This window comes from Pasteuria penetrans (genome assembly GCF_900538055.1).
In the GTDB taxonomy this organism is placed as follows: domain Bacteria; phylum Bacillota; class Bacilli; order Thermoactinomycetales; family Thermoactinomycetaceae; genus Pasteuria; species Pasteuria penetrans.
In genome coordinates this window covers 634,383-865,068 of record NZ_UZAC03000001.1, presented here as the reverse complement: position 1 = coordinate 865,068, position 230,686 = coordinate 634,383, and the positions used below count along the sequence as shown (strand labels likewise).

The window sequence follows — 230,686 nt, the reverse complement described above, 5'->3', positions numbered from 1 at the left end:
GGGAGATACTCTGGGTAGGATTGGAAAAATTCCTTCGAACGGGGGGATGTGTACTATGTCTATGCGTAAGCAAACCATGTGGCTGATCAGTATGCTGGCTATGATGGTAGTGTTGTCCGTTTATTATGTTGCCACAGGACCCACATCCTTGACGATATGGCCTAACTCTGAGCCTTCACAACAGGTGGATGGGGGGGATGAGGATGTATCGAATAGAAATGCAAAGGTACAGACCTTGTCACCCATGATGGGTGCAGTGAAGGAGGGGAGTGATTACTTCATTGGGCAACAATTGCAGCGGACCACGTTGCGGCAGCGTAAGACGGAGGAGGCAATGAAACAAATTGCTGATCCAAAGGCTACTAAGGAGCAGGTGGAATTGGCACAGCAGCAGGTGGAACAATTGGCGAAGTTGGATCGGCAGGAGAATTCCCTGGAGGAGGGGATTCGTAAGCAGGGCTTTTCCGATGCCTTGGTTTTACTTGGGGATCCACAGGTCAATATTATTGTTCAGAGTTCTGAACTTACGAAGGGGCAGGTAGTAAAGTTGATTCAATTGGCGGAGAAGCATTTGGGTGTTGACCCGGTTCATGTTTCCGTTACACATCGCGCGTAGGGTAATTTTGAGAAGCGTTTCTTCTTCCCTCTTTATTCCCTTGTACTGTGAAGTAGGGAATATGGGGTAGATAGGAATGCTTTTTTATATCGCGATTTGTGAATATAAAAAAGTATGCATAGGTGGATATGGTGTAAAAACGGTATCCCCCCGATGAGTATTGGATCTGAAAGTATGAATCGTACTGGTTGTTTCTATAGATCCTGGTCGCACCCCAAATGGGGTGTGTCACTCCCAAAGATTAGGTAATTTTGTATTTCTTGTATTTCCTGCGAATCTCTTCTTTTGGGTATTTTCCTAAAAAATAATAATATTAAATGATAATAAAAACAAAAATCAATGGTATGGTTCTATCATCTCTCCACATTCCTTTTTTCTGTTGTTCCCCACTATGCTTCCTCCATACGCAAGGTCCCATGGTTTGATGGGGGGCGCTTAGGGTTGGATGGCAACGAACTTCTTCTATGAAACGTCTGGTCTTCCCATTCAATTTTTCCGTGACGTTTGTTGTATGGGTGGTTGCACGGTTGTTTATATCGTGGCGAGGGTGAATTGTGATCTGTGATCAACTCCCTTCGAAAGATTTTTAGGGTCTGGGGTGCAGAAGAAACGGTGTTTATGGTAAATCGCCCCCCTGGACTCCCTATAGTCCATTTTCTGCTTAGGGTTCCCCCGAACTTTACTACTACGGATTTCTTCTAAGGAGGATCCCTATTCTGCAATGAGGAAACGATTCCATTCTTTTTTCCATTGCGTATGGTCATGTTGATGCGTAGGGGGGAGGACCAAAAAACGGATGGAAAGGGCGGAGCGGAGGGCACACAAGCATTTTGATCTAGAGGGGGGGATCCTTCGGAGGATACATTCTCCTGCGTGGCTGATTGTTGCTAGGTGCAGAGGGCCCAAGGGGAATACCAGTGGGATCCCTGTATAGTTAAGAAGCGAATGGGTCCATGGCATTGTGGTGCCGTAAATGGGGGGTTGGGGGACCAGCCCACCGGATCAATGTCCGAGAGGATCCATTGGGCCCTCCTCACAAAAAATTTTCTTTGATATCCTATGTGGGATGGATTATGATATCCAGTCAAAGGAAAGGGAATAATTGATTTTAATTTTTATATTTATAAAAAAACTATATTTCATTCATTCTAGTTCAAAGGGGATTTCCTTCGGGTACGGTAAGGCCCTCAGAAAATCTACGGAGAAGCTCTCCGAAGGGTTTACGCATGCGATTGGACCGTAGCCCATTTCGGTGGCTTTTCAGGTTCGATGTTTATTTCGTTCAAGATCTACATGAATATCATAGGGGGCGGCTAACGATAGGGGGGTGTATTTGTATTTAAATAAATTTTATTTAACATTTTAATAAATAATTATATTTTTTATTCATATTTATTATTTTTGTATATATGTAATATGAATTTATATGCAAGGAATGTCGTTTCTTCTGATCCTGTGGTTAGCGTAAGTGAACGCGGAAGACTTCACTATGAATAAGCAAAGTTTTGAATCGTAATGCTTATACACGTAGTAGGGAAGGGGGCTGTTTATACCCCTCTAAGTAGTACAACCAATACTGCGGGGAAGATTGAATGGGGGGATCAGCGTTTCACGAAAAAGGTTCCGTCTTTGTCCAATCTTTGGGTGCTCCTCATCCAACCGTGGGGTCTTGGATTCTAAAGTATAGTGGGAAACCACAGGAAAAGGCAAAGGGAAGGGAGGATCGGGACCGTGCAATTTCTTGTGGGGAATGCCCTATCTATGAATCTAGTCTCACCTTTTCGTAAAGCAATTGAGTAACATAATAACATTTTGTTATGACACTGTTCCTGTTTTGATATCCCAGGGGTATTTATCTTATATTTATAAGGTGTTTCCTTTAATCACTAATTTATTGTAAATTCAGAAAATAATGGGCTGGACAGACCGTTGCGAGATTTAGGGGTATAATGGATATTGAGATGGGCGGCGGATACCCAGTCTGATGCTGGAAGGATTGTACCACATAGGTTACCCCCAGAACTAGGCGGTGGGATTCTTGAGAAGGAATATGGTACCTCCGTTCCGTGGAAGAACTCGTCGGATGGAGGGAGTTTCCCGGGGAAAAACCATCGTGGCGCCTTAGACGGATTTTCCCCGAAAGGTGCTAGCTAGAAATCAAGGGTATGGACATCGTCCATACAACCCTGCCCTTGTTCCGTGCATAAGAGGGGATGAAAGTCATAAGCCGTGGTGGGAAGAGGTTCTCCGTTCGAAATTTCGGACTCGTAGTCAGCAGGGATCGAAAGAAGATCCTCGACAGGCAATGGGTTGGGGTTTTCTTTTTGTTTCCCCACCCAATAGAAAGCGGTAAGCATCAATTCCTTCATCGCTACCTCAAGACTAACGAATCCACCTTTTTTGCTATTCGTTCTCTCACGAAACAGAGCATTCAGCGATTCCGTGTAGTTCGTGGATAGTATATAGGGCAGAAGTATGGGGTTTTGGGTTATGGATGCCGCTTGCAAACTCAAGGAGATTTTTTTAGGACTGAGCCTTTCCCATGCTTCGCATGTCGCCTTATTTCCAAACCGATACTTCCCTGCACACTCGGACCACCGTTCTAGTGCCTGTCCCATATCCCCAGACCGTAAGACGTAAGAAGCGTCCTTAGCCATTTCCTTCTTCATACTTTTAGGAGCTGCATTCATGATGTTACGAATCGCGTGAACGTAACATCGTTGGTGAACCGTATGGTGAGGAAAATGCTTGCGTACAACTAAGGGAAAAGCCCTATGCCCATCTGTGGTAACGATACGTATATCGTTGACATTCAGGCCCCGTTCCTTTAGTTTCCCTATATGCTGATCATAGGATTCAACATTCTCATCAGGCGAGGGGGTGATCCCTATTATATCCCGCCTCCCCTCCGCCGTGATACCCGTGCTGACTGCGATCGCTTTCGAAACATAACGACCCTCCTCCCGAATGGGAACAAAGAGGGTATCCATACCTATGGCTGTATATACTGTCGTGCTCAGATCCCTTTCGAAATATTGTATAGCATCGTTGTAATAAGGTTGCAACCACTGCGAAAGCGTTTCCGGGGGCGTCCGAAGGTTGAATCCTTCCTCCAATAGTTTACTAATTTTTCGCAAGGAGAGGCCCGGAAGATAAAGACGATAAACGAAATCTTTGAGGGTATTCTTTGCACTCTGATAACGTGGTAACGAGTACGGTGAAAATTCCCATCTTGTCCTAGGAACCTCTAGATCTAGTTCCCCAAACAGTGTGCTATATCCGCGATGATAGACCCCATTCCCCTCATCCTGGGGATATTTCAGACAATGGAGGGTTCGATCTACACGCATGCGTAAGTTACATAGGTCCTCGACAACGGGTTTCCAATTCTTTGGGTCGGTTAGAGGGTCTATCTCTGGGATCCATGCGTTTTTTAACAATCCAATCAGCGCCCGCACCAAAATACTACCACCGTCGTGATGGAACATGAGGCTAGTAATATCGTCCAGGGGAAGGGAATCCTTCGTCTTTTCCTTGTGGTTCGATGGACAACACAATAATAGCAGTTTCTCAATCAGATGCCTAGATTCCTCCCACTCCTTGGGACCCCATGAGGTAATTCCCTCCTTGAGATCATCGAAAAAACGTTGAGCACGTAAGAACCGATCCCGAGTTTTTGGATCGTGCAATTGATGATATCCATCCCCTTCGGATCGTGCATTCCCCGGACCTTTATCTTTTCCGTCACGCAAAGTTATGGATGGAGAATCCTCGATCAGTGGGTTGTGTTCCGTTTCTTGGGGGGCAGGGGACGGATTCATACTATGTAATTTCCCAATCTCACCGGCTACCGCAGACCATTTTGTGTCCTTATTCCCTGCTGCCATTGCCGTTGCCTTGTTGGCTAGGGCCAGCTTCTCGTTTGCCATTGCCATTGTCTCGTTGGCTAGGGCCAGCTTCTCGTTTGCCATTGCCATTGTCTCGTTGGCTAGGGCCAGCTTCTCGTTTGCCATTGCCATTGTCTCGTTGGCTAGGGCCAGCTTTTCGTTTGCTATTGCCATTATGGTCCTATCGGTTAGAATCAGTTTCTCATCTATTAAGACATTATGGCTATGACAGAAGGGACACGTACTTTTCAGTGTTTTTCCACAATACGGGGAGTCCATGGACCGGTCGCCTATCTTCATCGAATTTCTAGCTATCCATGACTCTTCTTTTTGGATATTGATTTTTCCTGATAATGTTGTATTATGGGTGTGGATGCTCATGTTTTCCCTCCTCTGAGTTTATTGTTTGTTGATGATCAATATTCTATCAGAGGTAGGGGGCATGAGTCATCCCCTTTTTACATAATAACGCTTCATTCTTTTTCACTGCAGATCGTGCGATCGTGCCCTATTTGTTGATCAGATCGCTTTGTCCATGGTAATGGAACCTTGTTCCATCTTATCCGTAATGTTGACAACATTACGGATTTTTTGTTGTTTTTGTACGTACCATAAACAGGATGGATCTTACTACAACACAATGTTCGTCTTCCGCGCAAGGACCTAGTAAAAATTTTATAAAAATTCATATGAAATAAGATAAATACCCCTGGGATATCAAAACAGGAACAGTGTCATAACAAAATGTTATTATGTTACTCAATTGCTTTACGAAAAGGTGAGACTAGATTCATAGATAGGGCATTCCCCACAAGAAATTGCACGGTCCCGGAGGATCGATTATGCTATAATATTATTGATGATAATTGTGTGTATATATTTTATATTTTTTGTACTAATACCTCATAAGTATATAACGAAAGATTCTTAGGTTGATGCTGAAAAAGGACGGCATAGCGGACAATCCTACATAATTATAAAAAATTTTAAAATTTTTTAATTAGAGAAATCGAATTGTTTTATGAATTTTTACTTTTACCACTCATTATGAACAGGATTACTGGTTGGAAAATATCCCTAGGAACATTCCACAGCAGGGTAAGAAACTTGAAATCACCCAATCTTTGAAGGTGATACCCTATTATGGGATATAATCCTTTTGAAGGTGCAACGGGACCGTGCAACCCTTATTTTTTAAATACAATTGAATAAAGTAGTATTTTATACAGTGGTATACCAAATAAAATACTATTTACATAATATTATTTTTAATAAGGCGATTGTTTTGATAATATAAAGATGGTATATTGAATTCACCATTAGTGTTGATACTCATGGTGGATGTGGGTGTTACTCATTTATACGATACGATGAATTTATTTATATCCATTCTATAGGTTATTTTTCTGTTTATTCTCGTAATGAGATAAGGAGAGATATTATCATTATGAATAAGATGAAGATAGGTATCTTAGTGTGTAGCTCACTCATGATGAGCGCAGCGGGTTTAGTTTCTGTGGTTCCCAGTGGACCTGTGAGTGCAATTGCATCTTCAAGTTCAGTGATCACTGGCCCGAGTGAGGACGAAAATAAGACCTATACCTATTTACGGGGATCGTTGAGATTTTGGGGATCCTGGAAGCCATGGTGGGATCGGGCAAAAGGATACCACAGAGAGGTCGAGGGGTTTGAGGAGTATTTTCGTAATATAAAATATGCTAGGGATAATGTGCTTAGCCATGCGGATAATGACAATAGTGATGCTTCAATGGTAACGAAAGGGAATTTAACACTCCTTCGTGAGGCCGTTGATCAGGGTGATTCATCCAAATCAATACATCAAATTGTTATTAGGTTGGAAGGTATAAAGGACGATTTGGAAAAGATATATTCGGATATGTATTCTTATTGGGCTGTAAGCGAGGGTCAAACCGACTATGTGAAGAGAGAAATTGAATATACAAGTCGGATCTTAGACGAATACAAGAGTCTTGATGGACAAAGAGGATACCTTACGAGGATTGCCAACAGAGGACGGGGAATCGTGTGGTGATCTAAGAATGGGGCTCGAAATCATATGGGCATTTACGATGGACACGTAGTGTGGTTGCCTATGGCCTCTACTATCTTATAGTAATTCTTATGGTTATGATGCGATGGTTGTATGTGATCAGTTCTTGTTCCAATTCTGGTATTTATAAGGGATGGGAATGGGGGGATTACCGTTCGGTATACAGTTTGGAAGGACGTGAAATCCGGACTTTTCCCCCGTTGTTTTACATCCCTTTCTTGTGTCCTTTTGGGCCTTGGTTTCCGATTTCGTTTTTGGAATCATTACACAAGAGGGATCTATCTTAATCTTGATCTTCTATATAATTCCCTATACATTTTTTAAATTATAATTTAATATTCATGGGGATAGGAGTAATTAAAAAGAGGTTGGTGTTTATGTTATTTATTGTTAAATACTAAAATAATAAATTTTTACATTTTTATATATAGTATATTTTACAATAATAAATTAAATATTATATGAAATAAGTATTGAAATTATTGTATTACGAAAGGGAGGTATACAGAATGGTCCCGACGAATCACAAGAGGATAAGGGCAGGAATTATAACGGTTGGTGTATCTGCCATCCTGTCGACAGGACTGATACAGGGCATGTCCATCCAAGCCTTGTCCCCGGATGAGGTGAAACAATACGATAACGAATATAGTAGCAAGGGGGAGGAGTTGGATCGTGCTAAGCAAGCCCTGTGGGAATTCACAAATCGTGGGGGGATCGGTACCAGAAATATTGAGGATATGGAGGATAAATGGAATCTTCTTAAGAAGGAGTCGCCTTGGGTGGATAGAGCAATAGCAAAGCTAAAAGAGAATGGAGTTGATGCATTGGATCCATCCGGGCCCAAGACCGTTTTAAAGAAATACGAAGATCTCAAGCGGGGACTGGATGATGTTACCAAGGGAGCAGAGGATCTCTTCAGAAATGGCCCCGATTTTGTCAATACCCCGGGTTCACGCACAGAATCGGGCTCCGATTTTGTCAATACCCCGGGTTCACGCACAGAATCGGGCCCATATCCAGGACCGGGCCCATATCCACCAGGACCGGGCCCATATCCAGGACCGGGTCTACATCCGCACCCAGATGGTCCAGGTCCCCATCCTTTTGATCCCGATGTCAACGACAAGGGGGCTTATGTGAAAAATAAAAACGTTTTCCACAATGGCGGGGATGCGACTGTAAATCATAACAATTTTCAAAATGGTGGGGACGCGATTGTAAATCATAACAATGCCCCTGTTGTAAACAACATCGTAAATAATAATATTTTTCCGATTGGTGAAGGGAAAATTATCTCCCCCCATTTTCGTTTGGAAGATCCAAGAGAATTCTCTTCTTTCCTTAGGTCCAATCCGGGCCTGGCGGAGATAGTCAATAGCGATAGGGGGGGGGAATCTTGTACTACCGTAAAGGTGAATACGGGTAATGAAAGAGTGAATGTCAGGGTTTGTCCCCATGGTGAGGATAGGGTTAGCCGATTTGAGTCGATCATTCGACAATTGGGGGATCGGAAGCTCTTGGATGATGTGGGTGTTAATGTTAAGGTCAACGTAAATACGGGGCAAACAGGCGAAATGATACCCCAAGGTGGAATGCCTCTCCAGGGTGGGATGCCCCTCCAGGGTGGGATGCCCCCTCAGGGTGGGATGCCTCGGGGTGAGATGCCGCCGCCCCAGGGTGGACAACCACCCGAGGATGGACCCAAGGATTCTCCCCCTCACGGTGGTCCTCCCCCTCACGGTGGTCCTCCTCCCCACGGTGGTCCTCCTAACTTGGCAGATACCGCTACCGATTTTGGAGATCATATTGTTGCGAGTTTCGGGATAGCGGCTATCGGTTCTGTTCTGTTGTTCCTCCGTCGTCGTAGGGAAATCAGCAGAGGAGACGAAAAATTGTAAGGGTAACGGATGGCAGGATGAATATGATTTTGTTTATAAGTTACGGTTATATTTATTATGAAAGATCCTCTATTTTATAAAAGAACCGGAAACGCCATGGAGCCATGTGAAAGGAGTCGGCAGACAAGGATACGTGTCTGCCGAAAACATGGGTTGACGTACCCCTGTTGTCTGCGTGTCCAGTATATATAAAAACAATACTTTTAAATAATACTGGTAGTAAAGAGATCAAACAGGTTGATAGTTATGTTCAGGTATCAATTTACGTAAAAAAGGATAAAGAATAAATTTTTTTCTATAATTGGGCAAGCAGGATCAGTGCTCTAGACCTACGTCTGGGATGGGGTCGGGGGACCCAACCATCCCAGACGGCCCTCCTACTGAACGCAATCCTAGTCAACACCGATCCAATCATTTGCAACTCACATACTGGACAAGTGCACTCCCAACATTCGCAATACCGTCCAGAATACCCCATCTAGAACGGGGGGTCTAGAACGAGAGGAAGGTGTGAACGTAGGATCGTTTGGAATGTATCCTGGATTCCCCTTGGAATGTACCCCGGATTCCTGCCCTGGGACGGAATCCGGCTGTAGGACATTTTCCTTGTTCCCCATTGTCCCATACGCTATGTTTACGCTGTCCCCTGTATGTGCCTGTCCTATACCACCCGACACCAGGAACCCCGATAGGGACAACGAGCATGCAATCAAAGACATACCCTTCCTCATTGCACTACCTCCCATTGTACATTCTTACCTTATAGCGACTGTAGAACGGGGACGGGGCAACCCGCTGGACAACCCTTGGCTTCTGATAAAAATTCTGATTTATGTCATTATTAAGAAAATAATAGGGGGATCAGAACCCCAGAAAGGGGCCGACCCCAACCAACACGTTTCCTTGGACGTAGGTAGGGGTCAAGGAAATTTCGGGATCCTGCGTCGTCCCTTTGAAGTCCCCCTACACACACAATGATCTACAAACGTAGGATTGGATAACGATCACTGACGGGAAGATGGTACTATGTCCATCGCAATTTTGTCAAGCGAGTTGTGTCCGAACACATACGTATATTCTTCGGGGGGCGGTTGATCCCGTAAAATTTAAAATATACATAAAATAAGGAATATACTAAATTATAGCTTCCCGTGAATTTTACCTTTGGTGGGTAATTCTTGGGCCGTGTAAAAAACCCCAAATCACCTAATTTTTGAAGGTGACAACGTATTGGGGATGCAATTCAAATGGTTCGTACTATCTATCTATGCTTTTGATCCTACATCCATTATGGGGAAGTATTCGCGTTTGTATACCCAATTGGACAATATAAAATTTTTTATAATTAAATATTTTAATTATTTTCAAAAATATCCTAATGAGTTGGACATTACTTTTTGCAGTAGGACCCCATAGCAAAAATAATATGATTTGCATAGGTACGGTGGGATAGAGGCGGGCTGTTTTTCCTGTGGGGTATCTGTGATGATAGAGGCTGGTGAACGGAGGCAGATTGGCAAAAAATGTTGGATTCCCTGTGCTGGAATGGCTACAATGAGGTATAGAGGAAGTTGCCGCAGGCCATTTTGGGATGGAGAGGGGATAGCCTGCATGGTCCTGACGTTGGACGAGATTTTACAATTGATGGAGTCAATGAACCGTACGGATATTGTTACATTGGAAGTGGGAAAGGGCGATTTTCATCTGAAATTACAGAAACCCCTTGCGGTTGTAGAATCAGCCACATTGAACAAAACGATGGTTACAGATTCAGTTCATCCCCCACCAACAGGGCCGGTGGTTTCCGGTTCCCCTTCCGTGGGTCCAGAAGGGGGGGGAGCTGGGGACATGAACGACGATAGTGTACATCACATCGTAGCCCCCATGGTAGGTACCTTCTATGTAGCTCCCTCGCCTGGGGCAGAACCCTACGTGCGCGAGGGTGATGAGGTGGAGACCACGACGGTAGTTTGCATCGTGGAGGCAATGAAGCTGATGAACGAAATTGAAGCGGAGGTCAAGGGAACGGTTGTGGAGGTCCTGGCAGGGGATGGGCAACTGGTAGAATATGGTCAACCGCTTTTTCTCGTGCGCAAGCATTGAAAGAGGTGGGGGGAGAAACGGGAGTGCAAAAAGTGTTGGTGGCCAACCGCGGGGAGATCGCCGTGCGTATTCTACGTACATGTCGGGAGATGGGCCTGGCCACTGTGGCTGTGTATTCAGAGGCTGATCGTGACGCTTTGCATGTTACTTTGGCGGATGAGGCCTACTGCATAGGGCCAGCGGCGGCAGTGGCTAGTTACCTGAACATGACCAATTTGATGAGTGTGGCGACGTTAGTTGGTGCCGATGCGATTCATCCCGGTTATGGATTTTTGGCAGAAAATGCTGATTTCGCTGAACTATGCAATGCCTGTGGCATTAGCTTCATTGGCCCCAGCCCGGAGGCGATTTCCACCATGGGTGATAAGCAGAAGGCGCGCGAGATTGTGGTGCGGGCGGATGTACCAGTTTTACCGGGTGGTATTTTGGAGGGGTCCGCGGAGGAGATGCAGGCTTCTGCCGATGCAGTTGGTTACCCTCTGTTGGTCAAGGCCATAGCGGGTGGCGGAGGACGTGGTATGAGAGCAGTGGAGCATCCAGGGGAATTGTTGAGGGTGATTCAGATTGCTCAGCAAGAGGCGAGAAATTGTTTTGGTTCCTCGGAGGTTTATCTGGAGAAATTGTTGTGTCGGCCGCGGCACATAGAAATTCAGATTTTTTCCGATCGATATGGGAACATCATCCATTTGGGAGAGAGGGAATGTTCCATCCAGCGTCGTTATCAAAAGTTGATTGAGGAGGCGCCCTCCCCGGTTCTTACGGCCGCCCTGCGGGAATCGATGGGACAGGCCGCTCTACGGGCTGCCCGGTCCATTGATTATGTAGGAGCGGGAACGGTGGAGTTTCTCCTGGCCCCAGACGGGAATTTCTACTTTATGGAGATGAATACGCGCATTCAGGTGGAACATCCTGTGACGGAAATGATTACGGGTTTGGATTTGGTTCAATTGCAATTGCTGGTCTCCCGTGGTGAGAGATTACCCATTCGGCAAGAGGATGTGCTCCTCTCCGGTTGCGCCGTGGAATGTAGGATCAACGCTGAGGATCCGGAACACGACTTTCGTCCCTCCTCTGGTACGATCGATTTCTACTTACCACCCGGGGGTGTAGGTGTTCGGGTGGATAGTGCCTGTTATCCAGGTTGTCGCATTTCCCCTTTTTATGATTCATTGCTTGCCAAGGTGATAACATGGGGTAGTGATCGTCGGGAAGCTTGTAAGAGGATGGAACGTGCTCTAAGGGAATTTGCGGTGGAGGGTATAAGTACTACCATTCCTTTCCATTTACGATTGTTGGCAGAGCCCCGTTTTAGCGCGGGGGATATCCACGTACAGTTCCTACAGGAAGAGGGGGGAGTGCAACATGGACGGGAAAGAACCTAAGGGGTTACTAGGGGAGCAATCGGGTGTTCCTATGGTTTCCGCCGAAACCTACGGGAAGATTGAGATCGCGCCTGAGGTAATCCAAACGATTGCTGTTCTATCAGTTACTCAGGTAGAGGGAGTTCACTCGCTGGCGGGTAGCGAGATGTCGGCGGCTCATTGGTTTGGAAGAAGGGGAGCCAACCGGGGTGTGAAGGTGATTCTCGCCGATGGCGGGACCAATGAGACGGTCATTGAAGTATCGCTCATTGCAACGAAAGGGCATCAAATTCCCACGATCGGCCGCCGTGTGCAGGAGCAAGTGAAGAAAACGGTAGAATCTATGACAGGTACCACAGTGGACAGTGTTCACGTACGTATCGATGGTATTAGACCCGCAGAAAAAACTTGAGCGAAACTTGGACGGAGGGTAATTACCTGGGAAGGGCAGCAAAGGGGATTGGACAAATGGAGCACGTTAGGGTTGTAAGGCAGCGATTGATGGGGTTTGTGTGGGGTATGGTGTTTGTTTTACTGGCCATTCCTTGGTTTTTCTCTGCCTGGTTGTTAGCGGCACGTTGGGATTTTTTGCTTCAATGGCTGGGGGATGCAAGGTTCCATACACAAACGGTTGCGGCCTTGGCGTGCCTTGGTGTGGCAGCCTTTGTGGCGGCCCTCTGCTATTGGACCTTCCATTTTTCGGGTAGGCGTGGTGGCCTTTGTGTGCAGCGTTCGACCGAAATGGGTAATGTGCAAATTTCCTTGACAGTCATTGAAAGCCTTACCCTGCGAGCCGCACGACGTGTACGTGGTGTTCACAACGTAACGGCCTATGTTTTCCTACCCGTGAGGGGCGATGAGCTTGCACTGTGTGTAAATTTGTGGGTAACGGTGGATGGTGAACGTAGTTTGCCTGAACTGACAGGGGAGCTACAACGTGTAGTCAAAGAGCGCATCGAGCAAATTGCGGGGGTAGATGTGGCACGAATTGGCGTAGACGTTGTCAAAACCGCGGTTGTTGAACGTGGTTCCATGCGTGTTGATCGAACGGGGTGACGGATGATGTTGGAGCGAAGGACCTTGGAATGGTTATGGGCACGTTATGGTGGTGTGATCCTAGGGTTGGGAATAGGGTTAGTATTGGGTATAGTTTATCTCATCGTGGGTGCGGAGCGTACTCTCTGGTTTGCATTGTTGGTAGGTTCTTGTGGATTGATTGGTTTTTTTCTTCGATGGAACAGGAAGAGGTAAATGATGGCAGGAAGCGCTAGGACGACGGTTTCGGCGGCGTTGATGTATTGTAGGGGGAATGGTAATGAATCGACGTCAGGCGAGGGAGCATTCATTGCAGGCATTGTACCAGGCTGAATTTGGTAGCAAGGCGGGCTGGGAAATACCCCTGGAGGAGGAGAATGATGAGGGGGGGGATTCCTCGCCCACAGAGGGTGAGTTTTTTTCCCAACGGTTGTTTGCAGGGGTGAAGGAACGCGAGGATTTTATTGATCAGCTCTTGAGACCCTTTTTGAAAAAAGGTTGGGCGTTGGAACGTCTATCTTTGGTAGATCGGTCCATTCTGCGGTTGGCCGTCTACGAACTGATTTATGAATCGAGTACACCCCCTCGAGTGGTGATCAACGAGGCTGTAGATTTAGCCAAGGATTTTGGGGACAATGATTCCCCTTCCTTTATCAATGGTGTACTCGGTAATTTTTTGGTTTCCTCGGAGGGGGAGACAGTGGGATTGTCTCCTACGATTCGAGCAAGGATAGCGGAACAACATTCTAACCATAGGGGATGAGTATTTTCGCAACTATATTGGATGGTCGGAAAGTGGTTGCCACCCTACGGCATGAAATGGTGGAGCAAGTAGCGATTTGGAAGCGTAGGGGTATTATACCTTGCCTAGCAGTAATTGAGGTAGGGGAGGATCCCGCCTCGCGTGTTTATATTGGTGCAAAAAAGCGTGCTTGTCAGCAAGTGGGTATTCGGTTTCAGCGACACGCTCTTCCGGATACTACAGGGCGTGTGCAATTGATGGAACTCATTCATCAGTGTAATGCGGATGCCGATATACACGGAATCATCGTTCAATTACCCCTCCCCCCCTCTCTTGACCCTGTTGAGATACAGGCAGAGATTATGGTGGAGAAGGACGTGGATGGTTTGACGCCTACCAACCTGGGTCGGTTGGCCATGGGTAGACCCAGGTTGGTTCCCTGCACACCGCGCGGGATCATAGAACTTCTACTTCGTACGGGATCCGAATTGGAGGGTAAACACGCGGTGGTGGTAGGTCGTAGTACCTTAGTGGGGCAACCCATGGCTTGGTTGCTAATGCAACAACATGCGACGGTTACCGTGTGCCATTCCCGTACAGTAGATTTGTCTTCCCACACAGGACAAGCTGATATCCTTGTGGTGGCAGCAGGGGTTCCTCATCTTATTACGGGTGCGCATGTCAAGCCGGGCGCGGTCGTGGTTGATGTGGGTATCCACCGCACCCCTACAGGCACATTGTGCGGTGATGTTGATTTTGCTGCGGTATCTTCCCTAGCGGCGGCGATTACACCTGTACCCGGGGGGGTGGGTCCCATGACAGTAGCTATGTTGTTGTCCAATACCCTATTGGCAGTGGACGCACAGTACCCTAGTGGTTGTTAGGAGGGGATGGAGACGGAAAAGAGTAAGGATATGAAGGAGAGGGTCCTGCAGAGGGGGGGCCAGGATTTCCCGGTTTTGTCGGTGACGGAGGCCGTGGCACAGCTTTCCTATTGTGTGGCTCGTGAGGAGCGTTTGCAGGGGATTTGGTTGGAGGGTGAGTTATCCAATTTGTCTCATTCCAGGGTAGCTGGGCATAAGTACTTTACACTCAAGGATTGTACGGCGCAGATTGCGGCTGTCTTTTTTATGCGTTACGCACGCTGGTTGAAATTCCCCCTTGCTGAGGGCGAGCGTGTGCAAGCTTACGGGCACATGGGTTTTTATGAGAAAGTGGGTCGGGTCCAATTCGTTGTTCATTCCATTCGAAAGTGTGGAATAGGGGATCTACATACGGCTTTGCAGCGTTTGCAAGCTCGTCTGGAGGCGGAGGGTCTTTTTACACGCCCCCGCCAGTCTCTGCCCACCTGTCCCCGTTGTGTGGGTGTGGTAACTTCGCCAACGGGTGCTGTAATTCAGGACATTCTTACAACCTTGGATAAGCGTTGGCCTATGGCTAGGGTTCTCCTGTTCCCCGTGAATGTACAAGGTGATCATGCATTGGAGAGCGTGGTACAGGGATTGGAGGTGATGGGTGGTCATCCTGAGGTAGAGGTACTGATTGTGGGCCGTGGCGGGGGTTCCGTGGAGGATCTGGTTGTATTCAATCAGGAGCAAGTGGTTCGTGCGATTGTAAAGTCCTCGCGGCCAGTGGTGGCCGCTATTGGTCATGCGACGGATACCACCTTGAGCGATGCGGTGGCGGATGCACACGCTGTTACACCGACAGCAGCGGCTGCATTGGTGGTTCCTGATCAACAGGTTTGCCTGCAACGGATTGGGGCCTGTGAGGATCGCTTGCGGAAGGCGGTCCGCTCCCGCCAGCGCGTTGCAGGACAGCGGTTGCAGACCCTACTGGCATCTTCTGTTTTTCTGCGGCCTGAACGGCGGTTTGTCGGCGTGAGGGGACGTTGGCAAGGGTTGTTGGTTCGTTGGCAAAATAGTTTTCCTACGCATCTGCGGAGGATGGAGTATCGTGTAGGGTCCGTTTGTTGGCGGATGACACGCCAGATGGTGCAGCGTCCACAGCCCCTTCTTTCCGAGGTTGCGAGGAGAGGATTGTGTTTGAGACAGCGGATGGTGCGTTGTTTGGATGGCCTGCAGCGGCGTTTACAACAAGCACAGGTTCGTTTGCTTGCATGCCACCCCCATCGCCCGCTGGAGCGGGGGTATGCTTGGGTGGAGCAGGTGGAGAAACCTGGGCAGATTCAGATGGATGCAGGAGGGTTGCAACCCGATGCGTTGATCCGTATCCGTTGGGCTAGAAGCAGTGTGGTGGCAAAAGTGAAGGAAATAGAGGCACAGGGGGGGGTCTTCGTTGATGGCAACCAAAAATGAGTCCGTGTCAACTGAAAATGAGTCGGCCCTGATAGAGGGGGAGGAAATGGGTATGTCGTTTGAAGAGGCGATAACCCGTTTGGAGTATCTAGCTAATGCCCTCGAGCAGGATACGTTACCGTTAGAAGAGGCCCTGTGTAGTTTTGAGGAGGGTGTGCGGCTAGTTCGTTTCTGTAATGAAAAATTAACGCGGGCCCAGCAACAGGTAGAGCAGCTCGTGGATCAAAATGGTCAATGGGTTAAGCGTCCCTTTGCGGGGGATGGTTAGATGGGGCTGGGGAAATTGCCTACGGCTTGGGGGCAGCTGATCGTCGATATTGAACAAGCCCTGAAGAATACGCTAGATGGCATGCAGGGAGAGGTGCCACGTTTTTTGCTTCAGGCGATGCGGTATGCCTTGCTTGGTGGAGGCAAGAGGCTTCGCCCCCTGCTGCTATTATTGTCTGCTAAGGCTTGTCATGGTCGTGTGGAGGATGCTATGCCGTGGGCCTGTGCTGTTGAGATGTTGCATGCGTATTCCCTTGTGCACGATGATCTACCTGCAATGGATAATGATTTGATGCGGAGGGGTTTGCCTACCACACATTGCGCGTTCGGTGAGGGGATGGCGATTCTGGTTGGTGATGCATTGTTGACAGAAGCGTGGGCTTTGTTAGTGAAGGGCACAGAGAAGGCAAATTGGCCGGCAGATCGTGGTTTATTGGCTGTGGGGGATATGGTTCGGTACGCGGGCGCGCAGGGCATGGTAGCGGGGCAAGTGAAGGAGTTGTGGTCCCCTCAATCTGATGAAGAATGGGATGAGGTTTATGCTCTTAAGACAGGTTCCCTGTTTGCACTGAGTGCCCGATTGGGTGCCCGTGCGGCGGATGCTCCCCCTCCTGTTGTCCATGCATTGACGCGTTTTGGGATTTCCTTTGGGTCCGCTTTTCAGGTTCATGATGATCTGATGGACGGTAATCATCCCTTTACGGAGGATGATTGTGATGATCGTATTTTCAATTTATGTACAGAGGCTTACGAGGTTCTAGAGACGGTGGGTGATAGGGTGGATGTGGAGTTCCTACGTGCTTTTCCCGCCCTGGTAGGTTCCTAGCAGTAATGTAGTTTGGAGGACATTTGTGATCCTATTGTTTTTTTTACTGTAATTTTCCCCCAGTTTGTTTCCTGGGGTTTCTTATTTCTGGAAATCGTAGGATCGTAGTAAGGGGTCTCTCTGGACTTTAATGGTTGAGGAATCAGAAGGACCTAGGATGGCCTATTTTTTATGATTCATACTAAAAAAATAGAGTAAGGAGAGTCATGCGCCAATCTAGATGTAGAAAAGATGGGGGTAGGTCTTTCCGGAACCGGGATGGATAGGTAGGTAGGTTCAAACTGCCTTAGCGCGGCCTATGGTAGGGGCATATGGGGGTCCGTGAGCGACTAGGGAAAAGGTGTGGCATGGACCCCCGTCAGGTAAGTGTTGAGGAGATGAGCGAACCGTCCGAAGACGCATCTAAAACCGTAGTCCATGTCAAAACCGAGGTGGGGTGCTAACGTCGGGATAAACCGTGGGGGATGACCTATCTTCTGCCTCGGTGGCATGCGGTGTATAGGCGGGATGAACCCGATTTAGGCTCTTAATCGGAACTTGAGAGATCGTCGTACGGCGTCTGTCTGTTGCCAGATGGAAAGACCGAAGGCTAATCGCGGTTTTGTGCACGAAGTAGGATCAGCTCATAGTAGTGTGGAATCTTCTATAATGGAAGTAGAGCAAAGGGGCTGACTCATTCTGGATGGAATGAACCTGATTTATGCCCTCATAGGGAACCACGGGAGATTGTCGCGCGGACACCTCTGGCCTTAGCCAGGTGTAAAGGGTTAAAGGTATACCAAGGCCTCCGTGAACAGAGTTGGGTTACTCATATGTAGCGAAGAAACCCTTGTAATGAGGGTGGAGCGAAGGGATTGAATGGTCCAGTCTGAACCAGCCGATGCACAATCTGGAATAAGGAGATGATCGTAAGTTGGATCAGGCAACATCGGATCGAAACTCGGATAGAACACAGCAGAGGAAGGTACGAAGAACAAGACGCCGGACTGGGGGTTCTAAATAGGCAAGATCCTATGGGACCATAAGAGCCACATAATGCGAGAGTATTACGTGTGATTTTATGAGAGGGTTGGCCGGGATGCCAGCCCTACTCGACGTGAGGGACTCGGCTGAAATGACGGGTCTACTCGACGGTACTTGTTCGTTCTGGCGTGGTCTGTTCTGACTCCCCTCCGACCTTCATAATGATGGAGAAATACATAACAATGTGATGGAGTGTGTATTTCATCGTATGCGAAATAAAATATCTATTTGTAAATTTCTGCTGATACCACGATTTCTAGTAGCCCTGGCCGTCATTTTATGGTTTGCTGTTGCTATCCCTCTCTCTGCGCGCAGGAGGACGGAGCTTTTGTTTGTTATGATCATCATAGCGTTGTATTTATCTATTTCAAATTTATTATCTATTTATTTTAAAAAAAGTGTAATCATGGTTAGAGCCTCTTATCCCCTCTGGAAAAAAAGATTGTTGTTCGGGGGAATTTCTTTAGGATTTTTCATTGTTTTGTCTTTTTTTATTACTCCATTATTTTTTTGCATTTAATATTAAAGAATTCAATATAAAGGAAGTTTATCCTACTGGACCTCTTTTGCTGTTTTTTGGATATACCACATCATTTTTACTTAGCGGTTGGTTGTTGCCTTTTTCACGTACTACTGAAGAAGTTCAAGAGGGTATTCAAGGATATACCCTCCTCCATAACCGCCTGATACAGTGCAATAATGAATGGAACTTCCTCGAGAGGGGGCCAAGACAGCGCCTTCTTATCTGGATTTGGATCGTTGTTCTTGTCCTTCTGATGATCAGTATCCTGTTCTGTCCCGATGGGAAATGGGCTTTGCTGTCGTTTTCCTTAACGTGTTGCACGGGAATGTTACTCATTCGTTGTGTGGGCAAGGACTTACCCCATTCTCATTTCTGGCATCCTCAACAGTGGTATATTAGTTTAGGGATCACGATCGTATCGACAGCTGTTATGCAGGGGGGACTTTGGCTGGTTCCTTATTTGGATGAATATTGGATGGTTGTAGTTTTGTTTTTGTTTTTTCTGTATTTACTTGATCTGAATGATCCCACGGTTCATCCGTGGGTTGTACGAAAATTTCTTAGTATTCTTCGTAATCATGGGGAAGAAAAAGACCATGTTTGAGAATGTGGCAGGTTCATCCCCCGTTTTTGGTCTGTTTGACGGCAGAAAAGCCAACTCGCATTTTGGGAAAACAATGGTATAGGCGTGGTGTGCAGGACCCCCCCCTCTCCTCAGAGGTTTGGCAGCACATTGCCCGGCAAATTTACATACTCTGCAGGTTCCCTCATGGAGGTGGGCCACCCGCCTACCCTTGTTGTCATTTTCCCCGGGTTGGTATGTGGATGGGTCAGGGATCTTGCCGCTAGGGCACCGATGGATCTTTCCATCCTTTCCCTTCTTGAACCCACTCACCCTTTTTCTACTGGGATTGGATCTTGGCCGCATATCGGACCTGGGGGTTCAGTCTCGGGAGTGGGGATAGGCAACTCACCCCCTATCAGGTAATAAGGGGTTGTTGATATGAAAACAGAACTAAATTTCCCGGGGTCCCCCCTTTTTCGGACGAAGTGAAAATCGTGAAAATAGAGAAATTGGGAACCACAAAATCAGATAAAATGAGTTATATCCTAGAGTCCATTGTCAACCGTCCATTCCCGGGAATCAGGTGTTCCTGTGAGGATTCGGGAAACCTGGGGCCCCACCTAACTCATCCTTACAATCCAGAATTAGGAAAAAACCACCTAAGGATATTTCAGGTCCGAAGTTTGGCCAAGAGCCGTATATACGAGGAAAGTACGGGGACCTGTTCGCCCACTGGCACGTATTAGAAGCAAAGATGGGGCAATAAAAGCCGCATAATGCGAGAGTATTACGTATGGTTCTGTGAGAGGGTTGGCTGAGATGCCAGCCCTACTCGACAAATACCCCCAGGGGAGCAATTCGCGGGCAAGGATAAGGAACCTAAAATCACCTCTTTGGGGGTGACACCAAATTTGGGATGCAATCCAGTATATCCCCTAGGTAATTAGGACCCCTGCTAAATTACGGGGTATTTTCGTCCTCGCCTTCTACACAGCACGGCATGAGAATGAACTAATCCCGGATCCTTTTGTGCGTAGGGGGCCGGTTCTTGTGGCTACGGCAGCTACGCACACACCAATCCTACATCTACCACGCGATGGGACGCATATACCCCAGGATAGGACCTAGTTCATGAATCGGTCCCGGGTTTGTTTCCCCTGTACAATGGGAGCCCGGGGGGTTTTGTACAACAATACTGCCTGCCTGATCCATGCAATAATTTCACACTCAAAAGACGCTGATTATCCACCCGCTATGAACAGCGGAGACCCAACTAGTGTAAGGATAATGTAAGGAAATTTAAATACACATTATATAGACATATACATATGAAAAAACTATAATTCAGTAAGTGGGAACGTTAACCCCCCGTCAAGGGATAGTGGGGTGGCTACCCCCCAAAAATAAGAGGGAGCGTGTTGATAGTCATGGTAAGAACAGTAAAAATAGGCATCCTATTCGCCTCCACCAGTTTATTGGTCCTAATGGGTGGAAACGGTGTCATGGCCAATTCGATAGAGGATCAGAAAAATATAACACTAACAGAGAAAGAAAAGGATGAAATATTGGAAGCAAAGAAAAGTTATAGCAAAAAATATGGTAAAGAGGGGCAAGAAAATATAACATTAACAGAAAAAGAAAAAGAAATTATGTTAGCATGGAAAAAAGTGGATGTCAGATATAAAGAACTACTTAGAAAAGCGATACAGAATCAAAACGAGATATCTGAAGAGGATTCAAAGAATTTTGTAGATGAATTAAATCAATATTTTAATAAAATTGCTGATAAATACGGACGTACAGATCAGGGGGATCAAGGAGATTTGACCCAAGAGCAGTTTCGTTCAAATCTAAAGAGGGATATAGAAGACATCCGTAAAAATCCATCGAAGCTTAAGGAATTACAAGAATCCATCGGCAAGGATGAAAAATAAAAATTTAAAATAGAATACGATAAAAACGAAGAAAAAATCGAGAAAGGAAATTACTAAACAAAAACAATAAATGAGGGGGGATTGTTCGCCCCCTCATTTACGTTCATAGGTACTACTACTCGAAACTTACCTTATTGACAAGGATATTGCATAATAATATTTATATACATAAAATATACATATACTTTATTGTCATAAGTATGAAACCATATAAAATAAGAGTATATTTAGAATAGTGTATGTTCCATATGTTGAGTTCCGCTGTCGAAAAAAACAGTCCACATAGGTATTGCATTGCCATACTGAGAGACCATCTGTCATCTTTTTATATATGTCGAGTAGGGCTGGCATTTCAGCCAACCCTCTCACAGAACCATACTTAATAGTCTCCCATTATACGGCTCTTATTGGGTGTTGGGTCAGAAGAAGGTCTCTTAGTGGGGCTCCCGAATCCGCGTGGGCCCCACTAGGGACCTTTTGACCCGACATCCTTATAGGGGGAAAGAACTGTGCCACCAAACTTGATTTTCTCCAATGTTTTGGGGTTCGAATTTGGAGGAACTATGAGAACCTTGCTATCGTATGTCGCAATAGCCACCTGGAAAACGATCAGGGGGTAAATTGCCGGAATGTTTCATAATATTAATATAGTACATAAAATAAAAATGCATTCAATAATTTTTTATAAATAATATAAAAAATCACATACTTTTGTTTCTATTTATTTTATAAATTAATAGAGACAGATGCTCTTCGGCGTGGGCTCGTGTACAATAAACTGAATAAACAAACTAATTATGGGGAAAAGTGGACCCCGCCTAATTCATCCTTGCAATCCAGAATTAGGAAAAAACCGCCCAAGGATATTCCGGGTCCGAAGTTTGGCCAAGATCCCTGGGATTTTTCTTATCCCACTTTGCGCACGGAAGCCCCAGTTATCCTTTTATCACTAATTTATTGTAAATTCAGAAAATAATGGGACTGGATAGGATGCTACCACTGCAGGATTTAGGGGTGTAATGGATATCGGGATGATCAGATACCCAGTCCGATGCTGGAAGGACGGTACATAGGTTACCCCGGAAATAAGCAGCGGGATTCCTGAGGAGAATACAGGGTCTCTGTTCCGTGGGGAAACTTGCCGTATGGCGGGGAGTTTCCCGGGGAAAAACTGTCGTGGCGCCTTAGACGGTTTTTCCCCGAAAAGTGCTAGCTAAAAATCAATGGTATGGGCATCGTCCATGCAATCATTCCCTTGTTCCGTGTTGATGGTAATGAAACGAGGTTTCGTCATGTCTGTAATGTTGTCAACATTACGGATTTTTTGTTGTTTTTGTACTTCCCATGAACAGAATGGATCTTATTCAACACCCAATGTTCGTCCTCTGCGCAGGGGGCCTGTTAAAAATTTGATAAAAGTTCATTATGAAATGAGATACATCCACTTTAGAAAATGTGTACACCCATTGGGATGCTGTCCCGAACCTCCCGCCATCAATGATTTCCCTTTCTATAATGTTGATTTTTACTTTATATTGGTGTATGGTTGTATTGGTATATTTTTGTACTCCGTTTTAGCATTACGGATAGGGATTCCTATGGTTTCCTTCCCCCTTTTGTTTATTCTTCTATATATACTATTCCATCAAAAAAATTTTAAGGAGGATAGTTTCGAATGAACAGAATAAAAAAATATTTAAAATATTTTATAATTTTCACAAGTATATATTCATTCTTTCCTTCAGCAATCCCTTATGTTGTAGCGGTCCGTCCTCTCAATCCTACGGATGATGGTAAAGGGGAGGACGGGGAACTATCCTCTGTTGGGAACACAGGAATGAATCGAACCGGAGAAAAATCAACGATAGAAAACGAACAGGAACGATACGAACCAACAGGGGCTATGGATACCCCTCATAGGGGAGCGGAAAGGGATGAGGCGGAGAAATTGCTAGAAAACGAGAAGCCCCAATACCTTCGGTTCTATGAAGATAATGGGTATGAAACCCTCCGTTATGTGTTAAAAGATGGAAATTATGCTGACGTTCGTTTCAAGCATGGTGAGCTAGACCTAACGAGTTCGTGGTACTATAACTCTAAATCCCAAAATTGGGAACAGCTCAGTGAAAAAATGAAGGCGAGAAAGGGTGGTGTGGATCCTAAGGAACTCGGGGGGGAACCAGAAACAAAACAGAGACCATATGAATCAACAGGGGGTAAGATTGCCGATTTCTTCGACAGAGAAGAAAAGGTTATAGCAGATGAATTGTTGAAAAATAAGGATCCTCTGTATATCAATTCATACCCTATATATAAAGTGGACGGGGGTAAAATCCTTTTTTATAGCCTATTAGGAGGTAAAGCATATGCCTACATTCATTTTAAGAATGGTAAGCTAAACCAAAAGGATTCGTATTACTCTTACTACAAAGGGGCCGATGAATTGTTGAAAAACAAGGATCCCCTATACATCCGGTCCTTCCCCCAACCTGAAGGTGAAGGAAGGAGAACCGTTTATAAGTTCAAGAATGGTAAGCTAGACATGGATGCGTATTCGGGCCGTATCCCCGACAAAGAGGTAGAAGCAGAAAGAGTTATAGCAGATGAATTTTTAAAAAACAAGGATCCCCGATATATCCTTTCTTTCTCTGGAGTAGACGGGGGTAAAATCCTCTATTATAGGTTATTGGGAGGTAAATTATATGCTAATATTCATTTCAAGAATGGTAAGCTAGATTCAGAGAATTCTCAGTACTTTAGCACCGATACCAACCCTAGTAAGAATGATAAATTTCCTGCAAGTAAACTTTCTGCAATTATAGAAATGATAAAGGAAATTCCAGAGGTAGTCAAAAACATTGCAAAAGATTATGTTTTTCCTTATTTATCTAGGTACATTGCGAAGTTATGGGATGAATGGATCGGAGGTTGATTAGGGTTAATTTATATCTCACTATATATTCAATTGAAATAATGATATAGAAAGATAGATCCAGAGATAGATCCGCGTACGACGCAGGGAGGACAAAAAAGGTCCCGGGAGGGGGCCCCCAATTGGGGATGCAATCATCAGTCAAGGTAAGATTGTACAAGGAAGAGTACGCAACAAAGATGGATGGATTCTTTTATAACTTTTACCATGGTTTCAATCGACGGGGTGTAATTATTGTAATTGTATACATAATAGTATGAATAAATTATTTATGTATGAAATATCATGGCTGATGTACTTTTCGATGGGATATTGACAAGAAGACAATTATTATTATGAAAATATAAATAATATATTTATTAAATTTTGTTCATGGTCGGGGGAGAGAACCAAATTCTGGGAACAGTGTTCTGGGTGGTAATGATCCGATCGTCCTCCCACAGTAGCACCCCGAAATAGGTTACCCTTTCTCTGGGATGGGGGATTTCTAAATTCCTCTTTACTTCGGATGATTTTTGTTTCCCTACTTGTTAGGATGGAGGATGTGGGGCTTCTTCCAAAGAATTGGTCTATAAATTGGTTGGCTTCCATTGATTGCTATTTTTCCCTTGAATACGTGGAAATCGAGGGAAATACGATTGTGTTGTTGCTCTATACATTGGGGGGGTGGGGTAAGGGGGATAGCTTGTTGTATTCGGTGTTTTGTTTGGGATTTCCTCTGAGTGGGGGATTCTTGGTTCATTAGAGCTTTTCCCTTAGTGTGTTCTATCCCCTTATGTTTTTTTGCTCTCCCCATAGGGGTGTCTGTTGAGGTGGAGTAGGAAATTCTGTCCAGTGGTTGGAAAAAAGAATGAGGTGTAGGTTGTGGAACTCCTTCCGAAGATTGAGGATCCGGATGATCTTAAGAAATTTTCTATTGATCAGCTTACGCAATTGGCGGGGGAAATTCGATCCTTTCTATTGACTAGTCTGGCGGCTACCGGGGGGCATTTGGCGTCGAATTTGGGGGTGGTGGAGCTCACCCTAGCATTGCATCATGTTTTTGACAGTCCTAAGGATCGGTTGCTTTTCGATGTGGGTCATCAGACGTACGTACACAAATTGTTGACAGGTAGGCGTAATCTTTTTCCCAGTTTACGGCAGCAAGGGGGATTATGTGGTTTCCCAAAGAGGTGTGAAAGTCCCCATGACGTTTGGGAAACTGGCCATGCGAGCACCTCCCTCTCTGCAGCCCTGGGAATGGCAACGGTTCGTGATTTGCGGGGAGAGAATCACCATGTTGTCCCCGTGATTGGGGATGGGGCTATGACAGGGGGGATGGCTCTAGAGGCCCTGAATCATATTGGTGAACGGGCGGCTGATTTGCTCGTTGTGCTCAATGACAATGCTATGTCCATTAGTCCCAACGTGGGGGCCCTACAGAAGCACCTGGCCCGTTTGCGTACACATCCCAGTTATCATCAGCTGAAAACGGGGGTGGGAAACGTCCTACATCATGTCCCCTTGATTGGCCACCCGATCATCAAGGGGTTAGAGAAATTGCGGGATGGCCTTAAGTATTCCCTCGTTTCGGGGGTGTTCTTTGAGGCCCTTGGATTTACCTATCTGGGACCTGTGGATGGTCATGTTCTATCTGAATTGTTAGGCATGCTCCATTTGGCAAAGAAAATATCCGGTCCGGTGTTGTTGCATGTCATTACCACTAAGGGCCAAGGGTATAAACCGGCCGAGGAGGATGCCGTTCGTTATCATGGTGTAGGTGCGTATAAGTTGGAAGCACGGATGGGTGAACAACGAGTGGAAGAGCCAAGGGACTCATCCGTACAACCACCCACCTATCCCGAGGTGTTTGGCCAAACCATCCTTCGCTTAGCGGAGCGAGATCCCCGTCTCGTGGCGATCACACCAGCAATGCTAACGGGGTCCTGTCTGGGGGCCATGCAACAGAAATATCCGGAACGAACTTTCGATGTGGCTATTGCTGAACAGCATGCGCTTACTTTTGCGGCGGGTTTGGCCATAGACGGGTTCCGTCCCGTGGTGGCTATTTATTCCACTTTTTTACAGCGTGCTTATGATCAAGTGATCCATGATATCTGTCGTCAGCAATTGCCCGTTCTCATTGCTGTGGATCGGGCTGGTTTGGTAGGGGAGGATGGCGAGACCCACCAGGGTGTTTACGATATTGGTTTTTTGCGTAACCAGCCGGGTTTGACCCTTATGATGCCAAAGGATGAAAACGAATTTCAACACATGCTCCACACGGCCCTTTCCCACTCGGGAGGTCCCGTGGTGGTACGTTACAGTAAGGCACGGGGTGTGGGTGTACCATTAGATTCGGAATGGGTCCAATTACCCTTGGGTAAGGCGGAAGTTGTTACGCCCGGTAGGGACGTGGCCTTTTTCGCATTAGGCACCATGATTTCCGTAGCCCAGGGGGCGGCACGGTTATTGGAGGAGCAGGGGATTACAGCTCGCGTGATCAATGCCCGCTTTGTCAAACCATTGGACGAGGATCTTTTGGTGTCGTTAGCGGAGGAAGGCATTCCTCTCATTACAGTGGAGGAGGGTGCTGTTATAGGGGGAATGGGGTCTGCTGTTTTGGAATGTTTTGCCCATCATGGTATCCTCGGGTTACCCATTCGTTTGATAGGGATTCCGGATCGTTATATAGAACATGGTAGCATACAAATGCAACGGGAGGCGGCTGGGCTTACCCCCGTGGCACTCGTGAAGGCAGCCCTCGCTTTGCTTCGTAGGTCTCCCGCGACCCCCGCGAAGTCCTCTCCCTCCCAGATTACGGGTGTAGGGTAGTTTCATCGTGGATGGGGGGGATCTGCGAGAATGCGACGTGTAAGGCTTGATCAGCTCCTGGTCCGTAAGGGTTCATTTGTGAGTCGTGCCCGGGCACGACGGGCTATTGTGGAGGGGGAGGTCTGGATAGAAGGTGTTTGTGCGGATAAGCCAGGGCGTAGGGTGCCAGAGGATATTCGGTGGTCGATTCTTCCCCGGGGGGCGAGGTATGTCAGTCGGGGTGGGGAGAAGCTTTTTGCTGCCCTGGCGCGCTGGTCACCTCTTCTCGCCGGGGAAGTGGCTCTGGATGTGGGGGCGTCCACCGGTGGTTTTACGGATTGTTTGTTGCAACAGGGGGTTTTCCTTGTTTATGCAGTGGACGTGGGACACGGACAGTTGGCGGAACGATTACGTCGTGATCCGCGCGTAGTGGTAAGGGAGCGCTGTCATATTGCAAGGATGACAAGGGGGGAGTTGGGGGGTCGGTTGCCTTCTGTGGTAACAATGGATGTATCCTTCATTGCTGCAGCGCCCTTGCTCTCTCATATTCGTACGTTGGTGGATGAGGGGGCACGGCTGTTGTTGTTGGTCAAGCCACAATTTGAGGCGGCGCATGCGGAGGTAGGTAAACAAGGGGTTGTACGGGATCCCTCTGTTCATCGGCGGGTATTGCAGAAGACCGTCCGGATGGCCCACGCGGCCTGTTGGGATCCGCTGGATTGTATGCTCTCCCCTTTGCGGGGGGCGAAGGGGAATGTGGAATTTTTTTGGTATATGAGAGCGGCTGCATCCCCACGATATCGTGATTGGGGGGAGGTAATCGACGCGGTGGTACGACAGGTGCCATAGAATCCAAGGGACTATTGGGGGAAAAGGACAACGTAATTGTCGAATTTGGACTTCTTTTTACTGATCCTGGTAAGGGGCAGGAGTAGGTTTTATGGATTGCGAAGTTCCCCATCGATGAGTTCCCGATAACGGGAGGTGGGCGGTTGTTATGGGGCAGTCGGGTAATGGGGAAGGCGTTGTTCTTGTAACACTTCTGTTGGCTGCGGGGTATGGGATTGCGTGTCGTTTTCGCAAATGGTTTCTTCGTTACCAAAAATATTGGTTGCAGAAACAGGAGAGGTCCCTTGGTCCTCCCCCAACGGGCGAAATTCCTACGTTGTTGAGGGAACACGGATTCGAGGTGGTACATGGCGGGGAGCGTTGGCCGGTACGAATTACCGTAGATGGGTCCGAATATGAGAGTTCAGTACAGATTGATTACTTAGCTAAACGGGGGGATGGATGGTACATTGTCATGGTGGCTTCCGGTCATCGTAAGTTTCGTTTGCATGGTTCCGCGTTGCGGGACCGCTTTTTTGCCCCCCAGTTGCTCTGGGGACCCCTAGGGATTTTATATGTGGAGCCTGAGTTTAGTAGGGTACGGATGATTTGTGTGCGCGGTCCGCGGAACGTTCGCCCAGTGCAGCAATCTCTACGGGGTGTCCATATTGCGGTGGGCTTTTGTGTGTTGTTACTGTGCTGGTCGCTATGGCAACGGGTTGTGTGAAGTACAGGAATGGATTCGGAGGGGTAGGTGTGGAGAGGTGCGGGATGTAAGGGTAGGGATTATTTATCGCGCCCACAAGGATGAGATTCAGAGAATTGTAATCCGTTTGCGGACGTTATTGGAAGAGCGTAATTTGTCCGTCTTGTGTGCATCGTTGGAGGATCTTACTCCTGAATCTCTGCTTGAGAAATGGCAGGGTATGATTGATGTCGTAGTGGTGGTGGGCGGTGATGGTACTCTATTGGGGGCGGCGAGGCAGCTGGCTCCTCTAGATATCCCTGTACTGGGTATCAACGCGGGTAATTTGGGTTTTCTAGCTGCAGCCTGTCCGGAACAGCTCGAGGTTGTAGTGGATGGTTTGCAGAAAGGTACCTACAGTATCAGCGAACGACCGGTACTACATGTGGTTTGGCCCCGACGTAATGCGGGCTCTTCTGAGGTAGTTGGTTGGGAAGAGGGGATTGCGCTCAATGATGCGAGTGTGTTGCGTGGTGGTGTGGGAAGGACGATTGTTTGTCAGCTAGAGATGGATGGGAGTTGGCTGGCTCACACCACGGGGGATGGTGTGGTTGTGGCTACACCTACGGGATCCACAGGTTATGCTCTCTCGTGTGGGGGGCCCATTTTGGCCCCCGAGGTGCAGTCGTTGGTGCTAGCCCCCGTTTGCCCTCATACGTTATCGGCCCGTCCCCTGGTGGTACCCGCCGAAGCCACTCTGGTTGTTGGTGTGGAGCGTTGTCAGGGGGAGGTGGGTCTTACATTGGATGGGCAATTGTGGAAGCCTCTACAGAAAGGTGATCGGGTCCGAGTGCGATGTTCCCGTACCCGGAAGTTTCGACTGATATCGTTACCGGGATTCTGTTTTTATGCTTCCTTGCGCGATAAATTGGGCTGGTTCATCGGCGATGAAGGGCGCGCTATCCAATGTACGATCCCCTTGGTCCCTCCGTCTGAGCATTGAGTTCTACTCCGTTGATCTGTTTTGGTGCAGGCTGAGTTATGATTGTGAAGATCGTGCTTGGAACATTAGGGGTACCTATGCGTTGAACTTATTTTCTTCCCGGTGTGATTGTCATATAATATAAGTAGTTACTTAATTAAACTAAATATTTGCATTATTAATTAAGTTGTGTTGTAATTTTTAACATTTTAGAACAGCTCTTTCCTGATATTTGTCTGTATTTATAATTGATCAACATGATCCCCCGGGGCGGGGAGGCCCTGGGGGATTCAGTAGTGGCTAACGATATTTTAATAAATATTATAATATTATATATAAATATATATTTATTATATTGATTGTTTCTGTATGCATTGAATATGAATCTATATGTGAAGAATGTTCCCTCTCGGTCCCATAGTTGGTGCAAGTGAATTTGGGGTTTTCCCCATATAAAATTACATAGGAATAATTACATAAGCAGTAATTTTCAGTTATGGAACATGTGGAGGATAGAAAAGAAAATTCCTTTTGAGATCCCCTTTGCCCCAGAGCGGATCGCTACGTGCATTCCAGAATGGATGGTTACGCGCATTGTTATAAAATATATGATACATAATCCATCGATACGATGATCCTATTGGTTGTAATCTGAGAAGCTATATTTATAAAAAAAGGGAGTCGATGTAGATATTGTAATTCCATAGATACTATTAATTTCGTATGAGTAATTTTCCCTATCTTCATGAGAAATCAGGAGGAAAAAAGAGGGGAGAACAGGTAAGGGAAAAGAAACCCAATCTTCCAAAACAAGTCTTGAGAAGATCACAAGGGCGGTAGGGGCAGAAGAAAAGAACCGACGAGAACCGACGGGCTCCTATTGCATTGTAGACATTGATTTTACTACGATGTACGACCTCCCGAAGAACGGGGGAGGGTCGGGCAGTGCGGTATCCGTGTATCGATAACCCTCCTGATGTCGTGCTGCTGCGTTTATGGCTATAGGGTGGCATACAACGGACGGAGGAATATTTCTGGTATTGGGGGTCCCACAAATTTAGGCAAGGTTAAAGCGTCTAAGTTTACGGTTTCCCCTAGGTACCCAATCTTGGGGTGAAGGGGCTCAACAGCCTAGTAGCCGATAGTGTTCATGGACCGTACAGGATCTCCGAATTATGTAAGCAATACAGTATATGGGGTTACTGGTTGGATGATCATAAGCGAGCAGCTAAAACACCGGATCCCATTACCAATCCATTGCGAAAGGAGGATTTTCATCGACTCAAAACAAGGGAATGTGGGAAGTCCATGAAAAAACGTTCATCAGAGGGGCACTGTTTCACAATTCCGAGGTGTATCATGGGTCCGGATGAATATAGAACAATGTAACATAATCGGCATTTATGTTTATTATTTTCGTATAGAACGACTATATGCTGTGATAAGGTTATATTCAGAAGAAGAACAACACAAGAAAGGCCTCGGATAAACGCTCGCATCAGCGAATTTCCTGAGGAAGGGTATTCATCCAACAATGTAAATTTTTAAAAAATACTGAAAAATTTTTCATCTTCGTTTGCACTATGATGATACTATTTTGCATAACAAGGAAGAAAAACCTTGGAATGAACTAGGATATACACCAACGAGCATCGACTTTCCATCGCATTGAGGATTGTACTAAGGAAGCACCTTGATTTTGGATGGTTATACAATACCAATAAATAAAGTTTGGAGTAGTAATTTGGGTAATACTATTCGATAGACGCAAACAGACGGGAGGGATCTGTTTCTGCACCCCCCAGTTTAGGGCCCTACCCCACACGAGCTGGAAGGACTTACTAGCCCATATCAGCTGGCACCCTTCCATCTATTATGGCTACTAAGCATTACCCCCATTCCCTCACGTAAGTTCTTGTGATTCTGAATGCATAAAATCAATTATGATGTATAGAAATATTATAAAAACTTCCTCCATTACAGGAAAACGATGCTTTTATAGGGAACAAACCCCGAGAGTAGAATCCTGATTCCCATGGATCGTCCTCCATTGTTTTAGGACTCTCCTCTCATCTCAACAGGATACTGGATAAGACATTTGATTTCATGAGCATTCGTCCTTGGTGCGTTTTTTCCTGAATTTGACCTGAATTTGATATGGGACTGTTTTTTTTCATGTCATTTTTGTCTCTGTGGTGATAGGATCCATCGCCATGAAATCCAGGCCACGATTAGGAGTATCAATAGTAAAAGTACGAACATGCTGTAATTCTGGAGGTATTCGGCTATTATGATAAACTTACCCCCTAAATAGCGCCCAAGACCAATGAAGGTGGTGCACCATAAAAAGGCACCTGTGTAGGCATATGCAGCAAAATTTCGATAGCTGGAACCGGAAATCCCTGACATATAGGCAGTTAGATGTCGTATGCCGGGGAGGAAATATCCTATCAAGAGCAACCAGTTTCCGTGTTTACGAAACTTCATCCGTGCTAGCCGTAATCTCTGATGCGTGATGAAGAACTTGGGTCCGTGTCTTACTAGAACAGGATAACCATAGCGTCTCCCTATGAGGAAACCGAGGCTTACTCCGGTGAGTGAACCCAAGAAGGCACAAGCGAAGATAGGAATGATGGCAATTTTCTCCGTGAGGGTTAGGTACCCAAGGAGGAGCATCATAAATTCATCAGGGAGCGGTAGGGCAAGGATACCGAGTGACAGAGAACAAAAGGTGAGGAAATAAACCCACCCCGCAGGGATGGCACTGAAAGATGTCTCTATGAATTGTTCTAATTCTCTCACTAAACCTACAATGTCCATGAAATTATCTTTCCCTCTCCATCCAAAGTTATTTATTAAAAAGTATTACTTCTCTATTGGACGGCCGGGTCTTTTTTTATATTCTCCATGGTATCTATAGGAATCCCACAATACGAAATAAGCCATCCTGTGCGTTGGACAGGGTACATCCCCCATGCCGCAGAAACAGGATGGTTGGATTTTGCACGAGCGTGCCAAGGAAAGGAAACCGTAAGCCGAGTTCTGTACTCCGGGTGGTGGTAACGATCGCCCGCTCATCTCCCACCCATTGGAGTGGCAATCATCTGTCTAGACGACACATTGCTGTGCCGTTCCAGCGACCAACCCGGGACCACTGCGAGCTACAGCTGTGTAGCGGTATAGAACTACTACACGGGCCCCTTATCCGGTCTTGCTCCAGGTGGGGTTTACCTAGCCAACGCGTCTCCGCGTTGCTGGTGCGCTCTTACCGCACCGTTGCATCCTTGCCACGCAAAAAAGGCAGCTGCCCCTTCCCGTTCGGCGGTCTACATTTCTGTGGCACTAGCCTTAGGGTTGCCCCCACCGGCCGTTAGCCGGCACCCTGCTCTATGGAGCTCGGACTTTCCTCCCGTGATACCTTTCGGTACTTCACCGGCGATTGCCCTGTTTCCTCTCCCGAAACCCACCATGCACTACTCATTGTATCAAGAATGAGTAGAGACAGCAAACTAACGGGTTTTTGATGCGGGGGTGCCTCCCCCCCGTTGGGAAATATTCAGCAGAATACCAATTTGCATCAATTTAACAATGAACACAGTTCCACCGTAGCTGATCAAGGGGAGTGGAATTCCCGTTACCGGGAGTAATCCATTGGCTACAGCTACATGACACAGAATTTCAATGGCTAGCAGTGCAACCAGACCGATAGCTAACAACATGCCGAAGAGATCGGATGCACGTAGGGCAATTTGGATACCCCGGAATAGGAGGAGGGCAAATGCTATTAGGAGAAGTGTAGCACCAATATTACCGTATTCTTCTGCAACAATGGAAAAAATGAAATCATTGTGTGCTTCTGGGAGGTAGCCTAGTTTCTGAATGCTATTTCCGGCTCCTAGGCCCGTCCATCCACCAGAACCTATGGCCAATAAGGATTGTACCGTTTGATACCCCTTCCCTTGGGGGTCCGATAAGGGGTCTAAGGCGCTCAGGATTCGATCGAGACGGTAGGGTTCTAGCATAGCCAGGGCTATAGCTAGGGGAATCAAGCAGGAGGCGAGAAGGGCTACATGTTTCCAACGTAGACCGGCGCAAAACATTATGGTTAAACAGGCAGCCATGGTCATGGCTGCTGCACTGTAATGAGGTTGGAGGATTAGGGCTGTGCATATACTGCCAATGACGAATAGGGGTGCAACAACAGTTCGCCAGAAGGAATCCATTACAGGTTGTTTGCGTACCATCATAGCAGCTGTATACATGATTAGGCCTATTTTGATCAGTTCAGAGGGCTGAAAGGTGAGTGGTCCCACGGCCAGCCAGCGTTTGGATCCGTTCGTAGTGGTACCAAAGAGTCCTACAACGAGCAGTAGGGAGACACAGGCAAGAAGGATGAGTCGGATGTGTTTACTATAGAGACGGTAGGGAATTTTGGAAAAGATGAGCATAACTATAATGCCCAAACCGGCAGCGATGATTTGTTTGCGAACAAAATACAAGGAATCCTGCGAAGATATTTTAGTAAGGGCTGTATGGTAGCTGGCACTGAAAACCATTACAATGCCAAACCCGAGCAGAAGGAAGGTGAGAAATAGGAGCCAAAAATCCGGTTTGCTGCGTAGCAAGTATTTCCCCCCTTGGTGGAGGACCTCATTTTTTGGAAAACCTCTGTCAGAAAAATTTTTCCTTCCAAATTTTACACTGCCTATGGAACAGGGGACAAGCAAATTTTTATAATGGGCCGTTGTTTGATGATTCTGCTCGTTTCCTTCGTACGTGAGGGGGGGCGGGGGAGCGTAGGATGAAGGAAGGGGATGGATATGGGGGGTACATTATGTAAAAAACAGGCAATAAAGTGGATGACAGAAGGAATTCATGATGTTATCCTTAGGATGGTAGAGGTTGCCTGTCCCTGTGTACTTTTCTATAGGGGCGGGATGGCGGTGGTTTCCCTTCTTGTTGTTTCTGGATGCGGTTTCTAGTGAGGCAGGGCATGGGATGATTTCCGCAGGTTGTGGTCTTTATCGAGTACATTGCGGGTGCACTATGGGATATTTTTATCCGGCAGATGTGTAATTTATAAATAATTTATATTTTATTTTATATCATTGATGGAATTCCTATGGAGACGAATTCACTCTCGCATACCCTGGTGTTGTTGATGGATGAGGGTCCGATTGATGATCCTGTGGTTGCCTTCGATAGGGTAGTGTTTTGTGCGTGGAATTTTGTAGTTCTGTTTGAGTTTTATGAACAGAGAAATCACCAGTACAGGTTCGATGAGGTACTAGTGGGGGTGACTGTTGTCTAGCCTGTAGAAGAGGAGGGTGTGGAAGCCAATGGGACGTTTAGCTCCGATTGATATCTTCAACAAGGAATTCAAGGAGGTTTTGCGTGGGTACAGTAAGCCGGAGGTCGATGAATTTTTGGATCTTGTCATAAAGAATTATGAAGATGTTCTGCATGAAAATGAGCAGTACAGGGAAGATATTGTGCAACTTAAAAGGGAATTGAAAAAGTTACAAAAGGGTGCGGATCCATCCGTTTCTAATGCCCCCGCCGGTACGAGTGTTGAGCTTCCGCGCCCATTGGTCCAAGCAGGGGTGGAGGGAGGAACCAATGGGTTAGCAGATATGGATCAGCAACATTCCTCTCATCGGTCCGGGGATTCGATGGCCCGAGTCCTGGGAAAGCTTGATCAAGTGACACAGCGTTTGGAAGATTTGGAGGAAAATTTTGATCAGCTACGCCAGCAATCCCTGCGACGTTAGGGGGAAATGTGGATTTGTAGGGTGACGTTTTCCCCCTCTATCCGTAGTCTTTGGCTCATGTGCTTTTTAATTTAATGGATGATTACCCTCATCATTGTTGGGGAAAGAGTGGGAGATCAACGATCCCAGGATCGTCCTTGGCAGATTGGGGCAGGTTGGTGGTGTTTGGGGATTCCGCCCAACCGTTCCCTATATTTTTTTATGTATTAGGGTATTTTTATATTTCAGTGCCCGGAGTCACTTTGGATTCCTGTGGTTTCTAAACAACAGGGGGATTGATCCATTTCGAATTTTTGGATGAGATTTCTAGGGAACTGATGTCCTGATCTTTTGTAGTGAGGGGTGCGAACAACCCCTCCCCACTTACGCCTGTAAGTGTTCCCCAATCGGGACATCTTTATGGTGATCCGTATTCTTTTGTTTGTAATCGATAAAAACGATCTTCCACAGTGAATTGGCAATAGAATCGGGTGTTTGGCTTATGATATCCAGTTTTGGGATTTTGGGTCGTGTTGTTTACCTGTTGGGAACAGATCCTATACGTGCCTAGGCAGCGTTTGCTGACCTATCAGACCTTTGCGCGTCCTGGGGTTGTGGTGGCCTGCTTCTCCTATAGTTTCGGATGTTCTATCCTTGCTCAAATTCGTGGGGTCTATGGCCCATATCTCTTAGGAATATTTTCAAACTGGGGAAGGTGATCCCTATAGTTCAGGCCGCTTATGCGGTAACAAGAACTCATTTTTTGATCATGTTTTCCCCATACTAGGAATGTGGCATGCAGTAGTCATGTAGGGGGTGTAGATCGTCATGGGAGGCAGGAAGTCCGAGGGTTCCCCAAAGTCAAAGAAGGGCGACGCACTATCATCCCTAAACCAACAGCCCAATCCTTCACCCCAGCAGGCAGGGCCAGAGGGGCGACCACAATCACAACAGAGGGGACAACAGAGGTCGCGGCAAACGGGCACGAAAGCACCAACGCGTGGTTGATTCTTACCATCCGGGTCGTGTTTGGATGGATAGGTACGTTCTTCCATGGGATTTTTGGGGGTTGATGCAGGTAGGTTTTCGGTTGGGGGATGGTGGCCAACCGGAAACCCTAATTTCATGGGGTTGGTCTGGGGGGAATTGAAAATTTTGGTTTGAAATTGTATTCCTCGTCGGGAGCCCCCCTTCCTAAGTGTTGATTTTGTTTCCACGGTGGGGGACCTGAATCCAGGAAAAAATACTAGTTCTCCTGAGAAAGTTTGGGTTTTGATCAGGGGACCGTAAGAGCGCAGGGTGAGACTCTTGTTCTCACAATGGCAATGGTAGTTATTTTCATATGAATACGATGTATACTGGTGTAATTTTTGTAAAAAGATAAAACATAACCAATTAAAGTTAAATTTAGGGTAGTATTTTCATAAAAGGTTCACTTAGCGATAGAAATCCATTGTATTGATTTTTGCATTATGTATAATATGAAAATTGAATGTACATAAAATATTTACTAAAATTTTTACTTTTTGTGGTGGCACTATGCCTATATTTTGAGTTATTGAATGGGGTGGTGTGGACTCATTTTTTGTCCGTGTCTTCCCCATACTAGGAGTGTGGCACGTAGTGGCCATGTTGGGGGTGTAGATCGTCATGGGAGGTAGACATTCTGAGGGTTCTTCGAGTTCGAAGAAGGGCAATGCAACATCAACCCCAAATCAACCCAATCCTTCACCCCAGCGAGCAGGGCATTCGCGCCTGCAGGAAAGGGGACAACGAAGGTCGAAGCAGTCGAGTACAAAAACGCCGTCCAGTGGATGATTTTTGTGGGAAATGGTATTCCCCTTGAGGTAACTCCTTGAGGTAATGGGGACGGTGGCCGTTTGCTTCCTATGGGGAGAGGATTATGCTCGTGTTACGGAGGAGGCATCGGACGTATGGGGAAACGATCGGGTAGTAATAAATCTGGGTATTCACCGGATTATGGGTCTAGGGATCGGGAGAAAAATCCTGATGAGAACATTGGCCCCGAGGACCAGGCATACGCAGGAAATCATTCACAAACAAAGGAAGATGTGGAAACAGCGTCGGATTTGACAGCCATGCCTTCTACGGTTTGGAAGAATGAGCAGCGGGATGCCAAGCAGGAGAAATCCCTGAGGGATGTTGGAGTGGCTTTGGGGGTCGCGGGGCTTGTTTTTGCCCTACTCTCCTTTTTTAGGGTCTGGCCCTTACTCTTTTCTCCCCTGGCCATTCTGATGGGTGTGTTGACTATTCAGAGGGATTGTAAGACCTTGGGTTGGTGGACCCTCTCCCTGGGGGCGGCTGCTCTCCTGTTTTCGGTTCTTACTCTCCCCATGACCATGTTGTGGTAGAGGAAATCCAGGGGACTAGGGATGGAAAAACAGCTTGTGATGGGGAGGAGTGTCCATCACAGGCTCGTTTGGTGCGGTATGCTTTGTACAAAGACAAGTTGTGGGTATGGTAAAGGGATACTCCCCTAGCACATGGTGGGGTTCAGCCCTCCTAAACCGGGCAGCACAGGTAGAGGTGGGTTCCCAATTACTCATTATTGTCGTTGGGCACCCCGTTGGTAGGGTGGTTGGGAAGAGGGCGTGGAAATAGTCTGTCAGGTATGGGTTGTGGGGATCGGCAGGAGGTGAACTTCTGTGAACCCGATAGAGGATACGTGTTCCTTTCCTACGGGTTGAGAACAGCGATTGATATGATCCAGGGGCTAGGGCCGAAGATGTTCATTCTTCATAATACACCATCCCTGTGGTATATGGGAGTGTGTACAAAATATTTTTACTTTTACTAATTTTAGGTCTATGTATACAAAGAGGGGTACGATGGCTAGGCGGTTAGGGACGGATCGCAGTGTTCCTGATCGACCCACCCGAGGGGGCCCGTTGTCAGAGAACTGGACCCTATATCAGCTCAGTGTATCTGCGCGCTGCGCACAGGGCGGGTTCTTTCATGGCAGGGGAAATGGGGGTCCCAAGGGGAGGGGTCCATCTTTGGGTGAGGCAGATCATAACCTGCGGAGGGGCGGGTTGCTTTTTGGTAGATCCTGGGGTAGAATGAAGGCGGTTGTGCGGATGTAGTTCAATGGTAGAACTCCAGCTTCCCAAGCTGGTAGCGCGGGTTCGATTCCCGTCATCCGCTTTTATGTGAGGGGAAGATAGATGTGAGTGATCGGGTGGGTTATGTCCGTTCCCTGTTTGCCAGGGAGGATGTAGGATTGCAGGGTATTCGTGTGGGTTTGAAGGCTGCTGGGATTCCGGATACATCTGTTCCCCCCGAGGTGGGAAAGTTCCTCTTTTTACTAGTTCGTATGATGCAGCCCCAGCGTGTGTTGGAGTTAGGTACATTAGGGGGATACAGTACGCTATGGATGGCTCGTGCGTTGCCTCCGGGTGGGCATATATGGAGTGTGGATAAGATTGGCGTGCGGATCGATTTGGCGCGAAGGGCGATGGATGTTGCGGGGTTGTCCGATCGGGTTACATTCTGCAAGGCCATGGCTGGGGAGTATATGGAGCGTTGCCTCCGTGAGAATCTGAGTTTTGAATTTTTTTTCATAGACGCAGACAAAGGGAGTCATCTTCACTACATGGAGATGGCTTACCGCCTGGGCTGTCCTGGGGCGTTGGTGATCGTCGACAACTTACTATCCAAAGGTGTTTTGTGTCAGGGTGGGGGGCAGCGGTTATTTGCTCGTTCTATTCGTTCGTTCAACCAGTCTGTTGCCACTGATGATCGGTGGGATGGTATGATTTTGCCTTTTGCGGATGGGATAGGGATGTTCCATTTGCGGACGATAGGTGGGTAAGAATGGGTAATCGGGGCTGGTATACCGACGTCGAAAACAGGGGGGCTTGCTTTCCCCCCTGTTTGGCGTTCGTCGGGTGTTGTTGATGTAAGTCATGGTGATGGCAACGTTGTCCTTCACCCTCCGGTATTTGTTTGAAAATAATCTAAAAATAAAACTATTTACAAATAAAAACATGGACATAGGAGATGATTTTGTTTTTGAACCAGCCCCCTATCCCTCAATTCCTACCATTTCTTTGGATGTACTCCTGCCGTGCTTGGTTCCACTGTTCCTCAATTCGGAGACCTTTCCAGATTCTTTTGTATGATTTATGGAATCTCGGGAATCTTTGAACGGCCCAGGTACCCAGTTTGCGTTTGTGGATGCGATTCCCTCGGCCCAGAACAGACCCTATCCTGTTGTAGGTGCGGGGATAGTGATTGCATAATCCGCGTTTCCAGCGTTTACCTAGGTCTAGAAGTTTATCCAGCCGGTGTAATACCCAGAACAATAGGCTCTTGGCCCATACATACTTTTTGGATAGACAAAAGAGCCCCGCGACGAGGGGTATGATTCCAGGGCCCGGTAGCACCATGAAAATGATTCCAATTACGATGAGAGGGACGCCAAGAAAAAGTGGATCGGATAATAACACGGAAATTCTACTTCTTATCATCGTCCATAGGGTGGTTAGGATGGCATTCCTCCCCCTTCAGTGTCCCACATGCGGAATCCATTAGAGTAGTGTTGGTCCATGGGAAATTAGATGGCCCCCCTGTGCGGGTTATTTTTTACCATCATCCCAACGTTGGTCTGTTATGGTGCATTCCCCTTGGGGAAGCGATGGGGTAGTATAGGAAGGACAACCTAGAGGGAACCCCATCACTCTCCGACCCGTATCTATTTTATAAATTACTTTATTTTTAAATAATCTATAAAATAGATGCTTGGGGGCAAAAAATGGCGTGTTCGGGGCGGTGACTGTTGCTGTCTCCATTGTTTGCACCAACACCACTGAATTTGAAACAATAACATTCTTTCAATGGACAACGACAGCATCACCCGGACATTGTACACCGGGTTGGGAGATAAAAGCAAGATGTACGGAACAAAGTCAAGGGGTGTTTAAGAAAGGGTCCTGTTCTGAGGATACCAGCGAACAGGGGTGGAACGGAGGTTCCCCCCATTCCACCCACCCCAAATATAGCATACCTATGGGATATCTGTGTGTAGTAAGTTGGGGTAATGCAGGATGGGATCGATGGGTTGACACGTATTGTGAGTCCCTTGTAAGATTTTTATAGGGGGGTCCTGGAGGAGGTTTACCATGTCGAGGATCTTGGTTGTGGAGGATGATCCCAAAATCAGTAGTTTGTTATGTTCCCACATTGATAGATACGGTTATGATGCTGTTGTACCAGAGGATTTCTCTGATATAAAAGGGGTTTTTGTAGATACAAAGCCAGATTTGGTATTGATGGACGTCAATTTGCCCTATTTCGACGGTTTTCATTGGTGTCGCCGGATTCGGGCTGTTTCTCTTTGTCCCATACTATTCATTTCAGCACGTGAGGGGAAAATGGAGCAGGTGATGGCTCTGGATAATGGGGCGGATGATTATATTACGAAGCCGTTTGATTATGATGTGGTGGTAGCTAAGATTCGTAGTCATTTACGACGGTCTACTGGCCCTTACGCAGGGGAGTTGGATCGGCATGAACGGATTCTAGAACATGGTCCTATAAAGTTATACCCCGAACGACTATCCATGGAGGTCCGGGGTAAGAAGGTGGAGTTGAGTAAGAAAGAGATGATGTTGTTGGAGGGGCTATTTCGGCGTCCCATGCGTGTCCTTAGCAGGGAATACTTGTTGGAGAAACTATGGGATAGTGAAAAGTTTGTGGATGAGAATACCCTCAATGTTTATATTACAAGGGTTAGAAAAAAGTTGAAGGAATTTTCCCTGCATGGGTGCATTGAGACTGTCCGTGGGGTTGGCTACCGATTGCGCATGTTTTCGGAGGATGGGAACATGGTCATGGGTGGTGAAGCGGATTCCGATTCCTCCTCCGAGGGCCGTGATTCCGCGTCTCTGTCGTGAGGAGGCTTTTTTTTTATGAGCAGATTCCCTTGCTTTTTGCTTATAGTCAGCAGCTTTTTTTCGTTCTCTGGGTATTTTATCTCGATGTAGGACGGTGGAGTAGTACGTTTTCCTATGCGGTTTGGTTTAGCTTGTGTATTCTGTTTTTTTATTTTATTTATCGATATTGTACCCATCGTCGTTTTTATCGTCGTCTTTCCCTTCCTCTAAAGGATCTGGATCATTCCCTACAGGATCTTGGCAATGCGTCCCTACCCTCTGCATTGTCAAGATTGTTGGGGGAGCAATCCCGTTTCTATCAAGAGGAGTTGCTTGCACACCAGGATCGGAAAAAAAAGCATCTTATCTTCATCCATCAATGGGTTCATCAGATGAAGATTCCGCTCTCTGTGCTCCATTTGATTGCACAGGAGGGGGATGTGGAGTCGCATCTGGATAGTGTCAGGGAGGAGGTAGATCGCCTTAAGAGGGGTCTGGAGATGGTACTCTATACCTCCCGCCTGGATGCTTTTGCGCATGATTTTCATGTACATCCTGTTCAGTTGCAGAAGCTGCTTTCAACTCTTGTGTCTGAAAATAAATATCTCTTTATACGTAATCGTGTTTTTCCGAAGTTGGAGGTGCCAGAGGATCTTTGGATAGAATCTGATGTGAAGTGGATCTCCTTTGTTTTTACACAATTACTCACAAATGCTGTTCGTTATAGTGTTGGGGATAACAAGAAGATTCGGTTTACCGCGTCTATGCGTGGCCAACGCGTGGTGGTTGCTGTGGAGGATGAGGGGGTCGGGATTCCTAGGGAGGATATCGATCACGTATTTCAGCCTTATTATACGGGTGTCAACGGGCGTAGATACCGGGAGTCCACGGGTATGGGTTTATATCTTGTCCACGAGGTATGTGAGCGTTTGGGTTATCAGGTAGAGTTGGAATCGCAGAGAGATAAGGGGACCAAGGTGTCCATTGTTTTTGGAGAAAGGATCCAGGGGGATTTTTTTTCGCGTGCCAAGTTGGGGAATTTACGGCGTATCTAAATGGGGGGCGAATAGCCCCCCCTCATCCATGCCCATAAGTATCGCTACCCCAAGTCGTGTTTGTGGGTCTCCGTACTTTAATGGTTACGGAACCAGGAGGATCTAGGATGGTCCTATTTTTTTATGGTTCATAATAAAAAAGACAACGGAGAGAATTGAATCAGCGTACCCATACTGCAATGGTTTTCTCAGTATAAATGAATTTAAAATTGAATATGTTCCATTCCGAATATGGATCTGGAGTTTTCATTGTACTTTTCGGGAAAAATTAATAGTGTGTAGACACAACGTTGAAATTTGTATGAGAATACCCTACTATAGATATGCTAAATGTTTCTGTAGGAGGGACACTCATGATAACCAAAAAAGATAAAGAGATTGATCCTAATGTACCACGCCCCTCTCTAACCAATGAAGTGGAACTGATAAGCCTGGAGGAAATAGAATCCGAGTATGAAGGTATGAGAACCATCCGATCTGTACTCAAATCAGTGGTCGAAAAACCCTCACCCGAAACCCAGTGTTCCTGTAAAAAATCCCAAGAAAGAGGGCAAAAGTTTGTCAAAATAGGTTTTGGTAGTGCCCGAACCTTTCTTCATCCAAGATGCGGTCCATGGATTCAGGAGTCAAAACTAGAACTGCAACGGTGGAAATGTAAGTACTGTAAGAGAAGAATCTCCCACGTTGATTCCATCATCGGACGAAGGAAAAAACACACGAAGGAATTTGAGGATGAGTTTGGATATACAGCAGAAATTTCTACAGCAGCTCAGGCTGCAGACCATTATTGTGTGCCAAGGGACGGTGCTTTGACCAAGCACTACTTTAAAATACATTTACCTAATAGGAAAAAGGAATTGGAGAATCGAGCCCTAGAGGATGCAGAATCACAGAATGGGCCTATACGTATTGGTATGGACGATGTATCAACCCGTAAGGGGCAGAGGTATTTCACAACCATCCATGATCAGGATTCAAGGGCTGTATTGGCTGTTTCGAGGGCAGGAGTCAAAAAGAAGTAGAAGAGGGTCTAGAGGATCATTATCCTAGGTTGCTTGCGTTGACATCAAGGATAGAGGCGGTGTCCACGGATCGTGCTCCGGCCTACAAAAATATCGTGCAGAAGGTATTTAGAATGGCAACCCCTGTCTTCGATCGCTTCCACATCATTCAAAATATAAGGGATCATGCCCTTCATCCCCCCTTACGACAAGCCTTGGGCAACAGGAAATTCACAGCGGCTATAGACCGGCTATTCAGAGATGTGGTAGAGGACGATGATAAAGAACGTCTTACCTACGAGAATAAGCTAGTACTTTTACAAATACTGGGATACAGCGAGGAACTGATGGGACAGTATCGTAAGATTATCGTTGTGCGATCCTCGTACAAAGAAGGGGATTCTTGGGAATTACATAGAAGAAAACTTTGGAGTTTATACAATGATCTCATCCTAATTAACACAAAACTTTTACGGGATAAGCACCATCTATCGAAAATAAAGAAACCAGTGAGATCCTCCTTATCCGTTCGGTACAGAGAAGGGTTGGATGAACAAAAGAGGGCTTTTCTCGAGGGAGTTTTGAAGAACATAGCCCACTGGTCCCACCTTGGGAAGGCTTACGAGTATGTGGAAAAAATCAGGAGATGGTACGATCAACCCTTTCCCGATGTTCAAACGTCTCGTGATGCCCTCCATGAGTTAATAGAGGAGGGACTGGGATCCAAATACAAGGAGATTCAGAACGCAGCAAAAAGACTGTCTTGGAATGAAAGTGAGGAGTATATAGCCTAACTATCACCTTCATAGAATCGACAACGGTTTTGTAGAAGGGAAAAATTGTGCAATCAAGGCCATATCACGCCAAAGCTATGGCATCAAGAACCACCAAAATTACGTAAACCTCTTGTTTGTACGATGCAATCGGCATCTTTGCAAACGGGGTAAGAGGAAGCGTAAGGTTTCGTAAATAATGAACGAATGCCACCACAGGTAGTCCTAGATTAATTCCGTTTTCTTTATTTTATTATTTATAAAATAAATGTAAATTTTATATATTTAGTTTTTTACAGTTCGAAAGCCATAAACATACTAGGATTACCTGTGGTGGAAAAACAATAAAATATTTTTACTAAATAAATTTTCTTCATAAACTCCCCATCGAGGTAGATCCAGTATTTCAACTGGGCCCCTTTACAGAACCGAACCCTCTCGCATCCTACGACTCTTCCCACCCCACATAGTTTTGATCTTTCTAGAACCAATCCGATGAGATGGCCCCTTTGCTCCACCAACCACCCCATTATCTCTTGGTTTTTACGACCTGGAGACGATCAGCCCTCTCATAGCTCAGATCAGTGCATGTTTATATCATAAATAAAAATTATTTTTATGAATATATTTGTAAAATGAGGGTAATTAACCCCGTGTTTTTGTAGAGGATTTGCTTGGAATATCACATCTCATTTATAATAAATATATTTAAAAATGAAATACAGAATGTATTTTACAATGGGTAAAGCAAACGTTAAGCTATGTGATGTATACGTATCAAATAACAAAAGTTACATAAAAAAATATTTAAAGATTAGGCCCTTTCCACCCCTTACCCATTGAGATCCGGAGACCCGTGAAAAAAAGGCCAAGGAGAATGTGAATGAATTCCACATCGGTGGGTTGATCGGGACCCAGCGCAGATAGTATACGATTCTGCAAGGAAGTTTCTGTTTCCTCTGTTCCGTTGTTATTGGGTATTGTGTTACAATGGTGAGAAGCCATCGATCCTTTCATCTCCTTATATTTTTTCTATAAGATGGTAACGTTCCACTGTGTGTGGGACGTTACCATCTTAATAAATTATAAATAAAATTAATTACTTTGACTAGAAGACAAATCATGATGAAGGCGAAAAAAAGGAAGGCAAAAATCTTTGACCGGGTAGTTTTTACAAAGGGGGATGGTGAATCTCCCAATTCGTCATACAAACCCACATGGAACCTGGATTCTGTAATAACGGGAAATTTCCCGAGTAGTAGATGCAGCCAGTAGGGGAAAACTATAAAGGGACCGATAACTTGCACTAACCTAAACCAAAAACCTAGAGATCCAGTTTCTCCAAAGAGGTGATGAATATGAAGAGGAATTGTGTAAAAAGCAAGAAAAATCAACATATTAACAACCTTTGGGGGATAAACATGAGCGGTATCATTTTCGTACATATATCGCAGTTGCTGTTGGCGTGATGATTGCCATTGCATAGCAATGCACTCCCCTACAATGCCTAAGGTAAGTATCCAAATGGAAGGGTAAACCCATAAAAACAGCACAATAGAAAAAAAGAATCCAAAAATGCCTAACACAGGAACAGCAAACCAACGGAATTTTGTAATACTGTGTTGTTGTGCTAGTAATAGACATTGCTGTCGATAAGAGCGTAAGTGTAAAAATTGTTTACCTACATGCCGTAGATGGGATTTAAAACCTTTCCATCCATGGAGTAGGAGCCGGAATAGCAAGAATAGAAAACAGTATGTTAAGTTATATTCTAATATTTCTTCAAAAATTTCCGCCTGTAGGGAGCCCCATCCGGGGCTCCCTACAGGCAAACTATAAAGTCTAGAGTGAAATAGTAAGATGGTCTGGAATAAAAAAACCAGCAGGCTAAATCTTACTATCGCATAAAACAGGGTGAACTGTGTTATCTTGATGAATGCCGTACGTTTCAAATTGATTCCTCCCCCATTCAGACACTCACTCGCAAACAATTTTGGGATTGAGATAAAACTTGGTCAATGCGAATATGGGGGTTTATGTTTATCGGTACCAATGGGGAGAAGATATTATGGTAGCTAACGATTTTTTCTATATTTCGGGGGACCCTAAAGGGGGATATTTGAAGTCAATCAGTCACCACACCAGGGATCGCATATATCAGAAGTTGATATCAGACAGCCACCGCCAACAACGGCTATACAAATACCGGAACACAATGCTGTAGTCGGGTTAGGACCCAATCGTAAACAAAATTTCACGCACCTTGTCATACCGCCAAAGAGCCTCCAGATAAGTGGTCCAGCCCCACATATAGAATTTACCGTGTTCACACACCTGGAACAGGCGTTTCTTTTGGAGCGAAGAAAAGTATGATCCAAGTCCTCATCCTCGTTATCATCGGGGTTAATAGGTTCAATACTCCCATCTGACTTGAGGATTATCAGGTTTTTTCCATTTTCATTATAATCAGAAATTTCGGCCATTGCTGAAGCACCAAACACATCGGAGGAAAATTGGCTTACAGCCCCAATTTGTTTTCCTCCCCTGTAGAGAAGATGTACCTCTATATCAGGGGACCATCACCCCATTTGCTTTCTAACCCCCTTTTGAATGATTCTGGTGCGGTTTCCTTTGCAGAAATACCGATTTTTTTAGAGTTTTCATGATTATAGCTAATTTTCATCCCTTTTTCCTTGAGATAACCATCAAATTTCTGTAGATTTTTGCTAAGGGTCACATCGGATACGGGCTTTTCTTCTATGTATAGGTACTCCATCGCCTTACTGAATAATTTTGCGAAAGGGCAATCAGGATTCTGAGAATTTGGCTCTGTGGGGAAGGGGGGTCCTGGCCCCATCGAATCCGACTCTATAACGTCGTAGCTGTTTACAGGTGGTTCCATAGCATAAGAGGAAGTCAGGGATGCAGCAACCAACGCGACAGCACTCGTCCCCAATAACAATTTTCGATACAGGTTCCTGAAGAACAAACCTACCACATCCCGTTTTCGTAGTATTTTACGATGCTGGTGTGGGTAGTATGACGCTATTGCAATGTTTACGTTGACTGATTTTTAAATTTTTTTTATAAAACAATGTATGTAATAACTTATTTTTTTGGTGTATCTTTCGAGAACATTTACAAATCGATTTACCTATCTCCAGCACCGCTTCATTTGAAACACTAGGTTAACTTAAAAAAACACAGCTTACTAGCTTTTTTCCCCTTCCCTCATTCGACTGATATTACAAACAAGGCTACTTACGACAAGATCGTAACTCACCACTATATGGTGTGTCAATTACGGGTGTCGGGTCAAAAGTATGGACGGCACGGGTTGGCCATTTAGGCATCCCCATTCGGGAGACCGTAGACCGTGGTAGCTAATGTCTGCAGCATAAGCAGTCGGCTTTTTTCTTCTGCCCCTATGCCCTCATGATCTTCCCAAGGCTGTTCTGAAAGATTGGGTTTCTTTTTCCTCACCTGTTCTCTTCTCTTTTTTCTTTCTAATTTCCCATGAAGATATGGAAAATTACTTGTCGAGTAGGGCTGGCATTTCAGCCAACCCTCTCACAGAACCACACGTAATACTCTCGCATTATGCGGCTCTTATTGCCCCATCTTTGCTTCTAATACGTGCCAGTGGGCGAACAGGTCCCCGTACTTTCCTCGTATATACTGGATCCACCTTCGAGCCTTTCGCCTGCTACCGAGCTTCTTGTACTTCTTTCTGGCCCACCAGGCCAAAACGTTGTCATCGAAGCTACGTACTAAAGCTTTCCTCAGATGTGAGGGATAAAAGGCGCCATAGTAGTTCACCCAGCCCCTCAATATGGGATTGGACATTTCCGCCACCTCATGCAATTCCATGTCTGGCCTCACGTGTTTTCTTATTTCCTTCCCCCGTTTCGCTATCTTCTTCCTCGATTTTCGGCTGATGGCTGGATTGTATCCCAGAAACCTTCTTCTCCCCACGCGGATTACGGCCTGACGCGGGCAAAACGTGAACCCCAGGAAGTCAAAGGATGTTCCTTTGTGCTTCCCCGTCTTCCCTATTAGGCCCCCTGGTATAATAGGTCCAGGTGGGTATCATGGGAGCTGATCCCCCGTAAGGGGTGAACACGGGAATGGCATGGAGAAAATTTTCGTTGGGATTCAAGCAGAGGGCAATTGAACAGGGTCTCCTTCCGGTATTCCCAAATAGGGTTTCCCCATGGGTATGATTGTGGCCGTCTACACCCCGTAGGCGCGGGAGATTATGACATCGGTTACTACATCGGTTGATGAGTTGGGATGCAGCGGGAAAGGGATTGTCACGGGCCTAAGAGAACAAACAAGTTATGAATGATAAATATAGGAGTTACTATATAAAAAATGGGGATTGATCCTGCTCCGCGGGGCAGATGTTGAGATATTTGACCATGGTGGATTGAAAACCGAGGGCTGAACCGTCACCCCCAAGACTGAATCCCTAGGTCCGATATGTGGCCAAGATCCCTTTACGATTTCCCGATTTTCCTCGATGGACTCGGGAAGTATATTCAGGATATTCAGGATATTCAATTCAGGATTTTTTTTGGTCTCCCTTCTGTGCATTTGGTTTTTCTCTTCAAATAATGGGGGGAATTTCTCTGACTTTGATTGGTATTATTTTCCTATAGTAGTGGGTATGGAATGCATAGGTAGGAGGGATCTTAGGGGGGGAAATCCCCTTTGTAACAGTCGTGGGGAATTTGTGCAGTGGTCGGGGGGTGTATAGGGGAACCCTTAGGGGGCAACTCCTAGTTTAGAACATGCGGGAGGCGTGAAGGTAGCTATGTTTTCAGTTTTGAAACGGATCCTAATCGGGAGGCCGATGCGAAGTGAACAACTTCATGAGGAACGCCTGCCTAGTTGGAAAGCCATGCCTATTCTATCTCCCGACGCCATTTCCTCCCTTGCCTATGGTCCCCAAGAGCTGTTGCATGTTCTAGCTCCCTTTGGTGTACATGCATTGGGATATTCCCTATCTATTACCATTGCCATTGTGGCACTCCTTGCCCTGGTGGTTCTTTCCTATCAGCAGGTAGTATTTCAGTACCCACAGGGGGGCGGGGCTTATGCTGTGGCTTCGGACAACATGGGTTGGATGGCAGGTGCATTAGGGGGGGCCTCTTTGCTCATCGACTATGTTCTGACCGTTGCGGTTAGCGTAGCCGCCGGGGTGGACGCAATTCGATCCTCTGTTTCCGATTGGCCCGGGATTGCCTATTATGTTTTGGATTACAAGGTAGCTTGGATCATTTTGATCATTCTCATCATCATGGTACTCAACCTGCGGGGTCTACGGGAATCAGGGACTGTTTTTGCTTTTCCCACGTATTTTTTCATGTTTATGACCACCGTATTGGTGATTGCCGGTGTAGGGAAGATACTAGGAACGGGGGAATACGATCATTCCGTGCGGGCCATGACTTTAGTTCCCGCCACCGCACCGGCAGGATTGACATTATTTGTAATTTTACGTGCTTTTTCCTCTGGTTGCAGTTCCCTAACTGGCGTGGAGGCGATTGCCAATGCTACCTCAACCCTTCGTCCTCCTGAGGGGAGACGGGGTTCCAATATTCTTTTGGCTTTAGGCTTGTCCCTGGGTATTCTGTTGTTGGGCGTTACCTTCATCACCCAGGTGTATGGACTCATGCCTACTGAGAGTACCGATACCATTCTTTCCCGTGTTGCCAGGGTTACGTTTGGCCAAGGTTCTACCTTTTATACCATCCAGGTGGCTACGGCCCTGGTTCTTGCCGTGGCTGCCAATACTTCCTTCGCGGCCTTACCTGTTCTTCTCTCAGCTATGGCTCGTGATCGTCTCATGCCAAGGATGTTCACTATGCGTGGGGATCGACTCAACTTTTCCAATGGGATCATTGCTTTGACGGTAGCATCCATTGTTATTGTAATTCTCTTCGGTGGTGATGTGAGTCGTCTCATTCCCCTCTTTGCCATTGGTGTTTTCCTTTCCTTCACCCTGACACAGGTGGGAATGGTAAAGAGGTTCTTTTCCCTGCGTCCACCTGGTTGGTGGTATAGAATGGCCATCAATGCAGTGGGTGGGATTGTATCCTTAACTGTTATGGTCATATTTTTTGTCACTAAGTTTTCCGAGGGGGCATGGCTGTTACTGATTGCCCTTCCCCTGTTGTTGACTGCTTTTTATCGAATTCGTCACCATTATGATGATGTGGTTCGGCAGCTGTATTCGGGATTTGACTCCGTAGTACCACCGCTGGCATCCCAGGTAACCCGGGAACGTTTGGTTCTTGTTCCCATTTCTAGTATCAACCAGGTGGTGCATGATACGTTGACCCATGCGCGGGATCTGGGAGGGAGGGTAATTGCTGTTCATATTACTTTCGATCGCCAGCAAGGACAGGATGTAGCGGAGAAGTGGAAGGAGTGGTATCCCGATATAAAATTGATGGTCATCTATTCCCGTTTCCGTAGTTTGGTTCATCCTTTACTTCGCTTGGTGGATCGTCTTGGGGGAAATGAGAGAAAGGGGATACGGAGGATCACGGTTCTCTTCGCAGAGATTGTTCCTGTACGCTGGTGGCATCGTTTTTTGCATAATCAGTCTGCTCTTGTTTTTCGGTTCTTCCTTCTGAAGCGCAGGAATGTTGTGGTTACAACGATTCCTTATTTGTTGAAGAAATAATAGGAAGACGGTTCCCATCATGGAATCGTCCTCTTTCATTTCGGGGGTTGTCTATTTCCATCCACTTTCTGGCAATGGGCATGGAAAGAAGCGATAGGAGGGACGCTAAGGGGGATGCCAGGAGTGATCCGGGAGTCCTATCCCTCCATGGTGAAGCACTCGTATGTATAGGGGGATAGGAGAGGGGTGTGATGATCCTTTATGTTTTCAGTTTTGAAACGAATTTTAATCGGGAGACCCATGCGTAGTGAACAACTGCATGAGGAACGTTTGCCGAGCTGGAAGGCCCTGCCTATTCTCTCCTCTGACAATCTCTCCTCCCTTGCCTATGGACCCCAGGAATTGCTGCATGTTCTTGCTCCCTTGGGTATGATTGCGATGGGGTATGCGTTCCCAGTTACGGCGGCTATTGTATTGCTTTTATTCCTCCTCATTCTCTCCTATCGGCAGGTGGTGTACCAGTATCCAGGGGGTGGCGGAGCTTACGTTGTGGCTTCCGATAACTTGGGATGGGCGGCAGGTCTGGTTGCAGGATCGTCCCTCCTAGTTGATTATATTTTGACATGTGCGGTGAGTGTAACTGCTGGGGTGGATGCGATCTATTCCGCTGTTTCTAGTTTCCCTGATATTGCTCCCTATGTTTCGACCTACAAGGTTTGGATCGTTGTTTTCCTCATTCTTATCATTATGTTTTGTAATTTGCGGGGGCTACGAGAATCAGGGACGGTTTTTGCTATTCCTACCTATTTTTTTCTTCTAATGGTAACTCTATTGGTGATCTGTGGACTATGGAGGGTTTTATGGGGGGATGGAGGGCGGCATGGAGTTGTCCATCATGGTCTTATGCCCGATGTTTGGCCGCTGGGATTGACATCTTTTGTTCTTCTGCATGCCTTTTCCTCTGGTTGTAGTTCCCTAACGGGTGTAGAGGCAGTTGCTAATGCTACCTCCACGCTTCGTCCTCCGGAGGGGCGGAGGGCAGCGGGTATTTTGTCAACGTTAGGATGGACGATGGGGATCCTATTGATGGGGGTTACTTTTTTGACGCTTGCTTATGGATTGGTTCCGGACCAAAGTACCGATACTATTCTCTCCCGTGTGGGTGAGGTAACTTTTGGTCGGGGTTTTATTTTCTATACCATCCAGGCGGCCACGGCCCTTATTCTTATCCTGGCTGCAAACACTTCCTTTTCCGCTTTACCCGTCCTATCTTCTATTATGGCTCGGGATCGATTCATGCCAAGGATGTTTACCCTACGCGGTGATCGGCTCAATTTTTCCAACGGAATCATTGTATTAGCGATGGCGTCTATCTTACTCGTTATTGCCTTTGGGGGTGATGTGAGTCGTCTTATTCCCCTTTATGCCATAGGTGTTTTCCTTTCCTTTACCTTATCGCAAGCGGGTATGGTGAAGAGATGGTTTTCCCAACGTCCTCCTGGTTGGTGGTATAGAATGACCATCAATGCAGTAGGTGGGATTGTATCTTTAGCCGTTATGGTCATATTTTTTGTCACCAAGTTTTCCGAGGGGGCATGGCTGTTACTGATTGCCCTTCCCCTGTTGTTGACTGCTTTTTATCGAATTCGTCACCATTATGATAATGTGGTTCGGCAGTTGTATTCGGGATTTGACTCCGTAGTACCACCTCTGGCATCCCAGGTAACTAGAGAACGTTTGGTTCTTGTTCCTATTTCTGGCATCAATCAGGTGGTGCACGATACGTTGGCCTATGCGCGAGATCTGGGGGGGAGGGTAATTGCTGTTCACATTACCTTCGATCGTCAGCAAGGACAGGACATAGCGGAAAAGTGGAAGGAGTGGTATCCCGATATAAGGTTGATGGTCATCTATTCCCGTTTCCGTAGTTTGGTTCATCCTTTGCTTCGTTTAGCGGATCGTATTGGGGGAGATGAAGAGAAGGGGATACGGAGGATCATGATTCTCTTCGCAGAGATTGTTCCCGTACACTGGTGGCATCGTTTTTTGCATAACCAGTCTGCTCTTGTTTTTCGGTTTTTCCTTCTGAGGCGCAGGAACGTTGCCGTGATAACGATCCCTTATTTGTTAAAAAAATAATGGGAGGACGGTTCCCTTCATGGAATCGTCCTCTTTTATTTCGGGGGTTGTCTGTTTCCATCCACTTTTTGGCCATGGGCATGGAAAAGAGTGATGGGAGGGACGCTAAGGAGGAATGCCAGGAGTGATCCGGGAGTCCTATCCTCTATGGGGAGCACCCGTATGTGTAGGGGGTATAGGGAAGGGATGTGATGATTCTTTATGTTTTCAGGTTTGAAACGAATTTTAATCGGAAGACCTATGCGCAGTGAACAACTGCATGAGGAACGTTTGCCAAGCTGGAAAGCTTTGCCTATTCTTTCCTCTGACAATCTCTCTTCCCTTGCCTATGGACCCCAGGAATTGCTGCATGTTCTTGCTCCCTTGGGTATGATTGCGATGGGGTATGCGTTCCCGGTTACGGCGGCTATTGTATTGCTTTTATCCTTCCTCATTCTCTCCTATCGGCAGGTGGTGCACCAGTACCCGGGGGGTGGTGGGGCCTACGTTGTGGCTTCTGACAACTTGGGATGGGTGGCAGGTTTGGTTGCGGGATCGTCCCTCCTAGTTGATTATGTTTTGACATGTGCAGTGAGTGTAACCGCCGGGGTGGATGCGATCTATTCTGCTGTTTCGAGCTCCCCCGACATTGCCCCCTATGTTTTGGCTTATAAGGTTTGGATCGTTGTTTTTCTTATTCTTGTTATTATGTTTTGTAATCTGCGGGGTTTACGAGAATCGGGTACGGTTTTTGCTGTTCCTACCTATTTTTTTCTTCTAATGGTAACTCTATTGGTGATCTGTGGATTATGGAAGGTTCTATGGGGGGATGGGGGGCACGGAGTCGTCCACCATGACGTTGTTCTTATGCCTGATGTTTGGCCTCTGGGATTGACGCCTTTTGTTCTTTTGCATGCCTTTTCCTCTGGTTGTAGTTCCCTAACGGGTGTAGAGGCAGTTGCTAATGCTACTTCCACGCTTCGCCCCCCGGAGGGGCGGAGGGCAGCGGGTATTTTGTCAACTCTGGGATGGACGATGGGGATCTTATTGATGGGGGTTACCTTTCTGACGCTTGCTTATGGATTGGTTCCGGACCAAAGTACCGATACCATTCTCTCCCGTGTAGGTGAGGTAACTTTTGGTCGGGGTTTTATTTTCTATACCATCCAGGCAGCCACGGCCCTTATTCTTATCTTGGCTGCGAACACTTCCTTTTCCGCTTTACCTGTTCTATCCTCCACTATGGCCCGGGATCGATTCATGCCGAGGATGTTTACCCTACGCGGTGATCGGCTCAATTTTTCCAACGGAATCATTGTATTAGCGATGGCGTCTATCTTACTCGTTATTGCCTTTGGGGGTGATGTGAGTCGTCTTATTCCCCTCTATGCCATAGGTGTTTTTCTTTCCTTTACCCTATCGCAAGCGGGTATGGTGAAGAAGTGGTTTTCCCAACGTCCCTCTGGTTGGTGGTACCGAATGATCATCAATGCAATAGGGGGGGTTCTCTCCTTTGTTGTGTTGATCATTTTTTCCGTTACCAAGTTTTCCGAAGGGGCATGGCTGATTTTAATCATCCTACCCCTGCTATTAGTTTTCTTTTATCGGATCCGTTGTCACTACGATAATGTGGCCCGGCAGTTACGTCCAGAGGAGGATGCGGGGGAGAAAAATGTAGCACCCGCTGTTCCTCCCCAAGAGCATTTCATTCTTGTCCCTGTTTCTGGCATCAATCGGGTCGTTCATCATACGTTGGCTTATGCGCGGAGTCTGGGTGGGAGGGTGATTGCTATCCATATTACTTTTGATCACCAACAGGGAAAAAGGCTAGAGGGGGAGTGGAAGAGGCAGGGGTTTGGCATCCGTTTGATGGTGATTTACTCCCGTTTCCGTAGCCTGATCCATCCCTTACTGCGTTTGATCGACCATTTCAGTAGGGGTGGTGGGAAGAAAGGAAAACGACAAATTACCATCCTGATTGCTGAAATCGTTCCCGTACATTGGTGGCACCGTATCCTTCATAATCAATCTGCGCTTCTCATTCGCTTCTTCCTGCTGAGGCGAAAGGATGTTGTGATTACAACCATCCCCTATCGGCTTCGTAAGTAGAGGGGATGGTTATGGGTTTGATAGGGCGGTGTTATGCTTGTTTAGGGTTTGGTTTGCAACTGTCCTTTTGGGAAGGGGTAAGCGCTTTCATGCCCTGATTCATGTTCTCATCCGCGGGGTTATCGCACGGTACGCCGTCCAAGTCTTTGCAGCCAGCCAAAGGGCCCCCACCTGATCCAGTTTCCTGGCACTCCCTTCCCTCCTGGATGTTTTTTTCTTTGTGTACTATTCCGAAGGGTTGGCTCGGGGCCCCTCCACAGATTAGGATTGCATTTTGTTCACAATTCCGGTAGGCGGTTTCTCCCTTGTTCGGACGGCCCCGGGGGACTGTGGACCCAACCCGAGCGTAGGACATAAACCAGCGGTGGTACGTTCCTAATACCTTATAAATTTAAATATAATTATTACTTAGGAATAATTACGAATAAAAATGGGGAATGGACCTGTTTTGTTCCGCACAGGAGAGGGGGAAGATTATTTTGCCATAGTGGGATAAAAATAGGGGGTTGACCCGCCTACTCGACGTGAGGGACTCGGCTGAAATACCGGGTCTACCCGACCATTTATTCCGGGTCGTTTGTTATCTTCAGAAGAAGATCAGAGGGGGACGATAAAATCACCCATAAATACATAAAATAAATATTTAATATATAATAAAATTTGATCTTATGTCGGGTTTTTTTGGTGTGCGCAAAAGGGACGGAATAGGGATCAGCTACTATGATCCCCCAGCTATTTTGGGGATTCAACAAAAAAACAATCGTACTAAATTTCCGGATGCACTCTTCCGGAAAGGGATACTTTTCAACCACAAAGTATTTACGCAGGAAATACTCAAAGAGACTGTTTTTATATTCATTAAAAATATAATTTAATTTATAAAAATATTTTAATGAGTTTGGTTCTTTTTTACTGCAGGAGCACCATATGTTATTTTCAACAAGGATGGAACTACCCCATTTGGGCTGCGGCCATGGTCGGTCACGTTCTACCGGAGTATACCCCAGGAGGTGGGGGGATTCGAGTGGGGTGAGGAGGGTCGGATGATGTAAGGGCAAGAGTGTTACATAGGTTGGTTCTGTTTGCATTTTTGACAGTTTATGTGAGAAATAGGTGGCTGCATATCATTTAGTGTGAGTCCTAGCGGGGAAAATACCTGGTGGCATAGGGCGATTTTTTGGATCTGGGCCTGCATATCGGACCTGGGGGTTCGTGTGTCAAGAAGTCGTTCAAGAGATGAAGGTTGCTCGGCCCTTCGTAACCGGCTGATAGGTAGCAGGTTACAAACTGCCTAGTGCTGCTGGTGTGGAAACACCCCGGTGGTGAGCGATCTAGGAAAAGGCAGGGCATGACCCTGTCAGGTGGGAATCGGGGAGATCAGCGAAAGCTGAACCAGCCGAAGACGCATCGAAAGGTATAGTCCATGTCAAAACCGATGTGGGTCCCGAACGTCGGGATAAACCGTGGGGGATGACCTATCTACTGCCCCGGTGGTATGCGGTGTTCAGGTGGGATGAACCCGATTTAGGCTCTTGATCGGAACTTGAGAGATCGTCGCACGGCGTCTGGCTGTCGCCAGATGTATAAAGACCAAGGTCAAACCGAGGTTTCGTGCACGAAGTCGGATCAACTCATAGTAGTGTGGAAGCTTCTGTAATGGAAGTGGAGCGAAGGGGTTGAATTGCCTGCAGGTTCCAGAGAAGTGCAGCAACTTGGCTGGAATATCCGGAAAAGGAGACTGGTATGGAACAGGCAACATCGGATCGAAATCCAAGCAGATACAATATACAGAAGAAAGAGGTACTGGAGGCGTGGCATCAGGTACTGTCTAACGGTGGAGGTCCTGGAGTGGATCAGCAGACGATAACCGCATTCGCATACGATCTAAGAAACAATTTGTATGTTATATGGAATCAACTCTGCGCAGGATCCTACTTCCCCTCCAAGGTTAGGCGTGTGTGGATTCCCAAGTCATGCGGTGGGAAAAGGCCACTTGGCATACCCACTGTAGCAGACCGGGTGGCCCAGACGGTACTAAAGAATCGACTTGAGTCTCTCTTAGAGCCCCTCTTTCATGAGGATTCTTATGGATGTCGCCCCCAGAGATCAGCGCACCAAGCGTTACGCGTAACTCGCGAGCGCTGTTGGCAGTACGACTGGGGAATTGACCTCGACATAGTGGGCTTCTTTGACAACATACCGCATCACCTCATTTTGAGGGCCCTTAAGCACTTTGGGGCGGATAAGGCAACGTTACGCTATTGCAAGAGGTGGCTCAAGGCACCGGTATTAGTACCTGATGGGTCGAGTCAGGAGAGGAGTAAGGGCACGCCACAAGGTGGAGTCATAAGTCCCCTCCTGGCCAATCTGTTCCTGCACTGCGTCTTCGATCAGTGGATGGAAACGAAGCACCTCGATATACGTTTTGCGAGGTATGTGGATGATGTCATCGTTCACTGTCGGAACAAGGCGCAGGCTAAATATCTTCTCTTAGAAATTCGGCAAAGAATGGCAGAGTGCGGGCTGGAACTGCATCCCGAGAAGACTAAAATCTTCTACTGTGAAGATGATAGGCAGAGCGGGAATCACGATGTTGTTTCCTTTGATTTTCTAGGGTACACGTTTGGGCCCCGTAAGGTCAGCAGTCGTCGTACAGGGGTGAGGTCCATTGGTTTCGTACCCGCCATAAGCCAAAAATCTAAGAGCAAGATAGCCAGGCAAGTTGGGGAGCTGAACATCCCAGGTAGGGTGGGCATGGATCTGGAGGAGATAGCAAACCTCCTCCGTGCTCAACTCGTGGGATGGATTACCTATTATGGCGCCTTCTATCCTTCAGCCGTGAGGTATTTCTTGCGGGATCACATGGTGATATCCCTTTTTCGGTTGTAGTCTCCCCCTGGTTGACTTTCTTGGGTTCCCCATCCTTCGGAAATCATATCATCGTAATGAATTATAACCATTGACATACATAATAAAAGTTAAAATTACACAATAATTTAAAAATTATGATAAAACATAAAAAATTACTGTAAATGGCAACTATGTAAAAAAATGGAAGCCATACCCATACCCAGGGTAGTTTGGTTTTCCTGAAAATAAATGTAAGAATATTCTTTTTTTAGTGTGAAGATAGGGGATACATGGCAGGGATAGCGAATTCTTCCAGCCCCCATGCGGACACAGAGTGATTATCCATTCCACTAAGTTTCTTTGCCTGCTCTAAGTTGAAATTTTTATACACGGAATCAATCACCCTTTGGAATGAATCAAGGGTAGGATAACAGCTCACTCCATTCGTATAACGTCTGGCCTCTCTGTGATTTCTTTCTAAGGAACCCGTTGTACGATTCTGAACAGCATCCGCTAGGTCGTAATCGAGATACGTTGTCACATCATCAAAGGAAGCCCATAGACCTTCAACGAGCTTGGGCAACTTGGATTGATAGTCATCACTAAAGCGTATCAAGCCATGAAGGGCTTCTTTTTTGTCAAGAACATGAAAAATGTCTTGATAAATCCGGCTTCGGATGGGTTCCCACTTCACTCCTTTTTTTCTCGGTCTATCCTTTCTGAAGGCCTGGTAAAGATTCACCATTTTGTGGAATTGACACCCTTGAAAACCTGCTTCGGGATATACTTGGCTCAGCGCCTTTCTGATTCCCTTATGACCATCAGCAATAAAAAGGGTATCAGGACCCATCCGTAAACCACGGTCGTAAACATTTTGGAGGGCTTCATACCAAGTTTCAGCTGTTTCGGGGGGATTTACCAAACTTGATAAAACCTCATCTGTTTTTATCCCTGATGTATTTTTCCTACTTGCTTTTATGACATAGACAGCTACTTTCCCGAATCCACGAACGGGTTTGTAGTAAGCATCCACCTTTACGGTCCTAATTTCATGCGGGTTTCTTATGGGTTCCTCATTGAATCCTCTATTCTCTTCCTTTAGATGTCCCATAAGTAATCTTGACACAGTGGAGCGTGAGATTTTTGATCGCAGAATATCATTCGACAATTCGGATATTTTTTTTATGGACATACCGGCCTTACGTAAGGAGGAAAGAATATCTATACACGACTTCGTATATTTTTTGTAGGGTTTAGTAACCGCAGATCGGAAATGCCCTTTTCTTGGCTGGGGGTCATAGTAAACCACAATTCCTTTGCTGGTGCGTTTTTTACGTTTTTTATAACCATTTCGGTCTACTTTTGGGAAATCGGGACCCCTTTGGTGTTTCTCCCGTCCACCTAAAATTTGTTTTTTAAACTGATAATTGGCTATAAAAGTATAAGCCCTCCCCATGGAACCAGGAGCCCATTCAGAATCTTCCTCGATCTCTTCCACTACATGGGGGATGGATTCCTGAAGCGATAATCCTTTCTGTTCGTAATGTTGTATACGTTCTTCTATCCTTTTTTCCATTCTGTCTATATCCAAGTCAATTGGAATCATAAAACCAACCTTTCCTATATTAAGTTTTTCATTTCAGAAACCAAGCGGTTGTCCTCTATACATTTCCCCACTCTTGTCTTGTATTTCCCTTTTTTATCTCATCTAACCCTGTTGATCATCATGCATATCGTAGAGGATCCAGAAGGGATCATGGAACAGAGTTTTTGAGTAGAGGATCGACTGTTTCCAAAGGACAATAGCGGAATTGTGTATGTAAAAGTGAGAAGGACTATAGGGTTGCACAGGGCTACATAAGGGCAATGACAGTCATAGAAGAACCCTCCTCCCCCCACACACAGGGAGGGATAAAGGAAGGCCATTGCAGCAGCGCCATTCTGGAGCCCCCACGATGGGGAAGCCAGGCGCCATTACACAATGGGCCAGGCCAACACAAACAACAATGGTGAGTTGGGGGGGGAGGAGGGGTAGGGGCGCGAAAACCCCCTGGCCTAGGCCAGGGGGCAGGGGAAAAAGAACAAAAACACAAGGGAATCAAAACAAAAGATCAAGGGACTAAAGGCAAAAACAGAGACCAAAAACAGGGGGAGGGAGAGCTTTAGGTTCTACTGAGATTCCCGTTTCGTGTAGGAGGAACGTTTTGCTGACCTATGGATTCCTCCAGAGGAAACCCCCTGATTAAAATAAAATTATTCTGAAGATATATCTAACCACGATTCCGAGAAAAAGCACCCCTATAACGCCTTTTGTGCTATTTACAATATGATTTAACAATAAATTTCTATCTATTTATTAAAAACATAAAAACAATTGTTAATCGAAAAGACACAAATAGGGAATTTTTAGGGACCACAGACTACCCGCTCTTGAATCTTACAGCGGAAAGTGGGATATGACCGATCACATCGACCAAACTTTGGCTCGATGGGCCACGAAGAAATACAAAAAGCTGAACAACTGGAAGAAGGCCCTGAGATGGGTTCGATATATACGAGGAAAGTACCGAAGGCTGTTTGTACACTGGCATCTGAGTAGGGCAAGATCCTAATGGGGCAATAAGAGCCGTATAATGGGAGACTATTACGTACGGTTCCGTGAGAGGGTTGGCTGAAATGCCAGTCCTACTCGACGAACCCGATTTAGGCTCTCGATCGGAACTTGAGAGATCTTCGTACGGCCGTCTGGCTGTCGCCAGAGGTAAAAAAACCGAGGACAAACCGAGGTTTCGTGCACGAAGTCGGATCAGCTCATAGTAGTGTGGAAGCTTCTGTAATGAAAGAGGAGCGAAGGGGCTGACTCATCCTGAGGAGGACAGTACAACGACAACTTTAGTGGGGGATCCATCCAGAATTAGGAAAAAAACGTCCAAGGGTATTCCAGGTCCGAAGTTTGGCCAAGAGCCGATTTTTTGGGGGGAAACCTTTTTATGTAGGCGCCATCTTGCGGTATAAATTACAGAGGATGGATTGGCCGCAGCGTAGAGAAAAAATAGTAACATTTTTTATAGAATACTTGTTTTGTTATATAATAACAAAAATATAATTGTAAATGAGTAAAGGGGATGGTTGTGGGAATAAATAAAATTATGAAATGATAAATATAATTCATTAAAATTGTTTTTTCATAATATTGTCAAGATATCATCGATATGCTATGGTTGTTTCTGTGGGAGGTATCTCTTAAGAAATAAACTCTGGGAACCGCGCGAGAAATGGCCTACAGTACACTGCCGCAGCATTAAGTTGTATTGGTCTCATGATATATAGATCGTACATAGATCGCACAAAATTTCATTCGTACGGGTTCCATTTGGGGACCGAAATTTTTCCCTGATCCCTTCCTCTAGATTCTATCGTTTGTGTGTTGTGCAGTTCCTTGGGTGTATGGCATATACCTCGGGCTCCTAGAGGATGTCAGTCCTAGGAGCGAAAGGGTCGGTTACTCAGTGAAGGTAGTTGAGATGATGATGTGATATGGAGGAATGTTTATTATGAATATTAATCTGGTTAGGAAAATATGGGTTCCTGTCACCCTTTGTTCTTTGTCTTTTTCGACTATGGCTGGGGTAGAAAGGGTGTCAGCCAGAGGGAATCTCGTTAGCGTAGAGAGTACAGGGATAAAGGAGGGGGTATACACCCCCCCGTCTGAAGGAAATTTCTTGTGCAGAAGGACTGTCAACGGCGCATTCTACTGCTAGTAACGATGAAGAAAGATCCCTAATACGTTCCAAAAGGTCAAGGATTCTTTGTGATATATGCGAGGCTACACATGGGAGATATTCCCGTAATTGTATAAAGGCCGGTTGTTACGACTGTAGTTCCTGGATTTCTGACTGCTGAGAGAATTGCTTGTGCAGGGAATGTTATTGCGTTCTGTTGCTGATGTGTGGTTGAATGGTTGAAGAAAGACCCCTGTATATTCGTGTAGGAGGGAAGGGGCCGTTTATCTCGAGTATAGGGTTCAATTTCCGGTAGGGGGTAACTTTGTTTCTTTTCGGAATATGATTGTTTTGGAAGTGCTCCGCCGAGGTTTTGTAGAGTAATGGCTCAGAGCATAGCAATCATGTGCTCTGAGCTTTCCCCAGTAGAGTTGAAGGGATTGGGAGGCTATGGAGCAATGACATTTCTCTCGTGCGTGGTTTGTATGATGAAACGACGACCACAAGCTCATATGGGTTTATTATTGAATGCGGTCATTACTTTATCGGCTATTTTTGCCTATACATCGGTCATGTATCACCCCCAGTTACAGATCTTCAAAGAAAATATGGTGATCATAGAGTCTGGGTCCGTTTTTTATATACTGATGTTTTGTTCTTTCTTTTCTATTTTTTATGCTTTGGCTACACTTTACAGGGGGCTACAAGAACAATTTGGGACTTTCTTGCTTTTGGGTATGAGACCCAGACAGTTGCAGATGATGTTGTCGCTAGAAGCAATGATCATTGGTTGTTGTTCAGTGGTTTTCGGGGTGTTGCTAGGTACAATTTGGGAGTGGAGTTTACTACGCCTTATTGGATCTATTGTTGGTAATTTTGAACATTTTACATATTTTACTCTAGGATTTCACTTTTCTTGGAAGGCTCTTGGGATTACGGTGGCTTTCTCTTTGGCAATATTCTTGCTAGCCGCTGTGGTTATGCCTTTTCTCGTGCGAAATCAGAGGGTGGTTCAGTTGCTTCGGAGTGAAAGGAAGATGGACGATAAACCGGAGCCCCCAATAGGATTTTTACGCGCTATTGTGTCAGTTCTTTTTTTGGGGTCCTCGGTTGCGTTTTGTTTTTTCTTACCTATTGACATGAATTTAGGTTTTAATGAATTTATTAATTTTTTTCCATATGTTCTTTCTATTTGGGCGGTTTTTACTTTTGTGGGATCCTATTTTTTCTATCGTCAAGGAAGCGTGGCTTTAGCGAAATATTTTCGATGGAATAGGGATCTCTCTTGGCGGGGAATACGTTTGTTGTGGATGGGAAACATGGCCCATCGGTTGCGCGATAATTCTCGTTTCTTTTGTTTTTTCTCTGTGATTTCTTTATTTATTTTCACCTCGGCAAGCATTGCAGTTGGTACGGTGATGGACATAAAGAGGGTGGAAAACCTAAATGCAGGGAAGGGGAAGGAAGCAAAGATAGCTCCTTTTCTCATTCATCGTTTAGGGAAAGAAGGGTACGTTAGCCCTGATGCATTAAAGAGTTCGCGGTCGATTGATTTTCTCTTGCGTAGTGGTTTATCGCGTGTTGACTCAAAATCTCTGGCTTTGCTGAATGAGGCTGGTTCTCTTTTCAGTAATTTTGAGGAAAACGAACTGTTGAAGGAGAAAAAGCAGGAAGCTTTGAGAAAAAATGACCGATCTTTACTTGAGAAATATTCCCAGGGGATTTACATGTCCATCACGGATTATAATGAAATATTGAAAGGATATGGAAAAAAACAGCTTTCCATTGATGCTGATACAGCAGTGGCCTTGTGTTATACAGAGAATTGCTCTGGAGAAGGGATGGCCCTCAACCCATTACCAGGGTTGTTTGGTGCTAATAAAGTAGAACGTTTGAATCGGATGGAACTGTGGCATCCTGATCCCGATCAGGAAGGAATGATACCGCAATGGGTATTGGGAGATAGGGTGTATGCTAGGGCTTCTCAATATCCAGGTATTCAAAAATTATGGGATGTCAATTATGTATCACCACAGGGTAAAGTAAATTTTCAAATGATCAAGGCGTTGATTCAGGCTAAGTCGTTGATCCCAGGGGTTGGTTTTCATAAGCCTGGTGAGGTGGTGTCCAATGATATTGTCTACAATGAGGCTGAGGAGCATGAAAGACAACTGGGCAGTGTCTTGATTGTGATCTCCACGCTGCTGATTGCTTTCGTTTTTATTGTCATTGCCGGTAACTTTTTATTGCTTCGTATCTACACCGATGTGGAAGGTCAGCGGCAACAGTTTTTTAATCTGTTACGAATTGGGTTTTCGATGCATCATATCAGAAAATCTATTACTATTCAGATTGCTTTGATGTTTTTCTTACCCTTGTTGTTGTCTGTCGTTTTGGCATCTGGTGCGATCTATTATGGAGTGCGGTTCCTTGTGCATTACATTTCTCTTACTAATGGGGTTGACGTGGGAATCAGAGTAGGGCCTAAGATTCTTTCGCTGATGACACTTGCTACTGGGCAGGTCATTGCTGTATTTTTAATTGCTCAAGTGGTGATGTTTTTCCTAGCCCGGTTTTTAGTATTGCGTACTATGAAGGGGAGGAAGATTTGATTTTTTCATCGATGAGGATGGGAACAATTTGCATGGGGGATTTTTATCTCCTTTGTTGGGTACGGTTCAACCCCCGGTTTTTGGTCCACCACAGTCAAATATTTCAATATCTTTCCTGTGGAGGTGCAGAGCAGGATCAATCCCCATTTTTTATATAGCAACTTCCATATTTATGATTCATAACTGGTTCATTCCCCTAGGCCTGTGACAATCCTTTTCCCAATTCGTCAACCGATGTATCAACCGATGTCATAATCTCCTGCGCCCACGGAGTGTAGGCGGGCTACAACAGTACCCATGTGGAAACCTATTTTGGGAATACCGGAGGGCGGTCCAAGGGATTGTTTTACCCCCGTCTTCCTTATCCTACCGTGCACCATCTCTATCCTTCATTCTCAGACGCAATCAACTGCCTCGCGTAGGGTTATCACAACAAGTTGATAACCACTCGAAGTCGTTAGTAGGCAGCATCCTGTTGGGGATGTGAACTTTTGAACAGGTTTTTTGGGGGGATATTTCGGATCCTGGTCAAACTTCGGACCCAGAATATCCTTGGGCGGTTTTTTCTTAAATTCTGGATTGTAAGGATGAGTTAGGTGGAGGTCCCAGGTTTCCCGAATCCTCACAGGAACACCTGATTCCCTGGGATGGATGATTGGCAATCGACTCTAGGATACAAACCCATTTTATCTGATTTTGGGTAATATCGCTTTTTCGGTTGTAATCTCCCCCTGGTTGACTTTCTTGGGTTCTCCCTTCTTCAGAAATCGTATAATCGTAGTGAATTATAACCATTGATATACATAATAAAAGTTAAAATACATAATAATTTAAAAATTATAACAAAAATAAGAAAAATTACTGTAAATGGTAAGTATGTAAAAAAATGGAAGCCATACCCGCACTCGGGGTGGGTTGGTTTTACTGAAAAAATTAATGTAGGAATATTCTATTTTTATTGTAGAGATAGGGAATACGTGGCAGGGATAGTGAATTCTCGCAGCTCCCTCGCGGACACAGAGTGACTGTCCATCCCACTAAGTTTCTTTGCCTGCTCCAAGTTGAAATTTTGATACACGGAATCAATCACCCTTTGGAATGAATCAGGGGACGGTCAGATCTTTCTGTACGGAACCTCCATACGTCAAAAAACCCGCTCCAGTAAGGAGAAGGGTTTTATTTGTTTAAAAATGTTAATTGGAAATCCAACCCGAACCCTTGTATCTATCTTTCTCTATACCTTTCAGGCCTCATTGGGTATGATTTAATATATATTCATAGATGCATTTATATTGTTATTTTTATTTGATAATTATGAATATGATACAAGGATTGCCCCTATCGTGTCAGATTCAGATGATGATGATCCCCATAATGTGTACTTGTGAGGCCTGTAAAATCTTGTTGGGGGTTCCCAAAGGCCTGGTAACACTTGCACACTTGCATTGCAGTGTTAGGGATTCCGTCCCTTCCATTAGACCCAGGGGATTGGGAAGTTCCACTGGCACCCATATCATACCCCGGTGGTGTATCAGACCTTGTGGAACCTAGGGAGAGACCAGCGGGAAATCGCTAACAGCTGCGATATCCGGATCAGGACTGGGCCTAAATTGTACAGACCCTTGCGCGGGGAATCCGAAACCCAGGGAGGCAGTGGCACCTGTTTTCGGAGATCCTTGTATACTCATGGGACCTTGATAAACCGGGGGATCAACAGGGGTACCCACAGTGACGCCCCCGGAATCTAATCGAACCTACATTCAGGAATTCCGTACATCACCTACGGGATCCCCTAGATTCTTCCCCCGAGGGGATCAGGAATGTGGGCTAAGAGGACACCGGGGAATCTGGTACGGTGGTAAGCCGGATAGGGGACGGTCAGATCTTTCTGTACGGAACCTCTGTACGTCAAAAACCCTGCTCCTTGCTGGAGCAGGGTTTTATTTGTTTAAAAATGTTAATTGGGAATCCAACCCGAATCCTGTATCTATCTATTCAGGACCTGTTTATAGTAATTTTATATCTATATTAAACGATGATATTGTTTGTTTGTTGTAAAAGTTCAGAATTTTTTTGTATAAATAACATCAAATTACGAAAACCATAATATTCAACCCTTGTCAAGGTAGATCTTTGCAATTATCCGTGAGGCCAAATTCATATAGAAATACGTCTTGCAAAATATAATCTTACAGTGTATATTGTAGCAAATGCTCGCTATTATTACCGAAATGATGGTAAAGGGAATGGGAAAAACCATGGTTCGCAAGAAATCGCACATAAAAGAGTGCCCAAATACTTCACACCCTATTGTCTAAGATATTCAAACCCACCAAAGTCTAAACATACTTTCGAAAGGGGAGGAAGAAATGAGCACTCCACGTCATTGTACCACAATTTCCCGAAAAGACAACCCGTCAAGCCAGCCCCTTTTTCATGTTTCACCTCTGCAGTACAGCTATGGGGACTTCATATCCAGCGGGGATCCAACGCAATTGAAATATATTATTGAAGAGGCAAGAGAAATAGAGAATTCCCCGCTTACTCCTGTTGAACAAAGGGATAGGGTTAGGAAAGTAAGAGAATCCCTCTGCGCGTTGTCAGAGGAACTCGAACGTGAGGGAGCACCCCCCTCCCGGCCCAATGATCGTAAACAGGGTTTTGAACAGCAACAGTCGAAAGAGGGGGAGGACCCTATTGCTGAAAAATGGTGTCCAAAGCCCAACAATGAGTCATTGAAAGAACAAAAGGAGGAAAACAACGCTAAGAAGGGGGGATCCAAAGCCCAGGGGGAGAGAGCAGCGGTAATCTGGAAGAGAGACCAAAAGCTCTTAAGGATATTATCTACAGATGCAATCTACGGATCAGACGACATAACAGTGTCTAAGGAGGAACGTGAGATAGCTTCCCACCTGGCAAAAGCCGCTAAAATTTGTTTAGGGGATAACGACATGGCTGTTCGAATGCACCAGTTTATTACTACATATCCCAAACAATCAACAAGGATGTTTCTCTCTACGTTCATCAGAACCCCACTAACGAATCATAGGGTGGATGATATTGAAGAGGAGTTTTGTACAAACGGTTTAAAGCACGCTATAGAGCTAGGTTTGTGCTTTGAGCAATGGTATAACCATGAAATGATGCCTGGAAAATCTCGTAATGGGTTCACCCTTCGTGAACGAAACGGGTTGAAAATACGCATTCCTCAATTGCGCGAGGCCGTTACCACTCAAATGATTGGCGATTCGGGTATTTTGGGATATCGTGATCTCAAATTAGTGGAAGGTTCTTGGATAAGAGGCATATCATTTCAGAGTATATCCGAACTCTTGTATGAGGCAAGCGGGTCAACCCCCTATTTTCAACCCACCACGGCAAAATAGCCCTACCATCCGTCTTGTGCGACACAAAGCAAGCCGATGCCCCGTTTTCTTCGTAATGATTCCCGAATTTATAAACCATTTTTATGATATTGCTTCATATAACCCCCGACTCTAGCTCCATTCGTTCTCATCAGGTCCGGTTTTCTGAAAGTAATCCAAAGTAGGAAATTGCCCCCGAAACCGTAGGCAAAATGTAATTTATAGTGCATCCCGAGCCAACTTTTCGATACACCCAAAACCGAAAAAAGCGATCCAAAGGGTAGGTGCTAGGTAAGCCCGGGGGGGCCTTCACCTGGGATGCCCTAACGGACATCCCTCGGCCCCGCTGGGAAAAGCAGCCTATTTCGGAACGAAACAGACTTGTATTTATGGATTATCATTCAACCACTAATTTTTGATCGAAACCAATGACCCCATTTATTATCTGTTGTAAAAAACAAATCGTAAATAATAAAACAAATCTCATTAACATTTATTAACTAAAATTAAGTAGGTAAATTATAAAAAATAGATGAAATTGGCCTGAAATCGGGATTTTTAAACGCAATTAAGGGACCGTGCAGTTTCTTGTGGGGAATGCCCTATCTATGAATCTAGTCTCACCTTTTCGTAAAGCAATTGAGTGACATAATAACATTTTGTTATGACACTGTTCCTGTTTTGGTATCCCAGGAGTATTTATCTTATTTCATATGAATTTTTATAAAATTTTTACTAGGTCCTTGCGCGGAAGACGAACATTGTGTTGTAGTAAGATCCATCCTGTTTATGGTACGTACAAAAACAACAAAAAATCCGTAATGTTGACAACATTACGGATAAGATGGAACAAGGTTCCATTACCATTACCATGGACAAAGCGATCTGATCAACAAATAGGGCACGATCGCACGATCTGCAGTGAAAAAGAATGAAGCGTTATTATGTAAAAAGGGGATGACTCATGCCCCCTACCTCTGATAGAATATTGATCATCAACAAACAATAAACTCAGAGGAGGGAAAACATGAGCATCCACACCCATAATACAACATTATCAGGAAAAATCAATATCCAAAAAGAAGAGTCATGGATAGCTAGAAATTCGATGAAGATAGGCGACCGATCCATTGACTCCCCGTATTGTGGAAAAACACTGAAAAGTACGTGTCCCTTCTGTCATAGCCATAATGTCTTAATAGATGAGAAACTGATTCTAACCGATAGGACCATAATGGCAATAGCAAACGAGAAGCTGGCCCTAGCCAACGAGACAATGGCAATGGCAAACGAGAAGCTGGCCCTAGCCAACGAGACAATGGCAATGGCAAACGAGAAGCTGGCCCTAGCCAACAAGGCAACGGCAATGGAAGCAGGGAATAAGGACACAAAATGGTCTGCGGTAGCCGGTGAGATTGGGAAATTACATAGTACGAATCCGTCCCCTGCCCCCCAAGAAACGGAACCCAACCCACTGATCGAGGATTCTCCATCCATAACTTTGCGTGACGGAAAAGATAAAGGTCCGGGGAATGCACGATCCGAAGGGGATGGATATCATCAATTGCACGATCCAAAAACTCGGGATCGATTCTTACGTGCTCAACGTTTTTTCGATGATCTCAAGGAGGGAATTACCTCATGGGGTCCCAAGGAGTGGGAGGAATCTAGGCATCTGATTGAGAAACTGCTATTATTGTGTTGTCCATCGAACCACAAGGAAAAGACGAAGGATTCCCTTCCCCTGGACGATATTACTAGCCTCATGTTCCATCACGACGGTGGTAGTATTTTGGTGCGGGCGCTGATTGGATTGTTAAAAAACGCATGGATCCCAGAGATAGACCCTCTAACCGACCCAAAGAATTGGAAACCCGTTGTCGAGGACCTATGTAACTTACGCATGCGTGTAGATCGAACCCTCCATTGTCTGAAATATCCCCAGGATGAGGGGAATGGGGTCTATCATCGCGGATATAGCACACTGTTTGGGGAACTAGATCTAGAGGTTCCTAGGACAAGATGGGAATTTTCACCGTACTCGTTACCACGTTATCAGAGTGCAAAGAATACCCTCAAAGATTTCGTTTATCGTCTTTATCTTCCGGGCCTCTCCTTGCGAAAAATTAGTAAACTATTGGAGGAAGGATTCAACCTTCGGACGCCCCCGGAAACGCTTTCGCAGTGGTTGCAACCTTATTACAACGATGCTATACAATATTTCGAAAGGGATCTGAGCACGACAGTATATACAGCCATAGGTATGGATACCCTCTTTGTTCCCATTCGGGAGGAGGGTCGTTATGTTTCGAAGGCGATCGCAGTCAGCACGGGTATCACGGCGGAGGGGAGGCGGGATATAATAGGGATCACCCCCTCGCCTGATGAGAATGTTGAATCCTATGATCAGCATATAGGGAAACTAAAGGAACGGGGCCTGAATGTCAACGATATACGTATCGTTACCACAGATGGGCATAGGGCTTTTCCCTTAGTTGTACGCAAGCATTTTCCTCACCATACGGTTCACCAACGATGTTACGTTCACGCGATTCGTAACATCATGAATGCAGCTCCTAAAAGTATGAAGAAGGAAATGGCTAAGGACGCTTCTTACGTCTTACGGTCTGGGGATATGAGACAGGCACTAGAACGGTGGTCTGAGTGTGCAGGGAAGTATCGGTTTGGAAATAAGGCGACGTGCGAAGCATGGGAAAGGCTCAGTCCTAAAAAAATCTCCCTGAGCTTACAAGCGGCATCCATAACCCAAAACCCCATACTTCTGCCCTATATACTGTCCACGAACTACACGGAATCGCTGAATGCTTTGTTTCGTGAGAGAACGAATAGCAAAAAAGGTGGATTCGTTGGTCTTGAGGTAGCGATGAAGGAATTGATGCTTACCGCTTTCTATTGGGTGGGGAAACAAAAAGAAAACCCCAACCCATTGCCTGTCGAGGATCTTCTTTCGATCCCTGCTGACTACGAGTCCGAAATTTCGAACGGAGAACCTCTCCCCACCACGGCTTATGACTTTCATCCCCTCTTATACACGGAACAAGGGCAGGGTTGTATGGACGATGTCCATACCCTTGATTTCTAGCTAGCACCTTTCGGGGAAAATCCGTCTAAGGCGCCACGACGGTTTTTCCCCGGGAAACTCCCTCCATCCGACGAGTTCTTCCACGGAACGGAGGTACCATATTCCTTCTCAAGAATCCCACCGCCTAGTTCTGGGGGTAACCTATGTGGTACAATCCTTCCAGCATCAGACTGGGTATCCGCCGCCCATCTCAATATCCATTATACCCCTAAATCTCGCAACGGTCTGTCCAGCCCGTCATTTTCTGAATTTACAATAAATTCGTGATTAAAGGAAACACCTTATAAATATAAGATAAATACCCCTGGGATACCAAAACAGGAACAGTGTCATAACAAAATGTTATTATGTTACTCAATTGCTTTACGAAAAGGTGAGACTAGATTCATAGATAGGGCATTCCCCACAAGAAACTGCACGGTCCCGGAAAGGATGGGGGGAAAATGAAGAAAAATAGCTATAACATGGAATTAAAGAATAAAATAGTTAGAGAAGCTTTACATAACGGTAACGTGTCCGAGATTGCCCATAAACACGGACTCATCCCCAGAACGGTCAGGAGTTGGGTGAAGCAGTACGGGGTGAAGGGGGATCTCTGGGAAAGAACTGAGAATGATGCAAAGAAGGTGTCCCTGAGTGAACAGGATGTTTCTCATAAAACCGTTCTCGAATTAAGGGAACAGATCTACCAGCTAAGGAAACAGTTGAAGAAACAAAAGGAGGAGGATCAGCTCAGAATCAATATTCTGGAGGACCTTGTAAAAAAGCAGAATCTCTGCCCCCAGAATCGGATTGGGTGATATCCCTTTTTCGGTTGTAATCTCCCCCTGGTTGACTTTCTTGGGTTCCCCATCCTTCGGAAATCATATCATCGTAATGAATTATAACCATTGACATACATAATAAAAGTTAAAATTACACAATAATTTAAAAATTATGATAAAACATAAAAAATTACTGTAAATGGCAACTATGTAAAAAAATGGAAGTCATACCCATACTCAGGGTAGTTTGGTTTTCCTGAAAATAAATGTAAGAATATTCTTTTTTTAGTTTGGGTGCTACCGCAGAAAGGAACGATCCGACAAGTACCGCCCAGAGCATTGGTTTCCAAAATTTGGTTCCCTCCCCGACTTATAATAAAATTTAATAAATATAGTAAGTTTGTTTGATAGTACTTGCTCCTTCATTCAATGTATCGCCGGGGAATAGATCAGCACGATATTTCATAATAAACAGTTTATTTAGATTATTATGTATCAAACCATGGTAATTAAATCTTGTTAGTTAAAAAACATGGTAAGAGATATGGAAAAGCCATCTATCCTTGTTGTATAATCTTCCTTATCAAAATAAAAAAATACAAGGAGACTAGAGGACAGATGGCTTCCCAACGTTGTAACACAATACCCAATGACTACGAAACAGAGGAAATAGAACAAAGGGAAACTTACTTGCAGAATCGTCTATTATCCATGGTGGATACGAATCAACCTTCTGATATAGAATTTGTTTTCATCCTCCTTGGCCTGTTCTTCACCGAATATGCATCCTTATATAGGAAGAGATACAGTGGTTACCACAATACCATTGGGAGGCCATGCATACATATACTCACACCATTGATTTTCGACATAATCAAGGAGTTTTTACGGTGTAGCGACCGTATGCTGATCATTCAAATTCCACGCGAAGGCCCTCTTTTTGAGGCATTGGGTGGTAAAGAAGGTAGACCACTTATGGGTGAAAGAACACTATATGAGAGTCGAAATCGCCTCAATGTCTATGAGGAAACCGAAGGCTATAATGTGAAGGAACAGTTCTACTCCGACTTCACCCAATTTTTGATGGGGATCGTGGGCATGGATCCCAGTATTTATCGGATGGATTCAACCCTTATCGATAGCTGTATCAGGAAACTGAGCCGCAATATGTTGATTTTCTTGGTGATTAGGATTTCGGTTCGTACGATGGCCAAACTTGCCCTACCTCTTCCTTCCGAATGGGAGATCTTCTTGCAACCAGATTGCGGGATGGCCGATGTGAACGAAGCCCAGGCCCATTCTTATAGGTCCCTCCTCCTTCTACCAGCGGATCACCCAACGGACAAGATGAAACGGAGGGCAACACTGCTAGAGATTTGCCTAGCCCTCAAACACTTTGGGAACCAGTACAAGGAGTTTCAATCCGCCCCAGTCCATATACTGTTGCAAAGGGTGATAGGAGAGCAGACAGAGGGAGTTGAACAGGAAGGGCAAAAGAGACTCATGGTGCGTTCCACCTCGCCATCAGGCAGTCTGCAAAGCCCCTTTGATCCAGACGCCCAGTGTCGTATCAAGGGTAAGCAATTGTGTAGAGGGTATGTTTGTAACCTTGTCGAGGCTCGTGATGAGGTGAAGAGATTGAGTATACTCACCCATGTGAATACCCAAGGGGCACTTCATTCCGATAAGGATTTTGGAGTTGACTATATATCCAACCATGCACCAGAGGACAACAAGACCTTGTATTTCGACGGAGGGTACAACTGCCATGAGGTAAGGGAGGCGGCTAAAGAACGTACTATCGATATACACCCAACCGATATGTTGGGAAGAAAGGAAAATCCCAGTAAAAAAAGGGTAAGCGGGTTCAAGAGGGGAAAGGATGGAAAGATCCATCGGTGTCCTGGTGGCAAGACCCCCGACTCATCCACGTACCAACCCGGAGAGAAGGGCAAGGGTAAGATAGTGGCCCGCTTCCATGAGGGGACCTGCGGGGGATGTAAATTTGCCGAGCAATGTGCAGCCAAACCTCTGAAGAGGGGGGAAAGGGTTCTGCGCACCACAGATCAGTCCTATTCAACGGCGGAACAACGAGACAAAATGGAGCAACCGGGGTACAAAGAGAAGGATCTGCTTATAATTTATCCCAGGCCGTTCGTTATCTTCAAAAGAAGATCAGGAAGATAAGGATAAGATCACCCATAACTACATAGGGTTTAATATATAATAATATTTAAATAAAAAATAAAATTCGACTTTATGTCGGTTTCTTTAGTGTGCGCAAAAGGGGCGAGATAGGAACCGGTTCCTATGATTCCACGGTGATTTCGGTGGTTCAAAAAAAATAACCGATCGCACGAAATTTTCAGGTGCAATCCCCCAGAAAGGGGTACCTTTCCACCCCAAAGAACTTACGCTGGAAATACCCAAACAGACTGTTTTTATATCCATTAACAATATAAACATTTCCAGATAACATCATTTAATCTACAAAAATATTTTAATAAGTTTGATACCTTTTTTCGCGGTAGCACCAAGGCTTACAATAATCTGCACGCTCTCATCGGGGTAGGATTACAGCACGACCACAAGAACATTAGAAAAGGTGCAGAGAGCCTACAGAGGGGGAAACAGTCCATTGCAAATTACCATCGAGGAGACAAGGTTACCAATGCCCTTATAGAGGGAAAGAACTGTGCCACCAAGCTTGACTTTCGCCAACGTTTTGGGGTTAGGATTTGGAGGAACTATGAGAACCTTGCTATCGTATGTCGCAATAGCCACCTGGAAAACGATCAGGGGGTAAATTGCCGGAATGTTTCATAAGATTAATATAGTGTTTAATAAGCATAAAATAAAATAAAAATTCATTAAATAATTTTGTATACATAATAGAAAAAAGCACATACTTTTGTTTCTATTTATTTTATAAATTAATAGAGACAGATGCTCTTCGGCATGGGCTCGTGTACAATAAACTGAATAAACAAACTAATTATGGAGAAGAATGGGCCCCACCTAATTCATCCTTAAAATTCAGAGTAGAAAAAAACCGCCCAAGGATATTCCGGGTCCGAAGTTTGGCCAAGAGCCGCGGTTTGTAACCCGCTACCTATCAGCCGGTTACGAAGGGCCGAGCAACCTTCATCTCTTGATCGACTTCCTGACACACACACCCGTTCGGATGCTGCCTTCGGCGCGCCTGAAATCGGCCAATTATTGCGAAAATTATATTCAGTATGCTATATTTTCAGCTAGGGGGGCCCATAGCCGGGGAAGTTTTAGGTAAGTCTGGTAACCCTTATAGGCGAATAACAAGAAAAGGGGAGGTGCGATGGCTATTGTACTGGATTTTTAAATCCTGGAGGTATATTGTTAGCCCTTTATGTTCCGTTTGCGTTTTGATGTTTACACTCTCCAATTCTGTTTACGGGACCGAAGGTGGGGTTCTTGGGTCAGATGGAGTTAAGGCTGGTAATGATAGAAACGCGCAGAAAATACCAGGGCGCCCCGCTGCTGATGATGATAAAACTTCGGTGGAGTCACCTTGTTTAGAGGCTGAGAAAGCAACTGAGGAGGTGGTCTCGTGGTTGGAAATGAACAAAATTGATTCGTCAACCAGTATGATTGTTGGTAATCTGCATGCCCAAATGATGGAATTGGCGAGTCTTGTAGATGAAGATTTGCGGGTAAGTGAAAAAGTGGCCCATGGTGTACAGATGAAAGTTAAGGAAGATGCCCCGGATAATGTGAAAGAATCGATAGAAAAGGCGTGGGGCGGTTTATCTATACAAGTTTTATCTTACGACCTACATAAGGAGGGGGTCAAAGTAGGGGACATTGTTAAGCTGCCGTCTGTTGGGGGAGTTTATGGGGAAAGTCGTCATCGCCGGGAAATTGATTCAAATTCAGACCCATCAGTGGATTCTGAGGAGGAACAACCATTTACTGTTTTGGCTGAAATTTCACAGGAAAATGGTAGGAAAAAGCTCTACTTATTTAGAGAAGATGGGAGTTTTGAGTCTGCTGAACAGGATCAGTCTATAGTTTCTGGGGGTTATGGCGGCAATATGGCTGATTTTCAGGAGGGAGGGGCAGATAGAACCCGTGTGAAGAGGAATCCCTATTCCTGTAGCGGTATATGTGGATGGTTATTAGGTTGGGCATGTGGTGCAGCAGGTTACAAATGGATTCTCAAGGTTGTGCCCCGTTGTGTAAGGTTTTGTTGGAACACGTTTGCCTTCGTGGTACCGGCAGCTGTTTGTTCTGCCGCATGCGTTGTAATACACGCGGTGATATGTTACTTGGTACCGGCACATTTATGTGAGCATGGGTGTGAGGCATTCGGTTTTTCTAGGTAATTAAGGGGGACATCAATTTAACCAGCGGATATGTGTCGGTGGTTCTGCATTAGTCTACCCTTATAGTGTTGTATGGTGGGAATTCCCCATGGGTGCGTTGCACAAATACAAATTGCACAGGTTTTTGGACGGGGAGAAGTCCTATCTGATGAAAATTCCTTGTGGATAGACAATAGTTCCGCTCCATTTGGGTAATGGGGATCTCAGAAAAACTATGCAAAAACGATTAACACAACGGATCCCCTAAAACATATGGATGAGAAAAATAAGTGAATTTTATCCAAAAGGGGTGTGAAGGCTGCGTGCAACAGGGTTTCTCTAACCCCCCTTCTAGGGGAAAAAGTTCCTCACACGCGTGGAATGTTGTATTACGATTCGGATTTTTGGCTTTTTTGTTCCATATGCTAATGCTTCTACACATTAGCCTCTATGGTGTGCAATTTGGATCCCTTTTATCTTCCTTTTCCCCACACTTTGGTGCTTTGGATTGGAGCTTCCTATTATTCATTTTTATGATTACAACACATGTATTACCGTTATGGGGTGTCGTTCGGAGTTATTTGTTGTATGTGTATAAGAGAATTGATTTGATACGTACCCACCGGTTAAAATGCTTAGAGATAGCGCAGGAAAGGGGTGTAACTAGGCTACAATGGCATGTTGTTTCATGGGTGGGATTTGTTTGGTTTTTGATTACTATGGCTTTTTCCGCATGGGAGCAAAAATCCTTCACCGCATTAACCCTAGGAATTGTGGGTTGGTGGGGAAGTTTGCATTGGCAGATTCTTCGCGAACGTCATTGGTGCGCCGGGGAAATTAAGGAGGAGGTGGATATTCGTTCCTTTACTGGGATGAGTATAGCCTTCTTATCTCTATATGTAATACCTATATACTTATATATTCATTGGTATTATATATCTTATAATGGATTTTTGGTAATAATCGCGGCGGTATATTCATTTAGGATATTCCCTACTTTTGCCCATTTTTTGCTTGGTAAGCGACCCTTTCTCCTGAAATCCTTTGCTAATAGGGAAGGGAGCAGCGAATTATCCATTACCTCTATATTTTATGACGATTTCGGAAGAATGTACCTTGTTACTGATTTGCGAAAAAAATCAGAAGCTTGGTTTCACAAATATAAGTTTTTTATAATATCATTTTTTTGTATTATAATAATTACATTTATTATTTCTATAATTAATTATTAGGGGTCTATGGGCCTGAGGATAGATCCAGTTATGATGATTTTCCCGGTGAATGGGATAGCCAGAATAACCTAAAATTGGGATTTGATGGTTATTTATGTATTTCATAAAAAAATTTATGTATTCTTATATTCCTATTTATGTAAATCTGATCGCCTCAATCATTTTGCCCTCAATGTCAAAATAAGTCGTAATTGATGAATGGTTTAGACATTATTGTGGTTGCTGGTGTGACCATAAGTACTATGAGAAGATCGGGGACGGTCAGATCTTTCTGTACGGAACCTCCGTACGTCAAAAAACCCGCTCCAGTAAGGAGAAGGGTTTTATTTGTTTAAAAATGTTAATTGGGAATCCAACCCGAACCCTTGTATCTATCTTTCTCTATACCTTTCAGGCCGGGACCGTGCAATTTCTTGTGGGGAATGCCCTATCTATGAATCTAGTCTCACCTTTTCGTAAAGCAATTGAGTAACATAATAACATTTTGTTATGACACTGTTCCTGTTTTGGTATCCCATGGGTATTTATCTTATTTCATATGAATTTTTATAAAATTTTTACTAGGTCCTTGCGCGGAAGACGAACATTGTGTTGTAGTAAGATCCATCCTGTTTATGGTACGTACAAAAACAACAAAAAATCCGTAATGTTGTCAACATTACGGATAAGATGGAACAAGGTTCCATTACCATTACCATGGACAAAGCGATCTGATCAACAAATAGGGCACGATCGCACGATCTGCAGTGAAAAAGAATGAAGCGTTATTATGTAAAAAGGGGATGACTCATGCCCCCTATCTCTGATAGAATATTGATCATCAACAAACAATAAACTCAGAGGAGGGAAAACATGAGCATCCACACCCATAATACAACATTATCAGGAAAAATCAATATCCAAAAAGAAGAGTCATGGATAGCTAGAAATTCGATGAAGATAGGCGACCGGTCCATTGACTCCCCGTATTGTGGAAAAACACTGAAAAGTACGTGTCCCTTCTGTCATAGCCATAATGTCTTAATAGATGAGAAACTGATTCTAACCGATAGGACCATAGTGGCAATGGCAAACGAAAAGCTGGCCCTAGCCAACGAGACAATGGCAATGGCAAACGAGAAGCTGGCCCTAGCCAACGAGACAATGGCAATGGCAAACGAGAAGCTGGCCCTAGCCAACAAGGCAACGGCAATGGCAGCAGGGAATAAGGACACAAAATGGTCTGCGGTAGCCGGTGAGATTGGGAAATTACATAGTACGAATCCTTCCCCTGCCCCCCAAGAAACGGAACACAACCCACTGATCGAGGATTCTCCATCCATAACTTTGCGTGACGGAAAAGATAAAGGTCCGGGGAATGCACGATCCGAAGGGGATGGATATCATCAATTGCACGATCCAAAAACTCGGGATCGATTCTTACGTGCTCAACGTTTTTTCGATGATCTCAAGGAGGGAATTACCTCATGGGGTCCCAAGGAGTGGGAGGAATCTAGGCATCTGATTGAGAAACTGCTATTATTGTGTTGCCCATCGAATCACAAGGAAAAAACGAAGGATTCCTTTCCCCTGAATGGCGTTACTAGCCTTATGTTCCATCACGACGGTGGTAGTATTTTGATGCGGGCGCTGATTGGATTGTTAAAAAACGCATGGATCCCAGAGATAGACCCTCTAACCGACCCAAAGAATTGGAAACCCGTTGTCGAGGACCTATGTAACTTACGCATGCGTGTAGATCGAACCCTCCATTGTCTGAAATATCCCCAGGATGAGGGGAATGGGGTCTATCATCGCGGATATAGCACACTGTTTGGGGAACTAGATCTAGAGGTTCCTAGGACAAGATGGGGATTTTCACCGTACTCGTTACCACGTTATCAGAGTGCAAAGAATACCCTCAAAGATTTCGTTTATCGTCTTTATCTTCCGGGCCTCTCCTTGCGAAAAATTAGTAAACTATTGGAGGAAGGATTCAACCTTCGGACGCCCCCGGAAACGCTTTCGCAGTGGTTGCAACCTTATTACAACGATGCTATACAATATTTCGAAAGGGATCTGAGCACGACAGTATATACAGCCATAGGTATGGATACCCTCTTTGTTCCCATTCGGGAGGAGGGTCGTTATGTTTCGAAGGCGATCGCAGTCAGCACGGGTATCACGGCGGAGGGGAGGCGGGATATAATAGGGATCACCCCCTCGCCTGATGAGAATGTGGAATCCTATGATCAGCATATAGGGAAACTAAAGGAACGGGGCCTGAATGTCAACGATATACGTATCGTTACCACAGATGGGCATAGGGCTTTTCCCTTAGTTGTACGCAAGCATTTTCCTCACCATACGGTTCACCAACGATGTTACGTTCACGCGATTCGTAACATCATGAATGCAGCTCCTAAAAGTATGAAGAAGGAAATGGCTAAGGACGCTTCTTACGTCTTACGGTCTGGGGATATGGGACAGGCACTAGAACGGTGGTCCGAGTGTGCAGGGAAGTATCGGTTTGGAAATAAGGCGACATGCGAAGCATGGGAAAGGCTCAGTCCTAAAAAAATCTCCTTGAGTTTGCAAGCGGCATCCATAACCCAAAACCCCATACTTCTGCCCTATATACTATCCACGAACTACACGGAATCGCTGAATGCTCTGTTTCGTGAGAGAACGAATAGCAAAAAAGGTGGATTCGTTAGTCTTGAGGTAGCGATGAAGGAATTGATGCTTACCGCTTTCTATTGGGTGGGGAAACAAAAAGAAAACCCCAACCCATTGCCTGTCGAGGATCTTCTTTCGATCCCTGCTGACTACGAGTCCGAAATTTCGAACGGAGAACCTCTCCCCACCACGGCTTATGACTTTCATCCCCTCTTATGCACGGAACAAGGGCGGGGTTGTATGGACGATGTCCATACCCTTGATTTCTAGCTAGCACCTTTTGGGGAAAATCCGTCTAAGGCGCCACGACGGTTTTTCCCCGGGAAACTCCCTCCATCCGACGAGTTCTTCCACGGAACGGAGGTACCATATTCCTTCCTTCCAGCATCAGACTGGGTATCCGCCGCCCATCTCAATATCCATTATACCCCTAAATCTCACAACGGCCTGTCCAGCCCATTATTTTCTGAATTTACAATAAATTAGTGATTAAAGGAAACACCTTATAAATATAAGATAAATACCCCTGGGATACCAAAACAGGAACAGTGTCATAACAAAATGTTATTATGTTACTCAATTGCTTTACGAAAAGGTGAGACTAGATTCATAGATAGGGCATTCCCCACAAGAAATTGCACGGTCCCGGATAGCATGAATCATAGGGATTGGGAAGAAAGCAGAAATAGTATGGAATCATGTGTTTTTTGCGATTTAGATTGAAAATTTGGTAAAGTAAGAATCTCCTTTTTCCCAATCCCTATAGGATTCATAATAAGAATGGACGAGAGGAGGCCGGAAGACGGGAACGAATTTTCTATCTATACAAATTAATAAGATAATTATGCTTAAAAAAATACAGGAAAAGGTCACCCAAGGAAGCAAAAAAGTGGGACTAAAAATCCCCTCCGAAAAATGCACACACCCGTCCGGATGCTGCCCAAAGGATTGCAAGTTTAATTTCTTCTTTGGTGGAACACCAGTGCCACTGATTCGCAAAGCATTCCATCCATTCCTCTACCTCTTTCAAATTCGACTGTTCCATGGTACAACGCCCTGGGATCATCTGTTATCAACCTCCTTTTTTATAGTATAAAGAGGATTGTATAGGAATAACAGATGGTCCTCAAGTTTCTTTGGCAGTAATTTTCAGGTGAAACATAAAAGTTGTTTCGAATGTACATGGGAGAAAGGGGTCACATCTTGTTTTGTGTATATATTTCAGAATATTATTATAAATATCGATGACCCGGCCGTAATTTGGAAACCGAACTGCTATGGATAATATGATTTATTAAAATTATATGTAATTATTTTTATGAATCCGCAAAGGATCATTCCCCATTTTTATTGGAACCTCAAGAAACAATTGTGAACCTTGTTAACCGCGCCAGCACCATTTATTCATAACCCCTTAATTATACGGTGTTGTACCATGGAATTTCGCCTTATTCAGGTACTAGGTCCCGGGGATTCCGTACAAAAACATTGGAACGACCCTTAGTAATATGGTGCGGATCTCTCAGGGTATTTCAACAGAATTACTGCTTGCTCTTCCCCTCCCCTCCGTGCCGCCCTCTCGTTTATTGCACGAAGAACAGTATCAAGTTTCTCATTCGCACTATTTTCACTCCTCCATGCATCGCCTAACATCCTCAAATGTGTAACCCCCATTTCAACGAGCTCCTCCATGTAAATCCTCCTATTTTTCGCTATTTCTACCTCCTTTGCTTCTTCTAACACCCTTCCTATCCACCCTTTCCTCTCTTCCTCACCCTTCGGTGTCCTCTCCCTTGCTACACGGGTTGCTTCTTCCCATATTTTCCCCTCCCTATCAAAATACAAATCCCGCAACTCCTTGTATCGTCGTCTTTCGTACTCCCCCTTCTTGTTCCTATTTTCCCCCTCTATCCCCTCCCCAGAACGTTCTCTGTGTTTTATGTACCCCGTTCCCAACCAACGATTTGTTGCTTCCCTTAATGTTTCAGAATGCTCTTTCTCCGTCCCAAAAGTTTTGCGTGCTAACTCCGCCGGATTTGTTTTCCCCACACCTGTATTCGATTTTCCCTTACTTATGAACAGCACATCTTTTATATGATCCCAGATCGCTTTAATCTCATCCTTAATCCCCATCGAATTTTTCCCAATCGCCTTTGTAGAAGAATGACTGGTGAATGTATTCTCAGTATTCTGTTGGGGGGCCGTGGGAGGGATACCCCCATTCGTGGGGTAGGTACTATCCATAGTCCCCGGGGCGGGCTTCATCCCTATCGCCGCCCTCCCATCTTCTTTTTCTTGCGCTCTCCTATATTCCGTACGGAGCGCCTTCTCAAGCCATGTATACGCATTTTTTTCGTTCTCCTCCCGTGCCCTTTCGTACTCCATACGAAGTACCATCTCAAGCCATAGATACGCATTTTTTTTATCATATTCCGACCATGCCAGTAATTTAGAATCTGCTACCCCCATTTCAGTGAGCTTTTCTATATAAGTTCTCCTATTTTCCGCTATCTCCACGTCCTCCTTTGCCTTTCTCAACATCATCGTTGTTCCCCCTTCTTCCCCCCCATCTTTCGGTACTTCCCTCCTTGCTACCCGAGTCACCTCTTTCCATATTTTCATGTTTCTCTCAATTCTCAAAGGTTCTAATATTTCTGTGGGGAAAACATCATTCAAGGTTCCAAAAGTTTTATTAATATTAAATAATTCTGTATGGGTAATGGGTATGGGCCTGTTGTCCACTGTTTTTGTGGGGGAGATACCATCTACGGGGAAACCATCATCCATACGGGAACTGTCGTCACCCATACGGGAACTGTCGTCATCCATACGGGAACTGTCGTCATCCATACGGGAACTGTCGTCATCCGTTGAAGATCCACCCTCCATTAGAGATCTACCATCCGTAGCGGATTCGTATGTTTCGGGGTAATCTAACTCAATGATTGCCTGCTCCTTCCCCTCCCTCCGTGCCTTGTTGTTTACTTCACGAAGGGAAACACGAAGAAAATAATTCGCATAATCCTCCTCCTTCTGTGCCTTTCCCACCATACTTAGATCTGCTACCCCTATTTCAGCGAGCTCTTCCATGTAAATCCTTCTATTTTTTGCTATTTCCACCTCCTCTGCCTTTCCTAATATATCCGCTATTTTTCCTTTCCTTACCCTTTCCTCCTCCCCCTTTAGTATCCTCTCCTTCGCTACACGGGTCGCCTCTTCCCATATTTTTATATCTCTATCAAAATACAAAGAATGCAAATCTATAAGTCTTTTGCGTTCCCTTTCTTCATCCCTCCTTGCCTCCTCTTCCTCCCCGAGCTCTCTAAGCTCTGCTTTGCGTCTCCTGTCCTTTGCTACTTCCACCCTATGTCTTGCCTCCCCTAACGTTTCGAGCCTCCCTTCCATTGTCCCAAAAATTTTGCGCGCTAACTCCGCAGGATTTTCTTTCCCAATCCCCATTGTCCTCCCCCCAACTTTCTTCACTCTCCTCATAAGGGAATGACCAGTGAATGTACCATCAGCATTTTGCTGAGAGTTCGCGAGGGAGATATCCTCATTCGTGGGGGAGATACTATTAGGTGGAATACTATCATCCATGAAACCCAACGTCGCTGAGATACCTGGTTGCCGATATCCTATTTCGTTCCTCTTCGCATTCACTCGTGCCATACCAACCTGTCCCTGCTTCGTTGCTTCCGTAGTCTCAGGATCGAACAACCCTATCGACGCTGCCCAATCTCTCTCCTTGTGCGCCCTTTCGTTCTCTGCACGGAGCTCCATTTCAAGCCATACATCGGCTTTTTTTTCATTTCCCTCCCGTGCTTTTTCGTATTCCGTACGGAGTGCCATCTCAAGCCATAGATACGCATCTTTTTTATCATTCCTTGCCAATTCTAATAATGAATTATAAATTCTAAAATTATCAGAATCTTCTGCTCCCATTATTTTAGAGAGTTTTTTTATATAAATCTCCCTATTTTCTGCTATCTCCACTTCCTCCTTTGCTCTCCTTAGTATCATCGCTGTTCCCTCTACTTCCTTCCCTTTCCCTGGTACCTCCCTCCTTGCTGCACGGGTTACCTCCTTCCATATTTTCATGGTTCTTGGGGCTTCTGATATGTTCCGCGCAAAAAAATCATCCCACGTTCCGAAAGTTCTGCGCATGTTCAATACCTCTGCATGAGCAACGGATGTGAGACTTTCCCCTGTGTTCGTGTGGAGGACACCATCCATGGGAGGGGAACTACCATCCACAAGGGATCCATCATCCTCCATAGCGGACCCGTACGTTGTGGACGATGAGGACTTTGTATTCTTGGCCCCAGTACGACTACTGCTCGAACCTGTTGATCCCCTAGAAATTCTCCTCAACTCTGCACGAGCAATGGATATGGACCTTTCTCCTGTGTTCGTGTGGGGGACATCATCCGTGGGGGAGGAACCACCATCCATAGGAGAATCACCATCCATAGGGGAACTACCATCCATAGGGGAACTGCCATCCACAGGAAAACTACCATCCATAGCGGATTCGTACGTTGTGGACGATGAAGATCCTGTCGAACTTGTTGATAGCCTAGGACTTCTCCTTTTTATACGAGACCTTGTTTCCCCAGGTTTACCACGTTCGAGATCGTTTTCTTTGTGTAACAATATATCCCCATGTGGGGATGATAGATTTTGGATATCGGGCACGGCTAGCCTACCTGGAAAGAAAGCTGCAGATTTATGGGAAAGGCCCCATAATGTAGGAACGACAAAAAAAATAGAAAACGCATATCCCTTATTTATTTTATTCATTTTCAATGTTACCTCCGTATTTTAAAATATATTAACCAATAAAAGCAAATAAGGGTGGATAATTTTATGATTACCGTCCCGTATAGGGTAAGGAAAAGAGGACACCGGAAAAAATACATTTAGAGAGCCAAAAAACACTCTGTGTTCGGAGGCACCCCATTGTGAATGTGAATCCCTGAAAGGGGGGTATTCCCCCATCTTCGGAACTTCCGAGACTATACACATCTGTTCGAATGCTGTCCTGTGTTCCCCCAACAGTTGTCTCTAAGTTCTTCTGTAAATTTTCTGAAAATAATTTTTAGGGTAATTTTAACATTTGCATAACATGGAAACAGGTTATCAATTTTCCTGTACAACATTCCATGAATAATTAAAAATCTTATAGTAATAAAAAATGTAATCATATTATATTCTATCGTACAAATTCTACCTTACAATTCCTGTTTTGTAAAGAGGGTTGCGTTCGATCGCGTGAGTAAAATCCCCAGGGTGGGTTGCCCCGGGGATTCCTTGAAGAGCTTACCCTACTAAAGGAAGGGTCTCCCCTTGAACCTGAATCACTAAAAAAATCAGGATTTCGACTAAATATCGGGTCTGGGGATTCAGTTCAGAAAGTGGGGGGCAAAGCATCCTGTTGTGAGTAGTGAATTCCTGAACAGAGTTTTCAGAAGAAATTTACCCCCTTCCTAACGTCTCATTCCACGATAGAATAGTTGCTTGAATGCATCGAGGAATCTTTTTTTGACCCCCTACAGGACTAATACTCCACTCTTAAGGAAGACCCCACCTACTCGGAGATTCGGGAAACCTGGGGACAAAAATTGGTGAAAACAGAATCAGACAAGGAATGAAAAATAAAACACGGCATTCTTGGCCTGTGGGAAATGGAATCCGTTATGAAAACCCAACGATGAGGATGTACCTACTACAGGAACAAACTCAACCATGTGTAGGCATTGGTTGGAAAATAAAATAAATATGAGAATTTTTATAGGTAAATTTTCTCATTAACGGCAATGCTACCTCCAGCAGCGAAAATAGGGGACCATGCAATTTCTTGTGGGGAATGCCCCATCTATGAATCTAGTCTCACCCTTGGGTAAAGCAATTGATAACATAATAACATTTTATTATGACACTGCCCCTGTTTCGTATCTTTGGGTGATGAACCTTATTTCATATGAATTTTCACGAAATTTTTACTAGGCTCCTTGCGCGGGAAACGAACATTGTGTATTCCACTGCATAAGATCCATTTCTGTTTATGGGAAGCACAAAAACAACAAAAAAATACGTAATGTTGTCAACATTACGGACATGACGAAACCCTGTTCCATCACCATGAACAAAGCGATCCGATCAACAAATAAGACGCTATCACACTATCAGGAATGAAGGTTGTCGTTATTATGTAAAAAAGGGATATGACTCACGCCCCCTATCTATGGTAGAATGTTGATCAGCAAAAAAAAATAAACCCAGGGGAGGAAAACCATGAGCAACCTACCATAGCCATAATGTCTTGATAGATGATAAATCGGTTCTAACCGATAGGACCATAATAACAATGGCAAACAAAAAGCTGGCCCTAGCCAACCGACACCGACAAACGGCAATAACAAACGAAAAACTGGCCCTGGTCCACGAAACAACGGCAATGACAGCGGGAAATGAGAGTACAAAATAGGCTGCGGGAGCCGGTGAGATTGGGAAATCCTATAGTACGGATCCGTCCTCCGTCCTCTCCCTCCCGAGGATACAAAACCGTAACAGAGAATGATCCGCAAGCAAGGAATGAGGAAACGAAACACGATCCATCGACCGATGATTTTCCATCCATAACTTCGCATAACAGAAAAGATAAGGATCCGAGAGATGCACCATTCGAAAGGGATGGATATCAAAAATTGCACAATCCAAAGATTCGGGATCAAACCTTATGTTCCCAACATTTCTTCGATGATCTCAAGAAAGGAATTACGTTAAGGGGGTCCCAAGGGGCGGGGGAAATCTAGGCGTCTGATCGAGGAACTGCTATCACTGTGTTGTCCATCGAACAACAAGGAAAAAGCAAAAGATTCCCCTTCCCTGAAGGACATTACCAGTCTTATTTTCTATCACGACTTATAGTAGTATTTTGGTACGGACGCTGATTGGATTGCTGAAAAACGCATGGACTCCGAAGATAGACCCCATAACCTGCCCAAAAAATTGGAAATTTGTTGTCGAAAACATATGCAACCCGCGCATGCATGTGGATAAAACCCTCCACTGGCAGGAAAATCCCCAGAATGAGGGGAATGGGGCCTTCATCACGGATACAACACACTGTTTAGGGAATTACATCTAGAGATTCCTAGGACAAGATGCGAATTTTCACCATACCCGTTACCACGTTATCAGAGTACAAAGCATACCCTCAAAGATTCCATCTATCATCTTTATCTTCCGGTCTTTTCCCTGCGGAACAGTAGCGACCTCCTGGGAGAATTTAACCTTTGGACGCCCCCGGGTGTCGGGTCAAAAGTTCCTAGTGAGGCTCCCGAATCTGCAGGAGCCTATCCATTATGGAGGGAAAGCGGTCCCCCACCTAATTCATCCTTACAATCCAGAATTAGAAAAGAACCGCCCGAGGATATTCCGGGTTCAAAGTTGGGCCAAGAAAGCCAATACAACACCAATACCAGTATCCATAAACACAGTTTTTGGACAGCAACCCTTACAAACCAAAATGGAGGGCTACTCGCGCCCCCTCAACACGCAACCTCAGGTAATCCTACATCAACTCGTCGGTAAACAGGAACACCTCAATGGAGCATAGCGGGCTCGAACCGCTGACCTCTACGCTGCCAGCGTAGCGCTCTCCCAACTGAGCTAATGCCCCCCATGACCCTACCGGGATCCATTGTAATCGACTGATTACCCACCGTCAAGCCCCCATTTCCCCCTTGTCATACGTAAAAGCATCGCCCTAATATAAAGAAAATAACTCACTGAAAGAAATGGACAAAATGGGGCAATTCTGTCATCCTATTATCGAAATCCCCCCACGATCCTGTGATAAGACCCCATGCTATACCAAAGACCCCATTCCCAGCCAGCCCACCCTCCGATCTGTATCAACCGTAACGATCCAGATTGGTATAGATGATCCCAATCATTTCTTCCCCCGGGTATAAGTACAGGGGATCAGCAAGGTAACACTAAGGTGGCATATACGCAAAATCGTAGATCCTGCTTGCCCAAAATTATCCCTCACTACTTTGAAAAATGAATGTAGATTTTTCTAAATTACTAATCCAAAAGGGGTGCAAACCATGCGATTTTCACAATTACTTTTTAATACATGTATGATTTCTACATTGATAGGCTGCTACCTTCTAACACCTACTCCATGGGCTTCCGCCCTAGAGGCCGCTGAGATACTACCTCCCCCCCATACAGCTACCGAATATGGTAATTACATTAAATACGCTGTCATTGCTCTCATTGTGGCGGCCGCGATACTGGTTGGCATGCGTATCCTCCGCAAGAAGCGTAACCAAAGGTAAACCCCTAAAATATCCGTTGGGATGAATGAACCCTTCCCGGGGATATACTGGGCATACTGGTTATACATCCGCTATTTAGTCTCCCCGACAACAAAATCCTCTGGAAAAACGCATAAGAAAACAAGGATTTGCGGAACCATAGGAACGTCGGAGGTGCAACTCATCGCTACTTTACACCTATCCGTACAACATGGAGAGGGGTTTTCATCCATTATGAAACAACTGACACCACTTTGCCTTACTGCCTTTCTGGGCTGTACCGTAGCCAGCCTATGCTGCCCCTCCGTCGGTGCAGCGGATCCATCCATGTCTACTACCACCGATATGAAGAGTAGTGTCATACCCTCTTCTGGGGGAGAACCACCTGAGGCCGGTGGACCCGGCGGACCTGGTGGACCCGGTGGACCCCCTGGCGGGGAACCACCAGGAGGACCGCTTGGAAAAAAAGGACCTAAAGGTGGACCTGGTGGACCCGGTGGACCCCTTGGCGGGGAACCCGGTGGACCCGGCGGACCCGGTGGACCTGGTGGACCCGGTGGAGAACCCGGCGGACCCGGTGGACCCGGTGGAGAACCCGGCGGACCCGAGGGAAAACCACATGGAAAGGGCAAAAAAAGGGGTAAAAAGGCGCTCCCCTCGACAGCAACCCATTACCCAGAAGCCATCGCAGCAGGTTTGGCCGTGTCTACCCTTGCCGGCGCTGCTGCTCTTTACTCCCGCAGATTACGCCGCAAAGCCCTCAAGCGATAGAAAAACTACCACACGGAACAAACCCGATCGCCTGCCATGCCTGCTGCAGCCGCGATCGGGGTCCCTATAATACATCATGGAAAAAATCATTGACCCCCCCATACATAAATGGGAGAAGCACCCCCGTCCATGAAAAAATAGCACGGGTCGAAGGGACCGCGCGCAAATCCCCCGCGGTCTTATTCATACTGACCTAAACTTTTAGATTACTTTGCGCTACGTCGGCGTCGTACTAAGTATAGGACTAAGAGGGCAGACGTACCCAACGCTGCTAGGGCCGCCCCGCCCATCAGATCGCCACGATAGTCCGTACCTGTCACCGGTAATTTAGTAGAACCTGGGTATTTCTTGGCCGAAGCAGCAACAGATCTCCCCTTGTACTCGTCCGGGTCACTACCCGATGATTTCTTGGAAACAAGAGGGGATTCTACTCTCCCTCTACTCCCATCCTGATCAGAACCATCCTGGGAATCCCTTGCCACCCTCGCTTCAAACTTGTGATTCACCTTCCCTTGGGAATCTACCTTGACAGGTCCTTTAGCAACCACCTGACCATCAAACCTAACCTCAGCATCTAAGGTCTTGTTTTGCTGGCTCTTTAGGGACAATTTGCACTCCTTGAGCTCCGTACGGAAAGAGCCCCTTTTTACCACGTGCTTGTCCTCACACAAAGACTTACCATCCATAAGAAATCTAAGGGAAACCTTTATTTCCTCGCTCCCTATATCCCCCGTAAAACTAACCTTATCACCATTGATGGAGACGGAAACCGCCTCCCCCTTCCCACTCACATTGCCCAATGAACCCGATGCAGAAATAGCAGGAATAGGGGAATCACTACGACTACCACCGGGGGACTTGCCTAAAGCAGCCAGACTGTTATGATCTCCACCTGCCTGGGGTGCAGCCAGTCCTTGATTAGGGGCAAATGAAATTGTACTAGCCAAAGACATCACACCCAGATTGAAAATAAGTCGCCTCATTCATTCAACCTCTTTTCTGAATATTTGCATAATTTTAATCAAAGGAAAACCCTTCCCTGCTTTCCGAAGAGGTCCTTACCTTCCCAAGACCTCCATCCATAAGGGCGCTCGAGGAAACCAGATCGACCATCACACCTAACGGACCCATCCTAACACAACCCGGCCGCCATGGCAAATGATAGTGCACATTTTTTCCTAAAAATCCTCCATCAGGTATCCATGAACCCCCAACGAACCCACAAAACAAGACCCCCTCTGCTGACACTTATGTAAAAAGCCTGCGGATATACCGCAGGCCTTCCCTTTCACCAAAATGACCTGTAAGCAAGAAGATCACCTTCTAATACGACCCACGTTCGTCATCCTACGCCCTCTCAAAAAGAAGAGCGCTGTCAAACCCACCATTCCCACAGCCCCTCCCAAAAGGATGCTTGAAACATAGTCATTACCCGTATCCGGGAGGGCGGAAGAGGATTTGCCTGAGGATTTGGAAGAAGAAGATTTACTCGAAGAACTGGAGCTAGATTCCTTCGACTGCGAGGAGGAGCTACCGCTGGCCCCAGATACTTTAGAACCCGCTGATTTCCTGGCTACTACTTCCCTACCAACAAGGGAGGCCTTGCCATCTTTAACAACAACTGAACTACTGGAAGAACTGTATACCACCCGAACGGATGATTCTGCCGATTTATTAGCTGATACGGTAATCTTAGCAGCATAACTGCCATCCGCCGCACCACTATTACAGGCCTGAGCCGCATTTTGACTGATGACCTGCGAACAAACATCCACCACACTACCTTGGGAATCCAACAACTCAAGACGAACCTCATTCAGCTTCAACCCGGGCAAGGAAGAAAAGGAAAACTTCCCACCTGATGACTGCTGGATCCTAAGCTGCGAAACATCAACTGCCGAAGCCTGTGAACCACCAACAGAAGCCTGTGCAGACGCCTGCCCTGAGGAACCGGGCTGTACTCTAACATCAGCACGGGAAGATGCACGATTTGAGTCCAAATCGCCAGACGAACTATTAGAAGGATCCCCTGGAAAACCACCCGAACCGGAAGATTGACCAGAATCTGCACTGCCGGGGGCAGAACCAGAGGATTTGTCGGAACCTCCGCTATGGGAAGCAGAATTAGGAGATTTGCCAGAACCTTCGTCGCTACGGGGAGCAGAACCGGAGGACTTGTCAGAAGAATCCACGCTACCGGGGGCAGAAACGGGACCCCCGCCAGAACTGGAATTGATCGTATCCTTACTATCATTCCCCTGTGCCCTAATACCAACATCAAGGGATGTTGGAAATGCCAAAGCTGTCGTCAAAAGTAAAGCAGTAGTAATTTGTTTCAATTTCAATTTTGTCGACTCCTTAACATGATAAATGATTTTCACTGCATATAAGGGCCATCCTCAACGGGTATGTCCCCCTAATCAAAACAGAGCGTACAACCAACCTAGGATTCCTTACACCATAATGAGCTGCACTTACCCCCACACCCCCAGGAGGTATCCCCCTCTTGGGCCTACAGATTCCCATGTACGATCATTTCCCTGGTCTAAATCTATGTCGTCATCGTCACCCATGCGCATTCGTTTTTTTCGTTTCTAGGGGAATACCATAGAACATCCCAATTGAACCTGGGGAGAGAAATGTCACTATGACTATTATTATTAATTTTCTGAATATTTTCTCTGTTGAAAAATCATGGGAAAAACCCTTACCCGATCCCCATTACGATGGATCCACCACAGGGTCGATGAACTGAAGCGACAACGCGACCCTTATGCTAGCACAAGTGCCCCCTTCATGGCAACTAAAAGGAAGATCCACCTGCGTTTACACAAAAATTTCACCGTGATTCCCTATTCACTTGGGTTCAAACAAACTGCCCTACTCCCTACAGAAAGGAACAATTCATACCCATCTCTCGTCATGATTCTCCCCACTTGCCCATCCCATCGAAGAAAGCGCCGCCCCCTGCTCATCAGGAACACGCTATCGCGTCGCAATGATGAAATACCTGTTTTCAAACGAAATTCCACCCAAGCTAGCTCTATTTTTACCCGACAGGTCACGATAACAAGCGTGTCACTGTTCTTAATACTATGCATATACCAACCGAAAGATTCCTCATTTTCTCAATCTCACATAACGCATCCACACTCAACGATTATCTATCCCCTCGGGCCACAAATCCTGCCCTGCTAAGCGCGCCTTGGCCATATCCGCCCATGCAGTTCCCGGACGACCAAAGTTCGCATAGGGATCAATGCTAACCCCATCCCTCGGCAGGAAATTACCCCAGACCTCAATATACTGGGGATCCAATAATCTACGAAGATCTTTCAAAATAACAACAACACAATTCTCATGAAAGTCACCATAATTACGAAAACTAACCAGATAAAGCTTGAGGGACTTTCTTTCCACCAAATGGGCATCGGGAATGTAGCGAATACACAACGACGCGTAATCTGGCTGTCCAGTTTGGGGACACAGGGTGGTAAACTCAGGGGTATTTAATTTCACAACGTATTCAAAATCACGATTCTGGTTGGGAACACTCTCCAACAATTGTGGATCATATTGTTGTGAATACACGGTTTTCCTTCCCAGGGCTCGTAACCCGCCGATATCCCCATCCGACAATTCCAATCGTGTAGGAGTGGAGGATAACGGCAAAACAGGGGGGAACGGGGGGAAATCCCCCTTCTTCACATCCCCTTCCCTTGCTTGTTGTCCACCAGAAAGGGGGGAACCATCGAAACTAGGGGTGTGAATGGCTTTGGATCCATCCGTCTTGCACATCCCTACCCAGCGCAGTTTAGGCGGGAAAGGTTCCTCCGTACACAGTTTTTGGATTTGCCTATAGACGACTTTAGTCACCCGCCCCTCCCTAGGGGTGGAACTTCCGTCGTTTTTTTTTGAAAATTCAGTTATATTATCCAGCAACCCCTGGTTGTAACAGTCGCAAACTGCATGTTCCTCCTTATGGAACTCCGTGAGCATATGTTCACTACTCAAATCATTTCCCCCCATGCAAAAAAGATGATCCGACAACTTGGACCGCGAAACACACTCAAGCCAAGCCTAGCAACACCCCCGATACAAAAAGAACACGTGTGCCATCACAAAACGCTCTACGAACCCGGTACAGCCCCCAATTCCTCCCTTCCACCCTATCTGATCTATCATTCTCACCAAACACGCGCGGGGACCCTACCCCGCCCACTACCACATTCACTCACGCCTCCCCGAATTGTAACGAATCCAAAAAAACATTGCAATAAAGGAGTACCTAGTATGAGGGATACGGATGCGGACAACCCTCCACCCACATCTATGAGTAGTACCACCCCAAATTTTGCTTATTGATGTGGATAATCGCATAATAGATTCCCCTGCAGAAAAAAGGTATCAAACTCATTAGAATATTTTTGTAAATTAAATAAAATTTTTATAAAATATTCATATTATTAATGAGTATAAAAGAAGTCTGTATAAGTATTTCGGTCGTAAGTACCTTAGGGTTGAAAGGTGCCCCTTTCTGGGGGAGTGCACCTGAAAATTTGGGGATCTTGTCGAGTAGACCCGGCATTTCAGCCGAGTCCCTCACAGAACTGGACGTGATACTCTCGCATCATCCAGCTCTTCCCATCCCATCCCAATCTTCAGACCCTTTGGGTCCTACTTCGATTATGGGGATATTGCTCCGAGGTTCCAGTGATCTCCTCCAGTGGATTTCCACTAAAGTTGTCGGTAGATAGGTCATCCCCCACGGTTCATCCCGACGTTCGGGACCCACATCGGTTTTGACATGGACTATACCTTTCGATGCGTCTTCGGCTGGTTCGCTTTCGCTGATCTCCCCGATTCCCACCTGACAGGGTCATGCCCTGCCTTTTCCTAGATCGCTCACCACCGGGGTGTTTCCACACCAGCGTCGAGTAGACCCGGCATTTCAGCCGAGTCCCTCACAGAACTGGACGTGATACTCTCGCATCATCCAGCTCTTCTCATCCCATCCCAATCTTCAGACCCTTTAGGTCATACTTCGATTATAGGGATGTTGCTCCGAGGTTCCAGTGATCTCCTCCAGCGGATCTCCCACTAAAGTTTCATTTTACTGTCCTCCTCAGGATGAGTCAGCCCCTTCGCTCCACTCCCATTACAGAAGCTTCCACACTACTATGAGCTGATCCGACTTCGTGCACGGAACCTCGGTTTATCCTCGGTCTTTCCATCTGGCGACAGCCGGACGCCGTACGACGATCTCTCAAGTTCCGACCAAGAGCCTAAATCGGGTTCATCCCGCCTGTACACCGCATGCCACCGGGGCAGAAGATAGGTCGTCCCCCACGGTTTATCCCGACGTTAGTGCCCCACCTCGGTTTTGACATGGACTACGCCTTTCGATGCGTCTTCGAACGGTTCGCTTTCGCTGATCTCCCCGATTCCCACCTGACAGGGTCATGCCCTGCCTTTTCCTAGATCGCTCACAACCAGGGCACTTTACCCCAGCAGCACTAGGCAGTTTGTAACCTGCTACCTACCAGCCGGTTACGAAGGGCCGAGCAACCTTCATCTCTTGAACGACTTCTTGACACACAGCACTAGGCGGTTTGTAACCTGCTACCTATCAGCCGGTTACGAAGGGCCGAGCAACCTTCATCTCTTGAACGACTTCTTGACACACGACCCAACTTCGGACCTGGAATATCCTTAGGCGGTTTTTTCCCAATTCTGGATTGCAAGGATGAATTAGGTGGGACCCACTTTCCCCCATAATTGGTTTGTTTATTTTTTTTATTCAGTTTATTGTACACGAACCCATGCCGAAGAACATCTGCCTCTATTATTTTATAAAATAAATAGAAACAAAAGTATGTGATTTTTTTCTATTATTTATATAAAATTATTGAATGAATTTCTATTTTATTTTATGTGTAGTAGACACTATAGTAGTCTTATGAAACATTCTGGAAATTTCCCTCCTAATTGTTTTCTAGGTGGCTATTGCGACGTACGATAGCAAGGTTCTTATAGTTCCTCCAAATCCAAACCCCAAAACATTGGCAAAAGTCAAGCTTGGTGGCACAGTTCTTTCCCTCTATAAGAGCATGGGTAGCCTTGCCGCCCCGATGGTAATTTGCAATGGACTGTTACCCCCTCTATAGGATCCCTGCACTTTTTCTAATGTTCTTGTAGTCGTGCTGTAACCCTCTCTCCTGATGAGGGCGTGCAGATATATTGTGGGCCCCGGTAAAAGTGGGATCATCGGTGTCATACCATTTTCCAGAATCCTCTATAAATTCGTGGTCTTTCCCAAGTTTATGCCAATCTGCAAGTGGATGATCCCAACGGACAACAATTTCCAATTATATTGAAGATTTTACCAGGAAAGTACCCTGATTTTAGATTGTTATGTTCATCTTCAAAAATATATGTATATTTTATTTCTATAAATATCATTAAGCAATATCGATATCCATAAACAAATTTTTGAGTAGTACTACTCATAGATGTAAATGGGAAGGGTTGTTCGCACCCCTCAGAGGACAGCATAAACCAAAGGAATTGGGGGGAAATCAGAGGTAATACTGCATAGGAATAAAATAATAATATAACTTGTTTGTAATTTACATATTATTTATATTTAAGATTAATGAAGGAAGGATGAAGAACAAGAACGAATTCTTCTTTATATATAAATTAATAAGAAAATTATACTTAAAAAATACGAGGGAATGTTCCCCAGAAGGGACAAAAATTAGGATCAAAAATTCCCTCGAGAAAAGTACATACGCACCCTTCATACGCCGCCCGAAATATCCTTTACATTGGCTGTATCCACCGTACTAGGCCCGTACTGAGCTTGGTGCATATTTCTGTCTACATAAAAATAATTTTTTATGAATATGTTCGTACGGCGAAGAATCATATCCGTATTTCTGTGAAGTTTATCATACCTTAATTAGAATGTATTCAATCACAAAAACCAGAATGCATCCACAATGAATAAAGCAAACGTTAGGCTATGCGATAGATACGGAACCAATTACAAAAATTACATGAAAAAATATTCAAAGATTAGAACCCTCCCACTCCTTACCTAATGAAAATCCAAAAACCCAAGGAAACCCGCACCATTGTCATTTTCGAAATAAGTTGTGCAGTACGAACCAGGCATTGGCTGGTCGCTCTGCAATGCGACGCATGAGATAGGAATACCAATCCACTCCATACGGAACATAAACACGAACGGTATAACCCTCCCGAACCAAACGTTTTTGTAACTGGGTGGCAATGCCATAAAGCATTTGGAATTCATACATTTCCTTAGGGATATTCTGTTGTTGTATCCAAATTCGCAAGCGTTGAACCAACGCCTCATCGTGTGTCGCTAAGGCAACATGCACACCAGAACGCAAATAAAGATGGGCAATATGCTCAAAATTGGTATCCACATCGGACTTCCGGGGGAAAGCTACACGGGGGGATTCCATATAAGCTCCTTTTACAATACGGGCCCTAATACCCTTCTGTATCAAAGCCCGAGCATAACCCCCTGCATCACGAAGACACGATTGCACCACCGTACCTACCTGGGATGAACCAAAACAATCTGCCAACCTCTCCGTAATTTGTAATGTCTGTGGCAAACGTGAAAAATTCTCCATGTCAATTCGAACAAAAATGCCCAATTGCTTTGCATATCTAACAATTCTTTCCATATGACGCCAGATGATAGACTCCCCCAGATCCAGGCCCAACTGTGTCAACTTAATGGACACATTGACACGCGATACTATCCGTTGTTCCGCAATCGCATCCAACGATGTTACAAGCGCATCCGCCATCTTCTGGGCCATACCCTCATTCGTTACACCCTCACCGAGATGATCCAGTGTAACTCGTCTGCCATCCGCATTGATCCCCTTTACAACCTCCATAACCTCCGCCAAGTTCACCCCTGCAACGAAACGAGCAGCACCAAGTTTCATCCCATGGCGACTGACAAGAGAGGATAGCCAGGGCTGTTGTGCTACGCCAACGACGGCCCTATGTAACCACGACATAATCATCCCCCCATTTCATGATGAGAATGGTACAGTAGACCTTGACACACACCCAACCCGATTCCCAATTCCCCAGGTTCAACCCTAAAAGGAGGTTTTCCAAAATGATGCCATTTAGAAATGAACCGTTCTCTCCCTACAACGGATCTGCCATCGACAGGGTAAGAAAAATCCTCAACAGGGAATATGACCTTATCCTTGCGGAAAGAAAGGTAACCACATCGCAAAAGATCACTTCCTATAGCCCCTCCCACCCAGAAATTATCATCGGCACAGTGGGCGCCGGTGATGAGGGGATAACTGAACAGGCCATCCAAACGGCCGCAACCTCCTTCAATGAGTGGAAACGTGTATCTGCTTCTGCCCGCGCTAATATTCTACTCCGTGCTGCCTCACTGCTTCGTAGGCGGCGCGACGAATTCTCCGCATGGATGGTTTGGGAAGCAGGAAAGACATGGACAGAGGCCGATGGTGATACTGCAGAAGCCATCGATTTCCTAGAATTCTACGCACGATCCATGCTGGAATTATCCCAACCCCATCCCCTTACCCCCCATCCGGGTGAGAGAAACGAACTCTACTACATCCCACTAGGTGTTGGGGCTATCATTACACCATGGAACTTCCCCCTGGCCATCATGGCCGGTATGACAGCATCCGCTATTGTTGCAGGTAATACAGTAGTATTGAAACCCGCCTCACCCACCGTCGTCCTAACCATGCAATTCCTTCAACTCCTTCAGGAGGCAGGACTTCCCGCCGGCGTCGTAAACTGCGTACCAGGGGACGGCCCTGTGGTAGGTGAGTATCTGGTGAAACACCCTGACATACGCTTCATATCCTTTACCGGATCCCGCGATGTCGGAATACGCATCCAACAATTGGCTGCACATACTGCACCAGGACAACGGTGGTTGAAACGGGTCGTTTCTGAAATGGGGGGTAAGGATGCCATTGTAGTGGACAAAAAGGCAGATCTGGACCTGGCTATTCACTCCATCGTTGGTTCGGCCTTCCACTTTGCTGGCCAGAAATGTTCTGCCTGCTCACGTGCTATCGTCCATGCTGACGTTTATGATACAGTTCTACAAGGTGTCGTGGAACAAACAAAGAAACTGAAGGTAGGACCATCCGAAGATCCAACCGTGCATGTAGGCCCTGTGATCACCCCCCTGGCAAAAGAAAAAATCTTAGCCTACATGGAAATTGGCAAAAAAGAAGGTGTTCTCCAAATCGGAGGCCATGCCATAGAAGGGGGAGGTAACTTCCTACAACCCACCGTTTTCAGCGATGTAGATCCCACTGCACGCATCGCACAAGAGGAAATCTTTGGTCCCGTAGTTGCCTTCCATCGTGCTTCCTCCTTCGATCATGCGCTCACAATCGCCAATGATACCGAATATGGCCTCACAGGCGCTGTGATCAGTAACGACCGTACCCATCTCGAAGAAGCACGTGAAGTGTTCCACGTAGGTAATCTCTATTTCAATCGCCGATGCACAGGTGCACTCGTCGGTGTCCACCCCTTTGGTGGATTCAATATGTCAGGAACGGACTCAAAGGCAGGAGGAAAAGATTATCTCCTACATTTCACGCAAGCAAAACTCGTATCGGAGGCTTTCTGAATCCTGGATTCCCTTAGGTTGCTTCAAGCGGCGCCAACCTATGGCCCCATCCCACTTGTTCCCCCCTATTTTCCTCCCACATCAATAGAAAATACCCGGGGGATACGGTAATTGGTGGGAATAAACCTGATTCCCCTAGAACTACCCCACCCCATATCACTTACTTCTATAAAACAAAACATGGGGATAGGGATATAAAGAACAGAAAAACCAACATTCCCCCAGCGAATGATGAAAATGTGTCCTCCCAAGATCATGAAATCATCATCGACCCCCGCCCCGTACACAGAAAAAACATTCCCATAGAGAAAAAAGATCATTGGGGTTGTAGTATAATGGTCCCTACGATCATTCCTTATCCCTATGGTATGCAAACAAATGGAAAGGGGGCAGGGGGGCCTTTGATGAGCAATGGCACAAACGTTCTTGTGGAATGGATTCAGAACCTGTGGGACTTGCTCCGTGATATGGGCTACTACGGCATAGCATTAGGGCTTATGGTCGAAGTAATACCCAGCGAGATTGTGCTCGCTTATGGTGGTTATCTCATTTGGCACGGAGAAATCAATTTCTGGGGTGCCTTCCTGGCGGGTACAGTAGGAGGGGTACTAGCGCAAGTTTTTCTATACGGGCTGGGATATCTAGGGGGAAGACCCCTTCTAGAAAAATACGGACGTTTTTTATTGATCCTACCTAAACATCTCGACGCTGCCAGCCAATGGTTCACCAGCTATGGAACCATGGCTGTATTTGCCGCCCGCTTTATCCCTGTGGTCCGACACGCTATTTCTATACCCGCTGGCATTGCCCGCATGCCCCTACCACGGTTTGTGATTCTCACCACATTGGCCGTCATTCCCTGGACCCTTGTCTTCTTGTACCTAGGATACAAACTAGGGGAAAATTGGACCCAAATCAGGGCCCTCATTCGCCCCTACCTCCCCTATATCATTGTCCTCACCCTCATCCTATCTACCCTCTGGTGGATAGGGAGAAAAAGAACCAAAATGTGATATCGATTAAGATCGCATGATACAATAAAACAAAATGCAAAGGGGGGGACCCATCCCCATGTCCATCCAGCCACTGGAAGCCCTTATCATTATCGCAGTGGCACTTGTATTCTTTGGTACCAAGAAGTTACCCATGTTTGGGGCAGCCCTCGGAAAAACGATCCGCGAATTCAAACGAGCCGCACGGGGATTCATCGACGATGAGGAAGCGCCTCCATCACAACCATCCCCACCAGAGGCGAAGGCTATCCACCCACAGTCCACCTCTTCCTTGCCGGACAGGGAGAAGGTTTCCCCCACACAGCAAAACACAACCTGATGGTCTAGGGAAATACGAAATGATTTCAACGGGAACATTCCCCTCATAGGAATGTTCCATTTTCTGTTATCTATACCTATTTTTTGATAAAATAATTAAAATATTTCTTATAAAGATGGTCCATAATGGGTAAAACTTCGCATTCCATGGGGAATCCATCGATCTTAGGATGACAATCCACAGGGAAGTAAATTCTACAGATTAGAGCATGCAAAAACATCCCCCAAGGAACTAAGAAAATGGAACCTATCAACAAAGTTCCCCTCAAAGAACCAGAGAAATCTCTTTATTCCAGTCCATTCAAGGAGGGTGACCTTGTGTGATTAGACGAGGTTATAGAATGTCAGCAGCGGGTAGGAATGGGGATCCCCATCGTACCAGGGGTCTAGTAGAGAACACATCACCCGCCCACCATACTAATGGTAAAACAAATTCAGTAAGGACCCCCCATGAAACAGGTGGAAAAACACCAGATAAAAACTATGAAAGTAAGGAAACATGGGAGGAACAGGAAGCCAATGAAACCCGGTTCGATGCGGACAGGGGTTGGGAGGAAGACGCCTGGTTGGAACATTGGCGCACCCACCCTGATCAATATTTAGTGACAGCGCTTCCCCTGGAGTTAGTAGAACGAATGAACAAAGCAATACAGAATACCCCACTGAAAAGAACAGAGTTCGTATTGCAGTCTATCGACCAAGCCTGTAGCAATCTGGAATTAGAAAAAATTAGGAAAAACGGTCTAGCAGAAGGGGACCCTGCCAAACTGATCAAGGATCCCCAAACAGGACATTATCGTTGTTTTCCTACTGATTTTTTCTCTGAAGAGGATTTGTACGGATTTGAAGTGATAGAAGGAAAATATTTCCAAAAACCTTGGGCAAAAACGGATGCGGGTTGGATACAAGTCAATAGCGGTTATTTTGAAGCTACGGACGACAGTCATCAGGATGCCCCTTATATCAAAATGGAGAACAATAAGCCCACGGGTTCATGGGAAGCTTACCCCTTCGCTTTTTTCGGACACGACTGGAAATGGGGCATTTATAACAATCCAGACGTCGTTCTTGAAGTCAGGGGACGACAGGAAAGTGAAAGCGGAGACCTCTGGCTAGACATTTACATCAACACCCGCCATGTCGACTCCGTTCGCACGATCCAGGAAGTCCATGATAAAATCATGGACTATGCGGGCTCAACCCATCGCTCTTAGGCAATTTTACCCTTATCTCAATGATCTGTTTCTATAGTACTTATAATAAAAAATGAAATATACCCCCCAATACTTCTATCCCCCCTTCATTCTCCGAAATCTACTGTTTCAGTGGCCATAGATCGGATTTCATCCGTCATGTGTGTAAATTCTTTGGGGTGTGTGTACCGTAGGCTATAGAAACAATGGGGATTATAATGGACCTCTTCGGAGTCGGCGGGTAGGTAGAAGGCTCCGAACCCACCTAACGCTGCTGGTGTGGAAACACCCCAGCGGTGATCGGTTTAGGGAAAGGCAGGACTAAAATTCCCGTCGGGTGTATGTCCCGTAAGCTCTGGTGTAAGCGATGAGGGTTGTAAATGGGCCTTCGGAGTCGGCTGGTAGGTAGCAAGCCTTTTCCAACCACCTACGTACTGAATGAAATACTCCGATGGTGAGCGGTTGGGAACCGGTGGGGATTAGTAGGAAGCTCAGAAAGAGTGAACCGTTCGGGAACGCATCGAAAGGAACCGTTTATGTCAAAACCTAGGTGTAGACTAACAAGTAGGGGAGAGAAAAGTCACAGAAGACGACAACCTATACTTACAATCCGAGCGGCATGCGATGTACAGGGGGGGAATCTAAACGTTTACATTATGAAGCTTAAGGGGTCATCGCAAGGAAAAAAAGTAGCCATTTACATAGTGATAGGACACAGATGGGATCATGCCTGGGGGATTCTTTATGTTGTTGAATACAGGTTCCCCCCGAAACATTGGGCACCTGAGACCAGGTTTTCAAAAATCTTCGCCCACGGCACCGGTCCCCCATTGAGACATCGATTACCACGGGCGTCGGTAATTGGTGTCTCAATGGGGGATACATATTTAATTTTATTATGATATTTTATCATAATTTTATCATTTAGAAACTGTGCAATTTCCTGTAAGGAATGCCCCATCCATACGCTTTTCAACTATGTACTAGACCAGACATGAGAAAGTGAGGGGGAACCCCCTGGAACCGCTGGGATGGTAGGTATTGGGTGGATTGGGAGGACAGAGCTATTTCGCAACACACCCTTGGATTAGAAAACGGATCGTAATCAGAGTGGGAGAAACGATAGGATCGCATAGGGTCCAATAAAGGCAACAACAATAGGACGGACCTCCCGATTTTTCTAAAATTGAGATTACCCTGTACCCAATCAAGATTCCGTGGAATATTTTTAGGAACTCTGAACCCCCACAGCGCAAAGTGGGACATCACCCTAAAAATTCCTACACTCTCAAACTAACCCTTGGAAGCATATTTTTCTTTCCTCTTCTCCCAATGTGTAAAATCGATTGTCATTGGGGCAAGATAAAACCATATCAAGAAAAACAATGCGGTGGGGACCTTTCCACTACCGTCCTTCCCATAACAAAAATAGTCTCGGCTGGAAACCTCAAAGGGGTAGAAGAAAGTCATGACCAGAGATATACACAACAAAACCAAAAAAAAGGAAAGGATCCCCTCTCGTTACGGGCGCTGGCTGCGTTGGATCACTTATATGATCATCCCCCTCTTTATTATGGTCATGGGGGGAGTAGGAACCGTCATCGGAGCTATAGTAGCCATTACCTCCCAAAACAACGCCTGGAGTCGTGAGGACTTCGATCAACGGTTTTCCAATTGGTCACAAACAAGCTACGCCTTCTTCCGTTCAAAAAATCAACGGGAACCTGAGAAGATCGATGTCCTGGTCAACCCCGATCATAGGGAAATGCTCTGGGAAATCAACGATATGTCCCCCTACGTTCACTCTGCAATCCTATCCACAGAGGATCGGGATTTTTATATCCACAGCGGCTTTGTCCTCAGTTCCATCACTCGGGCCACCTATCAGTATCTGAATTCCCTCCTAACCAATCTCCTACATCTCCCCTTCTCCCTCCCGGGAATGAAAAACAATATATCCGGCGGAAGTACTGTAACCCAACAGATAATCAAAAATACAATCCTGGAAAACAGGAAAAAAACGATCAACCGCAAAGCAACAGAAATTCTGACAGCAGCACGTTTGGAGAGATACTTTACGAAAAAGGAGATTATGCTACTCTACTGCAATAGTATTTATTTGGGCAAAAATCTCAACAAAAAACACATTTATGGGTTTGCAGCAGGGGCCAAGGATATCTTCGGTATCCCCGTAGACCAACTCCCACTGGCTCCTGCCGCCTATCTTGTCGGTATGGTTCAAAGCCCCAACCGGTATAACCCCCTAAATGACTCAGAAAATTTATCGGTAGGGCATTTGTCGGCAGGACTAGGAAGAATGCGTCACGTCCTAGAGGCTATGCTCGATAATCACACCATCACAAAGCAACAATACCAGGAAGCACTGAACTTCGATATCGGGAACCTCGTTGCTCAAAAACAACCAGACCCCCCTGCCTCACCCCACTACCCTTTCATCATCGAGGCAGTACAAAATGAGGCAATTCGCATCCTCAACAGCTTACCGTCTACCAAAAACCTAAACCGTAAAAATCTCCACCAAAAGATCACGCAGGGTGGTTACCGAATCTACACAACCCTGGATAAGGATCTTCATAATAGTCTCAACGAAGCAGCACAAAATTTCCCCGCTGCGACAACAAAATTCAAAAACCGTACCTTAAAGGAAAAACTTGGTAGTACACTCATTGATAATAAAACGGGAAGTATTCTTGCATTTGCCACCAGCAACGAATACAGTGGAAATGACCTGCAGAACTATGCACTATACGTACCTAGACAACCAGGCTCCTCCATGAAGGTGCCCCTCGCTTACGGACCAGCCATTGATCTACACATGATCTCCATCGACTCCATTATCGATGATACCCCACTCCAAAAAACAGACTCGTCCAACAACAATTTCTATAGGAACTATGACGACAGGTTTGAGGGACCCATTCCCATCATCCAAGCCCTACGCGAATCAAGGAATATTCCAGCCGTCCGTGTGTTCAAAATGGTAGGAAAAAAGAAAGCAAACGAATACCTAAAGAAAATGAACATGAGCCTTGCTCCCCGGGACGGTGAGGCCTCTGTTCTGGGAGGACTGACCCACGGCTTCACCGTCAGTGAAATGACAGGTGCCTATGCAACTATAGCCAACCATGGAACATTTCAACGGCCCCATCTCATCCATAGCATTGTGAACCTTCACGGTCAGGAGATTTTCAACTTTAAGAAGGATGTTCCCACCGTACCCGTTTTCTCCCCTTTAACAGCCCGACAACTCATTCAAATGATGCTATCCGTAGTAAACGAAGAAGGAGGTACAGGACTCCGAACCATTGGCATACCCCTAGGGGAATTCCACATCGCGGGCAAAACGGGTACCACTAATTCAGAAACCAATCTATGGTTCATTGGTTGTACACCCGAAATCACGTTAGGGGTCTGGAGCGGTTATCCTCTTAATGTGACCTCTGCCGGACATACGCGAGCCATGCAAGCCTTTGTACAGCTTTTTCAAACCATCCAATCCCAGGATCCCACCCTTTCGCCTTCCGGGAATCGATGGCCGGAATGGATGGAACAGAATGATGAAATGTCCCCCTTTGAACCCCCCTGATGCACAAAAACCTGCCCCCTTTGAGGGCAGGTTTTTGCATCCAAAACAAAAAAAAGAAAAATCGATCCTATCTATCCACCCGAACTCACCCCTTGAAACAAATAAAACATAATGAAATGATAATTTTTATGATAGGAATCAAAACAAAAAAGAAAGGGAACCCTCGCCGCTCAAGCCCATCCACCCATCACAACAAATATCGCATCGGGCAACTACTCATGTTCAATTCAAAAATATCGGACAACAACAGGGCACACATTTCCAACACTCTCGATTAAAAACCCTCGGACTACCTGCCTAAAAATGAATCACCCCTGCAGAAACGAATGATACCCGCGAAGACTATGTAAAAAACTACCCATACCTTATAGCCCCCGTCCATCATAACAAACAGGAAACCACAAACGCACCCCTCATGTATGCTCTAGAAAACCCCCCACTAGAAGGAACACCCCCTTTCCACTGTGATTGCATCAACCCGATACCCTTACAATATTTCCCCAGTGTCCAGACCCCCCTCTGTGATCCAAATACTGTCCATCAAATAGGTTGATCCGAGAGAAACCGTCGCAAAAAATACTAGGGGACGAACGGACAAATCATGGGGCACCTCTAACTCCGGGTAGGTACGCAAAGCAACACACTTCACGACAAACGATCTTTGTTCCAATGCAGATTGGCAGTCCCGTTCCATAGTTTCCACAGCCTGTTGAGGATCCATATCACGAAAATGAGAGGATGAACTACCCAACAGATTGCCTATAAGGCCCAATAAAACCCCGTAAAAAACAGACGCCCTTTGCCTCTCCTTCGCCGTGAGCTCACAATTCCGGGAACCGCAAGCTAAACCATCGTGCTCACGCATCACCGGGGTCTTCACCACGCGTATGGGCATATGCAAATCTCTGAACATCCGTTCTACGGTAGCTAACTGCCGCACGTCCCTACGCTCTAAGTAAATAGAATAGGGCTGTACAAGTTGACAAAATTTAAAAATAGCTGTTGCCACTCCATTGACAAACCAGGGATACTCTCCAAAATAGGTGCTCTGCGTAGAATGGACAACCCGGTCCACACCCACACAAGTGGAATACAACGAAATCGGATAAAACTCCCCCACTGTTGGAGCAAAAAGGAGGTCTGCACCCGCCTCACGGGCCTTTCCTTGATCCCCCGCCCAGTCCTTCGGGTAATGCTCATAATCTTCGTCCGATACAAATTGCATGGGATTGACAAACACAGACAGAACCACACGATCATTTTCATGACGTGCCTGCTCCAACATACGCTGATGCCCGGAATGCAATCCGCCCATGGTAGGCACAAAACCCACACGTATAGGGCCTCCCGCCTCATCAACCCAGGACCGTCGGATGGACCGTAGGGTGGCAACCGTTGTACATGTCCTCATAGGTAACTCTCCCCAAAAATCGTCCTGTTGGTCCGAATTACGAGGGATAACCAAGGTCCCCCCCCTGGAACCCAAAAACTTTTCTGAGGGCCTTCTCTCCTTCTCCCCGTTCATATACAACCCTCCTACTCTACTCCAGTAACAAAGGAAACAACGATCCCCTATAAAAATGAATCATCAGCAGAACCAACTTTTGGAAAGACTAGGGTATACCAGCAAAAGATCAAATGAGCCTCAGATTCACTCCCCTGTAACCCTCCGGAAAAACCCCCATGAAAAAGACGATGCCATTTCCTCAACAAGAAGGAAAAGTATGGACTTTACAGATCCATCCCACATACCGCCGGAACCCCTACCAAACGAATGGGTAAATATAGATCCTCCACCATCTGTCGGATGACCTCCATCTGTTGCGAATCATCACACTCCCAGTAGAGGGTATGAGGTCGAACCAGCTGACACAATTTCAAAACCTCTGTCGCCACCCCATCAAAACGCCCCCTGAAGTCATCACGCCCATCCTCTGCCACAGGATCCACCATCACACGTGTGGAATGGGAATTCGTATACAGCTCCTCCACTGCAGGGGCAAAAAAAATGTCCACACCCACCCTCAGGGCCTCCCCCTGATCCTTTTCTATATCATAGGAATGACGCCGATACTCCTCCATCGATCCAAAGCGATCTGGACTAGCGAAAACAGACAAAACCACACATTCATTTTCCCGCCGCGCCTGTTCCACCACCGATCGGTACCCCACATGCAATTTACCTATGGTAGGTATAAACCCCGCCCGTATGGATCCTCCTGCTCTCTCAACCCAGTTCCGCTGGGCCGCCTGCAAACTATCAATTGAGGTACATATCTCCATAAAGAAAAAACCATCCTCTCTCTCTTTAGGTAATCAAACCAGGAAACCCACCCCTAACCCCATACACAGTGCTTCGGAAATGAATCCCGAATCCCACAGTGAAAAACGATATCCACCAGCAAAGCCTTCCCGCCGCGTATCCCAGGAAAACGTTCCAACGAGGGTATTCTCCTGCCATCAAACAAACAACAACCAGCCGTTATACACTCCAACATAACGGAAATAGAAGTTTACATCACCCAATGCAACCTCAAAACCTCACCCCATAGGGGAAACATAGGAACGAGCACTGAACAAATCTCCCAGAACATCAATAACCTCTACACAAACCCCAGGGGGAAAACGCCCTATAATCCTCCCGCCGGGAACAAAATCGTCCAACAACCCCATAAACAAACGGAAAGCCACCCCCACAGGACCAGGAATACCCCCCCACAATATCTGCAAACCAAAGTCAAAAAGGGGGGGTCAAATAGGGACCAGAACCCACATACAACAGGAAAACCTCTTGCCCTACGAACATCGGACCAACATTCTGTGAAATACAAACGAGGCTAGTCCAAACCATACGAACAGAATCCTTACCACACAAAGGAATATATGTAAACCTTTCGTCTTCCAGTAGTGTATCACAACCAACTGTATTGTATATTCTTGCGACCAGGGTAAGGAAATGGGGTTGCGCAGGTGGGCACAATATAGGACCATCACAACCACCCTCACTAAAAATAAGAGAAAAATTCCAACATAATACCCCATGTCCTAACAAGCACGGAAGAAAAAAGGTGAGTAGAATTTCCCTCCAGTGGAAAAAGGAATGGGACCTACACCACCATACGAAACCGATCCTTAATCCCCCCGTCATCACAGGGGGAACACCTATGAAATCCCCATCAGCGGGGGCTGGAAAAAGTGAATGAATCACGAACAGGACAGTACATGGGGTGCTAGTGCAAAAAACAAAACCATTCCCTCGATCCAAATTTACCTGATAAATTATTTTATTTTTAATTTTTTCAATTTAGGTATTAGAGAATGAGAAGTAAGCATGGTTGGGACCATGATTGTTGCCGCTGCCATTATTTTGCACCAACACCGGTGCATTAGCCCCTCTACTTACTATTTCCACCCGCAACCCACATACGACCTTAAGCCCATAGTAGATGAAAAATCTACCCCCACGAGAGTACCCTTCAGATCAGGCCCGGTATGCAACCCAAAACATCATCGCAATATACTTGCACCAGGAACCTGTCCCCCAGAACAACGCTATTGAATGTGGCCGTCCCAAACTACATATCTTTAAGATATGGAAATTCGGCAAAAAACGCCCCTTGATCCCCACAAAGTAGTCCCCCTACATTACTACAGATCATTTACATCCTCATAACATTCCTGATCTAATCTACCCATTACTCCCCCAATCAAGGGGGGGGACAAACTATGATCATAAAAGAAACCCCCTTGAACCCCTAGACTATGGTTGGAAAACCCCGGTTCATGTCACCCTAAAGCAACGATAGGAAAAATCATCTGATGAAACGGAGATCATGACTATATACTCTCCAACTATATCATATAGATTGTACGGCTGGGAATAAAATCCACCTAAAAAAAACTAGAAAGAAACAGGAGAAAGGTCCTCGAGAGGGTATCGATATTTTTTTAATATTCAGTCAATATAAATCGAAGGCGTCCATGTACGTAAGCGCGTTGAACCACGCAAAGCAACTCGATGGGGAAGGATAACAGATTTCTCCCCCATGTTCTCCTTGCTCATGTACCCCATCAATAACCGCATTGCAACAGCCCCAACATCATAGAGCGAAACACCTACGGAACTCAACAAGGGCCGCAACTGGTGCGTAAGGAGAGGGTCGCCCAAGCCAATGAGGGAAAAATCCTCGGGCAAACTGCGCCCTAAATCCAAAACAGCATGCAAAGCACCCGCGGACAATGTGTCGTTGGCAACCACGGCCGCCGATAGGGATGGACAAGACCGTAGGAGCTCTTGCATCGCCCGATACCCCGCTGCATAATTAGCGCCACATGCCCTACGTATCCACATCCCATGCGGAACCCGGCCAAGAGCGCGCAGAGCCTCCCTATATCCCTGTTCTTGCGGGAAAATGCCTTCGGCCGTCGCCCCCAGAAATCCTACCTGACGATGTCCCTCTTCCAAGAGAATCTCAGTAGCCTCACGAGAAATTTTCAATCCGTCCGCAGCCACATGGGGTAACAAATCCATGCTATCATACATGGCCATCAAGACCACAGGTACGTCCATAATGGAGAAAAGCGAACGATGAGCAGGGGTAATACTCCCGCCCAAAAAAAGAACACCATCCACGCGCCGCTCACGCAACACACCAATGGAATGAATCTCCCGTTCCGAACAAGTATCCGCACTACTCAATAGGATGCCATAGCCATACATCGCAGCAACATCCTCAACACCCCTTGCCAACTCTGCATAAGCAACCTGGGAGATATCAGGCAACACCATACCTACAAGGGTCGTCTTCTTCCTTGCCAAGCCCCTCGCCACCGCATTGGGACGATAATCAAGCCTTCGAATGGCTTCCAGGACCTTACGGCGCGTGGTTGATTTCACATTCGGGTTGTCATTCACCACACGCGAAACGGTTGCCATAGAGACACCTGCTTCACAAGCTACACTATATATGGTCATGGGCTTCTTTGCCTTCTCCATAGGGCCCTGTCCACCCCATTTGCAGAGCTTTTACAAAAGAGGCGAAATGGGGCAAATCAATCTGCTGTTGCGCATCCGAACAAGCATCAGCCGGCACCGGGTGAACCTCGAGCATAATACCATCCGCACCAGCAGCCAAAGCGGCACGGGAACAGGGAAGAAAAATATCCGGACAACCCGTTGCATGGGCTACATCTACGACAACCGGTAAATGACTAGCCTGCTTCAATAGAGGGATCGCCGCTATATCCAACGTATTACGGGTCGATGTCTCATACGTACGAATCCCCCGCTCGCATAAAACCACCTGATGATTCCCACGCGCCACTATATACTCAGCAGCTAACAACCACTCCTGTAATGTGGCAGCCATACCACGCTTGAGAAGAACCGGATTGCGAATCTCCCCCAATAATTTCAATAAAGCATAATTATGCATGTTCCGTGAACCTACTTGCACAACGTCCACATAGTGCAGCGCTGCCTCCAGATCGTAGGGACACATAACCTCGCTCACCACACAAAGCCCATGGGCATCAGCAGCCTGACGTAGGAGAGACCAACCCTTCTCCCCTAAACCTTGAAAATCATAGGGGGATGTACGCGGCTTAAAAGCACCCCCCCGGAGAAAATGCACGTGATGAACCTCTAAAGCAGCTGCGACAGCAAAGATTTGTTCCTCTGTTTCTACCGCACAGGGACCGGCTATAATCTGCGGCTCACCCGCACACCCTAAGGGGATTCCACGCTTTCCAACTCGTATCACCGTATCGGTAGCCCTGTGTTGACGACTAACACGTAAAGTCGAATCCCCCTTCAAATGCGTCCGGGAGGCAAGGGGATTGGGAGAAAAACAAATGGGTGAACCTACGCTGCAATCCCCCCCCTCCCCTCCCGTAGGGAATCGATTCGTCGACTTTACCATAGTTTCCGCGAGGGATAAATTCGACAGCTTCTCTAATTCCTTCATAAGAGAGACGCGCTCCTGGGATAGGGCCTGCAACTGCGAATCCAACTGCTGCTTTCTTTTGCGCAAATCCTCGCGTGGTACCTCAACGCTCAACACATTCCGCCTCCTAGTCGTTTTTGATCCCCAAGGGGGCCACTTGGGCCATCCGTCGTCCGTGTGAACGAGAAAAAGCCTTCTATCCCCTGAGCAAGGAAGAAGAAATAGAATCGGCGAACCCACCACACCTCGATCTGCTACAATGCAATCTAGATGGCTGGCAGAAACTACCTCCCAAGTATAAACGCTTACCTTGTCAAGTTCAATAATTCGCCCGTCCCCTCCGTAACCTCTGAGAGGATTGTAAATCCGATAATCCATGTGTATTCTAAATATTCCATAGACTTTATGGGGGGTCAAACATGCATTCTTCCATTGATTTAGTAGTTATGGCAGGGGATCAAACGGGACAGGAATTACTACTAGAGGCACTCCGTATTCTCGATCCTACCCTCCTTCGATACGACATCAAACTCCATCACTTCAACCTAAGCCTGGAAAATAGAAAGGCCACCCACAATCAAATCGTAAGAGACGCAGCCCAGGCCATGCAGAAAACGGGCTTTGGACTGAAAGCGGCCACCATCACACCGGAAAAATCGTCCAGCATCGGCAGCCCCAATGCATTGCTTCGGGAGGCCATAGAAGGGAAGGTCATCCTACGAACAGGTCAACGGATTCCCGGCACTGTCCCCGCCGCGGGTGCCCACGCCCCGATTTCCGTTGTCCGGATGGCAGTAGGGGACGCTTATGGCGCCAAAGAATGGCGAACGACGGAGGATGGAGACGAAATAGCCTATCGAACCGAACGCATCGATCGCACCACCTGTCATTCCGTTGCCGAGTTCTCCTTCCAACACGCGCGTCGGGTAGGAGCCAAGGTATTTGGAGGACCTAAATACACAGTCAGTCCCGTGTATGAAGGTTTACTCAAGGAAGAACTTGATCATGCCAGCCGCCGCTATCCCGATGTTCCCTATGAACCCCAATTGATTGACGCCACCTACGCCCTCTTACTCAACCAAGGAGGGGAACCACTCGTAATCCCGGCCCTAAACCGGGACGGAGATTGTCTTAGTGATCTTGTACTGCAACTCTTCGGTTCCCTTGCCGGTGCGGAATCCGTCCTCCTCTCCCTAGATGAAAATCATCAACCCAAAGTCATCATGGCAGAAGCCCCCCACGGTACGGCCCCTGCTCTCGAGGGCAAAAACATCGCCAATCCAATGGCAATGATTTTAGCCTGTGCGTCCATACTCATTTATACAAACCACCCACAGGCTATGAAAGCAGCACAAGCCATCCGCGAATCCATATGGGAAACACTCTATTCCGGTATTCGTACGGCCGATCTCGGGGGTAATGCAACGACCTCCTCTTTTACGGATGAGGTCGTTCAACTCACCAAAAAAAAATTGGGATCTGAAAAAGAAAACCAAAGTTGAGGGAAGAAATACAATCCCAAATCGATCCCTTATGATAGAGGAATGACCCCTACCCATTGGATCTGCACAGGTTGATCCAGTGTCCATCCCTATCAATCTCCATCGTCGAGTAGCCCTGGTATTTCAACCGGTACCTCAAAAAACAGAACCCAACACCCTCGTGTCATCTAGCTCTCCCCACCCCACATAAATCAACAGTACGCAACGTGCGTTCACTATGATTATTGCATGGACTTCAGAATCAATACGGATTCCTCGTTTTTCCACTTGATCTTTCCAGGCCCCACCACGAATACTCTAACCCCTTTGCTCCAACCCCCATTACAGATCATAACCACTACGAACCAGTTCGCTCCTGTGTGTAGGAATCCCCGATATCCCTCGTCTTTCTTACCGACCTAGCGATGATCAGCCATTGGGGCATCCCATATGACAAGTTCCCGAGTTGCATAGAAAAGCCTGTGTTGAGGAGTCCATTCCGCTTGCACACCATATACCGCTTGCCAGGGCAGTAGATAGATCTTGCTTCATAGGCTTACCCGGATCCATACCCTCCAGTTTCGACATAAAAACTACTCCTTTCGATGCGCCATTGACCGGTTCGTCTGCGCTGATCCCCCCAACACTCACCAGGCAGGGGGGCATGGCCCCCCACCTGTTCCCTACAATCCGCTCACGACCCACGCTCTCACCACGAACCGCTCTAGTGTAGTTCGCCATCTATACGGTCAATTCCGCGGGGGGCCACCTCTATCTTTCCTACACCTATGATGGATTGGCACACAATCCACAAAGAGTATCCATCCTATGGGAAAAGCAAGCTACCTTTACCCAACCACTATGGATCATCTAGAAAGGCATCATCATAGAAACAAGGCAACAAAATAGGGGGCAGACCTATCCATCCAACCCACCCATAAAAAAATCCCCCCGGTGTTCCCCAGGGGCGTACCAAGGGGAAAGGAGGGAAAGTGTTCCCCATCAGGGGAGCCGATTCTAATTCAAGATGAACACCTTATTCTGGGTCTACTTCCTGGACTAGTATATGACGCCCATTGATATTTTGGGAATTATTTCCCGTCTTGACTAACCTCAGCACATGATCCTTTCCATCTGCGGGCACATCCGCGAACAAAGATTGTTCGAATTCCTGCTGGATACCCGAACCCAAAAATCCAACGCGATTGCCATCTAATTGAACTTCTGCACAGCTTTGTAAATTCCCGTTGTCAGCAGAATGGGTAGAAACAGCGAGACCAACGGTTACACGATAACGCTTACCGGGGGCCAGGATGACGTCGTGCGTGGGGAAATTACCACCAGGGCGAATGGACGATCCCCTGGGTTGCGATCTAAGACCCGTGATCGCCATCGGTCCATTGGGGGTGGGGGTATCCGGATTAGGAGACGCGGAATACAGGGAAAAGTCCGCCGATGAGATGGTAGCGTTCCTACCAAGGGGACCCTGAGGACCTTGGGGGATGGAAACACCATGGACATTGTTGTTGATGATATTATTGCTGGTGATGGCGTTGTTGATGATATTATTGTTGGTGATGGTGTTGTTGATGTTGTCATTCATAATTGTATTACCAGCGTAACCATTCCCGTTACCAAAATAGCTCCTATAGCGGTTGCCCACGTCATAATTATGATCGATTGCGCCTAGCATCATGTCTCTCTGATCGTGATACATAGAACGGAATTGTTGGAGGTATTGAAATATCCGAGTACCACCATTAGCTACATCCCATTCTATGAACGGGATGCCTAAATTCGGATACAAGGTGGAGGTCAACAATTCAATGATTTCCAAACTATTCAATCCTGGATTCGACTGTACATATCGAAGAACCCATGACATGCGATGGACCATACTCTCTACGTAAACACCATCCCCTTCCCCGAGTCTATACATCAGATAGTTATTGATCATCTGTATATGATGTGTGAAGTTTCTATACCTACAATATGGGTTATTTTTATTTGGAATTAAAACGTTAGTATAATCATAGGAAAAATTATTTTTATTATAAAGGGGAACACTCCTTTGCACAACCGGAGAACCACCCCCAGCTTCCGTAGGTGAGGAGAAAAAACCCGGGGAGATGGACAACATACCGGCAGTAACCCATACTAAACCAGAGTTGATAATTTTCCTCAATGTAACAACCCCCCGAATATACAAATTTAATTTATATAAAAATAACACTTAATTACATTAAATTATATTTAAATTATACACAACCGCACCCGCGAAAGATATTGGTAATAAATAGAATAATAGAAAAAACAACTTTGTATGGATTGTGATTTTCTATATATTTGTCATGACCCTATCATATATTTAGACAATAGATATAGGAACGTATAATCCTCTATTAGGAGATACCCCATCTATGAATTTGATCCCACCCTTTAGTATGGATGAAAAGCATACCGTCGTAGGTGTGAATTTCTGAAATAAGGTTCCCAAAAGGGAAGTCCACAAAATGGGGGACTTCCCTGACGGATTCATATGTATAATAATTTTATTTTATTACAACAGTTATGCTGGAGCCAATCCTTTCATCACCTATCCTTCCCCCCTGACCATCCTGGGTATTCCCTCTCCCCTTTATGTTCCTAGCATGCATACGGTCTATCATCATGTGAGACCCCCTCCTAATTTGCCCTATGTTTCCGGTAAACAAACTTTGATACGCTTACCAATACCCAGGATTTTGTTTTGCGAATAACCCTTTCCCATCTAACACTCTGCCCCCTCCATTCGATTTTGGAAACAGAGGTTCTGCTTTCTTACAAGGTCCTCCAGGGTGTTGATTCTGAGTTAATTCCCTTCCTGTTCTTTCCGTTGAGAGATCTGTTCCTTCAATTAGAAAATGTTTTTATAGGAAACATCCTATTCATCCAAAGATACCTTTATAACAGTACCTATATAACAGTACCTAATGAGCCAACCAACTCCGCGAAAAACCAATGGACAACCTTCATTGCTTATACGGCTACTGGACACACCCCCTGGAGAATACACACGTCGGGTAGGGCTGACATTCATGCCGTTTTTAGATCCCACTTCGGTTATAGGAATATTGCTCTGGGGTTTCAGCAATCCCCTCGAGTGGGTTTCACCCTAAAGTTATCGCTGTACTGTCCTCGTTAGGATGAGTCAGCCCCTTCGCCCCGCCCTCATTATGAGAGTTTCATCGCTACTATGAGCTGATCCAACGTCATGCACAGAGCCTCAAAATTCCCTTTGACTTTTATCATCGCCCGAATCGTGAGTAGATCGTCCCCCGTAAATTCTCCCAACATGTCAGATCACACCCCGATTTTGACATAAATGGTCCCTTTCGATACGTCCCCGAACGGTTCATTCCCGTTAGGCCCCCTAATCCCCACTGGACGGTAATTCTAGCCCCGCCTTTTCCTAACCACCCACCATCGGGACGTTTCTACACCAGCAGCGTTAGGTGGTTGAAAGACTTGCTTACCTACCGGCGCCAGATCCGAAGGGCCATTTACAACCTTCATCGCTTACACAGACTATGAAGGGCCATTTACAACCTTCATCGCTTACACAGATTACGAAGGGCCATTTACAACCTTCATCGCTTACACAGATTACGAAGGGCCATTTACAACCTTCATCGCTTACACAGGTTACGAAGGAACACACACCTGTTCGGACACTGCCCCAGCCCTATTTGATTTTATATTCAATGAAGTAAAAATGACCCCCCCTCTAGAACCTCTAGAGAAGAGGGTCATTTTCTTTGACCCCTCGAAATCTCCCCACTCACTACTCGCCATTCATCCCCTAGAACCCCCCCCGGATCGTTGCTGTTGTTGCTGACGTTTAACCATCGAAACCCCTTTCTGAGGATCTCTCCTTACCTGTTCAGCAAAACCCCGTAAGGAATCCCGATCCACATCAGCTTGCGTCACCCGCAGGAGATAATCGAATACTGCTTCCATTCCACCTCGTTCATGGGCACGTCGTGCCTCACCAATGATTTTGGAGAGTTGCTCCTCTGTGATTACACTTCTCCCCATTATGCTGTTCACCCACGAGGCTACTTCACGGATGGTGCCCCTGTTTTTCTTATCCAATCGGTACTCATCTCCCTCCGCGACCCTATGGAGATCCCGTCCATCCTCTATAAGGAAGACCCCTACACGATATGTAATTCATCTATGATTGAACACACCCATTAGCCTAATCTAGGAGGGTATTACATACAACCAAATCTACCCCTCGGAAAAACGATAACCTCCATCATGATGCAGATCTATATGTAGGGGGAATCACTTATACTATTCATAAAAAAGGTACCGGAGTAAGTACTGTATTTCGCATATAAAGCTATGTAACCAAATAAGAAATGGAATGGATACCCACAATAAAGAGGCCAACTCCTACGTGCGCTTGTATCCAATCCTGCATACAGTGAAGCATAATCATAATCCAAAAAACTGCAGCTCCAATTCCACCAGAACAAAGCCAAACCACACCATCACAGGAACATAGGAAAACACGACCTCACACTATATTCATTATGGAACTAAAATCGAACCACAACCAAAAAACTATGAAAAACAAAGCTAAACCTACCTAAAAAAAATATAATTATTCCTACTCATGAAAGCAATCCAATCCATTCCCACGGGGAATGGGGGAAATACCTGTCGAGTATCCTCATCGATCCCCTCTACATCCCATTCACCCTATTCTCACAAACGAATATGGAAATCATTACGCCAAGTAAATTGCACAAAATCATTGGGCACGTTCCTCAAGCACCAGCAGATAAAGAACAGGGGGTGAACTCTTATGAGCTGTGGAGGATACGCTTTTGGTGGTGGTAGCCGCTGTTTATTCATGTTCATTCTCATCATAGCCGTTATTTTCTGCTTCTTCGGTGGCGGCGGAAGCTTCTATGGCGGCGGCGGGGGCAATTGCGGTACCTGTTAAGCACATCATCCCCACACACATAGAAAGGCTCTAAGGTACCCTCCAGTAAAGGAGGTGATTCATAACCATGAGCTGCGGGGGATTTGGGGGCTACGCCTTCGGAGGGGGTAGCCGTTGCCTGTTCATGTTCATTCTCGTTATAGCCGTTATCTTTTGTTTCTTCGGCGGCGGTGGTTGGTGGGGTAATAACTGCTAAAATTGAGAAAAAGTGGGACCCCAACCTCCATCGTGATCATCCACCCAACTGCCACTCCTTTTGCCGTAGCAAAAACCACGGAGGAAGTAGGTGTATCATTCGTAAGACGCGAAGGATCGGGGAGCTATGCTTTCAAAAGCAATAGCAAACCACATCTACTCCATATCCCTCCTTGTCATCGCTATTCTCTTTATATCCCTTCGGCGGCGGTGGCCAACGGGGTAATAACTACTAGAACGTAGGGATCCGAAAAACCCCCCACTGTCACCGCTAACCGAGCCACCCGATCGCTCTCTTCTGCACAACACAAATCATTAGAGGAGTAGGTGTATAATCTATGAGCTGCGGTGGATTTGGGGGCTACGCCTTCGGAGGGGGTAGCCGTTGCCTGTTCATGTTCATTCTCGTTATAGCGGTCATATGGTGCTTCTTTGGCGGCGGATGGACCTGTGTTAGGACAGGGTGCGGGTGCTAATCCCACAATGTATCACAAGATCCCTATCAGTGAATCCATCGTACTGAAATAGCAACACCATTAAGAACCAATCCAACGAACCCTATTCAAATCCCGGTTCATTTGAATTACTATCGCCCCATAACAACCGAAAAAAAGGGCCCTTCGTAGCGAGCCGTCATCGGATTAGGATCCAATCACAATCTCCATCTATCCGCCCACCGGCAAATACCCATGGCCCCCCGGTTTATTCGCCAAAATAGGGTGGGCGGGTAGATTTTTTATACCTTCCCCCTGTACCTAAAAGATTATTGGATAAAAAACAAACATTACATATCCTATATAGAAATGATTAGGAATTTAACGCTTGAATCCCTAGCAAGGTACAGCCTATAATGGAGGGGGAGATTTCGCTAATCAAAATACCCCCGCCGTGAAATGAGTTGAAAATGGATGGAGGAAGAGAATTCATCCCTCACTGGCAAGCCCTCATCCATCCATGGTTCTAGCTGTATGTATGGAAAGGAAAATTTTAATGAAAATACTGGAAACAAAAAAACTTTCCAAGGTATACGGGCAAAGAGTGACATACCGCGCCCTAACAGACATCAATATGACCGCCAATCAGGGGGAATTCGTTGGTGTTATGGGACCCTCAGGAAGCGGGAAAACGACTTTGCTCAACCTGATTGCAACCATTGACACCCCTACCTCCGGAGAAGTATTGATCAACGGCTGCAATCCCCACGAATTGAATAAAAATAAACTGTCCCAGTTCCGGCGTCGCGAATTGGGTTTTGTTTTTCAGGACTTCAACCTACTCGATACCCTCACCGTAGGTGAAAACATTGTTCTTCCCCTCATGCTGGACAAACACAGCGTACGAAGTATGGAGGAGAAACTGGCTATTATAGCTAAAAAATTAGATATAACGGAACTACTAGATAAACGAACCTATGAAATATCAGGAGGACAAATGCAAAGGGCCGCCATCGCACGAGCCATCATTCACGAGCCATCCTTACTCCTGGCCGATGAGCCCACCGGTAATTTGGATTCCAAATCATCACGAAACGTCATGAGTATAATAGAAACCATCAATCAACGGGAGAACGCTACCATTATCATGGTAACCCATGATCCCGTGGCCGCCAGTTACTGTAACCGTATTATCTTCATCAAAGATGGGCAACTTCACAACCAAATCCAAAAAGGGGAAAATCAACAAAAATTCTTCCAGCAGATCATCGACGTTCTCTCCTTCCTGGGTGGAAACATGCCGAGTGTTTCTGCCGAATCCGTCTAGATCTAGATCCAATCGGTTAGAAAAAACCCCCCGAAGAAAAAGCGTCCGTCCATGACAAGGATGCTTCGTACAAGGGGGTATTTTTTCTAATACATTGTGGACGTTACTTGCATTTTACATATAATTACGTAATGATACAGTAAAATATAAATATGAATAACTACTAAAACCAAGAAAAAAGGCAGGAAAAAGGAAACGTAACACAGGGTCCAACTCACAGTAAGTTGAATAGTAATTTTTATATTTTTTTAATAAACAATCCGCCAATCTCTCACCATCGCCTTCATCCGTTGAATTTGATCTGGTGACCAATAGGTACCCCCAGGGGAGAAGGAGGCATATCCTAGACCAGGGCACATCACATTACTGCGTAAACCATCAAATTTGCAATCACGATCATCGTCACCAATGTGTTCCTCTCCAAGGTTGTGGGTGAGTTCATGTTCTATAGTACCAAGATTCATATACCAACGGTCATTATATTCTTTCTCATCAGAAGATGTACCCTTCTCCGAGGGATGACCTACGCGGACAATCGAGGCAAGAGGTCCTAGTTTCTTTAACGATCGCCCAAGCCACCCTACTGTGGCTTGGCCAAAGGTAGAGAATACATCTGAACCTGAACCGTATTTTCCTTGTCTTCCAGTAAAAGCAACTTTAATATGCGCAAAGGAGGGTGAGGGATTCTCCTGAACATAACGCAGATACGCAAATCTTTTTTCTAAAATTAATTCCTTCTTCAGCTCTTGGACATGAACGACTTCTATTCTTACCCCTATGGCCTTATAAAAACGTTTACTTATTTCACTAAAAAACATACGTATATCCTCCTCCCACTTTGGATGATTTTCACGGTAGGAAGGATCAGCATACGCAACAACACGAATGGACCGTGAGCGTGGCACGCCCCCATCCCCATTTCTTACGGTGAGAAGGGTCCACTCCCGATCGCCAGGATTCCTCTTCCAAACATCTACTAATTCAAGGACAGGATGATCAATAAATCTAAATATACGAAGGGATCGATCCGTAAGCTGAACACAAATATCATACACCCTCGTACCCTTACCAACCCTACCAAACCCACGACCACCATCATCATTTTTAGACGATTTTACGATTTCAAAATCTATCGCCTCGTCCGGGTCGTACCCTTCTTGAGATAACAACCACTCGTAGATACGTTCCGACATACTTACCTTACCAGCACGGTTGGGATCCCCCACCTTCCATTCCCCTGTTTCTCTATCTCCCTGATCCCTTTCATGACCCTTATCCACAGAAGAATCATTAGATTCTATTTTTCTTCCTTCGCCCGTTGTTTCGCTGCCATGGGGAACCGACTCTGGGGAAAAAGAACTTTGGGCTAGCGTGGACGGAGATACTGTCATAACAAGCAGAAGAAAACCCACGGGAATGACTACATTATATATATATATTTTTTAAAAATTTTAATCAAAATATATTCACCTCATGAAAAAAATATAAATTACATAATCCTAAAAATATTTAGGATAAAATAAATACCATTGATAGATAGATATATCATATTTTACATAAAACTTTATAAAAACAATCTAAAAAAATAATTTACCTACCCCGACAACCTAGAAATTGGTTGCTTCCTAAATCACATTCGGGGCCGACCTCATAGGTTCTTTATGGTTCATTAAGAAGTTCAGCATATCTAAATCCTACAGTAAATTGAATCATAATTTTTTATATTCTTGTACTCAGCCAGTCCCTAGCCATCACCCTCATCCGTTGGATTTGATCTGATGACCAATGGGGATGCATTTCATCTTCCCTCATACTGGGACACATCACATTACGGTAAGAACCAGATCCACAGTCAACGTGTCTCTCCCCGAGGTTATGGGTAAGTTCATGTTGTAGGATGAAAACATCCCGATCCCAACCAGCGTACATACCCGCCCCAAACTCCGAGGGATGACCTGCATGGACAACTGTAGCAAGGGGACGATACCATTTTCCTGAGGATTGATCAGCCAATCCCATCAGTCCCACGTCCTGTGGGCCACCACGGTTCCCAGTAAAAGCAACCTTCACATGCGCGAAAGAGGATAGAGGGGCCTCCCGAACAACAGATATATCTTTTACATTTAGATTTTTTTCTATCTCTTGAACATGAACAATTTCCATTCCCACTCCAATTGCCTTGCGAGACCTCTCACTCAATTCACGAACAAGCATACGTATATCCTCTCTCCACCCGGGATGACCCCTACGGTAGGAGGAATCAGCATACGCAGCAATACGAATGAACTGTGAACGTGGTACAGCCTCATCCCTGCCCCGTTGGTCCTCACCGGCTTCCTTTTCAAAAATTTTATCACCTATATTGTCAGGAAGAATTTTTTTGATCTCCTTCTTGCATCCCTCCCATATTCCAGAAGAAGAACTCTCCCCCTGTCCTCCTTGACTAATTCCATTCCTTTCTCCTACAGAAAGGTGGGTCCACTTCCGATCGCCAGGATTCATCTTCCCAACCTCTTCTAATTCCCCACTCCCCGAAAACCGAAAATGGCGGAGAGATTGGTCAGCAAGCCGAACTTGAACATCTCTACTATTACTATCCTGATTCTTAAAAAAACCTATAATTTTATGGCCTACCCCACCCTCCTCCCGGGATATCCACTCTTTGATACGGTTTTGGTACATCGAATCAACTGAATCCACGGGGGAACTTGTCCATTCCCCCGTTCCCCCACCACTTGATCCCCTGTTGCCCTGATCCCCTTCATGATCCTTATTCATAGAATCATCATTGAAATTTACCTTTTTTCCCTCCCCGGATATTCCGTCACCATAGGGAACCGATTCGATAGGATGAGAATTCTGAGCTAGTGTGGGCGTAAATATGGTCAAAGTAAACAGGGAACAACATGTAATGATAACCGGAATATAACTACATTTTTCGTATATTTTCATAAATTGTAATATTCACCCGCCAATATATACAATATAAAACGTATGATTATAAACACAAAAATTAAAAAAATATATTTTTTATTTCATCAAGAAATCGTTAGAAACCACCCTAAGGGAATTTGTTTGCCTACTCCAACAATCTAGCAATTCCCATTGGGGAAACCTGCCCCCCTCCTGCTGTGGGTAACAGCAAGCTTTTGGCCTTTGGATCCCCGAGGATAGATCCGTGGTTGTGTAGTAGGGGGGAGATGCTATAGATTCTTCATAAATCCATTTTTTTATGGTCCCCCCTTAGGGGTTTATTGATTGAGACATTCAAAAGATACTGGGGGATCTCCTCTAGAAGGTTTCCCATTTGGACAACCCATGGACATGGGTTGTCCAAAATAAAGCACCATATTTTTTATGGTCCTTTTGGATGAGGTCACGATCGGGCATCAAAGGGCGGTCTACGTTCCCCCCTTTTCCTTATGGGAAGATGTGTCCATTTCCAGCCACCTGAATTCATCCTCCAAACTTCTATCATCCTATCTCTTGAAAACCTAAAATATTAGAAGGTATCTCTCCTCCTTGCATTCCACCACCTTCCAAAACAACTTTGAGGGGGATCAGAACCCTGGACAAACGTTGGTGAAAATAATATCGTGGGTATCTTTTCTATTGTGGGCCCTAATTGTTATATCTATTCATTATTTACTTTATAACACTACCTCTCTTGTTATATCTAATTACATTGTATGATAATTTCAATTATTTATCAATATTTTGGTTCTTTTTACAAATATAAAAAGGGGAGGACAATCCTCAAATGTGGGAACTTCCTTCCCTTGCAAGGCAAATGGACCAAAGACCCCCTCCATTCCCACAATTGGAGGGGGTCCCGATAAAACATGAGTCCTCGTAACGCTACTTCTATCCATCCCCGTCTCATGCACAATGAGGGAAGGGGCCACCTTGCTACTTGTCCCCCTTTCAGGGGACAAGTAGTTGATTTACTGATAAACGACTCGTTTCCCTTGGTGATTCCAGCTGCTTACCGACAGCAATTAACATAATAGGACGAAAACGAGCAGGAATAGAAAATTCCTCCACCAAACGTTTGGGATTAAAGCCCCCCATGGAACAACTATCATAGCCCCTATCCTTTACAACCAACATCAATTGCATGGCTGCCAGGGAAGCATTAATCAACGCCTCCTGTACGGCAACTTCTGAACTACTCTTATAGGTCTTCTCAATCTGGTCCCTGAGACGATCATATGTTTCTTGCGTGATCCGTCCCGCCCGTAGGTCGGGTCCCAAAATAGCCGGCAAATCACTCGGGGCCTCCGTATCCCCAAAAACTAAAAAAACCACTGCGGCATCCACCACTTGTCTCTGGCCATAGGCAATAGGTAACAACCGTAGTTTTTGTTCCGCATCGGTAATCACGCGATATCTCGCATGCTGTAAATTCCAAGAGGAAGGAGCCGTAGACGCCAGCGAAATCCATGAGCGCCATTCCTCTTCCGAAACCTGAACCGATGGGTCAAACTTCTTCACACTTTTTCTTTGCCGCATAGCCTCAGCAACTTCCACACGTACAACCCCCTTGAGGTATCCTTATACTTTTAAACCTATCCCCTCAACGGATAGGAATGAAATCCCCCACTCCGTCCATATTCACATACTGTTCCCCCTTCATAACCATGGACACTCTAAATTTATATTGTTATTTTATCTGTATGAGGATCGATTACTCTGATTAGGTAATCATTACTACAGAACGTAGGAAATATTGCACACGCAAAAACGGCCCCCGCTACAACCCCCCCTACCTTCCATTGGAAAACCCCTGTCATCCGAATCATCACACAAAATCAACAGTGGGGGAAAGAATACCAGATGAAGATAGCACATACACCTGCTACCCTAACCCCCCACAGGAACCCACGCAATACTTTCACATTATGCGGCTCCCATTGTACCATATAGATCTTACCCATTCAGAACCAGTCTGGTGTTATGTTTTTCCATACCCCTCTCTGCTGTATGTTGTATCTATCCGGGTTTTCATCCAAATGTTACCTGGTCCAGCTTACGATCATCCTCTGATCCCGAATTGTGCGTTTTCGTCCGACCAAGCTGGTCCATCCACTTGCGATCATATCTTCATTCCAGATTTTATGTTGGCTGGTCCAGGCTGAACATATTCGACCCCTTCGCTCCGCTCCTATTACAAGGGTCTCATCACTACTAGGATACGAACAATCTCGGGCATGTCATCGCTGTGTAGAAACCCCCCACTATTTTCTTCTTTGGCTTCATCGTTCATAGATTTTTTTCTATTCCCCCAATCGACTGATTTATAATATTTTCAAATTTTTTACTACCCAGTATACCCAGAAGCCCCTTCAAAATCATCAACTCCCCTCTACAGGAACCCGAAAGATGAATCATCTATCCATCCTACCTGACGGTGACTCTTTCGAGGAGGAAAATGAGCCGACCCATACGATCTCTCTCTGTCTTCCTTTATCTACCCCTAACAGAAATGTCGTATTATCTGGATACCTTGCCTGACCAACATGTTATCCACCTCCAACCTGTTCAACTGCCCTTGGCCTGGACCCCAACAAAAATTTTTTCCCGTGCCATTTTCGTGTCGACCCCTCCCAGAGAACCCGCTATCATTATACCCACCCGAACTATGCTACCAAGGGATATAATACACAACCGGCTTCGGGTGAACTATCCAATGACTTATTGAAGCCACACGAGGCAATGCACTACGCCTGAGAGTAGAGAAGACACTGGATAGGAAAAAAAAGGCAAAACAATCCCCCTAAACGCCCCTCCGGGTATTCCCAAATAGATTACCCCACTGGTGTTATGACCTATCTACAGCGAGAAGAGGATCATGACACCGGTCGATGAATCAGAATACGAAGAAGAGGGAATCGTCACAGGGCCAGAGGGACAAATTATGAATTATCAATAGGGAGTTGACATACAAAGGAATGGGGATGGATACTGTTCCCCCAGGACAGATGTTGAAATGTCGAACCGTGGTAAACCAAAAACAGAGGAGTTGAATCGGTGTAAAGATAACGTAAGGAAATTTAAATACCCATTATATATACATATATGTATGAAAAAGCTACACTTAGTAAGCGGGAACGTTAACCTTCCGTCAGAGGATAGCGGGATGACTATCCTAAAAAAACAAGAGAGGGAGTGTCGATGATCATGGTAAGAACAGTAAAAATGGGCATTCTATTCGCCTCCACCAGTCTATTGGTCCTAATGGGTGGAAACGGTGTCATGGCCAATTCGATAGAGGATCAGAAAAATATAACACTAACAGAGAAAGAAAAGGATGAAATATTGGAAGCAAAGAAAGAATATGGAAAAAAGCATGGCAAAAAGGATCAAGGGACTACAACATTAACAGAAAAAGAAAAAGAAATAATGTTGACATGGAAGAAAGTGGATATTAGATATAAAGAACTACTTAGAAAAGCGATACAGAATCAAAACCAGATATCTGAAGGGGATTTGAAGAAGTACGTAGATGAACTTAGTAAAGAATTTAGTAAAATTACTGATAAATACGGACATATGGATGATGAAGGTATAACCTATCGGAAGGATCCAACCCCAGAGGAGGTGCGTTCACAGATAATGAAGGATGTAGAAGACATCCGTAAAAATCCATCGAAGCTTAAAGACTTACAAGAATAAATCGACAAGGATAAAGGAAATTACTAAACCAAAACAATGAATAAGAGGGGGGCGGATCACCCCCCTCATTTACGTTCATAGGTACTACCACCCAAAACTTACCTTATATTGACAACTGTTGAAAAGAACCGTTCAACAATTCCCACCAAGCATCCCTATCAGAAAGGTGATCTAAACCCGTCGTAGATAACGAACAACCCTGCGGAGAAAGAACGGAACTTGTTCTTTTTTCTATCCATTCTATTTACATAGCATAGTTATTGAGTACTGCATTGCCATACCGAGAGACCATCCTGTCATCTAGCCTCCCTGTGGTGTCCTTTTCATTCATTCCTAACTATCAATATGCCATTATTGCATTTTTATACATAACAACCTGAGTGAATTATTTGCTATGAAATATCGTGCTGGTATATCTTCCACCGAGGAGGTATTGATAAAAGGATAAGTATCCCTAAATGATATCGATTTCCAGGGAAAAAGCAAAGAATCGGACTATCCCTTTTCACAGCAACACCTATCTCCTGAATCCGCATCCACATCCACATGCACAACTTCAGTGCGCACCCCCATAGGATACCAGAATCCCATGGGGGTAATTTTTTTGCATATTCGGGTTTTGAATTAGAACCCACTACATTCAACCATTCCCTGTCATCCCATCGCCACAACTAAACCCCCAGGGAAGAAGCGCCAGGCCACACACTTCTTAGCCTGGAGCAACCGTTCCAACGGCGGAAATCAGCGCTATGACAATCCCTGCATACAAGAATATTTTATAAAACGTCGTCCCTCGCTCATTCAAATGCATGAAGGTATAGAACTGCAAAAAAACCTGTACCGTGGCCAAAACGATCAATATGGTACAAAGCAACAACGACCTACTTGCCAGAAACGGTGAGGCGACTACATAAAATGCCAAAGCAGTCAACGCAACCATCAAAAAGAAACTGGCAAGTACCTTGATCATACTCTCATACAACCGCGACTGCCTCTGCCCCATCCCAACATCCCACTCCCTGTCCATTTCGACATGGAAACCATATTTTACACTATAAAAATCTGGGAACAAAGGACCCTACATACCCACTTTACCGAGCAAATAAACGATACTGAAAATAAAAACCCAAATCACATCAATAAAATGCCAGTACAACGTGGCAACAAACACTTTCGTACCCGTTTCCGCGTTGATTCCTCGCCTCTGCAACTGAAACAAAATTGCTGCGATCCAACAAAGACCATAAGCAACATGCGCACCATGAGTACCTACCAACGTATAGAAAGAGGAACCAAAGGCGCTCCCCATTACAGTATGACCCAGTTTCGCATAATGCCAAAATTCAAACGCCTCCAACATGAGAAACGCAAACCCCAGACCCCATGTAACGAGCAACCAACTCATCGTACCTATCAAACGAGTCGCCCGCATGAAAATCACGGAAAAAACACTTGTCAAACTACTCACCAATAAAAGCGCCGTCGCAGCCATTACCAACCTCAATTCAAACAGTTCCTCGGAACCAGGCCCCCCCATCGCCTCCCCCCGTAGGGAAAGATAGGAAGCAAACAAGCAGGCAAACAGAACCGTCTCAGCAGCCAGGAATAACCAAAATCCCAACACCTTGCTGCGTGCCTCCGGCGTACTAGACTCCCAATAGCCCGTATGTTGGTTATCATGTGACAAACTCATCATCCCTGTTCCCCTTTCCCAACCGATCCCGGATCCATATGATAACCCGGATCCTTCTGAAAGGAGCGTAAAAACAAGCAAACAACAACCCCGAGCAAACCAAAAATACCCAAGGAGAGACCGGCCCAACCAATATCATCACCATAGCTATTAGACGAAATGAAACCCAACCCCGCCACGAAGAAGAAAACAGACATTAAAAAGGGAAGATAGTTCGGGGAAGGCATATGAATGGGTCCCAAGGGCTCCGCTGGCAGCATAGCGGTATTCCCCATCTGTTTTTCCTTCCACAAAGGATCGACATCACGCACCCGTGGCAACTGTAAAAAATTATACTCGGGCACGGGGGCAGCTACAGACCACTCCAACGTACGACCATCCCAAGGGTCAGCAACGGCCCTTGGCCCCTTCCTCCAGGAACGATAGATATTCCAAGCAAACAGGAGGGTACCCACCGCCATCCCCAGCGAAGCTATGGAACTGACCAGATTCATGGTAGCCAATCCTTGATCGCCAACATCGTAATACGTGAAAACGCGTCGCTGCATACCGAACAAACCGAGGAAATGTTGAGGGAAAAACGTGACATGCAAACCAATCGTAAAAAGCCAGAAATGCCAATTGCCAAGTCTCTCATCTAATATCCTGTTGAACATTTTGGGCCACCAATAATAAGCACCCGCAAAAATCCCTAAGACCGTGCCGCCTACCAACGTATAATGGAAGTGAGCAATAACGAAATACGTATCGTGAACTTGGAAATCCACACCGGGTAAAGAAAGCATAACACCCGTCATCCCACCAATGACAAACGTGGGTATAAAGCTTATCGCAAACAACATAGATGTTGTACGACGGATCTGCCCCCCCCACATAGTAAACAACCAGTTGAAAACTTTAATCCCCGTTGGTACAGCAATCGCCATCGTTGCAATGGAAAATACCGTATTGGTAAAGGGACCCAGGCCCACGGTGAACATATGATGCACCCAAACCATAAACCCGAGAAATCCGATCACCAGACTGGCAAACACCATAGAAGTGTAACCAAACAAACGCTTTTTCGAAAAATTGGAGAAGATATCCGACATCAATCCAAAAGCCGGCAAGATGACAATATAAACCTCGGGATGTCCAAAGATCCAAAATAAGTGTTGCCAGAGGACGGAACTTCCCCCCATCGCATGATCAAAGAAATTCGCCCCAAAAAGACGATCAAACGTCAGCAATAGGAGACCAACCGTAAGGGCAGGAAAGGCAAACAGTATCAACACGGATGCAATAAAGCTGGTCCAGGTGAAGAGGGGCATCCGGAGAAAAGTCATCCCTGGTGCACGAAGTGAAATCACCGTTGCAATGATATTCAATCCCCCTACCAGAGTGCCAATTCCCGATATTTGCAAACCAATGAGGTAGTAATCCACACCCGGCCCAGGACTATACTCATTGAGCGCCAAGGGAACATAGGAGGTCCAACCCGCGCTGGGCAAAGGAATACCATGGGCCAGGGACCCGCCGAAAAACCAACCCAGATTGAGCAGAATTCCACCGGACAAAAAAAGCCAAAAACCCAGCGCATTGACAAATGGAAAGGCCACATCACGGGCACCAATTTGCAAAGGAACCATATAGTTCATAAATCCCAACAGAAGCGGCATAGCAGCCAGAAAAATCATGGTTGTACCATGCATAGTCAATAGCTGATTGAATGTATCCCCGACAAAAATATTCAGGCCTGGGAAACTCAATTGGAGACGCATCAACATGGCCTCCAACCCCCCTACCAGGAGGAAAAAGAAACCCGAGAGGAAATAAAGGATCCCAATCTTCTTATGATCCACTGTCGTTACCCACTGCCATACCCTAGAATTACCAATACGAACCAAAAAACCGCGATTATACCCACCACTCATAATGGCTATAAGAAACATCGCCATAACCGCCACAATCACTGTTGTTGGCAAGGTTCCACCCTCCTTCATCGGCATTTCGGGGGTGGCCAATCCTTCGGGTCGGAGGAAACAGGCCGGCGCAAGGAATCCTCCCTTGTCGTGTCTGCATCCTCCTCCCACGGATTTCAAAATCACACACCCCTATCTGCAACATTCGTACTCGGTTCAGAAAGAACGATCTGAACAGGTCGCCTTGGTCCAAGGGGATGGGTCCGCAGAACACCAGCAAGGCACGCTACACGAAAACCACCACCCACCCGCTGGATTCTATCATAGCAACCTTCCTACCCTGTTTTACAGAAAGATTGGAGATACTGCCAAATGGCCCTCCGTTCATCCTCAGATAGATGACCCATAGGAGGCATCAGTATATTGGGCTTAACGTCGCTAGGCTTTTTCAAAAACATGGCAAAGTTATCCTCATTATTGTCCACAGTCCCAGCAATTTGACTACGGGAACAGAATGCCTTCAGATCAGGAGCCTTATTGTAAGCGTGACAAGTTACACAACCCTGATTGAACAACTCCTTCCCTCGTTTGGCTACCGGGGAAAGGGAACCATTTTGAACATCTGACGATGCCCCACTAGCGATCGCTTTTTGAAAACGAACCCAACGTTGAAAATCCTCCTCCTCGTGCACGTAAACCCTGAAATTCATGAGAGAATGGCCACCACCGCAGAGCTCCGCGCAACGACCCTCGAAGACGCCCGCTTCCTTGGCATTAAAGGACATGTAGTTCTTCTTACCAGGAACCGTGTCCATCTTCCCTGCCAAACTGGGAATCCAAAAACCATGGATTACATCCCCAGACTCCAATTGCACAACAACCGGGGTATCTTTCGGAATATGTATCTCCCCCGCCGTCTTAATACCAAAATCAGGATATTCAATACTCCACCAATACCGATAACCCTTAACATCCACGCGCAACGGTAACTTACCCGATACAGGTTTACGGGCAGACTCAAAGGTATACCGAACCGACGGCACAGCGAGCACGACCAAAATCAACACAGGAATGATCGTCCATACCAACTCCATCTTCGTACTGCCATGATGAGGAAGCTTGGACGGCGATATGTACCCATCGTCCCTAGATCGAAAGCGAATAAGGACATAAATATAAAGAGCCATTACAACAGCAAAAACCCCTAACATCACAAAGAACGATAGGAACATCAGACGGAGCTGCTGCTCCCCTACACCACCTGCGGGCTGAAGAACACTGATCCTCTCGTCCCCGCACCCCGCCATGCCCACGGACAACAACAACACCATTGCCCATATCAGCCAATGCTTGTAACGATGGAGCCATGCCACGATTACCCTCACCCCACTTCCCCATAACACACCTCAGGCACAAACCACACCAGACTTCTGAACACTACTTGAGGCACTGGGAACACAACTAAACTTCTCACAAAAAATTCCCATCCACCAAACGGTCCACCAACCACACCACAAGCACACCCAACAAATACACCAGCGAAGCAAAAAAGAGTCTCCTCGCCCACAACACCCTATCCACCATGGGCTGCAGGGCCAAACCTAGGTAGCCACCCCCCAAGAAAAAGGCACCTAACAAATAAATAAGACCAGCACCTGCAAAAAAAACGGGAGTGAGAGAGGCTACAACGAGAGCACCCGTCCACAAACGAAGCTGCACCACCGTGGGTTTTATACCACGTACGGTAGGCAACATCCTAAAGCAAGACTTTTGATAATCTTCTAAATAACATAAAGCCAGGGAAAAGAAGTGAGGGGGCTGCCATAAGAATAGCAACAAAAAAAGCGATAGAGCAATCTCCCAATGGGACCCTGGTGCTGCAAAAACACCCATTACGGGAGGAATGGCACCCGATACCCCACCCACCCAGGTATTGGACACACTACGCCGTTTCAAAAGCACCGTATACACACACACATAAATCAAACAACCCATAAGGCCCAAACAAGCTACTCCAAAATTGACACTCCAAAACAGCACAACAAAACCCAGAATGGACAATAAAGCACCATACCCCAAAGCAAGAGCCGGTTCAATTCGACCTACAACCATGACCCGCATCTTGGTTCGGTCCATCTGTCGATCGGCATCACGATCATACACGTTATTGAATACGCAGCCCCCGGCTACGAACAGGGCGGTCCCTACCCCCAATGCCAAGGGAACACGCCAAACAGAAAACCCATCCAAACCCGCCGCAATAAAATAACCCATTATGGCAACGAGCACGTTACTGCGGACGATACCTGGCTTGGTTAGCGAAATGTAATCATTCCAAAGGGAAACCCGCCGTGAAGCAGCTGTTGACACTGGAGGCTGATGTGATACTGTCCCACCCATAAAGTCTCCTCCTTACGCTTCGAGGATCCTACAGACCTTTCGTCTAACGTGAAACTTCTCCAAACGAATCCTCAGAACCATTATATACAGCAAAGCAAGCGGGTTCAATGGTACACCCTTCTCATTGGGACCCCGGGCCCCCGATGAGGGACCTCTCTACCGAAACCCTGTCCTAATGATCAGCATACTGAATCCGCTTGCCCGCTTCCATAGAAACTTTCCCAATGGTCCCCCCCCTGTTCAACCCCAGGGGGACCAGTCCAGCGTCCTGTCTTTAGGATAGAAACACCATCCCATCCGCCCATCCATCACCCCATCTACAGCTAACCACGGGCTTTCTCGAGAGCAGATATCAATTTCGGATTGAGGATCTTGATATAGGTTCCCTTCATCCCCAGGGAACGGGATTCCACAACACCTGCACTCTCTAGCTTTCGTAAAGCGTTTACAATCACGGAACGAGTAATCCCTACCCTATCGGCCACCTTACTAGCCACCAACAAACCTTCCTTACAACCCCCACGCCCCACATCCCTACGCTGCCGATTGTCCAATTCATTGAAAATGTGTTCCGCCGCCTCCAGCTCACTAAACGAGAGCGAACTAATCGCTAGCTGTACAACTGCCCGACTCCTTGCTTCCTCCTCAACTTCCCCCGCCCGCTCACGGAGAATCTCCATACCCACTACTGTAGAACCGTATTCGGCCAAAATAAGGTCCCCTTCCTCGAAGGCTTGGCCCAAACGAGCCAAAACCAAGGTCCCTAGATGGTCCCCACCACCAATCACAGGTACAAGTGTTGTGTATCCATCGTGAAAGATCTCCCTCATTTCGGAGGGGTACACGGTATAGGGACTGGTTATTGGTAAATTTGCATGTGTTTCGTCTATTTCCATCAATAAATTAGCATAATCATCAGGAAATTGCCTGTTTTTTAAATACTCCTGCATACGTTCATTTGTAAAATCATGATTGATGGCTACACCCAGCAAACCACCCTCTGGACCCACCACATAGACATTGGCTGAAATCACATCACAAAGCGCCTGAGCAACCTCATCTAAATCGACAAGATGATGTCCCACATTTTTTTGTAGTATCCTTGATATACAACGTGTTTTGGTAAGCAAATCCATGGAAGTACTCCCCCTAATGTTTCCTAAAATCATTGTTTATAAAGATTATGACTACCCAAATCCATTGTCAGAGGCACCCGATACCTGTCCATCCAGAGAGTTAGACCGACAGCATCTACCACAGTGCCCACGTCCACCGATCCCTACATCACCTTCCAGAATCACACGGAAGAGACCAACACATACCAACCCCCTACTTTTCCAAATCCCTACATCGAAGTAACACCACCGTGACTTTACTGGTATCGCCAAAAGGTCCTTGGGATAAAACCGCCAACCTTCAGAATTTTGGAGACGCACCCCATCTGGCTCAGATCTTTACCGATTTCCAAAAGAACCCTTTCCCTACCAACCTTCCCCCCGAGCATAAACAACAACCCTTTATGTAGGAGCAAAGATAATCAAACCACGCTTCCCGCTTGGCCCTTGCCCCCTCTTACAATACTTCCCAAACCAATGATGGCTACTCATTTCCCCCAAGAACATCCCCGGGGACAAATTTTTCCCGTAAGGAATTGAAAAACCCGCTTGTCCAGGGAGAATCAAGGGGCTCACCAAATCCACCACCCACCCACTTCATCCATAACTCTCTACACAAGGTAATGATTCCAAACGATCCTTTGGGGCTTTGTTCACAAACCAAACCACCCCTTGCCCATTATGTCTGTTATTTCTTGTTTGTTAATGAATGGTAAATATTCGAAATATCCCAAGGAATATACAGCATGCGAAACGTATAATCTACCGATGACCTATCGCTCACAGAACCAGGTACCCATTCACTCCAAACCTACCCACCACAGATTCAGAAAAACACCAGGGACAGGAAGCGGCCCCATACACCCCCAGATTCCCCAAAAATGGAATCCCATTCCATTATTACATAATATCGATCTCTTGGGCAGCCACACTTTGCAAAACTTTCTGATATACTCTTGGAAGAGATAAGGTATCCAATTCATCCTTACCCATCCATACGCCGGCACCACAGTCAAGGGAACCCTCCCCCTCCGGCACCACTACACGCACAACGGTTACACGCCAACGATACTGGCTAAGGCAGTATTCCCATGGTTCAAGGAATGTAAGAGAAAAAGGGGAATGTCCAATGAACTGCGATATCCTATCGATCCGGTCAACCCCCGAGGGGAGAAAAATCGTTGGAAAACCCCACATCCCGGCCAACAAACCCCGGGGGGGTCTCTTTTCTACCCAAACCGATTCTGGGGTTTGTAGGTAAAGAATGACAACATCCTGCTCCAGAGGGGGCCTCCTCTCGTCACGAACAGGCAACTGCCCCGCCCTCGCCCCGGCCTGTCCTTTGCAGAAACCAGACAGAGGACATGTATCACAACGTGGCCGTTTGGGCAAACAAACCAACGACCCCAATTCCATTAGCGCCTGATTGAATACGCCCGGATTTTCGGCAGGTAGCCATGCAGCTACCTGTTCCGTGAATTGCCTCTGGGTACGGACCCTATTGATAGGTTCTTCAGAACCCAGCAACCGGGCCACTACACGCAACACATTACCATCCACAGCAGGCACCACCTCCCCATAGGCGATACTAGCCACAGCCCCCGCCGTATACGAACCTATGCCGGGCAAGGATCGCAATTGGTGAGCGGAAGTAGGTAACAAACCATTATGATTCTCCACCGCCCAATGTGCTACCGCATGCAAGCGACGCACACGGGCATAATATCCTAGTCCCTCCCATGCCTTAAGAACACGGTCCTCTGGGGCCGACGCCAGAACAGCCAACGTCGGAAAGAGATGCATAAAATTACGATAGTAAGGCAACACCGTAGCCACACGTGTTTGTTGCAACATCACCTCAGAAACCAAAATAGCATAGGGATCCCTAGAACGACGCCAGGGAAGATCACGACCCTGGCTTAAATACCAGGTAAGTAAGGAATCCCTTATGCCCCCCCCAGTTACTTCCGCTTTCATAAACCTATCACCCCACGCATAGGGGATACTATCCAAAAGTGGACCCAGAGACGAACTCAGAAATAAACGAAAACAAACCACATGAAACCATCGTCATATGGATAGTTTCTAGCATAAAACCCCCCTGACTCATTATGTTGGGTTTATGTACAGAAATACACTATACAAGAAAAAACATACTTTTGCACTCCCTATTCCCAACCCAAGCTATTCCCACTTAGGAAAAACATCCTAAATCTAATGAGGAGAGGAATGTGGATACTGCCTCACATGGAATGATAAGCGTAGGATTATTTGGTCTAGCACAATTAGACCCCGTGGTTACCAGTCATCCGCCTACGTACTATGCTGTTTTGTCCGCCGTGGTAATCGGCTCACAAATCCCTGATATCGACATTGTGTACCGCTTACGCGGAAACATCGCCTATTTCCGTAACCACCGTGGTTGGAGCCATTCTCTACCCATGACCATTCTCTGGCCCCTACTTATTGGCAGTCTCTTAACCTTACTATCCCCCTTTGCCGTCGCTTGGAGGGTCTTTCTTGCCGCTGCATTGGCTGTCCTCATCCATATCCTACTAGACATTTGCAACACATATGGAACACAGTGCCTGCGCCCCTTCTCGCAGCGCTGGTTTTCGCTCAACTTCATACCTTTGTTTGACCCCATCCTTTTTGGAGGACATGCCCTGATTTGGGGCATGTGGTTTCTATTCCCGAAATCTATTGGTTGGTGGTCAGCAACCCTCTATACCCTCCTTGCCCTTTATCTACTCGGCAGACGATGGTTACAACAAAAACTTTATCGACACCTCTACCACCTATACCCCCATGCACGTAGGATTACTGTTATGGCCACTCCCCGTCCCTACCGTTGGCGTTTCGTATTAGAAACCCCAACATACGTCCACTGTGGCACGCTACGTTATCAACCCCCACACATAAATAAACCGCGATGGGAAGATAGCTTACCCATTATAAATCCTGAAGATCATCCCGAAATCCGCTATTCCCAAACCTTCCCCGCCGTGAAAACGCTGTTATATTTCACAAACTACGCCTATCCCGTGGTGAGATCCATACCCGGGGGCCGTGAGGTTCGGTGGTACGACATCCGCTATCTTAGATTACATCGCCCCTCGCTAGTTGCTATTGTTCTCATCCACGATCAAAATGCGGATAGCAAACAACCAAAATCTTTCATGGGATGGCTCCACAAACAACCTTTCCCTATAAGAAAACCCAACCCACTACCCCCTCCACACACACCACCACAACCCTCCCCCCCTCGGAGGTGACCCAACGACGGTGGATTGGCTAGACCGTATACAAACCTATTTCACGCGTTTGACAGTGGATCCTGTCCATCATGTGCTATATCCCATCATAGCCATGATCATCATCATCCTCGGGACCTATCTGGCAGCATACTTGATCAATAGGGCTATCGAGAGGATTTTCCAATTCTTTGCCCCACCCAACAGCGCACGGATGGATACCCTAAAAAAGTTGGCTCACTCTATTGCCCGATACCTGACCTATTTTTTCTCGGCTGTACTTGTACTCAACAACCTCGGATTCAACACAACACCCATCCTCGCTGGTATGAGTTTTTTAGGACTGGTTACAGCCTTCGGTACACAGAATCTAATCAAGGACTTCTTTACGGGTTTTTTCCTCCTCTTTGAACACCAATTGGCCGTAGGAGACAATGTAACGATCAATGGACCCAATGATGGTATTCAGGGTACAGTGGAAGAAATAGGATTGCGAATCACAAAAATAAGGGAATTCAACCAGCGCCTCCATTATCTCGCCAACGGAACGATCCAACAGGTTACCAACGCCAGCCGAAAACAAATGATGGCTATGGCCTCTGTCAACGTCCCCCCCTACGCAGACCTCAATGCAGTCCGTGAGGCCCTCACCCAAGCAACCAACGACATGTACGATTGCTTCGGTGCTTGGTTACTCGAAAAACCCGAGGTCCTAGGCGTTACTAAAGCCGATACCAACGGCATTCAGGTCACCATAGCGGCCCTAACCACCCCCGAACGCGTTTGGAGACTGGAGTGCCGCCTTCGGGAGGTGGCCATCAACGCCTTACAAGATCACCAAATCCCATGGTTCGCCCAGGGCTTTCCCTTACCCAACAAGGACACCCCCTCGGCTTTCAATACTGCAATAACCAGCACCACAGGAATTTTTCCCACCGCCATCACAACCCACAATCCCCACCCCAAAACCCCCTTAGAGCATTAGGATTCATAAACAGGGGACCCCCCATCAATCCACGGGGGAAATGATCTCAACCCAATTCCTCCCCGATCCTATAGGCCCCTACCCTCTCAAAACCCCGTACTACAACATTCTAGTAGCCAACTCATTCCAAACCGGGGAATAGATGCAGCTCTTTTCCCCTCGCACGCTTACAGGTTGCAAAATAATGGGTCAAGAACGAGTAATTGCTGGAATCACTAACCCTTGTATACTCCCAGTAATAGAACCATCATCCATGAAAAAAGATTGAATGAGGTGACAATTATGAATAATCCCTTCCCACCATCATCACCCACAAACCAACCTACAAACTCAATTGAAAAGTACAAAATCGAAAATATATACGAAATAATAAAGAAATATGCTGCTGATGTATGGAACGAACCGACTCACTACCTTCTTGGTCCCCTGGGAAGGTGCATCTTAATCATACTAGTTACGATCGTTGTTTTACAAGTAGTTAGACGTATTATCAATAAATTGTTTCAATTGAACCCTCGCCATAATACTAGCACCTCCTTGACCATGCAAAAATTGGCCCATTCCGTTCTCCGCTATTTTGTCTGGTCCTTTGCTATCTTTTTGTCCCTAGCCAACCTTGGCATTGACACCTCACCTCTCCTCGTTGGCTCTGGCCTCATTGGTATTGCAATAGCATTCGGAGCACAAAATCTCGTCAGGGACATCATCACAGGATTTTTCATCATTTTTGAAAACCAGATGGCAGTGGGCGACCATGTGGAAATCAATGAAAAAATACAAGGCACAGTCGAGGAAGTGGGCCTACGGGGCATTACCATTCGCGAGTTCAACCAACGTCTCCATTACATACCCAATAGTATCGTTAAGCACATCGCAAACTCCAGCCGCGTACAAATGCGTGCCGTGGTAGTAGTTTATTTGAACCCTCGGACCAACATTAATTCCTCCCTGGCTTCCATCCAAGAAGCATGCGACGGTGTATATGCAAGGTCCGGTGCCCGGTTTACCGAAAAACCCACTGTACTAGGAATCACCGCCGTGGCCCCCGATTACATCCAAGTGACTATAACCGGACTAACTACACCGGACCATGTAGCAGAAACGGAACGGGAACTACGTAGAGCAACATTGGTAGCCCTACAACAACAACCTGATGCCCTATCACATACCGCAAACGATAATGAAAAAACGGGATCATTACGAGAGGGCAAGAGTGAAATGGAAGGAACCCCCCCATCCACAACAACCGGGGATACGGATAAGAAAACTCACTTTGCCATCACCCCCCCATCCGAGGGGGCATGATCATCCCCCGGATCCGTTACTTCCGAAGGAACGATGGCAACAGGTATAGACCCCCCCTCCTAAACATCCAAAAACAATGATCCCCTCCTAGGAGGCTGTGAAGAGGGACACAATGCGATGTTCCACAATGACTAGGCATCCTGTAATGAGCCAGGAGAGTACCACCCAGAATAGGGTGCGTACAAAATCGCGTTTGAGAATCTCTGAACCGCTAAGAATTTTCTTTGGTTTCGATGAACCCGTTGTTGATGATAAAGGGAATGGTCCCATAAAAAATCTCCTTTTTCAATAAAATATAGGGGGAATGAAAACAACGCGATGACCCAACCTTGTTGTCTTTTTCCATGTGATTGTAAAGAATATCTCTATTTAAATACTCTGAAAAAATTTACATATTCTTACGAGAATGAAATACATATAGGTTATGGTGCTTGAACAGATTCACAATTTCTCGTATAATGTTTTATATTAAAATATACTCTATACAATAGGTACTATGAACCATTTGTTTTCAACATGAATAAGCTGGAGGCAAAACAACCCATCCCCTTTGTGGCCCCTTTGAGTACTATACACTAGTATGTATCAAATTTATTCCCCTGATTAATATAATGCAATATTTTTTTCTGCAAATAATTAACATAAATATACACATTTACCGTCATCATGGGTATCGAAACCCAACGACTCTTTGTGATAGAATGGGACGAAAGAATCGAACATATGTTCGGTATATACCATAACGGCCCTTGGGGCGTGAGGAGTGTGCTTATAATGGCATTGAGCGATATGGAGCGCGAAACAGTCATCCAGTTTGATGAGTCTACCAATCATGCAACGGTTTACACAGCCAGCTATCGGGTAGCAAGACGTTTGAAAGGAGCCGGCTATCAACCAATCCGGCGCAGCCAGGGTAGCTGGTGGTTCAGTATACCCACCCATGTTATACCTTTTGCTGGAGAGACCAAGGCAAGCCAGACCGGCTGAAAAAAGGCCCCCTTCACAGATTGGATCGCCTAAAGAGACTGTCAATGGATTGTAAATGGTTCTGGATATCGAAACAGGTCTCTAATTCAGATTGGGTGAGTGAACGTCGAATCAGCGGATCGTTTTGGACCAATGTAGAGAAATCCATTTCACCCCGCTGAGCCCTGTGGGCAAGGGACCTCACAAGATCATAGGCCTCCACACGCGTCCATCCCTTACGGATCAGGGCTAATAGAACACGATGGGAAAAGGGTTCGCCCCCTGCGTTAGCCAAAAGCTCCCTCATTTTAGGGGTGTCCAATACCAAATTTCGCAGGATATCGTTCAAACGATACAACATGGTATCCAGTAATTGGGTAGCATCAGGAAGAAGGACGCGTTCCACGGAGGAGTGTGAAATATCACGCTCATGCCATGAAATCATATTCTCATACGATGGTAAACAGTAACCCCGTAGCAACCGGGCCAAACCACATAGATTTTCGCAACCGATGGGATTGCGTTTATGCGGCATAGCCGAAGAACCCGTTTGGGTGGGGGCAAATGATTCTGAGACCTCCCCCACCTCGGAACGTTGCAAATGACGAATCTCCGTAGCGAAGTTTTCTAAGGATGTAGCAATGAGAGCCAAGATATTCACGTAATGGGCATGTCGGTCGCGCGACACAATCTGAGTAGACCAAACGGCAGGTGTAAGACCCAATTTTTGACATACGTACGCCTCCACGGTAGGCTCAACGGTAGCATAAGTGCCCACAGCCCCTGAAAGCTTACCCACCTCCACGTCAGCAGATGCCTGTACAAAGCGCTCCCGATTGCGCTGCATTTCTATGTACCAGCGCGCAAACTTCCATCCAAGGGTAACCGGCTCTGCATACATACCATGGGTCCTACCTATGGTTGGTGTCGCACGGTAACGTTGTGCCAGCGCGAGCAAGGTTTCCATCAATTGACTTATACCCTTAAGGAGCTGTTGATTCGCCTTCTTGAGCAAATAACCCTGCGCGGTGTCGACAAGATCGGTGGAAGTCAAACCATAATGCAACCATCGGGCCGCCTCAGGCGACACTGTTTCCGACACAGCGTGTAGAAAAGCCGTAACATCATGGTGCGTCTTCTTTTCCCATTCTTCCATGCGGTCTGAATCAATCCTAGCCTGGGTTCGGAGTTCCTGAACAACATTCCGGGAAACAACCCCAGTCTCCGCCCAGGCCTCACAAACCAATATCTCCACATGAAGCCAGGTCTGTAAACGATACTCCTGGCCCCATAGGTTACCCATAGTGTTTCGCACATATCGAGGAATCAATCCACCCGGCTCCTTGTCATTATTATTATTTTATTATTTTGTATGTCCACGCGTGCCATCAGCATCCCCAACATCCTCCCTGCACCTCCTAAGACGCCCTCATCCCACTTCTCCCACCCAGACATTCTAGCATAGTGTACCCCAAGGAGGAAAACCCTGGGAATTTCCCATACGATTTTCCAGATGTGGAAGGTGTGAAAGGGAAGTTGGAAGTATGGAGTAAAAATAACAAGAAATATTTTGAAGATACTAAAAAGTTCTCTTTCAGAAGGAGCGGGAATGGGCCCATCCCAGTCCTTTGGAACCGATCAACAAATTAGCAGAAAAGGAAGCACGTAATGTAGACCTCACAACCGACGAAGAAGAAGGGATCCCCAAAGAGAAAAGGGGTCTCCATTTCAGAACTAACCAACGAAAAATCCCTTCGTAATGCATTGAGTACATTGGAAGAGTACGGCAATAAAGAGCTCTATTATAAACACATAGGACAGTGGCTTTCATTGAGTTCCATCTCATTGGACTCCTAATCGTTTACGAATAGTGACAGCGATGTTTTTTTGAGTCTGCGATATGTGTGTGTATGTATGACTTTATACATCCCCTCATGGTATTTCAATATCCCGTGGGTCCCTTTATACGTTCGAATCTTGAATTATGCGAATTCAATACATAGACAAAAGACCTTTTCACCCCAGCAGCACTAATCGGTTGAAAAAGGGAGGAAAACCCCGAGAATTTCCCCACGGAATTTTTTTCCGTGAGCTGAACTACCCTTCCCCCATCCTAGGACAGTCCCATGAGGTTGTATCCCATTGTGAATGTGAATTCTTGGATAAGGTTTTCGGGAGAGAGTTCCCCCCATCTTTGGGACTCCCTTCATGAATTTATATGTATAATGTTTTTTTGTTATATTACAACAGATCATACTTAGCATCTAACCCTATTCTATCTTTTTTATGTATTTACTAACTATGTACTACTAATATTGATTTATAAAAAATTATAGTATGCAGGTAAAAAATATTCAAATAAAAACATGCGGATTAAGGTAACAAGAAATCTTTCTTAATATATTAAAATAATTTTAGTAATTTATTTTATTTATGTAATCCTCTTGAGTTGCATCCCAAGAGGATTCTTTAGTACAATGTCCGTGGCACTGGATTTAATGTGCTATTGTATACAATGACTACCGTTTGTTTTTTGGCTTTGAAACTAAATAAAGGAGGAGATTTAGAGTGAGAAGAAATATGAAAATGGTTTTTACTACTGTGTTGTCTCTTACTGCTGTTCTTTCAGCAACATTCAGTGTTTTCCCGCATATAAGGGCAGAAGATGGGGTCACTAGCTCAAATGTTCACGATGAGCATCAAGATGAAAAGAAAATGGATAGGGATGTTAGGAGAGTGAAAAAATTATTAAAAGAAAAACATGTGGATGTGGAAGATGTAAAGGGAGAGTTGGAAGCATTAAGTAAAAATAACAATAAATTTTTTGAAGATATTAAAGAAAATGTTTTCCGTAAAAGACCGGAATGGTCCAACCTCAGTCAGTCGGAACTGATCAACAAACTAGCAGAGAGTGCATCGCACGATGTAGAACTCTCAACCGATAAAAAAGAAGGGGTCATCAGGGGGAAAGGGGTCTCCATTTCAGCACTGACCGACGAAAAATCCCTTCGTGATGCATTGAGTACATTGGAAGGGTACGACAATAAGGAGCTCTATTATAAACACATGGGACAGTGGTCTCCATTGAGTTCCGTCTCGTTGGACTCCTAATCATTTACGAATAGTGACAACGATGTCTTTGAGTTCGCAATATGTGTGTGACTTTATATGTCCCCTGTGGGATTTTAATATCCCGTGGAGGGTCCTTTTGCACGTTCTGATTTTGAATTATGCGAATTCAATACATGGACAAAAGACCTTTTCACCCCAGTAACGCTAGTCGGTTGGAAAATTGAGTTCCGTCTCATTGGACTCCTAATCATTTACGAATAGTGACAACGATGTCTTTGAGTTCGCACTATGTGTGTGACTTTATATGTCCCCCGTGGGATTTTAATATCCCGTGGAGGGTCCTTTTGCACGTTCTGATTTTGAATTGTGCAAATTCAATACATGGACAAAAGACCTTTTCACCCCAGTAAGCCCTAGTCAGTTGGAAACCTACTACCTACCAATCGATCTCTAAGGACCAATCCCCATCATCGGAGGGTCACTTTCATTGATCTCCCCCATTCCCATTCTAACAAGCATCCTATCCCTCCTTTTCCCTAACTACTCCTCAACTGATACACTCAAACGTCAGCAGCACCAAACCCATGGGAAACCCACTGCCTATCAGGCAGTTCCAGAGAACCTACCCTCATCCCCTCTCTATTACCTAGCTTGGGACCTCCCCTGACACTGAAACAAACAGGATAAGGGAGTGGGATTACAGACGGGACGTAACGTAACCCATAGCTATACGCACAAGATGCTGACTCAAACGATCGGCATCATGCCGAATATAGGACCGATCCAACAGCAAATCATCCACAACTACCCTGCAATCCATCGGACGTAAACGATCCTCATCCAAAGAAACCATACACTGATCAGATTCGGCATACCTCCTTTGCACCTCCGGATGCGGTACACCATTGTTCGCCACAACCACATCAATACATGGACCACCCATATGATCATACAAGGCCCGAACGTGGTCCCCCACAGTAAAACCATCCGTTTCCCCACATTGCGTCATCACATTACAAACATAAACACGACAGGCATCCGCAGAACGAAAGATTTTCACCACGTCCGGTACCAGCAAAGGCGGTAAAAGGGAAGTATACAAACTCCCTGGCCCGAGGACGATCATATCCGCCCCCTCAATCGCCTGTAGAGCCGCTCCCACAGCAACCGGAACGGGATCACGCAAAAAGACCCGCCGGATCTTCTTTCTCGCTAATGGAATGTTGGACTCCCCCGTAACCAACGACCCGTCCTCCATTTCCGCCACCAGTACAGAGCCTTCCTCACTCGCAGGCAACACCCGCCCACGAACAGCGAGTACACGACTCATTGCCTGCACAGCACGTGTAAAATTACCCGTGATCTCCTGCATGGCAGCCAACATCAGATTCCCCAACGTATGCCCAATTAAATCCCCACCTGCCTCGAATCGATGTTCAAAAACCTGCGCCAATAGGGGCTCCGTATCCGCCAAGGCCAACAAAACATTCCGAATATCCCCCGGCGGCGGCATACTCAAATCAGCACGCAGGCGCCCCGAACTACCCCCATCATCGGCCACCGTAACAATGGCCGTAATTGTGATAGGATACTTCTTCAGGCCACGCAAGAGAACAGGCAAACCCGTACCACCCCCTATACAAACCACCTGTAAGGGAACGGAAATGGAAAGATCTTCTACCATACACAGATCAACCCCCCTTCTGCATATCCCGATGAACCACGCGACAAGCCAACCTAGTCTGGAAATGTTCCATTAGACAATCCACTACTACAACCGAACGATGTCGACCACCCGTACAACCAATAGCAACCATCAATTGTTGCTTCCCCTCCGCCTCATACTGCGGAAAAAGAAAATCGAGCAAGTCGCGCAAACGTTGCAGCAAACCATGTGTCATCTGATCCTTTAGTACATAGGAACGTACCAATCTATTCCTACCTGTATGAGAACGCAATGCATCCACATAATGGGGATTCATAAGGAAACGAACATCAAAAACAATGTCCGCATCCATTGGCAAGCCATACTTAAAACCGAACGAGAGAAAGGTAACAACAAACGTCTTCTGCCCCAATGCTGCAAAACGCGCATTAATCACCTGTTTCAAATCGAGCGGGCGAAAGGAGCTTGTGTCGATAACGGAGTAGGCCTGTGAACGAACCTCCGCCAGCAAGGACCGCTCCGCTCGAATTCCTTCCAATAGGGAACCTCCTGGGACTGATAGGGGGTGTGAGCGCCGGGTAGATTTATAACGCTGGATCAACACAGCGTCACTAGCATCAAGATAAAGAAAATGATAAATAACTCCCCTTTGACAACTTTGTTTCAATTTATCCAGTGCTATCCATAATGTAGGGAAAAAATCCTTGCTACGTAAATCGAATACAATAGCAGAAAGAAATGGATACTTATCAGAACCAATCAATACATCAATAAACTCCGCCAACAAGGCCGGGGGTAGATTATCCACACAAAAATAACCCAAGTCCTCCAGGCTTCGTATGGCCACTGTCTTCCCAGCCCCTGACATGCCCGTTACAATCACTAACTGCACCATCGTCTCACCACTGGTTACCGTATCCCCCCACAAGCCCTCCATAACGCACCACAATCTCCCTTCGCAGATGGCCTCCAGAACCCATCACTTCCCACTCCTGATCATACCCGTCCTAACGCCAAAGGCCCCCGTAATCCTACACCCCGCACAGGTCCTTGTATCATTGATTATAACGCATTAGACTTCTTCGCCGGAAACAGGAATTACCATAATAATATATTTATTTTTATTTTAAATCGAATAAATGATGGAATTACAATTTATAACTCCTATACTCTGTGTTAACATATTGAATATAGGCATTTCAAAATACGAAAAAATCCCCACTCCCTTGAACCCGAATGAGGGAAGCGGGGATCATTAGGGAGACCGCCTCATATCGAAAAGAGAGTATTTCAAAGTGAACCTCTTTCCTAGGAAGGTCGCTTTCAACTTCAGCAACGGTGTACAATGGAAAAGAACTATAGGAAGCGGGTCTTTCCAGGGGAGAAGGAAATATCATCCCCTACAATCCCTAAAGAATACACGATATGCCTAGGCAGCAGAAACACCGGAAGGCAATCATGGGGACCATAGAAAACAACCGTATAAAACGGGAAAACGACATGGAAACAAATACGGATAAGGGGTATGTTTAGATAAAGGATTATACACAAGGTCTAACACAAGGCGGAGGGGACGGATGAAGTCTTGCCGGCAGAAATCATGGACCCAGTCATTCTGAACCTAGGGTATTTCAAAGTGCGTTGGTACGGACTCATTACAGCACTAGCTTTAGTCATAGCAACATGGATTACGTTTCCACTAGCAAAAAAATATAAGCTGGATTCATTTTTTATCCCACTGCTTCTTCTCTGTGTACCCATTGCTGTACTGGGAGGACGGCTCTATGATGTCATTGTATCCAGAAACGCCATGTACTGGGAACATCCCCTGACCATCATCGGCATCGGAGCGACAGAATTTGGTGTATCAGGTCTCTCCATACAAGGTGCCTATCTGTGCGCCATGAGTACAGGCTGGCTCTTCTGCCGCCATCATCGTATTTCCTTTCTACGAATCACCGATATAGCAGCCCCTGGGTTACTATTGGGTGAAGCCATGGGACGATGGGGAAACTTTATCAATCAGGAAGCCTATGGAAGTACAGTACCCCGCTCCTTCCTAGAGGATCTGCTATTGCCGGATTGGCTCATCGAGGGCATGTACATCAGAGGGGAATACCATCATCCCACCTTCCTATACCAATCCCTCTGGAATATCCTAGGCGTTGGAATCCTCCTGGCCCTATTCCGTTTCGCCCCCAAACTACGATGCGGCGAAATCTTTTTTGCTGCTTTCCTGTGGTATGCCCTTGGACGATTCTATATCGAAGGGTTACGGATGGATAGTGCCATTTATGAAGCACCCTCATGGATCGCAAACCTCTTCACTACCCTTTGGTCTCCCCTAAACACCTGGTTCCATCCCCCTACCATAGGAGAGAACTCCATCCGTCTCCCACAGTTGTTTAGCGTCCTGGAGTTCATTGGGTTCCTAAGTGTCTGGATCGGACGCCGATGTACAAGCCTACCCGAAATGGGAACACAGTGGGGCAGAAAGAAAAAAAACACCCCCTAAACCAACCTAAATTGAGAAACCTGTGCAACACATTTACCTTCCACAAAAGGCAGGGAAGAGAGCACAAAAAAACGAGGGAACAAACATGGACAAACGACTAGATCCATGGGAGAAAAAATGCCAACCTACACTTAGAAAAAAACAATGGTATTGGATATAAGCACCAAAAATGATCCAATGGCTCAATCGAAGGGAATTAATTTTTTAGCCCCCTCTACCCACCCTATCATAGGTATGCCGGATCAATGTTTCCATCATACGCCCTACAGAGGCCAACGCAATAACCATGAACCCCAAACCCATCATTCACCATATCCATCCCTTCATTTTATCTATGGAGAGATGAAAAAAAGGCAGTCTCATGAACCAGAGAATGATTCTAAACAGAAACGATCCCCTGTCGTTTGTTGGTTCAGTAGAATCCGCATCATGGGGTAGTCCCGTGTTCGCCGGGGAATGTTGAATCCAAAATTTGATGTCCCTAGAAGGAGCTCTTTTTTGTCCCCGCTCCGTCTTTGGGGCCCGTCTCTGGATCTGTTTTTTTATTAATTATTTAAATAAAATTATAATAAAACTATAGTATTGAATCTAATTACTTTATATATTCATTCTCCCTGCGTAGGACCCCTTTGTTGAACCTGTCCTGATTACCCCCGCTCGAAATCGCCCTGCAGAAAATATTTCTTCCCTGAACCCTTGTCCACCATTAGGACGGGGCAGATTTTCCCCCCCCGAACCCACCCAGGCCCCTTATTCCCTGCCTTTCCTTATAAAATCCCAACGAACCCGCTCTTAGGGGACCTTTCGCCCCCCTTCTCTCCACCCCTACTTGTGTTTCCCCAAACTAATGATGGTCCCAAAGCTCCCTACCTACCCTATTTTTTTATGGTGCGACCTCCGAACTATCATAGACAAAATTACCGAAAACATTATAATATTTATTAACAAATTTATTTAATAAATGGAGTAACGCATGAGTTATTGATATTTCTGATCCCGTTCACTAGACATGGGAGAAAGGGGTGCACTCTTTTTTGCTATATCAATGGAAATACCTGAAAAAATGAGGAGTTTGTTCCAGGGGACTATTGGGCATGGAGAGCGAGAACGTTCCCAAAATCCCCCTATTGATTTACCTTCTCTTTCCAAGGCTTTCGAGTGGTTCGTTCATCATGAGTGGGACCCCTATCGGCAGCAAGAGGCTTCAGGGAAAAAATCCCGATGGTTCCGGGTAGGATGATTCGCAGAAACGGTTATGGAAAAAAAACCATACAGACAGGTTGCGGTTCCCTTACGATTCCCTTCCCTAAGGTACGAAAGGGAGGATCCGTTTTTTATGAAACGTGGTCAGAGGTATACACATTGTGGATGGGGAAAGGTATCCCCCGCGCTGGGGATGTGTCTCCGCAGGATGGATGATCGAAATGATCCCTGTTGTCATGCCATAGCGGTATCCCCCATTCCCCTCTTTCTCATCGGTTGGATAGCTATTAAAATTCCAAATCTAAAGTACACAACATTTCCTACATGCTATAGCTTCCTTTGGGGAGATGCTACCTATACATGGGTTCGTGCGTGGCCTGGGATTCATCGTAGCCGTATCCATCATCATAGAATTCAGGAACTGGAGGGGTATTCGCATCCAGAACATTTTGTACTATAGTGGGTGGAAGATACACACAAAATCTAACACAAAACGGAGGGGACGGATGAAGCCTTGCCAGTAGAAGTCCTCATGGACCCAGTCATTCTGGATCTAGGATATTTCAAGGTGCATTGGTATGGACTCATTACAGCACTAGCTTTAGCAATAGCAACATGGATGACATGTCCACTGGCAAAAAAATATAAGCTAGATTCATTTTTTATCCCACTACTCCTTCTCTGCATACCCATTGCTGTACTGGGGGGACGGCTCTATGATGTCATTGTTTCCAGGGACGCCATGTATTGGGAACATCCCCTGACCATCATCGGCATCGGACCAACAGAATTTGGTTTATCGGGTCTTTCAATCCAGGGTGCCTATCTGTGCGCCATGATCACGGGATGGCTCTTCTGCCGCCGTTATCGTATCTCCTTTCTACGAATCACCGATATAGCAGCTCCCGGATTACTATTGGGTGAGGCCATAGGACGATGGGGAAACTTTATCAATCAGGAGGCCTATGGAAGTCCAGTGCCCCGCTCCTTCCTAGAGGATCTGCTGTTGCCGGATTGGCTCATCGAAGGCATGTACATCAGAGGGGAATACCATCATCCCACCTTCCTATACCAGTCCCTCTGGAATATCCTAGGCGTTGGAGTCCTCCTGGCCCTGTTCCGTTTTGCCCCCAAGCTACGACGCGGCGAAATCTTTTTTTCTGCTTTCCTATGGTATGCCCTTGGACGATTCTATATCGAAGGGCTACGGATGGATAGTGCCGTTTACGAAGCACCCTCATGGATCGTAAACCTCTTCACTACCCTTTGGTCCCCCCTAAACACTTGGTTCCATCCCCCCACCATAGGGGAGAACTCCATCCGTCTCCCACAATTGTTTAGCGTCCTGGAGTTTGTTGGGTTCCTAGGTGTCTGGATCGGACGCCGATGTGCGGGTTTAACCGAATGGGAACAATGTGGGAGCAGGGAGAAAAAAAACCCCCCAAAACCAACCTAAACGGGAAGCTTGTACAACGCGTTCGCCTTCCACAAAGGGCAAAGGAATCAACCTGAACAAACGGCTAAATCCATGGGGGAAAAAAGCCAACCGACACTTAGAAAAGAACAGTGGTATAGACATCAACATCAAAATGATCCCATGGCTAAATCGGAGGGAATTAGTTCTTTAGACCCCTCCTCTACCTACCTCATAAATGGAATCAGCGTTCCCTGCAAAGATAGCTTCCTTCAGGGAGATACTACCTACACATAGGTTCGTGGCCTAGAACTCGTAGCCATATCCCATCATCATAGGATTCAGAAACTGGAAGGGTGTTCGCATCCAGAACCTTTGGTACTATGAAATCGACCAGCCAGAATGCATTCCGACCGAGCACAGAGTTTTTCAAAACCCTCGTTCACACACGATTTACATACACAATAAACCCCCGATGACTATGAATTGCCCAGGACAAACCCCTCAGGCCCTATAAGGGGGGATACCCCCTTATCCAATGGAAAAGTAGTAGCCCTGAAAAAGCGGGATCATTTCCCTATCGCGGAATGGGGATCCCTCCCAGAGAAAATTCATGGGGGGTGGGGGAAGCCCTTGGGAGAATGGCCTAAGACGGCCATGGGGATCGATCATGAATGCCGCTTCCTTGCACCTTCATACCAATGGGGATGTTCCGGAAGAGTCCGAATTACGATTCACCTTCGCCACGATGGAAACGATCGTGTGGCTCATCGCACAACCAACATTATGGAACGAGGGAAGGGGGGGATCAAACCAAACGGAAATAGGTTCGCTGCCTTCCAACCTTGGGTTGGCTCTTCTTCATCCACCGACGGGGTTTTATGTCCTAAAACACAGCAGAAGGCAACAGGGTGAATCCATGCTAAGGGCGCGCTGATTTTATTATAATATTCTGAATGATGTTATTATACATTATATTTTTAATTTTATATAAATTATTTAATTAATAAATATGTAAGTGGAAGCTTCTTAGAGATAATGCAGAAAATAGATATCGGGACCATCGTCCTATATCATTTCAAAAGCATCCCCACATGGACCCGATTATAGGAAACCATAGACACTGTAAACTATTTATATTCTTCATGAACAACTAGGATAGGTTAGAAAAATACCCCCGGAGAGCGATTCGCGGGCCATGACAAGGAACCTAACATCACCTGTTCGGGGGTAACACCGCGTTTGGGATACAAAACCCACACCCTCCTATACAACACCTATATCCTACACGCCCCACGGGGGTCCCTTGCAAATCATCGCATACCCGCACCCTATGCTACCTGCTCGATCTGGCCACTCCCAACAAACCCCTCGCACACTAAAATACCCTACTATAAACTAGGTACTATGGCAAAACATCCCCACCTATCACCAACCGGGGGGACAGGAAGGTGTGTACCAAATACCATAAACGGGGAACTCTTCCACAGTAGGTAACACCCCCCATTATGACCTCACAAGGTCCCTCAGATTATGGATGATTTCATCAGCATGTCCTTCCACCTTAACCTTATCGTAAACGTGTACAATCTTCCCCTCGGGATCAATGAGAAAGGTTGTTCGCACAATACCCTTGTGTGCTTTGCCAAATAGCTTCCGCTCCTTCAGCACACCATACTGGGAACAAACCCCCCCCTCCTGATCACTCAGTAACAGAAACGGAAGGTGGTATCGCTTTGCAAATCTCTCGTGGGAAGCAACAGAATCGCGGCTTATGCCTATGATCACGGTATTGAACTCTGAAAAAAAATCATTTTGGTCGCGAAAGGCACACGCCTCCGTTGTACAATTGGGTGTATCATTTTTGGGATAAAAATACAATAAAACATAGCAACCCCGGAAGTCCGACAGGGAGATTTCTCCCTCCTGATTAGCAGCTGGTAAGGTAAAATCAGGGGCCTGATCACCCGTACGTAACATAATCCATACAACCCCTTTCTAGAAAACATTTTTCTATGTCAAAAATACTGTGCAATCATCACAAGAAATGATAGCATCAATAAAATAAAAAAATCATCACTCAACGTTTTACCCTCATCTACATAGTTCTACACGTCAAGACAACCATCATGAAAAAAACAACCCACTTTCACAGAACTCGCTTTACCTAACTCCGCACCCATTCAGGTGAGTTCCTATGGATAGAGACAAAAAAATCGGAAATTTATCCGCCATGATTGAGTACCCCCCCGGCCCATAATGGGAACTAGGAACCCTCCTTGTCCATTCCTGATGCACGTAGCTTGACACAAAAACGGATCCCCTATTCTCTTTTCTCCAGCATGGGAACCCCACAACATAGCTCCCTATCCGCTGCAAAGAACTGCTCTAGATCCACTTTCACCATGATCTACATAGGATCACACCCACGCAAGAGATAGACCAAATACCCCTTCCACCCATAGAATACACATGCTATGCTTGTAAGGCACTGTACCGGATTACGGGCCCGTAACGCAACCGAAACATGAACCCCACCACAAAAAAGGACCCGTCGATAGGGGAAATTACCCTTGCATAAATAGGACCTACTCATCCCTATCTCTATAAGATCCTAGATATTAACTATAGAAACAATGAAAAAAGGAGATATCTCTGTGAGTAACCTGTATCAACGCGCCTGTACCACCATCCCAGGTGGTGTCAACAGCCCCTCTCGATCCTGGAAGGGAATCGGGGAGGAGGATGCACCCTTCTTCGTTTCGCGAGCCAAGGGGGCCTATCTATGGGATCAGGAAGGAAAAAAATACATTGACTACATAGCTGCTCTTGGTCCGATCATTCTTGGCCATGGGGACCCGACTATTACAGAGGCTATCCGTGTAGCAGCGAGCCATGGAACTGTTTATGGAGCACCTACCGAACGGGAAGTCCTATTCGCTGAAACCCTGCAAAAAGCCATCCCCTCGTTAGAGCAGGTCCGTCTCACCTGTAGCGGCACGGAGGCCGTCATGTCAGCTATTCGTTTGGCCCGAGCCTACACGGGACGGACCAAGATCCTCAAATTTTCGGGTTGCTACCATGGGCATTGTGACACTGTCCTGCTAGGAGCAGGCTCCGGGGTAGCAACAACAGTAGGAACAGTCGACAACACGGGAATTCCTCACAGTGTTTCCCAGGATGTAATCACCATACCCTTCAACGACCCCTCTGCACTCGAAACAACATTCTCTAAATATAGAGAACAATTTGCCGCCATCCTGGTGGAACCCTTGGTAGGCAATTTTGGCATCGTTCCCCCAAACCCAGGATTCTTAACCAAAATCCAAAAATGGAGCCAGGAAGCAGGAACACTGGTAATCTATGATGAAGTCATCACGGCCTTCCGCTTCCAGTATGGTGCTATACAGGATCACTTTGGGATACGACCCGATCTCACGACATTGGGGAAAATCATCGGGGGGGGATTACCCATCGGTGCTTATGGGGGTCGCAAGGAAATTATGAAAAATGTTGCCCCCCTCGGCTCAACCTATCAGGGAGGGACCATGGCAGGGAACCCCATCTCTACGGCAGCGGGCCTAGCCTGCCTACAAAAACTGCGCACAACCAACCCTTACCCGAAAATAGAAGCCCTAGCCAAACGATTGTGGACGGGCCTACAAAAACAGGCGGAGAGCGCAGGCATTCCTGTAACCATCAATGCCTTTGGGGGGGCCTTTACCCTTTATTTCCATACAGAATCGGTCCATAACTACCAACAGGCTCGAGAGAGCGATGGAAACCGTTTTTCCCTATTCTTTAGGGCCCTCTCCCGCGCTGGAATTGCCCTAGCTCCTTCTAAATACGAGGCCTGGTTCCTCATGGCCGCCCACACAGAGTCAGACATCGAAGCCACACTGTCAGCAACAGAGGGAATATGGAATCAACTATAAAAACCCTATAGTGCCGATATAAAACAAGTTGTACTGGTAGTGAGCGATTAGGGGGAAACAGGTCGTAGGAGTTCCCGTACGCAGATAGATTGCATTTCAGATTCTTATGTCAGGTCCCACAGGGGAAGCCCTTTTTTGTTTCCCCTGCGTTGTCTGATGACCCATTTCAGGGTCTATTTTTTATTAATTATTTAAATTTAATATATAATAAAATACGGGTTACCTCTAATTACCATATGGATCCACTCCCTTCCATTGTTTCCCTCCCTTATTAGGCCCATTTTAGTTACTCCACGGATGAAAATTATTTCACGAGGGTCAAAAGTACAACCCTAAAAATGTCACAGACAAAACCATCAGAAAAATATAAAAATATTTATTATAAATTTATAGGAGGAGGAGTAACACAACACCATGAGTACACAAAATCCTGGCTCCGTTTTCTGGACACGCGAGAAAGAAATGCACTTTTTTTGCGATTCAGGTTGGAGTGCACACAAAAAATGGAGGGCCTACCCGGAAGAGAATACCTTTCAACCCCAAGGCACGTACGACCGAAATACCCAAATAAACTGTTTTTATATTAATTAACAATATAAACATTTAGAAATATATAATTAAATTTATAAAAAAGATTCCGATAAGTTTGATACCCTTTTTCAGCAGGGGCACCATGTTTGTATTCTGAGACTGGTAACCGTGTAAATCGTCATAGGATTCAAAGACTGGAATGATATTAGCACCCAAGGAATTCTGTACTATAGGAATGGATCAACCAGGGTATGTCCAAACCTGGCGTAAGGTTTTTTCCGTTTCCCAGCAGATTCCTCTGCTTACTACAGATGCTCATAACGGACCCAATCCGATGGGCCACGTTGGTATAGGAACCCCCAAAACCTATGAAAGACGGCCCTAGGTCGGGATCATCCATCCCCCTCATGAATAGTGACAACGATGGCAGAAACCATCATAATTGCAATTTTCCGTATAGAATCTGATGAAAACCTGTTCCTATGGGGTACAGGTAGTTCATTTTTCATAAAATACATAAAACATAGTATACCCCATCGACATCACATCCGGGGTGTAGATCATATCGACCAACCCTACAGAAACACCAAAGTTGGGCCAAAGGAGCTCCTAGGAGATGCACATACCCACCCCGAATGCCAGTCACAACTGGAAACAAAAATCTCATCCCAAATCAGGTACCCTCTAAATTTAATTTACATTAAATTATACTTTATACTACATGAAAATAACCTTATAATTTATCCATAATCCATTGATCTTGTAGCTAATGAAGGAAAGGGAGTCACAATAACAAAAATTAAGGGGGAAATCACATGCTAAATTTCATCCTAGGTATAGTCAAACATCTTTTAGGATTGGGATAAATAACATTTGTCGCCATGCAAAAATAAAACCGCGATCGCATTCAAAATCTGATATCGGTCCCCTGGAGAGCCCTTTTTTATCCTCTTTGCATCCTATGATGATCCGCTTCAGGATCTATTTTTTTATTAATTATTTTAACCATTATATATAATAAAATATACATTGTTTATGATTACCGTACACATCCATCCTTGGAACCATCCCAATAGGAACCAACTACCATGATCCCTCCGCAATTGAGGTAATTTTTAGCCACAACGGCGGCATCCCGTTGCGGGCATAACATTCCTGAACGGGGTTTTGGGACGGATTTTCCTCACCTTTAGGGACCTCCTTCATGTATTCACGTTTTAAATATTTTATTGTATTGTAACATAAAAGATACTGGAGCCCTGGGGGGCAAACAAAGTAGTGGGGGATACCCGGTAAAGGGAATTCCCCGTCCCGTACCCCAACAGGATAGCCGTCTGAGGAACGCATGGGATCTTCACGCCCTACAGGGCTAATACCCACCATTCAGTCCGATGCTACTAAGGATTCATGACAACAAAGAAAAAAATAACCATTGACATAGCGATAGGACGCAGATGGAATGATGTCCGGGAGATTCTTTACTGTTTAGGTACGGCCCTCCCGAAATGTTAGACACCTGGGACCGGATTTTCAAAAATCTTCGATCAACAAGGTCGATTCCCCTTGATCATCATCGACACCCACCCTAGCCCCGGGGCAACCATTCGTATGAATGGATCCAACGGTACACAAACCGGATCTTGGCCAAACTTCAGACCTGAAATATCCTTGGGTGGTTTTTTCATAATTCCTATTAAGTCCCCTGTTACAATAGGTCCAGGCGGGTATAATGGGAGCGGGTTCCCCGAATCCTCCCGGGAACACCTGATTCCCGGGAATGAACGGTTGGCAATGGACCCTAGGATATAACTCATTTTATATCTAATTTTGTGGTTCCTAATTTCTCTATTTTCATGATTTTCACTTCGTCCGAAAAAGGGGGCCTCAGGAAATTTAGTTCTGTTTTCATATCGATAACCCCTTATTCCCTGATAGAGGGTGAGTTGCCCATCCCCACTCCCGAGACTGAACCCTCAGGTCCGATATGCGGCCGGGATCCCGATTTTTCTATACAGAACCTTTAGGCGCTCAAAAGCCCGCCCCTTTCTGGGAGTGGGCTTCTATTTTTGGGGGTCTCCGTCTTGTTCATAGCGGGTGAACGAACAACGGGAACTCAATGATAAGAAGCCTCTTTCCACCCCGAATATGGCATTATATAATTCCTGTGAAATATTCTAATAAGTTTGGTATCACTTCCCGCAGTAGCACCATAAATGACTTCAACGAACAGGGGTACACCTCCTGATTTTCAAAAAAAGTAAGGAAGAAAAAACCGGAACCTGGCCAACCAGGCTCCCATAGATTAGGAAAAACCGACCTCCTATAAAATATCCTTCAATTTTTCCGATAACAATTGCTGGACAAGCTTAGGATCCGCGCGTCCCTGGGTCCTACGCATCACTTGCCCCACGAGGAAGCCACGGGACCGTTCCTTACCCTTCTTCAAATCCTCAATACTCTGCGCATTAGCATCGAGGACCTCCTGCACAAGGTCCTGTAACTGCTGGATATCCCTGATTTGACCCCAACCACGGGCCTCCACAATAACAGCCGGCTCTTGTCCTGTTTTCAATACTTCCTCCAGTAAGGGCTTTGCCAACTTACGACCAATTGTACCTTTCTTCAAAAGATGCAGAATTCCCGCCAATCGTTGCGGTGTTAGACCCGTATCCGCCAAGTCCTTACCTGTGGCATTTACATAACCCGAAACCTCACCCATCAACCAATTGGCCGTTTCCTGTGGATCCGATCCCAGAGCTACCGTTGCTTCCAGGAAGGAACATAAATCTTGTTGGCGTATAAAAATCTCTATACTATCAGCAGTCAAGCCCCACTTATCACGGTAACGAGCCCGCCTATCCGCCGGTAATTCGGGCAGGGAGTCCCGTAATTTCTGGCGCCAGGTTTCATCAATCCTGATCGAAATGAGATCGGGATCAGGAAAATAACGATAATCGTGTACATCCTCTTTGGTACGTAATAATTCTGTCCTACCCGTAGTCTCATTGAAACGCAACGTTGCCTGATCCACCCTCTCCCCTTGGTCCAAGAGGGCTGTCTGACGCTGTACCTCATAAAGGAGAGCCTTCTCAACGTAGCGAAAGGAGTTAAGATTCTTTAGCTCCGTCTTGGTTCCCAATTTCTCTTCCCCATGCCTACGCAAACTAATATTAGCATCACAACGAAACGAACCCTCTTCCATTTTCCCATCTGATACACCTAAATAGAGTAAAATCATTCGCAATTCCTCTAGATATACCCTAGCTTCCACAGAAGAGCGTAAATCAGGTTCCGAAACGATTTCTAACAGAGGAACACCGGCCCGATTTCCATCCACGAGGGATAGGCCGTCCCGGGTACGATGCATTAACTTACCCGTGTCTTCCTCTAGATGCAAACGTGTAATGCCAATTTTCCGTTTGCCTTCCTCCGTAGTCACCCACAAATGACCATGCTCTCCAAAAGGAGCCTTGTACTGAGAAATTTGATAGGCTTTAGGTAAATCAGGATAACTATAATTCTTACGATCAAACCAACTCTCTCTGGCAAGAGTACACTGAAGAGCCAACGCCGTACGCAGAGCATACTCCACGGCCTGACGGTTGAGCATAGGTAATGTTCCCGGGTGCCCCAGGCAAATCGGGCAGGTTTGCGTATTCGGAAATGCACCGAAGGCAGTGGAACAGCCACAGAAAAGCTTGCTCTCTGTAATCAATTCTGTATGTACCTCAAGACCTATGACAATCTCGTACGACACGACACACATCCTCCCCACCCATCGGCAACTCTGGCAAAGGACCCCGCTCCTGTTCCCATGCATGGGCCACCCTCAACACTACAGACTCTGCCAGCGATGGTGCCAAGATTTGTAACCCCACAGGCAACCCATCCACGAAACCACAGGGAACACTAATGGCAGGAATACCCGCCAAACTAGCCGGGATCGTGCAAATATCACTCAGATACATCCGCAAGGGTTGATCCTTACAGGCCCCCAGGGGGAAAGCAACCGTGGGTGTGGTGGGACCTATTAGGGCATCGTACTGTGAAAAAAGATTCCGAAAGTCCCTCTGAATAAGGGTCCTCATCTGTTGGGCCTTGTGATAATAAGCATCGTAATAACCAGCACTCAAAGCATAGGTACCCAACAAAACACGTCGTTTCACTTCGGCGCCAAAATTCCGGCTGCGAGTTTGGAGATACATGGATTCCAACGTGTCCGCTCCCTCCACTCTTGTGCCGAAACGTACCCCGTCATAGCGGGCGAGATTAGAGGAAGCCTCCGCTGGCGCAAGAATGTAATAGGTAGCCACAGCATAGGAGGCATGGGGCAAGGAAACACGATCTACCGTAGCCCCCATCGCAATGAGACGATCGGAAACCGTCTCGATAACCTGCCTGACACCATCATCAATCCCCTCCCCCAGAAATTCTTCTACCAAGGCCAATTTCAAACCGCGCACATCACCTGTCAGGGCAGCCATGTAATCGGGCACTGGATCCGGAACAGTCGTGCAATCCCTTGGGTCCTTACCAGCAATAATCTGCAAAACGGAAGCCGCCTCTTCCACAGTGCGCGTGATAGGTCCTACATGGTCAAGAGAAGAAGCAAACGCTACCAGACCAAAGCGGGAAACACGCCCATAGGTGGGTTTCAGGCCCACTACACCGCAGAAGGAGGCAGGCTGGCGAATAGAACCCCCCGTGTCAGATCCAAGAGCTACACAAACCTCACCAGACGCCACAGCCGCCGCAGAACCACCACTGGAACCACCTGGTACGGAGTTCCTCTCCCATGGATTCCGCGTAATGTGGAAAGCGGAATTCTCCGTCGATGATCCCATGCCAAATTCATCCATATTCGTTTTACCAACTACCACAGCCCCCGCTGCTCTCAAACGGGACACCGCCGTTGCTTCGTGAAGGGGCTGATAGGTAGCTAGCATCCGACTCGCACAGGTAGTCGGTAGATAGGGGGTGCAAAAATTGTCCTTGATACCCACAGGACAACCATACAAGGACCCCATTGCCCCCTTTGGTAGAGAATCTAGGGATTTGGCCCTGGCGCGACTTCCTACCGTATCTACGGTCAAGAAGGAACGTAAGGTTCCCTCCCATTTCTCAATTTTTTGCAAACATTTCTCTAGCTGTTGTGAGGCGTTTCCACAGGCCGTCACAATGATTTGCCCCCCTTCCTGCCCGCCATAACTGCGGGCACCACAAAACAATCGTCCTGCGTGACGGAAGCAAATCGCATAGCCTTCTCACGAGGGAGGGAGGGCGTAACAACATCCTCACGTAAAACATGTTCCACCCTCATAGCATGGGATGTAGGAGGAATACCCTCCGTATCCACAGATTGTAATTCCTCGATAAAAACTACCACCTTGTCCAGTTGTCCAGAAAATTCCTTTTGCTCCCTCTCCGTCAACTGCAACAGAGCCAAACCTGCGACTTTCCCAATCTTCTGCCTTGATAAGTGATCTGGCACATCACTGCCCCCCCACATATACAAAAAAAAAAATACCTAAATGATGCTACGTACCACGGCCCATTGTAGCGAACCACTGGGCAAAATTCAAATGCCATCGGAATCCTAGGGGGGAATCGATGCATGGCATCGCATCACCATCAATCGATTCAATCCCCGGGGTTGGGTCCACCACGGCCCAAGGAGTAATATATTATATATAATATATATATTATATATATTTTATAATAATGAACTCAAATGGACTCGACCATCCGATCAGGGGGACCGCAAGGGAGGAGGCCAAAAATTTGCTTGCGCCAACCACGGTTCTTGACATCCAAATCCACACTGCATGTATACATAAATTCTATTATATATAAAATATTATATAAGATTTATTTAAATAAAAATTTATCCTCCTATCAATGGAAATCAGCTAGTACGGACTTCATTTTTTATCCGGTGGACTCAACACCCATGGACAACTGCATCAAGAAAATGGGCCTCAATCAATATGTTGGTTTTGGGGATCATCAAGATTACAGCTTGCCCGATAACCAAACTTGCCTTCCCCTTTCTCCCGAATGAGGGATCTTCTTACAACCCAATTGCAGGATGGTGAGTGATAACGAAACCCGGGCCCATTCCTAGTAGGTACCTCCTCACCTCCTTCGACGGATAACCGAACGAACAAGATGAAAACAGAAGGCGACGCCGCGCTGCTAGAGATTTGCCTGGCTCTCAAACACTTTGAAAGTCAGTACGATAGGGTTTTAATCTACCCCAGCCCCCATACTGTCGCAAAGAGTAACACAGGGAGCCAATAGTAAAGAGTTGGGCGGGAAGGGCGAGAGAAATCCACGGTACGTTCCCAATGGCCATCTGCAATCTACAAAGCCCCTCTGATCCAGAGACCCAGGGGGCGTGTCAAGGGCGAGCCATTGGGTAGGGTGTATGTTGATACCCTTGTCGTCGAGGGACCATGATAAAGAGAAGGAATTGAGTATAATCATCCATGGAAACACCCAAGGAGCACCTCATTCCAATGAAGATTGGAGTATTGATTCTATGTCCAACCGTGCCCCGGGGGGAGACCCTTGTACCTTGATAACAGGTACAACTGCCATAGGATAGGCGGGGCAATCAAAGAACATACCATCGATATACACCCAGTCGATAGGACGGACCGAAGGAAGAAGAAAATCCCAGTAAAAAAAGGGGAAACTGATTCAAGAGGAAGGGGGAGGAGGAAATCAATCGGTGCCCTGGTGATGAGACTTCCGACCCATCTACATACCAACCTGGAGAATACGGCAAGGGTAAGACGGTGGCCCACTTCAACGAAAAAACCTGGGAAGATGTAAATTTGCCGAGAAATGTGCCGCCCCCCCAAAAAAGGGGAGAGTATAAATAAATATTTATAATTTATACAATTTTTTATTAAAAATAAAAATTGACTCCATTGTCCATTTATTTAGCATGTGTACATTGGGGACCAAATAAAAACAATAGTAATAAATTCTTACTTAAATACCCATAAAATGAAATTATTATCTATAAAAATCACCTACGATAACAATATTTACATAGAATGTTTATATACATATTAATAACATAAATATTTTTATATTTATAAATAATCGTTTAATCACACCTGGATATTACAATGATTTTTATATTACTTTTCGGCGTAGAAACAATTATTGCTTGCAATTATGCATGGTTAAAGTATAGAATAGCGAAGGTTAATTGCCTACTCCCTCAGATTTGGATACTCCACCCGGAAAACCGTACTTGGGATTACCTATCCGCACTACCTCGTATCCTAGGGATTCACGGGGGTGAGAACCGTTATTCATCCCCCTTGTGGGCACCCCTTTCCCCCCATTCTATTAAAAATGATCATAATTATCATTGAATAAATAATAATATATTAAAAAGAGGATTATAATATAATATGAGTACAAGTTTTAATAGTAGACGTAACAATCGCCCATTGAAATTTTTCCAACCTTCTTACTGGGGTATTATCGGATTATTCTCTATTGCTGTCGTGGGTCCTCCGCCGGTGTCTGCTGAGGAGGTCTCTTCGTCGGTGTCTGGGACCCCTCCCCTGTTGATACCTGAAACCTCCTCATCAGTGTCTACTAAGGAGACCCCCCCGACGCCCACCAGATTCCTCATTAGGGATCGAATGAAAGGAACTAATTCCTATTCTGACACATTGGATTCCCTGCCTTTCAGGGTTCTAGTCCGGGATCGTTTAAAGGGAACCAGCTACGTTTATGCATTCTCAGAGGATTTGAGCAAAAGGAGTGAGAGGGTAGAGGAACGTCCCATTGAAAAATCCAAAGGCGTTGAAGAAATTCAAGATATCGAAAAATTAGAACCAATACTCCCATTTATAGATCCAAATGAGAATGGAGGGTGGGATACGAGGGAGATGGTTTGTCAAGAATTAAGGGAAGGTGCGAAACACAACGTCATTTGTTCCCAGAAATTCCTCGAATACGATGATGGCTCTAACAAAAACCCACAAGTGGTATCTGAAACCCTATCCTCAGTGTCCAGGAAAACTTCGTCGGTGCCTGAGACTCCCCCACCCACCAGATTCCTCATCAGGGATCGAATGAAAGGGACTAGTTCCTATTCTGACACATTGGATTCCCTGCCCTTCAGGGTTCTAGTCCGAGATCGTTTAAAGGGAACCAGCTATGTTTATGCATTCTCAGAGGATTTAGACAAAAGGAGTGAGAGGATAGAGGAACGTCCCATTGAAAAATCCAAAGGCATTTGGGAAATTCAAGATATCGAAAAATTAGAACCAATACTCCCATTTATAGATCCAAATGAGAATGGAGGGCGGGATACGAGGGGGATGGTTTGCCAAGGATTAAGGAAAGGCGCGAAACACGACGTCATTTGTTCTCAGAAATTCCTCGAATACGATGGCTCCAGTGGAGACCCTCGAATCGGTATGGAAAAAACACCACCGGTATCCGAAAACCAATCAACAGTACCCGAAAATACACCACCAATACCCGAAAATACCGAAACCCTAGAGGTCGAGGTACCTCGTCATCGATTTCTGGAAATCCCTCCTTATTAGGTATGTCTGAAGTACCCTCCCTCCATCATGCAACCTAATTTCTTCCAGTCCCTTTTGGCCAGACCCATTCCCTCGGGCTCTCGAGATATCATCGGGCAGCCTCTGCTTAATTATGGATTTTAGGTATGGATTTGAATATAAATTCTACTTACCCTTTCCCCTAACAATAGTACTACTGCTTGAAAAAGGGGGAATCGAGTAGGCCCAGCATTTCAGCTGAGCCTCCCACATCGGGTAGGGCTGGCATCTCACTCAGCCAACCCCCTCATAGAACAACACTGCTCTCATATTATGCAACTCTTATAGCCCCATCTTGGCGTCTAATGGATGCCAATGGACGAATATGTATATCCCCCCTTTCCTTGTGTATACTGGATCCACCTGTGCGCATGCTATTGAGCTTTCTGTACTTCTTTTTGGCCCACCAAACCAAAACCATTGTCATCGAAGCCGCGTAGCTTTTCTCAGTTGTGAGGAACTCCTGCCCTCTTACAGAGGCGATATATCCTCTTATGATGGACAATTATACCCCCCCTTTTCTTCTTACCTAACCCATACGTGATCTGATTGCATCCCAAATTTAGTGTCGGGCCCCCCAGAGGGGCCTTTTTTTGTCCTTCCTGCACCGTTCGAGGACCCGTTTCTGAATCTATTTTTTTCATTATTTTCAATATAATATATAATAAAATATGGATTGAACCTAATTATCCTATCCATTCTCCCTCATTATTTTCCTTCTACATAGGCCTCCTCCATTGGACCTGTTTCAATTACCCCCGGTTAAAATCGCCTTGCAGAGGGGGGTCCTCCCCTTGGATCCCTGTTTCCCCATTAGAGCAAGGCGTATTCCGACCTGAACCCTCCTAATAAGCCCCTTACTCCTTGTCTTCCCTTTATAGAAATCCCAATGAACTCGCACCTTGAAAGGCCCTTCGACCTCTTTCTCCCTGTACCACCAATATCACGGAACGATGGAATGAGGGAATCAAACGAGGGAAGGTTCGCTGCCATCCGACCTTGGCTGCTTTCTCCCCAACGGTATCGGCCTATATAATTTAAGAATATTCAAACATTTACTAAACTATAGAAATCGTAGACCATAGTGGTTTTACTATTTATATTCTTCATGAACAATAGGATGGATCCGAAAAATACCCCTGGGAAAGCAATTCGCAAGAGCAAGGATAAGACATTACCTATTCAGGGGGTGACGCCGTGTTTGGGATACAAATTTATTTTCTGTTATTCGTATTGGCTATCCTATCCATTACCTTTCCATCACTCATCTTTCTTCCCTGCCCATCCAATATCCAGAGACGTTCCCTTTTCCTTTTATCTTTCTAGAACGCATGCGAACCACTTTCTCCCCACCATCACATAAAACCTCTTCCTGATTTCCCCATATTTCCGGAAAAAAAACTTTGATATGTCAACTAATATCCGGAGTTTCGTTCTACAAATACCCTTTCTCCATCCAACAAGCACCCTGCCACCCCAACCTGATTTTGGAGGACTGGTGCTACCGCGAAAAAGGTATCAAACTTATTAAAATATTTTTGTAGATTAAATGATGTGTTCAGTAAATGTTTATATTGTTAATGGATATAAAAACAGTCTATATGGGTATTTCCAGCGTAAGTTCTTTGGGGTGGAAAGGTACCCCTTTCTGGGGGATTGCACCTGAAAATTTCGTGCGATCGGTTATTTTTTTTGAACCACCGAAATCACCGTGGAATCTTAGGAACCGGTTCCTATCTCGCCCCTTTTGCGCACACCAAAGAAACCGACATAAAGTCGAATTTTATTTTTTATTTAAATATTATTATATATTAAACCCTATGTAGTTATTGGTGATCTTATCCTTATCTTCCTGATCTTCTTTTGAAGATAACGAACGGCCTGGGATCAATGATAAGCAGATCCTTTTGCCATCATGGCCCGTGCCACCCTCGTCTTACCACGCACCTTCATTTTGGCTGCCTGAAAACGGTTCTTCATAGAAGAACAAACCCCCTCCACAGCCGCACGACGATTACCCTTCTCTTTGTACCCCGGTTGCTCCATTTTGTCTCGTTGTTCCGCCGTTGAATAGGACTGATCCGTGGTGCGCAGGACCCTTTCCCCCCTCTTCAGAGGTTTGGCTGCACATTGCTCGGCAAATTTACATCCCCCGCAGGTCCCCTTATGGAAGCGGGCCACTATCTTACCCTTGCCCTTCTCTCCGGGTTGGTACGTGGATGAGTCGGGGGTCTTGCCACCAGGACACCGATGGATCTTTCCATCCTTCCCCCTCTTGAACCCGCTTACCCTTTTTTTACTGGGATTTTCCTTTCTTCCCATCCTATCGGTTGGGTGTATATCGATAGTACGTTCTTTAGCCGCCTCCCTTACCTCATGGCAGTTGTACCCTCCGTCGAAATACAAGGTCTTGTTGTCCTCTGGTGCATGGTTGGATATATAGTCAACTCCAAAATCCTTATCGGAATGAAGTGCCCCTTGGGTATTCACATGGGTGAGTATACTCAATCCCTTCACCTCATCACGGGCCTCGACAAGGTTACAAACATACCCTCTACACAATTGCTTACCCTTGATACGACATTGGGCGTCTGGATCAAAGGGGCTTTGCAGACTGCCTGATGGCGAGGTGGAACGCACCATGAGTCTCTTTTGCCCTTCCTGTTCAACTCCCTCTGTCTGCTCTCCTATCACCCTTTGCAACAGTATATGGACTGGGGCGGATTGAAACTCCTTGTACTGGTTCCCAAAGTGTTTGAGGGCTAGGCAAATCTCTAGCAGTGTTGCCCTCCGTTTCATCTTGTCCGTTGGGTGATCCGCTGGTAGAAGGAGGAGGGACCTATAAGAATGGGCCTGGGCTTCGTTTACATCGGCCATCCCGCAATCTGGTTGCAAGAAGATCTCCCATTCGGAAGGAAGAGGTAGGGCAAGTTTGGCCATCGTACGAACCGAAATCCTAATCACCAAGAAAATCAACATATTGCGGCTCAGTTTCCTGATACAGCTGTCGATAAGGGTTGAATCCATCCGATAAATACTGGGATCCATGCCCACGATCCCCATCAAAAATTGGGTGAAGTCGGAGTAGAACTGTTCCTTCACATTATAGCCTTCGGTTTCCTCATAGACATTGAGGCGATTTCGACTCTCATATAGTGTTCTTTCACCCATAAGTGGTCTACCTTCTTTACCACCTAATGCCTCAAAGAGAGGGCCTTCGCGTGGAATTTGAATGATCAGCATACGGTCGCTACACCGTAAAAACTCCTTGATTATGTCGAAAATCAATGGTATGAGTATATGTATGCATGGCCTCCCAATGGTATTGTGGTAACCACTGTATCTCTTCCTATATAAGGATGCATATTCGGTGAAGAACAGGCCAAGGAGGATGAAAACAAATTCTACATCGGAAGGTTGATTTGTACCCACCATGGATAATAGACGATCCTGCAAGTAAGTTTCCCTTTGTTCTATTTCCTCTGTTTCGTAGTCATTGGGTATTGTGTTACAACGTTGAGAAGCCATCTGTCCTCTAGTCTCCTTATATTTTTTTATTTTGATAAGGAAGATTATACAACAAGGATAGATGGCTTTTCCATTATCTCTTACCATGTTTTTAACTAACAAGATTTAATTACCATGGTTTGATACATAATAATCTAAATAAACTGTTTATTATGAAATATCGTGCTGATCTATTCCCCGGCGATACATTGAATGAAGGAGCAAGTACTATCAAATAACATTACTATATTTATTAAATTTTATTATAGGTCCGGGAGGGAACCAAATTTTGGAAACCAATGCTCTGGGCGGTACTTGTCGGATCGTTCCTTTCTGCGGTAGCACCAGGACTGGATTCCACTTTTTTATGGAACCCCCTCAGAATGTAGATTCTGAGCTAATCCTCTTCTTTTTGTTTTCCTAACGGTTCTTTCCCTCAGTAGGTCCGTTCTCTCAACTCGAGAACCGTTTCATGGAAAACATCCTGTTACTCAAAGATACCTTCCTCGCATTATTTCCGGTTTTTTCCCCAAGATCCCCCTTCTCCCCCGTACTGCTTCCCCAAACTTCGGATGGTTCTGGGAATGAGTCCATATTTGCGGTCTACTTCAAACATGGTACCTCTATAGGGAAAAGGAACCATGACACCGGTTGATGAATCGGGATCCAGAAGGAAAGAAATCGCCACAGAGCCAAGGGGAAGAAATACGAATTATCAATATGGGGGGTAACATACAAAAAATGGGCATGGATCCTGCTTCGTACCCCCAAGCAGATGTTGAAACATCGGACCATGATGGACCGAAAACAGGGGGATTGAACCAATGTAAGGATAATGTAAGGAGATTGAAATACCCATTATATATACATATATGTATAAAACAAATTATACTTAGTAAGTAGGAACACTAATCCCTGTCAGGGGATAGGGGTGTAGTTATCCTAAAAACAAGAAGGAGAGTGTTCATGATCATGGTAAAAAAAGCAAAAATGGGTATCTTATTCGCCTCCACCAGTCTACTGACCCTAATGGGGGGAAATATTGTCATGGCCGAGTCGACAGGGGATCAGGAAGGTACAACATTAAGTAAAAACATGCATAAAAGTGATGGCCTAAACTCATCATACACACAGAAAGAACTAGCGAAGAAACTCAATAATCAATATAAACTACTACTTGAAAAAGAGATGAGAAATCCAGACGAAATATCTACGGAGGATTTGAAAGATTTCGCAAGTGCATCCAATGAATATAGTAGTAAATACGGAGCTGGGCATAAATTCACCCCGGAAGAATTGCGGTCCATGCTGAAGAAGAATGCAGAAGAAGCCCACAAAAATCCATCGAAGCATAAGGAATCACAAGACGCAATAGACAGAGACATAGAAAAAGGGGACTTTAAATAAATTAAAATAAAAAAGGAAAATAAATTGAAAAAGGAAATTACTGAACCGGCACAATAAATCTGGGGGGACTGTTCGTCCCCCCATTATCCTTCATGAATCAATTGAAATTCACGAGATCTATGGTTTCCTACAATTGGGTGAATATGTGAATACGTTATCCGTTCTTGACTTGTTCCACTGCCCCTTGTTTGAATCCCAATGAGAATTTTTTTCGAATCATTTCCATATTCTCCCTGCAGGGAACCTACTCTTACTGTACCGACCAGGATCCATTATACCAGCAGGGGGCCTATTAGATACCTGGACAACATGGTACCCACCCCGGACTTATTCAACCACACTTTGCTTAAATTCCAACGAAAATTTTCTCCGTACCATTTTCGTGTCCACCCCTTACAGGAAATCCCCATCATGATACCCATCGGGACCTATTGTACCAGGAGGCCTAATCGATAACGGCCTCGGAGATAGGCTACCAACAACTTGTTGATGAACCACACAAAACAATGGGCCGCGCCTGGAAGTGGGGGATACTAAGAATAGGGAAGGATACGCGGTGAGTAAAAAAAACAAGGATGGGACAACTCTCTCCCTCGAACACCCCCCGGTGTTCCCCAATGGGTTACCTCGCGACGTTATGGCTTACCCTACCCCCTTCCGCCGTACGGGGAGAAGAAACCATGACACCGGTTGATGAATCGGGATCCAGAAGGAAAGAAATCGTCACAGAACCAAGGGGAAGAAGTACGAATTGTCAATATGGGGGGACATACAAAAAATGGGGATGGATCCCGCTCCGCACCTCCACGGGGAAGATGTTGGAATATTGGACCGTGGTGGACCCAAAACCGGGGATGAACCGCTTCTCCATGCCAAACCCGTGGGATGGCTTACCTATTATGGCGCCTTCTACCCTTCGTCCGTGAAGAATTTCTCTCGTGACCACATCAACCAAATTTTGGCTAGATGGGCTGCGAAGAAATACAAAAAGCTGAACAACTGGAAGAAGGCCCTGAAATGGGTTCGATGGATACGAAGGAAGTATCGAAGGCTGTTTGTACACTGGTAATTGACCTGTTTTATCCCACATGGGCGAATGGTAGATCTGTTTTGCCATGGTGAGATAAAAATAGAGGGATTGTCGAGTAGGGCTGGCATTTCAGCCAACCCTCTCACAGAACCGTACTTAATAGTCTCCCATTATACGGCTCTTATTGCCCCATTAGGATCTTGTCCTATTCAGATGCCAGTGTACAAACAGCCTTCGGTACTTTCCCCGTATATATCGAACCCATCTCAGGGCCTTTTTCCAATTGTTCAGCTTTTTGTATTTCTTCGTGGCCCATCGAGCCAGAACTTGGTCGATGTGGTCACGCAAGAAACTCCTAATGGCCGAAGGGTAGAAGGCGCCATAATAGGTAAGCCATCCCATGAGTTTGGCATGGAGAAGGTTTGCTATCTCCTCCAGATCTATGCCCACTCTACTTGGGATGCCCAGCTTCCCAACTTGCCTAGCTATCTTGCTTTTAGATTTTTGGCTTATGGCTGGTACGAAACCCACAAATCTCACCCCTGTACGACGACTTCTGACCTCACGGGCCTTGAATGCGTACCCTAGAAAATCAAAGGCAACAACATCATGATTCCCGTTCCGCCTATCATCTTCACAGTAGAAGATTTTGGTCTTCTCCGGATGCAGTTCCAGCCCGCACTCTGCCAATCTTTGCCGAATTTCTGAAAGAAGATGTTCAGCTTGCGCTTTGTTCCGGCAGTGGACGATAATATCATCTACATACCTCGCAAAACGTATATCGGGGTGCTCCGTTTCTATCCATTGATCAAAAGCGTAGTGCAGGAACAGATTGGCCAGGAGGGGACTTACGACTCCACCTTGCGGCGTGCCCTTAACCCTTTCCTCGCTCGTCCCATCAGGTAATAATACCGGTGCCTTAAGCCACCTCTTGCAATAGAGTAACGTTACTTTATCCGCCCCAACGTGCTCAAGGGCCCTCAAAATGAGGTGATGCGGAATGTTGTCAAAGAAGCCCACTATGTCGAGGTCGATTCCCCAGTCGTACTCCCAACAGCGCTCACGGGTTACACGTAACGCCTGATGCGCTGATCTCTTGGGGCGACATCCATAGGAATCTCCATGAAAGTGGGTCTCTAGGAGAGGCTCAAGCCGATTCTTTATTACCGTCTGGGCTACCCGGTCTGCTACCGTGGGTATGCCAAGTGGCCTTTTTCCACCGCATGACTTGGGAATCCACACACGCCTAACCTTGGAGGGGAAGTAGGATCCTGCGCAGAGTTGATTCCATATCACATACAAATTACTTCTCAGATCGTATGCGAATGCGGTAATCGTCTGCTGATCCACTCCAGGACCTCCATCGTTAGACATTACCTGATGCCACGCCTTCAGTACCTCTTTCTGCTGTATATTGTATCTGTCTGGATTTTGGTCCGATGTTGCTTGCTTCATACCAGTCTCCTCTTCCGGTAATTTCCATCCAAGTTGCTGTACTTCTCTGAAACATGCAGGCAATTCAACCCCTTCGCTCCACTTCCATTACAGAAGCTTCTACACTACTATGGGTTGATCCGACTTCGTGCACGGAACCTCGGTTAGCCCTCGGTCTTTACATCTGGCGACAGCCAGACGCCGTACGACGATCTCTCAAGTTCCGATCAAGAGCCTAAATCGGGTTCATCCCGCCTATACACCGCATGCCACCGGGGCAGAAGATAGGTCGCCCCCCACGGTTCATCCCGACGTCCGATACCCACATCGGTTTTGACATGGACTACATTTTTCGATGCGTCTTCGAACGGTTCGCTTTCGCTGATCTCCCCGATTCCCACCTGACAGGGTCATGCCCTGCCTTTTCCTAGATCGCTCACAACCAAGGCATTTAACCCCAGCAGCACTAGGCGGTTTGTAACCTGCTACCTATCAGCCGGTTACGAAGGGCCGAGCAACCTTCATCTCTTGACCGACTTCTTGACACACGAATCGCTTCTGGATTTTAAGGATGTCGGGTAAAACTAGCATTCCAACCAACCTCACTCAACATTCATACACCTAACTACTCCATAGATTTCAAACCATAAGTAGTAGGGGATAGAATAGTAAGGGATAGAGGATAGGAAACAAAATATTGCGAAACATATGAAACCACATAGATAACCATAGGCTATACCGATGCGCTATCCACCCCATGAGTAATGAGGTCAGAAAGGTGATCAGTAATTCGCACCATTCTTTCTGAAAGTGGCCCAAAGCAAACACAACGCTAGTAACCCAAACTCCCAAACGTGGCTGCAAAGCCCCTCTATACCAAAATTCCTCACCGATTGCGGCACACACCCCTATCACGAAAAGGTAAATGAGCGAATCCAGTAACGGCACGGAATCATCCAACCCATAATGTCTATTTCCAAATAAAAACATAAGCACTGATGAGTACAACAAGGAAGCAACGAGGAGGCAGTTACAGAGAAAAAAACCCTTGCATGTTAGTTTTCTCCCGAGTCCCAAACGAGCCAATGTTTCTTTCTTATTACGGGTAATTCCTATCCCCACAGCGAGGATAGCAGGAACAGCGCCACACAAAGTATACAATAAACCATTAATGAAAGTTCCATTTCCCGCATGGGTCGATACATCTGAACGGACCCCTACAGATGCTTGCTTATAACCTATGAAGAAGGCAATTTTATAAAGTATCCAATAGACTATAACACGATGAAGATACCGCTGGGGTTCTAAGCCTAATTTTATCATGACATAGGATCGGAATGTTGGCCATAGGGAAACTAAACATAGCAACAGACCCGAAGACAAGAGAGAAAGAAAAGCCAACTTATCGAATACAGATGAATTATAAAAAGGTTCTATTAATGAATCCATTCTCGGAAATAATAAAGAGAATAAATAAAATGATACTATGATAGTTACCGTATCAATCATTTTCCCAATATTCTTTATTAGTGTAAATTTCCCACCCCCGTGAACTATAGCCCGCTTATAGCTGCGATCGAAAAGCACAAGAAGAACAGCACCGACTGCCTCTAATATAACTAGAAAGTAGGGTATAAAAGGCAAAGATTTAAACCTCCTCTGAGCTGAGCAGTATCCCCTTGTATGTAGATTCCTTTGGACAAGGTTTTCAAAAAAATATTTCCCCTCGGTCTTAGAGAACCCCCGTGTTCTGATCGGACCCGTACAATTACGAATTTAGGTACACCTTTGAAAAAAATCATTATTGAAGCGGTAAGCATCCATTCTTCCCCCATCGGCTACCCCGAGGCTAACGAATCCCCCCTCCCTTGCGATTCATTCCCTCATGAAACAGGGACATTCAGCGATCCCATGTAGTTCGTAGACATCAAATAAGGTAGCAATATGGACAATCGGGGTTGCTTGCAAATCCAATGAGATCTTTTTAGGACTAAGCCTTTCCCATACCTCGCGTGCTACCCCATTTCCAAACCAATACTTCTTTGCATACTCGAACCACCGTTCCCATGCCTGTTCCCCATCTTTAGACGTAGGACATAAGAGACATCCTTAGCTATTTCCTTCTTCAGACTTTTAAAGGCAGAATTCATGGTGATACGAATAGCATGAACGTAACATCGTTGGTGAACCGTATATCGTAGGAGAAATGCCTGCATACAACAATGGGGAGGCACACCATGCCCATCTTACAGTGACGACACACACCCCGTCGACATTCAGGGCCCCGTTCCTTCAGTTCCTACATGTGTTAATCATAGGATTATTCAACACCCTCTCGTTAGGCAAAGGGATAAGACCTACAATATCCCGTTCCCCCTATGGAATCCATCCCCACCGAGATCCATGCATTTTTCAACAATCCAACCAGCTACCGCCCAAAAACACCAATATCATGGGGACTGAAAATGAGACTAGTAATTTCATTCAGGGGAGAGGACCATCCACCCCACTCTCCCAGGACCCCATAACTTGGTTCCTTCCCTAAGATCATCAAGGAAAAACGTTAGGCACGTAAGGGTGTCGAGTAAGGCTGGACATCTCAGCCAACCCTCTCTTACAAAACCACACGTACTACTTTCGCATTATGTAGCTCTTATGGTCTCATAGAATCTTGCCCATTGAGAACCCCAGTCTGGTGTTACGTTCTTCGTACCTGCCTCTGCTGTGTTCTATACGGGTTTCGATCCCATGTTTCCTGGTCCAACTTGCGATCATCTCCTTATCGCAGATTGTGCGTCCCGTTAGACTCATCAGGTCTAACCCACGATCATCTCTTTGCTTCGGATTGTACGTCGGATGGTCTCCAGACAAACCATTCAACCCCTTCGCTCCACCACCCCCATTACAAGGGTTTCTTCACTACTATAAGTTGATCCGACTCTGTTCACGGAAGCCGCCCTTAGCCCTTTTACACCTGGCTTTAACCAGGTGTCCGTGCGACAGTCTCTCGTGGTTCCCTATGAGGACCTAAATCAGGTTCATTGAATGCCGCCAGGACAGTAGGTGGTTCGCCCCCCACGGCTTCGTTCCAAGGATAGGATCTTTGTTTCGACATCGACTGAGCCTTTCGGTGCTTTCCCCCAATGGTTCGCTTTACTAATCTCCCTGATTCACACCAGACAGGATTCTTTCGTCCTGCCTTTTCGCATAACGATCACCACCATTGGCTCTTTATAATAGCAGAACTAAGTATAAATTGACCAATAGTGGCCTGATAACCCCACCTTGCGGTGTGCCCTCGGTCCCTGCTTGGCTCGTTCCATCCGGCATTGGAACAGACGACTTTAGCCATCTTTCGCAGTAGAGCAGTATCACTCTGTCCTTCGTAAAGAGGTGAAGGGCTTGCATAATCCTATGAATCAAAGTACCCTTTGATGTCAAGATCGACCCCCCCCAGATATGAGTCCAACCGTTCTTTCGACAGGACTGGAGAGCCTGAATGGCCGATTTTCTCTGACAACACCCATATGACGAAGTATGAAAATGGGGTTCCAGATAGGATTCTAATCTGTTCTTGATGACGATCTGAACCACCCGATCCGCTACGGTAGGAATTCCGAGTGGTCCCCTGCTGCCATCAGGCTTTGGGATATCCACTCGCTTGAGCTCCCTAATCCCCATCTGACGAGGATCCTGGCCCCGCCTTTTCCTAAACCACTCACCACCGGGTCGTTCCCACACCAGCAGCGTTAGGTGGTTCGGAGCCTGCTTCTACCAGAGCCCCAGCTCCGAAGGGCCAATTACAAACCTCCATCAACTCACACAGCTTGCCTGACACGCTGATCCCGAACCTCTGGACCCATCGATTTGTGATATCCATCCTCCCGGATGATACATTCCCCGGACCATTATTTTTTCCCGCTATGCGAAATTGTAAATGGGGAACCACCCATCAGTGGATCTGGTTTCGTTTCCGCAATCATTGTGCCCGGGGACACTTTTCACTACGGTTTCATACCCTTGGATGGCAGGGGACGGCACCCGTAGTATCGGATTCCCCAGTTTCACCATCGGTTACCACCAGCTCGGAATGAGCCCATTTTGTGCTCCCATTTGCTGTTGCCATTGTCCTGTTGGCTGAGGCCATCTCCCCGCTTGCCATTATCCCATTGGCTAGGACCACTTCTCATATACCAAGACATCATGATTATAGCAAAGAAAACATAGACTTTCTGGCGCTTTCCTAATGAGTTGGAAGAAGTCAATGGACGGATTATTTACCCCCATCACCCCCGCCATCCACGATTTTTCTTTCCGGATATTGACTTTTCTTGATAATTTTGTGCAAAGGAAAGAAGAACACCAGTTGCGTTTGGTGGTGGAACAAAAATTAAGAAGTTGACCCGTTTAAAAATTCACTCCTAAAATTGAAACTCCGGATCCGATATTTGGCTAATATTCGTTCCTATGACAATAGCCCATCTCTTGTAGAACATCTGAGTCGGAAAAAAAATACCAGTGGTCCCTTATGGGTTTGGATATTTTAGTTGAAAGTACGCAACGCATAAGGAAGAGGACCTGGGGTACCTATCCATTTTCCCGTATCCGCCCACTGTAATTGACTTGAGTAACTAACTAACTTGACCCTCGATTGTTTTTTAGGATTTATTTTTTTGAAAATAGACCCCCGAACACCTACCCATTTTAGGATCCGGGGGATTCAGAGAACTGGGCGGTAAAATCATAGGCAACCCATTACTATGATGCACCCTAAACTACCATTTGACCTCCACAAAGCCCCTTCGATTCAGATGCCCTCACCTTGGTTTTTAGTACTTACGCATGCAGGAACCCATTTTTTATAAAACATCCATCATCGAGAAAAAACGCCGGGTGACCCCCCTATTAGGTTTTAGATATCGGTTCCATGGGCACCATTTACAATTTCTGGTCCTCTCCACCACTTCCACCATGTCCACCCCCCATTTGATGGGCCCGTCCGGCCCGTTCCATATTTTTTCCCAATTAAGCTCTACGTTTTCTTCATAAGTTATAATACACCCCTAAATTTAGTTTTTTCTTTAAATATATTAGTATTTTACTTTAATATACTTTTTCTACAAATTTTAAATTTCTGTCTATTATGAAATAACGAAGAGTACACAACCTCGAAATACCTGGGCCAACTCTAGACGGACCTACAAACAATGCTCTGGTGGGGAACTGAAAAAAAACATGATCCAAATCCCCCTACTCATGCACTCTAATAATTCCCCCGTCATCTCCCCTCCTCACCTGCATATCACCCTACCCCGTATGGGAAAACCCTCCCGGAGGGGCAAGACTCGTACGATTGTAAAGTAGATGAAACACTTAATCAACAACACAGACGCATACGATTGTGAAGCAGATGGAATGATTACCGCCCATAGTACAGAGGAAAGAAGAGAGAACACCCGTTGTGTTTGATGATGGTGGAACAAAAATAAGAAGTTGACCCGTTTAAAAATTCACCCCCAAAATTGAAACTCCGGGTCCGATCATTCAACTAAGATTCGTTCCCATGACAGTAGCCCATCTCTTGTAAAATATCTGAGTCGGAAAAAATACCGGTGATCCCTTATAGGTCTGGATGTTTTAGCTGAAAGTACGCAACGCACAAGGAAAAGGAAACAGTAGCTGCGGGATTTTCGGGAAAAAGAGCAACCCCGTTCTCTGCAGGCATTTTAGAGGACCTGGGGTTACCTATCCATTTTCCCGTATCCACCCACTGTAATTGACTTAAGCAACTAACTTGACCCCCGACTATTTTTTAGGATTGATTTCTTGAAAATAGACCCCCAGACACCTACCCATTTTAGGATCCGGGGGATTTAGAGAACTGAGCAGTGAAATCATAGATAACCCATTACTATGCACGGGGGTCAACTAAACTACCATTTGACCCCCCGCAAAGCCCCCTTCGATTCAGAGATGCCCTCATCTTGATTTTGGTACTTACGCATGCAGGAACCTATTTTCTATAAGAACATCCATCATCGAGAAAAAATGCCGGATGATCCCCTATTAGGTTTAGATATCAGTTCCATGGGCACCATGAACAATTTCTGATCTTTTCCGCCGTGTTGTCCACAATTTCCAATCTGCCGAGCCACTCAATTCCTTTCACTACTCCATCGCCAATTTTCCGAAAATCTTTCACCCCCAACGCTGGTGGCGCCACATAATAATCAGGTTCTGGCTCTGCTGATGCATTGGGTACGAAGGATAGAGAGGTTATGGATAAAGACAAACATGCGACAACCTTTGGCAATTTGCCGTACACTCTAGACATTTTCTTCATAAGTTATAATACACCCCTAAATTTATTTTTCTCTCTAAATATATAAAAATTTTTCTTAAAATTTTAAATTTCTGTATATATTGAATAATGTGAAATTTACACAACCTCGAAATAACTGGGCCAACTTTAGACGACCCCACAAATCATGCTCTGGTGGGAAACTAAAAAAAACACACGATCCAAATCTCCCTACTCATGCACTCTAATAATTTTCCCGTCATCCCCCCTTCTCACCTGCACATCATCCTACCCCGTATGGGAAACCCCTCCCAAAGGAGCAAGACTCACACGGTTGTAACATAAAGGAGGAGGGGGTGCTAGATCCAACCGTTCTTTTAGTGGATGCGACGGATGTTCCGGCAGAAGATCATCATGAACTGGTGGGCTGGGGATATAAGAAGGGCAAGAGTATGAGAATCATGGCTATATCTACTTCGAACAAGATACTATTAGCTCATATGCGGGTCAACCCCCTATTTTTATCCCACCATGGCAAAATAGCCCTACCCTTCGCCTGTGAGGAACAAAACCGGGTCCATTCCTCATTTTTATTCGTAATTATTCTTAAATAATAATTATACTTAAATTTATAAGGTATCAGGAACTTACCACCGCCGGTTTATGTCCTACGCTCGCTGGTTGGGTCCGTAGTCCTCCGGAGCCGTCCGTATAAGAGGTGAGTTGCTTACTGGGATTGTGAACAAAATGCAATCCTAATCTATAAGCGGGAACCCCGAGCCAACCCTTCGGGATAGTACACAAAGAAAAAAACGGTCATATCCCACTTTCCGCTGTAAGATTCAAGAGCGGGTAGTCTGTGGTCCCTAAAAATTCCCTATTTGCGTCTTTTCGATTAACAATTGTTTTTATGTTTTTAATAAATAGATAGAAATTTATTGTTAAATCATATTGTAAATAGCACAAAAGGCGTTATAGGGGTGCTTTTTCTCGGAATCGTGGTTAGATATATCTTCAGAATAATTTTATTTTAATCAGGGGGTTCCCTCTGGAGGAATCCATAGGTCAGCAAAACGTCCCTCCTACACGAAACGGGAATCTCAGTAGAACCTAAAGCTCTCCCTCCCCCTGTTTTTGGTCTCTGTTTTTGCCTTTAGTCCCTTGATCTTTTGTTTTGATTCCCTTGTGTTTTTGTTCTTTTCCCCTTGCCCCCTGGCCTAGGCCAGGGGGTTTTCGCGCCCCTACCCCTCCTCCCTCCAACTCACCATTGTTGTTTGTGTTGGCCTGGCCCATTGTGTAATGGCGCCTGGCTTCTCCATCGTGGGGGCTCCAGAATGGCGCTGCTGCATGGCCTTCTTTTATCCCTCTCCCTTGTGGGGAAGGGGGGTTCTTCTATGACTGTCGTTGCCCTTATGTAGCCCTATGCGACCCTATAGTCCTTCTCACTTTTACATACGCAATTCCCGCTATTGCCCTTGGGAAACAGTCGATCCTCTACTCAAAAACTCTGTTCCATGATCCCTTCTGGATCCTCCGCGATATGCATGATGATCAACAGGGTTAGGTGAGATAAAAAAGGGAAATACAAGACAAGAGTGGGGAAATGTATAGAGGACAACCGCTTGGTTTCTGAAATGAAAAACTTAATATAGGAAAGGTTGGTTTTATGATTCCAATTGACTTGGATATAGACAGAATGGAAAAAAGGATGGAAGAACGTATACAACATTACGAACAGGAGGGATTATCGCTACAGGAATCCATCCCCCATGTAGTGGAAGAGATCGAGGAAGATTCTGAATGGGATCCTTGTTCCATGGGGAGGGCTTATACTTTTATAGCCAATTATCAGTTTAAAAAACAAATTTTAGGTGGCCGGGAGAAACACCAAAGGGGTCCCGATTTCCCAGAAGTAGCCCGAAATGGTTATAAAAAACGTAAAAAACGCACCAGCAAAGGAATTGTGGTTTACTATGACCCCCAGCCAAGAAAAGGGCATTTCCGATCTGCGGTTACTAAACCCTACAAAAAATATACGAAGTCGTGTATAGATATTCTTTCCTCCTTACGTAAGGCTGGTATGTCCGTAAAAAAAATATCCGAATTGTCGAATGATATTCTGCGATCAAAAATCTCACGCTCCACTGTGTCAAGATTACTTATGGGACATCTAAAGGAAGAGAATAGAGGATTCAATGAGGAACCCATAAGAAACCCGCATGAAATTAGGACCGTAAAGGTGGATGCTTACTACAAACCCGTTCGTGGATTCGGGAAAGTAGCTGTCTATGTCATAAAAGCGAGTAGGAAAAATACATCAGGGGTAAAAACAGATGAGATTTTATCAAGTTTGGTAAATCCCCCCGAAACAGCTGAAACTTGGTATGAAGCCCTCCAAAATATTTACGACCGTGGTTTACGGATGGGTCCTGATACCCTTTTTATTGCTGATGGTCATAAGGGAATCAGAAAGGCGCTGAGCCAAGTATATCCCGAAGCAGGTTTTCAAGGGTGTCAATTCCACAAAATGATGAATCTTTACTAGGCCTTCAGAAAAAAGATAGACCGAGAAAAAAAGGAGTGAAGTGGGAACCCATCCGAAGCCGGATTTATCAAGACATTTTTCATGTTCTTGACAAAAAAGAAGCCCTTCATGGCTTGATACGCTTTAGTGGATGACTATCAATCCAAGTTGCCCAAGCTCGTTGAAGGTCTATGGGCTTCCTTTGATGATGTGACAACGTATCTCGATTACGACCTAGCGGATGCTATTCAGAATCGTACAACGGGTTCCTTAGAGAGAAATCACAGAGAGGCCAGACGTTATACGAATGGAGTGAGTTGTTATCCTACCCTTGATTCATTCCAAAGAGTGATGATTGATTCCATGTATAAAAATTTCAACTCAGAGCAGACAAAGAAACTTAATGGGATGGATGATCACTCTGTGTCCGCATGGGGGCTGGGAGAATTCGCTATCCCTGCCATGTATTCCCTATCTTCACACTAAAAAAAGAATATTCTTACATTTATTTTCAGGAAAACCAAACTACCCTGGGTATGGGTATGGCTTCCATTTTTTTACATAGTTGCCATTTACAGTAATTTTTTATGTTTTATCATAATTTTTAAATTATTGTGTAATTTTAACTTTTATTATGTATGTCAATAGTTGTAATTCACTACGATGATATGATTTCCGAAGGATGAGGAACCCAAGAAAATCAACCAGGGGGAGATTACAACCGAAAATGGGATATCACCGATCCTGCTTCGTACCCCCAAGCAGATGTTGAAACGTCGGGCCATGATGGACCGAAAACAGGGAGGTCGAACCAAATGTAAGGATAATGTAAGGAGATTGAAATACCCATTATATATACATATATGTATAAAACAAATTATACTTAAGTAAGTAGGAATACTAATCCCTGTCAAGAGATAGGGATGTAGTTATCCTAATAAAAAAGAAGGAGAGTGTTCATAATCATGGTAAAAAAAGCAAAAATGGGTATTCTATTCGCCTCCACCAGTCTGCTGACCCTGATGGGGGGAAATAGTGTCATGGCCGAGTCGACAGGGGATCAGGAAGGTACAACATCAAGCAAAAATATGCATAAAAATGATGGCCTAAACTCATCATACACACAGAAAGATATGGCGAAGAAACTCAATAATCAATTGAAAACACTAGTTGAAAAAGAAATGAGGAATCCAAACGAAATATCTACGGATGACTTGAAAGATTTCGCAAGTGCATCCAATGAATATAGTAGTAAATACGGAACTGGGAATAAATCCACCCCGGAAGAAGTGCGGTCCATTCTGAAGAAGATTGCAGAAGAAGCCCGAAAAAATCCATCAAAGCATAAGGAATCACAAGACGCGATAGACAGAGACATAGAAAAAGGGGACTTTAAATAAATTAAAATAAAAAAGGAAAATAAATTGAAAAAGGAAATTACTGAACCGGTACAATAAATCAGGGGGGCTGTTCGCACCCCTGTTATCCTTCATGAATCATACGAAAATTGAAATTCACAAAATCTACGATTTCCTACAATTGAGCGAATATGTGAATACGTTGTCCATTCTTGACTTGTTCCACTACCCCTTGTTTGAATCCCAATGAGAATTTTTTTCGAATCATTTCCATATTCCCCCCGCGGGGAACCCACTCTTACTGTGACGATCAGGGCCCATTATACCAGCGGGGGGCCTATTAGATAACCTGGACAACATGGTACACACCTCGGACCTATTCAACCACACTTTTATTAAATTACAACGAAAATTTTTCTACATACCATTTTCATGTCCACCCCTTACAAGAAACCAGCTATCATGATACCCACCGGGACCTATTGTACTAGGGGGCCTAATCGATGACGTCCCCAGGGGTAGGCCATCAATGACTTGTTGATGAACCACACAAAGCAGTGGGCCGCGCCTAGAAGTGGGGGATACTAAGGATAGAGAAGATAACCACGCGGTGGGGAGAAAAAACAAGGATAGGACAACTCTCTCCCTCAAACACCCCACGGTGTTCCCCAATGGATTACCTCACGACGTTATGGCTTCTTACCCTACCCCCTGCCGCCGTGCGGGGAGAAGAAACCATGACATCGGTTGATGAATCAGGATTCAGAAGGAAAGAAATCGTCACAGAGTCAAGGGGAAGAAGTACGAATTGTCAATATGGGGGGTAACATACAAAAAACGGGCATGGATCCTGCTTCGTACCCCCGAGCAAATGTTGAAACATCGGACCATGATGGACCGAAAACAGAGAGGTTGAACCAATGTAAGGATAATGTAAGGAGATTGAAATACCCATTATATATACATATATGTATAAACAAATTATACTTAAGTAAGTAGGAATGCTAATCCCTGCCAAGAGATAGGGGTGTAGTTATCCTAATAAAAAAAAGGAGAGTGTTCATAATCATGGTAAAAAAAGCAAAAATGGGTATTCTATTCGCCTCCACCAGCCTGTTGACCCTGATGGGGGGAAATAGTGTCATGGCCGAGTCGACAGGGGATCAGGAAGGTACAACATCAAGCAAAAATATGCATAAAAGTGGTGGCCTAAACTCATCATACACACAGAAAGATCTAGCGAAGAAACTCAATAATCAATTGAAAATACTAGTTGAAAAAGAAATGAGGAATCCAAACGAAATATCTACGGATGAATTGAAAGATTTCGCAAGTGCATCCAATGAATATAATAGTAAATACGGAACTGGGAATAAATCCACCCCGGAAGAAGTGCGGTCCATTCTGAAGAAGATTGCAGAAGAAGCCCGAAAAAATCCATCAAAGCATAAGGAATCACAAGACGCAGTAGACAAAGACATAGAAAAAGGAGACTTTAAATAAATTAAAATAAAAAAGGAAAATAAATTGAAAAAGGAAATTACTGAACCGGTACAATAAATCAGGGGGGCTGTTCGCCCCCCTGTTATCCTTCATGAATCATACGAAAATTGAAATTCACGAGATCTATGATTTCCTACAATTGGTCGAATATGTGAATACTTTGAAATTATATAGAACAACGGCCCCAATGACCGTTTCCGACATCATCTAAGAAGCCCCTGTTTTATGTATTTATTATTAAAATATTATACTAAAATATTATAATACAATCAACCCGCTCTTCCGCACGGCTCTTTCTCGTTGCTTTCTGCTGCGTTTTAGGATGCAAAGCCCCACCACGGGATGAAGGACACCCAAGATTAGAGAGCAACGAACCTTTTTTCATTTGATTTTCCCCCTCCCTCGTTCCGTTATGTTGGTGGTACGATAAACCGTACAATCGTTTCCATCATAACGAAGGTGAATCGTAATTGGACTCTTCCAAAACATCCCCATGGTACGAATGGTACGGGAGGCGGTATTCATGATCGAGCCCCATAGCCGTCTAGGATCCATATTTCCCTAAGGGCTCTTCCCGTACCCCTCCCCAAGAATTCTTTCTGGGAAGGACCCTCATCCTGCGACAGGGGACCAATCCCGCTCCGGAGTTGCCTCCCGTAGATTCCGGCCTAATTTTCCCATTGGACAAGGGGGACTTGTATGGCCATAGGGATCCGTCATGGGCATTCGTAGTCATCAGGAGGTATATTGTATATAAACCGCGTGAACGAAGGTTTTGAAAAACCATGCGCCCAGTCGGAATGCATTCTGGCTGATCGATTCCATAGTACAAAATGTCCTGGATGCGAACACCCTTTCAGTTTCTGAATTCCATGATGATGGATACGGCCACGGATCCCAGGCCACGAACCTATCATCCTATGGCATGTGAGATATTGGGGACCTATCCTACTTATCAACCCCGGTTCCGAAGAATCCATCACAACCCCCATCACCTATACAACTTACGGGACACACAAAAAGATATTGGGATAGGTCCCCATCATGACAGAGGAATCGGAACAGAATCCCTTTCCCCCTTGGGATCCTTAGAATCGGGAGAAGGAGCAAGGGGGTTTTTCCTCTTGAGTTCATCCCTTTTGATGGATTCACCTTCCTCAGGTTCATCCCCCCTAGATTCACTCTTCTTGGGCTCATCGTCCCCTGATTCACTCTTCTTGGGCTCATCATCCCCTGATTCACTCTTCTTGGGCTCATCATCCCCCCCTGATTCACCCTGCCTCCCCAATTTCCCCCCTGGTTGTGAAAAGATAGGGGGGGATGAAAAGGACCGCGGTAGAATCACTGAATATACATCAGAAAATTGAGGGGGCGTTTGGGACTCAAGGACATCAATAGCAGCCACACGATACGAATACGCACGATCCCCAGGAGGCGGTAGATCCTGATATGTAGTCACGTTGGCCCTGGTCTGTGCTATCTTCTCAAATTTCCCCCCCACAGCTGCACGATAGATCGCAAAAACCACTCTTTCCGGTTGGGCAGGCCAATGCAAACGAACCCAATCCCCCTCAGCTACCAAACGAACTGTGGGTGTCTGGAGATCAAAGGGAGGAGCCGGTGGGGAAATACCTGGCGGAGGGCGAAAGGATTGGGGTGGAGTTGCCATCACCCCGTCCAACACGGCGCTAAAAAGTCGGGTTGGAATCTCACTCCCATGCATGCTAATGACCGCCTGGCGTTGTGGATAAAAAACATTCACGGCCAAAACACGATCCGGTGTAAATCCAACAAACCAAGCAACCTCACCATTCTGGCTAGTACCTGTCTTACCAGCCACAGGCCGATTCCTCTTGAGACGAACAGAGTTTGCGGTTCCATACCGAACCACCGCCTCCATCATCCGCGTCATATAATAGGCAGCCTTCGGTTGAAAAACAGAAATCAACTTCTGTGGAAAATCCAAAGGCTGTATCTCTGCCCCTGCTCGATCACGAAGAGAAACCACGGCATGCATGGGTAGGTAGCTACCATGATTGGGATACACGGAATAGGCTTGGGCCAATTCCCCCGCATGGACGCCCCTGGACAACCCCCCCAAAGCAAGAGGTGCATAATTCCTGTCAGGGGGTAGGAGTGGCAAACCAAGCCGGAGTGCATAATTCATGGCCTTATCTAAACCCACAACCTCTTTGAGTAACCAAACGCTGGGTAAATTGAGCGACTGAGCTACCACCTCCCGCATTGTAACATCGTCATCCTCGCATTCCCCATTGAAATTCCTTGGTTCCCAATCCCCCAATCGAATCGGCCGATCGGGTACCAAACTATACTCATTATACCCCCCCTCCTGAATGGCTGGGGTGAAAACGGTCAGTGGCTTGATAGCTGAACCTGCAGGTACCCGTTCCAAAGCACGGTTTCTCGATCCAAACTGGAAACGACGCCCCCCCCCCCACTGCAAGAATATGTCCCGTACGTGGCTCTAAGAGTACCATTCCTGCGTCTACCAAGGGCAACGGTCTCCCTTGAACATCACGAAAGAATTTATCATTCCGCAATACCTGTTCCGTTACTTCCTGTGCCTTTGGGTCCATAGAGGTATAAACCTGGTATCCCTGACCAATGATTCGATCAGGATCTAGACCATAACGCTGACGAATTTCATTTTCTACAACGTCCCTAAAGGCTTCCCTCCCCGCCCGAATCAACAGAAAACGTTCTGCTTCCGAATAAACACCCAATCCCCTCTTCTGCAACTCCCGCACTTGAGGCTGCGTAAGAATGGGAGGGTCATCCTCATCACCCTGAGCCATCATCTCCAGTACCTGATTACGCCGCTGCAATGCCTGCTGTGGATGGCGAATGGGATTATACTGATTAGGTCCCTTCGGCATGCCGGCAAGCATGGCCGCCTGCTCAGGTCGTAATGTCTGCTTAGCCAAATCAACACCAAAATAGATCTTAGCCGCCATAGGTAATCCATAAATTGTGAAACCATACGATATGTAATTTGCATAAGCTTCCAAAATCGTGTCCTTAGAATACCGACGCTCCAAATTCAGGGCACAAACTATTTCCTTGAACTTGCGTGAGAGGGACTTCCTGTGATCCTGGAGAACAATATTACGACACGTCTGCATCGTAATCGTACCCGCGCCCTCCTGTCGATCGAGTACCTGAACATTTTTCCAGACCGCTCGCAACACACCCTGGAAATCTACGCCATGATGCCTACGAAATCGATGATCCTCAACCCTCTCCAGCATCCGCAGAAGCAGGGGATTCTTTTCCCTTATCTCCTGCAACGACAAATATTCGCTTTGTTGGCGTCCTAATTGCCCAAATACCCTACCCATTCGATCCCGTAGCACGGACGCAACCGGTTTATACCGCGCCTCAATCCTATCCGGCGGGAACATATGCTCCCCAAATACAACGGTTACATAACCTGTCACAATGATCGCACCAACGGAGACAAGAACAAAGAAAAACCATCCCCATGTAAAGAAACGATACCCGGCAGATGTCCTCGCTTGTACACGCCTATTGCGCGGAGGCAATAGGGTAGCATGCCGGAGGAAGGAAGGACGAAACTTTCCTCCTCTCATAACCAAAATCCCCCCGTATGCATGCAACTTCCTCCATGCAATCCTTTATCGGAGAGTATGCTCCAAAAACACACAAGCTAATAGAAGTAAAGACTGGAAGTACGTATTCATTTCAGAATGGTAAAAACATACAAAACACACCCTGGGTTGTATTCTTCCCTCTACACCTTGTCAATTCCTTCACGGACTACGTTGCTGCCTCCCATAGAGACAGTCCTCTATCAAGGGACACTCTGAACATAAAGGCCTTCGAGCCCTACAGACCCGGCGGCCATGCCAAATCAACTGCTGATGGATAGGAATCCATCTCTCCCGTGGCAGGAGTCGTACCAACTGCCTCTCCGTCTCTAAGGGCTTCCGCGACGCTGCCAATCCCAACCGGTTCGCTACCCTATGCACGTGAGTATCCACAGCCAATGCAGGAATGGAAAACGCATAGGCCAACACCACGTTGGCTGTCTTTCTCCCAACCCCGGGGAAGGATTCCAAAGCAACACGATCCCTTGGTACATCTCCCTTATACTCGTCCATCAACATATGACACATTCTGAGAACATGACGGGCCTTGGTACGAAACAATCCCAAACGTCGTAGGTAGGAAACCAACGTATCCTCATCCAATTGCACCATCCGATCCGGGGTAGGACAATCTCGAAATAGAACCTTTGTTGCATCATTCACTTGCTGATCCGTAGTTTGCGCAGAAAGCATCGTTGCTACCAACAGCTGAAAGGGTGTTTGGTATACCAATTCACAACGAGCCCTAGGATACAAAGTCTCCAAACCCTGTAAAATTCTTTGCACAGCCCCCGCATCCAATGGAATCATCACGGTGTAGAGGGGGTATCCCTACACGCCTGGATATCCAATAGCAAGGCGAATGGGTCCCCGTCTGGAACAGTAACTTCATCGCCAAATAAAAATGCCCTAGTGGGGGAAACGATCCATCTACTAGGAGAAGGGACGCTCATCAACCCTATCACCCTCAATCAGTGGAATTGAAAAATACTATCACAAAAAGAAAAGTGGAACCCTGATACCCATGAATTCAGAATATATAAAAAACAAACACCCGCAAAAATACCATAATTATGGTAAATATGTGGTAAATGAAAAGTGTTTTATTAGCATTGGGAACATGACGGCCCATCTCCAGATAGAGGGAGGGAACGTAGGTATGACGATAAAACAAAACCCGCCCCCTGGATGTCGAATCGAAAGTACGGTACGGGCCGATCCTTTGGACGCACCCACCCTGGTTTTCGTACTTACTATTCCACAATCATAACACACTATTTACTAACAAATACACGGTATAAATACTTCTACTAATAAGCGGATATACTCAGTGGAAAAATCCAGATGAATTTCCAGGAATTTAGGACCCCCTCTGGGGGACTTTGGCGTTCGCTACTCTATACTAAATTATTATATTTTTAAATTTTACTTTAAAAAGGGTACTAAAAAGTAAAAATGACATGGTTGGGACCATACCTATCGCCGTTATCATGATAGGCACCAACATCATTATGCGTCCCTAGGCCTTGTCCAAATCCGTGGAATATTGATTTTCTTGGAGAGATGGAACCTATGAATCACAAACCAACGCCAGTCCACAAACGCTAGGGAAGGGGGAGACCTACACACACCCCCCCCCTTCCTTCTGTTGAACCTCTTGCCAGAACCCCTCCAATAAATCTTGTTCCGCACGTAGAGTATCCAGCCGGCGCTGCTCCATTTGTGATTGTCCATGCCTTTCGTAAAGGGCCTGCTCTTCTTGTAATTTTTGGATTCCCCTTAGGGTTTTCTGCCAGAGTGGTGTCCAGCGTGATCGTTCCCTTGCCGTCAATGATTCCATCAACTGCAGACCATGACCAATACTGTCCCCCTGTTTCCACGGGATAACCACCGGGGGTGGGGTTATTTTACGATCCCGAAACATAGATACCGGGGGTACTGATTGTTGAACTGCCACCGGCCTCCCTGCTGACGGTTCCACTCCATGATGTACTAATTTTTCCCATGGAATGTCCCGATGCCAACCCCATCGTTCCCTATAATGTGCCAGGAAACGACGTCCTCTACATTCCTCAAGATGCCCTAGGACACGGTTAGGGTCTATTTCACCGAATATTTTGTCTATAAAGATCCGCAAAGAACGACGAAGGGGAATCGGAAAGGGAAGGGAAATCATAGGTTTATCATGTAATTCCCCACTTAATAGACAAAAAAACCATGTTCCCCAATCCAGTCCTCCCTCCGCAACCTCGGTTACCCGTGGTACTGTACAACCCAGAACCTTAAAGCTACCATCCCCTGTCATCCCCACATTGCGGAGATCGAGCATCAGACGTAGGGGAACCATCTGCAGTTCCAGCAACAAAGCAAAATCAAGCAATTGCCTCCCTAGGGATAAAACAAAGGACACGGGTAACTTTCCGTGCCGAATCAATACCTCACTGAGGGGTACCAAAGGAAGAAAGGGCCGTACCAACACGAGTTGTCTACTTTCCTCATAAACCCTGCTTACAGGTAGCCATGCCTCGTGTACGAGGGAACGATACTGCCGTACCATACGCTCAGGGGAACGTTTTCGCAAGGGTACACTCTGCAGATAATATCGTCGATTCTCCGCGGAAGCCATTGCCAGCTGGCCCGATAGAAAAGGCACAACATGCTCTATAGTATAATGGGCTCGATAAACACTACCCACCCGTAACAACCCTATCCCCCCCATTGATGGAAGACCCACCCCACCAGGATAAAATACTGTGCAATCCTTTCCACCTATGGAAAATAATCCATAATCATGACCTAACCCAATGAGGGTAACAAATTACCCTATTTTCTGCAACCATTATGCCGGGGGATGCCACGGGCAGGGATCGTTTCATAAGAAATATCTCACCCATCTTCCATAAACATCCCCAACACCGGCCGATGTCCCCCTACACCAATTCCATCCCTAAAATGATCCCATTTTTTCTAGATTCCCGTGTGTTTTTTGTCTATGGCGTTTCTGTTGTGGTTATAAAATCTTTGGCCCAATGGGTGGTTTGTAATTGATTTTTGTGAGCAGCCAAAAACTGAATGCTCCCCGGGGACGGACTCGGAATCCGAATCCTTGTTTGGGTTTATGTTTCAAAAGAACCTCGGAAAGATCCTGAACCCTACTCCAGGAAATGCGTCCATAGTGTTTGGGTACGTCCGATAAACCAACTTCAACATAAGCTATTACACCATCTACACTGCAAAGGGGATTTGTGGTAAAGTGGGGGCAGGTTATTATCTCTAACACTTGCTTTTCCATAGGAATTTTGGCATTCTCTATGGAGCATTATAGTAGAAGAGGGGCTAATGACCTATTTTTTTGTTGTTTTTTATATAACTATCAAACCAAGGAACTATGATCCTTAATTTTACAGTCATCAGATAGCAAGCATTTTATTCGTTTTCTAACGCGTCACCCCATAAACACATTTGTCCACGCAGATTCCCGTAAAAAATTCATGCTAAAGAGTTGCCGTTCATCTACCCGCTATGAACAGCGGAGACCCATTTGAATCGTAAGACTTTTAACAATAAATTAAAATAGATATTGAATAAATGCTTACATATAGCGAAAATATATTAATATATAGAATGTTATGAGTACATAAAAGCAAGAATGGAAAGTAAGGTAGGGGGTGCCTAAATGACCAACCCCATGCCGTCCATACTTTGGACCCGACACCCAAAGGATCTGAAGATTGGGATAGGACGGGAAGAGCCAGAAGATGCAGGGGGTATCATGTCCGGATCTGTAAGGGACTCGGATGAAAATACTAGGTCTACTCGACATTAATATTTATCTTCCCAATCTACCTGTGGAATACAGTGGGATGGTTCCCATCTAGGGAGAGGGGAATACAGGGTTCTATCGCGAAATAGATGATCTATAGAACTATGCCGTTCCCGAAACTGAATTCCCAGGTCCAATATTCCTCTAAGATCCTTCTTACACTTCGTAGCACCCGGACCCCATCACACTGGATAACCCCACGAGAGAGAAGGATATTCCCATTCCCATCATGAATATAGGAGTTCCCCCACTGAATTGGAGACATCCTTACCCCCTTCATGAGTTGGACACGTCTACCCCTAGCGAGGGAATCTTCTGACATCTGATCCTAAACAAAAATCTATCTATGCTCCGAATTACCCAGGCCCCCCCGCATTCTCTGCTTTATCTTATAAGCACCCTTCAACGTCTCCATCAGCCAAATCGGCATACGCCGGCCACACAACAGGTGGTAAAAGGACTCGTAATAGGCCACCGTATGCAACCAACGTTTATCATCACCAGGCTTCAAAAACTCCGCCACATCAATGACCTTAGCACGCCCCCCCTGCAGAATCACATTGTGCGGGTGGATGCCGCGGGGATTGAGCCCCTGCGACCGTGCATAGGAACATGCGACAAAAACGTCCTCGACAACCTGCGGAGGAATGATAACCCCCCAATTGAGACACTGATATAGGGTCGGACCCGGCTCATATCGGAGAGCCAGCCAGTTATCCTGTGCTGCCAAACAAACACCAAAATGCGGATGACGACGCAAACGCCGATACACTTCCCACTCACGATCCCGCTTGTGAATCGTCCCGGGATGGTATACCTTATAAACAATCCCTCCCCCACAGATCCCTTGTACTACCACCGCATCCGTACCCCTACCTACTATGCGAAGGGAAGGTGGTAAAAATTTCACCCGTACTGCCTTTGAGTGATGCAACGTAGGGGAAAAATCAATGAGACCGAGCTGTGATTTATTTTGCAAAATTCTATTTCATCTCCTTGCTATCCAAATAATTGAAACCACAAGGACCATTGAATGATTCACCTTTCCAGAACCCTACATACATTTTCTTTATGCCAGGAAGACTCCCCCTGTATGTCCAGATCCCTTATGTAAAGAAAAGAAAAAATCCCAATCAATCGTTCCGGGGGGTATATAACCTTTGAAACAACTATCCCACATCACCCTAGTAGTTAAGGACCAAGAAGAGGCCAAAGAGTGGTACACTCACAAGTTAGGGTGGGAGGTACATACGGATGAATCCTATGGTGGCATACGATGGCTGACGATGCATCTATCAGAACAACCCAACTTAGAAATCGCCATCTACCCCGCCAATGAAAAGGACCCCACCCCACTGTTTCAAAAACCAGGACTTACGGCAGGTTGGATATTCCATACCGATGATTGCAAGGAAGAAATCGAAAGGTTACGCAGGGAAGACGTGCGCATCGTACTTGAGCCTGTGGAACACCCCTGGGGGATTCATGCTGTCTTCGCCGATCTATATGGAAATCAATTCTCACTTGTGCAACCCATACAGAACTGAAACCTAAGTCTATAGGAAAATACCATCACCCGCAAGAAAAAACCGCAGGAAGGACCCCCCACCCTCTTTGCGGTTTTTATTTCATGTATACATGTATCACATTTAAATATTTTCATTTATGGAAAAGTTATTATATTTATAAAAATAAATACCTTGATGACACCCTTCATGCGGGAATTACCTCTTTAAGAGTCGCGATCGCGATATAAAGAAAATACTCTTTCCCCTCATGAAAAACAACGTCCCAAAAAATCACGGATGGTATCCACACTGATGGCAAAACCTATGTTCTGTGCGGGTTGGACTACCAAAGTACACATTCCCACTACATATCCACTCACATTCAACAGTGGACCCCCACTGTTGCCCGGATTGATCGCTGCATCCACCTGAATCAAATTCTGATACGCCCTATCCTTGCCCCGCACCGATCTCTGTAAGCCACTAACAACCCCTACCGTTACCGTTCTCTCAAAACCTGCACCGAGAGGGTTACCAATGGCAACTACCCACTCCCCCGGTTGCACCATACGACTACACCCCAGGGGCAGGGGGGGGATCGGTGCGGGCGTCTGCACTCCCAATAGTGCGAAATCCCTCTCCCTATCCACTGCCAAAATCCTAACAGGTAATAATTTCTCACCGGAGGATAGGCGCACCAAAATGGAATGTTCGCCCTGTATAACGTGGTAATTAGTCAGAATGTAACCACCCTCGTGAACGATGAAACCCGTACCAATGTTTTCTACGATCTGCTCCTTCTCCACTGGCCGTTCGAATTCCATAAATTGGAGGAGTTCCTGCGTGTCACTAGGTGGCCAAGGACGCTCCACCATTACGGGAACCTTCACCCTCTTGCGAATGACAAGCATGACAACACCGGGACTGGCACGCTTCACCAACGCGGTGAAATCAAAGGGGCGATAAATGACCCCCGCCGACTTGCGTGGTGGTTTCATAATATGTTCTACCTCCACCACCTGGATAGGTAAATTTCATCTCGTTCCCTTTTCCAACACAATTTGAAATAAAAAGCAACAATCCCCACTCCATTCTCCCCCTCACTCTATGGCACCAGATCCATTATCGGGCGGGCTTCTCCCTAAACACCATCGAATGAATTTACTACGTATGACACCCCCCCTTCTTGTGTACCCTGGGGACAAAACTACGAACGCCATGAGGGGAGAGGGGATAACCTATATGCTAACTATCTGGCGTCACGAATGCTCCCTACGCACACGAGGCCTACAATTGTTGGCACTGGTTGCCATCCTCGTGGGCATTTCCATAGCCCTATCTACACAATACACGTCCTTCCTACAATCGTCCCTGGGACCTCTGCCCCTGCAGGGATTAGCACTCCGCATTCTCCATCTCCTAATTATGTTGTTCGGTTTTCTACTCGTTCTCACCCTCTCCCATGGGTCTATGGAGAGAGATCTCCAGTCGGGGCGATTACGCCTCTATCTCACCCGGCTCTCCTATGGGGAAGTCATCTTAGGAAAGTTCCTCGGCATCCTTACCTTCTGGATCATCACCGTAACGATGGGTTTCCTGATCCTCTCCCTTTTCTACTCCCCAGGGTCTTGGTATGACCTGAGTAATATGTATGCCATATTAGTTTTCTCCACAGGAATAACCATTCTGCTATCGAGTCATTTCCGAAATTCCTCCTCCATCCTACTGATTGGTATGGTACTATGGCTGGCACTGATCACCCTGGGACTGACTCGCCAGATAAATCAAACGACCACAACCCTCCACTGGATTACCCCCATGTTTTGGGTGGACCGGGACAACCCGTGGGTACATACCATACCAATTGCATTGGGCACCCTCAGTTGCCTAGCATCTATCCCCATACTGCGGAGGCGAGGAGTATGAGGGATAAGGAACCGTTCCGCTCCAAACCGCCATTGCCATCCCACACCCCCCCTCACCCCGCAACACAGAAATCCCATCGATTACGTGGATTGGATGCACAATCCCGATGGTTTTCCGAGATGGGTTCGGAAATTCCCCCAAGAAAAACCCCGCGTGAACGATCCACATCCACCGCCCCGCTGAGCCGCATGAAACGTCTTGAACAACAAAGGGGACAGACCACACATTGGTGGGAAAACCCATTACGAAAATTTGGTTTAAAAAAAAAGAAATTGGGTCGGGCTGCAATATCCCCACCCATCACCCAAGAAAACGCCATTGTCATCCGAAACCTCAGTCAATCCTTCGCGGGGAGACGCATACTACACAACATAAACCTGACGATCCCACGCGGTACCCTTCTGGGTCTTATCGGTCCTAACGGTGCCGGCAAAACAGTCACAATTCGGATCCTGGCAGGCCTTCTATGCCCCAGCGCGGGGCAAATTTTTTTGCTAGACAAGCCCTTTTCCGCATGGCATAGTCCACCACTGGGGATTGTAATGGAGGAACCTATTATCTTCCCCGAAAGAACAGCCATTGGAAATCTGGAATGGTTCAAACAAAAGACGACACATTCCCCCCAGAAACGAAATCTCCAAAGTCTACTGGAAAAGGTAAATATCGATCCTTCCAACCCCCAACCTGTACGAAATTTTTCCCTGGGAATGAGGAAACGACTCAACCTTGCACAGGCCCTCCTTGATGACCCCCCCATTTTGCTACTGGACGAACCCTTAGCCGCTATGGATGGCCGAAGCCGATCTATGGTCACGAATCTCCTACAGAGGGAGGCTAGCCAGGGAAAAGCTATCTTGTGGGCCTCTGCGGAGGCTAAATCTTGTTACAATGCCTGTGATCGTATAGCCGTCCTGGCCGGTGGGAGAATCCGTATGGAGGGTACACCCGAGCAGATCCAAAAACAGTGGATCATGGGCCCTCTGCGCGTCAATGTAACAACCACCCCCCTCGCTAAGGAACGTCTACAATCCCTCAGAAGGCGAACCCTCCCCCATGGGGCCACACAATGGACATTGGATCACAATCAATTGACAGCTTGTGTAGAGGATGAACGCAGTATTCCCGCCCTACTACATGCCCTACAGGAAGAATCCATTCCTATCTACGGGCTCCATACCACAAATCCGATCGATCATTCCCTTTTCCCTTAGAAATTTTTACCATTATAGGTCAGATTTATTTTATTAATAAATTTCATCGTCCATACTCTGGATAGATAAAATCTCCCTTGCTACAATGAAATTGTAATACAGGCAGTCACAGCTTCAGAATGGCAACGAGGAGTCGGTACAATGCAGCTTCACTTTCTGGGAACAGGGGCGGGTTGCCCCACACTGCTGCGCAACGTCTCCGCACTGGCTCTTCAGATGCCGGAACAGGGGGGAATCATATGGCTCTTCGATTGTGGGGAGGGCACACAACATCGCATCCACGCCTCACCCCTACGCTTGCCTAAACTCACCCATATCTTCATCACCCACCTTCACGGGGACCATGTTTTTGGGCTACCCGGTATTCTCAGCAGTCGTGCCTCACAGGGGGCCACAGAACCACTAACTCTGTACGGACCTGAAGGAATTACAAACCTAGTGGAAACAATACTACGAATCAGTTCTACACGCTTACGCTATCCCCTTTCTATCATAGAATGGAAAGATGGGGATGTATTCCTAGAACCGCCCTTTGCCTTGACAATCGCAGAACTGGAACACGGCATTCCCTCCTTTGGCATACGACTAGATGAGTATCCTGCTCGACCCGGTTCCCTCAACACAGAAAAATTGCAATCCCACGGAATCCCAGCTGGCCCTCTGTACGGTCAACTAAAAAAACAGGAACTAACACTATTACCCAATGGAAATCTGTTAAGGAGGGAGGATTTTTTGCTCCCCAGTCCTCCCCCCCGCTGTTTGGTAATCTGCGGGGATACAAGACCCTCCCCAACAACGGTTCAACTAGCCCATAAAACCCAGATCCTGGTCCACGAGGCCACCTACCGACACAGTGAGACAGAACGAGCGGAACGCTTCTACCACTCTACCTCCATTGAGGCGGCCCGAGTGGCAAGGGAGGCCGGGATCAGGACCCTACTGCTCAACCATTTGAGTGCCCGCTATGACAGGGAAGCGGCCCAAGAACTGCTAATGGAGGCCCGATCCATCTTCCCCAACACAGAGGTCGCCTTTGATGGGTGGTCCTATCCAATTCCCCAGCAACGCCGTGCGAAGAAGGGTGAAACTACAACCGAAGATAAACCAAAATGAAACAACGGATAAAGAAGAAAATAACCGGATGACCATCCCATTTGCTCGGAAACTAGACAGATTCATTATGATCTATAAAACAATTCGTATGTTTCATTGTTCATGATAAAGTCCCTCCCCAAGGGGAGGGACTTTATCATATTCTACCCACATAGGCCCATCACTCTGCGCCCAAGCCCGAAACAATGATATGTAAATGTTGAGTAGGGCTGGCATCTCAGCCAGCCCTATCACAGAACCATACTCAATAGTCTCCCATTGTACGTCTCTTCCCATTCCACCCCAATCCTCAAACCCTTTAGGTCCCACCTCGATTACAGGGATGTTGCTCTAAGGTTCCGGCGACCCCTCAAATGAGTTTCCCCCTAAAATTGTCGTTTCACTGTCCTCGTCAGGATGAATAGGCAACCCCTCCACTCCGCCCTTATTGCAAAGATTTCATCGCTATCTATGAGCTGATCCGACCACCGTGCACAAACTTCAGTTAACTTTGGCCTCCATTACACCTGACCGCGCCCATGCGACGTCGAGTGAACCCGGCATTTCAACCGGGGCCCTCACGGAACCAAACTCAACACTCTCGCATGATCCAGCCCTTCTTACCCCACATAGATCAACGGTGCACAACGTGTGTCCACTGTGATGGTTGTGCGGACTGATGGTACGTCGGCCGATCCAGGCCGGACCCTTCAACCCCTCCGCCCCACCCACCCTCATTACAAGGGTTTCTTCACTACTATGGATTGATCCGACCCCTGTTCACGGAGGCCTCTGCCCCGGTGTACCCTTAGCCCTTCTACACCTGGCCTTAGCCAGGCGTCCGTGCGACAGTCTCTCGTGGTTCCCCTATGAGGACCCACATCAGGTTCATTCTATCTGTGCACCAGATACCGCCAGGACCGTAGGTAGTTCGCCCTCCATGGCTTCGTTCCAAGTATGGGAAGTTGTTTTGCGCATATTGGCGTCTAGTCGTATGAATCTTGATCTTTATGGACCATAAGATCCGTATAATGCGAGAGTACCACGTGTGGTTTTGTGAGGGGGTTGGCTGAAATGCTAGCCCTACTCGACGCCCTTTCACTATCATCATAAATTTCGTCTACCGCTGAAAAACCGAACACATCAGGAGAAACAAATTGGCTTACTTTATGTAGTCACATAAGAAACCTACCACGGGGGTAGATTGGTTTTTCTGTTTAGTATGAAAATAGGGAATACATGACAGGGATAGCGAATTCTCGCAGCCCCCGCGGGCACAGAGTGACTGTCCATCCCACTGGGTTTCTCTGCCTGTCCCGACTTTGAAATTTTGGTATACGGAATCCATCACCCTTTGGAATGAATCGAGGGTGGGATAACAGCCCACCCCATTCGTATGACATCTAGCCCCTCTGTGATTTCTTTCTAAGGAACCCATTGTACGATTCTGAACAGTATCCGCTAGGTCATAATCGAGATACGTCGCCGTTGTCCCATCATCAAAGAAAACCTAGAGATCTTCAACGAGCATGGGCCCATTGGATTGATAGTCATAACTAAAGCATATCAAGCCATGAAGAGCCTCTTTCTTACCAGGAGTGGGTACAAACTAAGGCCGACCAAAGGAAAAAACCCAGTAAGATAGGGATGGTACGGGTCCATGATAGCAAAAAAATCGGCCCACCATTGATCCCAGGTCGTTCGTTGCCCCCACCAAAAGGGACCAAGGAGAGAAGGACATCAACAACGAATGTAATTTAATATATAATAAATTTCAATAGAGAATAGAAATAAACTTTGTGTCGATTTATTTTTGGCGTACGCAAAAGGGGCAGAATTAGAAATCAGATACTATTACCCCGCCTTGATTGGAGAACCCAACAAAAATGATAGAAATAAGGTTTTATTCTGAGAAATAGGCAATATTTGTATATTAATTAAATTTATACTATAAATATTTACATAGACTGTTTGCATATTATTAATGATGTACAAGTTTTTGCACTACATTGCTTAATTTTACCAAAATATTATAATAATTTTTATATTATTTATTAGATAGAACAATGTTATTATTATCATATAGATTAAAGAATCATCGAATGTGTATAATTAATAATAAATATTAATCGTGAGGATGCATGACAAGAACCTAGAAGGCATGGTTTCTACGGCACAAGGAAACCGCAGACTCGCCCCATAGGAACACCCCAAATACAAACACTAGGATAGAACAGGAAAAAAGAGAACCCCAAAAACCTATACAAAAAAATCAGTACAACAAACCTATAAAACAATTTCCCCTATAAAAAATAGGTGAGAAAAAACCATCCATACAAACAAAAGATCATGCATTTCAAAATAAAAACCCGAACCCCGCGGTTCCTACGCAAGAAGTGACCGGTCTAGTGATCCTCAAAAATACCCGCTATAGTAGGGAAAACTACAACAACGGTGGATTGGATAACCATCCACATAGGGAAAACGCACATGCATAACCCTCCCACCCTCGTCAAAAAAGGAGCTATGCGCCAATGATTCGATTCGTGGAATGGTTCATTTGGCTCGTCATCCTAGCGGCACTCAGTGTAGGTGGGTACACGGGCTATCAAATCATGTCGGAGAGAAGGAGCTCGTCCACACAGGATCCTCAATACACGAATTCCTCCATGGAGAACTGGGAGGATACATCCTATAAATCAGATATAACACCAACCAGAATACCCATCACATTGTTGGGAAAGGAAAATCGTTACTGCCCCAAAGTGGAGGAAATGACTCTTCCTGGCAATAGCGACAAAATTTATAACATCATGTTCGCTCATAATACGGAAATGGAAGAGGATTGCTTGAAGAAAGGGCCCATACTGCTGGGGGGAGAGGACGACTCCCGACTCGCGGTCCCCGGTGAACCAGGTTTGGCCGTTGTATCGGGACATAGGGATACCCAATTCGAAGACATGGAGACCGTAGAAAAAGGGGATTACGTAATCCTCAATGACCAAAGGACAAAGCGTACCTTCCAGGTTCGTAGGTACCGAACTATTCCCAAAGACGAAGCGACGGTTGAACCCGTTACGAATACAACAAAATCACTCCTCTGGATTAGTACCTGCTACCCCTTTAAATTCCATGGTCCGGCCCCCTATCGACGTATCTACGAGCTGGAAATGGTGCGTGAAGAATCGGGTGTACCTTGGCACAATTCTAATGAAGACCATTAAGAGATCACACCAACGAATCCCAAAATTGTATCTATTGTGAAAATCCGTAGGGACAAAAGCAGATCATCACCACGTACCTAAGTCCCTAGACAGGGGGGTCAGAAGATCTCGAATGGGAACAATACCGAACAGGGGAAACCAACCCAGGAGACATCATTGGTAATGGTTCCTGGAGCCCTTGACCCAATTTTGAGTTCAAAACATCATCGGATGGCTTTGAATAAACTCCGTATTTTCCAAGATGGATCGGACAGAAGCTTGCCCTTTTCACACTACATTCATGGTGTGTATCCTTTAATGATAACGAGCCCACGCCATTTGTAGAATACAATGGGGGACGTTCCAATCTAGGCAAAACAGGACCCTATCGCGAAACATTCAACTTATCGAAAGACCATTCTCTGGCTTGAATTCCCGACCCGATATTCAAGCTAGGGTCTACGCCCCTCAGGGGTTTTCCCCACACTCAAACAACAAGATCCAAAACATACTAACATATTAAATATTATATATATAAAAATGATCATAGTTTCCGGAGGCCCTAAAACTAGGGAATAGAAATAGCAATATTTCCTTTTATCTGATACCATCCATAATGAATCCTCATAAAAAATCCAGCTACAAAAAGGAGCAACGCCTATGGCCCGATTCATAGAATGGCTGATCTGGCTTATCATTCTAGGAGCGGTAGGTGTCGGTGGATACTTTGGCTACGAACTACTTTCCGAAATGCAAAGTGCCGGAACCGACGATGTCTCCTATACCGATCGCATGATGGAAAATTCACAGGATACCTCCCGTAAGGAAACCATCACTCCTAAAGCTAAGGTGAAAACAGTAGGGAAAGAATCAAAGGGCTGTCCTAAAGTAGGAGAACTCATGTTTCCCAATACCAGCAGCAAAATTTACAATATCGTGTTTTCACGGGATTTCTCCACAGACAAGGCATGTCTCAAACGGGGACCCATTTTAACAGGGCGCAAGGCCCTTCCCCTCGTATCCCCTGGTGAACCTGGATTGTCCGTCATATCCGGACATCGTGACACACACTTCAAGGATCTACAAAAATTCGGGGTCGGACAATACGCTGTCTTCAATGATCAGGAAACAAAATTCATCTATCAAGTACGACGAATGAAAACCGTGGTGGCGGGGAAGGGTGATACCATACCTTCTATCAGGAGCAAGAACACCATCCTTTGGATTTCCACCTGTTTCCCCTTCTCATTCCACGGACCTGCTCCCTATCGACGAATCTTTGAATTGGATTTGATTCGTGAGGAAAAGGGTATAAAATGGCACAATGAATAAATTCATAAAATATGTACCCATCCTATAAGGACAACGATACCTAGAATGTGTATCCTTGTCCTTTTTTATTTATGTAATTTATAAATAAATACCTAACACCTAGGAAAATATAGACCCTTTTTCTTGGATGTAGAATCAAAGGTTCCCCGAGGAGATTTCGCCCACATTTTATATTTTTCCTAATCATAGCAATTATTATATTATATATAATATATTATAAAAAATACTTATAAAAATTAAATTTTTCTCTAAAAGTATTTATTTTTGTATTTATAAATTTATAAAAATAAAATGTTGAGATTCGAATCGACAACCTATTCCTTATGACTTCCTACCTTCTTTCCTTCTGATGAATCAAATCTTGCCTTTTCCTAGCCGATCCCTACCAGAAACAACAGCACTAGACAGCTTGAAACCTGCCGCCCAACCCACCATGATTCCAAATCCAGACACCCCCTCATCTCTCGTACGACCCCCTAAACACATGAACATAATCAGACACAACGCCCCCTGGATAGGGAATCTGAGTGAAAAAGAACCGAATGTAGCAGCACCGTATCATTTCTATCATACACATTGAACTAGAAACAATGATGATTTATAATTGGCATAGGTGTGCAAAAAATACGTACGATGGACACTCGTTCATAATTATAGAAAATCTTGGACTTAGAAGGGGAACAGCCTACATGGCTCGATTCGTGGAACGATTGATCTGGCTCATTATCCTAGGATCACTGGGGGTATGCGGATACCTTGGCTACCAATGGTGGTCGCATATTCGGGATGCTGGAGTCGATGATCCCGCCTATATCCTCCATTCGATGAAAAATCCAGAAGATACCTCCCCTAAACCAACGATCCTACCCAAGGAACCCGTTCATAAAATAGGGGAAAATTCAGAAAAATGTTCTAAAGTAATGGAATTGATATTCCCGAATCGTAGCGATAAAATTTTCAACGTGAGACTGACCCAAACTGCCGCAAGGGAAGATTCATGCCTGAAAAAAGGACCTATTATGGTAACACGATCATCGACTCTCAAATACCCCGGTGAACCTGGCCTGTCCTTCATTGCCGCCCACCGCGACACAAGTTTCATTTTTTTGAAAGAGAAGGATTTAAGAATAGGGGACTATGCCATCCTCGTTGACAAAAAAGGAACCAAACGAATCTATCAGATTCGTAGAATACGAACCATACCAAAGGAAAAAGCCACTCTGAAACCTATAGAAAGCAAATACTCCATCCTTTGGATTTCCACCTGTTTCCCCTTCTCATTCCACGGACCTGCTCCCTATCGACGAATCTTTGAATTGGATTTGGTTCGTGAGGAAAAGGGTATAAAATGGCACAATGAATAAATTCATAAAATATGTACCCATCCTATAAGGACAACGATACCTAGAATGTGTATCCTTGTCCTTTTTTATTTATGTAATTTATAAATAAATACCTAAACACCTAGGAAAATATAGACCCTTTTTCTTGGATGTAGAATCAAAGGTTCCCCGAGGAGATTTCACCCACATTTTATATTTTTCCTAATCATAGCAATTATTATATTATAAAAAATACTTAATAAAAATTAAATTTTTATCTAAAAGTATTTATTTTTGTATTTATAAATTTATAAAAATAAAATGTTGAGATTCGAATCGACAACCTATTCCTTATGACTTCCTACCTTCTTTCCTTCTGATGAATCAAATCTTGCCTTTTCCTAGCCGATCCCTACCAGAAACAACAGCACTAGACAGCTTGAGACCTGCCGCCCAACCCACCATGATTCCAAATCCAGACACCCCCTCATCTCTCGTACGACCCCCTAAACACATGAACATAATCAGACACAACACCCCCTGGATAGGGAATCTGAGTGAAAAAGAACCGAATGTAGCAGCACCGTATCATTTCTATCATACACATTGAACTAGAAACAATGATGATTTATAATTGGCGTAAGTGTGCAAAAAATACGTACGATGGACACTCGTTCATAATTATAGAAAATCTTGGACTTAGAAGGGGAACAGCCCACATGGCTCGATTCGTGGAACGATTGATCTGGCTCATTATCCTAGGGTCACTGGGGGTATGCGGATACCTTGGCTACCAATGGTGGTCGAATATTCGGGATGCTGGAGTCGATGATCCCGCCTATATCCTCCATTCGATGAAAAATCCAGAGGATACCTCCCCTAAACCAACGATCCTACCCAAGGAACCCGTTCATAAAATAGGGGAAAATTCGGAAAAATGTTCTAAAGTAATGGAATTGACATTCCCGAATCGTAGCGACAAAATTTTCAACGTGAGACTGGCCCAAACTGCCGCAAGGGAAGATTCATGCCTGGAAAAAGGACCTATTATGGTAACACGATCATCGACTCTCAAATACCCCGGTGAACCTGGCCTGTCCTTCATTGCCGCCCACCGCGACACAAGTTTCCTTTTTTTGAGAGAGAAGGATTTAAGAATAGGGGACTATGCCATCCTCGTTGACAAAAAAGGAACCAAACGAATCTATCAGATTCGTAGAATACGAACCATACCAAAGGAAAAAGCCACTCTGAAACCTATAGAAAGCAAATACTCCATCCTTTGGATTCAAACCTGCTTTCCTTACCGCCTCACCGGGGACTCCCCACAGCGCCGTTTCTTTGAAATGGATTTAATAAAGGAAGAAAGAAATGCGAAATGGCGCAATCCATAATAATGCGGTGGGCCCATAGTCCCTGGTGGGGACGTTTTGGCCCCCCATTGGGGAGTACGTTGCACAAAAAAATCCAGAATGCATAGTTTTTGTAGTAAAGAGCAACAAAACATGTAGGAAAAAAATTCCCAGTGGAATGATGGAAACCCCATCCAGATCAGGAAACTCCTATCATTAAGAAATTATTATGGAAACGGCGATCACAACAAACCCTATATAATGATTCGTGTGGGTTATTCATTGTAGATTCCCATAGTAAGGAAGTCCTGGGGGGATTGCAACATTTTTCACCCTTGCTTGACAATCCCCCCATCCTGATTTCTGGCTGATAGCCAAAATTGTAACCCGCCCTTCTTTTCTCCTCCACGCGAACTAAGGGCCCAGTAGGTGCAACACACGGACCCCAGGGGATCCATAATTGGTGCTGGTGCGCGAATTAAAAATCAGTTGATTTGGTTTTTTCTGGTATTAATTGTATTTAAAAATAGTATGTATTGATTGCTAATAGTAAATTAATTGATTCTGTATAATATGTATAGACGATTTTTAATGTAAATAATAAATTGAATAGTATGAATGATTTGGGCCGGATACAATGAAACGTAACGCTTATGGTTAGATTTCTACTATAACCATGGGAACTTGGTTTTTGAATCCATATTTGTGGAAAGGAATGCCCTATTCCGTACATCTTAGCATGACAAATAGACCAGCCTATGGTGCCGGTTATTTTATGAATATTTTTAATTATGAGGTATATTAATCACTATATTGCATCCCTCCTTCTTATTCTTATAAATTTTACTATATATTCGGAGACTTGGGATGTGTTATACGCTACACACTTTGCGAACATTGTCAACCTAGCTCTCCGTTCACCACGCACCTTAAGTCGGCGGGCGCCATAGGCATTTTTGAGTGCGGAGCAAACGCCCTCAATGGCCGCACGACGATTCCCTGCTTCTCTGTATTTGGGTTGCTCCAATTGATCCCTTTGCTTTGCCGCTGAGTACGTTCGGTCGGTCAATCTTACGGTTCTTCCCCCCGTTTTGTTGGGTTTGCCAATGCACTGATCCGCAAAGGGGCACTTCTTGCAATCCTCCCTGTTGAAATAAGCCACACTGGTCCCGCTCCCTGGTTTTCCCCCTGGTTTGTACTGGCTGTTCTCGGGTTCCTTGTTTGCCGCGCATCGTGTAATTTCCTTTGTTCTTTTGTCTCGCACAAACGTGCTTGCCCTCAATTGATTGGGGTTCTCCCTTTGGCCCGTCATATTGGTGAAACATAGGGAAATACCCTTTGATTGGGCCAGCTCGCTGATCTCATGGCTGTAGTACCCTCCATCGGCACACAACTGCATTCCATCATGGGGAACCCATGTTTCTATGTACTCCTTCGCAAAGGTCGTATCTGGATGCAGGGAACCTCTCAGATCAAAGAAGGAAATCAGGCTTATTCCCTTCTCTCCATCACGATCCTCTACGATCTGGCCGGAATATCCCCAACATTCCTGTTTGTTTTTCTTCCTGTACTGAGCATCAGGATCATAAGGGCTTTGTAGACTACCAGAACGCACCTTGGGGAGCATCCTGAGATTTCCTTGTTCATCCTCCTCCGTCTGTTCCCAGATCACCCTTTCCAGCAATGCATACTCCTTGGTTGATCTGATTTCGTCATATTCGGAGGTGTAGTTCCTTATAGCCAAGCAAACTCCAACTAGCTCCGCAGTCCTATGATCCCTTGCTGTTACTCCTTTTTGGGGGAGGAGAGGAGGCTGATGGCCCAATGATTGCTGACAATCGATGTCTGTTTGTTTGCATCCCTTTTCCAAAAAGACCCCCCACTCCGCGGGGAGGGGAATTTGAAGTTCAGCCGAGATACAAACCACATTTTTTGCCACCAGATAGATCACTTCATTACGGGTTAATTTCCTTATGTTACTGTTGATTAGTGTGCTATCCATTCTACGGCAGGTGGATATCATACCTACTATTGACTTTTGGAAGGTGGTGAAGTGCTGAAAGGAACCCTGTGTAACATTGCATCTTACTTTCTCCTCGTATGCCAACAACCGTTTCCTACCGTCATATAATGTCCTTCTACCTATAAGGGGCTTTCCTTTCTTCCCCCCCAGAGCTTCAAAAAATAGTCCCTCCCGTGGGAGACGTTCGATCAATTCCCTGTCGGTCCACCCGAAGGTCTCTTTAACGAACTCCATGGTTAGGGTAAAAAGGATATCCTTACACGGTTGACCAATCGTATTATGATAATCGGCATATGTTTGCCTGTACCATGAAGCATGTTTCCTGTAATACTCGCAAAGGATTGCAAGTTTAATTTCTTCTTTGGTGGAACACCAGTGCCACTGATTCGCAAAGCATTCCATCCATTCCTCTACCTCTTTCAAATTCGACTGTTCCATGGTACAACGCCCTGGGATCATCTGTTATCAACCTCCTTTTTTATAGTATAAAGAGGATTGTATAGAAATAACAGATGGTTATCAAGTTTCTTTGGCAGTAATTTTCAGGTGAAACATAAAAGTTGTTTCGAATGTACATGGGAGAAAGGGGTCACATCTTGTTTTGTGTATATATTTCAGAATATTATTATAAATATCGATGGCCCGGCCGTAATTTAGAAACCGAACTGCTATGGATAATATGATTTCTTAAAAGTATATATAATTATTTTTATGAATCCGCAAAGGATCATTCTCCATTTTTATTGGAACCTCAAGAAACAATTGTGAACCTTGTTAACCGCGCCAGCACCATAATTAGGAAGTCTTTATACCTTTCCTGTCCCATAACCACACCTACCGTGTGGTGGGGGATTTTGGTTTTCTTTGGGTATGGATCCAAACCACACTGTTCTCTATTGTTGGAATTCTCTCAGAAGATACTCAGTTTGGGCTTACATTGATCACCATGGGGGATTGTATCATCCACATAACCCTTACACTGGACATCCGCGTAGAACATTCCAGCAACCTTGGATCCAGGGACCAATGGGCCAGTGGGGGGCTTAGAACCCCTCTATTGTGATGTTGTACCCTAAGGGATCCGGGTCCAGGGTATGGATGACAACCGGTCACCCATCATGAAACACGTTCACCTTAGTTCCCGCATTTGCTATCATAATAGTTATAGAATACTACTTGGCTAAGTAAATGCGTTAAAGTAGGTATTTTTACATTAGTAAATGGATATCCAAGGTAAGAAATTCGAATGGGTTCCCAGAGATTTAGGAACCCCGGCCGGGGGATTTTGAAACCTACACCCTTCAATCCCCTCTTCGATAGTTTCGCTGGAAGACTATATCGGGACTTTGAGTCCTCCCCTATAGCAAGAAAGCATCCTTGTACCAACACCACAGTACCCAACGCTTGGATCAACAGATCGTGTGATACCGGATCAAAGAATCCCTTGGATATCGGAACCCATCCCCCCAGGCATATTTTCAACGGCGTTCCCTATTCCGACCTCATCTGGGGGGATTTCCTAGAACGCAACAGAAGGATCGGAAACAAAACATAGCCCCAGGGGGGGATTCGGGTCATCCCTTGACTACTCCTATCTGGAAAGCCCATCCTGTCCCCCCAAAATTGCGGAATATACCCCGAGGGTCCTCCTCCCCATCTCTGGCCTCGGGATTTCCATCCTTCCAGCCTTGGGCGGGAGGTCGGGACCCCCGCGCGTCCTATAACTGCCTGTGTGGGTTTTGGCCCCCGCTTGAATCAAATTTAGCGATAGGATGCCTTACCCAGCCTGTATGCCCCATCACTAGTTTGTCTGTATAGCCTAACCCAAGGCCCCCATTCGGCACTTTGATGGGTTATGATGATCCAAATATGGGCCTGGTCCGGGCCCACGATGGACCTTCCCTATTTCGAGCGGGGGAAGAACAATGCCCTCCCCCCAACGTAACGCTAAACCCTACTCACCCCGTTGTGTAGTGTTGTGTAGTTCTGTACCTAGATCCAATACAAACCAGCTTCCTTCACAGCATATAATCCTCCCGTGAATTTGCTGTCTGTTCCCCAAAACCGAACCATCATTCTGCTCCTTGGCTCCATAAAACTTCCTCATTACTACAAACTAGATCTGTCCCTGTGCGCAGTGCAGGTGCTGTGTCCATAGAAGGGGGATCCACCCTAACGGTAACGGTTCCCCGGTGGGGGGTACCCTAAATCATCATTCATCTACCCCCCTACGTCCGCCGGCAGTTCATATCTTATATCCCAACTTCCCCCCCTACTCGATGCCCTTTTACATTGGCAGCTCAAGATCGTTTGAGAATTTGCTCCCACCGGCCTCCATGCTGAAGGGTCAACCTCCATCAGAAATCCCCTTCATCACCCCCTACCACTTGCAGAACATGCGATAGGGAAAAATCATCATAATAACTATATAAAATATTTTTTATTCATAATTTTACGGAGAAAAGTGAGATACAACCTAAAATATCGAATAAACAACAGATAATAATTTATAATAAATGTTAAGAGATGGTAAATTAAAACAATGGATTACAAGAGGTACTCCCATAATGGGGACCCGTCCTAAGGGGGAACTGTCGAAATGATCCCACTCATAAAAAAAATTGCCCTGGTCACCCTCTCACTATCCCTGGGTGTATGCGGGTACTATGTCTACCGAATGTGGTCCGAAAGAGAAAATATCCCCCAAAGCAGCGACATAAAACCATACGATAACGGCACCACACAGGATCCACAGAATGGTACACCAGACAACAAAGCCAACATTCCAACCATAAATGTACCCACAATGGAGAGGGGGGAAAAGGCAGTTAGGGTAGGAAAAGCAACCCAAAATTGCCCAAAGGTAGCGGAATTGACCCTCCCGGGTAAGAGTAAAAAGATTTACAATCTATTACTCGCACAACACCAATCCATAGAAAATACCTGCCTCCACAATGGACCTATTGTGGGAACACGATCCTCAAAATTCGTACTCCCCGGTAAACCCGGTCTATCCTTCATTTCTGGACACCGTGATACACAATTCAGAGATCTAAAAAATGTCGAAAAAGGGGACTACGCCATTTTCGATGATGGAACAAAAAAGCTTACTTACCAAGTTCATAATTACCGAACTGTACGAAAGGAAGCAGCCATCCTACGCCCCATAAAAAGTGAACAGTCCGTCCTTTGGATTACAACCTGCTATCCCTTCTACTACCGTGGAGATGCTCCTTATCGACGCATCTTTGAATTGAACTTAGTCCGCGAAGAAGAAAGTGCAAAGGGAAACAACTGATTTTTTATGAAGAGATCTTCGGTAATGCCAGGACTTGTCCCCGTTCAGGAACAGGTCCTTTATTCCATTATAAGTTTTTAAAAAACCATAGTTACCAACTACTCAATCACGTCCTAACCATCCTGACGATAGGGCATATTCCACAAGGATTTTCCCCTTGATAGCACAGTAAAACCAGGCTGCCCAAACTTTTGTCTTGTCCTTTTCTGGGGGGGTTGATTTTTCTGAAAACTGGGTGTTGTCTCAAAAAGTTGCGACTCAGTACGGTTGTCACAGTAGTTATCTAAAGATCATCTGTAGATCTCCTATATTATTTATATTATAGTATATATTTATGAACATAATATAAATCATCCTAAATCCTAATCCTAATTTATTGTATAAATATATTAATCAACAGTACTGTATCCTCAATTATGGCAGATTTCCGATATGATTGCGAACAAAAAAATAAAGAGATCGTTATCTTTAGTGATAGATACAACATCCATTATTCAGATCAGGATGATCGATTGCATAGCGCTGTACAGATTGGCACAGGCTGTGTATTCTCCTCGTAATCAAACATATAGAAGAGAGGGTCTCTCCTGCGATGGGCACCTAGCCCCCCGTTTAGCCAAAAGAAGCCCCCATGGATAAAGTTGGAGGGGAGATACAGGTACCGGAAATCCAGGGAAATCCCCGGCGGGTCTCACCCCGTTCGGAGGATGATGATATTGCGATGCGTGGGTGAAGATGGGCCTACTAGCGTACCCTCTCCTCTATGCAACTCTGGATCTTGGCTCTCTTCCGTTGGAGCAGAGGGGGGGTGTACAGGTTGCATCCCAAATTTGGTGTCACCCCCAAAAAAGGTGATTTTAGTTTAAAAGTGAGAAGGACTATAGGATCGCATAGGGCCAAATAAAGAGCAACGTACAGTAATAACGCACAACCTCCTCTCCAAGAAAGGGATAAAGGAAAGCCATGCAGCAGAGCCATTCTGGAGATCTCACGGCGGGGAAGCCAGGCGCCATTACACAATAGGCCGGGCCAACAAAAACAACAGCGATGAGTTGGATAGGAGGAGGAAAAGGAGAGCAAAAAGGTTCCATACAGAAAAATTGGGCCGGCCCTGATCCTTCTGAGGTCCAAGAACCAATGGGTGATGCAGCCCGCATAGACCAATTCTCATTGAAACCACATAATTACATCTTTTATCATAAGGATTGCCGTTAGGATCATAATTGAAGAAAAAAACAGAATGATCAAGATTTTGTATTTCCGAATCCACTCTTCCTCTTTTTTTCGCAGGTCCTTCACAAGACTCATTCTCCCAAAATCACCGTAGAATAGAGAAGTCCTGAACAATTCTTGACTCCCTGGTCTCCCAGCAAAGGATTTTATAATAAAAGGCCTTTTGCCAATCAAGAAATGGAACCAAGTGGGGAAGATTTTGAATGTATACACAAGCGTAATAATACCCATAAATCTGTTGGATGTCATATAATCCCAATATATACGTAAGTATATAGGAATTATATATAAAAGAAGAAAGAACATACTGGTGCCCATGAAAGAGCGAATATCTACCTCCTCTTCGATCTCCCTAGCGCACCAACGACGCTCGCGCAAAACTTGCCAGTGGAAACTACCCCACCAACCCGCGATTCCCACGGTTTGTACAGTTGGTGATCCATGGATCCACATAGAACAAGCCATAGATATCAAAAAAAATATAAAGCCCATCCATGGGACCGCATACCATTGCAATTTACTGACCCCATTTTTTTGTGCTATTCGTAAGCATTCCATCTTATGTTCACTTATAAAATTTATGAATGTATAAACATATGAGAAGTATCTCGGAATGGCTCCCCATAATGGCAATGTGCTAAAGATAAGCATAGAGAAAAACGACAGAAGGCTCCAATCCAAAGCACCAAAATGGGGGAAAGAGGGGAACAAAAGGGACTTAAAATACACACCATATAGGCTAACATGCAAGAGCATGAGTATGTTGAATAACAAAGCTAGAAAAGCCAATCTCAGTATAGTAACCCCCATATAGGGGGACCTCCCCCCTTGAGGGGAAGGTCTGAAAGAACTACATCGCATACTTTACATCATGTTTCCCTTCTAGGGAATCCATCCCAATATTTTGACTCCGTGGTGTAACGTAATGAACCAATACACAGGAGATAGGAATGAGAGTACGGGTTTCCCAACTAAGTGGTAGGATCGTTATGGATCTGCTGCGAAAAACAAATTGGATACCCATCCCTTGAATATAAAAAATAATACCATATTTTATTATAATTTTTATAAAAATAGAACATAAAATAATGCGATAAGGGTAGCAATTGTCACTTTTGCGTTTACCCCTATGGGGAAACTGCTTCATTGTATTATCGTTACTGGATCCATTATACCAGGGAACCCCCTTATTGGGACTAGGCTTCTTCCCGTCTCTACAACCGTATGCTGTTCCAATAGCAAATATGACTCCTTTTATGAGGTTTTTTTCCTGGAGCGGAAAAAACAACCTATATTTTGATAATACCTAGAATTCTCAATGATTCGGCAACGGTTCACTTGTGTTGAGCCCCTTATTTTCCACCTGACAAAGGTTCACTTCCGTCTTTTCCTAAACACCGCTTACCACCAGCTCATCTTCTCACCCATAGAGTTAGGTGGCTTGAAATCTGTTCTTACCAGCCGATTTTCCGAAAGACCAACCACAACCATAAGAGGTGTCCTTCATCGTCTTTGCAGCTTAGCAAAGCCACACCCCCGTCATATGGCTCTCATCGTCCAAGTCAATTCCTTTTGACAGGTCCAACAAACAATAGAGTTGAATGATGCAAAATCGCGGGTGCGAATCCTGGGTTCATTTGTATTGCCTAAAATTACCTGGAGTACCCAGCTCTCCTACACCCATAATAGCAAGTGGATCCTGATACCAGATGACATACAACAGCGCTTATTACCACACATGCGGCAGAACAGATGGCTGTTGGCACTGAGAAGGAAAACAAACTCCAACAATACCGTACACACCGGACCGGGATCTTAAGCTTTACAAAACGGACCTTGGCCAAACTTCGGACCTGGGGGTTCAGTCTCAGGGGTGGGGGTTGAACCATGGTTCGATAGATCGAATGTATCGTGGTAAGTTTCTGTGTTTATGTCTGCCTAGATTTGGATTCTCTCTCACTGTATTTCAAGGTATTCTTGCGGGAACACAGTAGGACATATACGTTATTTTTATAAAATTTAAAGTTTTATGTGTTATAATCATGGGCAACTCACCCCCTATCGGGGAATAAGGGGTTGTCGATATGAAAACAGAACTAAATTTCCCAAGGCCCCCTTTTTCGGACGAAGTGAACATCGTGAAAATAGAGAAATGAGAAACCACAAAATCAGATAAAATGAGTTATATCTTAGAATCCATTGCCAACCGTCCATCTCTGGGAATTAGGTGTTCCTGCGAGAATTCGGGAAACCTGGGACACCCACCTAATTCATCCTTACAATCCAGAATTAGGAAAAAAAAGCCCAAGGATATTCTAGGTCCGAAGTTTGGCCAAGAGCCTGCGGAATAAGGCATTCACTTTCGCGATCATGGGTTCAAAAACCAAGTTCCCATGGTTATAGTAGAAATCCAACCATAATCGTTACGTTTCACTCATATACGGTCCAAAACATTCATACTATTCAATTTTTTATTTACATTGCAAATTATCCATACATATTATACAGAAGTAATTCATTAACTAATAGCAATCAATATATATCATTTTGAAATATAATTAATATCGAAAAAAACCAAATCAACTGACTTTTAATTCCAGCACCAGCACCAGGTATTGAAATATCGGACCATGGTGGACCCAAAACAGAGGGTGGTCCATCGCCAATTTCCAGGGGTAAAGGATCAGTATTATCCCGAGATCCAACGCGCGATGGTACATAAAAATACGAGCGAAAGGGCAATATCACGAGGACATTGCCTCTTTCCTAAGAACCTGTGCCATCACAAAAATCACCTGGTATTTTTATACTCCCCCCGACCCAATCCCCAACATACGAACCAATCTGGTCCATCGAGGGGAGGGAAGCAATCAAATAGGATCCTGCTGCTGCATTGTGCCGCCGCCAGACTTTCCCTCTGTGGACAAAGGGATGGTCCGCTTTTGTTGTGATCCGGGGGAACAACTATTCCCCTGCTGCCCCCCTTGGCCACCCATAACAGAGGAGAGCATCTGTCTTAGTAAGCACAGGAAACCACCGCCCCTCCGAACCCCATCCCCATTGCCCTGTTCACGCCCAAACAGAAAAGACACCCTTCGACGAACACACGGCGAACACACATAAAGCAACGTCCCCAATGCCACGATGGTCCACCCACACGACGCCATGGACCCCATAGATCTTCTACACCGAAACATAATGGGCTAAACTCCCCCTCTTATAAACTATCTAAACACTATTTTCACTACGATTTCACAGGATCACAAGGAATAGTATTTCCGATAATGAATCATATTATGCAACCCCACTCTTTACCAAATCTAGAACCCCCTACCGCCCTCTCCGGACCGGGATTCCCTCCAGACCAACCAAGCGATACTGGCCTCATAGGAAAATAATAGAAAGACAATGAAAATAACGGTCTGCAACGAAAAATCGCCGGGGGACAACGCAGCAGCAAAGACGAGCATTAGGAGATAAGCAATCCGTCGTGCACGTTTCAACCCAGCTGCTGTAATAATCTGCAACTGAGCAAGACCCCATACAAGGACAGGAATTTCAAAAATGAGACCACAAGGAATTACAATCACCACAAAATCACGAAAGGCATCACCCAAAACATATTGTCCCCTTAAACCAACGGAACGATTGAAATCCCCAAAAAAGTCACGCGCCCAGGGAAAAATCACCAGGGATCCCAACCAACAACCCAGGAGGAACAAACCCATTACAACGGGAAACAAAACGAAGATCCACTTCTTCTCCCGTTGTAATAAACCGGGGGAAATAAAGGCCCATATCTGATAAAGTATCACGGGAAGTGCAAATAAAAAAGCAAATGCAAAAGAAATACGCAAACCCACCTGAAAGGGACCCATAAGGCTACCGGGAATCAGATCATAACCTGAATAAGCAAATTGAAACAAGACCTTCATCATCGGTCCCAAATAAAAAAAAACTACTATCCAACTTAGTACGATAGCCAGTGAGCAAATGAATACCCTTTTCCTTAACTCCTGTATGTGATCCACGTACCAAGACCTCTGTTGCCCCCCCCCTTGTTCATCAAGGGGCATACTACGGATCACTGGATCCGGTTCCAGGGATTTTCCCTGATCCTCTGTCATTTCATTATCCCCTTATCATTCCTATCCCACCTATCCCATATACGACATAGGTGTATAATCCTCATGAGCCTATTGTATGCCAACCCCTCTGAGTGAGCAAAAAATCCATCGGTACATCATGAATCCCTGGATGGATTGTTGGAAGCACCATTTGTTCGTACACAACCCCAATACGAACCATCCTCCCCTGGATCCCCTTGGACGCAAAAAAACGGTCATAAAAACCCTTCCCGTAACCCAAACGATACCCCTGCCAATCAAAAGCCAGGCCTGGGACAAGGGCCACACAAGGGGAATCACATGCACCCAAAACTTTCTCCGGAAGAGCAGGGGGTTCAAGAATACCAAAGGTACCGGATTGGCATCGGACAAGGGTATCTACATGATAAAAAACCAATGCATTACCCTCGACACGGGGGAGAAACACCTGCTTTCCCCGCTGCAAAAGATCATCCAAAACAGGATCCATATTAGGCTCGTTGCATTGAAACCGGTATCCCAAAAAAACGGAGCCACGAAACCAATGGAAACGGGATAAAAAATGTTCACAAATTTTCTGGGAACAATACCGATAGTCACAGCCACAAAACGATGTGCAGTGGCTACGTGCCCATTTGCGTAACAATTCCTTTTGGGACACCTGCACCCCACCTATTCCCCTATTATTTCCGTGGCAAAGGATCGTTGAGAAACAGGCGTCAACGTCAATGGGGCGGAAATACCATTTCTATGCAGATAGGTGCCTGCAGCAGCTATCATGGCCGCATTATCTGTACACAAAACCGGCGGCGGGATGGTAAGACGAACAGAAGCTTGTTCGCAAAGAGATTTTAGAATCATCCGAAGACGTTCATTGGCGGCTACACCACCGACTACGACAAGACGTTGGGCTCGAGTATGCTTTAATGCCCGCATTGCCTTCTCCGCCAACACCTCGATCACAGCCTCCTGGAAACTGGCCGCAACATCGACCGCCGCAACATTGGGATCCCTTTGCAACCATTGCCAAACTGCCGTTTTCAACCCACTAAAGCTAAAGGAAAGTGGTGTAGAAGGCAACCAGGCGCGCGGTAGGGGACAAGCTGATGGATTTCCTTGTTTTGCTAATTCCTCTAAGGGAGGGCCACCCGGATAGGGAAGACCCAACATTCTCGCCACCTTATCGAAAGCCTCCCCGGCCGCGTCATCACGGGTTTTTCCTAAACGATGGAAGATCCCGTGCTGTGGCATCTGTACCAATTCCGTATGCCCCCCTGAAACCACTAGGGCTACAAGGGGGAAGGTGAGCGGTTCCACCAAATGGGCGGCATATATATGACCTGCAACATGATGAACAGGTACCAGGGGCAATCGATACACCCAAGCCAATGTTTTCGCTACCATCACCCCACTGAGCAGGGAACCAACCAATCCGGGACCGTCCGTAACAGCAATTGCCTCTAACTCAGGAGGAGATACGGATGCTTGCGACAATACTTTCTGCAGTGTGGGGACCAAGACCTCAACATGCAAACGTGAAGCTACTTCTGGAACCACCCCACCCATTTTTTGATGATCCTTAGTCTGTGAGACAATCTCCTGTGCAACGATCCTCCGTCCGTCCCGAACCAGAGCCACCGCCGTATCATCGCAACTGGTTTCAATACCCAAGAGGAGTTGTTTACTCAATCTTCCCGATCCCCTTCCCCTTCCAACTCCAGATTCATCAGTATAGCATCCTCATTGTTGTCCACATAATAAAATTTTCTAACCCCCACCACAACAAATCCAAATTGCCCATAGAGAGATTGTGCCTGTGTATTGGAGACCCTCACCTCCAACGCCACTCGTGTAATCCCAAAGCGTGGCAATTGACCCTTCACATGCAATAGCATCGCTCTCCCTATCCCCTGTCGACGGAATGCAGGATGAACGGCAATCGTTATGATATGGGCCTCATCAGCAATAAACCAACAACCACAAAAACCCACAACGGTATCCCCCCGACAGGCAACAATGTAATAAGCAAAGGGATTTTCCGTAAGCTCATAACGATAGGATGAAACGGGCCAAGGACGGGGAAAGGAGACAGATTCAATCTCCGCCACCTTCTTCAAATCACTTTTCTTCATCCGCCGAATGAAGGGAACAACAACCACTGGGTGGGAACCTTCATTGTCCCACAACCGATTCACCCCCCCCCGATACATTCAAATAGAGGGGGAGTGATAAGGATCCTTCCACAGATTGTCCACTCATGAGCGCCTCCCCCACCCAACGCGCTAAAGGGACAGCAGAGGGGATCACGTACCGATGCGAAATTTCCGATAAGGACAGGTTCTTGAAACGATCCCGCCAGGTGTCGGGTGGGGGATCCGTTCCTACTAAAAACAGAGGGCCCCTTACTGTGGACCAGGGGAGGGGGTCGTCCTCGCGAAGTAGACAGGGAGCCATGGTTTCCTGCAAAACCCCTCGTGGGTCCCAATGATAGGCAGCAGTATAGATACGACCAGAACGTGCATCCAATAAAGGGAAAAGGGTACCTTGGACACCAGGAACGCCCGCCGCAAGCATACGCAAACTGGAGAATCCATACCACGGCAATTGACCTGCCCAAGCCAATGTTTTGGCTACCATATATCCGACGCGGAGACCTGTGTAAGAACCCGGCCCTAACCCAACCGCGACGGCACACAGGTCGCGAACTCCCAAACCCTGTTCGATCAACATACCCTCCAACCATGGCACTAGACATTCCGCATGTCGTCGTATCATATGACTACTCCGTGCAACCAACGTACGTTTTCGCTCAGCATCATACAGGGCTACGGTCAGGTAGGGGGTTGCTGTATCCATAGATATAACTTTCAAAAGAATCACTCTCCCCCCTGTACAAAGCGCAACCCGCGTCCTATTCCCGCTACGCGCAACCCTGATTCGTTCAGCTGTAAATCAATCCAAATCGTTTTCCCGGGCAACCAGGGGATCAACCGTTCGGCCCACTCGATGACGCAAATTCCTTCTCCCTCAATCATTTCCGCATACAAATCGGCATCTAGATGCGAGGACTGTAAACGATAGGCGTCCAAGTGGTAAAGAGACATGCAACCTTGCTGCTGATATACCTTAGCAGATAAAAAGGAAGGACTGTCCACGGGTTCGTTGATCCCCAATCCCAACGCGATTCCCTGCACCAATGTTGTTTTCCCTACCCCAAAGGGGCCACGAATGGCAACGACATCACCCTTCTGCAATAGGGAAGCTAAAGAAACACCCCATTGTCGCATGCTAACGGCATCCTTAATAATTCTCTTCTCCCACTTCGCGGGAATTTCCATACCGAAAATCCCCTCCCCGATTTTTACCCACACAAAAGAGTGGATCGCATGGTGACGATCCACTCTCCAACAAAGAAATCAAGCCTGGAGCGGGTGAAGGGAATCGAACCCTCGCATTCGGCTTGGAAGGCCGATGTTCTACCACTGAACTACACCCGCGCAAACCAGAAAAACAAAGGCACCAAGGGACAAAGCAGGAACAAAAGAATGGAGGGAAAAATCATCCCCTGCCCGAGCATACCAACAAGACAACTCTCTCTCTCACACCCATCCTATGCAACACCGACAGAAAAAGTTCCTGGGAACAGGACACCCCCATAACAATGCGGTCGGCGAGACTCGAACTCGCACAGCCATTGGCCACTACCCCCTCAAGGTAGCGTGTCTACCAATTCCACCACGACCGCCTGCCCCTAAAAATGCGGGTGGAGGGACTCGAACCCCCAAGCCAAAGGCGCTAGACCCTAAACCTAGTGCGTCTACCAATTCCGCCACACCCGCAAAAAGTATGGGCCCCGCTCGGGGGCCCACTGGGCAGGTGCTCCCCAAACGAAGCCTCCGTAAAAAAACAAAAAACACCAATTGGGGTACACAAAGCGGTCATGACCCCGCTCTCCACCCATCCTAAGGGAAGAACAGAAACCCCCGCCTAAAACCATGAGCCATGAAGGACTCGAACCTTCGACCCTCTGATTAAAAGTCAGATGCTCTACCACCTGAGCTAATGGCTCACAAAAAGAAGAAAAAACTGAGGAGGGAGGGATCGAACCTCCGCATCACGGGACCAAAACCCGTTGCCTTACCACTTGGCTACTCCCCAGCGACGAGAGGGCGATCGGAGGGAATCGAACCCTCGCATGCCGGAACCACAATCCGGTGCGTTAACCCCTTCGCCACGACCGCCTCATGAATCCGTACACAAAACCCCTTGTACCCTGTTATATTCCCCGTAACCACACCAAAACAAACCAAGGGGGTATGGACGATGACGGGATCGAACCGCCGACCCCCTGCTTGTAAGGCAGGTGCTCTCCCAGCTGAGCTAATCGTCCATAAAACGACCCGTAGGGGATTCGAACCCCTGCATGCCAGCGTGAAAAGCTGGTGTGTTAACCGCTTCACCAACGGGCCATGTGTATGGTAACTCGTAATCTGGCGGAGAGAGAGGGATTCGAACCCTCGCGGGGCGCAAAACCCCCTAACGGTTTAGCAAACCGTCCTCTTCAGCCTCTTGAGTACCTCTCCGCAACCGCACCGAACTTATGCACCGCGACAATCATTGTAACACCACCACGCGGTCCTTGGCAAGGGGGTGCGAAGAGTTTTTTCATTCCCGACCTCGAGGGAAATAGAGCGCCCCACTAAAAAAACATTGTACCAAAATCCTCACACGATGAACATTATGGGCGAAATCGGGAGAAAAAGCAAGTCCGTCTTTAAAGAAGAAAGGGAAGATAGGTCGAGTAGGGCTAGCATTCCAGCCAACCCCCTCTATAATTGAAGTACGACCTAAAGGGTCTGAGGATTGGGATGGGATAGGAAGGGCCGGATGATGCGAGAGTACCCTGTCCGGTTCTGTGTATTGTGTCGTGCTCTGTGAGGGATGGGGGAGGGGCCCCCCGAAACCGGCAGGTGGTAGGCAGGTTTCAAACCACCCAATGCTGCTGTTGTAAAGGGTAATGGTGGTGAGCGTTCTGGGAAAAGGCAGGACGAAAGATCCTTGTCAGGTGTAAATCAGGGAAATTAGTAAAGCAAACCATTGGAGGAAAGCACCGAAAGACGCAGTCGATGTCGAAACAAGGGTCCTATCCTTGGAACGAAGCCATGGAAGGCGAACCACCTTACTATCCTGGCGGCATCCGGTACACAGATGGAATGAACCCGATTTAGGGACCCTCATAGGGAACCACGGGAAACTGTCGCACGGACACCTGGCCTTAGCCAGGTGTAAAGGACTAAGGGTATACCGAGGCTTCCGTGAACAGGGTCGGATCGACTCATGGTGCTGGTGCGATTGAAAAGGTTCGCAATTGTTTCCTGAAGTTCGAATAAAAATGAAAAATGGGCTTTTGCGGATTCATAAAAATAACTACATAAACTTTTATGAAATCATACTATCTATAGAAGCTCGGTCCCCCAACTATAGTCAGGCTACCCATATTTATAATAATATTCTGAATATATAAAGTAAAGCAGGATGTGACCCTCTCTTCCTATGTACATCCGAAACAACTTTTATGTATTACTTGAAAAATACTCCCAAAGAAACTTGAACCATCTGTTATTCCTATACAATCCTCTTTATCACTACATAAAGAAGGAGGTTGATAACAGATGGTCTCAAGGCATTGTACCATGGAACCGTCGAAATTGAAAGGGGTAGAGGAGGAATGGATGGAATACTTCGCGGACAAGTGGTACTGGTGTTCCACCAAAGAAGAAATTAAACTTGCAATCCTTTGCGCGTACTATGTACGATATGCTTCGTTGTACAAGGAAAAATATGCCGATTACCATAATACGATGGGTCAACCCTGCAAGGATATTCTTTTTACCATAATCCTGGAATTCGTTAAAGAGAGTCTCCAGATTTCAATGGGTAGGGTGGAGGGAGGTTCTAATCTATAAATATTTTTTATATAATTTTTGTTATTTGATACGTATATATCACATGGCCTAACGTTTGCCTCACCCATTGTGAAATATATTCTTTATTTAATTATTAAATACATTTATTCTAAATAAGATGTAATATGCCAAACGGATCCCCTACAAAAACACGAAACTAATTACCCCCATTTTACAAATAATTTGGGGAAACACAGGTAATGGTTGGGGGGCGAAGGGCCCTTTTCGGGGGAAGAGGGATCCGTTGGATCATCTCTCTGCGTGGGGGGAACAAGGATCCGGAGGAAAAAATCTGCCCCCGCAAAGGATTTCAATCGGGAGTAACTAAGACAGATCCAACAAAGAAGTGCTATGTAGGGAAAAATAATAGAAGAGAATGGATCTATATGGTAACTAGAGTCAATTTATATTTCATTATATATTAGGATGAAATGATTAATAAAAAAATAGATTCAGATATGGGTCATTAGACGACGCAGGGAGGACAAAAAAGGGCCCCCGCAGGGGCCCCGACATCAAATTTGGGATATAGAAACCATCACCCATACATAATGGAACAACAGGGGCAAAGTAAAGATGGATTAAACTATATTTCCTATCATTACCAACAAGTAAAAGACCCCGTCCTTGGAAGGGGACAGGTCCTTTATTTTTTTTATTTGTTTATGGGACATAGAAAAACTGGACAAGACCATCATCATACGCCCCACCCAAAATCCCCGCAGGCACACTCAACCCTAACGATCGTCACTGAAGTTGAGGATACGAAGCACACTCTGAAATATCATCACGAAATAAACGTAAAGAAGAAGAGCACCGAGAACACCCTGACGCTCCACTGCCTTCTCCCCCTGCGCAGCAACATCTGAAGCCATCATACGTAGACGCTGCAACTCTTTGGCCACGCAAACACACCCAAGAATAACCATAGCATAGCACACAATCAACTCAACTATACCCAACCCGACAAAGATTTGCACAATATTCACCAAAATGACGCCCACAACACCCATCGAAATCGCCAACGACACACCACGCGACTGAAGATTACGTGTAGTTGTATACCCCATAACCGCAAAGATACCAAACAAAGCAGCAGATATTCCAAAGGCCATCCCCACGGACCAGCCCGGATAAAACATTACGGGCACACTCATAGTTACACCCATCAAGGACGAATAAACAAGAAAGAGAACCTTGCCCACCAAAGGGGAAGTTCGCCCCGACTGAAGGGTAGATATGGCGGCAACAGAGATACCAAATTGGAGCAGCGCAACCCCAACCGCAAGGACCCTATGCTCTCGAAAGAAATATAAAACACTCGTCGCCACTTCAGGATTACCGGTCAAGAGGTAGGCGATTGCGCCTGTCAAAACAAGCCCAAGAAACATCCACGAAAAAGCCTTCCGGAACAAAAGTCGCTCCGCCCGCTCGATCGTTACACCACTTACCCCGGACGTTGGGGATGAATAATGCACCGGTTCATAACACCTCCGTAAATAATGGGAAACCGTACTCTTCATCCTCTAATTGTAGTGGGTCTAACGTAGCCCTATGACCAGCATTCGAACCCGCACACCAGAAACACACCCCATTGTAGATCATCCCACAATCAACCTACAACCCCGCTACAAACCTTAGGAGGGAATCCAGCCGCAAAAGAGACCAGCTGGAAAAACGACACTTTCCCACCCAACCTAGTATCTATACGAACCACAAGAGGAACAACAAACGAAACACAAAACCATCAGGGAAGCGGGACTGACCCAACAGTGGGCCCAAAGAAAAGATACCCTAGACAGAACCCCCACCCTGCTCCTATATCATATCATCTCCATGTCCCTGTGCAAAGATTCAAAAGAGCCTAATTGATAGAATCCGCTTTACGATCCCCATTGTCATTATTATTGCCTTACCTGCCCACACCATTCATTCCTTTCCCCCATCCCACACGTATAAGGTATGGCAACATGCTACACACATGTCCCCAAAAAGAAGAGGAAAATTGATTCACGTCCAGCAAATTCGATATTTTTCACCCGAGCCCCCATCGAATGAAACCAAAGGCATCCCGTCCAACCCCCTTATAGAATCACACGCATGTATAAGTACCCACGCATCATCATGGGGCCCTAAGGTTCCCATCCACATCGCCCCCCAACGGGTTATGATCCGATGTGGTTTGATCCAACTTACGATCGTCCCATTTTTTTCGGATTGTGTAGGAGTTGGACAAAGCTGGACCATTCCATTCCCCCACAATGACGGGCACCACCCCCCCTGATGAACCTCTAGCATCGGATGATGTAGTCGCTACCTCGGTGGTACTAGATACTGCCTCCTCCGGTGGATCTATGACGTCGACATCAAACGCAAACGCCACCACAACAGAGGACAACGAAAACACTATGATAGGGACGGAGAACAAAATTTTTATAAAAATTCTCTTTTTATTATTTATGTTCATCTTTATAAACCACACCCCCATTCCACACTGTAGTTTCCTAATGATCACCTCATGACGACTAGGGATAGTACCACAAAAACCCTCGGACTTGCTCATCATGAGCCGCGTTTAAAATCCACTGGGGAGCAACCAACCCCTTCCCCCCAACGTTCCATGGGTACTACCCCAAAAGCCTTATTTACCAATACTTACTATCTCACAATAATAGTTATAAACACTAGACACATATTTTTTATTGGGATGAATACAACGATCCAAAAGCAAGGTGTTTCCCTGATAAAATCCCCAATATCCGCCTGCTACTACCACAAGACCGAGGAGAGCAACGTTCTTGACTTAATGAATTCACGTATTTGCGTATACGAAAGCAAACACTACGGATGAAATATTATTTTTTAAATAAAAATTTATACAAAATTTATTTAGATAAAAATCTATCCTCCCCGTTGTTGGGCACCACATCTTTCATCAGTCGATAGAACAATTTTGTGCGCGGTAGTCGAAAGCAGGCCGCTCGAATTTGATTTCATCCCTGTATATTCATAAAAAATAAATACACTTTGATGACTGGAATTCAAAAAGAACCCTCTGGGATAGGATCAACTTTCAAAAAATCCACGGAGAAACCCCACACGGGGAATTTACGCATACAATCGAACACAACCCATCTCCCAACATAATAAAAGGAATACACTCTGAATCCGTGTAACACTTCCTCAGAACTCTAAACGGTGCATTCCCCAGAAAACAATCCCACTCGTGATTATGCCTATAATACTAAGATTAGTCAATACCCTTTAGAAAATTTTTCTGTAATAACATAAAACAAAAAGGGGCCAGGCGAACCCCATCCCCGTCCAGCTGGACTATGGAATGAAACCCATCCCATCAATACATCCAATCACGCCCTCCGTTACATACCAGTTGTAGAATCCCCTTCCATATTCTGCTTTACTTCCCGTATTGCACCAGGACCCGGAGAATCCACTACGGTCGGAGGGGACGCAATCATATTCATCACCCCTAATGCATGCAACCGTTCATAGATACGATCCAAGGCATAATCCGCCCTTTGATTGTAGCTCTCGAATGTCTTGGAACTGAGAAAAGGAACCTGGGCCATGCCAAAGGTAGCCACGTCCGCCTTCTCAGCCTGTTTGAACAACGTATCCAGCTCGGCAATCTCCTCCTTCGTAGCGGAAACAAGAAAACTCATCTCCGTATCCACAATATCCCTGGAGCGGCCCCCAACATCCTCCACCCTTTGGATCGTAGCACGTTGTGCACCATTCGTAAGATCAACACGATAATTTTCCTTTTCCATAAGACAAACAACCTGCCCCCCACACCCATAACGCTAGCCCACCGACTCGCCAATGCCACCCCATACATACAACAAACAAGAGGGGGAATAGTGGACCACAGCCTACTATGGTAGAATAAAAGCGCAGTTTCCCTACGTCACGGATCGCAAAAACACTCCATCCTATATCCCACGTATACGCCAAACACAAAAGGAAATAGTTTCAAGAAACCACACCATCTGAAATCCATACGGGTTCCCACGACATAGTTTCCCCATGGAAACCCCAACCCAATCCATCATCCGCAGGGAAATAATTCCATACAACTAGCTCCAAAGAAACGCTGGAAAATACCTCTTCTCCTTTCCTCCGCCCCCCTATTGCCATAGCACCCCATGCACCACAGGAAGGGGGATCTCCTTTCCAGATCCCGCCCTAGACGAAGGGGTACCGTATCTATCGGACAGAGACCTCCCATCCTACATACAGCACGCACGAATGATAAAGTGAATTTGCGGATTATAAAATATTATATATATTACATATAACTCCATCATCCCCTCTCTACTCTACGTATAGCATGCGCAGATCATACAGTAGATTCTACAGGGGCACCCTCGTTAGGCACATAGTGGAAGATCGTTCGGACCCTTGGCTCATTTCGGGAGGTCTGCAGGTTCATGATTCGCTTTGCTGAACGCATAGCATGGTTCGTCGTTCTTGGTGGAATAGCAACAGCATCCTATTTTGGATATAAACTATGGAGTGAGAGCCAGAGTGCCGGCTCCGAAACCGAGTCATACACCTCCAATACCATCGATTGGAATGATACCGCCCCACGACCCGCCCTTAAGAACAATGAAAACAAAAAAGAATTTATTAAAAATATTAGAGTTAAATATAAAAAATGTCAAAAAATATTTGAAATGAGAGTCCCTCGCCTGAGTCCTACCTTCGCCTACTCTATTCGTTACATCCCCGAAACACGGGACAGCGGGGGCGTAGAAAAGGAATGCCTGAAAAAGGGCACAATCCTCCTCAATCGTCCGGGTACAGTTCTCCCCGGGGATAGGGGAATCGCAATCCTCAGCGGGCACAACGATACCCATCTTAGCAAATTTCAACAATTCGTCGCCGATTCCACCAGGAAGAAGGATGAACCCAAAGTTACCCTCAAGAAACCCGGGGAATATGTCATCCTAAGCAATCACGAAATCCAATACATTTACCAAATGCGCTCCCTACGAATCGTCCCCGGCGATGCCGATGTCGTCAAGGAATATAAAGGTAAGGAATCTAAACTCTACATCACCACTTGCTACCCGTTCGACTTCATCGCAAGCACCGCCCCATACCGGGCTATTTTTGAACTCGACCTAGTAGGAAAGGAACCAGTAGTCAGGAGTAGAAAATCCGGATAACCCCCCAACCACAGCAAGCCCAGAAAAAAAGAAAAGATGGGGAAAGAAGCACCAAAATGTGACACCCTCCAGTTCAACGACCGGACCCCAGAAGGGGATTCCACCATGATCCTGAAAAATAACATAATCCCCGTCGAGCAGGACTGGCATCCCAGCCAACCCTCTCACAAAACCACATGTACTACTCTCGCACTATGCGGCCCTTATGGTCCCATCTGTGTGCCAGTGGGCGAACAGGACTCCTGTACCTTCTTCGTATGTACTGGATCCACCCTTGTACTTCTTTCCGTCGAGTAGACCCGGCATTTCAGCCGAGTCCCTCACAGAACTGGACGTGATACTCTCGCATCATCCAGCTCTTCTCATCCCATCCCAATCTTCAGACCCTTTAGGTCCTACTTCGATTATAGGGATGTTGCTCCGAGGTTCCAGTGATCTCCTCTAGCGGATCTCCCACTAGAGTTTCATTTTACTGTCCTCCTCAGGATGAGTCAGCCCCTTCGCTCCACTTCCATTACAGAAGCTTCCTCACTACTATGAGCTGATCCGACTTCGTGCACGGAACCTCAGTTGTCCTCGGTCTTTCCATCTGGCGGCAGCCAGACGCCGTACGACGATCTCTCAAGTTCCGATCAAGAGCCTACATCGGGTTCGTCGAGTAGACCCGGCATTTCAGCCGAGTCCCTCACAGATCCGGACATGATACTCTCGCATCATCCGGCTCTTCTCATCCCATCCCAATCTTCAGACCCTTTAGGTCCTACTTCGATTATGGGGATGTTGCTCCGAGGTTCCAGTGACCTCCTATAGTGGATCTCCACTAAAGTTGTCGTTTGATCTCCTCCAGCGGATCTCCCGCTAAAGTTCTCATCTAACTGTCCTCCGCAGGATGAGTCAGCCCCTTCGCTCCACTTCCATTACAGAAGCTTCCTCACTACTATGAGCTGATCCGACTTCGTGCACGGAACCTCGGTTTGTCCTCGGTCTTTATACATCTGGCGACAGCCAGACGCCGTACGACGATCTCTCAAGTTCCGATCAAGAGCCTAAATCGGGTTCGTCGAGTAGACCCGGCATTTCAGCCGAGTCCCTCACAGATCCGGACATGATACTCTCGCATCATCCGGCTCTTCTCATCCCATCCCAATCTTCAGACCCTTTAGGTCCTACTTCGATTATGGGGATGTTGCTTCGAGGTTCCAGTGACCTCCTATAGTGGATCTCCACTAAAGTTGTCGTTTGATCTCCTCCAGCGGATCTCCCGCTAAAGTTCTCATCTAACTGTCCTCCGCAGGATGAGTCAGCCCCTTCGCTCCACTTCCATTACAGAAGCTTCCTCACTACTATGAGCTGATCCGACTTCGTGCACGGAACCTCGGTTTGTCCTCGGTCTTTATACATCTGGCGACAGCCAGACGCCGTACGACGATCTCTCAAGTTCCGATCAAGAGCCTAAATCGGGTTCATCCCGCCTGAACACCGCATGCCACCGGGGCAGTAGATAGATCATCCCCCACGGTTCATCCCGACGTTCGGGACCCACATCGGTTTTGACATGGACTATTCCTTTCGATGCGTCTTCGGCTGGTTCGCTTTCGCTGATCTCCCCGATTCCCACCTGACAGGGTCATGCCCTGCCTTTTCCTAGATCGCTCACCACCGGGGTGTTTCCACACCAGCGTCGAGTAGACCCGGCATTTCAGCCGAGTCCCTCACAGAACTGGACGTGATACTCTCGCATCATCCAGCTCTTCTCATCCCATCCCAATCTTCAGACCCTTTAGGTCATACTTCGATTATAGGGATGTTGCTCCGAGGTTCCAGTGATCTCCTCCAGCGGATCTCCCACTAAAGTTTCATTTTACTGTCCTCCTCAGGATGAGTCAGCCCCTTCGCTCCACTCCCATTACAGAAGCTTCCACACTACTATGAGCTGATCCGACTTCGTGCACGGAACCTCGGTTTATCCTCGGTCTTTCCATCTGGCGACAGCCGGACGCCGTACGACGATCTCTCAAGTTCCGACCAAGAGCCTAAATCGGGTTCATCCCGCCTGTACACCGCATGCCACCGGGGCAGAAGATAGGTCGTCCCCCACGGTTTATCCCGACGTTAGTGCCCCACCTCGGTTTTGACATGGACTACGCCTTTCGATGCGTCTTCGAACGGTTCGCTTTCGCTGATCTCCCCGATTCCCACCTGACAGGGTCATGCCCTGCCTTTTCCTAGATCGCTCACAACCAGGGCACTTTACCCCAGCAGCACTAGGCAGTTTGTAACCTGCTACCTACCAGCCGGTTACGAAGGGCCGAGCAACCTTCATCTCTTGAACGACTTCTTGACACACAGCACTAGGCGGTTTGTAACCTGCTACCTATCAGCCGGTTACGAAGGGCCGAGCAACCTTCATCTCTTGAACGACTTCTTGACACACATCCCGCCTGAACACCGCATGCCACCGGGGCAGTAGATAGGTCATCCCCCACGGTTCATCCCGACGTTCGGGACCCACATCGGTTTTGACATGGACTATACCTTTCGATGCGTCTTCGGCTGGTTCGCTTTCGCTGATCTCCCCGATTCCCACCTGACAGGGTCATGCCCTGCCTTTTCCTAGATCGCTCACCACCGGGGTGTTTCCACACCAGCGTCGAGTAGACCCGGCATTTCAGCCGAGTCCCTCACAGAACTGGACGTGATACTCTCGCATCATCCAGCTCTTCTCATCCCATCCCAATCTTCAGACCCTTTAGGTCATACTTCGATTATAGGGATGTTGCTCCGAGGTTCCAGTGATCTCCTCCAGCGGATCTCCCACTAAAGTTTCATTTTACTGTCCTCCTCAGGATGAGTCAGCCCCTTCGCTCCACTCCCATTACAGAAGCTTCCACACTACTATGAGCTGATCCGACTTCGTGCACGGAACCTCGGTTTATCCTCGGTCTTTCCATCTGGCGACAGCCGGACGCCGTACGACGATCTCTCAAGTTCCGACCAAGAGCCTAAATCGGGTTCATCCCGCCTGTACACCGCATGCCACCGGGGCAGAAGATAGGTCGTCCCCCACGGTTTATCCCGACGTTAGTGCCCCACCTCGGTTTTGACATGGACTACGCCTTTCGATGCGTCTTCGAACGGTTCGCTTTCGCTGATCTCCCCGATTCCCACCTGACAGGGTCATGCCCTGCCTTTTCCTAGATCGCTCACAACCAGGGCACTTTACCCCAGCAGCACTAGGCAGTTTGTAACCTGCTACCTACCAGCCGGTTACGAAGGGCCGAGCAACCTTCATCTCTTGAACGACTTCTTGACACACAGCACTAGGCGGTTTGTAACCTGCTACCTATCAGCCGGTTACGAAGGGCCGAGCAACCTTCATCTCTTGAACGACTTCTTGACACACATCCCGCCTATACACCGCATGCCACCAGGGCAGTAGATAGGTCATCCCCCACGGTTCATCCCGACGTTAGGACCCCACATCGGTTTTGACATGAACTAGCCTTTTCGATGCGTCTTCGAACGGTTCGCTTTCGCTGATCTCCCCGATTCCCACCTGACAGGGTCATGCCCTGCCTTTTCCTAGATCGCTCACAACCAGGGCACTTTACCCCAGCAGCACTAGGCAGTTTGTAACCTGCTACCTATCAGCCGGTTACGAAGGGCCGAGCAACCTTCATCTCTTGAACGACTTCTTGACACACGGCCCACCAGGCCAAAACATTGTCATCGAAACTCCGTAGTAGGGATTTCCTCAGATGTGAGGGATCAAAGACCCCATAGTAATTCACCCAGCCCCTCCATATGGGATTGGACCTTTCCGCCACCTCATGCAGTTCCCTATCTGGACCTATGTGTTTTCCTACCTTCCTTCCCCCGCTTAGCTATCTTCTTCCTTGATTTCCGGCTGATGGCTGGATTGTAACCTAGAAACCTTCCCCCCACATGAGTTACGGCCTGACGTGGGCAAAACGTAAAACCCCAGGAAGTCAAAGGATGTTCCTTTGCTCCCCCTGTCCTATGACCGTCGAGTAGGGCTGACATCTCAGCCAACCCTCTCACAGAACCACACGTACTACTCTCGCATTATGTGGCTCTTATGATCCCATAGGATTTTACCCATTCAGAACACCAGTCTGGTGTCACGTTCTTCGCACCTTCCTCTGCTGTGTTCTATATGGGTTTCGATCCCATGTATTAGGCCCCCTGATATAATTAACCCTGATCGGTACAATAGGGGTACTTTCCCGTGGGGGGGGAACCATGAAAGCGGTTCGGAAAAAATTCTCGTTGGAATTCGAACAAAAGGCGGTTGAACAAGTCAAGAATGGACAGCATATTGCCCAGGTATCTAGACAGCTTGACGTTGCTGTCAGTACAATCGAAAGATGGATAAAAGAGGACAGGGAAGGCGTGCTAGCTGCGTCATTTTCCCCATCTAAGGGCCGATATCCGATGGATTTGCCCTCCCTCCGGTCTCTACAGAGAGAAATTGATGATTTAAAAAGGCTTTGGGGCGGTAAAGAGTTGGAAATCAGTCGATTGAGGAAAAGGACAGGGGGAAAATGAAGAAAAAACGCTACACCATGGAGCTAAAGAAGAAAATAGTGAAAGAGGCTCTACATAACGGTAATGTGTCCGAAGTTGCTCGTAACTATGGACTCGTCCCCAGAACCGTTCGAAGTTGGGTGAAGCAGTATAAGGTGAAAGAGGATCTTTGGGAAAAAACAGGAGATAAGGCAAAAAAGGTATCTTTGGGTAAACAAAATGTTTCCCATAAAACCATTCTCGAATTAAGGGAACAGATCTACCAACTGAAGGAACAGTTGAAGAAACAAAAAGAGGGGGGTCAGCTCAGAATCGATATCCTGGAGGACCTCGTAAAAAAGCAGAATCTCTGCCCCAAAAATCGGATTGAGGTGGCAAAGTGCTGGATGAGAAAGGGGTATTCGCAGAACAAAACCCTGGATATTATCAATGTGTCAAAGTATGCTTACCGGAAACATAAGGAAAATCAGGGAGAAATTCCACATGATGGTGAGAAAAAAGTGGTCCGTATGCATTCTGGGAAAGGAAAAGGGAAAGGGAACGTTCCTGGATATGCCTTGGATGAGAAAGAAAGAAGGATAAGTAATGAAAAGGTCATGGATATTGTGCTAGGACAAATAACATAAAATAAATTTGATGCTTATGGTTATAGAAAACTAGCATACAAAGGAAGGGGGAGAAATGGAGTTATTGTTAATCATAAGAAAATGCACCACCCCTGTAAAGAATCAAGACTCCTCCGTCACCGAGGAAAAAAACGCCGCTTCTCCCTACCCGCTCATAGAGCCTATGAACGGAAGGTAACGGCCTCTAATCAGCTCTGGGAAATGGATATTCAGCATAAACGAATCGCGGACCATACTATGGTTCAAATTTTGAGCATAATCGATGTTTTTGACAGGGTTACTGTTTTCTCCCAAGGCTACTTATCCTGTAAATCCAGGGATGTTGTGAAATCGATACAGGAGGATTTGAAAAAGTGCGTGGGAAAAGGGGAGGGAAATCCCATGATTCGAACAGACAATGGTTCGCAATTTGTCAGTCACGAGTTTCACAAATTCATGGAAACCATTGGGATTTACCACGAACGGATACCCAACAAATCACCCAACCATAATGCGCATATCGAGTCTTATCATAGTATTGTGAGGAGCAATTTTCTGGACAGGTTTGAGTTCCGCAATTTTAAGGAATTTTGTAGGGAGCGCATTGCATTTATAAAGCATTATAATGGGGAATACTGCCATGGGAGTTTAGGATATTTAGCACCTCATGAATATAGGAAAACCATGAGAAATTCCAAAACTGGGGATCCAACAAAGATCGTTAAGGTTATATAAGAACCTTATCCCCGAACCAAAAGGAATAGCAGTACTATTTTATATAATTTTATATAAATAGCAGTGATATTACTTGATTGCGCTTCAAAGAAAGATAATTTTCGGGTTTTATTGTCCTTTTTCATTATTTAACAACTTAATTTATAAAAAAATAAAAATAATTATTTTATTTATTTTCAATTGCCTATTGCTTTGGTTTTCCCTATGATTTAGATAATAAGTAAGAGTAGTAATTTTTATCTCAGAAATTATAAGTAAGAGTAGTAATTTTTATCTCAGAAATTAGCGGTTGAATGATAATCATCGGACATGATTCATTCGTTGTGGGGCTTAGGGAAAGAGAGGGTCTTGCCCTCACCCGATTCAGTTTCCTGGCACTCTCTACTCTCCTAAGATAGGTTTTTTTTGTGTGCGATTCCGGAGAGTTGGCTCGTGGTCTCCTGCTGCAGATTGGAACTGCATTTTGTTCACAATTCCGGTAGGCAACTTCCCTCTTGTTCAGACTGTCTCGGAGGACTGAGGACCCAACCAACGAGCGTAGGACATAAACTAGCGATGGTGAGTTCCTAACACCTTATAAATTTAATTATAATTATTATTTAGGAATAATTACGAATAAAAATGGGAAATGGACATGTTTTGTTCCGCACGGACAAGGGGTAGGGCTATTTTGCCATGGTGGGGTAAAAATAGGGGGTTGACCCGCTATCGGGGCTGCGTTTCGATCCATTGATCGAAAGCGCAGTGCAGGAACAGATTGGCCAGTAGGAGGCCTATGACACCCCCTTGTGATGTGCCCTAGTCCTTTTCCTCGATCGTTCCATCAGATAGTTGCACCGGGGCTTTGAGCCATCTCTCACAATAACGGAGCATCCTTTTGTCCACGCCGCAATGTTTCAATTCGCGTAACCCTTACAAGGTGCATATCCATTATCCCTAACCCCTGAACGGACCGGGAATTTCTTTCGTCATCCCCCTATCCCTACTTAGTTGAACGTCGTACACACCCCATGGGGAAAGGGTACGGATGGGAATGGAGGAAAACATCTTAAGAATGCAACCTTCCACTGTCTAGATAAAAAAAACGGAATGATGGTATAGGCAATGGATCCTGTGAAAATCATATCCCTCATGGGAAAAATAAAAGTCCTGGATTGGATATTGTATGCCCTCATGGGGAGTGGACTATGTACTGCGGTCTATTACGCATATCAACTCTATGAGGAGGGTTCCGTAGTAGAAAACGCACCCGAAGAAACCCGCTCTCTCGTGTCCGATTGGGAGGATCTCAAACCGAAGAATGAATTCAAAGTTCCCCCAAGGACCCAAGGGGAGGGAGAGGTCCCCGGTTTGTGCGAGTATACAGGATCGATCTACATACCACGCATTGGGAAAAAAATGCCCTATGTGTTGGGGACAGATCCCGACTGCCTAAAAAAGGGACTCGGTCTATTCCTGACATCGGAACTAGTCTATCCAGGGGAGCTGGGCCGCTGTATCATCTCCGGACACCGCGATACTCATTTCCGTAAAGCACGCCTCTTACATGAGGGGGATCGTTTTCTGATTACCTCTAAAATGGCACCCAATCAGTTGTTCGTTTACCAATACC

The 230,686-nt window shown here is 45.9% G+C and carries 203 protein-coding genes, 11 tRNA genes, 1 other RNA gene and 1 pseudogene (1 of these 216 running past the window's edge); 104 read left to right on the top strand and 112 right to left on the bottom strand.

Features of this window, described 5'->3' with window-relative positions; all coding sequences use genetic code 11:
- Positions 1–55 precede the first annotated feature (55 nt).
- Complete coding sequence (locus tag PPRES148_RS03420) at positions 56–616, top strand: SpoIIIAH-like family protein (protein ID WP_187820513.1); 561 nt, start codon at positions 56–58, stop codon at positions 614–616.
- Positions 617–2,572: 1,956 nt separating this feature from the next.
- The gene (locus PPRES148_RS03415) at positions 2,573–2,770 is read left to right on the top strand and encodes a hypothetical protein (protein WP_149453237.1); all 198 of its coding nucleotides are present in this window, start codon (positions 2,573–2,575) and stop codon (positions 2,768–2,770) included.
- Here PPRES148_RS03415 and PPRES148_RS03410 read toward each other — a convergent pair.
- Positions 2,767–4,884, bottom strand: a complete 2,118-nt coding sequence (locus tag PPRES148_RS03410) for an IS256 family transposase (RefSeq protein WP_149453236.1) — start codon at positions 4,882–4,884, stop codon at positions 2,767–2,769. The two genes, PPRES148_RS03415 and PPRES148_RS03410, sit on opposite strands and share 4 nt — an antisense overlap.
- 1,066 nt (positions 4,885–5,950) lie before the next feature.
- Here PPRES148_RS03410 and PPRES148_RS03405 point away from each other — a divergent pair.
- Together PPRES148_RS03405 and PPRES148_RS03400 are read left to right on the top strand one after the other, a co-directional pair.
- Positions 5,951–6,556: a hypothetical protein gene (locus PPRES148_RS03405; RefSeq protein WP_149453235.1), complete on the top strand. Its 606-nt coding sequence runs from the start codon at positions 5,951–5,953 to the stop codon at positions 6,554–6,556.
- A gap of 527 nt (positions 6,557–7,083) precedes the next feature.
- Positions 7,084–8,475 carry a hypothetical protein gene (locus PPRES148_RS03400; RefSeq protein ID WP_149453234.1) on the top strand — a complete coding sequence of 464 codons (1,392 nt, stop codon included), beginning with the start codon at positions 7,084–7,086 and terminating at the stop codon, positions 8,473–8,475.
- Positions 8,476–8,897: 422 nt separating this feature from the next.
- Here PPRES148_RS03400 and PPRES148_RS03395 read toward each other — a convergent pair whose 3' ends face one another.
- Positions 8,898–9,206, bottom strand: a complete 309-nt coding sequence (locus PPRES148_RS03395; RefSeq protein WP_149453233.1) for a hypothetical protein — start codon at positions 9,204–9,206, stop codon at positions 8,898–8,900.
- A gap of 754 nt (positions 9,207–9,960) precedes the next feature.
- Here PPRES148_RS03395 and accB point away from each other — a divergent pair.
- From accB to PPRES148_RS03305, 19 genes are all read left to right on the top strand, one after another.
- Complete coding sequence (accB, locus tag PPRES148_RS03390) at positions 9,961–10,578, top strand: acetyl-CoA carboxylase biotin carboxyl carrier protein (RefSeq protein WP_246142949.1); 618 nt, start codon at positions 9,961–9,963, stop codon at positions 10,576–10,578.
- Positions 10,579–10,601: 23 nt separating this feature from the next.
- The gene (gene accC, locus PPRES148_RS03385) at positions 10,602–11,960 is read left to right on the top strand and encodes an acetyl-CoA carboxylase biotin carboxylase subunit (RefSeq protein WP_149453232.1); all 1,359 of its coding nucleotides are present in this window, start codon (positions 10,602–10,604) and stop codon (positions 11,958–11,960) included.
- Complete coding sequence (locus tag PPRES148_RS03380; protein WP_149453231.1) at positions 11,941–12,351, top strand: Asp23/Gls24 family envelope stress response protein; 411 nt, start codon at positions 11,941–11,943, stop codon at positions 12,349–12,351. The genes accC and PPRES148_RS03380 overlap by 20 nt, the downstream gene beginning before the upstream one ends.
- A gap of 56 nt (positions 12,352–12,407) precedes the next feature.
- Positions 12,408–12,995, top strand: coding sequence for an alkaline shock response membrane anchor protein AmaP (amaP, locus tag PPRES148_RS03375; protein WP_149453230.1), 588 nt, complete (start codon positions 12,408–12,410; stop codon positions 12,993–12,995).
- 3 nt (positions 12,996–12,998) lie between these two features.
- Complete coding sequence (locus PPRES148_RS03370; protein ID WP_149453229.1) at positions 12,999–13,190, top strand: hypothetical protein; 192 nt, start codon at positions 12,999–13,001, stop codon at positions 13,188–13,190.
- Between the two features lie 64 nt (positions 13,191–13,254).
- The gene (gene nusB / locus PPRES148_RS03365; protein ID WP_149453228.1) at positions 13,255–13,737 is read left to right on the top strand and encodes a transcription antitermination factor NusB; all 483 of its coding nucleotides are present in this window, start codon (positions 13,255–13,257) and stop codon (positions 13,735–13,737) included.
- Positions 13,734–14,600, top strand: a complete 867-nt coding sequence (folD, locus tag PPRES148_RS03360; protein WP_187820510.1) for a bifunctional methylenetetrahydrofolate dehydrogenase/methenyltetrahydrofolate cyclohydrolase FolD — start codon at positions 13,734–13,736, stop codon at positions 14,598–14,600. The genes nusB and folD overlap by 4 nt, the downstream gene beginning before the upstream one ends.
- Positions 14,601–14,606: 6 nt before the next feature.
- Positions 14,607–16,034 carry an exodeoxyribonuclease VII large subunit gene (gene xseA / locus PPRES148_RS03355; RefSeq protein WP_149453227.1) on the top strand — a complete coding sequence of 476 codons (1,428 nt, stop codon included), beginning with the start codon at positions 14,607–14,609 and terminating at the stop codon, positions 16,032–16,034.
- Complete coding sequence (xseB, locus tag PPRES148_RS03350) at positions 16,018–16,302, top strand: exodeoxyribonuclease VII small subunit (protein ID WP_246142886.1); 285 nt, start codon at positions 16,018–16,020, stop codon at positions 16,300–16,302. The genes xseA and xseB overlap by 17 nt, the downstream gene beginning before the upstream one ends.
- A complete protein-coding gene (locus PPRES148_RS03345) occupies positions 16,303–17,127 on the top strand; it encodes a polyprenyl synthetase family protein (RefSeq protein ID WP_149453226.1) in 825 nt (274 codons plus the stop codon).
- A gap of 537 nt (positions 17,128–17,664) precedes the next feature.
- A complete protein-coding gene (locus tag PPRES148_RS12795) occupies positions 17,665–17,799 on the top strand; it encodes a hypothetical protein (RefSeq protein ID WP_281289899.1) in 135 nt (44 codons plus the stop codon).
- A 965-nt stretch (positions 17,800–18,764) separates the two neighbouring features.
- On the top strand, positions 18,765–19,277 hold the full coding sequence (locus PPRES148_RS03340; protein ID WP_149453225.1) for a hypothetical protein: 513 nt from the start codon (positions 18,765–18,767) through the stop codon (positions 19,275–19,277).
- Positions 19,278–20,665: 1,388 nt separating this feature from the next.
- Positions 20,666–21,172 (top strand): hypothetical protein, encoded by a 507-nt coding sequence (locus PPRES148_RS03335; protein WP_149453224.1) that lies wholly within the window; start codon positions 20,666–20,668, stop codon positions 21,170–21,172.
- A 1,948-nt stretch (positions 21,173–23,120) separates the two neighbouring features.
- Complete coding sequence (locus PPRES148_RS03330; protein ID WP_149453223.1) at positions 23,121–24,104, top strand: hypothetical protein; 984 nt, start codon at positions 23,121–23,123, stop codon at positions 24,102–24,104.
- Positions 24,105–24,648: 544 nt separating this feature from the next.
- The gene (locus PPRES148_RS03325; RefSeq protein ID WP_149453222.1) at positions 24,649–24,849 is read left to right on the top strand and encodes a hypothetical protein; all 201 of its coding nucleotides are present in this window, start codon (positions 24,649–24,651) and stop codon (positions 24,847–24,849) included.
- Between the two features lie 119 nt (positions 24,850–24,968).
- Positions 24,969–26,918, top strand: coding sequence for a 1-deoxy-D-xylulose-5-phosphate synthase (gene dxs, locus PPRES148_RS03320; RefSeq protein ID WP_149453221.1), 1,950 nt, complete (start codon positions 24,969–24,971; stop codon positions 26,916–26,918).
- 30 nt (positions 26,919–26,948) lie between these two features.
- A complete protein-coding gene (locus tag PPRES148_RS03315) occupies positions 26,949–27,746 on the top strand; it encodes a TlyA family RNA methyltransferase (RefSeq protein WP_149453220.1) in 798 nt (265 codons plus the stop codon).
- A gap of 148 nt (positions 27,747–27,894) precedes the next feature.
- Positions 27,895–28,452, top strand: coding sequence for a hypothetical protein (locus PPRES148_RS03310; protein ID WP_149453219.1), 558 nt, complete (start codon positions 27,895–27,897; stop codon positions 28,450–28,452).
- Positions 28,394–29,413 carry an NAD(+)/NADH kinase gene (locus PPRES148_RS03305; RefSeq protein ID WP_187820506.1) on the top strand — a complete coding sequence of 340 codons (1,020 nt, stop codon included), beginning with the start codon at positions 28,394–28,396 and terminating at the stop codon, positions 29,411–29,413. Before PPRES148_RS03310 ends, PPRES148_RS03305 begins: the two co-directional genes overlap by 59 nt.
- A 2,157-nt stretch (positions 29,414–31,570) precedes the next feature.
- Here the strand turns inward: PPRES148_RS03305 and PPRES148_RS03295 are convergent.
- From PPRES148_RS03295 to ftsW, 3 genes are all read right to left on the bottom strand, one after another.
- A complete protein-coding gene (locus PPRES148_RS03295) occupies positions 31,571–32,212 on the bottom strand; it encodes a DedA family protein (protein WP_149453216.1) in 642 nt (213 codons plus the stop codon).
- Between the two features lie 196 nt (positions 32,213–32,408).
- Positions 32,409–32,847, bottom strand: an RNA gene (gene rnpB, locus PPRES148_RS03290) — RNase P RNA component class A.
- Positions 32,848–32,901: 54 nt separating this feature from the next.
- Positions 32,902–34,017, bottom strand: a complete 1,116-nt coding sequence (ftsW, locus tag PPRES148_RS03285; RefSeq protein ID WP_187820504.1) for a putative lipid II flippase FtsW — start codon at positions 34,015–34,017, stop codon at positions 32,902–32,904.
- Between the two features lie 189 nt (positions 34,018–34,206).
- Here ftsW and PPRES148_RS10810 point away from each other — a divergent pair, with 189 nt between their 5' ends.
- From PPRES148_RS10810 to PPRES148_RS03245, 10 genes are all read left to right on the top strand, one after another.
- Positions 34,207–34,374 (top strand): hypothetical protein, encoded by a 168-nt coding sequence (locus PPRES148_RS10810; protein ID WP_187820503.1) that lies wholly within the window; start codon positions 34,207–34,209, stop codon positions 34,372–34,374.
- A gap of 140 nt (positions 34,375–34,514) precedes the next feature.
- Positions 34,515–34,703 carry a hypothetical protein gene (locus PPRES148_RS03280; protein ID WP_149453214.1) on the top strand — a complete coding sequence of 63 codons (189 nt, stop codon included), beginning with the start codon at positions 34,515–34,517 and terminating at the stop codon, positions 34,701–34,703.
- 28 nt (positions 34,704–34,731) lie between these two features.
- Positions 34,732–35,163 carry a DivIVA domain-containing protein gene (locus PPRES148_RS03275; RefSeq protein WP_149453213.1) on the top strand — a complete coding sequence of 144 codons (432 nt, stop codon included), beginning with the start codon at positions 34,732–34,734 and terminating at the stop codon, positions 35,161–35,163.
- 807 nt (positions 35,164–35,970) lie between these two features.
- Complete coding sequence (locus PPRES148_RS03270; protein WP_149453212.1) at positions 35,971–36,150, top strand: hypothetical protein; 180 nt, start codon at positions 35,971–35,973, stop codon at positions 36,148–36,150.
- A 642-nt stretch (positions 36,151–36,792) separates the two neighbouring features.
- On the top strand, positions 36,793–36,960 hold the full coding sequence (locus PPRES148_RS10805; protein ID WP_187820502.1) for a hypothetical protein: 168 nt from the start codon (positions 36,793–36,795) through the stop codon (positions 36,958–36,960).
- A gap of 116 nt (positions 36,961–37,076) precedes the next feature.
- The gene (locus PPRES148_RS03265; RefSeq protein WP_149453211.1) at positions 37,077–37,514 is read left to right on the top strand and encodes a hypothetical protein; all 438 of its coding nucleotides are present in this window, start codon (positions 37,077–37,079) and stop codon (positions 37,512–37,514) included.
- Between the two features lie 49 nt (positions 37,515–37,563).
- The gene (locus tag PPRES148_RS03260; protein WP_149453210.1) at positions 37,564–37,764 is read left to right on the top strand and encodes a hypothetical protein; all 201 of its coding nucleotides are present in this window, start codon (positions 37,564–37,566) and stop codon (positions 37,762–37,764) included.
- Positions 37,765–37,991: 227 nt separating this feature from the next.
- Positions 37,992–38,246, top strand: coding sequence for a hypothetical protein (locus PPRES148_RS03255; RefSeq protein ID WP_149453209.1), 255 nt, complete (start codon positions 37,992–37,994; stop codon positions 38,244–38,246).
- Positions 38,237–38,307: transfer RNA gene (locus PPRES148_RS03250), tRNA-Gly, on the top strand. The genes PPRES148_RS03255 and PPRES148_RS03250 overlap by 10 nt, the downstream gene beginning before the upstream one ends.
- A gap of 22 nt (positions 38,308–38,329) precedes the next feature.
- A complete protein-coding gene (locus PPRES148_RS03245) occupies positions 38,330–38,974 on the top strand; it encodes an O-methyltransferase (RefSeq protein ID WP_187820501.1) in 645 nt (214 codons plus the stop codon).
- Between the two features lie 220 nt (positions 38,975–39,194).
- Here the strand turns inward: PPRES148_RS03245 and PPRES148_RS13280 are convergent, their stop codons facing one another.
- Positions 39,195–39,632, bottom strand: coding sequence for a PGPGW domain-containing protein (locus tag PPRES148_RS13280; RefSeq protein ID WP_149453207.1), 438 nt, complete (start codon positions 39,630–39,632; stop codon positions 39,195–39,197).
- A 289-nt stretch (positions 39,633–39,921) separates the two neighbouring features.
- Between PPRES148_RS13280 and PPRES148_RS03235 the strand changes: the two genes are divergently transcribed.
- The 6 genes and pseudogenes from PPRES148_RS03235 to PPRES148_RS13275 all read left to right on the top strand — a co-directional run.
- Positions 39,922–40,260 carry a hypothetical protein gene (locus tag PPRES148_RS03235; RefSeq protein WP_149453206.1) on the top strand — a complete coding sequence of 113 codons (339 nt, stop codon included), beginning with the start codon at positions 39,922–39,924 and terminating at the stop codon, positions 40,258–40,260.
- Positions 40,261–40,283: 23 nt separating this feature from the next.
- Positions 40,284–41,057 carry a response regulator transcription factor gene (locus tag PPRES148_RS03230; protein WP_149453205.1) on the top strand — a complete coding sequence of 258 codons (774 nt, stop codon included), beginning with the start codon at positions 40,284–40,286 and terminating at the stop codon, positions 41,055–41,057.
- Positions 41,054–42,091 carry a sensor histidine kinase gene (locus PPRES148_RS03225; RefSeq protein ID WP_187820500.1) on the top strand — a complete coding sequence of 346 codons (1,038 nt, stop codon included), beginning with the start codon at positions 41,054–41,056 and terminating at the stop codon, positions 42,089–42,091. Before PPRES148_RS03230 ends, PPRES148_RS03225 begins: the two co-directional genes overlap by 4 nt.
- 353 nt (positions 42,092–42,444) lie before the next feature.
- Complete coding sequence (locus PPRES148_RS03220; protein WP_149453204.1) at positions 42,445–43,113, top strand: hypothetical protein; 669 nt, start codon at positions 42,445–42,447, stop codon at positions 43,111–43,113.
- On the top strand, positions 43,077–43,886 hold the full coding sequence (locus PPRES148_RS03215; RefSeq protein ID WP_149453203.1) for a transposase: 810 nt from the start codon (positions 43,077–43,079) through the stop codon (positions 43,884–43,886). Before PPRES148_RS03220 ends, PPRES148_RS03215 begins: the two co-directional genes overlap by 37 nt.
- A gap of 10 nt (positions 43,887–43,896) precedes the next feature.
- A pseudogene (locus PPRES148_RS13275) lies at positions 43,897–44,061 on the top strand (transposase); the annotation flags it as partial.
- Between the two features lie 611 nt (positions 44,062–44,672).
- On the opposite strand, the gene PPRES148_RS03205 reads toward PPRES148_RS13275, so the two are convergent.
- From PPRES148_RS03205 to PPRES148_RS03195, 5 genes are all read right to left on the bottom strand, one after another.
- On the bottom strand, positions 44,673–44,870 hold the full coding sequence (locus PPRES148_RS03205) for a hypothetical protein (RefSeq protein WP_149453202.1): 198 nt from the start codon (positions 44,868–44,870) through the stop codon (positions 44,673–44,675).
- A gap of 1,124 nt (positions 44,871–45,994) precedes the next feature.
- On the bottom strand, positions 45,995–46,135 hold the full coding sequence (locus tag PPRES148_RS10800) for a hypothetical protein (RefSeq protein WP_187820499.1): 141 nt from the start codon (positions 46,133–46,135) through the stop codon (positions 45,995–45,997).
- A gap of 293 nt (positions 46,136–46,428) precedes the next feature.
- A complete protein-coding gene (locus PPRES148_RS03200; RefSeq protein ID WP_149453201.1) occupies positions 46,429–46,854 on the bottom strand; it encodes a hypothetical protein in 426 nt (141 codons plus the stop codon).
- A 356-nt stretch (positions 46,855–47,210) separates the two neighbouring features.
- A complete protein-coding gene (locus PPRES148_RS10795) occupies positions 47,211–47,348 on the bottom strand; it encodes a hypothetical protein (RefSeq protein ID WP_187820498.1) in 138 nt (45 codons plus the stop codon).
- 126 nt (positions 47,349–47,474) lie between these two features.
- Entirely contained in the window at positions 47,475–47,840 is a 366-nt protein-coding gene (locus tag PPRES148_RS03195; RefSeq protein WP_187820497.1) for a group II intron maturase-specific domain-containing protein, read from the bottom strand.
- 841 nt (positions 47,841–48,681) lie between these two features.
- Here PPRES148_RS03195 and PPRES148_RS03190 point away from each other — a divergent pair.
- The 5 genes from PPRES148_RS03190 (at position 48,682) to ltrA (PPRES148_RS03175) (ending at position 57,615) form a co-directional block, all read left to right on the top strand.
- Positions 48,682–50,559: an APC family permease gene (locus tag PPRES148_RS03190; protein ID WP_149453199.1), complete on the top strand. Its 1,878-nt coding sequence runs from the start codon at positions 48,682–48,684 to the stop codon at positions 50,557–50,559.
- 201 nt (positions 50,560–50,760) lie between these two features.
- Positions 50,761–52,638 carry an APC family permease gene (locus tag PPRES148_RS03185; RefSeq protein ID WP_149453198.1) on the top strand — a complete coding sequence of 626 codons (1,878 nt, stop codon included), beginning with the start codon at positions 50,761–50,763 and terminating at the stop codon, positions 52,636–52,638.
- A 201-nt stretch (positions 52,639–52,839) separates the two neighbouring features.
- Positions 52,840–54,726, top strand: coding sequence for an APC family permease (locus PPRES148_RS03180; RefSeq protein ID WP_149453197.1), 1,887 nt, complete (start codon positions 52,840–52,842; stop codon positions 54,724–54,726).
- A 1,133-nt stretch (positions 54,727–55,859) separates the two neighbouring features.
- Positions 55,860–56,021, top strand: coding sequence for a hypothetical protein (locus tag PPRES148_RS10785; protein ID WP_187820494.1), 162 nt, complete (start codon positions 55,860–55,862; stop codon positions 56,019–56,021).
- A 448-nt stretch (positions 56,022–56,469) separates the two neighbouring features.
- Complete coding sequence (ltrA, locus tag PPRES148_RS03175) at positions 56,470–57,615, top strand: group II intron reverse transcriptase/maturase (RefSeq protein WP_149453196.1); 1,146 nt, start codon at positions 56,470–56,472, stop codon at positions 57,613–57,615.
- Between the two features lie 229 nt (positions 57,616–57,844).
- Here ltrA (PPRES148_RS03175) and PPRES148_RS03170 read toward each other — a convergent pair whose 3' ends face one another.
- Entirely contained in the window at positions 57,845–59,182 is a 1,338-nt protein-coding gene (locus PPRES148_RS03170) for an IS256 family transposase (protein ID WP_149453195.1), read from the bottom strand.
- Positions 59,183–59,501: 319 nt separating this feature from the next.
- Between PPRES148_RS03170 and PPRES148_RS12215 the strand changes: the two genes are divergently transcribed.
- The 4 genes from PPRES148_RS12215 (at position 59,502) to PPRES148_RS03160 (ending at position 63,910) form a co-directional block, all read left to right on the top strand.
- Positions 59,502–59,699 (top strand): hypothetical protein, encoded by a 198-nt coding sequence (locus PPRES148_RS12215; RefSeq protein ID WP_149453194.1) that lies wholly within the window; start codon positions 59,502–59,504, stop codon positions 59,697–59,699.
- Between the two features lie 333 nt (positions 59,700–60,032).
- On the top strand, positions 60,033–60,188 hold the full coding sequence (locus PPRES148_RS10780) for a hypothetical protein (protein WP_187820493.1): 156 nt from the start codon (positions 60,033–60,035) through the stop codon (positions 60,186–60,188).
- 55 nt (positions 60,189–60,243) lie between these two features.
- Complete coding sequence (locus tag PPRES148_RS12210) at positions 60,244–60,393, top strand: hypothetical protein (protein ID WP_223127931.1); 150 nt, start codon at positions 60,244–60,246, stop codon at positions 60,391–60,393.
- A 1,363-nt stretch (positions 60,394–61,756) separates the two neighbouring features.
- Positions 61,757–63,910, top strand: coding sequence for an FtsX-like permease family protein (locus tag PPRES148_RS03160; RefSeq protein ID WP_187820491.1), 2,154 nt, complete (start codon positions 61,757–61,759; stop codon positions 63,908–63,910).
- Between the two features lie 955 nt (positions 63,911–64,865).
- Here PPRES148_RS03160 and PPRES148_RS12790 read toward each other — a convergent pair.
- On the bottom strand, positions 64,866–64,988 hold the full coding sequence (locus tag PPRES148_RS12790) for a hypothetical protein (RefSeq protein WP_281289898.1): 123 nt from the start codon (positions 64,986–64,988) through the stop codon (positions 64,866–64,868).
- Positions 64,989–66,279: 1,291 nt separating this feature from the next.
- Between PPRES148_RS12790 and PPRES148_RS03155 the strand changes: the two genes are divergently transcribed.
- Positions 66,280–67,296 (top strand): hypothetical protein, encoded by a 1,017-nt coding sequence (locus tag PPRES148_RS03155; RefSeq protein ID WP_149453192.1) that lies wholly within the window; start codon positions 66,280–66,282, stop codon positions 67,294–67,296.
- A gap of 1,006 nt (positions 67,297–68,302) precedes the next feature.
- A complete protein-coding gene (locus PPRES148_RS03150) occupies positions 68,303–70,378 on the top strand; it encodes an IS256 family transposase (RefSeq protein WP_149452699.1) in 2,076 nt (691 codons plus the stop codon).
- On the opposite strand, the gene PPRES148_RS03145 is transcribed toward PPRES148_RS03150, so the two are convergent.
- Positions 70,375–70,572 carry a hypothetical protein gene (locus PPRES148_RS03145; RefSeq protein WP_149452698.1) on the bottom strand — a complete coding sequence of 66 codons (198 nt, stop codon included), beginning with the start codon at positions 70,570–70,572 and terminating at the stop codon, positions 70,375–70,377. The genes PPRES148_RS03150 and PPRES148_RS03145 overlap by 4 nt on opposite strands.
- A gap of 249 nt (positions 70,573–70,821) precedes the next feature.
- Here PPRES148_RS03145 and PPRES148_RS03140 point away from each other — a divergent pair, with 249 nt between their 5' ends.
- From PPRES148_RS03140 to PPRES148_RS03115, 6 genes are all read left to right on the top strand, one after another.
- A complete protein-coding gene (locus tag PPRES148_RS03140; RefSeq protein WP_149453191.1) occupies positions 70,822–71,178 on the top strand; it encodes a transposase in 357 nt (118 codons plus the stop codon).
- A 582-nt stretch (positions 71,179–71,760) separates the two neighbouring features.
- Positions 71,761–73,329, top strand: a complete 1,569-nt coding sequence (locus PPRES148_RS03135; RefSeq protein WP_149453190.1) for a transposase — start codon at positions 71,761–71,763, stop codon at positions 73,327–73,329.
- A 285-nt stretch (positions 73,330–73,614) separates the two neighbouring features.
- Positions 73,615–73,968, top strand: coding sequence for a transposase (locus tag PPRES148_RS13270; RefSeq protein ID WP_149454211.1), 354 nt, complete (start codon positions 73,615–73,617; stop codon positions 73,966–73,968).
- Between the two features lie 515 nt (positions 73,969–74,483).
- Positions 74,484–75,503, top strand: a complete 1,020-nt coding sequence (locus PPRES148_RS03125) for a single stranded DNA-binding domain-containing protein (RefSeq protein ID WP_149453189.1) — start codon at positions 74,484–74,486, stop codon at positions 75,501–75,503.
- A gap of 689 nt (positions 75,504–76,192) precedes the next feature.
- Positions 76,193–76,714 (top strand): hypothetical protein, encoded by a 522-nt coding sequence (locus tag PPRES148_RS03120; protein ID WP_149453188.1) that lies wholly within the window; start codon positions 76,193–76,195, stop codon positions 76,712–76,714.
- Between the two features lie 852 nt (positions 76,715–77,566).
- Positions 77,567–79,642 (top strand): IS256 family transposase, encoded by a 2,076-nt coding sequence (locus tag PPRES148_RS03115; RefSeq protein WP_149453187.1) that lies wholly within the window; start codon positions 77,567–77,569, stop codon positions 79,640–79,642.
- Here the strand turns inward: PPRES148_RS03115 and PPRES148_RS10765 are convergent.
- The 3 genes from PPRES148_RS10765 to PPRES148_RS03110 form a co-directional block, all read right to left on the bottom strand.
- On the bottom strand, positions 79,639–79,788 hold the full coding sequence (locus PPRES148_RS10765; protein WP_187820252.1) for a hypothetical protein: 150 nt from the start codon (positions 79,786–79,788) through the stop codon (positions 79,639–79,641). The two genes, PPRES148_RS03115 and PPRES148_RS10765, sit on opposite strands and share 4 nt — an antisense overlap.
- A 479-nt stretch (positions 79,789–80,267) precedes the next feature.
- Positions 80,268–80,438: a hypothetical protein gene (locus tag PPRES148_RS10760; protein ID WP_187820487.1), complete on the bottom strand. Its 171-nt coding sequence runs from the start codon at positions 80,436–80,438 to the stop codon at positions 80,268–80,270.
- A 434-nt stretch (positions 80,439–80,872) separates the two neighbouring features.
- The gene (locus tag PPRES148_RS03110) at positions 80,873–84,172 is read right to left on the bottom strand and encodes a hypothetical protein (protein WP_149453186.1); all 3,300 of its coding nucleotides are present in this window, start codon (positions 84,170–84,172) and stop codon (positions 80,873–80,875) included.
- A gap of 1,522 nt (positions 84,173–85,694) precedes the next feature.
- On the opposite strand from PPRES148_RS03110, the gene PPRES148_RS10755 reads away from it, so the two are divergent.
- Complete coding sequence (locus tag PPRES148_RS10755; protein WP_187820486.1) at positions 85,695–85,859, top strand: hypothetical protein; 165 nt, start codon at positions 85,695–85,697, stop codon at positions 85,857–85,859.
- A gap of 13 nt (positions 85,860–85,872) precedes the next feature.
- Positions 85,873–86,187, top strand: coding sequence for a hypothetical protein (locus tag PPRES148_RS03105; protein ID WP_149453185.1), 315 nt, complete (start codon positions 85,873–85,875; stop codon positions 86,185–86,187).
- Positions 86,188–86,983: 796 nt separating this feature from the next.
- Here PPRES148_RS03105 and PPRES148_RS03100 read toward each other — a convergent pair.
- Positions 86,984–87,056: transfer RNA gene (locus PPRES148_RS03100), tRNA-Ala, on the bottom strand.
- A 433-nt stretch (positions 87,057–87,489) separates the two neighbouring features.
- On the opposite strand from PPRES148_RS03100, the gene PPRES148_RS03095 reads away from it, so the two are divergent.
- Positions 87,490–87,723 carry a hypothetical protein gene (locus tag PPRES148_RS03095; protein WP_149453184.1) on the top strand — a complete coding sequence of 78 codons (234 nt, stop codon included), beginning with the start codon at positions 87,490–87,492 and terminating at the stop codon, positions 87,721–87,723.
- 213 nt (positions 87,724–87,936) lie between these two features.
- Positions 87,937–88,473: a hypothetical protein gene (locus tag PPRES148_RS10750; RefSeq protein ID WP_187820484.1), complete on the top strand. Its 537-nt coding sequence runs from the start codon at positions 87,937–87,939 to the stop codon at positions 88,471–88,473.
- A gap of 206 nt (positions 88,474–88,679) precedes the next feature.
- Here the strand turns inward: PPRES148_RS10750 and PPRES148_RS03085 are convergent, their stop codons facing one another.
- The 8 genes from PPRES148_RS03085 to PPRES148_RS03055 form a co-directional block, all read right to left on the bottom strand.
- Positions 88,680–89,456 (bottom strand): hypothetical protein, encoded by a 777-nt coding sequence (locus PPRES148_RS03085; RefSeq protein ID WP_149453183.1) that lies wholly within the window; start codon positions 89,454–89,456, stop codon positions 88,680–88,682.
- Between the two features lie 333 nt (positions 89,457–89,789).
- Positions 89,790–90,854 (bottom strand): LPXTG cell wall anchor domain-containing protein, encoded by a 1,065-nt coding sequence (locus PPRES148_RS03080; RefSeq protein WP_149453182.1) that lies wholly within the window; start codon positions 90,852–90,854, stop codon positions 89,790–89,792.
- A 471-nt stretch (positions 90,855–91,325) separates the two neighbouring features.
- Positions 91,326–91,574, bottom strand: coding sequence for a hypothetical protein (locus tag PPRES148_RS03075; RefSeq protein ID WP_149453181.1), 249 nt, complete (start codon positions 91,572–91,574; stop codon positions 91,326–91,328).
- 52 nt (positions 91,575–91,626) lie between these two features.
- Positions 91,627–92,112 carry a preQ(1) synthase gene (queF, locus tag PPRES148_RS03070; RefSeq protein WP_246142948.1) on the bottom strand — a complete coding sequence of 162 codons (486 nt, stop codon included), beginning with the start codon at positions 92,110–92,112 and terminating at the stop codon, positions 91,627–91,629.
- A gap of 430 nt (positions 92,113–92,542) precedes the next feature.
- Entirely contained in the window at positions 92,543–92,707 is a 165-nt protein-coding gene (locus tag PPRES148_RS10740) for a hypothetical protein (RefSeq protein WP_187820481.1), read from the bottom strand.
- 396 nt (positions 92,708–93,103) lie between these two features.
- Positions 93,104–93,343, bottom strand: coding sequence for a hypothetical protein (locus PPRES148_RS03065; protein WP_149453180.1), 240 nt, complete (start codon positions 93,341–93,343; stop codon positions 93,104–93,106).
- A gap of 733 nt (positions 93,344–94,076) precedes the next feature.
- Entirely contained in the window at positions 94,077–94,289 is a 213-nt protein-coding gene (locus PPRES148_RS03060) for a hypothetical protein (protein WP_149453179.1), read from the bottom strand.
- 1,326 nt (positions 94,290–95,615) lie between these two features.
- Positions 95,616–96,548: a proline dehydrogenase family protein gene (locus PPRES148_RS03055; RefSeq protein WP_149453178.1), complete on the bottom strand. Its 933-nt coding sequence runs from the start codon at positions 96,546–96,548 to the stop codon at positions 95,616–95,618.
- Between the two features lie 98 nt (positions 96,549–96,646).
- Here PPRES148_RS03055 and pruA point away from each other — a divergent pair, with 98 nt between their 5' ends.
- The 4 genes from pruA to PPRES148_RS03035 all read left to right on the top strand — a co-directional run bounded on the left by pruA (position 96,647) and on the right by PPRES148_RS03035 (position 100,712).
- A complete protein-coding gene (pruA, locus tag PPRES148_RS03050; RefSeq protein WP_149453177.1) occupies positions 96,647–98,167 on the top strand; it encodes an L-glutamate gamma-semialdehyde dehydrogenase in 1,521 nt (506 codons plus the stop codon).
- A gap of 404 nt (positions 98,168–98,571) precedes the next feature.
- The gene (uptA, locus tag PPRES148_RS03045; RefSeq protein WP_149454209.1) at positions 98,572–99,180 is read left to right on the top strand and encodes an undecaprenyl phosphate transporter UptA; all 609 of its coding nucleotides are present in this window, start codon (positions 98,572–98,574) and stop codon (positions 99,178–99,180) included.
- Positions 99,181–99,238: 58 nt separating this feature from the next.
- Entirely contained in the window at positions 99,239–99,499 is a 261-nt protein-coding gene (gene tatA / locus PPRES148_RS12785; RefSeq protein ID WP_149453176.1) for a twin-arginine translocase TatA/TatE family subunit, read from the top strand.
- A 319-nt stretch (positions 99,500–99,818) separates the two neighbouring features.
- Positions 99,819–100,712, top strand: a complete 894-nt coding sequence (locus tag PPRES148_RS03035) for a hypothetical protein (RefSeq protein WP_149453175.1) — start codon at positions 99,819–99,821, stop codon at positions 100,710–100,712.
- Between the two features lie 951 nt (positions 100,713–101,663).
- On the opposite strand, the gene PPRES148_RS03030 is transcribed toward PPRES148_RS03035, so the two are convergent.
- Complete coding sequence (locus tag PPRES148_RS03030) at positions 101,664–101,957, bottom strand: hypothetical protein (RefSeq protein ID WP_149453174.1); 294 nt, start codon at positions 101,955–101,957, stop codon at positions 101,664–101,666.
- A 202-nt stretch (positions 101,958–102,159) separates the two neighbouring features.
- Here PPRES148_RS03030 and PPRES148_RS03025 point away from each other — a divergent pair, with 202 nt between their 5' ends.
- The gene (locus tag PPRES148_RS03025; RefSeq protein WP_149453173.1) at positions 102,160–104,298 is read left to right on the top strand and encodes a transglycosylase domain-containing protein; all 2,139 of its coding nucleotides are present in this window, start codon (positions 102,160–102,162) and stop codon (positions 104,296–104,298) included.
- Between the two features lie 487 nt (positions 104,299–104,785).
- Here PPRES148_RS03025 and PPRES148_RS03020 read toward each other — a convergent pair whose 3' ends face one another.
- The 5 genes from PPRES148_RS03020 to PPRES148_RS03005 form a co-directional block, all read right to left on the bottom strand.
- Entirely contained in the window at positions 104,786–105,763 is a 978-nt protein-coding gene (locus tag PPRES148_RS03020; RefSeq protein WP_187820476.1) for a pantoate--beta-alanine ligase, read from the bottom strand.
- 266 nt (positions 105,764–106,029) lie between these two features.
- Positions 106,030–106,581: a pantoate--beta-alanine ligase gene (locus PPRES148_RS03015; RefSeq protein ID WP_149453171.1), complete on the bottom strand. Its 552-nt coding sequence runs from the start codon at positions 106,579–106,581 to the stop codon at positions 106,030–106,032.
- Between the two features lie 258 nt (positions 106,582–106,839).
- Positions 106,840–106,995, bottom strand: coding sequence for a hypothetical protein (locus tag PPRES148_RS10725; protein ID WP_187820474.1), 156 nt, complete (start codon positions 106,993–106,995; stop codon positions 106,840–106,842).
- Positions 106,996–108,253: 1,258 nt separating this feature from the next.
- Complete coding sequence (locus PPRES148_RS03010) at positions 108,254–109,294, bottom strand: substrate-binding domain-containing protein (RefSeq protein WP_149453170.1); 1,041 nt, start codon at positions 109,292–109,294, stop codon at positions 108,254–108,256.
- Positions 109,260–110,360, bottom strand: coding sequence for a bifunctional 3-deoxy-7-phosphoheptulonate synthase/chorismate mutase (locus PPRES148_RS03005; RefSeq protein ID WP_246142884.1), 1,101 nt, complete (start codon positions 110,358–110,360; stop codon positions 109,260–109,262). Before PPRES148_RS03005 ends, PPRES148_RS03010 begins: the two co-directional genes overlap by 35 nt.
- A gap of 302 nt (positions 110,361–110,662) precedes the next feature.
- Here PPRES148_RS03005 and PPRES148_RS03000 point away from each other — a divergent pair, with 302 nt between their 5' ends.
- On the top strand, positions 110,663–111,745 hold the full coding sequence (locus tag PPRES148_RS03000) for an isocitrate/isopropylmalate family dehydrogenase (RefSeq protein ID WP_149453169.1): 1,083 nt from the start codon (positions 110,663–110,665) through the stop codon (positions 111,743–111,745).
- Between the two features lie 408 nt (positions 111,746–112,153).
- Here PPRES148_RS03000 and PPRES148_RS02995 read toward each other — a convergent pair whose 3' ends face one another.
- The 3 genes from PPRES148_RS02995 to PPRES148_RS12780 all read right to left on the bottom strand — a co-directional run bounded on the left by PPRES148_RS02995 (position 112,154) and on the right by PPRES148_RS12780 (position 115,060).
- A complete protein-coding gene (locus PPRES148_RS02995; protein WP_149453168.1) occupies positions 112,154–112,465 on the bottom strand; it encodes a hypothetical protein in 312 nt (103 codons plus the stop codon).
- Between the two features lie 295 nt (positions 112,466–112,760).
- Positions 112,761–113,909, bottom strand: coding sequence for a hypothetical protein (locus PPRES148_RS02990; protein WP_149453167.1), 1,149 nt, complete (start codon positions 113,907–113,909; stop codon positions 112,761–112,763).
- Between the two features lie 1,028 nt (positions 113,910–114,937).
- Positions 114,938–115,060, bottom strand: coding sequence for a hypothetical protein (locus tag PPRES148_RS12780; RefSeq protein WP_281289897.1), 123 nt, complete (start codon positions 115,058–115,060; stop codon positions 114,938–114,940).
- Between the two features lie 158 nt (positions 115,061–115,218).
- Here PPRES148_RS12780 and PPRES148_RS02985 point away from each other — a divergent pair, with 158 nt between their 5' ends.
- A complete protein-coding gene (locus tag PPRES148_RS02985) occupies positions 115,219–115,476 on the top strand; it encodes a hypothetical protein (RefSeq protein WP_149453166.1) in 258 nt (85 codons plus the stop codon).
- An 82-nt stretch (positions 115,477–115,558) separates the two neighbouring features.
- Here the strand turns inward: PPRES148_RS02985 and PPRES148_RS02980 are convergent, their stop codons facing one another.
- Together PPRES148_RS02980 and PPRES148_RS02970 are read right to left on the bottom strand one after the other, a co-directional pair.
- On the bottom strand, positions 115,559–115,858 hold the full coding sequence (locus tag PPRES148_RS02980) for a hypothetical protein (protein ID WP_149453165.1): 300 nt from the start codon (positions 115,856–115,858) through the stop codon (positions 115,559–115,561).
- Positions 115,859–117,106: 1,248 nt separating this feature from the next.
- The gene (locus PPRES148_RS02970; protein ID WP_149453163.1) at positions 117,107–117,397 is read right to left on the bottom strand and encodes a hypothetical protein; all 291 of its coding nucleotides are present in this window, start codon (positions 117,395–117,397) and stop codon (positions 117,107–117,109) included.
- A 508-nt stretch (positions 117,398–117,905) separates the two neighbouring features.
- Between PPRES148_RS02970 and PPRES148_RS02965 the strand changes: the two genes are divergently transcribed.
- Positions 117,906–118,676: an ABC transporter ATP-binding protein gene (locus PPRES148_RS02965; RefSeq protein ID WP_149453162.1), complete on the top strand. Its 771-nt coding sequence runs from the start codon at positions 117,906–117,908 to the stop codon at positions 118,674–118,676.
- 248 nt (positions 118,677–118,924) lie between these two features.
- Here the strand turns inward: PPRES148_RS02965 and PPRES148_RS02960 are convergent, their stop codons facing one another.
- The 4 genes from PPRES148_RS02960 to PPRES148_RS12775 all read right to left on the bottom strand — a co-directional run bounded on the left by PPRES148_RS02960 (position 118,925) and on the right by PPRES148_RS12775 (position 124,067).
- A complete protein-coding gene (locus PPRES148_RS02960; RefSeq protein ID WP_149453161.1) occupies positions 118,925–120,067 on the bottom strand; it encodes a zinc metalloprotease in 1,143 nt (380 codons plus the stop codon).
- Between the two features lie 328 nt (positions 120,068–120,395).
- Positions 120,396–121,454: a M12 family metallo-peptidase gene (locus PPRES148_RS02955; RefSeq protein WP_149453160.1), complete on the bottom strand. Its 1,059-nt coding sequence runs from the start codon at positions 121,452–121,454 to the stop codon at positions 120,396–120,398.
- A 1,146-nt stretch (positions 121,455–122,600) separates the two neighbouring features.
- Positions 122,601–123,206 carry a nitroreductase family protein gene (locus PPRES148_RS02950; RefSeq protein WP_149453159.1) on the bottom strand — a complete coding sequence of 202 codons (606 nt, stop codon included), beginning with the start codon at positions 123,204–123,206 and terminating at the stop codon, positions 122,601–122,603.
- 732 nt (positions 123,207–123,938) lie between these two features.
- A complete protein-coding gene (locus PPRES148_RS12775; RefSeq protein ID WP_281289896.1) occupies positions 123,939–124,067 on the bottom strand; it encodes a hypothetical protein in 129 nt (42 codons plus the stop codon).
- Between the two features lie 789 nt (positions 124,068–124,856).
- Between PPRES148_RS12775 and PPRES148_RS02945 the strand changes: the two genes are divergently transcribed.
- Positions 124,857–125,351, top strand: a complete 495-nt coding sequence (locus tag PPRES148_RS02945) for a hypothetical protein (protein WP_149453158.1) — start codon at positions 124,857–124,859, stop codon at positions 125,349–125,351.
- A gap of 709 nt (positions 125,352–126,060) precedes the next feature.
- On the opposite strand, the gene PPRES148_RS02940 is transcribed toward PPRES148_RS02945, so the two are convergent.
- From PPRES148_RS02940 to mutY, 9 genes are all read right to left on the bottom strand, one after another.
- On the bottom strand, positions 126,061–126,354 hold the full coding sequence (locus tag PPRES148_RS02940) for a cytochrome C oxidase subunit IV family protein (RefSeq protein WP_187820471.1): 294 nt from the start codon (positions 126,352–126,354) through the stop codon (positions 126,061–126,063).
- A 75-nt stretch (positions 126,355–126,429) separates the two neighbouring features.
- Positions 126,430–127,047, bottom strand: coding sequence for a cytochrome c oxidase subunit 3 (locus PPRES148_RS02935; RefSeq protein ID WP_149453156.1), 618 nt, complete (start codon positions 127,045–127,047; stop codon positions 126,430–126,432).
- On the bottom strand, positions 127,044–128,957 hold the full coding sequence (ctaD, locus tag PPRES148_RS02930) for a cytochrome c oxidase subunit I (RefSeq protein ID WP_246142947.1): 1,914 nt from the start codon (positions 128,955–128,957) through the stop codon (positions 127,044–127,046). The genes PPRES148_RS02935 and ctaD overlap by 4 nt, the downstream gene beginning before the upstream one ends.
- A 323-nt stretch (positions 128,958–129,280) precedes the next feature.
- Positions 129,281–130,330, bottom strand: a complete 1,050-nt coding sequence (gene coxB, locus PPRES148_RS02925) for a cytochrome c oxidase subunit II (protein WP_187820470.1) — start codon at positions 130,328–130,330, stop codon at positions 129,281–129,283.
- 85 nt (positions 130,331–130,415) lie between these two features.
- On the bottom strand, positions 130,416–131,345 hold the full coding sequence (gene cyoE, locus PPRES148_RS02920; RefSeq protein WP_149453154.1) for a heme o synthase: 930 nt from the start codon (positions 131,343–131,345) through the stop codon (positions 130,416–130,418).
- 323 nt (positions 131,346–131,668) lie between these two features.
- Positions 131,669–132,481, bottom strand: coding sequence for a GTP-sensing pleiotropic transcriptional regulator CodY (codY, locus tag PPRES148_RS02915; protein ID WP_149453153.1), 813 nt, complete (start codon positions 132,479–132,481; stop codon positions 131,669–131,671).
- 51 nt (positions 132,482–132,532) lie between these two features.
- A complete protein-coding gene (locus tag PPRES148_RS10715) occupies positions 132,533–132,670 on the bottom strand; it encodes a hypothetical protein (RefSeq protein WP_187820469.1) in 138 nt (45 codons plus the stop codon).
- A 192-nt stretch (positions 132,671–132,862) separates the two neighbouring features.
- Complete coding sequence (locus PPRES148_RS10710) at positions 132,863–133,048, bottom strand: hypothetical protein (protein WP_187820468.1); 186 nt, start codon at positions 133,046–133,048, stop codon at positions 132,863–132,865.
- 312 nt (positions 133,049–133,360) lie between these two features.
- Positions 133,361–134,437 (bottom strand): A/G-specific adenine glycosylase, encoded by a 1,077-nt coding sequence (mutY, locus tag PPRES148_RS02910; protein WP_149453152.1) that lies wholly within the window; start codon positions 134,435–134,437, stop codon positions 133,361–133,363.
- A gap of 254 nt (positions 134,438–134,691) precedes the next feature.
- Here mutY and PPRES148_RS02905 point away from each other — a divergent pair, with 254 nt between their 5' ends.
- The 3 genes from PPRES148_RS02905 (at position 134,692) to PPRES148_RS02895 (ending at position 138,004) form a co-directional block, all read left to right on the top strand.
- A complete protein-coding gene (locus tag PPRES148_RS02905; protein WP_149453151.1) occupies positions 134,692–135,735 on the top strand; it encodes a metal-dependent hydrolase in 1,044 nt (347 codons plus the stop codon).
- Positions 135,736–135,745: 10 nt separating this feature from the next.
- Positions 135,746–136,699 (top strand): mechanosensitive ion channel family protein, encoded by a 954-nt coding sequence (locus PPRES148_RS02900; protein WP_149453150.1) that lies wholly within the window; start codon positions 135,746–135,748, stop codon positions 136,697–136,699.
- Between the two features lie 498 nt (positions 136,700–137,197).
- On the top strand, positions 137,198–138,004 hold the full coding sequence (locus tag PPRES148_RS02895; protein WP_187820466.1) for a mechanosensitive ion channel family protein: 807 nt from the start codon (positions 137,198–137,200) through the stop codon (positions 138,002–138,004).
- 87 nt (positions 138,005–138,091) lie between these two features.
- Here PPRES148_RS02895 and PPRES148_RS02890 read toward each other — a convergent pair whose 3' ends face one another.
- Positions 138,092–138,274 (bottom strand): hypothetical protein, encoded by a 183-nt coding sequence (locus tag PPRES148_RS02890; protein ID WP_149453148.1) that lies wholly within the window; start codon positions 138,272–138,274, stop codon positions 138,092–138,094.
- Positions 138,275–138,778: 504 nt separating this feature from the next.
- Here PPRES148_RS02890 and PPRES148_RS02885 point away from each other — a divergent pair.
- Complete coding sequence (locus PPRES148_RS02885; protein ID WP_149453147.1) at positions 138,779–138,991, top strand: hypothetical protein; 213 nt, start codon at positions 138,779–138,781, stop codon at positions 138,989–138,991.
- A 13-nt stretch (positions 138,992–139,004) separates the two neighbouring features.
- On the opposite strand, the gene purB is transcribed toward PPRES148_RS02885, so the two are convergent.
- A complete protein-coding gene (gene purB, locus PPRES148_RS02880; protein WP_149453146.1) occupies positions 139,005–140,300 on the bottom strand; it encodes an adenylosuccinate lyase in 1,296 nt (431 codons plus the stop codon).
- Entirely contained in the window at positions 140,297–140,425 is a 129-nt protein-coding gene (locus PPRES148_RS12770) for a hypothetical protein (RefSeq protein WP_281289895.1), read from the bottom strand. The genes purB and PPRES148_RS12770 overlap by 4 nt, the downstream gene beginning before the upstream one ends.
- 1,113 nt (positions 140,426–141,538) lie before the next feature.
- Between PPRES148_RS12770 and PPRES148_RS02875 the strand changes: the two genes are divergently transcribed.
- The gene (locus tag PPRES148_RS02875; protein WP_149453145.1) at positions 141,539–142,081 is read left to right on the top strand and encodes a hypothetical protein; all 543 of its coding nucleotides are present in this window, start codon (positions 141,539–141,541) and stop codon (positions 142,079–142,081) included.
- 658 nt (positions 142,082–142,739) lie between these two features.
- Here PPRES148_RS02875 and PPRES148_RS02870 read toward each other — a convergent pair.
- Both PPRES148_RS02870 and rapZ read right to left on the bottom strand, forming a co-directional pair.
- Positions 142,740–143,726, bottom strand: coding sequence for a gluconeogenesis factor YvcK family protein (locus PPRES148_RS02870; RefSeq protein ID WP_149453144.1), 987 nt, complete (start codon positions 143,724–143,726; stop codon positions 142,740–142,742).
- A gap of 7 nt (positions 143,727–143,733) precedes the next feature.
- Complete coding sequence (gene rapZ / locus PPRES148_RS02865) at positions 143,734–144,645, bottom strand: RNase adapter RapZ (RefSeq protein ID WP_246142883.1); 912 nt, start codon at positions 144,643–144,645, stop codon at positions 143,734–143,736.
- Between the two features lie 648 nt (positions 144,646–145,293).
- Between rapZ and lgt (PPRES148_RS02860) the strand changes: the two genes are divergently transcribed.
- The 4 genes from lgt (PPRES148_RS02860) (at position 145,294) to PPRES148_RS02845 (ending at position 149,755) form a co-directional block, all read left to right on the top strand.
- Positions 145,294–146,223, top strand: a complete 930-nt coding sequence (lgt, locus tag PPRES148_RS02860) for a prolipoprotein diacylglyceryl transferase (RefSeq protein WP_149453143.1) — start codon at positions 145,294–145,296, stop codon at positions 146,221–146,223.
- 1,221 nt (positions 146,224–147,444) lie between these two features.
- Positions 147,445–147,642, top strand: a complete 198-nt coding sequence (locus tag PPRES148_RS02855) for a hypothetical protein (RefSeq protein WP_149453142.1) — start codon at positions 147,445–147,447, stop codon at positions 147,640–147,642.
- Between the two features lie 298 nt (positions 147,643–147,940).
- Complete coding sequence (lgt, locus tag PPRES148_RS02850; RefSeq protein ID WP_149453141.1) at positions 147,941–148,882, top strand: prolipoprotein diacylglyceryl transferase; 942 nt, start codon at positions 147,941–147,943, stop codon at positions 148,880–148,882.
- A 591-nt stretch (positions 148,883–149,473) separates the two neighbouring features.
- The gene (locus PPRES148_RS02845; protein WP_149453140.1) at positions 149,474–149,755 is read left to right on the top strand and encodes a hypothetical protein; all 282 of its coding nucleotides are present in this window, start codon (positions 149,474–149,476) and stop codon (positions 149,753–149,755) included.
- 591 nt (positions 149,756–150,346) lie between these two features.
- Here PPRES148_RS02845 and bcp read toward each other — a convergent pair.
- The gene (bcp, locus tag PPRES148_RS02840) at positions 150,347–150,820 is read right to left on the bottom strand and encodes a thioredoxin-dependent thiol peroxidase (RefSeq protein WP_187820462.1); all 474 of its coding nucleotides are present in this window, start codon (positions 150,818–150,820) and stop codon (positions 150,347–150,349) included.
- A 677-nt stretch (positions 150,821–151,497) separates the two neighbouring features.
- Here bcp and PPRES148_RS02835 point away from each other — a divergent pair.
- Positions 151,498–152,775: a glutamate-1-semialdehyde 2,1-aminomutase gene (locus PPRES148_RS02835; protein ID WP_246142882.1), complete on the top strand. Its 1,278-nt coding sequence runs from the start codon at positions 151,498–151,500 to the stop codon at positions 152,773–152,775.
- A 2,851-nt stretch (positions 152,776–155,626) separates the two neighbouring features.
- On the opposite strand, the gene gatB is transcribed toward PPRES148_RS02835, so the two are convergent.
- Genes gatB through gatC form a run of 3 tightly spaced genes read right to left on the bottom strand, consistent with a single transcriptional unit; the run spans position 155,627 to position 158,797 of the window.
- Positions 155,627–157,063 carry an Asp-tRNA(Asn)/Glu-tRNA(Gln) amidotransferase subunit GatB gene (gatB, locus tag PPRES148_RS02830; RefSeq protein WP_149454205.1) on the bottom strand — a complete coding sequence of 479 codons (1,437 nt, stop codon included), beginning with the start codon at positions 157,061–157,063 and terminating at the stop codon, positions 155,627–155,629.
- Positions 157,035–158,483 carry an Asp-tRNA(Asn)/Glu-tRNA(Gln) amidotransferase subunit GatA gene (gatA, locus tag PPRES148_RS02825; protein ID WP_246142881.1) on the bottom strand — a complete coding sequence of 483 codons (1,449 nt, stop codon included), beginning with the start codon at positions 158,481–158,483 and terminating at the stop codon, positions 157,035–157,037. The genes gatB and gatA overlap by 29 nt, the downstream gene beginning before the upstream one ends.
- The gene (gatC, locus tag PPRES148_RS02820) at positions 158,480–158,797 is read right to left on the bottom strand and encodes an Asp-tRNA(Asn)/Glu-tRNA(Gln) amidotransferase subunit GatC (protein WP_187820460.1); all 318 of its coding nucleotides are present in this window, start codon (positions 158,795–158,797) and stop codon (positions 158,480–158,482) included. The genes gatA and gatC overlap by 4 nt, the downstream gene beginning before the upstream one ends.
- Before the next feature lie 2,098 nt (positions 158,798–160,895).
- On the opposite strand from gatC, the gene PPRES148_RS02815 reads away from it, so the two are divergent.
- Positions 160,896–161,888: a hypothetical protein gene (locus PPRES148_RS02815; protein WP_149453136.1), complete on the top strand. Its 993-nt coding sequence runs from the start codon at positions 160,896–160,898 to the stop codon at positions 161,886–161,888.
- Positions 161,889–162,177: 289 nt separating this feature from the next.
- Here PPRES148_RS02815 and PPRES148_RS02810 read toward each other — a convergent pair whose 3' ends face one another.
- Both PPRES148_RS02810 and PPRES148_RS02805 read right to left on the bottom strand, forming a co-directional pair.
- Entirely contained in the window at positions 162,178–162,411 is a 234-nt protein-coding gene (locus tag PPRES148_RS02810; RefSeq protein WP_149453135.1) for a hypothetical protein, read from the bottom strand.
- Between the two features lie 1,382 nt (positions 162,412–163,793).
- On the bottom strand, positions 163,794–165,434 hold the full coding sequence (locus PPRES148_RS02805) for a transposase (protein ID WP_187820454.1): 1,641 nt from the start codon (positions 165,432–165,434) through the stop codon (positions 163,794–163,796).
- Positions 165,435–166,379: 945 nt separating this feature from the next.
- On the opposite strand from PPRES148_RS02805, the gene PPRES148_RS02800 reads away from it, so the two are divergent.
- Complete coding sequence (locus tag PPRES148_RS02800; RefSeq protein WP_149453133.1) at positions 166,380–166,820, top strand: hypothetical protein; 441 nt, start codon at positions 166,380–166,382, stop codon at positions 166,818–166,820.
- A gap of 778 nt (positions 166,821–167,598) precedes the next feature.
- Positions 167,599–167,889, top strand: a complete 291-nt coding sequence (locus tag PPRES148_RS02795) for a group II intron maturase-specific domain-containing protein (RefSeq protein ID WP_149453132.1) — start codon at positions 167,599–167,601, stop codon at positions 167,887–167,889.
- Positions 167,890–168,042: 153 nt separating this feature from the next.
- On the opposite strand, the gene ltrA (PPRES148_RS02790) is transcribed toward PPRES148_RS02795, so the two are convergent.
- The 9 genes from ltrA (PPRES148_RS02790) to PPRES148_RS02765 all read right to left on the bottom strand — a co-directional run bounded on the left by ltrA (PPRES148_RS02790) (position 168,043) and on the right by PPRES148_RS02765 (position 175,627).
- Complete coding sequence (gene ltrA / locus PPRES148_RS02790; RefSeq protein WP_223127930.1) at positions 168,043–169,368, bottom strand: group II intron reverse transcriptase/maturase; 1,326 nt, start codon at positions 169,366–169,368, stop codon at positions 168,043–168,045.
- Positions 169,369–169,511: 143 nt separating this feature from the next.
- The gene (locus tag PPRES148_RS10660; protein ID WP_187820451.1) at positions 169,512–169,685 is read right to left on the bottom strand and encodes a hypothetical protein; all 174 of its coding nucleotides are present in this window, start codon (positions 169,683–169,685) and stop codon (positions 169,512–169,514) included.
- Between the two features lie 238 nt (positions 169,686–169,923).
- Positions 169,924–170,928 (bottom strand): CPBP family intramembrane glutamic endopeptidase, encoded by a 1,005-nt coding sequence (locus tag PPRES148_RS02785; RefSeq protein WP_149453131.1) that lies wholly within the window; start codon positions 170,926–170,928, stop codon positions 169,924–169,926.
- A 371-nt stretch (positions 170,929–171,299) separates the two neighbouring features.
- Complete coding sequence (locus tag PPRES148_RS02780; protein ID WP_149453130.1) at positions 171,300–171,518, bottom strand: hypothetical protein; 219 nt, start codon at positions 171,516–171,518, stop codon at positions 171,300–171,302.
- Between the two features lie 427 nt (positions 171,519–171,945).
- The gene (locus PPRES148_RS02775; protein ID WP_149453129.1) at positions 171,946–172,155 is read right to left on the bottom strand and encodes a hypothetical protein; all 210 of its coding nucleotides are present in this window, start codon (positions 172,153–172,155) and stop codon (positions 171,946–171,948) included.
- Between the two features lie 360 nt (positions 172,156–172,515).
- Positions 172,516–172,941 (bottom strand): reverse transcriptase domain-containing protein, encoded by a 426-nt coding sequence (locus PPRES148_RS02770; RefSeq protein WP_149453128.1) that lies wholly within the window; start codon positions 172,939–172,941, stop codon positions 172,516–172,518.
- 61 nt (positions 172,942–173,002) lie between these two features.
- The gene (locus tag PPRES148_RS10655; protein WP_187820448.1) at positions 173,003–173,164 is read right to left on the bottom strand and encodes a hypothetical protein; all 162 of its coding nucleotides are present in this window, start codon (positions 173,162–173,164) and stop codon (positions 173,003–173,005) included.
- Positions 173,165–173,296: 132 nt separating this feature from the next.
- Positions 173,297–173,446, bottom strand: a complete 150-nt coding sequence (locus tag PPRES148_RS10650; RefSeq protein ID WP_187820447.1) for a hypothetical protein — start codon at positions 173,444–173,446, stop codon at positions 173,297–173,299.
- 1,917 nt (positions 173,447–175,363) lie between these two features.
- The gene (locus PPRES148_RS02765; protein ID WP_149453127.1) at positions 175,364–175,627 is read right to left on the bottom strand and encodes a hypothetical protein; all 264 of its coding nucleotides are present in this window, start codon (positions 175,625–175,627) and stop codon (positions 175,364–175,366) included.
- A 314-nt stretch (positions 175,628–175,941) separates the two neighbouring features.
- On the opposite strand from PPRES148_RS02765, the gene PPRES148_RS02760 reads away from it, so the two are divergent.
- From PPRES148_RS02760 to PPRES148_RS02740, 7 genes are all read left to right on the top strand, one after another.
- Positions 175,942–176,199, top strand: a complete 258-nt coding sequence (locus tag PPRES148_RS02760) for a transposase (protein ID WP_149453126.1) — start codon at positions 175,942–175,944, stop codon at positions 176,197–176,199.
- 1,052 nt (positions 176,200–177,251) lie between these two features.
- On the top strand, positions 177,252–178,130 hold the full coding sequence (locus tag PPRES148_RS12515) for a transposase (protein ID WP_149453125.1): 879 nt from the start codon (positions 177,252–177,254) through the stop codon (positions 178,128–178,130).
- The gene (locus PPRES148_RS13265; protein ID WP_187820445.1) at positions 178,097–178,264 is read left to right on the top strand and encodes a hypothetical protein; all 168 of its coding nucleotides are present in this window, start codon (positions 178,097–178,099) and stop codon (positions 178,262–178,264) included. Before PPRES148_RS12515 ends, PPRES148_RS13265 begins: the two co-directional genes overlap by 34 nt.
- A gap of 13 nt (positions 178,265–178,277) precedes the next feature.
- Positions 178,278–178,595, top strand: a complete 318-nt coding sequence (locus PPRES148_RS13260; RefSeq protein WP_223127929.1) for a hypothetical protein — start codon at positions 178,278–178,280, stop codon at positions 178,593–178,595.
- A 479-nt stretch (positions 178,596–179,074) separates the two neighbouring features.
- Positions 179,075–179,509, top strand: a complete 435-nt coding sequence (locus PPRES148_RS02745; protein WP_149453123.1) for a hypothetical protein — start codon at positions 179,075–179,077, stop codon at positions 179,507–179,509.
- Positions 179,510–180,138: 629 nt separating this feature from the next.
- Positions 180,139–180,294, top strand: coding sequence for a hypothetical protein (locus tag PPRES148_RS12205; RefSeq protein WP_223127928.1), 156 nt, complete (start codon positions 180,139–180,141; stop codon positions 180,292–180,294).
- Positions 180,295–180,535: 241 nt separating this feature from the next.
- Positions 180,536–180,970 (top strand): hypothetical protein, encoded by a 435-nt coding sequence (locus tag PPRES148_RS02740; RefSeq protein WP_149453122.1) that lies wholly within the window; start codon positions 180,536–180,538, stop codon positions 180,968–180,970.
- Positions 180,971–181,220: 250 nt separating this feature from the next.
- Here PPRES148_RS02740 and PPRES148_RS12765 read toward each other — a convergent pair whose 3' ends face one another.
- From PPRES148_RS12765 to PPRES148_RS02715, 7 genes are all read right to left on the bottom strand, one after another.
- Positions 181,221–181,355: a hypothetical protein gene (locus PPRES148_RS12765; RefSeq protein WP_281289894.1), complete on the bottom strand. Its 135-nt coding sequence runs from the start codon at positions 181,353–181,355 to the stop codon at positions 181,221–181,223.
- Positions 181,352–181,525 (bottom strand): hypothetical protein, encoded by a 174-nt coding sequence (locus PPRES148_RS10635; protein ID WP_187820444.1) that lies wholly within the window; start codon positions 181,523–181,525, stop codon positions 181,352–181,354. Before PPRES148_RS10635 ends, PPRES148_RS12765 begins: the two co-directional genes overlap by 4 nt.
- A gap of 487 nt (positions 181,526–182,012) precedes the next feature.
- Positions 182,013–183,383 carry a penicillin-binding transpeptidase domain-containing protein gene (locus tag PPRES148_RS02735; RefSeq protein ID WP_187820443.1) on the bottom strand — a complete coding sequence of 457 codons (1,371 nt, stop codon included), beginning with the start codon at positions 183,381–183,383 and terminating at the stop codon, positions 182,013–182,015.
- Positions 183,307–184,581, bottom strand: coding sequence for a transglycosylase domain-containing protein (locus PPRES148_RS12510; RefSeq protein WP_149453120.1), 1,275 nt, complete (start codon positions 184,579–184,581; stop codon positions 183,307–183,309). The genes PPRES148_RS02735 and PPRES148_RS12510 overlap by 77 nt, the downstream gene beginning before the upstream one ends.
- Positions 184,582–184,761: 180 nt before the next feature.
- Positions 184,762–185,409, bottom strand: coding sequence for an endonuclease III (gene nth / locus PPRES148_RS02725; RefSeq protein ID WP_149454202.1), 648 nt, complete (start codon positions 185,407–185,409; stop codon positions 184,762–184,764).
- Positions 185,410–186,220: 811 nt separating this feature from the next.
- On the bottom strand, positions 186,221–187,303 hold the full coding sequence (locus tag PPRES148_RS02720; RefSeq protein WP_149453119.1) for a hypothetical protein: 1,083 nt from the start codon (positions 187,301–187,303) through the stop codon (positions 186,221–186,223).
- Positions 187,304–188,762: 1,459 nt separating this feature from the next.
- Positions 188,763–189,401: a serine/threonine protein kinase gene (locus PPRES148_RS02715; protein WP_149453118.1), complete on the bottom strand. Its 639-nt coding sequence runs from the start codon at positions 189,399–189,401 to the stop codon at positions 188,763–188,765.
- A 181-nt stretch (positions 189,402–189,582) separates the two neighbouring features.
- Between PPRES148_RS02715 and PPRES148_RS02710 the strand changes: the two genes are divergently transcribed.
- Positions 189,583–189,969: a VOC family protein gene (locus tag PPRES148_RS02710; RefSeq protein ID WP_149453117.1), complete on the top strand. Its 387-nt coding sequence runs from the start codon at positions 189,583–189,585 to the stop codon at positions 189,967–189,969.
- A 227-nt stretch (positions 189,970–190,196) separates the two neighbouring features.
- Here the strand turns inward: PPRES148_RS02710 and PPRES148_RS02705 are convergent, their stop codons facing one another.
- Entirely contained in the window at positions 190,197–190,928 is a 732-nt protein-coding gene (locus tag PPRES148_RS02705; RefSeq protein ID WP_149453116.1) for a S1C family serine protease, read from the bottom strand.
- A gap of 244 nt (positions 190,929–191,172) precedes the next feature.
- Here PPRES148_RS02705 and PPRES148_RS02700 point away from each other — a divergent pair, with 244 nt between their 5' ends.
- The 3 genes from PPRES148_RS02700 (at position 191,173) to rnz (ending at position 194,180) form a co-directional block, all read left to right on the top strand.
- Positions 191,173–191,856, top strand: coding sequence for an ABC transporter permease (locus PPRES148_RS02700; RefSeq protein ID WP_187820442.1), 684 nt, complete (start codon positions 191,173–191,175; stop codon positions 191,854–191,856).
- A complete protein-coding gene (locus PPRES148_RS02695) occupies positions 191,775–193,067 on the top strand; it encodes an ATP-binding cassette domain-containing protein (RefSeq protein WP_223127926.1) in 1,293 nt (430 codons plus the stop codon). Before PPRES148_RS02700 ends, PPRES148_RS02695 begins: the two co-directional genes overlap by 82 nt.
- A 141-nt stretch (positions 193,068–193,208) precedes the next feature.
- A complete protein-coding gene (rnz, locus tag PPRES148_RS02690) occupies positions 193,209–194,180 on the top strand; it encodes a ribonuclease Z (protein WP_149453113.1) in 972 nt (323 codons plus the stop codon).
- 93 nt (positions 194,181–194,273) lie between these two features.
- Here the strand turns inward: rnz and PPRES148_RS02685 are convergent, their stop codons facing one another.
- Together PPRES148_RS02685 and PPRES148_RS02680 are read right to left on the bottom strand one after the other, a co-directional pair.
- Positions 194,274–194,456: a hypothetical protein gene (locus PPRES148_RS02685; RefSeq protein ID WP_149453112.1), complete on the bottom strand. Its 183-nt coding sequence runs from the start codon at positions 194,454–194,456 to the stop codon at positions 194,274–194,276.
- Between the two features lie 204 nt (positions 194,457–194,660).
- Positions 194,661–194,891: a hypothetical protein gene (locus PPRES148_RS02680; protein WP_149453111.1), complete on the bottom strand. Its 231-nt coding sequence runs from the start codon at positions 194,889–194,891 to the stop codon at positions 194,661–194,663.
- A 1,802-nt stretch (positions 194,892–196,693) separates the two neighbouring features.
- Here PPRES148_RS02680 and PPRES148_RS02675 point away from each other — a divergent pair.
- Both PPRES148_RS02675 and PPRES148_RS02670 read left to right on the top strand, forming a co-directional pair.
- Complete coding sequence (locus tag PPRES148_RS02675) at positions 196,694–197,383, top strand: sortase domain-containing protein (protein WP_149453110.1); 690 nt, start codon at positions 196,694–196,696, stop codon at positions 197,381–197,383.
- 639 nt (positions 197,384–198,022) lie between these two features.
- Positions 198,023–198,694 carry a sortase domain-containing protein gene (locus tag PPRES148_RS02670; protein WP_149453109.1) on the top strand — a complete coding sequence of 224 codons (672 nt, stop codon included), beginning with the start codon at positions 198,023–198,025 and terminating at the stop codon, positions 198,692–198,694.
- Between the two features lie 354 nt (positions 198,695–199,048).
- Here the strand turns inward: PPRES148_RS02670 and PPRES148_RS10630 are convergent, their stop codons facing one another.
- Positions 199,049–199,186 carry a hypothetical protein gene (locus PPRES148_RS10630; RefSeq protein ID WP_187820440.1) on the bottom strand — a complete coding sequence of 46 codons (138 nt, stop codon included), beginning with the start codon at positions 199,184–199,186 and terminating at the stop codon, positions 199,049–199,051.
- A 197-nt stretch (positions 199,187–199,383) separates the two neighbouring features.
- Here PPRES148_RS10630 and PPRES148_RS02665 point away from each other — a divergent pair, with 197 nt between their 5' ends.
- Positions 199,384–200,058 (top strand): sortase domain-containing protein, encoded by a 675-nt coding sequence (locus PPRES148_RS02665; RefSeq protein WP_187820439.1) that lies wholly within the window; start codon positions 199,384–199,386, stop codon positions 200,056–200,058.
- A gap of 342 nt (positions 200,059–200,400) precedes the next feature.
- Here PPRES148_RS02665 and PPRES148_RS10625 read toward each other — a convergent pair whose 3' ends face one another.
- Complete coding sequence (locus PPRES148_RS10625; RefSeq protein WP_187820438.1) at positions 200,401–200,538, bottom strand: hypothetical protein; 138 nt, start codon at positions 200,536–200,538, stop codon at positions 200,401–200,403.
- Between the two features lie 197 nt (positions 200,539–200,735).
- On the opposite strand from PPRES148_RS10625, the gene PPRES148_RS02660 reads away from it, so the two are divergent.
- Positions 200,736–201,410: a sortase domain-containing protein gene (locus PPRES148_RS02660; protein ID WP_187820437.1), complete on the top strand. Its 675-nt coding sequence runs from the start codon at positions 200,736–200,738 to the stop codon at positions 201,408–201,410.
- 766 nt (positions 201,411–202,176) lie between these two features.
- Here PPRES148_RS02660 and PPRES148_RS02655 read toward each other — a convergent pair.
- Positions 202,177–203,850: a transposase gene (locus PPRES148_RS02655; protein ID WP_149453106.1), complete on the bottom strand. Its 1,674-nt coding sequence runs from the start codon at positions 203,848–203,850 to the stop codon at positions 202,177–202,179.
- Positions 203,851–205,990: 2,140 nt separating this feature from the next.
- On the opposite strand from PPRES148_RS02655, the gene PPRES148_RS02650 reads away from it, so the two are divergent.
- On the top strand, positions 205,991–206,689 hold the full coding sequence (locus tag PPRES148_RS02650) for a sortase (protein WP_149453105.1): 699 nt from the start codon (positions 205,991–205,993) through the stop codon (positions 206,687–206,689).
- A gap of 691 nt (positions 206,690–207,380) precedes the next feature.
- Here the strand turns inward: PPRES148_RS02650 and PPRES148_RS12760 are convergent.
- The 19 genes from PPRES148_RS12760 to PPRES148_RS02560 form a co-directional block, all read right to left on the bottom strand.
- Positions 207,381–207,512, bottom strand: coding sequence for a hypothetical protein (locus PPRES148_RS12760; protein ID WP_281289893.1), 132 nt, complete (start codon positions 207,510–207,512; stop codon positions 207,381–207,383).
- A gap of 55 nt (positions 207,513–207,567) precedes the next feature.
- Positions 207,568–207,846 carry a hypothetical protein gene (locus PPRES148_RS02645; protein WP_149453104.1) on the bottom strand — a complete coding sequence of 93 codons (279 nt, stop codon included), beginning with the start codon at positions 207,844–207,846 and terminating at the stop codon, positions 207,568–207,570.
- A gap of 10 nt (positions 207,847–207,856) precedes the next feature.
- Entirely contained in the window at positions 207,857–208,711 is an 855-nt protein-coding gene (locus PPRES148_RS12200; protein WP_149453103.1) for a hypothetical protein, read from the bottom strand.
- 2,081 nt (positions 208,712–210,792) lie between these two features.
- A complete protein-coding gene (locus tag PPRES148_RS02635) occupies positions 210,793–211,119 on the bottom strand; it encodes a hypothetical protein (RefSeq protein ID WP_149453102.1) in 327 nt (108 codons plus the stop codon).
- A 123-nt stretch (positions 211,120–211,242) separates the two neighbouring features.
- A complete protein-coding gene (gene tatC / locus PPRES148_RS02630; protein WP_149453101.1) occupies positions 211,243–212,049 on the bottom strand; it encodes a twin-arginine translocase subunit TatC in 807 nt (268 codons plus the stop codon).
- A gap of 61 nt (positions 212,050–212,110) precedes the next feature.
- Positions 212,111–212,695: a 5-formyltetrahydrofolate cyclo-ligase gene (locus tag PPRES148_RS02625; RefSeq protein ID WP_187820434.1), complete on the bottom strand. Its 585-nt coding sequence runs from the start codon at positions 212,693–212,695 to the stop codon at positions 212,111–212,113.
- A 5-nt stretch (positions 212,696–212,700) separates the two neighbouring features.
- On the bottom strand, positions 212,701–213,717 hold the full coding sequence (tsaD, locus tag PPRES148_RS02620; RefSeq protein ID WP_149453099.1) for a tRNA (adenosine(37)-N6)-threonylcarbamoyltransferase complex transferase subunit TsaD: 1,017 nt from the start codon (positions 213,715–213,717) through the stop codon (positions 212,701–212,703).
- Positions 213,714–214,214, bottom strand: a complete 501-nt coding sequence (gene rimI / locus PPRES148_RS02615; RefSeq protein ID WP_246142880.1) for a ribosomal protein S18-alanine N-acetyltransferase — start codon at positions 214,212–214,214, stop codon at positions 213,714–213,716. Before rimI ends, tsaD begins: the two co-directional genes overlap by 4 nt.
- Positions 214,201–214,899, bottom strand: a complete 699-nt coding sequence (tsaB, locus tag PPRES148_RS02610; protein WP_149453098.1) for a tRNA (adenosine(37)-N6)-threonylcarbamoyltransferase complex dimerization subunit type 1 TsaB — start codon at positions 214,897–214,899, stop codon at positions 214,201–214,203. Before tsaB ends, rimI begins: the two co-directional genes overlap by 14 nt.
- A 5-nt stretch (positions 214,900–214,904) precedes the next feature.
- Positions 214,905–215,366, bottom strand: coding sequence for a tRNA (adenosine(37)-N6)-threonylcarbamoyltransferase complex ATPase subunit type 1 TsaE (gene tsaE, locus PPRES148_RS02605; RefSeq protein ID WP_149453097.1), 462 nt, complete (start codon positions 215,364–215,366; stop codon positions 214,905–214,907).
- Positions 215,367–215,451: 85 nt separating this feature from the next.
- A tRNA-Gly gene (locus PPRES148_RS02600) sits at positions 215,452–215,525 on the bottom strand.
- A gap of 165 nt (positions 215,526–215,690) precedes the next feature.
- Positions 215,691–215,773: transfer RNA gene (locus PPRES148_RS02595), tRNA-Leu, on the bottom strand.
- A 13-nt stretch (positions 215,774–215,786) separates the two neighbouring features.
- A tRNA-Leu gene (locus PPRES148_RS02590) sits at positions 215,787–215,867 on the bottom strand.
- A 157-nt stretch (positions 215,868–216,024) separates the two neighbouring features.
- Positions 216,025–216,097, bottom strand: a tRNA-Lys gene (locus PPRES148_RS02585).
- Positions 216,098–216,114: 17 nt separating this feature from the next.
- Positions 216,115–216,186, bottom strand: a tRNA-Gln gene (locus PPRES148_RS02580).
- 10 nt (positions 216,187–216,196) lie between these two features.
- A tRNA-His gene (locus PPRES148_RS02575) sits at positions 216,197–216,269 on the bottom strand.
- 76 nt (positions 216,270–216,345) lie between these two features.
- A tRNA-Val gene (locus PPRES148_RS02570) sits at positions 216,346–216,418 on the bottom strand.
- Between the two features lie 6 nt (positions 216,419–216,424).
- A tRNA-Glu gene (locus PPRES148_RS02565) sits at positions 216,425–216,497 on the bottom strand.
- A gap of 22 nt (positions 216,498–216,519) precedes the next feature.
- A tRNA-Ser gene (locus PPRES148_RS02560) sits at positions 216,520–216,611 on the bottom strand.
- A gap of 1,089 nt (positions 216,612–217,700) precedes the next feature.
- Here PPRES148_RS02560 and PPRES148_RS02555 point away from each other — a divergent pair.
- The gene (locus PPRES148_RS02555; protein WP_149453096.1) at positions 217,701–217,994 is read left to right on the top strand and encodes a hypothetical protein; all 294 of its coding nucleotides are present in this window, start codon (positions 217,701–217,703) and stop codon (positions 217,992–217,994) included.
- Positions 217,995–218,731: 737 nt separating this feature from the next.
- Here the strand turns inward: PPRES148_RS02555 and PPRES148_RS02550 are convergent.
- From PPRES148_RS02550 to PPRES148_RS10610, 5 genes are all read right to left on the bottom strand, one after another.
- A complete protein-coding gene (locus tag PPRES148_RS02550; RefSeq protein WP_187820432.1) occupies positions 218,732–219,472 on the bottom strand; it encodes a Bax inhibitor-1/YccA family protein in 741 nt (246 codons plus the stop codon).
- Between the two features lie 4 nt (positions 219,473–219,476).
- Complete coding sequence (locus tag PPRES148_RS12755) at positions 219,477–219,599, bottom strand: hypothetical protein (RefSeq protein WP_281289892.1); 123 nt, start codon at positions 219,597–219,599, stop codon at positions 219,477–219,479.
- Between the two features lie 517 nt (positions 219,600–220,116).
- The gene (locus tag PPRES148_RS02545) at positions 220,117–220,560 is read right to left on the bottom strand and encodes a hypothetical protein (protein ID WP_149453094.1); all 444 of its coding nucleotides are present in this window, start codon (positions 220,558–220,560) and stop codon (positions 220,117–220,119) included.
- Positions 220,561–221,374: 814 nt separating this feature from the next.
- Positions 221,375–221,785, bottom strand: coding sequence for a hypothetical protein (locus PPRES148_RS02540; protein WP_149453093.1), 411 nt, complete (start codon positions 221,783–221,785; stop codon positions 221,375–221,377).
- 202 nt (positions 221,786–221,987) lie between these two features.
- Positions 221,988–222,152, bottom strand: coding sequence for a hypothetical protein (locus tag PPRES148_RS10610; protein WP_187820431.1), 165 nt, complete (start codon positions 222,150–222,152; stop codon positions 221,988–221,990).
- A gap of 293 nt (positions 222,153–222,445) precedes the next feature.
- On the opposite strand from PPRES148_RS10610, the gene PPRES148_RS02535 reads away from it, so the two are divergent.
- A complete protein-coding gene (locus tag PPRES148_RS02535) occupies positions 222,446–223,186 on the top strand; it encodes a sortase domain-containing protein (RefSeq protein WP_149453092.1) in 741 nt (246 codons plus the stop codon).
- A 192-nt stretch (positions 223,187–223,378) separates the two neighbouring features.
- Here the strand turns inward: PPRES148_RS02535 and PPRES148_RS12750 are convergent, their stop codons facing one another.
- The 5 genes from PPRES148_RS12750 to PPRES148_RS02520 all read right to left on the bottom strand — a co-directional run bounded on the left by PPRES148_RS12750 (position 223,379) and on the right by PPRES148_RS02520 (position 227,239).
- On the bottom strand, positions 223,379–223,510 hold the full coding sequence (locus tag PPRES148_RS12750) for a hypothetical protein (RefSeq protein ID WP_281289891.1): 132 nt from the start codon (positions 223,508–223,510) through the stop codon (positions 223,379–223,381).
- Between the two features lie 1,120 nt (positions 223,511–224,630).
- On the bottom strand, positions 224,631–224,804 hold the full coding sequence (locus tag PPRES148_RS10605; RefSeq protein WP_187820430.1) for a hypothetical protein: 174 nt from the start codon (positions 224,802–224,804) through the stop codon (positions 224,631–224,633).
- A 759-nt stretch (positions 224,805–225,563) separates the two neighbouring features.
- Entirely contained in the window at positions 225,564–225,773 is a 210-nt protein-coding gene (locus PPRES148_RS02530) for a hypothetical protein (protein WP_149453091.1), read from the bottom strand.
- Positions 225,774–226,833: 1,060 nt separating this feature from the next.
- A complete protein-coding gene (locus PPRES148_RS02525) occupies positions 226,834–226,977 on the bottom strand; it encodes a hypothetical protein (protein ID WP_246142879.1) in 144 nt (47 codons plus the stop codon).
- A gap of 49 nt (positions 226,978–227,026) precedes the next feature.
- Positions 227,027–227,239 (bottom strand): hypothetical protein, encoded by a 213-nt coding sequence (locus PPRES148_RS02520; protein ID WP_149453089.1) that lies wholly within the window; start codon positions 227,237–227,239, stop codon positions 227,027–227,029.
- Positions 227,240–227,449: 210 nt separating this feature from the next.
- Here PPRES148_RS02520 and PPRES148_RS02515 point away from each other — a divergent pair, with 210 nt between their 5' ends.
- The 4 genes from PPRES148_RS02515 to PPRES148_RS02500 form a co-directional block, all read left to right on the top strand.
- Complete coding sequence (locus tag PPRES148_RS02515; protein ID WP_149453088.1) at positions 227,450–227,755, top strand: transposase; 306 nt, start codon at positions 227,450–227,452, stop codon at positions 227,753–227,755.
- Positions 227,752–228,360 (top strand): transposase, encoded by a 609-nt coding sequence (locus tag PPRES148_RS02510; RefSeq protein WP_149453087.1) that lies wholly within the window; start codon positions 227,752–227,754, stop codon positions 228,358–228,360. Before PPRES148_RS02515 ends, PPRES148_RS02510 begins: the two co-directional genes overlap by 4 nt.
- A gap of 81 nt (positions 228,361–228,441) precedes the next feature.
- Positions 228,442–229,074 (top strand): DDE-type integrase/transposase/recombinase, encoded by a 633-nt coding sequence (locus PPRES148_RS13255; RefSeq protein WP_149453086.1) that lies wholly within the window; start codon positions 228,442–228,444, stop codon positions 229,072–229,074.
- A 1,104-nt stretch (positions 229,075–230,178) separates the two neighbouring features.
- Positions 230,179–230,686, top strand: the 5' portion of a protein-coding gene (locus PPRES148_RS02500) for a sortase (RefSeq protein WP_149453085.1). Its footprint extends 194 nt past the window's final position; only the first 508 of its 702 coding nucleotides appear in the window; its start codon is at positions 230,179–230,181; its stop codon lies beyond the right edge, outside the window.

What these genes read in the sequence shown, in the direction of transcription:
- PPRES148_RS10750 (WP_187820484.1), top strand. Translation starts at nt 87,937, where the DNA reads ATGAAACAACTGACACCACTTTGCCTTACTGCCTTTCTGGGCTGTACC.
- PPRES148_RS03055 (WP_149453178.1), bottom strand. Translation starts at nt 96,548, where the DNA reads ATGATTATGTCGTGGTTACATAGGGCCGTCGTTGGCGTAGCACAACAG.
- PPRES148_RS03205 (WP_149453202.1), bottom strand. Translation starts at nt 44,870, where the DNA reads ATGGCTTCTCACCATTGTAACACAATACCCAATAACAACGGAACAGAG.
- PPRES148_RS13280 (WP_149453207.1), bottom strand. Translation starts at nt 39,632, where the DNA reads ATGATAAGAAGTAGAATTTCCGTGTTATTATCCGATCCACTTTTTCTT.
- PPRES148_RS03000 (WP_149453169.1), top strand. Translation starts at nt 110,663, where the DNA reads ATGCATTCTTCCATTGATTTAGTAGTTATGGCAGGGGATCAAACGGGA.
- PPRES148_RS10635 (WP_187820444.1), bottom strand. Translation starts at nt 181,525, where the DNA reads ATGGATCCTAGACGGCTATGGGGCTCGATCATGAATACCGCCTCCCGT.
- PPRES148_RS03150 (WP_149452699.1), top strand. Translation starts at nt 68,303, where the DNA reads ATGAGCATCCACACCCATAATACAACATTATCAGGAAAAATCAATATC.
- PPRES148_RS03230 (WP_149453205.1), top strand. Translation starts at nt 40,284, where the DNA reads ATGTCGAGGATCTTGGTTGTGGAGGATGATCCCAAAATCAGTAGTTTG.
- xseA (WP_149453227.1), top strand. Translation starts at nt 14,607, where the DNA reads ATGGAGACGGAAAAGAGTAAGGATATGAAGGAGAGGGTCCTGCAGAGG.
- PPRES148_RS02515 (WP_149453088.1), top strand. Translation starts at nt 227,450, where the DNA reads ATGAAAGCGGTTCGGAAAAAATTCTCGTTGGAATTCGAACAAAAGGCG.
- PPRES148_RS02965 (WP_149453162.1), top strand. Translation starts at nt 117,906, where the DNA reads ATGAAAATACTGGAAACAAAAAAACTTTCCAAGGTATACGGGCAAAGA.
- PPRES148_RS03380 (WP_149453231.1), top strand. Translation starts at nt 11,941, where the DNA reads ATGGACGGGAAAGAACCTAAGGGGTTACTAGGGGAGCAATCGGGTGTT.
- PPRES148_RS10805 (WP_187820502.1), top strand. Translation starts at nt 36,793, where the DNA reads ATGGGAGGTAGACATTCTGAGGGTTCTTCGAGTTCGAAGAAGGGCAAT.
- PPRES148_RS12510 (WP_149453120.1), bottom strand. Translation starts at nt 184,581, where the DNA reads ATGAGAGGAGGAAAGTTTCGTCCTTCCTTCCTCCGGCATGCTACCCTA.
- PPRES148_RS02805 (WP_187820454.1), bottom strand. Translation starts at nt 165,434, where the DNA reads ATGGCTTCTCAACGTTGTAACACAATACCCAATGACTACGAAACAGAG.
- PPRES148_RS10630 (WP_187820440.1), bottom strand. Translation starts at nt 199,186, where the DNA reads ATGTTCATGTGTTTAGGGGGTCGTACGAGAGATGAGGGGGTGTCTGGA.
- tatA (WP_149453176.1), top strand. Translation starts at nt 99,239, where the DNA reads ATGTCCATCCAGCCACTGGAAGCCCTTATCATTATCGCAGTGGCACTT.
- PPRES148_RS03295 (WP_149453216.1), bottom strand. Translation starts at nt 32,212, where the DNA reads ATGGACATTGTAGGTTTAGTGAGAGAATTAGAACAATTCATAGAGACA.
- PPRES148_RS10760 (WP_187820487.1), bottom strand. Translation starts at nt 80,438, where the DNA reads ATGATCCCAGGGCGTTGTACCATGGAACAGTCGAATTTGAAAGAGGTA.
- PPRES148_RS02700 (WP_187820442.1), top strand. Translation starts at nt 191,173, where the DNA reads ATGCTAACTATCTGGCGTCACGAATGCTCCCTACGCACACGAGGCCTA.
- PPRES148_RS10650 (WP_187820447.1), bottom strand. Translation starts at nt 173,446, where the DNA reads ATGGCAAGCGGGGAGATGGCCTCAGCCAACAGGACAATGGCAACAGCA.
- PPRES148_RS03180 (WP_149453197.1), top strand. Translation starts at nt 52,840, where the DNA reads ATGTTTTCAGGTTTGAAACGAATTTTAATCGGAAGACCTATGCGCAGT.
- PPRES148_RS02650 (WP_149453105.1), top strand. Translation starts at nt 205,991, where the DNA reads ATGATCCCACTCATAAAAAAAATTGCCCTGGTCACCCTCTCACTATCC.
- PPRES148_RS02675 (WP_149453110.1), top strand. Translation starts at nt 196,694, where the DNA reads ATGATTCGATTCGTGGAATGGTTCATTTGGCTCGTCATCCTAGCGGCA.
- PPRES148_RS03185 (WP_149453198.1), top strand. Translation starts at nt 50,761, where the DNA reads ATGTTTTCAGTTTTGAAACGAATTTTAATCGGGAGACCCATGCGTAGT.
- PPRES148_RS02885 (WP_149453147.1), top strand. Translation starts at nt 138,779, where the DNA reads ATGGCATTGAGCGATATGGAGCGCGAAACAGTCATCCAGTTTGATGAG.
- PPRES148_RS02955 (WP_149453160.1), bottom strand. Translation starts at nt 121,454, where the DNA reads ATGAATAAGGATCATGAAGGGGATCAGGGCAACAGGGGATCAAGTGGT.
- PPRES148_RS03015 (WP_149453171.1), bottom strand. Translation starts at nt 106,581, where the DNA reads ATGGAGATATGTACCTCAATTGATAGTTTGCAGGCGGCCCAGCGGAAC.
- PPRES148_RS12755 (WP_281289892.1), bottom strand. Translation starts at nt 219,599, where the DNA reads ATGATCTACAATGGGGTGTGTTTCTGGTGTGCGGGTTCGAATGCTGGT.
- PPRES148_RS02540 (WP_149453093.1), bottom strand. Translation starts at nt 221,785, where the DNA reads ATGGAAAAGGAAAATTATCGTGTTGATCTTACGAATGGTGCACAACGT.
- PPRES148_RS03255 (WP_149453209.1), top strand. Translation starts at nt 37,992, where the DNA reads ATGGCTAGGCGGTTAGGGACGGATCGCAGTGTTCCTGATCGACCCACC.
- cyoE (WP_149453154.1), bottom strand. Translation starts at nt 131,345, where the DNA reads ATGGGTGGGACAGTATCACATCAGCCTCCAGTGTCAACAGCTGCTTCA.
- nth (WP_149454202.1), bottom strand. Translation starts at nt 185,409, where the DNA reads ATGATTCCATTGGATGCGGGGGCTGTGCAAAGAATTTTACAGGGTTTG.
- PPRES148_RS03115 (WP_149453187.1), top strand. Translation starts at nt 77,567, where the DNA reads ATGAGCATCCACACCCATAATACAACATTATCAGGAAAAATCAATATC.
- PPRES148_RS03010 (WP_149453170.1), bottom strand. Translation starts at nt 109,294, where the DNA reads ATGGAGAAGGCAAAGAAGCCCATGACCATATATAGTGTAGCTTGTGAA.
- tatC (WP_149453101.1), bottom strand. Translation starts at nt 212,049, where the DNA reads ATGACAGAGGATCAGGGAAAATCCCTGGAACCGGATCCAGTGATCCGT.
- PPRES148_RS02740 (WP_149453122.1), top strand. Translation starts at nt 180,536, where the DNA reads ATGGTAAAAAAAGCAAAAATGGGTATTCTATTCGCCTCCACCAGCCTG.
- PPRES148_RS10800 (WP_187820499.1), bottom strand. Translation starts at nt 46,135, where the DNA reads ATGACAAGGTGCGTGAAATTTTGTTTACGATTGGGTCCTAACCCGACT.
- PPRES148_RS02765 (WP_149453127.1), bottom strand. Translation starts at nt 175,627, where the DNA reads ATGAAGAAAATGTCTAGAGTGTACGGCAAATTGCCAAAGGTTGTCGCA.
- tsaE (WP_149453097.1), bottom strand. Translation starts at nt 215,366, where the DNA reads ATGGAAATTCCCGCGAAGTGGGAGAAGAGAATTATTAAGGATGCCGTT.
- PPRES148_RS02940 (WP_187820471.1), bottom strand. Translation starts at nt 126,354, where the DNA reads ATGGGGCAGAGGCAGTCGCGGTTGTATGAGAGTATGATCAAGGTACTT.
- PPRES148_RS03095 (WP_149453184.1), top strand. Translation starts at nt 87,490, where the DNA reads ATGCGATTTTCACAATTACTTTTTAATACATGTATGATTTCTACATTG.
- ctaD (WP_246142947.1), bottom strand. Translation starts at nt 128,957, where the DNA reads ATGAGTGGTGGGTATAATCGCGGTTTTTTGGTTCGTATTGGTAATTCT.
- PPRES148_RS03280 (WP_149453214.1), top strand. Translation starts at nt 34,515, where the DNA reads ATGGAGACGAATTCACTCTCGCATACCCTGGTGTTGTTGATGGATGAG.
- PPRES148_RS03335 (WP_149453224.1), top strand. Translation starts at nt 20,666, where the DNA reads ATGGTAAGAACAGTAAAAATAGGCATCCTATTCGCCTCCACCAGTTTA.
- PPRES148_RS03140 (WP_149453191.1), top strand. Translation starts at nt 70,822, where the DNA reads ATGAAGAAAAATAGCTATAACATGGAATTAAAGAATAAAATAGTTAGA.
- PPRES148_RS02665 (WP_187820439.1), top strand. Translation starts at nt 199,384, where the DNA reads ATGGCTCGATTCGTGGAACGATTGATCTGGCTCATTATCCTAGGATCA.
- PPRES148_RS02655 (WP_149453106.1), bottom strand. Translation starts at nt 203,850, where the DNA reads ATGATCCCAGGGCGTTGTACCATGGAACAGTCGAATTTGAAAGAGGTA.
- PPRES148_RS12205 (WP_223127928.1), top strand. Translation starts at nt 180,139, where the DNA reads ATGGATTACCTCACGACGTTATGGCTTCTTACCCTACCCCCTGCCGCC.
- PPRES148_RS02635 (WP_149453102.1), bottom strand. Translation starts at nt 211,119, where the DNA reads ATGTTTCGGTGTAGAAGATCTATGGGGTCCATGGCGTCGTGTGGGTGG.
- nusB (WP_149453228.1), top strand. Translation starts at nt 13,255, where the DNA reads ATGAATCGACGTCAGGCGAGGGAGCATTCATTGCAGGCATTGTACCAG.
- PPRES148_RS02670 (WP_149453109.1), top strand. Translation starts at nt 198,023, where the DNA reads ATGGCCCGATTCATAGAATGGCTGATCTGGCTTATCATTCTAGGAGCG.
- PPRES148_RS12760 (WP_281289893.1), bottom strand. Translation starts at nt 207,512, where the DNA reads ATGCAACCTGTACACCCCCCCTCTGCTCCAACGGAAGAGAGCCAAGAT.
- PPRES148_RS03405 (WP_149453235.1), top strand. Translation starts at nt 5,951, where the DNA reads ATGAATAAGATGAAGATAGGTATCTTAGTGTGTAGCTCACTCATGATG.
- PPRES148_RS10810 (WP_187820503.1), top strand. Translation starts at nt 34,207, where the DNA reads ATGGATATGGGGGGTACATTATGTAAAAAACAGGCAATAAAGTGGATG.
- PPRES148_RS03370 (WP_149453229.1), top strand. Translation starts at nt 12,999, where the DNA reads ATGATGTTGGAGCGAAGGACCTTGGAATGGTTATGGGCACGTTATGGT.
- PPRES148_RS02945 (WP_149453158.1), top strand. Translation starts at nt 124,857, where the DNA reads ATGGTAAGAACAGTAAAAATGGGCATTCTATTCGCCTCCACCAGTCTA.
- PPRES148_RS03395 (WP_149453233.1), bottom strand. Translation starts at nt 9,206, where the DNA reads ATGAGGAAGGGTATGTCTTTGATTGCATGCTCGTTGTCCCTATCGGGG.
- PPRES148_RS03400 (WP_149453234.1), top strand. Translation starts at nt 7,084, where the DNA reads ATGGTCCCGACGAATCACAAGAGGATAAGGGCAGGAATTATAACGGTT.
- PPRES148_RS12765 (WP_281289894.1), bottom strand. Translation starts at nt 181,355, where the DNA reads ATGAAAAAAGGTTCGTTGCTCTCTAATCTTGGGTGTCCTTCATCCCGT.
- rnz (WP_149453113.1), top strand. Translation starts at nt 193,209, where the DNA reads ATGCAGCTTCACTTTCTGGGAACAGGGGCGGGTTGCCCCACACTGCTG.
- PPRES148_RS03170 (WP_149453195.1), bottom strand. Translation starts at nt 59,182, where the DNA reads ATGATTCCAATTGACTTGGATATAGACAGAATGGAAAAAAGGATAGAA.
- PPRES148_RS02745 (WP_149453123.1), top strand. Translation starts at nt 179,075, where the DNA reads ATGGTAAAAAAAGCAAAAATGGGTATTCTATTCGCCTCCACCAGTCTG.
- PPRES148_RS02660 (WP_187820437.1), top strand. Translation starts at nt 200,736, where the DNA reads ATGGCTCGATTCGTGGAACGATTGATCTGGCTCATTATCCTAGGGTCA.
- PPRES148_RS02960 (WP_149453161.1), bottom strand. Translation starts at nt 120,067, where the DNA reads ATGACAGTATCTCCGTCCACGCTAGCCCAAAGTTCTTTTTCCCCAGAG.
- PPRES148_RS03310 (WP_149453219.1), top strand. Translation starts at nt 27,895, where the DNA reads ATGGGGCAGTCGGGTAATGGGGAAGGCGTTGTTCTTGTAACACTTCTG.
- PPRES148_RS03190 (WP_149453199.1), top strand. Translation starts at nt 48,682, where the DNA reads ATGTTTTCAGTTTTGAAACGGATCCTAATCGGGAGGCCGATGCGAAGT.
- PPRES148_RS03085 (WP_149453183.1), bottom strand. Translation starts at nt 89,456, where the DNA reads ATGAGGCGACTTATTTTCAATCTGGGTGTGATGTCTTTGGCTAGTACA.
- PPRES148_RS02935 (WP_149453156.1), bottom strand. Translation starts at nt 127,047, where the DNA reads ATGATGAGTTTGTCACATGATAACCAACATACGGGCTATTGGGAGTCT.
- PPRES148_RS03030 (WP_149453174.1), bottom strand. Translation starts at nt 101,957, where the DNA reads ATGTCCCACTTTGCGCTGTGGGGGTTCAGAGTTCCTAAAAATATTCCA.
- codY (WP_149453153.1), bottom strand. Translation starts at nt 132,481, where the DNA reads ATGGATTTGCTTACCAAAACACGTTGTATATCAAGGATACTACAAAAA.
- PPRES148_RS03025 (WP_149453173.1), top strand. Translation starts at nt 102,160, where the DNA reads ATGACCAGAGATATACACAACAAAACCAAAAAAAAGGAAAGGATCCCC.
- PPRES148_RS02555 (WP_149453096.1), top strand. Translation starts at nt 217,701, where the DNA reads ATGGTCTCAAGGCATTGTACCATGGAACCGTCGAAATTGAAAGGGGTA.
- PPRES148_RS12775 (WP_281289896.1), bottom strand. Translation starts at nt 124,067, where the DNA reads ATGATTCATCTTTCGGGTTCCTGTAGAGGGGAGTTGATGATTTTGAAG.
- pruA (WP_149453177.1), top strand. Translation starts at nt 96,647, where the DNA reads ATGATGCCATTTAGAAATGAACCGTTCTCTCCCTACAACGGATCTGCC.
- accB (WP_246142949.1), top strand. Translation starts at nt 9,961, where the DNA reads ATGATAGAGGCTGGTGAACGGAGGCAGATTGGCAAAAAATGTTGGATT.
- uptA (WP_149454209.1), top strand. Translation starts at nt 98,572, where the DNA reads ATGAGCAATGGCACAAACGTTCTTGTGGAATGGATTCAGAACCTGTGG.
- folD (WP_187820510.1), top strand. Translation starts at nt 13,734, where the DNA reads ATGAGTATTTTCGCAACTATATTGGATGGTCGGAAAGTGGTTGCCACC.
- PPRES148_RS10655 (WP_187820448.1), bottom strand. Translation starts at nt 173,164, where the DNA reads ATGGATATCACAAATCGATGGGTCCAGAGGTTCGGGATCAGCGTGTCA.
- PPRES148_RS03155 (WP_149453192.1), top strand. Translation starts at nt 66,280, where the DNA reads ATGAGCACTCCACGTCATTGTACCACAATTTCCCGAAAAGACAACCCG.
- xseB (WP_246142886.1), top strand. Translation starts at nt 16,018, where the DNA reads ATGGCAACCAAAAATGAGTCCGTGTCAACTGAAAATGAGTCGGCCCTG.
- PPRES148_RS02995 (WP_149453168.1), bottom strand. Translation starts at nt 112,465, where the DNA reads ATGGCGAACTACACTAGAGCGGTTCGTGGTGAGAGCGTGGGTCGTGAG.
- PPRES148_RS02545 (WP_149453094.1), bottom strand. Translation starts at nt 220,560, where the DNA reads ATGATGAGCAAGTCCGAGGGTTTTTGTGGTACTATCCCTAGTCGTCAT.
- PPRES148_RS02855 (WP_149453142.1), top strand. Translation starts at nt 147,445, where the DNA reads ATGGTTCCGGGTAGGATGATTCGCAGAAACGGTTATGGAAAAAAAACC.
- PPRES148_RS10625 (WP_187820438.1), bottom strand. Translation starts at nt 200,538, where the DNA reads ATGTTCATGTGTTTAGGGGGTCGTACGAGAGATGAGGGGGTGTCTGGA.
- PPRES148_RS02705 (WP_149453116.1), bottom strand. Translation starts at nt 190,928, where the DNA reads ATGAAACCACCACGCAAGTCGGCGGGGGTCATTTATCGCCCCTTTGAT.
- PPRES148_RS03270 (WP_149453212.1), top strand. Translation starts at nt 35,971, where the DNA reads ATGGGAGGCAGGAAGTCCGAGGGTTCCCCAAAGTCAAAGAAGGGCGAC.
- PPRES148_RS03110 (WP_149453186.1), bottom strand. Translation starts at nt 84,172, where the DNA reads ATGAATAAAATAAATAAGGGATATGCGTTTTCTATTTTTTTTGTCGTT.
- PPRES148_RS03220 (WP_149453204.1), top strand. Translation starts at nt 42,445, where the DNA reads ATGATAACCAAAAAAGATAAAGAGATTGATCCTAATGTACCACGCCCC.
- rapZ (WP_246142883.1), bottom strand. Translation starts at nt 144,645, where the DNA reads ATGGAGGGCTTGTGGGGGGATACGGTAACCAGTGGTGAGACGATGGTG.
- PPRES148_RS03315 (WP_149453220.1), top strand. Translation starts at nt 26,949, where the DNA reads ATGCGACGTGTAAGGCTTGATCAGCTCCTGGTCCGTAAGGGTTCATTT.
- PPRES148_RS12780 (WP_281289897.1), bottom strand. Translation starts at nt 115,060, where the DNA reads ATGTTGGGAGAATTTACGGGGGACGATCTACTCACGATTCGGGCGATG.
- PPRES148_RS02870 (WP_149453144.1), bottom strand. Translation starts at nt 143,726, where the DNA reads ATGGTAGAAGATCTTTCCATTTCCGTTCCCTTACAGGTGGTTTGTATA.
- PPRES148_RS03075 (WP_149453181.1), bottom strand. Translation starts at nt 91,574, where the DNA reads ATGCATAGTATTAAGAACAGTGACACGCTTGTTATCGTGACCTGTCGG.
- PPRES148_RS02795 (WP_149453132.1), top strand. Translation starts at nt 167,599, where the DNA reads ATGGGGATGGATCCCGCTCCGCACCTCCACGGGGAAGATGTTGGAATA.
- PPRES148_RS12770 (WP_281289895.1), bottom strand. Translation starts at nt 140,425, where the DNA reads ATGTCTGGGTGGGAGAAGTGGGATGAGGGCGTCTTAGGAGGTGCAGGG.
- PPRES148_RS02890 (WP_149453148.1), bottom strand. Translation starts at nt 138,274, where the DNA reads ATGGGACCATTCCCTTTATCATCAACAACGGGTTCATCGAAACCAAAG.
- bcp (WP_187820462.1), bottom strand. Translation starts at nt 150,820, where the DNA reads ATGTTACGTACGGGTGATCAGGCCCCTGATTTTACCTTACCAGCTGCT.
- PPRES148_RS02645 (WP_149453104.1), bottom strand. Translation starts at nt 207,846, where the DNA reads ATGCGGGCTGCATCACCCATTGGTTCTTGGACCTCAGAAGGATCAGGG.
- amaP (WP_149453230.1), top strand. Translation starts at nt 12,408, where the DNA reads ATGGAGCACGTTAGGGTTGTAAGGCAGCGATTGATGGGGTTTGTGTGG.
- PPRES148_RS03345 (WP_149453226.1), top strand. Translation starts at nt 16,303, where the DNA reads ATGGGGCTGGGGAAATTGCCTACGGCTTGGGGGCAGCTGATCGTCGAT.
- PPRES148_RS02685 (WP_149453112.1), bottom strand. Translation starts at nt 194,456, where the DNA reads ATGGGAAGAGACGTACAATGGGAGACTATTGAGTATGGTTCTGTGATA.
- PPRES148_RS03265 (WP_149453211.1), top strand. Translation starts at nt 37,077, where the DNA reads ATGGGGAAACGATCGGGTAGTAATAAATCTGGGTATTCACCGGATTAT.
- PPRES148_RS02510 (WP_149453087.1), top strand. Translation starts at nt 227,752, where the DNA reads ATGAAGAAAAAACGCTACACCATGGAGCTAAAGAAGAAAATAGTGAAA.
- PPRES148_RS03420 (WP_187820513.1), top strand. Translation starts at nt 56, where the DNA reads ATGTCTATGCGTAAGCAAACCATGTGGCTGATCAGTATGCTGGCTATG.
- PPRES148_RS03160 (WP_187820491.1), top strand. Translation starts at nt 61,757, where the DNA reads ATGACATTTCTCTCGTGCGTGGTTTGTATGATGAAACGACGACCACAA.
- PPRES148_RS02535 (WP_149453092.1), top strand. Translation starts at nt 222,446, where the DNA reads ATGATTCGCTTTGCTGAACGCATAGCATGGTTCGTCGTTCTTGGTGGA.
- PPRES148_RS12515 (WP_149453125.1), top strand. Translation starts at nt 177,252, where the DNA reads ATGATTCCAATTGACTTGGATATAGACAGAATGGAAAAAAGGATGGAA.
- PPRES148_RS03135 (WP_149453190.1), top strand. Translation starts at nt 71,761, where the DNA reads ATGGCTTCCCAACGTTGTAACACAATACCCAATGACTACGAAACAGAG.
- PPRES148_RS10610 (WP_187820431.1), bottom strand. Translation starts at nt 222,152, where the DNA reads ATGGCAATAGGGGGGCGGAGGAAAGGAGAAGAGGTATTTTCCAGCGTT.
- mutY (WP_149453152.1), bottom strand. Translation starts at nt 134,437, where the DNA reads ATGAAAGCGGAAGTAACTGGGGGGGGCATAAGGGATTCCTTACTTACC.
- PPRES148_RS03275 (WP_149453213.1), top strand. Translation starts at nt 34,732, where the DNA reads ATGGGACGTTTAGCTCCGATTGATATCTTCAACAAGGAATTCAAGGAG.
- PPRES148_RS03410 (WP_149453236.1), bottom strand. Translation starts at nt 4,884, where the DNA reads ATGAGCATCCACACCCATAATACAACATTATCAGGAAAAATCAATATC.
- ltrA (WP_149453196.1), top strand. Translation starts at nt 56,470, where the DNA reads ATGGAACAGGCAACATCGGATCGAAATCCAAGCAGATACAATATACAG.
- PPRES148_RS10780 (WP_187820493.1), top strand. Translation starts at nt 60,033, where the DNA reads ATGACCGATCACATCGACCAAACTTTGGCTCGATGGGCCACGAAGAAA.
- PPRES148_RS02800 (WP_149453133.1), top strand. Translation starts at nt 166,380, where the DNA reads ATGATCATGGTAAAAAAAGCAAAAATGGGTATCTTATTCGCCTCCACC.
- PPRES148_RS13255 (WP_149453086.1), top strand. Translation starts at nt 228,442, where the DNA reads ATGCACCACCCCTGTAAAGAATCAAGACTCCTCCGTCACCGAGGAAAA.